General features: G+C 71.1%; 200 protein-coding genes, 4 pseudogenes and 2 riboswitches (2 of these 206 only partly in view). Of the genes and pseudogenes, 89 read left to right on the forward strand and 115 right to left on the reverse strand.

Features of this window, described 5'->3' with window-relative positions; all coding sequences use genetic code 11:
• The 3 genes and pseudogenes from OG303_RS42760 to OG303_RS42770 form a co-directional block, all read left to right on the forward strand.
• Positions 1–951, forward strand: the 3' portion of a protein-coding gene (locus OG303_RS42760) for an MFS transporter (protein ID WP_405877754.1). Its footprint begins 27 nt before the window's first position; only the last 951 of its 978 coding nucleotides appear in the window; the start codon falls outside the window, past its left edge; the stop codon is at positions 949–951.
• Positions 952–1,527: 576 nt separating this feature from the next.
• The gene (locus OG303_RS42765; protein ID WP_405875294.1) at positions 1,528–2,925 is read left to right on the forward strand and encodes a hypothetical protein; all 1,398 of its coding nucleotides are present in this window, start codon (positions 1,528–1,530) and stop codon (positions 2,923–2,925) included.
• Between the two features lie 511 nt (positions 2,926–3,436).
• A pseudogene (locus OG303_RS42770) lies at positions 3,437–3,778 on the forward strand (cupin); the annotation flags it as partial.
• A gap of 197 nt (positions 3,779–3,975) precedes the next feature.
• On the opposite strand, the gene OG303_RS42775 reads toward OG303_RS42770, so the two are convergent.
• Positions 3,976–5,799, reverse strand: a complete 1,824-nt coding sequence (locus tag OG303_RS42775) for an RICIN domain-containing protein (RefSeq protein ID WP_405875295.1) — start codon at positions 5,797–5,799, stop codon at positions 3,976–3,978.
• A 54-nt stretch (positions 5,800–5,853) separates the two neighbouring features.
• Positions 5,854–6,127 (reverse strand): annotated as a pseudogene (locus OG303_RS42780) (cellulosome protein); the annotation flags it as partial.
• A 287-nt stretch (positions 6,128–6,414) separates the two neighbouring features.
• On the opposite strand from OG303_RS42780, the gene OG303_RS42785 reads away from it, so the two are divergent.
• The 5 genes from OG303_RS42785 (at position 6,415) to OG303_RS42805 (ending at position 12,523) form a co-directional block, all read left to right on the forward strand.
• Complete coding sequence (locus OG303_RS42785) at positions 6,415–7,455, forward strand: LacI family DNA-binding transcriptional regulator (RefSeq protein WP_405875296.1); 1,041 nt, start codon at positions 6,415–6,417, stop codon at positions 7,453–7,455.
• A gap of 168 nt (positions 7,456–7,623) precedes the next feature.
• A complete protein-coding gene (locus OG303_RS42790; RefSeq protein WP_405875297.1) occupies positions 7,624–8,865 on the forward strand; it encodes an extracellular solute-binding protein in 1,242 nt (413 codons plus the stop codon).
• 20 nt (positions 8,866–8,885) lie between these two features.
• On the forward strand, positions 8,886–9,869 hold the full coding sequence (locus OG303_RS42795; protein ID WP_405875298.1) for a carbohydrate ABC transporter permease: 984 nt from the start codon (positions 8,886–8,888) through the stop codon (positions 9,867–9,869).
• Positions 9,866–10,717 carry a carbohydrate ABC transporter permease gene (locus OG303_RS42800; RefSeq protein WP_405875299.1) on the forward strand — a complete coding sequence of 284 codons (852 nt, stop codon included), beginning with the start codon at positions 9,866–9,868 and terminating at the stop codon, positions 10,715–10,717. Before OG303_RS42795 ends, OG303_RS42800 begins: the two co-directional genes overlap by 4 nt.
• Positions 10,718–10,780: 63 nt before the next feature.
• On the forward strand, positions 10,781–12,523 hold the full coding sequence (locus OG303_RS42805) for an amylo-alpha-1,6-glucosidase (protein WP_405875300.1): 1,743 nt from the start codon (positions 10,781–10,783) through the stop codon (positions 12,521–12,523).
• Between the two features lie 91 nt (positions 12,524–12,614).
• Here the strand turns inward: OG303_RS42805 and OG303_RS42810 are convergent, their stop codons facing one another.
• The 4 genes from OG303_RS42810 to OG303_RS42825 form a co-directional block, all read right to left on the reverse strand.
• Positions 12,615–13,484 carry an MBL fold metallo-hydrolase gene (locus tag OG303_RS42810; RefSeq protein WP_405875301.1) on the reverse strand — a complete coding sequence of 290 codons (870 nt, stop codon included), beginning with the start codon at positions 13,482–13,484 and terminating at the stop codon, positions 12,615–12,617.
• 52 nt (positions 13,485–13,536) lie between these two features.
• Complete coding sequence (locus OG303_RS42815; protein WP_405875302.1) at positions 13,537–14,373, reverse strand: maleylpyruvate isomerase family mycothiol-dependent enzyme; 837 nt, start codon at positions 14,371–14,373, stop codon at positions 13,537–13,539.
• An 84-nt stretch (positions 14,374–14,457) separates the two neighbouring features.
• A complete protein-coding gene (locus OG303_RS42820; RefSeq protein WP_405875303.1) occupies positions 14,458–15,468 on the reverse strand; it encodes a Dyp-type peroxidase in 1,011 nt (336 codons plus the stop codon).
• Between the two features lie 380 nt (positions 15,469–15,848).
• Complete coding sequence (locus OG303_RS42825; RefSeq protein WP_405875304.1) at positions 15,849–16,865, reverse strand: LacI family DNA-binding transcriptional regulator; 1,017 nt, start codon at positions 16,863–16,865, stop codon at positions 15,849–15,851.
• Positions 16,866–17,282: 417 nt separating this feature from the next.
• Between OG303_RS42825 and OG303_RS42830 the strand changes: the two genes are divergently transcribed.
• From OG303_RS42830 to OG303_RS42850, 5 genes are all read left to right on the forward strand, one after another.
• The gene (locus OG303_RS42830) at positions 17,283–18,551 is read left to right on the forward strand and encodes an ABC transporter substrate-binding protein (protein WP_405875305.1); all 1,269 of its coding nucleotides are present in this window, start codon (positions 17,283–17,285) and stop codon (positions 18,549–18,551) included.
• 89 nt (positions 18,552–18,640) lie between these two features.
• On the forward strand, positions 18,641–19,513 hold the full coding sequence (locus OG303_RS42835; protein WP_405875306.1) for a carbohydrate ABC transporter permease: 873 nt from the start codon (positions 18,641–18,643) through the stop codon (positions 19,511–19,513).
• Between the two features lie 32 nt (positions 19,514–19,545).
• Entirely contained in the window at positions 19,546–20,472 is a 927-nt protein-coding gene (locus OG303_RS42840) for a carbohydrate ABC transporter permease (RefSeq protein ID WP_405875307.1), read from the forward strand.
• A 97-nt stretch (positions 20,473–20,569) separates the two neighbouring features.
• The gene (locus OG303_RS42845) at positions 20,570–21,427 is read left to right on the forward strand and encodes a glycoside hydrolase family 43 protein (protein ID WP_405875308.1); all 858 of its coding nucleotides are present in this window, start codon (positions 20,570–20,572) and stop codon (positions 21,425–21,427) included.
• 117 nt (positions 21,428–21,544) lie between these two features.
• Positions 21,545–24,022, forward strand: a complete 2,478-nt coding sequence (locus tag OG303_RS42850) for a carbohydrate binding domain-containing protein (protein ID WP_405875309.1) — start codon at positions 21,545–21,547, stop codon at positions 24,020–24,022.
• Between the two features lie 234 nt (positions 24,023–24,256).
• Here OG303_RS42850 and OG303_RS42855 read toward each other — a convergent pair whose 3' ends face one another.
• The 8 genes from OG303_RS42855 to xylB all read right to left on the reverse strand — a co-directional run bounded on the left by OG303_RS42855 (position 24,257) and on the right by xylB (position 33,906).
• Entirely contained in the window at positions 24,257–25,780 is a 1,524-nt protein-coding gene (locus OG303_RS42855) for an aldehyde dehydrogenase family protein (protein ID WP_405875310.1), read from the reverse strand.
• 117 nt (positions 25,781–25,897) lie between these two features.
• Positions 25,898–27,193, reverse strand: coding sequence for a GAF domain-containing protein (locus OG303_RS42860; RefSeq protein ID WP_405877756.1), 1,296 nt, complete (start codon positions 27,191–27,193; stop codon positions 25,898–25,900).
• 136 nt (positions 27,194–27,329) lie between these two features.
• A complete protein-coding gene (locus OG303_RS42865; protein WP_405877758.1) occupies positions 27,330–27,929 on the reverse strand; it encodes an N-acetylmuramoyl-L-alanine amidase in 600 nt (199 codons plus the stop codon).
• A gap of 31 nt (positions 27,930–27,960) precedes the next feature.
• A complete protein-coding gene (locus OG303_RS42870) occupies positions 27,961–28,974 on the reverse strand; it encodes an acetamidase/formamidase family protein (protein ID WP_405875311.1) in 1,014 nt (337 codons plus the stop codon).
• Complete coding sequence (locus OG303_RS42875; RefSeq protein WP_405875312.1) at positions 28,971–30,455, reverse strand: APC family permease; 1,485 nt, start codon at positions 30,453–30,455, stop codon at positions 28,971–28,973. Before OG303_RS42875 ends, OG303_RS42870 begins: the two co-directional genes overlap by 4 nt.
• 192 nt (positions 30,456–30,647) lie before the next feature.
• Positions 30,648–31,190, reverse strand: coding sequence for an FABP family protein (locus OG303_RS42880; RefSeq protein WP_405875313.1), 543 nt, complete (start codon positions 31,188–31,190; stop codon positions 30,648–30,650).
• Between the two features lie 51 nt (positions 31,191–31,241).
• On the reverse strand, positions 31,242–32,450 hold the full coding sequence (locus tag OG303_RS42885) for an ROK family protein (protein WP_405875314.1): 1,209 nt from the start codon (positions 32,448–32,450) through the stop codon (positions 31,242–31,244).
• 10 nt (positions 32,451–32,460) lie between these two features.
• Positions 32,461–33,906: a xylulokinase gene (gene xylB, locus OG303_RS42890; protein ID WP_405875315.1), complete on the reverse strand. Its 1,446-nt coding sequence runs from the start codon at positions 33,904–33,906 to the stop codon at positions 32,461–32,463.
• Between the two features lie 147 nt (positions 33,907–34,053).
• Between xylB and xylA the strand changes: the two genes are divergently transcribed.
• A complete protein-coding gene (xylA, locus tag OG303_RS42895; RefSeq protein ID WP_405875316.1) occupies positions 34,054–35,220 on the forward strand; it encodes a xylose isomerase in 1,167 nt (388 codons plus the stop codon).
• A 383-nt stretch (positions 35,221–35,603) separates the two neighbouring features.
• Positions 35,604–35,846: a hypothetical protein gene (locus OG303_RS42900; protein WP_405875317.1), complete on the forward strand. Its 243-nt coding sequence runs from the start codon at positions 35,604–35,606 to the stop codon at positions 35,844–35,846.
• 7 nt (positions 35,847–35,853) lie between these two features.
• Here OG303_RS42900 and OG303_RS42905 read toward each other — a convergent pair whose 3' ends face one another.
• The gene (locus OG303_RS42905; protein ID WP_405875318.1) at positions 35,854–37,194 is read right to left on the reverse strand and encodes an esterase-like activity of phytase family protein; all 1,341 of its coding nucleotides are present in this window, start codon (positions 37,192–37,194) and stop codon (positions 35,854–35,856) included.
• Between the two features lie 135 nt (positions 37,195–37,329).
• Positions 37,330–37,785: an ASCH domain-containing protein gene (locus tag OG303_RS42910; RefSeq protein WP_405875319.1), complete on the reverse strand. Its 456-nt coding sequence runs from the start codon at positions 37,783–37,785 to the stop codon at positions 37,330–37,332.
• Positions 37,786–37,809: 24 nt separating this feature from the next.
• Here OG303_RS42910 and OG303_RS42915 point away from each other — a divergent pair, with 24 nt between their 5' ends.
• The gene (locus OG303_RS42915) at positions 37,810–38,442 is read left to right on the forward strand and encodes a class I SAM-dependent methyltransferase (protein ID WP_405875320.1); all 633 of its coding nucleotides are present in this window, start codon (positions 37,810–37,812) and stop codon (positions 38,440–38,442) included.
• Between the two features lie 43 nt (positions 38,443–38,485).
• On the opposite strand, the gene OG303_RS42920 is transcribed toward OG303_RS42915, so the two are convergent.
• Complete coding sequence (locus OG303_RS42920) at positions 38,486–39,754, reverse strand: SWF or SNF family helicase (RefSeq protein WP_405875321.1); 1,269 nt, start codon at positions 39,752–39,754, stop codon at positions 38,486–38,488.
• Complete coding sequence (locus tag OG303_RS42925; RefSeq protein ID WP_405875322.1) at positions 39,751–42,615, reverse strand: SNF2-related protein; 2,865 nt, start codon at positions 42,613–42,615, stop codon at positions 39,751–39,753. The genes OG303_RS42920 and OG303_RS42925 overlap by 4 nt, the downstream gene beginning before the upstream one ends.
• Positions 42,616–42,876: 261 nt before the next feature.
• On the opposite strand from OG303_RS42925, the gene OG303_RS42930 reads away from it, so the two are divergent.
• Positions 42,877–43,932, forward strand: a complete 1,056-nt coding sequence (locus OG303_RS42930; RefSeq protein ID WP_405875323.1) for a fatty acid desaturase family protein — start codon at positions 42,877–42,879, stop codon at positions 43,930–43,932.
• 131 nt (positions 43,933–44,063) lie between these two features.
• Complete coding sequence (locus tag OG303_RS42935) at positions 44,064–44,246, forward strand: hypothetical protein (protein ID WP_405875324.1); 183 nt, start codon at positions 44,064–44,066, stop codon at positions 44,244–44,246.
• Between the two features lie 4 nt (positions 44,247–44,250).
• Here the strand turns inward: OG303_RS42935 and OG303_RS42940 are convergent, their stop codons facing one another.
• The 3 genes from OG303_RS42940 to OG303_RS42950 all read right to left on the reverse strand — a co-directional run bounded on the left by OG303_RS42940 (position 44,251) and on the right by OG303_RS42950 (position 47,436).
• Positions 44,251–45,642 carry a tannase/feruloyl esterase family alpha/beta hydrolase gene (locus OG303_RS42940; protein WP_405877760.1) on the reverse strand — a complete coding sequence of 464 codons (1,392 nt, stop codon included), beginning with the start codon at positions 45,640–45,642 and terminating at the stop codon, positions 44,251–44,253.
• 447 nt (positions 45,643–46,089) lie between these two features.
• Positions 46,090–47,004, reverse strand: a complete 915-nt coding sequence (locus OG303_RS42945) for a hypothetical protein (RefSeq protein WP_405875325.1) — start codon at positions 47,002–47,004, stop codon at positions 46,090–46,092.
• 135 nt (positions 47,005–47,139) lie between these two features.
• Positions 47,140–47,436: a hypothetical protein gene (locus tag OG303_RS42950; RefSeq protein ID WP_405875326.1), complete on the reverse strand. Its 297-nt coding sequence runs from the start codon at positions 47,434–47,436 to the stop codon at positions 47,140–47,142.
• 99 nt (positions 47,437–47,535) lie between these two features.
• Between OG303_RS42950 and OG303_RS42955 the strand changes: the two genes are divergently transcribed.
• Positions 47,536–48,432: an oxygenase MpaB family protein gene (locus tag OG303_RS42955; RefSeq protein ID WP_405875327.1), complete on the forward strand. Its 897-nt coding sequence runs from the start codon at positions 47,536–47,538 to the stop codon at positions 48,430–48,432.
• Here OG303_RS42955 and OG303_RS42960 read toward each other — a convergent pair.
• Entirely contained in the window at positions 48,418–48,942 is a 525-nt protein-coding gene (locus OG303_RS42960) for a PadR family transcriptional regulator (RefSeq protein WP_405875328.1), read from the reverse strand. The two genes, OG303_RS42955 and OG303_RS42960, sit on opposite strands and share 15 nt — an antisense overlap.
• A gap of 132 nt (positions 48,943–49,074) precedes the next feature.
• Between OG303_RS42960 and OG303_RS42965 the strand changes: the two genes are divergently transcribed.
• Positions 49,075–49,830 carry an alpha/beta fold hydrolase gene (locus OG303_RS42965; protein WP_405875329.1) on the forward strand — a complete coding sequence of 252 codons (756 nt, stop codon included), beginning with the start codon at positions 49,075–49,077 and terminating at the stop codon, positions 49,828–49,830.
• Between the two features lie 3 nt (positions 49,831–49,833).
• Here the strand turns inward: OG303_RS42965 and OG303_RS42970 are convergent, their stop codons facing one another.
• Entirely contained in the window at positions 49,834–50,433 is a 600-nt protein-coding gene (locus tag OG303_RS42970) for a methyltransferase domain-containing protein (protein WP_405875330.1), read from the reverse strand.
• A gap of 152 nt (positions 50,434–50,585) precedes the next feature.
• On the opposite strand from OG303_RS42970, the gene OG303_RS42975 reads away from it, so the two are divergent.
• The 5 genes from OG303_RS42975 (at position 50,586) to OG303_RS42995 (ending at position 55,597) form a co-directional block, all read left to right on the forward strand.
• The gene (locus tag OG303_RS42975; RefSeq protein WP_405875331.1) at positions 50,586–51,359 is read left to right on the forward strand and encodes an MHYT domain-containing protein; all 774 of its coding nucleotides are present in this window, start codon (positions 50,586–50,588) and stop codon (positions 51,357–51,359) included.
• Between the two features lie 63 nt (positions 51,360–51,422).
• Positions 51,423–53,942, forward strand: coding sequence for a nitrate- and nitrite sensing domain-containing protein (locus OG303_RS42980; protein WP_405875332.1), 2,520 nt, complete (start codon positions 51,423–51,425; stop codon positions 53,940–53,942).
• On the forward strand, positions 53,939–54,376 hold the full coding sequence (locus OG303_RS42985; RefSeq protein ID WP_405875333.1) for a roadblock/LC7 domain-containing protein: 438 nt from the start codon (positions 53,939–53,941) through the stop codon (positions 54,374–54,376). Before OG303_RS42980 ends, OG303_RS42985 begins: the two co-directional genes overlap by 4 nt.
• A 22-nt stretch (positions 54,377–54,398) precedes the next feature.
• On the forward strand, positions 54,399–54,812 hold the full coding sequence (locus tag OG303_RS42990; RefSeq protein WP_405875334.1) for a DUF742 domain-containing protein: 414 nt from the start codon (positions 54,399–54,401) through the stop codon (positions 54,810–54,812).
• Positions 54,813–54,991: 179 nt separating this feature from the next.
• Complete coding sequence (locus tag OG303_RS42995; RefSeq protein ID WP_405875335.1) at positions 54,992–55,597, forward strand: GTP-binding protein; 606 nt, start codon at positions 54,992–54,994, stop codon at positions 55,595–55,597.
• A 23-nt stretch (positions 55,598–55,620) separates the two neighbouring features.
• Here OG303_RS42995 and OG303_RS43000 read toward each other — a convergent pair whose 3' ends face one another.
• On the reverse strand, positions 55,621–56,049 hold the full coding sequence (locus tag OG303_RS43000; protein WP_405875336.1) for a PPOX class F420-dependent oxidoreductase: 429 nt from the start codon (positions 56,047–56,049) through the stop codon (positions 55,621–55,623).
• Between the two features lie 93 nt (positions 56,050–56,142).
• Between OG303_RS43000 and OG303_RS43005 the strand changes: the two genes are divergently transcribed.
• Together OG303_RS43005 and OG303_RS43010 are read left to right on the forward strand one after the other, a co-directional pair.
• Positions 56,143–56,556 (forward strand): roadblock/LC7 domain-containing protein, encoded by a 414-nt coding sequence (locus tag OG303_RS43005; protein ID WP_405875337.1) that lies wholly within the window; start codon positions 56,143–56,145, stop codon positions 56,554–56,556.
• Between the two features lie 126 nt (positions 56,557–56,682).
• Positions 56,683–57,618, forward strand: coding sequence for a DUF6397 family protein (locus OG303_RS43010; RefSeq protein WP_405875338.1), 936 nt, complete (start codon positions 56,683–56,685; stop codon positions 57,616–57,618).
• Between the two features lies 1 nt (position 57,619).
• Here the strand turns inward: OG303_RS43010 and OG303_RS43015 are convergent, their stop codons facing one another.
• Complete coding sequence (locus OG303_RS43015; RefSeq protein ID WP_405875339.1) at positions 57,620–58,486, reverse strand: acyl-CoA thioesterase; 867 nt, start codon at positions 58,484–58,486, stop codon at positions 57,620–57,622.
• A 19-nt stretch (positions 58,487–58,505) separates the two neighbouring features.
• Positions 58,506–61,019 carry a DEAD/DEAH box helicase gene (locus tag OG303_RS43020; RefSeq protein WP_405875340.1) on the reverse strand — a complete coding sequence of 838 codons (2,514 nt, stop codon included), beginning with the start codon at positions 61,017–61,019 and terminating at the stop codon, positions 58,506–58,508.
• A gap of 145 nt (positions 61,020–61,164) precedes the next feature.
• Here OG303_RS43020 and OG303_RS43025 point away from each other — a divergent pair, with 145 nt between their 5' ends.
• Positions 61,165–61,959, forward strand: coding sequence for a metal-dependent hydrolase (locus tag OG303_RS43025; protein WP_405875341.1), 795 nt, complete (start codon positions 61,165–61,167; stop codon positions 61,957–61,959).
• Positions 61,960–61,985: 26 nt separating this feature from the next.
• On the opposite strand, the gene OG303_RS43030 is transcribed toward OG303_RS43025, so the two are convergent.
• From OG303_RS43030 to OG303_RS43045, 4 genes are all read right to left on the reverse strand, one after another.
• Positions 61,986–62,255, reverse strand: a complete 270-nt coding sequence (locus OG303_RS43030) for a type B 50S ribosomal protein L31 (protein ID WP_405875342.1) — start codon at positions 62,253–62,255, stop codon at positions 61,986–61,988.
• A 54-nt stretch (positions 62,256–62,309) separates the two neighbouring features.
• Positions 62,310–62,780, reverse strand: coding sequence for a DUF5709 domain-containing protein (locus OG303_RS43035; RefSeq protein WP_405875343.1), 471 nt, complete (start codon positions 62,778–62,780; stop codon positions 62,310–62,312).
• 243 nt (positions 62,781–63,023) lie between these two features.
• Positions 63,024–63,671, reverse strand: a complete 648-nt coding sequence (locus tag OG303_RS43040) for a hypothetical protein (RefSeq protein WP_405875344.1) — start codon at positions 63,669–63,671, stop codon at positions 63,024–63,026.
• Positions 63,655–64,257, reverse strand: a complete 603-nt coding sequence (locus tag OG303_RS43045; RefSeq protein ID WP_405875345.1) for an RNA polymerase sigma factor — start codon at positions 64,255–64,257, stop codon at positions 63,655–63,657. Before OG303_RS43045 ends, OG303_RS43040 begins: the two co-directional genes overlap by 17 nt.
• A 140-nt stretch (positions 64,258–64,397) precedes the next feature.
• Here OG303_RS43045 and OG303_RS43050 point away from each other — a divergent pair, with 140 nt between their 5' ends.
• Positions 64,398–64,910, forward strand: coding sequence for a hypothetical protein (locus tag OG303_RS43050; RefSeq protein ID WP_405875346.1), 513 nt, complete (start codon positions 64,398–64,400; stop codon positions 64,908–64,910).
• 45 nt (positions 64,911–64,955) lie between these two features.
• Here the strand turns inward: OG303_RS43050 and OG303_RS43055 are convergent, their stop codons facing one another.
• Together OG303_RS43055 and OG303_RS43060 are read right to left on the reverse strand one after the other, a co-directional pair.
• Positions 64,956–66,737, reverse strand: a complete 1,782-nt coding sequence (locus OG303_RS43055; RefSeq protein WP_405875347.1) for an ABC transporter ATP-binding protein — start codon at positions 66,735–66,737, stop codon at positions 64,956–64,958.
• On the reverse strand, positions 66,734–68,530 hold the full coding sequence (locus OG303_RS43060) for an ABC transporter transmembrane domain-containing protein (RefSeq protein ID WP_405875348.1): 1,797 nt from the start codon (positions 68,528–68,530) through the stop codon (positions 66,734–66,736). The genes OG303_RS43055 and OG303_RS43060 overlap by 4 nt, the downstream gene beginning before the upstream one ends.
• A gap of 202 nt (positions 68,531–68,732) precedes the next feature.
• On the opposite strand from OG303_RS43060, the gene OG303_RS43065 reads away from it, so the two are divergent.
• The 4 genes and pseudogenes from OG303_RS43065 (at position 68,733) to OG303_RS43080 (ending at position 71,922) form a co-directional block, all read left to right on the forward strand.
• Positions 68,733–69,467: a L,D-transpeptidase family protein gene (locus OG303_RS43065; RefSeq protein ID WP_405875349.1), complete on the forward strand. Its 735-nt coding sequence runs from the start codon at positions 68,733–68,735 to the stop codon at positions 69,465–69,467.
• A 57-nt stretch (positions 69,468–69,524) separates the two neighbouring features.
• On the forward strand, positions 69,525–69,743 hold the full coding sequence (locus OG303_RS43070; protein WP_405875350.1) for a hypothetical protein: 219 nt from the start codon (positions 69,525–69,527) through the stop codon (positions 69,741–69,743).
• Positions 69,722–70,313 (forward strand): annotated as a pseudogene (locus tag OG303_RS43075) (peptide-N4-asparagine amidase); the annotation flags it as partial. The gene OG303_RS43070 and the pseudogene OG303_RS43075, both read left to right, overlap by 22 nt.
• A gap of 169 nt (positions 70,314–70,482) precedes the next feature.
• A complete protein-coding gene (locus OG303_RS43080; RefSeq protein ID WP_405875351.1) occupies positions 70,483–71,922 on the forward strand; it encodes a cation:dicarboxylate symporter family transporter in 1,440 nt (479 codons plus the stop codon).
• A gap of 74 nt (positions 71,923–71,996) precedes the next feature.
• Here the strand turns inward: OG303_RS43080 and OG303_RS43085 are convergent, their stop codons facing one another.
• Positions 71,997–72,452 (reverse strand): MarR family winged helix-turn-helix transcriptional regulator, encoded by a 456-nt coding sequence (locus OG303_RS43085; protein WP_405875352.1) that lies wholly within the window; start codon positions 72,450–72,452, stop codon positions 71,997–71,999.
• Positions 72,453–72,569: 117 nt separating this feature from the next.
• Here OG303_RS43085 and OG303_RS43090 point away from each other — a divergent pair, with 117 nt between their 5' ends.
• Both OG303_RS43090 and mltG read left to right on the forward strand, forming a co-directional pair.
• On the forward strand, positions 72,570–74,378 hold the full coding sequence (locus OG303_RS43090) for an ABC transporter ATP-binding protein (protein WP_405875353.1): 1,809 nt from the start codon (positions 72,570–72,572) through the stop codon (positions 74,376–74,378).
• Positions 74,379–74,421: 43 nt separating this feature from the next.
• Positions 74,422–75,261 carry an endolytic transglycosylase MltG gene (mltG, locus tag OG303_RS43095; protein WP_405875354.1) on the forward strand — a complete coding sequence of 280 codons (840 nt, stop codon included), beginning with the start codon at positions 74,422–74,424 and terminating at the stop codon, positions 75,259–75,261.
• Positions 75,262–75,273: 12 nt separating this feature from the next.
• On the opposite strand, the gene OG303_RS43100 is transcribed toward mltG, so the two are convergent.
• The 6 genes from OG303_RS43100 to OG303_RS43125 form a co-directional block, all read right to left on the reverse strand.
• Positions 75,274–76,404 (reverse strand): NAD(P)-binding domain-containing protein, encoded by a 1,131-nt coding sequence (locus tag OG303_RS43100; RefSeq protein ID WP_405875355.1) that lies wholly within the window; start codon positions 76,402–76,404, stop codon positions 75,274–75,276.
• Positions 76,405–76,458: 54 nt separating this feature from the next.
• Positions 76,459–77,613 (reverse strand): LLM class flavin-dependent oxidoreductase, encoded by a 1,155-nt coding sequence (locus tag OG303_RS43105; RefSeq protein ID WP_405875356.1) that lies wholly within the window; start codon positions 77,611–77,613, stop codon positions 76,459–76,461.
• Position 77,614: 1 nt separating this feature from the next.
• The gene (locus tag OG303_RS43110) at positions 77,615–78,640 is read right to left on the reverse strand and encodes an ABC transporter substrate-binding protein (protein WP_405875357.1); all 1,026 of its coding nucleotides are present in this window, start codon (positions 78,638–78,640) and stop codon (positions 77,615–77,617) included.
• 42 nt (positions 78,641–78,682) lie between these two features.
• Positions 78,683–79,423, reverse strand: coding sequence for an ABC transporter ATP-binding protein (locus OG303_RS43115; RefSeq protein WP_405875358.1), 741 nt, complete (start codon positions 79,421–79,423; stop codon positions 78,683–78,685).
• Positions 79,396–80,310 carry an ABC transporter permease gene (locus tag OG303_RS43120; RefSeq protein ID WP_405875359.1) on the reverse strand — a complete coding sequence of 305 codons (915 nt, stop codon included), beginning with the start codon at positions 80,308–80,310 and terminating at the stop codon, positions 79,396–79,398. The genes OG303_RS43115 and OG303_RS43120 overlap by 28 nt, the downstream gene beginning before the upstream one ends.
• Positions 80,311–80,435: 125 nt before the next feature.
• Entirely contained in the window at positions 80,436–80,519 is an 84-nt protein-coding gene (locus OG303_RS43125; RefSeq protein ID WP_353962413.1) for a putative leader peptide, read from the reverse strand.
• Positions 80,520–80,640: 121 nt separating this feature from the next.
• Here OG303_RS43125 and OG303_RS43130 point away from each other — a divergent pair, with 121 nt between their 5' ends.
• Together OG303_RS43130 and OG303_RS43135 are read left to right on the forward strand one after the other, a co-directional pair.
• On the forward strand, positions 80,641–81,069 hold the full coding sequence (locus OG303_RS43130) for a secondary thiamine-phosphate synthase enzyme YjbQ (RefSeq protein ID WP_405875360.1): 429 nt from the start codon (positions 80,641–80,643) through the stop codon (positions 81,067–81,069).
• 306 nt (positions 81,070–81,375) lie between these two features.
• Positions 81,376–82,638 (forward strand): MFS transporter, encoded by a 1,263-nt coding sequence (locus tag OG303_RS43135; protein WP_405875361.1) that lies wholly within the window; start codon positions 81,376–81,378, stop codon positions 82,636–82,638.
• Positions 82,639–82,944: 306 nt separating this feature from the next.
• On the opposite strand, the gene OG303_RS43140 is transcribed toward OG303_RS43135, so the two are convergent.
• A complete protein-coding gene (locus OG303_RS43140; protein WP_405875362.1) occupies positions 82,945–83,562 on the reverse strand; it encodes a TOPRIM nucleotidyl transferase/hydrolase domain-containing protein in 618 nt (205 codons plus the stop codon).
• A 342-nt stretch (positions 83,563–83,904) separates the two neighbouring features.
• On the opposite strand from OG303_RS43140, the gene OG303_RS43145 reads away from it, so the two are divergent.
• The 11 genes from OG303_RS43145 (at position 83,905) to OG303_RS43195 (ending at position 93,672) form a co-directional block, all read left to right on the forward strand.
• The gene (locus OG303_RS43145) at positions 83,905–84,795 is read left to right on the forward strand and encodes a hypothetical protein (protein ID WP_405875363.1); all 891 of its coding nucleotides are present in this window, start codon (positions 83,905–83,907) and stop codon (positions 84,793–84,795) included.
• Between the two features lie 358 nt (positions 84,796–85,153).
• Entirely contained in the window at positions 85,154–86,815 is a 1,662-nt protein-coding gene (locus OG303_RS43150) for an FAD-dependent oxidoreductase (protein ID WP_405875364.1), read from the forward strand.
• A 160-nt stretch (positions 86,816–86,975) separates the two neighbouring features.
• Positions 86,976–87,479, forward strand: coding sequence for a hypothetical protein (locus tag OG303_RS43155; RefSeq protein ID WP_405875365.1), 504 nt, complete (start codon positions 86,976–86,978; stop codon positions 87,477–87,479).
• 117 nt (positions 87,480–87,596) lie between these two features.
• Positions 87,597–88,289 (forward strand): class F sortase, encoded by a 693-nt coding sequence (locus tag OG303_RS43160; RefSeq protein ID WP_405875366.1) that lies wholly within the window; start codon positions 87,597–87,599, stop codon positions 88,287–88,289.
• Between the two features lie 126 nt (positions 88,290–88,415).
• Entirely contained in the window at positions 88,416–89,558 is a 1,143-nt protein-coding gene (locus tag OG303_RS43165; RefSeq protein WP_405875367.1) for a SchA/CurD-like domain-containing protein, read from the forward strand.
• A gap of 67 nt (positions 89,559–89,625) precedes the next feature.
• Entirely contained in the window at positions 89,626–90,036 is a 411-nt protein-coding gene (locus tag OG303_RS43170) for a cupin domain-containing protein (RefSeq protein WP_405875368.1), read from the forward strand.
• Positions 90,033–91,301 carry a beta-ketoacyl-[acyl-carrier-protein] synthase family protein gene (locus OG303_RS43175; protein ID WP_405875369.1) on the forward strand — a complete coding sequence of 423 codons (1,269 nt, stop codon included), beginning with the start codon at positions 90,033–90,035 and terminating at the stop codon, positions 91,299–91,301. The genes OG303_RS43170 and OG303_RS43175 overlap by 4 nt, the downstream gene beginning before the upstream one ends.
• A complete protein-coding gene (locus tag OG303_RS43180; protein ID WP_405875370.1) occupies positions 91,298–92,548 on the forward strand; it encodes a beta-ketoacyl synthase N-terminal-like domain-containing protein in 1,251 nt (416 codons plus the stop codon). Before OG303_RS43175 ends, OG303_RS43180 begins: the two co-directional genes overlap by 4 nt.
• 33 nt (positions 92,549–92,581) lie before the next feature.
• Positions 92,582–92,836, forward strand: a complete 255-nt coding sequence (locus OG303_RS43185; protein ID WP_405875371.1) for an acyl carrier protein — start codon at positions 92,582–92,584, stop codon at positions 92,834–92,836.
• 1 nt (position 92,837) lies between these two features.
• A complete protein-coding gene (locus OG303_RS43190) occupies positions 92,838–93,317 on the forward strand; it encodes an SRPBCC family protein (protein WP_405875372.1) in 480 nt (159 codons plus the stop codon).
• Between the two features lie 22 nt (positions 93,318–93,339).
• Entirely contained in the window at positions 93,340–93,672 is a 333-nt protein-coding gene (locus OG303_RS43195; protein ID WP_405875373.1) for a TcmI family type II polyketide cyclase, read from the forward strand.
• Positions 93,673–93,746: 74 nt separating this feature from the next.
• Here OG303_RS43195 and OG303_RS43200 read toward each other — a convergent pair whose 3' ends face one another.
• Both OG303_RS43200 and OG303_RS43205 read right to left on the reverse strand, forming a co-directional pair.
• Positions 93,747–94,775: a methyltransferase gene (locus OG303_RS43200; RefSeq protein ID WP_405875374.1), complete on the reverse strand. Its 1,029-nt coding sequence runs from the start codon at positions 94,773–94,775 to the stop codon at positions 93,747–93,749.
• A gap of 49 nt (positions 94,776–94,824) precedes the next feature.
• Entirely contained in the window at positions 94,825–95,883 is a 1,059-nt protein-coding gene (locus OG303_RS43205) for a nitrous oxide reductase family maturation protein NosD (protein WP_405875375.1), read from the reverse strand.
• Between the two features lie 90 nt (positions 95,884–95,973).
• On the opposite strand from OG303_RS43205, the gene OG303_RS43210 reads away from it, so the two are divergent.
• On the forward strand, positions 95,974–97,152 hold the full coding sequence (locus tag OG303_RS43210; RefSeq protein WP_405875376.1) for a cytochrome P450: 1,179 nt from the start codon (positions 95,974–95,976) through the stop codon (positions 97,150–97,152).
• A 13-nt stretch (positions 97,153–97,165) separates the two neighbouring features.
• On the opposite strand, the gene OG303_RS43215 is transcribed toward OG303_RS43210, so the two are convergent.
• The 6 genes from OG303_RS43215 to manD all read right to left on the reverse strand — a co-directional run bounded on the left by OG303_RS43215 (position 97,166) and on the right by manD (position 104,074).
• Complete coding sequence (locus OG303_RS43215; RefSeq protein ID WP_405875377.1) at positions 97,166–97,789, reverse strand: bifunctional 4-hydroxy-2-oxoglutarate aldolase/2-dehydro-3-deoxy-phosphogluconate aldolase; 624 nt, start codon at positions 97,787–97,789, stop codon at positions 97,166–97,168.
• 35 nt (positions 97,790–97,824) lie between these two features.
• On the reverse strand, positions 97,825–98,829 hold the full coding sequence (locus tag OG303_RS43220) for a sugar kinase (protein ID WP_405875378.1): 1,005 nt from the start codon (positions 98,827–98,829) through the stop codon (positions 97,825–97,827).
• 70 nt (positions 98,830–98,899) lie between these two features.
• On the reverse strand, positions 98,900–99,982 hold the full coding sequence (locus OG303_RS43225) for an L-idonate 5-dehydrogenase (RefSeq protein ID WP_405875379.1): 1,083 nt from the start codon (positions 99,980–99,982) through the stop codon (positions 98,900–98,902).
• Positions 99,979–101,373 (reverse strand): MFS transporter, encoded by a 1,395-nt coding sequence (locus tag OG303_RS43230; protein WP_405875380.1) that lies wholly within the window; start codon positions 101,371–101,373, stop codon positions 99,979–99,981. Before OG303_RS43230 ends, OG303_RS43225 begins: the two co-directional genes overlap by 4 nt.
• A gap of 56 nt (positions 101,374–101,429) precedes the next feature.
• A complete protein-coding gene (locus OG303_RS43235) occupies positions 101,430–102,869 on the reverse strand; it encodes a mannitol dehydrogenase family protein (protein ID WP_405875381.1) in 1,440 nt (479 codons plus the stop codon).
• Complete coding sequence (gene manD, locus OG303_RS43240; protein WP_405875382.1) at positions 102,866–104,074, reverse strand: D-mannonate dehydratase ManD; 1,209 nt, start codon at positions 104,072–104,074, stop codon at positions 102,866–102,868. Before manD ends, OG303_RS43235 begins: the two co-directional genes overlap by 4 nt.
• Before the next feature lie 92 nt (positions 104,075–104,166).
• On the opposite strand from manD, the gene OG303_RS43245 reads away from it, so the two are divergent.
• Together OG303_RS43245 and OG303_RS43250 are read left to right on the forward strand one after the other, a co-directional pair.
• Complete coding sequence (locus OG303_RS43245; RefSeq protein ID WP_405875383.1) at positions 104,167–104,880, forward strand: GntR family transcriptional regulator; 714 nt, start codon at positions 104,167–104,169, stop codon at positions 104,878–104,880.
• The gene (locus tag OG303_RS43250) at positions 104,880–105,743 is read left to right on the forward strand and encodes an isocitrate lyase/phosphoenolpyruvate mutase family protein (RefSeq protein ID WP_405875384.1); all 864 of its coding nucleotides are present in this window, start codon (positions 104,880–104,882) and stop codon (positions 105,741–105,743) included. The genes OG303_RS43245 and OG303_RS43250 overlap by 1 nt, the downstream gene beginning before the upstream one ends.
• Positions 105,744–105,764: 21 nt before the next feature.
• On the opposite strand, the gene OG303_RS43255 is transcribed toward OG303_RS43250, so the two are convergent.
• Positions 105,765–106,196 (reverse strand): VOC family protein, encoded by a 432-nt coding sequence (locus OG303_RS43255; protein WP_405875385.1) that lies wholly within the window; start codon positions 106,194–106,196, stop codon positions 105,765–105,767.
• 43 nt (positions 106,197–106,239) lie between these two features.
• On the opposite strand from OG303_RS43255, the gene OG303_RS43260 reads away from it, so the two are divergent.
• Positions 106,240–106,908 (forward strand): GntR family transcriptional regulator, encoded by a 669-nt coding sequence (locus OG303_RS43260; RefSeq protein WP_405875386.1) that lies wholly within the window; start codon positions 106,240–106,242, stop codon positions 106,906–106,908.
• A gap of 287 nt (positions 106,909–107,195) precedes the next feature.
• On the opposite strand, the gene OG303_RS43265 is transcribed toward OG303_RS43260, so the two are convergent.
• On the reverse strand, positions 107,196–107,801 hold the full coding sequence (locus OG303_RS43265) for a TetR/AcrR family transcriptional regulator (protein WP_405875387.1): 606 nt from the start codon (positions 107,799–107,801) through the stop codon (positions 107,196–107,198).
• A 163-nt stretch (positions 107,802–107,964) separates the two neighbouring features.
• Between OG303_RS43265 and OG303_RS43270 the strand changes: the two genes are divergently transcribed.
• The 4 genes from OG303_RS43270 (at position 107,965) to OG303_RS43285 (ending at position 110,942) form a co-directional block, all read left to right on the forward strand.
• Positions 107,965–108,423, forward strand: a complete 459-nt coding sequence (locus OG303_RS43270) for a cupin domain-containing protein (protein ID WP_405875388.1) — start codon at positions 107,965–107,967, stop codon at positions 108,421–108,423.
• A 46-nt stretch (positions 108,424–108,469) separates the two neighbouring features.
• Entirely contained in the window at positions 108,470–109,279 is an 810-nt protein-coding gene (locus tag OG303_RS43275; protein ID WP_405875389.1) for an alpha/beta fold hydrolase, read from the forward strand.
• An 18-nt stretch (positions 109,280–109,297) separates the two neighbouring features.
• On the forward strand, positions 109,298–110,704 hold the full coding sequence (locus tag OG303_RS43280) for a DHA2 family efflux MFS transporter permease subunit (RefSeq protein ID WP_405875390.1): 1,407 nt from the start codon (positions 109,298–109,300) through the stop codon (positions 110,702–110,704).
• Positions 110,705–110,810: 106 nt separating this feature from the next.
• On the forward strand, positions 110,811–110,942 hold the full coding sequence (locus OG303_RS43285) for a hypothetical protein (protein WP_405877909.1): 132 nt from the start codon (positions 110,811–110,813) through the stop codon (positions 110,940–110,942).
• Positions 110,943–111,113: 171 nt separating this feature from the next.
• Here OG303_RS43285 and OG303_RS43290 read toward each other — a convergent pair whose 3' ends face one another.
• From OG303_RS43290 to OG303_RS43385, 20 genes are all read right to left on the reverse strand, one after another.
• Positions 111,114–112,616, reverse strand: coding sequence for a tryptophan 7-halogenase (locus OG303_RS43290; protein ID WP_405875391.1), 1,503 nt, complete (start codon positions 112,614–112,616; stop codon positions 111,114–111,116).
• 2 nt (positions 112,617–112,618) lie between these two features.
• Entirely contained in the window at positions 112,619–120,655 is an 8,037-nt protein-coding gene (locus tag OG303_RS43295) for a type I polyketide synthase (RefSeq protein WP_405875392.1), read from the reverse strand.
• 452 nt (positions 120,656–121,107) lie between these two features.
• On the reverse strand, positions 121,108–122,697 hold the full coding sequence (locus OG303_RS43300) for an MFS transporter (RefSeq protein ID WP_405875393.1): 1,590 nt from the start codon (positions 122,695–122,697) through the stop codon (positions 121,108–121,110).
• Positions 122,698–122,854: 157 nt separating this feature from the next.
• Entirely contained in the window at positions 122,855–123,694 is an 840-nt protein-coding gene (locus OG303_RS43305; RefSeq protein ID WP_405875394.1) for a PaaX family transcriptional regulator C-terminal domain-containing protein, read from the reverse strand.
• On the reverse strand, positions 123,669–124,661 hold the full coding sequence (locus OG303_RS43310) for a sugar phosphate isomerase/epimerase family protein (RefSeq protein ID WP_405875395.1): 993 nt from the start codon (positions 124,659–124,661) through the stop codon (positions 123,669–123,671). Before OG303_RS43310 ends, OG303_RS43305 begins: the two co-directional genes overlap by 26 nt.
• On the reverse strand, positions 124,658–125,269 hold the full coding sequence (locus OG303_RS43315; RefSeq protein WP_405875396.1) for a nucleoside deaminase: 612 nt from the start codon (positions 125,267–125,269) through the stop codon (positions 124,658–124,660). The genes OG303_RS43310 and OG303_RS43315 overlap by 4 nt, the downstream gene beginning before the upstream one ends.
• A 14-nt stretch (positions 125,270–125,283) precedes the next feature.
• Entirely contained in the window at positions 125,284–126,810 is a 1,527-nt protein-coding gene (locus OG303_RS43320; RefSeq protein ID WP_405875397.1) for a GMC oxidoreductase, read from the reverse strand.
• A 46-nt stretch (positions 126,811–126,856) separates the two neighbouring features.
• On the reverse strand, positions 126,857–127,987 hold the full coding sequence (locus tag OG303_RS43325; RefSeq protein WP_405877762.1) for an ROK family protein: 1,131 nt from the start codon (positions 127,985–127,987) through the stop codon (positions 126,857–126,859).
• Positions 127,988–127,995: 8 nt separating this feature from the next.
• Entirely contained in the window at positions 127,996–129,333 is a 1,338-nt protein-coding gene (locus OG303_RS43330; RefSeq protein ID WP_405875398.1) for a carboxylesterase family protein, read from the reverse strand.
• On the reverse strand, positions 129,330–130,211 hold the full coding sequence (locus OG303_RS43335; protein ID WP_405875399.1) for a carbohydrate ABC transporter permease: 882 nt from the start codon (positions 130,209–130,211) through the stop codon (positions 129,330–129,332). Before OG303_RS43335 ends, OG303_RS43330 begins: the two co-directional genes overlap by 4 nt.
• Positions 130,208–131,128, reverse strand: coding sequence for a carbohydrate ABC transporter permease (locus tag OG303_RS43340; RefSeq protein ID WP_405875400.1), 921 nt, complete (start codon positions 131,126–131,128; stop codon positions 130,208–130,210). The genes OG303_RS43335 and OG303_RS43340 overlap by 4 nt, the downstream gene beginning before the upstream one ends.
• Before the next feature lie 7 nt (positions 131,129–131,135).
• A complete protein-coding gene (locus OG303_RS43345; RefSeq protein WP_405875401.1) occupies positions 131,136–132,437 on the reverse strand; it encodes an extracellular solute-binding protein in 1,302 nt (433 codons plus the stop codon).
• 217 nt (positions 132,438–132,654) lie between these two features.
• Positions 132,655–133,461, reverse strand: coding sequence for a hypothetical protein (locus OG303_RS43350; protein WP_405875402.1), 807 nt, complete (start codon positions 133,459–133,461; stop codon positions 132,655–132,657).
• Positions 133,458–134,723, reverse strand: a complete 1,266-nt coding sequence (locus tag OG303_RS43355) for a glycosyltransferase family 4 protein (RefSeq protein ID WP_405875403.1) — start codon at positions 134,721–134,723, stop codon at positions 133,458–133,460. The genes OG303_RS43350 and OG303_RS43355 overlap by 4 nt, the downstream gene beginning before the upstream one ends.
• A 75-nt stretch (positions 134,724–134,798) precedes the next feature.
• On the reverse strand, positions 134,799–136,034 hold the full coding sequence (locus tag OG303_RS43360; protein ID WP_405875404.1) for a DUF2201 family putative metallopeptidase: 1,236 nt from the start codon (positions 136,032–136,034) through the stop codon (positions 134,799–134,801).
• Positions 136,031–137,338: an AAA family ATPase gene (locus OG303_RS43365; protein ID WP_405875405.1), complete on the reverse strand. Its 1,308-nt coding sequence runs from the start codon at positions 137,336–137,338 to the stop codon at positions 136,031–136,033. Before OG303_RS43365 ends, OG303_RS43360 begins: the two co-directional genes overlap by 4 nt.
• 155 nt (positions 137,339–137,493) lie before the next feature.
• Positions 137,494–138,915, reverse strand: coding sequence for a hypothetical protein (locus OG303_RS43370; RefSeq protein ID WP_405875406.1), 1,422 nt, complete (start codon positions 138,913–138,915; stop codon positions 137,494–137,496).
• A 155-nt stretch (positions 138,916–139,070) separates the two neighbouring features.
• Positions 139,071–140,090, reverse strand: a complete 1,020-nt coding sequence (dmpG, locus tag OG303_RS43375; RefSeq protein ID WP_405875407.1) for a 4-hydroxy-2-oxovalerate aldolase — start codon at positions 140,088–140,090, stop codon at positions 139,071–139,073.
• Entirely contained in the window at positions 140,087–141,061 is a 975-nt protein-coding gene (locus tag OG303_RS43380; protein ID WP_405875408.1) for an acetaldehyde dehydrogenase (acetylating), read from the reverse strand. The genes dmpG and OG303_RS43380 overlap by 4 nt, the downstream gene beginning before the upstream one ends.
• Positions 141,058–141,894: a 2-keto-4-pentenoate hydratase gene (locus tag OG303_RS43385; protein ID WP_405875409.1), complete on the reverse strand. Its 837-nt coding sequence runs from the start codon at positions 141,892–141,894 to the stop codon at positions 141,058–141,060. Before OG303_RS43385 ends, OG303_RS43380 begins: the two co-directional genes overlap by 4 nt.
• A 107-nt stretch (positions 141,895–142,001) precedes the next feature.
• On the opposite strand from OG303_RS43385, the gene OG303_RS43390 reads away from it, so the two are divergent.
• The 4 genes from OG303_RS43390 to OG303_RS43405 all read left to right on the forward strand — a co-directional run bounded on the left by OG303_RS43390 (position 142,002) and on the right by OG303_RS43405 (position 146,163).
• Entirely contained in the window at positions 142,002–142,724 is a 723-nt protein-coding gene (locus OG303_RS43390) for an IclR family transcriptional regulator (RefSeq protein ID WP_405877764.1), read from the forward strand.
• A 72-nt stretch (positions 142,725–142,796) separates the two neighbouring features.
• Complete coding sequence (locus OG303_RS43395) at positions 142,797–143,996, forward strand: cysteine desulfurase-like protein (protein ID WP_405875410.1); 1,200 nt, start codon at positions 142,797–142,799, stop codon at positions 143,994–143,996.
• A gap of 55 nt (positions 143,997–144,051) precedes the next feature.
• A complete protein-coding gene (locus OG303_RS43400) occupies positions 144,052–145,062 on the forward strand; it encodes a helix-turn-helix domain-containing protein (RefSeq protein WP_405875411.1) in 1,011 nt (336 codons plus the stop codon).
• 198 nt (positions 145,063–145,260) lie between these two features.
• Positions 145,261–146,163, forward strand: coding sequence for a TIGR01777 family oxidoreductase (locus OG303_RS43405; RefSeq protein WP_405875412.1), 903 nt, complete (start codon positions 145,261–145,263; stop codon positions 146,161–146,163).
• Between the two features lie 47 nt (positions 146,164–146,210).
• Here OG303_RS43405 and OG303_RS43410 read toward each other — a convergent pair whose 3' ends face one another.
• A complete protein-coding gene (locus tag OG303_RS43410) occupies positions 146,211–147,044 on the reverse strand; it encodes an SDR family NAD(P)-dependent oxidoreductase (protein WP_405875413.1) in 834 nt (277 codons plus the stop codon).
• 54 nt (positions 147,045–147,098) lie between these two features.
• Between OG303_RS43410 and OG303_RS43415 the strand changes: the two genes are divergently transcribed.
• Together OG303_RS43415 and OG303_RS43420 are read left to right on the forward strand one after the other, a co-directional pair.
• Positions 147,099–147,950, forward strand: coding sequence for a helix-turn-helix transcriptional regulator (locus tag OG303_RS43415; RefSeq protein WP_405875414.1), 852 nt, complete (start codon positions 147,099–147,101; stop codon positions 147,948–147,950).
• Between the two features lie 82 nt (positions 147,951–148,032).
• A complete protein-coding gene (locus tag OG303_RS43420; RefSeq protein WP_405875415.1) occupies positions 148,033–148,644 on the forward strand; it encodes a GNAT family N-acetyltransferase in 612 nt (203 codons plus the stop codon).
• A gap of 20 nt (positions 148,645–148,664) precedes the next feature.
• Here OG303_RS43420 and OG303_RS43425 read toward each other — a convergent pair whose 3' ends face one another.
• From OG303_RS43425 to OG303_RS43440, 4 genes are read right to left on the reverse strand one after another with little or no spacing between them, the layout of a single operon-like run.
• Positions 148,665–150,266: a PucR family transcriptional regulator gene (locus OG303_RS43425; RefSeq protein WP_405875416.1), complete on the reverse strand. Its 1,602-nt coding sequence runs from the start codon at positions 150,264–150,266 to the stop codon at positions 148,665–148,667.
• 47 nt (positions 150,267–150,313) lie between these two features.
• Positions 150,314–151,708, reverse strand: coding sequence for an NAD(P)/FAD-dependent oxidoreductase (locus tag OG303_RS43430; protein WP_405875417.1), 1,395 nt, complete (start codon positions 151,706–151,708; stop codon positions 150,314–150,316).
• Positions 151,709–151,752: 44 nt separating this feature from the next.
• Positions 151,753–152,418 carry an HAD-IA family hydrolase gene (locus tag OG303_RS43435; protein WP_405875418.1) on the reverse strand — a complete coding sequence of 222 codons (666 nt, stop codon included), beginning with the start codon at positions 152,416–152,418 and terminating at the stop codon, positions 151,753–151,755.
• Between the two features lie 30 nt (positions 152,419–152,448).
• Entirely contained in the window at positions 152,449–153,807 is a 1,359-nt protein-coding gene (locus tag OG303_RS43440; protein WP_405875419.1) for an MFS transporter, read from the reverse strand.
• A gap of 383 nt (positions 153,808–154,190) precedes the next feature.
• Between OG303_RS43440 and OG303_RS43445 the strand changes: the two genes are divergently transcribed.
• Entirely contained in the window at positions 154,191–155,162 is a 972-nt protein-coding gene (locus OG303_RS43445) for a D-2-hydroxyacid dehydrogenase (protein ID WP_405875420.1), read from the forward strand.
• Between the two features lie 133 nt (positions 155,163–155,295).
• Here OG303_RS43445 and OG303_RS43450 read toward each other — a convergent pair whose 3' ends face one another.
• The gene (locus tag OG303_RS43450; protein ID WP_405875421.1) at positions 155,296–156,186 is read right to left on the reverse strand and encodes an ornithine cyclodeaminase family protein; all 891 of its coding nucleotides are present in this window, start codon (positions 156,184–156,186) and stop codon (positions 155,296–155,298) included.
• A 159-nt stretch (positions 156,187–156,345) separates the two neighbouring features.
• Complete coding sequence (locus OG303_RS43455) at positions 156,346–157,260, reverse strand: LysR family transcriptional regulator (RefSeq protein WP_405875422.1); 915 nt, start codon at positions 157,258–157,260, stop codon at positions 156,346–156,348.
• Between the two features lie 198 nt (positions 157,261–157,458).
• Here OG303_RS43455 and OG303_RS43460 point away from each other — a divergent pair, with 198 nt between their 5' ends.
• Genes OG303_RS43460 through OG303_RS43470 form a run of 3 tightly spaced genes read left to right on the forward strand, consistent with a single transcriptional unit; the run spans position 157,459 to position 161,643 of the window.
• A complete protein-coding gene (locus tag OG303_RS43460) occupies positions 157,459–158,634 on the forward strand; it encodes an NAD(P)/FAD-dependent oxidoreductase (protein ID WP_405875423.1) in 1,176 nt (391 codons plus the stop codon).
• 50 nt (positions 158,635–158,684) lie between these two features.
• Entirely contained in the window at positions 158,685–160,076 is a 1,392-nt protein-coding gene (locus tag OG303_RS43465; RefSeq protein ID WP_405875424.1) for a 2-oxoadipate dioxygenase/decarboxylase family protein, read from the forward strand.
• A 37-nt stretch (positions 160,077–160,113) separates the two neighbouring features.
• Positions 160,114–161,643, forward strand: a complete 1,530-nt coding sequence (locus OG303_RS43470; protein ID WP_405875425.1) for an aldehyde dehydrogenase family protein — start codon at positions 160,114–160,116, stop codon at positions 161,641–161,643.
• Positions 161,644–161,663: 20 nt separating this feature from the next.
• On the opposite strand, the gene OG303_RS43475 is transcribed toward OG303_RS43470, so the two are convergent.
• Entirely contained in the window at positions 161,664–162,590 is a 927-nt protein-coding gene (locus OG303_RS43475; RefSeq protein WP_405875426.1) for an EamA family transporter, read from the reverse strand.
• Positions 162,591–162,673: 83 nt separating this feature from the next.
• On the opposite strand from OG303_RS43475, the gene OG303_RS43480 reads away from it, so the two are divergent.
• Entirely contained in the window at positions 162,674–163,531 is an 858-nt protein-coding gene (locus OG303_RS43480) for a LysR family transcriptional regulator (protein ID WP_405877766.1), read from the forward strand.
• Here OG303_RS43480 and OG303_RS43485 read toward each other — a convergent pair.
• Positions 163,516–164,169 carry a TetR family transcriptional regulator gene (locus OG303_RS43485; protein WP_405875427.1) on the reverse strand — a complete coding sequence of 218 codons (654 nt, stop codon included), beginning with the start codon at positions 164,167–164,169 and terminating at the stop codon, positions 163,516–163,518. The two genes, OG303_RS43480 and OG303_RS43485, sit on opposite strands and share 16 nt — an antisense overlap.
• A 58-nt stretch (positions 164,170–164,227) precedes the next feature.
• Between OG303_RS43485 and OG303_RS43490 the strand changes: the two genes are divergently transcribed.
• A complete protein-coding gene (locus tag OG303_RS43490; protein WP_405875428.1) occupies positions 164,228–164,914 on the forward strand; it encodes a class II aldolase/adducin family protein in 687 nt (228 codons plus the stop codon).
• On the forward strand, positions 164,911–165,846 hold the full coding sequence (locus tag OG303_RS43495) for a carbohydrate kinase family protein (protein WP_405875429.1): 936 nt from the start codon (positions 164,911–164,913) through the stop codon (positions 165,844–165,846). The genes OG303_RS43490 and OG303_RS43495 overlap by 4 nt, the downstream gene beginning before the upstream one ends.
• Positions 165,847–165,853: 7 nt before the next feature.
• Here the strand turns inward: OG303_RS43495 and OG303_RS43500 are convergent, their stop codons facing one another.
• The 13 genes from OG303_RS43500 to OG303_RS43560 all read right to left on the reverse strand — a co-directional run bounded on the left by OG303_RS43500 (position 165,854) and on the right by OG303_RS43560 (position 177,935).
• The gene (locus OG303_RS43500) at positions 165,854–166,483 is read right to left on the reverse strand and encodes an MBL fold metallo-hydrolase (protein ID WP_405875430.1); all 630 of its coding nucleotides are present in this window, start codon (positions 166,481–166,483) and stop codon (positions 165,854–165,856) included.
• Positions 166,483–167,571 (reverse strand): S-(hydroxymethyl)mycothiol dehydrogenase, encoded by a 1,089-nt coding sequence (locus tag OG303_RS43505; RefSeq protein ID WP_405875431.1) that lies wholly within the window; start codon positions 167,569–167,571, stop codon positions 166,483–166,485. The genes OG303_RS43500 and OG303_RS43505 overlap by 1 nt, the downstream gene beginning before the upstream one ends.
• A 4-nt stretch (positions 167,572–167,575) precedes the next feature.
• Positions 167,576–168,475, reverse strand: a complete 900-nt coding sequence (locus tag OG303_RS43510; RefSeq protein WP_405875432.1) for a 3-hydroxybutyryl-CoA dehydrogenase — start codon at positions 168,473–168,475, stop codon at positions 167,576–167,578.
• Positions 168,472–169,662, reverse strand: a complete 1,191-nt coding sequence (locus OG303_RS43515) for an acyl-CoA dehydrogenase family protein (RefSeq protein WP_405875433.1) — start codon at positions 169,660–169,662, stop codon at positions 168,472–168,474. Before OG303_RS43515 ends, OG303_RS43510 begins: the two co-directional genes overlap by 4 nt.
• Before the next feature lie 80 nt (positions 169,663–169,742).
• On the reverse strand, positions 169,743–170,861 hold the full coding sequence (locus OG303_RS43520) for an alcohol dehydrogenase catalytic domain-containing protein (protein ID WP_405875434.1): 1,119 nt from the start codon (positions 170,859–170,861) through the stop codon (positions 169,743–169,745).
• Positions 170,862–170,957: 96 nt separating this feature from the next.
• Positions 170,958–172,409 carry a class I adenylate-forming enzyme family protein gene (locus OG303_RS43525; protein WP_405875435.1) on the reverse strand — a complete coding sequence of 484 codons (1,452 nt, stop codon included), beginning with the start codon at positions 172,407–172,409 and terminating at the stop codon, positions 170,958–170,960.
• Positions 172,406–173,647: an NAD(P)/FAD-dependent oxidoreductase gene (locus OG303_RS43530; protein ID WP_405875436.1), complete on the reverse strand. Its 1,242-nt coding sequence runs from the start codon at positions 173,645–173,647 to the stop codon at positions 172,406–172,408. Before OG303_RS43530 ends, OG303_RS43525 begins: the two co-directional genes overlap by 4 nt.
• The gene (locus tag OG303_RS43535; RefSeq protein ID WP_405875437.1) at positions 173,644–173,967 is read right to left on the reverse strand and encodes a 2Fe-2S iron-sulfur cluster-binding protein; all 324 of its coding nucleotides are present in this window, start codon (positions 173,965–173,967) and stop codon (positions 173,644–173,646) included. The genes OG303_RS43530 and OG303_RS43535 overlap by 4 nt, the downstream gene beginning before the upstream one ends.
• Before the next feature lie 23 nt (positions 173,968–173,990).
• Entirely contained in the window at positions 173,991–175,214 is a 1,224-nt protein-coding gene (locus tag OG303_RS43540) for a cytochrome P450 (protein WP_405875438.1), read from the reverse strand.
• Entirely contained in the window at positions 175,211–175,741 is a 531-nt protein-coding gene (locus OG303_RS43545; protein WP_405875439.1) for a cupin domain-containing protein, read from the reverse strand. The genes OG303_RS43540 and OG303_RS43545 overlap by 4 nt, the downstream gene beginning before the upstream one ends.
• Positions 175,742–175,934: 193 nt before the next feature.
• The gene (locus OG303_RS43550; RefSeq protein ID WP_405875440.1) at positions 175,935–176,477 is read right to left on the reverse strand and encodes a MarR family winged helix-turn-helix transcriptional regulator; all 543 of its coding nucleotides are present in this window, start codon (positions 176,475–176,477) and stop codon (positions 175,935–175,937) included.
• A 22-nt stretch (positions 176,478–176,499) separates the two neighbouring features.
• Entirely contained in the window at positions 176,500–177,348 is an 849-nt protein-coding gene (locus OG303_RS43555) for a fumarylacetoacetate hydrolase family protein (protein ID WP_405875441.1), read from the reverse strand.
• The gene (locus OG303_RS43560; RefSeq protein ID WP_405875442.1) at positions 177,345–177,935 is read right to left on the reverse strand and encodes a carboxymuconolactone decarboxylase family protein; all 591 of its coding nucleotides are present in this window, start codon (positions 177,933–177,935) and stop codon (positions 177,345–177,347) included. Before OG303_RS43560 ends, OG303_RS43555 begins: the two co-directional genes overlap by 4 nt.
• An 81-nt stretch (positions 177,936–178,016) precedes the next feature.
• On the opposite strand from OG303_RS43560, the gene OG303_RS43565 reads away from it, so the two are divergent.
• The 4 genes from OG303_RS43565 to OG303_RS43580 all read left to right on the forward strand — a co-directional run bounded on the left by OG303_RS43565 (position 178,017) and on the right by OG303_RS43580 (position 182,931).
• Positions 178,017–178,877, forward strand: coding sequence for a VOC family protein (locus OG303_RS43565; protein ID WP_405875443.1), 861 nt, complete (start codon positions 178,017–178,019; stop codon positions 178,875–178,877).
• Positions 178,878–178,926: 49 nt separating this feature from the next.
• A complete protein-coding gene (paaZ, locus tag OG303_RS43570; protein WP_405875444.1) occupies positions 178,927–180,471 on the forward strand; it encodes a phenylacetic acid degradation bifunctional protein PaaZ in 1,545 nt (514 codons plus the stop codon).
• A 210-nt stretch (positions 180,472–180,681) separates the two neighbouring features.
• On the forward strand, positions 180,682–182,163 hold the full coding sequence (locus tag OG303_RS43575; RefSeq protein ID WP_405875445.1) for an MFS transporter: 1,482 nt from the start codon (positions 180,682–180,684) through the stop codon (positions 182,161–182,163).
• 150 nt (positions 182,164–182,313) lie between these two features.
• A complete protein-coding gene (locus tag OG303_RS43580) occupies positions 182,314–182,931 on the forward strand; it encodes a DinB family protein (RefSeq protein ID WP_405875446.1) in 618 nt (205 codons plus the stop codon).
• Positions 182,932–182,946: 15 nt separating this feature from the next.
• On the opposite strand, the gene OG303_RS43585 is transcribed toward OG303_RS43580, so the two are convergent.
• From OG303_RS43585 to OG303_RS43610, 6 genes are all read right to left on the reverse strand, one after another.
• A complete protein-coding gene (locus OG303_RS43585) occupies positions 182,947–183,741 on the reverse strand; it encodes a LuxR C-terminal-related transcriptional regulator (RefSeq protein WP_405875447.1) in 795 nt (264 codons plus the stop codon).
• A gap of 297 nt (positions 183,742–184,038) precedes the next feature.
• The gene (locus OG303_RS43590) at positions 184,039–185,298 is read right to left on the reverse strand and encodes a glucarate dehydratase family protein (protein ID WP_405875448.1); all 1,260 of its coding nucleotides are present in this window, start codon (positions 185,296–185,298) and stop codon (positions 184,039–184,041) included.
• Positions 185,295–186,203 (reverse strand): 5-dehydro-4-deoxyglucarate dehydratase, encoded by a 909-nt coding sequence (locus tag OG303_RS43595; protein WP_405875449.1) that lies wholly within the window; start codon positions 186,201–186,203, stop codon positions 185,295–185,297. Before OG303_RS43595 ends, OG303_RS43590 begins: the two co-directional genes overlap by 4 nt.
• A gap of 53 nt (positions 186,204–186,256) precedes the next feature.
• Positions 186,257–187,210, reverse strand: a complete 954-nt coding sequence (locus OG303_RS43600) for a carbohydrate ABC transporter permease (RefSeq protein ID WP_405875450.1) — start codon at positions 187,208–187,210, stop codon at positions 186,257–186,259.
• Complete coding sequence (locus tag OG303_RS43605) at positions 187,207–188,121, reverse strand: carbohydrate ABC transporter permease (protein ID WP_405875451.1); 915 nt, start codon at positions 188,119–188,121, stop codon at positions 187,207–187,209. Before OG303_RS43605 ends, OG303_RS43600 begins: the two co-directional genes overlap by 4 nt.
• Positions 188,118–189,452, reverse strand: a complete 1,335-nt coding sequence (locus OG303_RS43610; protein ID WP_405875452.1) for an ABC transporter substrate-binding protein — start codon at positions 189,450–189,452, stop codon at positions 188,118–188,120. Before OG303_RS43610 ends, OG303_RS43605 begins: the two co-directional genes overlap by 4 nt.
• 86 nt (positions 189,453–189,538) lie before the next feature.
• On the opposite strand from OG303_RS43610, the gene OG303_RS43615 reads away from it, so the two are divergent.
• Positions 189,539–189,676: a hypothetical protein gene (locus tag OG303_RS43615; RefSeq protein WP_405875453.1), complete on the forward strand. Its 138-nt coding sequence runs from the start codon at positions 189,539–189,541 to the stop codon at positions 189,674–189,676.
• Here the strand turns inward: OG303_RS43615 and OG303_RS43620 are convergent.
• Positions 189,669–190,955 carry an MFS transporter gene (locus OG303_RS43620; RefSeq protein WP_405875454.1) on the reverse strand — a complete coding sequence of 429 codons (1,287 nt, stop codon included), beginning with the start codon at positions 190,953–190,955 and terminating at the stop codon, positions 189,669–189,671. The two genes, OG303_RS43615 and OG303_RS43620, sit on opposite strands and share 8 nt — an antisense overlap.
• Before the next feature lie 10 nt (positions 190,956–190,965).
• On the reverse strand, positions 190,966–192,363 hold the full coding sequence (locus tag OG303_RS43625) for a M20 family metallopeptidase (protein ID WP_405875455.1): 1,398 nt from the start codon (positions 192,361–192,363) through the stop codon (positions 190,966–190,968).
• Between the two features lie 103 nt (positions 192,364–192,466).
• On the opposite strand from OG303_RS43625, the gene OG303_RS43630 reads away from it, so the two are divergent.
• Complete coding sequence (locus OG303_RS43630) at positions 192,467–193,372, forward strand: LysR family transcriptional regulator (protein ID WP_405875456.1); 906 nt, start codon at positions 192,467–192,469, stop codon at positions 193,370–193,372.
• 5 nt (positions 193,373–193,377) lie between these two features.
• On the opposite strand, the gene OG303_RS43635 is transcribed toward OG303_RS43630, so the two are convergent.
• Positions 193,378–194,751 carry an NlpC/P60 family protein gene (locus OG303_RS43635; RefSeq protein ID WP_405875457.1) on the reverse strand — a complete coding sequence of 458 codons (1,374 nt, stop codon included), beginning with the start codon at positions 194,749–194,751 and terminating at the stop codon, positions 193,378–193,380.
• A gap of 8 nt (positions 194,752–194,759) precedes the next feature.
• Positions 194,760–194,934: riboswitch (cyclic di-AMP (ydaO/yuaA leader) on the reverse strand.
• Between the two features lie 213 nt (positions 194,935–195,147).
• Positions 195,148–195,552, reverse strand: coding sequence for a DUF5997 family protein (locus OG303_RS43640; protein ID WP_405875458.1), 405 nt, complete (start codon positions 195,550–195,552; stop codon positions 195,148–195,150).
• A gap of 58 nt (positions 195,553–195,610) precedes the next feature.
• On the opposite strand from OG303_RS43640, the gene OG303_RS43645 reads away from it, so the two are divergent.
• The 4 genes from OG303_RS43645 to OG303_RS43660 all read left to right on the forward strand — a co-directional run bounded on the left by OG303_RS43645 (position 195,611) and on the right by OG303_RS43660 (position 199,213).
• Positions 195,611–196,390 (forward strand): LysR family transcriptional regulator substrate-binding protein, encoded by a 780-nt coding sequence (locus OG303_RS43645; RefSeq protein ID WP_405875459.1) that lies wholly within the window; start codon positions 195,611–195,613, stop codon positions 196,388–196,390.
• Between the two features lie 63 nt (positions 196,391–196,453).
• A complete protein-coding gene (locus OG303_RS43650) occupies positions 196,454–197,323 on the forward strand; it encodes a hypothetical protein (RefSeq protein WP_405875460.1) in 870 nt (289 codons plus the stop codon).
• Between the two features lie 133 nt (positions 197,324–197,456).
• Positions 197,457–198,488, forward strand: a complete 1,032-nt coding sequence (locus tag OG303_RS43655) for a permease (RefSeq protein WP_405875461.1) — start codon at positions 197,457–197,459, stop codon at positions 198,486–198,488.
• Positions 198,485–199,213, forward strand: coding sequence for a TIGR03943 family putative permease subunit (locus OG303_RS43660; RefSeq protein WP_405875462.1), 729 nt, complete (start codon positions 198,485–198,487; stop codon positions 199,211–199,213). The genes OG303_RS43655 and OG303_RS43660 overlap by 4 nt, the downstream gene beginning before the upstream one ends.
• 34 nt (positions 199,214–199,247) lie before the next feature.
• On the opposite strand, the gene OG303_RS43665 is transcribed toward OG303_RS43660, so the two are convergent.
• The 5 genes and pseudogenes from OG303_RS43665 to OG303_RS43685 all read right to left on the reverse strand — a co-directional run bounded on the left by OG303_RS43665 (position 199,248) and on the right by OG303_RS43685 (position 203,232).
• Complete coding sequence (locus OG303_RS43665) at positions 199,248–200,861, reverse strand: MFS transporter (protein WP_405875463.1); 1,614 nt, start codon at positions 200,859–200,861, stop codon at positions 199,248–199,250.
• A 165-nt stretch (positions 200,862–201,026) separates the two neighbouring features.
• Positions 201,027–201,244: pseudogene (locus OG303_RS43670) on the reverse strand (hypothetical protein); the annotation flags it as partial.
• 48 nt (positions 201,245–201,292) lie between these two features.
• Positions 201,293–201,976 carry an IMP cyclohydrolase gene (locus OG303_RS43675; protein WP_405875464.1) on the reverse strand — a complete coding sequence of 228 codons (684 nt, stop codon included), beginning with the start codon at positions 201,974–201,976 and terminating at the stop codon, positions 201,293–201,295.
• 101 nt (positions 201,977–202,077) lie between these two features.
• Positions 202,078–203,094, reverse strand: coding sequence for a phosphoribosylaminoimidazolecarboxamide formyltransferase (locus OG303_RS43680; RefSeq protein ID WP_405875465.1), 1,017 nt, complete (start codon positions 203,092–203,094; stop codon positions 202,078–202,080).
• A 6-nt stretch (positions 203,095–203,100) separates the two neighbouring features.
• The gene (locus OG303_RS43685; RefSeq protein ID WP_405875466.1) at positions 203,101–203,232 is read right to left on the reverse strand and encodes a hypothetical protein; all 132 of its coding nucleotides are present in this window, start codon (positions 203,230–203,232) and stop codon (positions 203,101–203,103) included.
• Between the two features lie 30 nt (positions 203,233–203,262).
• Positions 203,263–203,347, reverse strand: a riboswitch (ZMP/ZTP riboswitch).
• A gap of 205 nt (positions 203,348–203,552) precedes the next feature.
• On the opposite strand from OG303_RS43685, the gene OG303_RS43690 reads away from it, so the two are divergent.
• Both OG303_RS43690 and OG303_RS43695 read left to right on the forward strand, forming a co-directional pair.
• Complete coding sequence (locus tag OG303_RS43690) at positions 203,553–206,159, forward strand: ATP-binding protein (protein WP_405875467.1); 2,607 nt, start codon at positions 203,553–203,555, stop codon at positions 206,157–206,159.
• Between the two features lie 140 nt (positions 206,160–206,299).
• Complete coding sequence (locus OG303_RS43695) at positions 206,300–207,688, forward strand: FAD-binding oxidoreductase (protein WP_405875468.1); 1,389 nt, start codon at positions 206,300–206,302, stop codon at positions 207,686–207,688.
• 117 nt (positions 207,689–207,805) lie between these two features.
• Here the strand turns inward: OG303_RS43695 and OG303_RS43700 are convergent, their stop codons facing one another.
• On the reverse strand, positions 207,806–210,868 hold the full coding sequence (locus OG303_RS43700; protein ID WP_405875469.1) for a carboxyl transferase domain-containing protein: 3,063 nt from the start codon (positions 210,866–210,868) through the stop codon (positions 207,806–207,808).
• 82 nt (positions 210,869–210,950) lie between these two features.
• On the opposite strand from OG303_RS43700, the gene OG303_RS43705 reads away from it, so the two are divergent.
• Positions 210,951–211,598: a TetR/AcrR family transcriptional regulator gene (locus tag OG303_RS43705; RefSeq protein ID WP_405875470.1), complete on the forward strand. Its 648-nt coding sequence runs from the start codon at positions 210,951–210,953 to the stop codon at positions 211,596–211,598.
• A 7-nt stretch (positions 211,599–211,605) separates the two neighbouring features.
• Positions 211,606–213,246, forward strand: a complete 1,641-nt coding sequence (locus tag OG303_RS43710) for an AMP-binding protein (protein WP_405875471.1) — start codon at positions 211,606–211,608, stop codon at positions 213,244–213,246.
• Here the strand turns inward: OG303_RS43710 and OG303_RS43715 are convergent.
• Together OG303_RS43715 and OG303_RS43720 are read right to left on the reverse strand one after the other, a co-directional pair.
• Positions 213,194–213,889, reverse strand: a complete 696-nt coding sequence (locus tag OG303_RS43715; RefSeq protein WP_405875472.1) for an HAD family hydrolase — start codon at positions 213,887–213,889, stop codon at positions 213,194–213,196. The two genes, OG303_RS43710 and OG303_RS43715, sit on opposite strands and share 53 nt — an antisense overlap.
• A 62-nt stretch (positions 213,890–213,951) precedes the next feature.
• On the reverse strand, positions 213,952–214,428 hold the full coding sequence (locus tag OG303_RS43720; protein WP_405875473.1) for an Lrp/AsnC family transcriptional regulator: 477 nt from the start codon (positions 214,426–214,428) through the stop codon (positions 213,952–213,954).
• Between the two features lie 239 nt (positions 214,429–214,667).
• On the opposite strand from OG303_RS43720, the gene OG303_RS43725 reads away from it, so the two are divergent.
• The 3 genes from OG303_RS43725 to OG303_RS43735 all read left to right on the forward strand — a co-directional run bounded on the left by OG303_RS43725 (position 214,668) and on the right by OG303_RS43735 (position 219,111).
• Positions 214,668–216,161 (forward strand): FUSC family protein, encoded by a 1,494-nt coding sequence (locus tag OG303_RS43725; RefSeq protein ID WP_405875474.1) that lies wholly within the window; start codon positions 214,668–214,670, stop codon positions 216,159–216,161.
• A gap of 689 nt (positions 216,162–216,850) precedes the next feature.
• Positions 216,851–218,017, forward strand: coding sequence for a nitric oxide synthase oxygenase (locus OG303_RS43730; protein WP_405877768.1), 1,167 nt, complete (start codon positions 216,851–216,853; stop codon positions 218,015–218,017).
• A gap of 59 nt (positions 218,018–218,076) precedes the next feature.
• The gene (locus tag OG303_RS43735; protein WP_405875475.1) at positions 218,077–219,111 is read left to right on the forward strand and encodes a lactonase family protein; all 1,035 of its coding nucleotides are present in this window, start codon (positions 218,077–218,079) and stop codon (positions 219,109–219,111) included.
• A 91-nt stretch (positions 219,112–219,202) separates the two neighbouring features.
• Here OG303_RS43735 and OG303_RS43740 read toward each other — a convergent pair whose 3' ends face one another.
• Complete coding sequence (locus OG303_RS43740) at positions 219,203–220,126, reverse strand: sirohydrochlorin chelatase (RefSeq protein ID WP_405875476.1); 924 nt, start codon at positions 220,124–220,126, stop codon at positions 219,203–219,205.
• Between the two features lie 119 nt (positions 220,127–220,245).
• Entirely contained in the window at positions 220,246–221,226 is a 981-nt protein-coding gene (locus OG303_RS43745) for an N-acetylglucosamine kinase (RefSeq protein ID WP_405875477.1), read from the reverse strand.
• Positions 221,227–221,505: 279 nt separating this feature from the next.
• Between OG303_RS43745 and OG303_RS43750 the strand changes: the two genes are divergently transcribed.
• Both OG303_RS43750 and OG303_RS43755 read left to right on the forward strand, forming a co-directional pair.
• Complete coding sequence (locus OG303_RS43750; protein WP_405875478.1) at positions 221,506–222,183, forward strand: uracil-DNA glycosylase; 678 nt, start codon at positions 221,506–221,508, stop codon at positions 222,181–222,183.
• 267 nt (positions 222,184–222,450) lie between these two features.
• Entirely contained in the window at positions 222,451–223,635 is a 1,185-nt protein-coding gene (locus OG303_RS43755) for a type III polyketide synthase (protein WP_405875479.1), read from the forward strand.
• A gap of 57 nt (positions 223,636–223,692) precedes the next feature.
• Here OG303_RS43755 and OG303_RS43760 read toward each other — a convergent pair whose 3' ends face one another.
• On the reverse strand, positions 223,693–225,873 hold the full coding sequence (locus OG303_RS43760) for a SpoIIE family protein phosphatase (RefSeq protein WP_405875480.1): 2,181 nt from the start codon (positions 225,871–225,873) through the stop codon (positions 223,693–223,695).
• Positions 225,874–226,319: 446 nt separating this feature from the next.
• Between OG303_RS43760 and OG303_RS43765 the strand changes: the two genes are divergently transcribed.
• Entirely contained in the window at positions 226,320–227,060 is a 741-nt protein-coding gene (locus OG303_RS43765) for a maleylpyruvate isomerase family mycothiol-dependent enzyme (protein ID WP_405875481.1), read from the forward strand.
• Positions 227,061–227,087: 27 nt separating this feature from the next.
• On the opposite strand, the gene OG303_RS43770 is transcribed toward OG303_RS43765, so the two are convergent.
• Both OG303_RS43770 and OG303_RS43775 read right to left on the reverse strand, forming a co-directional pair.
• Positions 227,088–228,503 carry a DEAD/DEAH box helicase gene (locus OG303_RS43770; protein ID WP_405875482.1) on the reverse strand — a complete coding sequence of 472 codons (1,416 nt, stop codon included), beginning with the start codon at positions 228,501–228,503 and terminating at the stop codon, positions 227,088–227,090.
• 234 nt (positions 228,504–228,737) lie between these two features.
• Positions 228,738–229,074: the final stretch of a carboxylesterase/lipase family protein gene (locus tag OG303_RS43775; protein WP_405875483.1), read on the reverse strand. It continues 1,241 nt past the right edge of the window; 337 of the gene's 1,578 nt are visible here — the last part of the coding sequence; its start codon lies off the right edge, out of view; the stop codon is at positions 228,738–228,740.

The raw sequence follows: 229,074 nt of genomic DNA on the forward strand, positions 1-229,074 counted from the left end.
CTCGCGGTGAGCGCGGCAACTGCCGCGAAAGCGGCCGGACTTGCGGCCCGAAGCCCGCTCATCCGGCACTACGGAGGGGACCGGCCGCAGGAGTTCCGCGCATATCTGCGGGCCGTGACCAACGTCGGCATCTCCCTCGGCGCCCTGCTGGCCGGCTGGGCCGTACAGGTCGGCACGCACACGGCCTACCAGCTCATGGTCGTCGGCAACGCGATCGGCTTCGCGGCTGCGGCGGCCGTCCTGGTCCGCCTGCCGCGGGTCACACCCGCCCCGCCGGTCCGTGGCCCACGCTGGACCGCCCTGCGCGACCGCCCCTACCTGCTGATCACAACCCTGGACGGCCTGATGGCCATCCAGTTCAAGGTGCTCACCGTGGCGGTTCCGCTGTGGCTGGTGGCGGCCACCACCGCACCGCACTGGCTGATCTCGGGCACGATGCTCATCAGTACCGTCATGGTCATCGTGTTCCAGGTCCGCGCCGGCCGCACCGTCACCTCCCCGGCAGCCGGCGGCCGTGCCTACCGCCGAGCAGGCGTGACCTTCCTCGCCTCCTGCTCGCTCATCCCGCTCGCCGCGGGTCTTCCGGCCCGGGCTGCCGCAGCTGTGCTCCTCGCCGCGGTGGTCGTGCACACGGTCGGCGAACTCTGGCACTCCGCCGCGGGCTTCGAGGTCTCCTTCGCCCTCGCCCCGCAGCACGCCACCGGCCAGTACCTGGGCGTGTTCGGCCTGGGCGCAGGACTGGCGGAAGCGCTCGGGCCGGGCCTGCTTGTCGCGCTGTGCCTCACCTGGGGCCGCCCCGGCTGGTCCGTCGTGGGAGCGATGTTCGCCCTGACGGGCCTGGCGGCACCCCTCGCCGTCCGCCGGGCAGAGCGGCGGGGGTCGGATCCTGCGGGTCGGGGTCGAGGTTCAGCACGTAGCCCTCGCACCGGCCCCCCGGCCCGAACAACCTGATCGGCCGCAACGCCCGCGACCACGAGCTCTTCGCCGGCATCTCCGGCGACACCCCGCAGAGCGCGCGCTGAGCGGGGAGACGCGGGCCTGGGCGGCCGGCTGATGGGCCTCGATGACGAACTCCGTGTCCTGGCCGCGGGCGCGGGCTGTCTCGCAGCTTGCCCGACGCATCGGCGTCACCCCGCCCGACGGCGCACCAGGCTGGAACGACTCTTCGCTACGGCACCGGGTGTCGATGAGGCAGGTGTCCTTCACGGCATGGAGGACACGTGGCGAACCGCCTGTCCGTCACTTCCCGCTGCTCGGTCGGCACGGTCCAGGTTGGTCTTGACCGCGCGATGCGCGATGCACCCACCCTGCCCAACCGGTCGCCATAACCCGGGCCAACTGGCCTCCCGGGCTACACCATCCGGTGGCTTATGACCGCCTCAGCGTTATTCGTGGGGCTTATTTCCTGATTATTCCACTATCCGGTCTTGGTACTGACCAGCCGTCACGAAGCCCTGAACCAGGTCGAGGAGAGTGGAGAAGATGACGACATCGCCGAGATGGCGATCCGTTCTGGCGTCAGCCACCATGGTTGCGACGCTCGCCACAGCCCAGCTGGCGATCGCGGGACCCGCCATCGCTCAGGACCACGCCCCCCCGCAGCCGCCGTATCCGGCGCCGTTCGCCTATCCGACGCACACGTCGAAGTCGGTCTACCCGGAGAAGCCGGGTTATCCGGCGCACCCGGACAAGCCCGCTCACCCCGACAAGCCGGTCTATCCGGAGAAGCCTGAGTACCCGGCGCACCCGGTGAAGCCCGCGTATCCGGAGAAGCCGGTCTATCCGGTGAAGCCTGAGTACCCGGCGCACCCGGTGAAGCCCGAGTATCCGGAGAAGCCGGTCTATCCGGTGAAGCCCGAGTATCCGGCGCATCCGGAGAAGCCCGTCTATCCGGTGATGCCGGTGAAGCCCGACTATCCGGTGAAGCCCGCGTACCCGGAGAAGCCTGCGTATCCGGTGATTCCGGTGAAGCCCGCGTACCCCGTAAAGCCGGTCTACCCGGTGAAGCCCGACTATCCGGTGAAACCTGCGTATCCGACGATGCCGGTGAAGCCTGCGATGCCGGTGAAGCCTGCGTATCCGGAGAAGCCGGCCTACCCGGTGAAGCCTGCGATGCCGGTGAAGCCCGCGTATCCGGAGAAGCCTGCGTACCCGGTGAAGCCGGCCTATCCGGAGAAGCCTGCGATGCCGGTGAAGCCCGCGTACCCGGTGAAGCCCGCGTATCCGGAGAAGCCTGCGATGCCGGTGAAGCCCGCGTATCCGGAGAAGCCTGCGATGCCGGTGAAGCCCGCGATGCCGGTGAAGCCGGCCTACCCGGAGAAGCCCGCGTATCCGGAGAAGCCCGCGTATCCGGAGAAGCCGGCCTACCCGGAGAAGCCCGCGTATCCGGAGAAGCCCGCGTATCCGGAGAAGCCGGCCTACCCGGAGAAGCCCGCCTACCCCGAGAAGCCCGCGTATCCGGAGAAGCCGGCCCACCCGGAGAAGCCCGCGTATCCGGAGAAGCCGGCCCACCCGGAGAAGCCCGCGTATCCGGAGAAGCCCGCGTATCCGGAGAAGCCGGCCTACCCGGAGAAGCCCGCTTACCCGGAGAAGCCCGCGTATCCGGAGAAGCCCGCGTATCCGGAGAAGCCGGCCCACCCGGAGAAGCCCGCGTATCCGGAGAAGCCCGCGTATCCGGAGAAGCCGGCCCACCCGGAGAAGCCCGCGTATCCGGAGAAGCCCGCGTACCCGGAAAAGCCGGCCCACCCGGAGAAGCCCGCGTACCCGGAGAAGCCCGCGTACCCGGAAAAGCCGGCCCACCCGGAGAAGCCGGCCCACCCGGAGAAGCCCGCCTACCCCGAGAAGCCGGCCCACCCGGAGAAGCCGGAATACCCGTCGCACCCGTCCAAGCCCGACTCCCCGTCACACTCGTCGAAGTCCTGGTAGTTGCACCCTCCGCACTGCTGGAGGTCGGAGCGCGGGCAAGGCTCGCCGTAGCCGCGCATACCCGGTGACAACGACAAGGACAGGTTGATCCTGGGTGGCGTGGCCATCGGCGGCCCCGTCGAAAACCCCGGCGACCGCCGGGTCTGGCTCGGGCGCCGCCCATCCAGCGGCGCGCCAACGACGGGCGTGCTTTCCTTCGGCCCGGCGACCGCCAGGGTTTCCACGACGGGCTGTCCGCGGTACGGCTCGATTCTCAACAGCCGAGATCGGCCGACGCTTCTGTGGCCGCCGGGAGACCCGAGGAAACGCCGGAGGTCCCTGGACGGTCCCAGACGCTTCATGAGAGGGCGTCAGAGGCCGGCCGCAATGCCGGGCCCGGACACACGGGCCCGGCACACCACTGTCTGGGGCTGCAAGTACGACGGCCCTAGGGCATGAGGAGGGCGTCCGACGGGCATCTGCCCTGGTCAGGCGTCCTCCTTCTGCTGCTGGAAGAAGCCCGGCCTTCTCGATGAGACGGGCGGCGGGTCGCCGGGCCGCAGAGAAGGCGCAAACGAGGCGGCGTCCAGAGGGGGCTTGGGGGACGACCGTCCTCGTCGAGTGGCCTCCCGGTCACCCCGGAACTCCTCCACACCGCCAATCGGGGCCGCGTTTCGGCTACGTCGTCGAGGGCGCGGTCCGGTTCGAGCTCGAGGGTGAGCCGGGCGGTGACGTGATGCACTGCCGGAACGGCAACGCCTTCTCGGACGCGCCGACCAAGTTCGTGGTGACCATGCCGTGCGCCTCGCGTCAGCCGATGCTCACGCCGGGCGACGAGGAGGAGCTGGAGAAGCGGGCTCACCTCCGCGCCCCCGCGGCTCACCTCCGCGCCCCGCGACTGAGTTGCCGCATGCTCGCACAGGCCGGTTCCGGACGCCGCCCTGCCCCTCGTGGGCTGCAGAGGATTCATCGCCGTCATCCGACGCCGCCCTGCCGTGAGCGCCTCGCTGTGTCCGAAGAGGCGTCGTCCTCTGTTCCCCGGCGGTTCCGGGGAACAGAGGACGCGGAGGCTCAGGCCTTGCCCTGGAGCCGCCAGATCTGGTTCTTCTTGGTGCTGAGGACGCTCGCTGGGTCGCAGGTCCACTGGTGGATCAGGGCCCGCAGCTGGGTGGAGACGTTGGAGACGTCGACGCACTTGCCGCTGTGCACGGCGACGAGTTGGTAGTCGTGGCTGTTGCCGAGTGCGGTGACGGGGTTGAGGGTGAACATCTGGTTGGTCTGGCCGTTGCAGGTGTACTGGTCGACGGCGGCGCCGTCGGCGGTGGAGGCGCCCGCGACGTCCAGGCACTTGCCGCTGTGCTCGTTGGCGACGGTGTAGGTGTTGGTCCGGCCGGCCACCGGCTTGAGGTCGAGCATCTGCTGGTAGCCGCCCTCGCAGTAGTACTGCTGGTACTGGGTGCCGTTGGCGGTGCTCACGTCGGTGTCGTCCAGGCACTGTCCGCTGTTCTGGCTGACGGCGACCGTGGAGACGGTGGTGTTGGACGGCGGCAGCAGGGTGACCGTGTAGCCGTCCTTGGCGCTGGACCACGGGATGGACACCGAGGCCGCGTTGTTGCTGACCGTCAGGGTGGTGTCGGAGATGGTCTCCGGACCGGTCACCGCGGCACCGTTGTTGTACGGGACACGCTGGACGACCGCACGGACCTTGCCGCCCTCCACCGTTGAAGTCGTGTTCAGTCCGGTGAGGTTGACGGTGACCGTGCCGGTGTTGCCGCTGCTGCCGAGCAGGATCTTGGCGTTCTTCGCGGAGTTGTCCTTGGTGGCCAGGCCGTCCGTACCGGTGCCCGGGACCAGGTTGACGATGTTGCCGGTCTGCGAGCCGTAGTAGCGGTACATGAACCACTCGCCGAGCGGCACGTACTGGCCGGCGCTGTTCTTGGTGAGCAGGTTGGCCTCGTAGTCGTGCAGGTTGGTGCCCGAGGCCCAGTTGCCGCGCAGGCCGTCGGCGTCGGCCCGCTCCAGGCGGCCGATGAACCAGGCGCCGCCGCCCGGGGACTGCATGGACAGGGTGGCGTACTCGTTGATCTGGTACGGCCGGGTGTTGGTCAACCCTGCTGCGGCGAGGGTCGAGTTGGCGCGTCCGACGTCCGTCACCGGATCACCCGGTTCGTCGTGCCAACTCCAGATGTCCGGGGCCACGTTGTTGGCCTTGACGTAGGAAAGGAACGTCGTCCACCAGGAGTTGGAGGAGTTCGGCTGGCCCGCGATGCTGGGCCCGACGATCAGCTGGCCCGGGAACGCGGCCCGGACCTTGGCGTAGAACCGCGACCACATCTGCAGGTATTGGGTCTGCGAGGCGCCCCAGAAGCCGCTGCCGTCGGGCTCGTTCCACAGGTCCCACTGGACCGTCATGTTGTTGGCCTTGACGTCACTGATGAGCTGGGTGACGAAAGCGTCGAACTGCGTCCAGTCACCGTTGTCGCCGGGCCAGCCCTGGCTGGTGGTGCCGTCGGCGCCCCACAGGTCGTGCGGCAGCAGCACGAACGTGCCGCCGAGGGCGGCGGTCCGCTTGTACTGGGCGAGCGTGGAGTTCCAGCGGGTCTGGTAGTCGGCGAGGCTGGTGGCATAGCCGCCGCTGTTGAGCTGGGCGCCGCCGGCCCGCATGAAGTGCCACTTGATGTCCTTGAAGAAGTGGTCCTGGGGCAGCGTGCCGTCCGGGGTCATCCCGTAGATCATGCCGGAGGCGTGGTAGGTGGGAGCGCCTCCGGCGGTGGCGAAGTCCACGGTGACGCTGGTGTCGGCGGCGTGCGAGGTGGTGGCCGGCAGCAGGCTCGCCGCCAGGGTGGCCAGCAGGACGGCGGTTCTGGAAATCGGGCGTGGTGAACGCAGGTGCATGTGCGGCTCTTTCGTCTGGAGAGGGAGGGGAGGGGGAGGCGGGAGGCTCGCCCGCTACTTCTCGGTGAGCGGGGTGACGGCGATCCGGTCGATGACCGGTGCGTACGGCGACCGCTGGTCGTACTGGTTGTAGGTGTCGCCGTTGAAGTCGGGCAGCTCCGCCGCGGTGAACGTGAGCCGGTTCGTGCCCTTCTTCAGCGTGAGCGGGACGGTCAGGTCCCAGAAGTTGTCGAAGTGGAAGGTCGTCGGGAACAGCACCCTGCGGGCCGCCGCCGTTGACCGAGATGTCGGCGTGCCGGGCGATCGGATCGGGGTTGTAGTGGGTCGCCAACCCATGACGCGAACCGGTTCGACCGACGTCGGACCGGTCGGGCCTTGAGCTTCATGGCCCGATGTGGCGTGCGGTGACGATTCGATACGGCCCTGTCGAACCGGTTCGGCGGAAGCTAGCAGTGCCGAAAGAGCGGCAGCAATACCTCCGACACGGATTGGACGAGGATTTCCCGCAAGTGCGCGCAAGCCATTGACAGCCGCTTCGGTGCGCTCCTACCTTCCCTTCACGCGAACCGGTTCGACAGCTGGCTCGCGCTCGAACCGGTTCGACGAAGGAGTGCCGTGAACATCGGTGAGATCGCCCGGCGGGCCGGTGTCTCCCGGAGCACCGTCTCGTACGCACTCAGCGGCAAGCGTCCGGTGTCGGACGACACCCGGCAGAAGATCCAGCAGGTCATCGACGAACTGGGTTACCGCCCGAACGCGAGCGCCCGTGCCCTGGCCAACGGCCGGACCAGCACCCTCGGTCTGGTCTTCCCGCCGGCCGGCACCCACTACACCGGCATGCAACTGGACTTCATCGGCAGCGTGGTGGAGGCCGCGGCGGCCTACGACTACGACGTGCTGCTGTCGCCGAGCGGCGTGGACAGTGACCGCTCCTTCCAGCGGCTGCTGGCCGAGCGGCGGGTCGACGGCGCGATCCTGATGGAGATCAGGCTTCAGGACGACCGGATCGACCACCTCGTCGCCGAGAACTTCCCCGCCGTCTGCATCGGCCGCACCGCGCAGCCGGACGGCGACTGGTGGGTGGGCCTGGACCACACCGCGCTGGCCGCCGCCTGTGTGCACCACCTCGCCGACCTGGGCCACCGCAGGATCGCCCTCGTGAACCGGCCCGAGCGCATGCTGCGTGCCGGCTACGAGTCGGCGCACCGCGGGCTGGAGGGCTTCACCAAGGCCGCGGCCGAGCGTGGGCTCACCGTGCGGACGTACTGCTGCGGGGACGACGCTCCCTCCGGCGAGGCCTGCATGGAGCGGATCCTGCACGACGATCCGGCCACCACGGCGCTGGTCACGCTCAACGAGGCTGCGCTGGGCGGCATTTACCGCGGGCTGGCCGTCGCGGGCCGCCATGTGCCGCGCGACTTCTCCGTCACCGGAGTGGTGGCGGGCCGGTGGGCCGAGACGGTGACCCCGCAGCTCACCGCGGCGGACGTACCGGCGGAGCAGATGGGACGCTTCGCCGTCGACCTCCTCGTCGAGCGACTCGGCCACGCCGACGCGGCACCGCGCCACCACCTGCTCGCCCCGCCCATCTCCCTGCGCGCCAGCACCGGACCCGCCCACCACGCATCGGACTCCGCCTCCGGCATGAACGCCTGACCCCGAACGCCCCATCGCCCCGCGGCGGCCCGTCGCGCTCGCGGAGGAGCCGCTCCTTCACCGACCCTGCGCGGCCGGTCATCTCCCGACTGCTTCTTCGGCATGCCCTTGCCGAAAACACACCCGCATCCTCGGCATGCCCTTGCCGAAATCACAAAGGAACGCCCTATGAACAGAACCACCGGACGGCGGCTCACCGCCGCGGCCCTGACCGTCGCCGCCCTCGCTACAGCCACCACCGCCTGCTCGTCCGGCGGCAGTTCGTCCGCCAAGGGGGGCGACAGCGGGACGTACACGATCTGGGACCCCTACCCGCAGTTCGCCAAGGGCTCGGCCTGGACGAAGCTGCTGGACAAGTGCGGCACCAAGGCCGGTGTGAAGATCAAGCGGACCGGCTTCGACACCAGCGACCTGGCCAACAAGACGCTGCTGGCGGCGCAGCAGGGCAACTCCCCGGACGTCCTCATCGTCGACAACCCCGTGGTGTCGACCCTGGCCGAGGCGGGAGTGCTCACCACGACCGACGACAGCAACCTGGACACCTCGAAGGTGGACGCCAACCTGCTCGCGGCCGGCCAGTCGCACGGGAAGACGTACGGCACGCCGATCGGCGCCAACACCCTTGCCCTCTACTACAACAAGAAGGTCCTGGCGGCCGCGGGCGTCGACATCGCCGCGGTCAAGGACTGGCCGTCCCTCACGGCAGCCCTGGAGAAGGTGAAGAAGGCGGGCAAGAAGGGCATCACCTTCTCCGCGATCGGCACCGAGGAGGGCAGCTTCCAGTTCCTGCCATGGTTCTGGGGTGCGGGCGCGAAACTGACCCAACTCGACTCCTCCCAGGGCGAGTCGGCGCTGTCTCTGTGGAACGGCTGGCTGAAGAAGGGCTACGCCCCCAACTCGGTGCTCAACAACACCCAGACCACCAGCTGGCAGGAGTTCGCCACCGGTGACTATGCCTTCGCCGAGAACGGCACCTGGCAGCTGGCCAACGCCGAGAAGGCCGGCCTGGACTACGGCGTGCTCCCGATACCCGCCGCCACGGGAGGCAACGCCGCCGCCCCGACCGGCGGCGAGTTCGTCACCATCCCCGTCCAGGACGACACCGGCCGCTACGCCACCTCCCAGGAGCTGACGGCCTGTCTGACCAGCACCCAGAACCTGTACGACACCGACACCACGCTGTCCTACGTGGCGCCCACCAGCGAGGTCCAGGGCAAGCAGGTGGCGGCGAACGCCAAGCTGAAGCCCTGGGTCGACGCGGTCCAGGCGGCCAAGGGGCGCACCAGCGACGACCTGGGCACCAAGTACCCCAAGATCTCCGAGCAGTTGTGGAAGGCCGTCCAGTCCACCCTCAGCGGGGCCAAGTCCCCCAATGACGCCCTCACCACGGCGCAGAACGCCGTCAAGTAACCGGAATTCAAGGGTCGTTGATGAACCGCACGACACAGCTTCCGCACCATCGGCCTGTGCTCGACCGAGACGGGGCGGCCTCCGCCGTCCCGTCCCCGGTCCGCAGCAGGAAACGGCGTCGGCCCTCCTCCCAGCAGTGGGCCGCCTGGGCCTTCCTGGCCCCCGTCACCCTCTACCTCGGCCTCTTCTACGCCTATCCGCTCTACCGCAACCTCGACCTGAGCCTGCGCCACTACACCGTCCGCTCCTTCGTCCAGGGCGACGCGCCCTTCACCGGCCTCGCCAACTACCGCACCGTCTTCGACGATCCGACCTTCGGACCCGCGCTCACCCATACGGTGGTGTTCACCGTCGTGTGCCTGTTCTTCCAGTACGCCATCGGGCTCGCCCTCGCGGTCTTCTTCAACCAGAACTTCCGGCTTTCCGCGACCCTGCGCGCCCTCTTCCTCGTGCCTTGGCTGCTACCGCTGATCGTGTCGGCGTCCACCTGGTCGTGGATGCTGAACAGCGACTCCGGTGTCGTCAACGCGGCCCTGCACGCCGTCGGCATCGGACCGGTCAACTGGCTGACGTCACCGTCCTGGTCGCTCATCTCGGTGATCATCGCGAACATCTGGATCGGCGTCCCGTTCAACCTGGTCGTGCTCCACAGCGGCCTGCAGGCGATTCCCGCGAGCCTGTACGAGGCGGCCGCCCTCGACGGCGCCGGAGCGTGGCGGCGGTTCTGGCACATCACCCTCCCGCTGCTGCGCCCGGTCTCCGCGATCACCCTGCTGCTGGGCCTGGTCTACACGCTCAAGGTCTTCGACATCATCTGGATCATGACCAAGGGCGGCCCGGCGGACTCGTCCACCACCTTCGCCACCTGGTCCTACCGGCTCGGCTTCGGCAACCTCCTGCCCGCCTTCGGCCCCGGAGCGGCCGTCGGCAACCTGCTCGTCGTCGCTGCCCTGGTCTTCGGCCTGGTGTATCTCAGGGTCCAGCGAAAGCAGTACGCCTCATGACGACCATCGCGACCGCACACCGCCCGCGCCGGGCCCGCCGCACCACCTGGTGGAAGACGGCCACGGGCCTCGTCCTCACCGCGATCATGCTGTTCCCGGTCTACTGGATGCTCAACGTGTCCTTCACCCGTGACCAGGACATGCGCAAGAGCCCGCCCGACCTGTTCCCCACGCACGGCACCCTGGCCGGCTACCGGGCCGTCCTGAACGACCAGTTGCCCTACCTCGGCACCAGCCTCGTCATCGGCCTCGGAACCGTGGTGCTCACCGTCGCGCTCGCCGCACCCGCCGGCTACGCCCTGGCCAAACTCCGCCCGCGCGGCGGCGGCGCGCTCAGCTTCCTCTTCCTGGTCGCCCAGATGATCCCCGGCATCATCATGGCGATGGGCTTCTACGCCATCTACCTCAGCCTCGGACTGCTTCAGTCGGTGCCCGGCCTGATCGTCGCGGACTCCACGCTGGCCGTCCCCTTCGCCGTACTGATCTTCACCGCGTTCATGTCCGGCATCCCGAACGAACTGCTCCAGGCCGCGAAGACCGACGGAGCCGGACCCCTGCGCACCTTCTGGTCGATCGTGCTGCCGATGAGCCGCAACGCCGTCGTCACGGTGTCGCTGTTCGCGTTCCTGTGGTCCTGGTCCGACTTCGTCTTCGCCAGCACCCTCGCGGGCGGCGGCGCACACGAACCGATCACCCTCGGCATCTACCACTACATCGGCAACAACAACCAGGAGTGGAACGCCATCATGGCCACCGCGGTCGTGGCCTCGCTGCCCGCGGCGGTGATCCTCGTCCTCGCCCAGCGCTACGTCGCCGCCGGGGTGAGTGCCGGCGCGGTGAAGGACTGACCGGTCGACCCGTCGCCCCTGTTGAAGATCCGTCGTCCCTGTTGAAGAAACGAGTACCGCTTGATGACCGCCGCCCGATCCGGCCCGGCCTTCTCCCTCCACGACATCCCGTTCAGCACGCACGGCTCCTGGTTCGGCATCTCGCCCGTGCTGGGGGAGAAGGAGCGTGCCGACGATCTCCACCTCGTGTCGCACCAGAACGGTATGCACGCCGTCCTGCGCCTCGTCCCCCTCGATGCCGCGACCGATCAGAAGGTCGAGACCCGTGTCACGGCGACACCGGGCCTCCTCAGTTGGACGACTCACGAGGGCGGACGAATCGACCTCGCCTACGAGTCGCCCGGCGCGGTGCGCCTGCGCGGCGAAGGCCCGGGCCTGCGTATCACCGCGGCAGCGCGGACTCTCACACCCTTCACCGGCACGTACTTCTTCTGCGACCCCGCGGACGGAGCGCATGTCTTCACCTCGTACGAGACCGGCCGCCGCTATCGCGTCACGGTGCTCTCCGGTGTCCTGCGAGAGGTCTGCGGCGACCAGGCCCTGGGCAGCGCCCAGCGCGGTCTCACCGTCTCCGCGGAGGCGGGCGGCTCCTGGGAGGTCGCCGTCGAGGAACTCGACAGCGCGCGCCGGCCCTACACCGTGTCGGTGCCGTTCGACGAGGTCGTGGCCGCGGCGGAGCGTGCCTTCGCCGCCTTCGTCGACGTGGTCGCACCGTGGCGTTCGGCCGGCACACCGGCCGCCGAACTCGCCGCCTACGTCCTGTGGTCGGCGACCGTCGCCCCCGCGGGCCTTGTCACCCGGCCCGCCGTGCTGATGTCCAAGCACTGGATGGACAAGGTCTGGAGCTGGGACCACTGCTTCAACGCCCTCGCCCTGGCGCCCGGAGCGCCCACGCTGGCCTGGGACCAGTTCTCCCTGCCCTTCGACCACCAGGACGAGAGCGGCGCCCTGCCCGACTCGGTGACCCACTCCGAGGTCCTCTACAACTTCGTCAAACCACCCATCCACGGCTGGACCCTCGCCCACCTTCGACGACGCCTCACCAGCCCCCTCAGCCGTGCCGAACTCGCCGAGACGTACGACCAGTTGCGACGCTGGACCGAATTCTGGCTCACCGCTCGACGAGCACCTGACACCGCCCTGCCCCACTACCAACACGGCAACGACAGCGGCTGGGACAACGCCACGACCTTCGACCCCGGGCGCCTGGTCGTCACCGCCGACCTGGCCGCCTTCCTGGTTCTGCAACTGCGCGAACTCGCCGCCCTGGCAACGGAACTGGGCCGTCCCGACGAGGCCCGCCAGTGGACCCGCACCGCGGAGGCCACCCAGGCGGCCATGCTCGACGAACTGTGGACGGGGGACCGGTTCGTGGCCCGGGGCGCCGACAGCGGCGACACCTGGAGCAGCTCCAGCCTCCTCGACCTGATGCCCATCGTCCTCGGCGAGCACCTGCCCGAGAACGTCGCCAAGAGCCTGGCCGCCCGCATCGAGAACCATCTGACCCCGTACGGACTGGCCACCCAGCTGCCCACCTCTCCGGAGTACCGCCCCGACGGCTACTGGCGCGGACCCATCTGGGCACCCGCCACCGTCCTCGTCGAGGACGGCCTGCGACGCAGCGGCCACCACCGCCTCGCCGACGAGATCAACGCCCGCTTCCGGGGCCTGTGCGAAACCCACGGCTTCGCGGAGAACTTCGACGCCCTGACCGGTGCGGGCCTGCGCGACCGCGCCTACACCTGGACCGCCGCGGCCTACCTCCTTCTCGCCGAAGCACACGAACTCCGCTACGGACGTGGGTAGTTCGACTCCGGGCGCGCGCGTGAGGACCCCGCCCGGGCGGGGCCCAGGTTCTCAGGACGCCTCGCGCTACGGCGCCCTGCACGGCCGGCAGTCAGCCATCGGGCCAGAGGATGAAGTCGGCGAACGCGCGCCGAGCGGGTTGGGGACCGACTTCGTCCAGGGCCGCGCGCACGGCGTGCAGGTGGGCCGGGGTCATCTCCAGCGGGGGTTCGTCCGGCTGGTACGTGGTGCGGATCGGGTAGTCGACGCCGGGCTCGCGGGTCATCTCGATGTGGCAGCCCAGAACGTGGCTGACGGGACGGCGTCCGGCGAAGGCGATCAGCCGGTCGACGGTCCGTGAGAAGTCCGACCAGTCCTCGATGTACAGCCGTCCGCGGTAGACGGTGTCTCCCGTCAGCAGGAACCCGGTCCACGGGTCGTAGAAGGTGACCGCGGCAGCGTCATGGCCCGGAGTCGCGAGCGCTTCCAGCACCCGCCCCCCGAGGTCGAGGGGCCTCACCGCCTCCGGGGCGTCGGCGAACCCGAAGTAGCTCCAGGCCGCGTCCCGATCACCACCGACCACGATCGTGTCCGGCCGGTCGAGGAACTGGCCGTCGCCCGCGACGTGATCGCCGTGCGAGTGCGTGTGGAGTACGAGAAGGCCATAGGAGTCACGGGGGTGACGAGCCAGCCACGTCTCGACAAGGCCGTCGACAGTCCTGCGCACCGGAAAGAATTCGGGTGACGCTGTGGCACCCGTGTCGATCAGAACCGCCTCGCGCTGCCCGAACAACAAGTACAGAAACGGGGCCTCGTAGTTGATCGCCTTGTTCTGCCTCAGCAACACGGTGTGCTCGTCGTACCAGTGCACCTGAAGATCGGGGTCGGTGTTGTGCTTGGCCGACGGCGACCCGTGAATCCAGTCGACGCCCAGTGGCTCCGCGCTGAACCTCCGGACACCGAGCTCGCCCGCGCCGGACACGATGCCTCCTGAAGTGCGTCGAACGGAACTCACCTGGCTGCTCTGCAGGGGATCAGGGCGCGGTGAACAGGGTCGGGAAGCGGGGCGCGAGCCAGGGCTTGCGTCCCCAGGCGAGGACCTGTCCCCGCCCGATGGCCCGCCACGGGTTGCGACGGCCCAGCGCTATGAGGAGGAAGGTCACGGGTTCGATCAGGATGGTGCAGTCCGGACGTTCCAGCGGCGTCGGGGTCACGTGCACGGCGCCGTCGCCCAGGCTGACACCGAACTCCGTGCCGCCCCGCAGGCGGATGGCGTAGCGGACAGCCAGATCAGCGATGGCGGCCGTGTCGACGACGCGCGGCATGACCGAGAGCATGAACGGCATGCACAGTGCGACACGGTCGTGGTCGATCATGTGCGGGCGGTTGAGCGCCCGGGCCAGGTCGTAGCCGTGGCCCAGCATGTGCGTCAGCAGGTAGGACGCGAGAACGTGCCGGTCCATGGGGCCCAGTGGCGTGACGAGTGCCGGGCAGGCGGCGCTCTCTTCGCCCGCGCCCCGATCCACGGCGTCCACGAACACGTCGGCCTGGTCGGTGATCATCGACGCCAGCGGCTGTGCCCCGCGCTCCCCGAATGCGGCGAGGGACTGTTCGTTGGCGGCGGCCAGACTCTGCGGCGTACCGTCCCCGTAGGGGCGTTCCTGCCCGGACGCGAGGTCGGCCATCAACTCGTTGGCCAGCGCCAGATGGGCGGCCGCCTCGCCGACCGTCCATTTCGAATCCGGTACGGGAACGGTCGTGTCGGTGGCGCTCTTCAACAGCGTGGCGATGTCACCGGCGGTCTCACGTATCGCCCGTGCGAGCGCTTCGGGTAGCGGCCCCTGGATGTTCTGCTGCGCCGTAGGCTGCACGCTGACTGTTCCTTCCCGCCTGCCGCGCCCCTCGCGTGTCCGGCGCGCCGAACCCAATCAGACTTGAGGACGCTCGACAAGCAGTCATGCTCGATCGTCGGTACCCGAGGATCCGTCGGATGTCCGGGCCGAGACCGTCGGCTCCGGGGTGGCGGGCGGGTCGTCGAGGAAGTCGGCGGTGGGTACGTGGAACAGGGTGCCGGTGACCGCTGTGGAGAAGTCGAGCAGCCGGTCGTGGCTGCCCGGCGGATCGCCGATGAACATGTTCGCCAGCATGCGCTCGATGACCGACGGGGTACTGGCGTAGCCGATGAAGTACGTGCCGAACTCGCCGCGTCCGGGCGCCCCGAAGGGCATGTTGTCGCGCAGGATCTGCCGCTCCGTGCCGTCCGGGTCGGTGATCGTGGTGAGCGCGACGTGCGAGTCGGCAGGTTTGAGGTCGTCGGGCAGCTCGATGTCGGAGAGCTTGCGGCGGCCGACCGCCCGTTCCTGCGCCTCGACCGGCAGGGCGTTCCACGCCGGCAGGTCGTGCAGGTACTTCTGTACGACGACGTAGCTGCCCCCGGTGAAGTCCGGGTCCTGCTCCGGATCGGCGGCACCGATCACGACGGCGGTGTTCGCGGCGGGACCGGTGGGGTTCTCGGTGCCGTCGACGAAGCCGAGGAGATCACGTTCGTCGAAGTACTTGAAACCGGACACCTCGTCGCGGACGGTGACGATGCCGCGCAGCCGGTCCATCAGATGCGTGGCCAGCTCGAAGCACAGGTCCGGCTGCCGGGCCTTGATGTGGAAGAGCAGGTCCCCCGGGGTGGCGGGTGCGGTGTGTCGGGCGCCGGCGACTTCCCGGAAGGGATGCAGCTCGGCCGGCCTGGGGCCGACGAACAGGCGGTCCCAGGCGTCGGAGCCGATGCCCGTGACGCAGGTCAGCTCTCCTTCCGGGAGTCGGAAGCCGACGGACCGCACCAGACCGGCGAGGTCGGTCAGCAGCTCCCGTACGACCGGCTCCCCGCTGGGATCGACGGTCACGACCAGGAAGAGGGCGGAACTGGTGAGTGGGCTCAGTACCGCCTGCGAGACGGGTTGCGACTCGGGCACGAACTCTCCCTATCCTTCGGCGAAATCCCTCGGCGAACACGGAGGCCGGACTCGATCAGCCTCTCATCCCGAGCACACTTCCTCGCGGCGTCATCGACGATCCCAGGCGCGCGCCGCCTACGGCTCGGTGCGAGTCTTGGGCGGCCCGGCGGCGGTCGGGCAGGGGTCTCGGCGGTGGCGGTCAGGACCGAGGGGCCGAGGACGTGGCGGGCCATGGTGAAAACGAGTCCCTGGCCGGCCTGGCCGTCGCGGATGTCCTCGTCCTCGCCCTGACCGCACCCGACGAGACCGCGGCGATCGAAGAACCCCCACCAACTCACCGCTCTGCGCGAGCAGTTGCTCCCGCCGGGGGCATCGCAACCGAAGGGGCTGACCGGTGATCAGTCGCCGGCAGGCGGCGGGGCCGTGGAGTTGCGCAGCACGAGTTCGGTGCCGACCTCCATGTGCTCCATGAGCAGCCGCTGCCCTTCGATGAGGGACAGCAGCGCGCGGGCCGCCTTCTGGCCCATGTCGTGGAGGGGCTGGCGGACGGTGGTGAGACCGGGGAAGCTCTGGGCCGCCTGCGGGAGGTCGTCGAAGCCCACGACCGAGAAGTCGGCAGGCACGTTGAGGCCGAGCGCCCGTGCGGCGTCGATCGCGCCGAGTGCCATCAGGTCGGCGCCGGCGACGATCGCCGTAGGGCGGTGGTCGGTGATGAGGCGGGTCGCGGTGCGGAATCCGCAGGCGTAGGAGAAGTCGCAGGAGGCGACCAGCCGCGGGTCGACCTGGAGTCCGGCCAGCCGCATCGCGTCCTCGAAGCCCTGGAAGCGGACGGACGTGCTTTCGAGGTCCTCCTCGCCGCGGAGGTAGCCGATCCGCGTGTGCCCCAGTTCGATCAGGTGCTGTGTGCCGACGCGCATGCCGTGGTAGTTGTCGACGCTCAGTCGCGGCAGCGGTACGTCCAGGCGTCGGGGGTCGATGACGACGCAGGGCAGGTTCTGCCGACGCAGCAGCTTGACCGTCTCGTCCTCCAGGACGGGGGCGATCAGAAGCACGCCGTCGACGAGACCGCGAGCCAGGAACTCGATCCGGTCCTTCTCCCGCACCGCGTCGTGGTACGAGGCGTTGACCAGGAGTTCCTGCTCGGCGTCGGCCAGTTCGTCGGCGACTCCCCGGAGGATCTCCAGTCCGTACTGGCTGGTCAGATCCAGGGCGATGAGGCCGATGAGCCCGCTGCGGCCGGCCTTGAGGTTGCGGGCCGAGACGTTCGGCCGGTAGCCGAGTTTGCCGGCCACCTCCATGACGCGGCGCCGGGTTTCCTCGGAGGCCCCCGGCTTGCCGTTCATGACGTTGGACACGGTCATCGCGGAGACGCCGGCCTCCTCGGCCACCTGCGCGATGGTCACCCGCCCTGCCACCCGAACTCCTTCTGCCCGACCTCGGCCACCCGGCACGCGAAGACCTTAGAGCCTGCTTCTCCTCGCGTCGGCCACATACTCAAGGAAACTTTAACGATAAGTTGCATGGGGGTCAACGGAACTCTCAGCGAGAGCGCGGTTCGGCCCTGCGAACAGGGTGGACGTGACTGGGTTGCGTGGAAAGTCCGGTAGGTGCGGCCGTTTCGGCGCGGCGGACCGGCCACGGAAAGTTACGTATAGATGTCAGCTAAGTTTTGCGTTACAGTCCCGGCCAACGGCAGGCAGGGTTCGCCGCAACTCGGGTCGACCGGCCCTTTTCCACACGTATCAGCGCTGCACCCACACGGCACAGGCTGATCGACTCAAAAACCCCTTCAGACATGACAAGTCGGTCCGTACCGACGGGTGAGGTGTGCAATGAAGCGTTCTGGGAGACGTCTCGCGGTCGCCGCCACGGTCGCCGCCATGGCGGTGTCGCTGGCAGCGTGCGGAGGCGGGTCGTCCGGCGCCTCCAGCGACGGCACGGTGACCATCCACGTGCAGGCCTGGAAGGGCGGCGGCGCGGAGCCCGCGAACGTCGCGGAGATCAACAAGGCGTTCGAGAAGGCCCACCCCAAGATCAAGGTCGACTTCGAGTACATCACCGCGAACGACACCTACGTCCAGAAGCTCCAGCCGGAGCTGCTCGGCGGCAAGGCCGGCGACGTCATCATGGTCGACACGGACAAGATGAAGAAGTGGGGTGCCTCCGGCTACCTCGCCGACCTGTCCAAGGAGTCGTGGGCGAGCCGAATAGCCCCCGACGCCAAGCCGTTCGCGCAGTCCGACGGCAAGACCCTCGCCATGCCGATGGAGCTGATCGGCATCGGCCTGTACGCCAACATGGACCTGCTGAAGAAGGCGGGCATCAAGGAAGTCCCCGCCGACTGGCCGACGTTCCTCGCGGACCTCGCCAAGGTCAAGAAGGCCGGCATCAACCCCATCGCGCTGCCCGACAAGAGCGCCTGGACCGGCAGCTCCGTCTACCAGGCCGCCGGTTCGACCCTCGTCTACCAGAAGAACAAGCAGTGGGACGCCGACTTCCTGGCCGGCAAGGCGTCGTTCAATCCCGACTGGAAGAGCTCGCTGGAGCAGTTGAAGACCCTCGAGGACAAGGGGTACGTCAACTGGAAGAACGAGATCGGCACCGACGAGTGGTCGCAGGGCCCGCAGGACTTCAGCGCCGGCAAGAGTGCCTTCTGGTACCAGGGCGCATGGCAGGTGTCCAACGTCAAGAAGGCCGGTTTCCCGGTCTCCTTCGCGCCCTGGCCGGGCGGCGCCGCGGGCACCAAGCCCAACGGGATGCTCTTCTCCGGCACCATGTGGGGCGTCAACTCCCAGTCCCAGCAGGGTGATGCGGCGCGCGAGTACGTCAAGTTCTGGTCGCAGAGCGAGAATCTCGCCAAGTACCTCGACGCCGAGCACGCGGAGTCGCCCTTCACCGGCGGCACGACGCCGGAGAGCACCGAGACGACGGCCTTCACCACGGCCTTCAAGGACGGCCGTTACCGGATCCTCCCGTCCAACTCCTGGTACGGCGCGACCGCCGAGACCGCGACCGGCTCCAAGATCCAGGCCTATCTGCTGGGCAAGGCGTCCGCCGCGCAGACGCTGAAGGACATCCAGACCGCGGCCTCCGCGAAGTAACCCGGCCACCCCCGGTCTGCCGTGGTGGGGGCGGGAGGACGGCTCCTGGCCGCCCCCACCACGGTCATCCGGGGAAGAGGAGAACCCCCGTGTTCCATCGACGGCGCGCCACCATGGCCGCCTTCCTGCTTCCGGCGATCGTCGTGTACGGCCTGTTCATGCTGTATCCGCTGGCCCGCGGCGTTTATCTGAGCATGACCGACAGCCTCGGCGGTCCCATCGCCCACTTCGTCGGCACCCAGCAGTACCGTGCCATGGCCGACGACTCGGCCGTCTCCGCGGCCCTGTGGCACACCGTGCTGTACGCCGTCGTCGTGGTGGTCGTGCAGAACGGCCTCGGGCTGCTCTTCGCGGGCATGCTGTTCCGCCGCCCCAAGGTCCGCAAGGTGCTCAACGTCGTCCTGCTGACGCCGACGCTGATCTCACCGGTGATGGCCGCCTTCATCTGGTCGTACCTGTTCGCCCCGAGCGGCGGCATCAACGGCCTGCTCGACCTGGTCGGCCTGCACGGTCTCAACCACGTGTGGCTCGGCGACACTTCGACCGCGCTGTACTCGGTGGCCGCCGTCAACATCTGGATGTTCACGGGCTACTCCTGCGCGATCTTCCTCGCCAGCTACATGAGCATGCCGGCCGAACTCCTGGAGGCGGCCGCGCTGGACGGCGCGCGCGGCTGGCGGCGCTTCGTCAGCATCGAATGGCCGCTGCTCGCCCCCGCGCTCACCGTCAACGTGACCCTGAGCCTCATCGGCTCGCTGAAGGTCTTCGAGTTCCCCCTCGTGCTGACCAACGGCGGCCCGGCCGGGGCCACGGACACCCTGACCCTGCTGGTGTACCGGAACGTCTTCGGCGGCGGGAAGTTCGCCTACGGCGTCGCACTGTCGGTCGTCCTCCTGGTGACCGTGGTCGTCCTGTCCAGCGCCACATCCTCCCTGCTCCGGCTCCGCGAGCGCCGCATCTGATGGAACCCGACGGAAGCTGACGGATCGCCACCATGACCTCACACATCACCGCACCGGACGTCTCGTCGATCTCCAAGACCCGGCCCGCCACCCAACACCCCGGCAGTCCTACGACATCCAAGCCGTCCCGCGGCCGGCTGCGCCGCCTGACCGGCGGCTTGGGCACCGTGCTGCTCTGCCTGGGCACGCTGCTGTTCGTCCTGCCCTTCCTCTTCACAGTCGTCACCTCGCTGCGCACCGCGGCGGACGTGGCCCGCTCCCCGCTGGGCATCCCCCACTCCCTGACCCTGAAGAACTTCTCCGACGCCTTCAGCCAGATCCACTACGGGCGCAGCACCCTCAACACCCTGCTCATCACCGGCCTTTCCTGCGTAGTCGTCACGGCGATCGGCTCGCTTGCCGCCTATCCGCTCGCCCGGATCACCCAGCACTGGTCCACCGCCGTGTACCGGCTGTTCATCCTGGGCACGTCCGTGCCCGTGTTCGTCGTGGTGGCGCCGCTGTACCTGCTGATGCGCGACCTGAACCTGCTGGACACGTACGCGGGAGTCGTCGTCATCTACACGGCCCTGAACCTCCCGGTCGCCGTGTTCTTCTACACCAGCTTCATCCGCACGATCCCGACCGACCTGGAGGAGGCGGCGGCCCTCGACGGCTGCGGCGCCTTCCGCACGTTCTTCACGATCATCCTGCCGCTGCTGCGCCCGGTCACCAGCACGCTTCTGACCTTCGTCTCCCTGCAGATCTGGAACGACCTGCTGGTTCCCCTGGTCTTCCTGCAGGACCCCGGCAAGCGGACCGTCATGGTGAACGCGTACTCCTTCATCGACCCGCACACCGTGCAGCCGACGACCCTGTTCCCGGCCGCCCTGCTCGGCGTCCTGCCGCTGCTGATCATCTTCATCTTCTTCCAGCGCCAGGTGGTGGCCGGCATGTCCGCCGGCGCGGTCAAGTCCTGACCGACTCCGGCCGGTTGAGCCGCCTTCTCCAGACACTCGACGCCCCCACCGTCGGGGACCTCCCCCTGCCCCGACGTCCCGGAAGGACCCTCCCACGATGTACGTGGTCTCCTACTTCACCAACGCCGACGAGGCGCTGCACCTCGCCCACAGCGACGACGGCCACGCGTTCGTGCCCGTGAACGGTGGCCGGCCCGTCCTGCGGGGAACGGTCGGCACCGGCAGGCTGCGCGATCCGTTCATCGGGGTGGGCCCCGACGGCCTGTTCCATCTCCTGGCCACCGACGGCTGGACGAGCCCTTACATCGTCCACACCACCTCCGCCGACCTTCTCAACTGGTCGGACCAGGAACTCCTCCCGGTCATGACCGGTGTCGAGGGGGCCCAGAACGCCTGGGCCCCGGAGTTCTTCCTGGACCGCGGAACCGGGCTGTACCACCTCATCTGGTCGTCGGTCGTCGAGGCCGGGAGTACGGCCGAGGGCCGCGACTTCGAGCACATCAGCCAGAACCACCGCATCTGGCACTGCACCACCGAGGACTTCAGGACGTTCTCGGCCCCTGCCGTGTTCTTCGACCCCGGCCACTCGGTCATCGACGCCACCGTGCGGGAGTTGGACGGCGGCGGATTCCTCATGGCCTACAAGGACGAACGCGGCACCAACGACCTCGCCACCGCGCACAAGGACATCCACCTCATCACCTTCGACACCCCCGGCGGTCCGCACACCTCCGCCGTCGGTCCGGTCACCCCCTCAGTGGTGGAAGGACCGTCGATCTTCCGCCGCGGAGACGAAATGGTCATGATCTTCGACCACTTCCTCGAAGGGAGATACGGCGCGGCCCGCAGCAAGGACGGCGTGGACTGGGAGCCCGTCCCCCTGGCTCTGCCGACGGGAATGCGTCACGCCTCCGTCCTCGAAACGTCCCTCCTGGCGTCACTCCCGACGCGCTGAGGCGGCCCCTCCCCAGAATCCCGGGCGGGTCCGCTTCGGCCGGCCCGCCCGGTGCAGGAACTCCCGCGTCGCATCCCGCGGCGCGGCGGACACCTTCACCCAGCAAGGAGCGTCGCAATGAAGCGTCGCAGATCGGACCGCCCGGGAGTCCGGGCGTCCCGCATCCTCACCCTGCTCGCCACCCTGGCGGGCGCCCTCCTCCTCCCGGCCCACACCGCCCTGGCCGCGGGCACGACGTACTACGTCAACTGCTCGGCCGCCACGAACGGCAGCGGCACCCAGGCCAGCCCCTGGAACTCGGTCAGCAGCGTCAACAGCACCACCTTCGCCGCGGGCGACAGCGTCCTCTTCGCCGCCGGCACCACCTGCACCGGCCAGCTCACGCCGGGCGGTTCGGGCTCCTCGGGCAGCCCGATCACCATGGGTTCGTACGGCACCGGAGCCAAGCCGGTCATCGACGCGAACGGCGCCACCGGCCCCGTCATCCACCTGCTCAACCAGCAGTACTGGGAGATCGGCGGCCTGGACCTGACCAACGCCGCCTCCTCGCCCGCGTACCGCTCCGGCGTCCTCGCCGAGAACAGCTCCGGCGGCGTCCTGCACCACATCCGGGTGCACGACATGAACATCCACAACATCACGGGCTACGGCGGCGGTTGGTACTCCACCAACGCGGGCGTCGGCGTCCAGACCGACCACACGACTCCCGTCTCCACCTGGGACGACGTGGTGGTCGAGAACAACACCTTCGACCACGTCGACCGTATCGCGGTGGCCGTGACCCCCGACGCCGACGGCCAGGGCACCGGCCTGACCACGGGCACGGTCATCCGCAACAACACGATGACCTACGACGGCGCCGACGACATCCTCGTCGTCAAGAACGACGGCGCCCTCATCGACGGCAACAAGGCCGGCTACGGCGGCGCCAAGAACACCTGCCCGCCCTCCGGCCAGTACTGCAACGGCGCCTCGGCCGGCATCTGGATGTCCGGCAGCTCCAACACCGTCGTCCAGAACAACGAGGTGTACTGCCACGTCAACGGCGCCGACGGCACCGGCTACGACGTCGACTGGGGCAACCACAACACCACGTTCCAGTACAACTACAGCCACCAGAATCTCGGCGGCTTCATGCTGGTGATGCCGCCCTTCTCGATCGCCAACGAACCCACGTCGACCGTCCCCAGCGACGGCACGGTGATCCGCTACAACATCAGCGAGAACGACGGCACCAACTCCGGCTGCCCCGCCTCCGGCACCCCGACCCACGGCACGGGCGTCTTCCACTTCGTCGGCAACATCCCCAACCAGAGCGGCAGTTCGGCCGCCGTCCCGCTCATCTACAACAACAGCATCTACGTCAACAAGAGCGGCCTGAACACCCCGATCCTGTACTCGCGCAGGGGATCGAGCGTCACCGGCACCCTCTCCTTCCGCAACAACGCGGTCTTCAACTACGGCACCGGCGGCTACTTCACCACCAGCTCCGGCTCCGTCTACTCCAACAACCTCTTCTACGGCACCCACCCGTCCTCCGAGCCCACCGACTCGGCGAAGGTCGTGACCGACCCCGAGTTCCGCAACCCGGGCAACGCGGCCACCTCCTCCTCGTACACCGGCAAGAACGCCTACCAGGTCCACCCGTCCTCTTCCGTGATCCGAGCCGGGACGGTTATCAGCGACAACGGCGGCAAGGACGCCCTCGGCAACACCGTCTCCGCGACGGCGGCCCCCAACATCGGCGCCTACAACGGCACCGGCGGCAACCTCGTCTCCAACGCCGGCTTCGAGTCGGGCGCGCTGAGCCCCTGGACCAACAGCGGCGCGGTCCCGTCCGTCACCTCGTCCAACGCCCGCACCGGAAACTACGCACTGACCACCCAGGCCAGCGGCAGCGGCGCCAACCAGACCCTGACCGGTCTGAGCCCCAACACCACCTACCTGCTGACCGGTTGGGCCAAGGTGGCCAACGCAGGCGAGACCCTCGCCATAGGCGTCAAGAACTACGGCGGCACGGAGACGTTCGCCAACGTGGCGACGACGTCGTACACCCAGGCGGCGGTCCTCTTCACCACCGGCTCCTCCAGCACCTCGGCCACGGTCTACTGCTGGAAGAACTCCGGCGGCAGCGGCGCGGGTTACTGCGACGACCTCGCGGTGGAGGCCCTGTCGTTCGCCACGAACGCGATCACCAACGCGGGCTTCGAATCAGGCGCGTTGACTCCCTGGACCCAGAGCACGGGCACGGCGTCCAGCGTGGTCGCGTCGAACGCCCGCAGCGGCACGTACTCCCTGCAGACCGGGGTCAGTGCCAGCGGTGCCATCCAGACGGTGGGCGGCCTCACCTCTAGCGGCACCTATCTGCTGGCCGCCTGGGCCAAGGCGGCCACCGCCGGTGAGGAGGTGTCGGTCGGCGTGAAGAGCTTCGGCGGTACGGAGACGTACTTGCGGACCTCGACGACGTCCTACGCCCAGCAGCCCATCTTCTTTACCACGGGCGCCTCCACCACCTCGGCCGGCCTCTACTGCTACAAGAACTCCGGCTCCGGGGCCGGATACTGCGACGACTACACCCTGATCAAGCTCCCCTGACTCCACTCGGTCTGTCGGGAGGAGCTCTGCAACGGGCGGGCCGGGGACACCCGGCCCGCCCAGCCGAACGTACTCAGTCGGTGAGGCCCAGCGCTCCTGCAGCCTGACGCTGCCCAAACCGGATCGTCAACACGTCCCGCGAATCGGCCTGCAGCGAGAACGGCCTGAGTACCTCTGCGCCGCGAAGGGCGCCTGACAGGCATCTTCCCTGGTCAGGCGCCCTTCTTTCTGGGCCTAGAAGAAGCCGAGCTTCTTCGGCGAGTACGACACCAGGAGGTTTTTGGTCTGCTGGTAGTGCTCCAGCATCATCTTGTGCGTCTCGCGTCCGATCCCGGACTGCTTGTAGCCGCCGAAGGCCGCGTGGGCCGGGTAGGCGTGGTAGCAGTTCGTCCAGACGCGCCCCGCCTGGATCGCCCGGCCCGCGCGGTACGCCGTGTTGATGTCACGCGTCCACACGCCCGCGCCGAGGCCGTACAACGTGTCGTTGGCGATCTTGATGGCGTCGTCGAAGTCGTCGAAGGACGTCACGGAGACGACCGGGCCGAAGATCTCCTCCTGGAAGATCCGCATGCGGTTGTCGCCCTCGAAGATCGTCGGCTGGACGTAGTAGCCGCCCTTCAACTCGCCGTCGTACTCGACGCGTTCACCGCCCGTAAGGATCCGAGCGCCCTCCTGCCGGCCGATGTCCAGGTAGGAGAGGATCTTCTCCAGCTGGTCGTTGGAGGCCTGGGCGCCGATCATCGTGTCGGTGTCCAGGGGGTGACCGGGCTTGATCAGTTCGGTGCGGGCGACGGCCGCCTCGATGAACTCGGCGTACTGGCCGCGCTGGACGAGCGCCCGGGACGGGCACGTGCACACCTCGCCCTGGTTCAGCGCGAACATGGTGAAGCCCTCGAGCGCCTTGTCCCGGAAGTCGTCGTTCTTCGCCCATACGTCGTCGAAGAAGATGTTGGGCGACTTGCCACCGAGCTCCAGGGTGACCGGCTTGATGTTCTCCGAGGCGTACTGCATGATCAGCCGCCCCGTCGTGGTCTCACCGGTGAACGCCACCTTCGCCACCCGCGGGCTGGAGGCGAGAGGCTTGCCGGCCTCCACGCCGAAGCCGTTGACGATGTTGACGACGCCGGGCGGCAGCAGGTCCGCGATCAGGCTCATCCAGTAGTGGATCGAGGCCGGGGTCTGCTCGGCGGGCTTGATGACGACCGCGTTGCCCGCCGCGAGGGCCGGGGCGAGCTTCCACACCGCCATCAGGATCGGGAAGTTCCACGGAATGATCTGCGCGACCACGCCGAGCGGTTCGTGGAAGTGGTACGCCACCGTGTCGTCGTCGACCTCGCCGAGCGAACCCTCCTGCGCGCGGATCGCGCCCGCGAAGTAGCGGAAGTGGTCGATGGCGAGGGGGATGTCGGCGGCCAGGGTCTCGCGCACCGGCTTGCCGTTCTCCCAGCTCTCGGCGACCGCCAGCTTTTCGAGGTTCGCCTCCATCCGGTCGGCGATCTTCAGCAGGATGTCGGAGCGCTCGGTCACCGAGGTACGGCCCCACCCGGGGGCGGCCGCGTGCCCCGCGTCGAGCGCCCGCTCCACGTCCTCCGCCGTGCCGCGCGCGATCTCCGTGAACGGCTGCCCGTTCACCGGCGACGGGTTCTCGAAGTACTGCCCGCGGGCCGGCGGTACGTACTCGCCCCCGATGAAGTGGTCGTAGCGCGCCTGGTAGGAGACGATCGCGCCTTCGGTGCCGGGCGCAGCGTAACGGGTCATGCCGGTGTGCCTCCTTCGCAGCGCTGCCCGCCGTTGGGCAGCTCCCGTCGGGAGGCTAGGGACGGGGACGTTGCAACTACGTTGCCTTGAGCGCCGGGGGACCGGCCCGCGCGTGCACTATGCCGGTGTGGCTCTCCGACGGCCTGTGTCGCCGGGCCAGTCGGCCGGTGCCGCCAACTCGCCCTCCAGTGCGGTCAGGCGGGCCCGTACCGCCGCCGTCGGGCGGACCGTGGCAAGCGCCCGCCATACGTCGAGGTCGTCCTCGCCCCACGGCGCGTGCGCCCAGTCGGCCAGCAGGTCGGGGTCGCTGCGGGCGATCAACGCGGTACGGAGGCCGTCGGCGAGGCGGTGCCTGAGCCGTACCACCGCCGGGGCCTGGGAGCCGGGCAGCAGCGGGCCCGTGTACGCCGTCGCGGCCGCTGTCACCGCGCCTGTCTCCAGCCGCCGTTCGACCACGGCGACGTCGCACTCGACGGGCACGGTCAGCCGGTACGGCCGTGACTCCAGCAGGCCCGGGCCCAACACCCTGCGCAGCCGGGCCAGTTCGGCGCGCAACGTCACCGGCGTCACCGACTCGTCCTCGTACAGCGCGCACAGCAGCTCGTCGCCGGTCAGCCCTTCCGGGTGACGAGCCAGCAGCACCAGGATCTCGCTGTGCCGGCGGCTGAGCCTCATCTTGCGTCCACCGACGAGGAGTTGTGCCTCGTCCCGGCCCAGCACCGTCAGCTCGGGCGTGTCGGCGGCGGGCCGCTCCGGGACGAGCAGCGCCAACTGGGACTCGGCGGCCCGGGCCACCGCCTGCACGAAACCCAGGCTGTGCGGATGCGCGAGCCCGTCCCCGCCGGTGATGTCCACGGCACCGAGTACCCGCCCGGTGCGCGGATCGTGCACCGGAGCCGCCGCGCACGTCCAGGGCTGCACGCGCCGGATGAAGTGCTCGGCCGCGAAGACCTGCACGGGCCTGTCGACGGCGACCGCGGTCCCCGGCGCGTTGGTCCCCATCGCCGTCTCCGCCCACCGGGCGCCCGGCACGAAGTTCATCCGCCCCGCGTCCCGCCGGGTGGTCGGATGGCCCTCGACCCACAGCAGCCTGCCGTGCGCGTCGCACACCGCGAGCAGATGCTCCCCGTCGGCGGCGAACGTCCCCATCAGCTCGCGGAACAACGGCATCACCCGCGCCAGCGGATGCTCGGCCCGATAGGCGCCCAGGTCTCCGTCCGCGAGCTCCACACTCGCCGTGCCGTCGGGCCCCACACCCGCCCGCGCGGAGCGCCGCCACGACTCGGCCACCACCGAACGCACCGGCCGGGGCACCGTGCCCACCTCGGTGAACGTCTCGTGCGCGCGACGCAGCATCCGTGCGTGCTCGGAAGGGTCGGCCCCCGGCTCCAGGGCCACCCACGGATCGGTCAACTCGGCCTCCCCGAATGGCATTGCGGCTGGGGACATCGTCACTCCGGGTACGCGCGCGGACAACCGTTTCGACCGGGTCGCCCGAATCACGGTCCTCCCGCTGACGGTCCTCTCGCTTACGGTCCTCCCGCCGTCGTCAGGCGAAGTTGACGAGTCTCAGGTACCGCGTCCAGTCCCAGTTGGGTCCGGGGTCGGTGTGGTCCGTACCCGGCACCTCGTAGTGCCCGATGATGTGGGCCCGGTCCTTCGGAAGGGCGTACCTGGTGCAGATCGCCGCCGTGAGCCTGGCCGACTGTTCGTACAGGGCGTCGGTGAAGTAGGCGGGCTGGTCCACCCAGCCCTCGTGCTCGATGCCGATGCTGCACGTGTTGTAGTCCCAGTTGCCGGCGTGCCAGGCGATGTCGGCTTCCCGAACGCACTGGGCGACGTGTCCGTCGGCCGAGCGCACCAGGTAGTGCGCCGACACCTGCTTCTGCGGGTTCTGGAAGATGGAGAGCGTGTTCGGGTACGTCTCCTGCGTGACATGGATGATCACGTAGTCGAGGGGATAGGTCCTGGGGCGGTTCGACGCCGTGTAGTTGGACGTGCCGGCCGGCTGCCACTCGGCGGCCGGGTAGTCGACCGCAGGGGCCTGCGCACCGGCACGCGGATCGGGAAGTAAGGCGTACGGGACGGCGGCGAGGGCGGCGCCCTTCAGGAACCGTCGCCTGGTGGTGGTCGGTCCTGCCCGTTCCATGAAGCCGTGCCCCTCGATCATTGGGTGTGGCTCAGCCCTGCAGGGTCGCCGCGATCTCCCGCAGTTGCGCGTGCACCCCGCGGTGGGTCTCGCGCGCGGGCAGCCACTGCTTGCGGAGCTTGGCCACGCACGTGTAGTTGGTGTCGCACACATTGGCCAGCGGTGACTCGACCGCCTGGGTCGCGAACTGGTACGCGTCCAGCTCACTGAACCCGTAGTCGCGCACCAGCCACTGCACCAGGTCGAGCTGGGATATCCGGAACGCGTCCTCCAACGGGCGTGCCGAACCCGTCGAGATGATGTGCGTGTCCGACTCGATGCGCGGCCACGGCGTGGCGATCCCCTTGAGCAACTCGACGATCACCACGGTGTTCATCGCACACTCGACGGCCACGCCGCAGGTCTCGCCCTCGCCCTGCCGGGCGTGCCCGTCACCGAGGCTGAGCAGCGCGCCCTCGACGTTCACCCCGAGGTAGCAGGTGACACCGGCTCGCATCTCGGGCGTGTCCATGTTGCCGCCGTGCGCGTCGGGCACCAGCGCCGAGCGGACCTCGAGGTTGGCGGGGGCCACACCCACGGTGCCGTGCATCGGGTCCATGGGCAGCTCGGCCTCGAAGTCGCTGTCGTGCGCCCGGAACAGCGCCGTGCGCCGGGTCCGGTCGAGCTGCCAGATCCACACGGTCTCCGGCAGCGGCGGCTGCAGTGTGGCCGTGGTGTGTGTGGAGGTGAGCGCGCCGAACAGGGGGACCGTGGTCGACGCGGCCCAGTCGCGGGCCGGTTCGACCGACACGAAGTGCACGGCGACCGTGTCACCCGGTTCGGCACCCTCGACGTGGAAGGGGCCGGTCTGCGGATTGAGGAAGGGGAACTCGCACACCTCGGACACCAGGTCCTTCTCGGACCGCACCCGCCCGGCGAAACAGTCCTCCGTGTACAGATCGAGGACCGTTCCGGGCGCGATGCGCGCCACGGGCGGTGCGCCTCCGAACGTCCAGGCGTACTCGCTCGGTTCGGGCCGGACGGTCAGGATCCGGGGGTCGTTCATGGGCGTGCTGCTCCGTTCTGCGAAGGGCTGGTGGGGGAGGGGTCGTCGAGGTGGACGCGGGCGGTCTCGGCTATGCGCTCGGGATGCCGCCGCATCAGCACGAGCAGCACCACGACACCGGCGGCCATCCACACGCCTACGATCGGTCCGGCGTACGACACCGGTGCGGTCAGCTCGGTGACGAAGTCGAAGACGGGCAGCCCTGCCGCGGTGAGCAGCGCGGGCACGAACGCGACGATGCCGAGCAGGGGCAGCAGCAGATGCCGTACCGGCTTGAGCAACTCCCGTCTGCGGCGCAGGAAATAGCCGGCACAGGCGAGGTTCACGACGATGTAGACGCCGATCACGACCGTGACGATCACCGTGGCGAGGAGGAGGAACGCCGTCACCGGGTCGTAGCACAGCCCCAGACCCAGCGCCGCGCCGACCGCCACGACGGTCTGCACCGCGATCCCGGCGACGGGGGAGCGGTACTTCGGGTGGAGCGTGGCGAGCAGGCGGGGCAGGACGCGGATGCGGGCCAGGGCGAAGGCCGTACGCGTGGAGACGTTGGCGCACGCGTTGGCGTTGGCGATCGTCGAGTTCACCACGGCCAGGAAGACCAGCACCCAGAACAGGCCGAACGACGCCCGTGCCACGCCCTCCCACGACGCGTCGCCGGAGGCCCCGAACTTCGCGAACCGGTCCGGCCCGAAATACACCGTCATGGCGTAGGTCGTGACCACATAGAAGAGGCCGATCCCCAGGGCCGAGCCGAGGACCGCGCGATGCATCGTCCGGCGCGGGTTGCGTGTCTCCTCGGCGAGCGGTGCCGCGGCCTCGAATCCGGCGAAGGCCAGCACTGTGTACACCGACCCGGCGAAGACCCCGCTGACCCCTTCGTACCCTCCGGCGGTGTGCGAAGTGCCGAACACCGACAGGGTGTTGGCGCTGCCTGCCTTGCCGATCAGCCAGACCGCGAACACCAGGAACACGAGGACCTCGAAGACACCGAGGACCGTGCCGAAGCGGGCCGAGGCACGCACTCCGAAGTATCCCGCGGCCGCGATGATCGCGGCACCCGCGAGCGCCCATGGCCACCACAGGTCCGCCGGGTACGAGGACCACTCCTGGTGCAGCGTGCCCGCCGTCGTGAAGCCGAGCTGCAGAAGCAGAAGCGGCGGGACCAGCGCCTCCACGAAGACATAACCCCAGCCGACCAGGAAGCCGACAGCCGGGTTCAGGCCCTGGGCGGCATAGGTGGACACCGAGCCCGCGGCCGGGAGTTCACGGGCCAGCTCGGCCACGCAGGACGCGGTGAACAGGCAGGCCACCAGCGCGATCAGCACGGCGAGCGGCAGACTCCCGCCGGCGAAGGCCGCACCGGACGGAATGGACGCGGCGACAGCCGCTGCCGGTGCCATGGCCGTGATGCTCTGGAACAGCACCTCGCGCAGCCCGACCGCGTCGCGCCTGAGACCTACCGCCACATCCCCCGACATGCGAGTCCCCCTCAATTCACGCCGACATGCCCGACGCCGCCCGACTCGACGGGTGCGCCTCGTGTGAATCACGGTACGGCGCTTGCGAGTTGGGCAGAAGAGCGCAACGTGCTTCGGTGGACGACGGCACGCATGTGGAAAACCCGGCCACCCGCACGGGTGAGACCGACGGCCGCGGTCCGGTACCCCGGCCTACCGGATGCGCTTCAGGCTTGCCGAGAGATGGTGCTGCAACGGCTGGCCCACCGCCCCGAGGTCGAAGACGAACGTGAGGGTGTCGCCGTCGGTCAGGGTGTAGCGGCGGCGGGTGGCGTCGACCTGCTTGGCGGTGGGGGTGAGAGCCACCTGGTGGGTGGAGAGGTCGACCGTGTCCCCGGCCGCACGGCCGACCGCGATCTCCGCGATGCCGGTGGGCTGGGTGATCAACGCCTCCACCCCGCCGTCCGGTTGAAGCCGCCACCAGCCGCTCTCCCGGGCCGCCGGACGCAACGGCACGTCGTCCGTGTCGAGCAGCCAGGCCCGGGCCTCGTAGCGGAGGAAGGGGCGGCCGTCATGGCTGAAGGTGACCTCCTGCGCGTACGCGAAGTCCCCGGCGAGCGTCGGGTACCCGCCCTCGCCCCGGCCCCGCCAGATGCCCAGAAGACCGAGCACAGGCTCGAGTTGTGCGTGCGGTGCGGGTGACGCGTCCGGCCGGTGACTGTCGGGGTACGGATGCTCCGCTGCGGGGTCGATCACGATTGCGCTCCTCGGGTGGTACCGGTGCCGGGCGCAAGCCTAGAGCCGGGATCAGGCCCGTTCGGCCACCGCCGCGGGATCGTCCAGCACCGCCCGCACCACCGAGTGCGCCGCACCCATCAGTGGCCCCTCGGGGCCCAGCCGCGACACGGACACCGGACAGGCCGGACCCGCCGTGCGCCGGTCCAACTCGGCCTCCAGCGACGGCAGCAGCCAGGGCGCGAGCCCGGCCAGCGCGCCGCCCAGCACCACGCTCTCGGGGTCCAGCAGGTTGACCGCCCCGGTCAGCGCGATACCGAGCGCCGTGCCGGCGTCGCGCAGCGCACCCCGTACGTCCTCGTCGCCCTCGGCGGCGCGGCCCGCGAGCAGCCCGACGCGATCCTCGCCCGGCTCCAGCCCGGCGGCGCGCAGCACCGCCTCCTCGCCGGCGTACTGCTCCAGACAGCCGCGCCCGCCACACGGACACGCGGGCCCCTCCGGCCGCACCGGCACATGTCCCAACTCGCCCGCGAAACCACGCGTTCCGCGCAGCAGCCCCCCGGCCACGACGACCGCCGCGCCGATGCCGATCTCCGCCGAGACGTGCAGGAAGTCCTGCGGGGTGCTCTCACCGAGCCAGAGTTCGGCGAGAGCACCGAAGTTGGCCTCGTTGTCGACGGTCAGCGGGATGTCGGTGGGCAGCAGCGCACCGAGGTCGGTGTCGTGCCAGTCGAGGTTCGGGGCGCGTACGACCGTGCGGGCGTCGCGCGCCACCAGGCCCGGCACGGCCACCGCGAGCCCCGCGGGCCACAGCCCCCCGCGCTCCGCCTCGGCGAGGACACGGCGCACCAGATCGGTGAGTTCCTCGATGACCGGCTCGGGAGGGCGGCCACGGTTGGCGCGGTGCCGTACGGCACGCGCGCGTACCTGTCCGCGCAGGTCGACCGCGCAGACCGCGAGGTGGTCGACGCCGATCTCGGCGCCGATACCGGCGGGGCCGTGTCCGCTGACGGCGAGCGCCGAGCCGGGACGGCCCACCCGTCCAGGCCGCTCGGGGCCCAGCTCCTCGAGCAGCCTGGTGCGTATGAGCTCGTCGACGAGGGTCGACACCGCCGCCCGGGTCAGCCCGATGCGCGAGGCCACCGCGGCACGGGAGAGCGGTCCCTCGGCGCTGACGGTGTGCATCACCCGGGCGAGATTGCGGCGGCGCATGCCCTGCTGGGTGTCGGGCAGCACCCGACCGGGGCCGGTCGCGTGGGCCTCGTGCAGCGGTGCGCTCATGCCCCTGTCCTCAACGGCTGTCCGTGCTCCGCTCCAGCAGCGGGGCCGCGTCGGAGAGTACCCCGGCGATCCTGGCGAGGGTCTCCTCGTCCCGCTCCACCGCCTCCAGGACCGGGCCCGCGGCGGTGTTCCAGCGCCGGGCGACCGCGGCCGGGTCCTCGCCGGTCAGCAGGCCCGCCGCCTGCGCCGCAGCGCCCAGTGCGACCAGTTCCTTGGCCTCGGGCACCTGGACCGGGCGGCCCGACAGCCGTCGTACGGTCTGCTGCCAGGCCGTGCCCCGGGCGCCGCCGCCGATCAGCAGCAGCGGGACCGAGCGGTCCGCGTCCTCGTCGAGAACCAGGTCGAGCGCGCCGAGCAGCGAGTGCACGGCACCGTCGTACGCGGCCTGGAGGAGCTGGCCGCCGGTGGTGTCGTGGCGCAGGCCGTGCAGGAGGCCGGAGGCACTCGGCAGGTTGGGGGTGCGTTCGCCGTCCAGGTAGGGCAGGAGCGTGACGCCGGTGACGGGTTCCACCGCCTCGCGGTCCAGTCCCAGCAGGGTCGCGACGCGGTCGACGGCGAGCGTGCAGTTCAGGGTGCAGGCCAGCGGCAGCCAGTCCCCGTGGGCGTCGGCGAAGCCCGCCACCGTGCCGGTCGGGTCGGCGGGACGCCTCTTGGAGACGGCGTACACCGTGCCCGACGTGCCGAGGCTGAGCACCGGCGTGCCGGGACGCAGCCCGAGGCCGAGCGCGGCGGCGGCGTTGTCGCCCGTCCCAGGGGCGACCAGCGTGCCCTTGGAGAACGGCAGTTCATGGCTGTCGCGCACGGTGCCCGCCACCTCGCCGGGCCGGACCACACGGGGCAGCAGCGCGGGATCGAGCCCCACGTGCGCAAGGGTCTCTTCGTCGTACGACTCCGTCCCGGACGCCCACCAGCCCGTACCGGAGACGTCGCCACGATCGGTCGTGCCCTGCCCGGTGAGGCGCTCGGTGAGGTAGTCGTGGGGCAGGCGCACCGCCCTGGTCGCGCGGATCGCCTCCGGTTCGTTCTCGGCGAGCCAGGCCCACTTCGTCACCGTGAAGGACGGTCCCGGCACGCTTCCGGTGCGCTCCGCCCAGGCCTTCGGGCCGCCCAGTTCCTCGATGAGGCGGCGGGCCTGCGGCGCCGAGCGGACGTCGTTCCACAGCAGCGCCGGGCGTACCGGCTCGCCCCGCTCGTCCAGCGTGACAAGGCCGTGCTGCTGCCCGCCGATCGACACCGCGGCAGCCTCGTGCGCCGCGTCACCGCACTGGTGCAGGGCCTCGCACAGGGCGTCCCACCACTGGCGCGGGTCGCTCTCGCGGCCGGCCCCGGAGGAGACGGTGTGCGGTGCCTGGCCACTCGCGACGACCTGCCCGGTGGCCGCGTCGACGACGAGCGCCTTGGTGGACTGGGTGGACGTGTCCACGCCGACGACGAGCGGACCCTCGGCTGCTGACATCGGGCTCTCCCTTTTTGCGCGGCTCAACAGGATGTTCCGTCACACACACCCTGCTCTCTTCCCAGAGATGGGTTCGCATACTAATTTGTAAACCGCCATGACGAAATAGTCGTAAGCAACCGTCGCCATCGAGCAAGGAGCCGCGGCATGAGCTACCAGCCCACCCCCGAGGACAGGTTCACCTTCGGCCTGTGGACCGTCGGCTGGCAGGGAAGGGACCCGTTCGGCGACGCCACGCGGCGGGCCCTGGACCCGGTCGAGTCGGTGCAGCGCCTGAGCGAGCTCGGCGCCTACGGCGTCACCTTCCACGACGACGACCTGATCCCCTTCGGGTCCTCGGACACCGAGCGCGAGTCGCACATCAAGCGCTTCCGCCAGGCTCTCGACACGACCGGCATGACCGTGCCGATGGCCACCACCAACCTCTTCACGCACCCTGTCTTCAAGGACGGCGCGTTCACCGCGAACGACCGCGAGGTGCGCCGCTACGCCCTGCGCAAGACGATCCGCAACATCGACCTCGCGGTCGAGCTCGGCGCCAAGACCTACGTCGCCTGGGGCGGCCGTGAGGGCGCCGAGTCCGGCGCCGCCAAGGACGTACGCGTCGCCCTGGACCGCATGAAGGAGGCCTTCGATCTCCTCGGCGAGTACGTGATCTCCCAGGGCTACGACCTGAAGTTCGCGATCGAGCCCAAGCCGAACGAGCCCCGCGGCGACATCCTGCTGCCCACCGTCGGCCACGCCCTCGCGTTCATCGAGCGCCTGGAGCGCCCGGAGATGTACGGCGTCAACCCCGAGGTCGGCCACGAGCAGATGGCCGGGCTGAACTTCCCGCACGGCATCGCGCAGGCCCTGTGGGCGGGCAAGCTGTTCCACATCGACCTCAACGGCCAGTCCGGCATCAAGTACGACCAGGACCTGCGCTTCGGCGCCGGCGACCTGCGCGCCGCGTTCTGGCTGGTCGACCTCCTGGAGAGCGCCGGTTACGCCGGCCCGAAGCACTTCGACTTCAAGCCGCCACGGACCGAGGACCTCGACGGCGTGTGGGCGTCGGCCGCCGGCTGCATGCGCAACTACCTCATCCTCAAGGAGCGCGCGGCCGCCTTCCGCGCCGACCCGGAGGTCCAGGAGGCCCTGCGCGCCTCGCGTCTGGACGAGCTCGCCCAGGCGACGGCCGCGGACGGCCTGCAGGCCCTGCTCGCCGACCGCAGCGCCTTCGAGGAGTTCGACGTCGAAGCGACCGCCGCGCGCGGGATGGCCTTCGAGCACCTCGACCAGCTGGCCATGGACCACCTGCTGGGGGCTCGCGGCTGAGTGCACGCACGCGCGTGCGCTCCTGAGTGATCTCCGTACGGAATGCTCCGGAATCATGCGGTCCAGGACATGGATCCGTATCAGGTTCCGTACGGGGGTCGCATGGTGCCCGGTGTGGGGCGACTCTGGACGGTATGGCCATGCCGCCCGTACCGCCTCAGCCACCCGGGCCGCCGGGTGACACGCCGCCTCCGGGCGGCGGTTTCGGACCGCCCTCCGAAGGTTTCGGCTCCGGTTACGGAGCGGGAGGGGGCTATGGGGGCGGAGGAGGTTACGGCCCGCCTCCGGGAGGCAACGACCCTCCCCCCTACGGCGATTGGCAGCCGCCGCCGGAGCCGCCCAGGAGGCGGCGGAACCCGCTTGTCATCCTCCTGGTCGGCATCGTGGCGGTCGCGGCCGTCGTCGCCGTCGTCGTACTGATGGCTTCCGGGAGCGACGACTCGCCCGACAAGAAGTCGCCCGCCGAGAGCAGCGAGAGCTCCGGTCGCTCGAAGTCACCGTCCTTCAGCATCCCGACGAAGCTGCCGAGCGAACTGCCGTCGAAGTTACCCAGCGAGCTGCCCAGCAGTATCCCGAGCGACCTCGAATCGCTGATCCCGTCCCTGGGGGACATCGAGCTGCCGTAACGCCAGGTCAGATGCCGTGCGGCAGCCGCACGTACGTGACCGTCGTCTCGATCCCGCTGTCGACCAGCCGGTCCTGCGCGTCGAACGCGCCCGCGCCGTCCGTCATGCCGAAGTCGTTGTCGTTGATCAGGGCGAGCGTGTCGTGATCCACGCGCGCGATGCCCTCGATCTTCCCGGGCACGCCCTTGACCTTGCCCAGGTCGACGACCAGCCGCTTGTCGAGCACCGCAACGCCGGCGGCCGCCGGGTCGTCGAGCTGCTCCAGGGAGGGCGACGTCGTGTCGTCGTCGTAGGGACCGCCCAGGATGTTCGCGCTCCGTCCCAGCTTCACCAGCTGCAGCCGCGCGGCCTTGTCGGTGCGCTCCTCGACCAGCAGCCGGTCGCCGCCCACGGCGACCACCGAGGAGATCTTCAGCTCGGAGGTGTCGTCCTCGCTCGGGTCCACCACGTTCACCGGGTCGAAGCGGTAGGCGTACTCGGCGGTGACGGCCTTCTTCTTCGGCGAGAAACGCAGCAGGCGTGTGGTGCGCGACGCGTCACCCGCGTCACCGTCCGGCAGGGACAGTGGGCTCTGCAGGGCCATCACCAGGTCGCCGCCGGGCAGTTGGGCGAGCCCCTCGAAACCGCGATTGATCTTCCGGTGCAGCAGGACGGCGGGCAGCGCCTCCACCACCGGGTAGTCCGCTCCGGTGAGGTTCAGCCCCTTGGGCACGTAGCGCGTGAGCACCCTCCCGCGCGCGGAGACGTGCACCAGGGAGGGCCCGTACTCGTCGACGAGCCAGAAACTCCCGTCCTGGGCCCGCACGATGCCCTCCGTGTCCAGCCCGTTCGCGTTGTACGACACAGGAGTCGAGGCGTCGTAGGAGTACGGCGCCTCGTCGCGCCCGGCCTGGTCCGACAGCCCGGTGACGGCCTTCCCGGAGAACGTGGTGATCGGAATGGCGTCCAGCACCTTCACCGTGTCGCCGGACACGCGGATCTTCACGATCGCCGGATCGAAGCCCGGCACCGGGAAGGTGCGCCGCTTCGTTCCGGCCACCTTGATCTGGCCGTTGGGTCCGCGATCGGTGACCGTCCAGAACTCGCCCTTGCGGCCCGCCGGGTAGATGTCACTGCCGATGCCGCCGAGGTCGATGCCGCGGTCGTCGTCCACCGTTCCGGGCAGCAGGGCGTTGCTGAAGGTGCCGAGGGGAATGTCCCCTAGCGTCGCCGTACGCACGACATGAGCGTCCTGCGACGCCGCACCGGCGGGCGGACCGGCCGCTACAAGGGCCGCGATCACGGCAAACGGAACGCCCGCTGCGACGGATCGTCGGACGGGGAGCCGGCCGGTGGCGTGCGGGGACATCGGGCCTCCTGGGGCGCAAGTTCGTTGACAGCGGCCAGATTTGGGCCCTGCAGCGAACGCGTCGCTACCGCCGGGTGAACACGGGGTGTCGGGTGCCCGAGCACACAGGCGGTCCGCACCGCCGAGGCCGGCCGATCAGACGGCGGGGCGAAGGTCGATGACGAGGCGGAAACGTTCCAGAACCGCGAGCGTCTCGTCGTCCACGGTGAACTCGGGGTCCTCCAAAGCCGCCCGCATCTCCTCGCTGTGCCAGAACGTCTCGTGGTTCGCCCGCCACTCGGCCACGCTGGTGTCCCCCTCGCCCTCGTCCACCACGTGGGCGAGATCCACCTGCGCCAGCGGGACGGCCTCGACGCCGGTCAACTCGATGATCGCGACCGGACGGTCGTCCGAGTCGACGACCACCGCACGGCTGCCGACCTCCGGAAGGGATTCCCCTTCGTGCTCGTAGTCGACGACGAGGCCTGTCGTGGAGGTCTTGGACCCGTCGAGAATCGCTGCGACGAGCTGGTCGCGCAGCGGGCCGGGAAAGCCGAACTCCATCGTGGGCATCGACTCGAGGCCTGCGGGTGAGGCGGAGTCACTGGTCATGCGGCCAAGGTACGTTCTCGCAGCGTGGACATCGAAGACCCCAAGGACGTCGTCCGGCGCGGGTACGACGCCGTCTCGCGGCGCTACGACGAGGCGTACGGCGCCGGCACCAAGTACGAGGCCGTGCTGAACGACCTGTGCCGGCGCATCCCGTCCGGCAGCTCGGTGCTGGACGTCGGCTGCGGCAGCGGAGTGCCGGTCGCGCGGACTCTCGCGGCCGCCGGCCACCGGGTCACCGGCATTGACATCAGCGAGGTGCAGATCAGCAGGGCCCGGGAACAGGTGCCGCAGGCGGAGTTCATCCGCGGCGACGCCACGGAGGTCGCCTTCGGCACCGCCTCCTTCGACGCGGTCGTCTCCCTGTACGCCCTCATCCACATCCCGCTGGCCGAACAGCCGCCCCTACTGCGGCGGATCGCGGGATGGCTGCGCCCGGGAGGCTGGTTCGTGGCCACCATCGGACACGGCGCCTGGACGGGGACCGAGCAGAACTGGCTCGGCAGCGGCGCCCCGATGTGGTGGAGCCACGCGGACGCCGCCACCAACCGCGCATGGATCACCCAGGCCGGACTGACCGTGGAACGGGAGGAGTTCCTGCCGGAGGGCGACGCCGGACACGCCCTGTTCTGGGCCCGGCGCCCCGCACAGTCGGCGTGAGCGCCCGACGGAAGTCCGTCGTCCGCACCACCCGCGGCCGGTCTCAGCCGGGTTCCTCCCCGGGAGCCTGCTCCACCGAGGCCAGAGCCGTGGCCGGGTCCTGGCAAGCGGCTCCGGCGGGCATCCAGCGGGCCCGCTCCTTCCGGTACGGCCACCAGCGTCCGTCGTGCCCCAGGCGCAGCTGGGCCGGTGCACCGACGACCGTCCACCGGTTGCCCTTCGCCCGCAGCGACGGCCGTTCGTCGTCGTCCCAGGCCGACTCCAGAGCGGCACGCGCGCGTGCGAGCGTTTCACCCGTGACGGTCCACTCCTCCTCCAGGACGGACAGCGCGGCCGCACCTCCGAGACCCCACGCGCGCGTGGCCCGCGCCAGCCCCTCCCGGTCCCGTCCCGACCCGTCGGCCAGCCGGTCCGTCACAGCCCTCCCAGGCGTTCCCACGGCGAGCCGGACGGCATCCTGGGTGACCGTCAACTCCCCTTCAGGACCGTGCTGTTCCACCCCGGCTCGGAGAACCTCAGCGAGCCGGCGATGCGCCTCGACGGCGGTCCGGGCGGCCAGATACCGCAGGGCGACCGGGTCCACATCCGGTCCGGGCGGGGCCTCGGTGTCCAGGGACGGCGGCACACCGGCTTCCGGGGGCAGCTCCGGCGGGGCGGGCAGCGGCGGCAGGATGTCGCCGGTCGCGTACGCCTCGACCGCGTCCGCCCCCTCCGGCTCGGCGGGTTCATCCGTGGGTGTGGCGCTGCGGGCCTGCAGGTCGTCGAGCAGAGCGCGTTCTCCCCGCCCACGCATCAGCAGCAGTACGAAGGGGTCCTGGTCCAGCAGCCGCGCCACCTGGTAGCACAGGGCTGCCGTGTGCCCGCAGTGGTCCCAGGCGCCGCAGTCGCACTCCGGCTCCAGCTCGCCCATGCCCGGCAGCAGTTCGACGCCCGCGGCCGCCGCGTCCTCGACCAGATGCGGCGGCATCTCGCGGTCCAGCAGCGCCGCGACGTGTCCGGCCCGCTCGACCGTCATGTCCAGGAAGCGGTCCCACCGGTCGCCGTCCAGCTCCGCCAGCAGGACGTCGGCCCGGTGCGCCGTGTGATCGCGGCCCTGGACCACGGCCGTGATGCGTCCCGGGCGCACGGACACCGCGCCCACGGCTCCCGCGCGCGCGAGCCTGCGACCCCTCTTCAGCTGCCCCGAGTCGAGCGCAGCGTCCTCCAGAGCCTTCAACCAGGCCTGGCCCCACCACGTCTGCGCGAATCCCCGCCCGTGCGCGGGCGGCAGCGCGGCGAACGTGCGCTCCGTGTCCCCGTCGTGCCGGTTCATCGTGTGCCCCCTCGCAGTTCCACCAGATCGGCCAGTTCCGCGTCGGTCAGCTCCGTGAGCGCCGCCTCGCCGGAGCCCAGCACCGCGTCGGCCAGTTCCCGCTTGCGGCAGAGCATGTCGGCGATGCGGTCCTCGATGGTTCCCTCCGCGATCAGCCGGTGCACCTGCACGGGCCGGGTCTGGCCGATGCGGTATGCGCGGTCCGTGGCCTGCGCCTCGACCGCGGGATTCCACCAGCGGTCGTAGTGCACGACGTGCTCGGCCCGCGTCAGGTTCAGCCCCGTGCCCGCGGCCTTCAACGACAGCAGGAAGACGGGGACTTCACCGTCCTGGAAGCGCCGCACCATCGCCTCGCGCTCGGTGACGGGCGTCCCGCCGTACAGGAACTGCGAGGTGACGCCGCGGGCCGCCAGGTGCCGCTCGATGATGCGCGCCATGCGCACGTACTGCGTGAAGACCAGAACGCTCGCCCCCTCGGAGAGGATGGTGTCGAGCAACTCGTCCAGCAGCTCGAGCTTCCCCGAACGACCGGCGATCTGCGGGCGCTCCTCCTTGAGGAACTGCCCCGGGTGGTTGCAGATCTGCTTCAGCCCCGTCAGCAGCTTCACGACCAGCCCGCGCCGCGCCATGTTGTCGGCGGCGGAGATCTCCGCGAGCGTCTCGCGCACCACTGCCTCGTACAGACCCGCCTGTTCCTTGGTCAGGGACACGGCACGATCGGTCTCGGTCTTCGGCGGCAGCTCCGGCGCGATCCCCGGGTCCGACTTGCGGCGGCGCAGCAGGAACGGCCGTATCAGCCGGGCGAGCCGCTCAGCGGCGGCCGGGTCCTGACCGCTCTCGACGGCCTGCGCGTACCGCGTGCGGAACGCGCCGAGCCGGCCGAGCAGCCCCGGGGTCGTCCAGTCGAGGATCGCCCACAGCTCCGACAGGTTGTTCTCCACCGGGGTGCCGGTGAGCGCCACACGCGCGCGTGCGCCGATGGACCGCAGCTCCCGCGCGGTCGCCGAGTACGGGTTCTTCACGTGCTGCGCCTCGTCCGCCACGACCATGCCCCACGGCTCCCCGGCGAGCCTGCGCGCGTCGAGGCGCATGGTCCCGTACGTGGTGAGCACGAACTCCCCGTCGGCCAGGGCGTCCAGACTGCGCCGCGCCCCGTGGAAGCGACGCACGGGCGTACCGGGCGCGAACCTCTCGATCTCGCGCTGCCAGTTGCCCATCAGCGACGTCGGACACACCACGAGCGTGGCCCCGGCCGTCGACTCGTCGCTCTGCCGGTGCAGATGCAGCGCGATCAGCGTGATCGTCTTGCCGAGTCCCATGTCGTCGGCCAGACAGCAGCCCAGGCCCAGGGACGTCATCCGGGCCAGCCAACTCAGGCCCCGCCGCTGGTAGTCCCGCAGCGTGGCCGCGAGAGCGGCGGGCTGCGCGACCGGCTCCTGCGCCTCGGGGGCCGCGAGCCGCTCCCGGAGGGCCGCCAGCCACCCCGTGGGGTGTACGTCGACCCGGCGGCCCTCGACCTCCGCGGAGCCCGTCAGCGCGGCACCGAGCGCGTCGATGGGCGAGATCTTGCGGTCCTGCTGGGCACGGGCGCGCCGAACCTCCTGCGGGTCGATGAGGACCCACTGGTCGCGCAGCCGCACGACGGGGCGGTTGGCCTCGGCGAGCCGGTCCAGCTCCTCGCGCGTCAGCCGCTCGTCGCCCAGCGCGAACCGCCAGTTGAAGGCGAGCAGCGCGTCGGCGGACAGGAACGACGGCGTGTCCGAGGCGGCCTGACCGGCCACCGGCTCCTCGTCGGGTGGGCCGATCACCGCGCGGGCCGTCAGTTTGCGGGCCAGCTCCTTCGGCCAGTGCACGTCGACCCCGGCCTCGGCGAGGGCTCTGGCGCCCTGCCCGAGGAGCTCGGTGACCTCCTCGTCGGCGAGTTCGACGGCATCCGGCACGCTCGCCGAGAGCAGAGGCGTCAGCGGCGGCCAGGACCGGGCCGCCCGGCGGAGCGCGAGCAGGGCGTCCATCCGCGCGCGGGGACCGAAACCCCCGCCCCTGTCTCCGGAACCGCCCCAGACCGCGGAGGCATCCGCCACGAGCGCCGGATCACTCACGCTGTGCACCTGCAGCACGGCCCGGAACGGCACCGCGGCGGCGTCCTGTGTCAGGTCCGCAAGGCCGGGCACCTCGATCCGCAGCGAGAGCCGTACGCCCGCGTCGTGGCCTGCGGCGACGTCGGCGGCCCACGCGCGCTGCCCGGGCATGTGCTGCGGCTCCCGCGCCGCGTAGGCGGGCCCGCCCGTCACGAGGGAGGCCGCGGGGGAACGGGGGAGCGTGTCGGCGACCGCGTCCAGGTAGGCGCGCAGCAACCGCTCCGGGTCGGGAAGCCGTGGCGGTCCGGCGCCGTCCACCGGCACGGCATGCGCCTCGGGTGGCATCGCGGCGGCCAGCCGACGGACGCGGTCGATGTCCTCCATGGGCAGCGGGCCGACGCGCCAGGCGTCGTGGTCGCCGGGGGACATACCGGGCAGCAGCAGTCCGCGCGCCACGAATTGCAGGGCCAGCACTGTGGCAGCGCCCCAGAAGACGGCTCCTCTGTGTCCCTGCGCATCGGTACGCGCACGCGTGAGGACCGGTAGCGCCGCCCGCATCGGCAACAGGACGGCGGGAACCCCGACCAGCTCGACACCGTCATCGGCGGGCAGGACGACGGTCAGGTCCTCGGCGGACCCTGCCGCGACGACAGGAGGGGCGGTGCCGTCGGGCCGCCAGAAGGCCACCCGGCCGGTGCGGGCCGGGTCACCGGGCACGAAAACAGCGCAGCAGCGGGCCAGTTCGGAGATCTCGGACGGTGTTGCCGCGGGGATCCTCTGCACAGCGAAGCCGCATTCCTCAAATTTGACTACTGGGGGTTGGAGCCGCCGAGGGTACAGCAATCCGGCGGGCAACGCGGCAGGGCCGAGCCGTCCTCCGGATCGCCTCGCTCCAGGGTGTCGCAAACCCCCCTACGCGCCACGGGCTGGCCCCCGCCCGTACACGGGGGGTGGCGTCATGGTCGCCGCAGGTCATCGGTTCGTACGTTTGCTCAGGTCAGCGCGTTGCCCGCGAGAGCTGCCCGAGAGAGCCGGAGACCGGACATGCCCGAGCCCACCACAGCCGTCGCCGAGCCTCTGCGGGGAGCGCGCGACGCCCCGCCCGTCGGAAGCGAGTTCGCACCCCTCCTGCGTACGGTCAGGGGCCGGGGCCTCCTGGAGCGCCGCCACACCTGGTACGCGCTCACCATCGCCACCAACGCGCTCGCACTGGCCGGCGTGGTCACGGGCGTCGTCCTGGCCGGCGACTCCTGGTGGGCGCTGCTTCTGGCCCCGCTGCTCGCCGTGTTCTGCGCCCGCACGGCCTTCATAGGCCACGACGCGGGCCACTCCCAGATAGCCGTCGGCAAGACCGCCGGCCGTGTCATCGGCCTGATCCACGGCAACCTGCTCCTGGGCATGAGCTACGCCTGGTGGAACGACAAACACAACCGCCACCACGCCAACCCCAACCACATCGACAAGGACCCGGACGTCGTAGCCGACGTCCTCGTGTTCACCGGTGCCCAGGCCAAGGAGCGGTCGGGTTTCCGGCGCTGGCTGACCCGCAACCAGGCCTGGCTCTTCTTTCCCCTCACTCTCCTCGAAGGCGTCGCCCTGAAGGTCCACGGCTTCCAGGACCTGCGTCGGCAACCTCCGCGGGAGCGCGCCGTAGAGGGCCTGCTCCTGGTGACCCACGTCGCCGCGTACGCGTCGCTGCTCCTGACGTCACTGTCCCCGGGCAAGGCGCTCGTGTTCGCCGCCCTCCACCAGGCGCTGTTCGGCCTGCACCTCGGAATGGCCTTCGCCCCCAACCACAAGGGCATGGAGATGCCCGACCCGAGCGGCGAGCGGTGGGGTCATCTGCACCGCCAGGTGCTCACCTCGCGCAACATCCGCGGCAGCGTCCTGACCGACTGGTTCCTCGGCGGACTCAACTACCAGATCGAACACCACCTCTTCCCGAGCATGCCGCGTCCCCATCTGCGGCTTGCCCAGCCTCTGGTGCGCGCGCACTGTCGGGAGTTGGGTATCCCTTATGCGGAGACCGGGCTGGTCGACTCCTATCGGCAGGCCCTGCGTCACCTGCATGAGGTGGGGGAGCCTCTCAGGGCGGAATGACCGAGGGGGCTCTCAGGGACGCGTCGGGGTTGCGACTCAGGGACGTCTCAGGGTCGCGATCCGGAACCGCGGGAGGCGCGGGCCCGTTTTCAGGACAGAGAGCGGCAGTAGCCGCGAAGGAGGCGTCGCACATGTCGAAGAACGCGAAGATCGCCGCAGGGGGTGTGGCGGTCGGGCTCATCCTGCTGATCTGGCTGCCCTGGTGGGCAGCGCTCCTGATAGTCCTGGGAGTGCCGACCGCCGCGTACCTCACGTTGGACCCCGCACAGCGGCGCAGGCTGCGCCGCGTCACCCGCAAGGAGATCGGTCGCTGACGTACTACCGCACGGGATGGGCCCGGTCGGCCAGCCTGCAGGAGTCGACCACATCGCCGTCCGCGGGCCGTGCGACGGTGTGGTCCGCGGGCGGCCGTGCGCCCTGCTCCACCCAGGAGACCAGCGCGTCGAACGCCGACCGGTAGCAGGGCAGGATCGGCCGCAGCCGGTCCGGATACGTGTCGTACAGCCCGTCGACGTGCGTGCCGCCCTGAATCGTGTAGTAGCGGTGCAGCGGACCCCGTCCGCTTGCGTCGACCATGCGCGCGTACACGTCCGAGTCGGCGGCCTTGGGCAGCAGGGCGTCCAGGTCTCCGTGCAGCGTGATCAGCGGCCTGCCGATGCGCCCGGTCAGCGACACCCGGGCCACGGCACGGTGGACGGCCGCGGGCCGTGACGCGTAGTCGTACGCCGCGTCGGTGGCACAGGGCGCCAGGATCTGCTCCGGCGTGCTGCCGGCCGACGGTCCGGGGCAGCCGGGATCGTAGGTCGGGTCGAATTCGGCGCGGTAGATCTTCTGTGTGACTCCCCAGTACGCCTTCTCGTGATACGGCCACAGAAACTCGGAACCCCGCGCGAAGCCCACCGCGTACATGTCCTCGTCCCGCGCGGAGCCCTGCATCCGCGCCACCGCGGTGGGCAGGGAGGTGAGCAGGTTGGGGCCATTCGCGGTCCACAGCGCGCCTTCCCAGTCCACGCCGCCGTCGTACAGCTCCGGGTGGTTCTCCAGCTGCCAGCGGGTGAGATAGCCGCCGTTGGAGATGCCGGTCATGTACGTACGGCGAGGGGCGTGCCCGTAGCGCTGGGTCACCGCGTGCTTGGCCGCCCGGGTCAGCTGAGTGGTCCGCGTGTTCCACTCGGCGATCGCGTCACCTGGCCGGGTTCCGTCGCGGTAGAAGTCGGCACCGCTGTTGCCCTTGTCGGTCGCCGCGTATGCGTAGCCCTGGGCGAGTACCTGGTCGGAGATCGCCGTGTCCGTCGCGTACTGCTTGCGTGTGCCGGGCGCGCCGGTGACCACCAGGCCGCCGTTCCAGTGGTCGGGCAACCGGATCACGAACTGCGCGTCGTGCCGCCAGCCGTGGGTGGTGTTGAAGTGCGAGGAGTCCGGGAAGTAGCCGTCGATCTGCACCCCTGGAACTCCGGACGGGGTGCGGGTGGCCTTGGCGGTGAGCCCTGCCTGGTCGGCCATGTCGGTGTAGGGCGTACCGGCGAGTCCGGTCGTGGTCAGGTCGGGCAGACAGGCGCTCTGCTGGAAGGCGGCGCCCGGCACGTGCACCCGCTCCTGGCGGGCGCAGTGATCTCCGCCAACTGCCGTGGCCTCGGCGGGAGTCGGCCACGTGAGGGCCGCTGCCACCAGTGTGGCGGCAGCGAGCGGGACACCGCGGGACGGACGCATGACGGCCTCCAGGGCAGGACGGGAGGGGAGCGACCGCAGGGGAGCGGGCACCGAGGGCTGCCCCATGGTGCGGTCCTGCTTCCGCGCCATCCATGGGCCGGGACCACATGGAACGCGGCCTCGGCATGGCGGCTCGAAACAGGGGCCACGTGTGAAGTCCCGTACGGAGGAAGGAGATCGGCGAACGGCGGCCGACAACTTCACGGTGAGCGCGCACGGGCGGCCGGACCTCATGCATCGCGGACGCTGTTCCGACAGCCCTGCGCGCACTGCTGCCGTCCGGGACGCTCGCCCGTCTCACGGACGCCTGCCCGCCGACCTGGATGCCTGCCCGAGGGCCCGGCCCTCTGCACTTCCCAGCGGACTCGCTGGCGCACGCCTCGTCGCCCCGAAACCCCAAGGCTGAGCCCCGCCGCAGCAGTGCGTGCGGGGCTCGGTCCCTGGGACTCAAAGGGGGCGTACGGCCATCTTTTCGAGCGCGTCCAGAAGACCCGGCAGCTCCGGTCCGCGGCCGACCGGCAGCACCTCGCCGGGCTCCGCGTCGAGCAGCACGAACGCGATGTCGTCGGTCCTGGCCACGAGTGACCAGCCCGGACCGTCGGCACGCAGGGTCCGGGCCTCGCCCGGGGCGAAGGACGACCGGACGCGGCCGAGAGGCGGCGGCGTCTCCACGTACGCCCGTGCCTCGGCGAGTACGCGCCGGACCCCGCCGTGCCCCTTGGACCCGTCCGCCTGCTCGCCCTGCTCGCCCTGCTCGCCCTGCTCGCCTTGCTCGTCCTGAACGTCCGACGCGGCCTGAGCGTCCTTCACGGCCTCTTCCGTGCCCTCGGCGGCCGCTGGGGCCCCGTTCGGGTTCGGGAACTCGGCGTCGTCGATCTGTTCCCGCCACACCGCCCACTGGAGCGCGATCTCGTCGGCACCCAGGCGCCGTTGAGCCGGCCCCCACCTGCTCGTGTCCGGCGGCGCCAACGGCGGACCGTCCGCGACCTCCGGGCCGGGATCGTGCGGCGCGGGCACACCGGGAGCCGCGACGGCGACCGCGAGGGGCCAGCCCGGCAGTGCGGCGACGACCGAGCGCTCGTCCGGCGACAGGTCGTACTCCATCCCGCAGTCCCAGGACGCGATGGCCACCGCGACCAAGGAGACGTCGTCGACCACGACGGTCCACCGGGCGCCGTCCCCGTCCTGGCCGAGCACCAGGCCGTATCCGTCGGCGAGCGGCGCGAGGCCGAGCGCCGCGCAGGCCTCCGGATAGTCGTCACCCAGCACGCTCGGGAACTTCGCCGGCGTCAGAAGTACCGCCGTGAGCACATAAAGCGCATCGTCCGCGGCGGCGACGGCGTCCTCGTCCGTCCCGGCCATCCCAGCCTCCCATTGATTCATCCGAACGCGCGCACCCTAGTGCGAGCGGAAGTAGCTTGTCACGACTCGCAAGCGCACCCGGAGCTGCAGTTTTCCGGCTGGACGGGGCGAATCGACCGCTCCTGCCCCGACTCGTCAGGCCGACGGAAGCCCCAGGAGTGCGCGGGCCACCGTCCCCGGCGACTCGTCGCGCTCCCGCGCGAGGGCGATGACGGCCCTGCACGCCAGCTCGTTGACCCCGAAAGACAGGGCCTCCGGCGACACCCAGCCGGCTGCCTCGTCGATCCGGTCCTGGTCGTCCTCCGCGCAGGCCGAGACGTACGCGGCGGCGGCTTCGAAAAGATTGTGTGTACGTTTGTCCCGGCCGTCGTTCATGTCCGCGCGCATGATGTTGAGGAATCTTGCACAGGACTTGCGCACCCTGCCCCACATGCTGACCACCTTCCCCCTGCGTGGTTGCCCTGGCTCATCGTTCATCTCCTGCTACTCAACGTAGAGTTGGAGCTCCGGCGGCAGAAGGGGGACGGTGCGGTGAAGCGCTTCCAGCGGCTCGAACAGATCCGGCGGATGGACCCGTACAAGGACGCCTCCGAGATCTACCGGCTCAGCTCGGCCTACGAGTTCCCGTGGGACTTCACCCGCGCCCTGGAGCTGGGGCTCTACCGCACCTACGCCGTACCCAGCATCGGGCGGCTGCTCGCCGAGACGGCGGAGCTCACCCAGCGCTCCCAGAAGCGTTACGACGACACCACGCTGCTGCTCGACGCCGTCGTGGAGCACGGATTCGGCAGTGAACAGGCCGACACGGCGATTCGCCGGATCAACCGGATGCACCGCAGCTACGACATCAGCAACGACGACATGCGCTACGTGCTGTGCACGTTCGTGGTGATGCCCAAGCGGTGGATCGACGCCTACGGGTGGCGCAGACTGTCGCGGCACGAAACCGTCGCCACGGCCGTCCACTACCGCACGCTGGGCCGGCACATGGGCATCAAGGACATCCCCGACTCCTACGAGGAGTTCGAGGCCTGCCTCGATGCCTACGAGGAGGCCCACTTCGCGTGGGACGAGGGCGCACGCAGCGTCTCCGACGCCACCCTGGCACTGATGGCCTCCTGGTACCCGCGCCCGCTCGCGCCCCTCCTGCACACCTCGACCCTCGCCCTGCTCGACGAACACCTCCTGCGAGCCTTCCGCTACCCGCCCCCGGCCACTGCCACGCGCGCCTTCGTGCGTGGCGCGGTACGCGCGCGTGGGCGCGTCGTCCGCCTGCTGCCGCCTCGCCGCGCACCGCACTACGCGCGGCAGAACTGGCAGGTCAAGAGCTATCCGAACGGTTACGAGCTGGGGGAACTGGGCAGCCGTCCGGTTCCCGGCGTACGTGGCTGCCCCGTGCGGCACCTGAACGGATCAGGCGTCGAGTGACCCGATCGTCTCGCGCAGCCAGGTGAGTTCGGCCCGGGACGTGGCACGCGCGATGGTCAGCAGCCCGCGGCGGAAGGGATCGTCCAACTCCTCGGCGCGCAGCGGCCGGTCACCGTCGTAGAAGAAGCTTGCGGGTTCCTCCAGGAAGGCCAGTCTGCGGCGGAGTACGGCCGCCTGCGCCGGGGCGTCGTCGAGGTGGCGGAGGAAGGCGAGCACCGTGAACCACCGGTTCTCGTCGGTGAGGTCGCGCTGGGCGGGCTCGGCGAGCCGTCGGCGCAATTCCCGTCTGCCCTCCTCGGTGAGCGTCAGGACGTGACGGGGGGCGGCCACGGCTCCGGGTTCCGTGGCGCGCGCCAGAAGCCCGGCATTCTCCAGGCGCTTGATCGCCGGATACAGCGTGCTCTCGGCGACCGGTCTCACATGACCCGTCAGTGCGGTGATGCGTTTGCGCAGCTCGTAGCCGTGCAGTGGGGCGTCGTAGAGGAATCCGAGGATGGCCAGCTCCAGCATGCTCGCATTCTCTCGCACGAGCGCTGTACATCGAACTCCTGATACCTCGCCTTCTCTATACCTCGTTACCGATGTATCTTTCGGATGTCGAGGGTGTCGAGGGTGGCCGTAGGGGCCATGAGGGAGGACGCGATGAAGCAGGCCGAGTTCGACGGCAAGGGAAACTGCATCCGCTGGACGGAGGCACCGGGCGAGGAACCCGCGCGCGTGTACGTGCACGGATTGGGCTCGGTCTCGGCCGTGTACCACGCGCACATCGCGGCCCGGGCCGAACTCGCGGGCCGGCGCAGCCTGTTCGTCGATCTGCCCGGGCACGGCATCAGCGACCGCCCCGACCGCTTCGGCTACACGCTCGAGGAGCACGCCGACGCGCTGGCCGCCGCCCTGGATGCGGCCGGACTGACCGGCTCCGAGCTGGTGGCGCACAGCATGGGCGGCGCCGTCGCCATCGTGCTCGCCCACCGGCGGCCCGACCTGGTCTCCCGGCTGGTCCTCACGGAGGCCAACCTCGACGCCTTCCCGCCGGCCACGGCAGGCAGCAGCGGCATCGCCTCCTACGAGGAGGACGCGTTCGTCGACGGCGCCTACGCGCGCGTGCTGGAGAAGGTCGGCCCCTCGTGGGCGGCGACCATGCGGCTGGCCGATCCGCGTGCCCTGCACCGCACGGCCGTCGGCCTGCGGCGTGGCTCGGAGCCCGTCATGCGCAGCATCCTCGAGGAACTGCCGATCGACCGCGTGTACGTGCAGGGCGAGCTCAGCGGCGAACTCGCGGGCAGGGAAGCCCTGGTGGCCTCCGGTGTGCGCGTGGTGACCGTGGCGGGTGCGGGCCACAACGTCATGTTCGACAACCCCGACGCCTTCGTGGCGGCGGTCGCGGGCCCGTGCTGAGGCTCAGCCTTCCCGTACGGCCAGCGCCAGGAAGCGGGCGTCCTCGTCGACGTACGAGGTCATGCGCCAACCGGAACCGGCCATCAGCGGACGGAGGTTGGGCTCCGCGCGCAGATCGTCCGGGGTGATCCGGCGGCCCTGCCGCGCCGCCAGCGCCGTCCTGCCGATGGGGTGGAACAGCGCCAGCTGTCCGCCGGGACGGACCACGCGCGCCAACTCCCGCAGATTCTCGGCCGGCTGAGGCAGGTGCGCGATGAGGCCGGCGGCGAACACGGCGTCCACCGACTGCGACCGCAGCGGCAGCGCGGCGACGTCGGCGAGCAGCAACTGCGCGTCGCGCCCCCTCCCGGCCCGTACGGCGGCCTGAAGCATGGCCGGGGTCAGGTCGGCTCCGACGACCACTCCCGAGGGCCCCACGGCGGCACGCAGCGGCGTCAGGGCCCGCCCGGTGCCGCAGCCCGCGTCGAGCACCCGGTCGCCCTCGCGCAGCCCGAGGTCGGCCACCGCGGCGGCGTAGGCGGGGCCGTCGTCGGGGAACCGGCTGTCCCAGTCGGCGGCGCGGGCGCCGAAGAAATCCTGGACATGTGTGTGGTCGTCGCTCATGTTCCGCATGATCTCTCACCGACACGGGTGACGCCGAGGTGCACACGTTCGAGCGGGACACGATCGTGTAGGTGCATCTCTGCGTCATATTCCAACAGCTTTCGAAATGCGCCCTCTTTGTGCGCCCCTGCCCGGACTAGCGTCCCGGAGCCATGGGACACCTGGACCACGCCACCTTCGGCTGGCTGACCCCCGTGCTGTCGTACGTGATGGCATGCATCGGCGCCGCACTGGGACTGCGCTGCACGGTCCGCGCGCTCGGCGCCACCGGACGCTCGCGCCGCAACTGGCTCATCACCGCGGCCTCGGCGATCGGCACCGGCATCTGGACCATGCACTTCGTGGCCATGCTCGGCTTCGGCGTCAGCGGGACCGACATCCGCTACGACGTGCCGCTCACCATCGTGAGCCTGCTCGTCGCCATGATCGTCGTCTGCGCCGGCGTCTTCGCCGTCGGCTACAGCCGTGACCGCGCCCGGGCGCTCTTCCTCGGCGGACTGACCACCGGGATCGGCGTCGCGAGCATGCACTACCTGGGAATGGCGGCGGTGCGGCTGCACGGCCACGTCAGCTACGACCCGGCCCTCGTCGCACTCTCCGTGCTGATCGCCGTCGTCGCGGCGACGGCGGCCCTGTGGGCGGCACTCAACATCAAGTCGCCCGTTGCCGTCGTCGTCGCCTCGCTGATCATGGGGGCCGCGGTGAGCAGCATGCACTACACCGGGATGTTCGCCGTGAGCGTGCGCGTCACGCCCTCCGGCCAGGCGCTGCCCGGGGCCACGGCGATGCAGTTCATCTTCCCCCTCGCCGTCGGTCTCGGCTCCTACCTGTTCCTGACCTCGGCCTTCGTCGCGCTGTCGCCGACGACCGGGGAGCGCGAGGCGTCCGCCTCGGCCCAGCGGCCGGTGGAGAGCGCCGTTCGCTAGCGGCGGGCCCGGCCCGGTGCCGGACTCGCGGCCCGCCCCGAACCACTCCCGAGCGAGGAGGCCATGCGTACACCCCGTAGGACCCCCAGCCCCGGCGCCGAGTCGCCGCCCCCGCCTCCCGCACGCGGCCGTCGCGCCCATGCCGGGCCGCCCGCCGACGAGGTCCTGGACGAGCCCGCCGGCGCGGTGCCGGACGAGGCACCCGCGTCCGGGGCCCGCTGGCGGATTCGGCCGCGCACCGTTCGGGCGAAGATCGTCTGTCTGCTGATGGTCCCGGTCGTCTCGCTGCTGGCCCTGTGGGCGTACGCCACCGTCAGCACCGCCCAGGACGTCTCCCGGCTACGGCAGTTGCAGCGCGTCGACTCCCAGATCCGCACCCCGGTCGCCGCGGCCGTTGCCGCGCTGCAGGCCGAGCGTGTGGCAGCGGTTCGCTACGCGACCGACCCGTCGGCCGGGCAGAGCGGTGACTACAAGAAGCTCGCGGACCGCACCGACAAGGCCATGGCCAAGCTGCGGCTCGGGAACCACAACACCGTCGCCAGCAGTGAGGAACTGCCCGCCGGAGTGGCTCAGCGGCTCGACAGCTTCGTCGCCGGTGCCGAACGGCTGAGTTCCCTGCGCACCGCGGTGCTCGACCGCCGCACGGACTGGAACGTGACGTACGGGCAGTACACGAAGACCATCAGCGGTGCCTTCGGGGTGGGCGGCGCGCTCACCGGCATCCAGGACGCCGACCTCGGCTCCGACGCGCGCGTGCTGCTCGAATTCTCCCGCGCGGGCGAGGCGTTGGCCCAGGAGGACGCGGTGCTGGCGAGCGCGCGCCTCGCCGGTGGCCTCAGCGGCGAGCGGCTGCGGCTGTTCACCGGCGCCGTCGACACCCGCCGCGCCCTCACCGACGCGGCCGTCGCCGACCTGAGCGGCCCCGAACGCAGCGCCTGGCAGACCCTCGCCGACAGCAGCGCCTACGCCACCCTGGGCGCCACGGAGAACGAGGTCCTCGACGGCGGCACGCCCGGCCCCATCAAGGCAGCACCGGAAGGCACCTGGAACAAGGCACACACGCGTGTGCAGGACGCCATGCGCACGATCGAGCAGAACGCGGGAAGCGGCGTCGCGGACCGGGCCGACCCGTTCACCCGCGGCCTGCTCTCCCCGGCCGGTGCCGCGGTGTTGCTCGGCCTCGCCGCGGTGGTCGCGTCGCTCGTCATCTCGGTCCGCATCGGACGTGGCCTCGTCATCGAGTTGGTGAGCCTGCGCAACAGCGCCCTGGAGATCGCCCGGCGCAACCTCCCCGAAGCCATGCGGAAGCTGCGCGCGGGCGAGGAGATCGACATCCAGGCCGAGGCCCCGCCCGGACCGCCCGCCGAGGACGAGGCCGGACAGGTCGCCGAGGCACTGGGCACCGTGCACCGCGCCGCCCTGCGGGCCGCCGTCGAGCGCGCCGAACTCGCCAGCGGCATCTCCGGGGTCTTCGTCAACCTCGCCCGCCGCAGCCAGGTCCTCGTCCACCGCCAACTGAGCCTCCTCGACAGCATGGAACGCCGATCCGACGACCCGAACGAGCTCAGCGACCTCTTCCGGCTCGACCACCTCACCACCCGTATGCGGCGCCACGCCGAGAGCCTGATCATCCTCTCCGGAGCGGCACCCGGCCGGGCCTGGCGCATGCCGGTCTCGCTGACGAACGTGGTGCGCGCGGCCGTGTCCGAAGTCGAGGACTACGCGCGCGTGGAGGTACGACAGCTCCCGGAGGCATCCGTCGTCGGCTCGGCCGTCGCCGACCTCACGCACCTCCTGGCCGAGATCGTCGAGAACGCGGCCCAGTTCTCACCGCCCCACACGCGCGTGCGCGTCACCGGCGAACCCGTCGGCAACGGCTACGTCGTCGAGGTCGAGGACCGGGGCCTGGGCATGGGCACGGAGACCCTCGCCGAGGCCAACCGCCGTATCGAACAGTCCGAGGCGCTCGACCTCTTCGACAGCGACCGGCTCGGCCTCTTCGTGGTCAGCAGGCTCGCGGCCCGCCACGGCATCAAGGTGCACCTGCGCACCTCGCCCTACGGCGGCACCACCGCGGTCGTCCTGCTGCCCACGGCCCTGCTGCACGGCGGCGCGGCGGAACGTTCCCCCAGCAAGGCCGCGTCCATGGAGCAGCCGGCGGAACGCGAGTACGCGCGCGTGCCCGGCGCCGCCCCGCGCCAGGAGTCCGTTCCGGCCACGACCGAGCGGCCCGCGCTGGTGGCTCACGCACCGGCCGCGGTGGAGACGACGTCCGACACCCCACCCCCCGGAGTCACCACCTTGCGCCTGCACCGTCCCCCGGAGGACGCCGAAGAGTCCGACGACCTGCCCCGCCGCGTACGCCAGGCAAGTCTCGCGCCCCAACTGCGCGAACAGCGCCCCGAGGAGCTGGCGCAGGCGTCGGCCTCCCCCCAGGACGACCAGCGCACCCCTGAGAGCGTGCGGGAGCGCATGGCGGCGTACCGCGACGGCTGGACGCGCGGCGGTGGCAGACAACCCGGCCGCGCTGCCGGACCGGATAACACACGGCGCAGCGACAGCAGCGAAGGAGACCGCGCATGATCCAGGACCCGAGCATGAGGGCCGACCGGCGATCCGGCGAACTCGACTGGCTGCTGGACGACTTGGTGCTGCGCGTGAGCGAGGTGCGGCACGCCGTGGTGCTGTCCAACGACGGACTCGCCGTGGGAGCGTCGACCGACCTGCGTCGCGAGGACGCGGAACACCTCGCCGCCGTGGCCTCAGGCTTCCACAGCCTGGCCAAGGGCGCGGGCCGGCACTTCGGCGCCGGCGGCGTGCGTCAGACCATGGTGGAGATGGACGACGGCTTCCTGTTCGTGGCCGCTGCGGGCGACGGCTCCTGCCTCGCCGTACTCACCGCCGTGACCGCAGACATCGGCCTGGTGGCCTACGAGATGGCACGGCTGGTCAAACGCGTCGGTGAGCATCTGTACACCCCGACGCGCGTCGCCGCGCGGCCGCCCGCCGCCCGATGAGGCGAGAAGGCGGCGCGTGCACATGAACGAGGACAGGACCGGCGCCCCGCTCGAACCGGGCAGCCAGTGGTACGACGGCGAGGCCGGGCCCCTCGTCCGCCCGTACGCCATGACGGGCGGACGAACCAAGCCCGGACCCACGGGGGTTCGCTTCGACCTGATCGCCCTGGTCACCCTGGACCAGGGCGCGCCCGGCGCCGGCGACGACACGGGGCTCGGACCGGAGCACCGGGCCCTGATCGAACTGTGCCGCACGGAGACCCAGTCGGTCGCGGAGCTCGCGGCGGGAGCCGACCTGCCCGTGGGAGTGGTCCGGGTGCTCCTCGGCGACCTGCTGGAACTCGGCTGCGTCACCGTCAGCCGTCCGGTACCGCCCGCGCAACTTCCCGACGAACGGATTCTGCGCGAGGTGATCGAAGGACTGCGAGCGCTGTAGATGAAAAACCACCACCACCCGGTCCCGTACGGTCCCGACTCGTGCACCCATCCGGACACCGAAGGGGAGCGAGTCGGTCGTATGGCGCAAATAGCGGTCCGATCCCTCGGAGAGGGGACGCAGTTGTGATGATGCGTTTGGACGTCGACCGTTGCCGGCACTCCCGAGAGAAGTGATCGATGGTCTCCGAGCACTCCGATGCGCAGGGCGGCGACACGTCCGCACTGGCGTTGAAGATACTGGTCGCCGGCGGATTCGGCGTGGGCAAGACCACTCTGGTGGGCGCGGTCAGCGAGATCAGGCCGCTGCGCACCGAGGAACTGCTCAGTGAGGCCGGCCAGTCGGTGGACGACACGGACGGCGTGGACCAGAAGGTCACCACGACCGTCGCCATGGACTTCGGACGCATCACCATCCGGTCCGGTCTCTCCCTGTACCTCTTCGGCACTCCGGGCCAGGACCGCTTCTGGTTCCTGTGGGACGAGTTGTCACAAGGGGCCCTCGGCGCCGTGGTCCTCGCGGACACACGGCGGCTCGAGGACTGCTTCCCCGCGGTGGACTACTTCGAGCACCGACGCATCCCGTTCGTGGTGGCCGTCAACTGCTTCACGGGCGCCCGCACTTACGGGGCCCAGGACGTCTCACGCGCCCTCGACCTCGACCGGGGAACACCGGTGGTGCTCTGCGACGCCCGTGACCGCGACTCGGGGAAGGAGGTGCTGATCCGGCTCGTCGAGTACGCCGGGCGGATGCACACCGCCCGGCTGCTCGACTCGGTCGGCTGACGGACCGCGGCGGGCGACCGCGCTCAGCTCGCGACGCCCTTCTCGGCCAGGACCTTGTCGATCGCGATGCGAACGAGGAGCTCACCCGGTACGCCATTGCGTTCCCCGAACTCCGCGGCGCGCTCCTCACCCATGTACCGCGCCCCGATCCGGGCGGCCCAGTGCCTCAGTTCCCCGAGATCCTCCGAGATCCGGGCACGCCCCTGCAACACGACGAAGTCGAAGGGCGGCCGGTCGTCGTCGACACACAGGGCGGCCCGGCCGTCACGGGCCAGATTCCGCCCCTTGACGCTGGTCCCGGCGGTGTTGAACACCACGTCGTCGCCGTCGAGCACGAACCAGATCGGCGTCACATGAGGGCTTCCGTCCGCGCGGACGGTCGACAGCTTTGCGGTGCGGGTGCCGTGCGAGACGAACGCCCGCCATTCCTCGTCGGTCATCTTCTTCGCCATGCCCCCATCCTCCTTGCCCGTGGGCCGGTCGTGGTGAAGGCTGGCGTGGAGATCCTCCGGCCAGGGGGAGTCGTCACACGGGGAGACCGGACCATGGCGCAGAACCAGGGACTTGACTGGCTCTTGGATGACCTGACCGAGCGCGTCGAACATGTGCGGCACGCATTGGTCCTGTCCAACGACGGGCTGGTGACCGGAGCGAGTACGGGGCTGCGACGCGAGGACGCCGAGCACCTCGCCGCCGTCTCGTCCGGACTGCACAGCCTGGCCAAGGGTTCGGGACGCCACTTTGGCGCGGGCAGAGTGCGCCAGACCATGGTCGAGTTCGACGACGCGGTGCTGTTCGTCACCGCCGCCGGCAGCAGCAGTTGTCTGTGCGTACTCAGCGGTGCGGAGGCCGACATCGGCCAGATCGCCTACGAGATGACCCTGCTCGTCAACCGGGTCGGCGAACACCTCGGCGTGGAGGCCCGACAGCCCGAGCGAATCCCGACGACAGACGTCTGACCTGCACGTTTCCCCTCTCCCGTGGAGTTATCCACAGGCTCGCCACGAGATCCGCCAAAGCGGCTACGGTTTTTTTCCGAGGCCGCGCGGACGGCGCGGACCACGTACTCCACGGGGGAGACCAACATGTCGGGCAACACCGTCACGCACCAGCACAGCACCTCCTGCACACCGAGCCGGGCTGCCCGGGAACTGGGGCTCAGGCGAGGGGAGTTCGACCTTGCCGTGAACCTCGGATGCATCCGCACCGTGCCCGACGAAGGGGGTGGGGGTCTGCGGGTCACCCGCACCGAGATCGACCGGCTGTGCGCCGAGGACGGTTTTCCCGAGGCGTTGAAGAAACGGGTCGAGGCCGTGGGCACGAAGGAGGCCGCGGAGCTGCTGGAGGTGTCGCTCGGCAGGTTCACCCGCCTGGCCCGGCTCGGCGCCGTTGTGCCGGTGAAGTTCTACCTCAATCGGTACAGGGCGGTCGTCTGGCTCTATCTGGCCGAGGAGGTACGGCGGTTCGCGGCCGACGAGAGCAACGCGCCATGGCTGAGCGGTCGTACACCCTCCGGTCTGCGCGAGCAGTTGGCGGAGGGGCTGGATCTGCGGCCCCGCAACTGGCGGCAGCGGAACCTCGGATTCCTGCGGCGGCAGGCCGGCGATCATCCGTGGGCGTACGCGGCGGCCGTGGCATCCCAGCTCGACGCCGTCCAGGTCGCGGAAATCGTGCAGGATCCCTACGAGCGCGCCCACTTGAACCGATTCCGGCCCAGGCCGCCGGCGCACGGCGCACCCGGCTCGCCCGCGGCCGACCTGGCCGAGAGCCTCACCACGGCGGAGGACCCGGACGAGATCGGCTGGCTGCGGACGGATCTCGCACAGGCAGTGCGCGTGGCGCGCACACTCCAGCCCGCGCCACGCCCAACTCTCAGGCCGCGGCCGCCGGAAGCACGGGAACAGACCCACCCCGCACCACCGACGGCCGTGGCCGTGGCCGTGGAACACAACCCACCAGTGCCCGAGGAACCGGCACGTTCACGCGGCCTGCTGGGCTGGATGCGCCGGGCTTCCGCGTGAGCTACAGCGCCCGGAACAGACCTTCCTGGACCACGGACACCAGCAGCCGGCCCTCGGCGTCGTAGATCCGTCCGCGCGCCAGGCCCCGGCCGCCCGTCGCGATCGGCGACTCCTGGTCGTAGAGGAACCACTCGTCCGCGCGAAACGGGCGGTGGAACCACATGGCGTGGTCCAGCGACGCCATGTCGAAACTCCGCGGGCCCCACAGGGGTTCGATCGGGATGCGGACGGCGTCCAGGAGGGTCATGTCGCTGGCGTAGGTCAGCGCGCAGGTGTGCACGAGGGGGTCGTCGCCGAGTGGCCCGACCGCGCGCATCCACACCGCGCTGCGCGGCTCGGCGTCCTTGACCTCCTCGGGCGTCCAGCGCAGCCGGTCCGCGTACCGGATGTCGAAGGGCTGACGCCGGGCCATCCGCTCCAACTGCTCGGGCAGTTCGCCCAGATGCTCGCGGACCTCCTGCATGACCGTCGGGAGCGACTCCGGATCCGGGACCTTGCGGGCGGGCGGCAGCTGGTGCTCGAAAGGTCCTTCTTCAGGCTTGTGAAAGGAGGCGGTGAGATTGAAGATCGTGCGGCCCTGCTGCACGGCGGTGACCCGGCGGGTCGTGAACGACCTGCCGTCCCGCACCCGTTCGACCTGGTACACGATCGGCACGCCCGGCCGGCCAGGGCGCAGGAAGTACGCGTGCAGCGAGTGCACCGGACGGTCGCCGTCCGTGGTGCGGCCGGCGGCGACCAGCGCCTGGCCCGCCACCTGGCCGCCGAAGACCCGTTGCAGGGACTCGTGCGGGCTGCGGCCACGGAAGATGTTGACCTCGATCTGCTCCAGGTCGAGCAGGTCGACGAGTCTCTCGGCCGGGTTCGTCATGCGTGGGATTCTCCTTGGCTCACAGCTGGCCGACATCGGTGACGCGGATGATCGCACGGCCTTCCGCGTCGGAGGCCGCGAGGTCGACCTCCGCACTGATACCCCAGCCGTGATCGCCGTTCGGGTCGGCGAAGGCCTGACGGACGCGCCACAGGCCGTGCTCCGGCTCCTCCTCGATGAGCAGCAGCTTGGGGCCACGGGCATCGGGACCGGTACCCAGGTCGTCGTACTCGTCCCAGTACTTGTCCATCGCCTCACCCCACGCGTCCGCGTCCCAGCCGGACTCGGCGTCCAACTCGCCCAGTTCCTCGACCTGGTCGAGGGCGGCGAGCTCGACGCGGCGGAACATCGCGTTGCGGACCAGGACCCGGAAGGCGCGCGCGTTGCTGGTGACCGGCTTGACCTCGTCGGCCTTCTCCTGGGCCTCCTCGGCGGTCATCTCCTCCGGGTTGGCGAGCTGTTCCCACTCGTCGAGGAGGCTGGAGTCGACCTGGCGGACCATCTCGCCGAGCCACTCGATGAGGTCCTGGAGGTCCTCGGACTTGAGGTCGTCCGGGATGTTGTGGTCGAGGGTCTTGTAGGCGCTCGCGAGGTAGCGCAGCACGATGCCCTCGGTGCGGGCCAGCTCGTAGAAGGACACCAACTCCGTGAAGGACATGGCCCGTTCGTACATGTCGCGGATGACGGACTTCGGCGACAGCGGGTGGTCGCCCACCCAGGGGTGGCTCTTGCGGTAAGTGTCGTACGCGTGGAACAGCAGCTCCTCCAGGGGCTTGGGGTAGCTGATGTCCTGGAGGCGCTCCATGCGCTCCTCGTATTCGACGCCGTCCGCCTTCATCGCGGCGACGGCCTCGCCCTTCGCCTTGTTCAGCTGGGCGACCAGGATCTGCCGCGGGTCGTCCAGCGTCGACTCGACGACGGACACCATGTCCAGCGCGTAGGACGGCGACTCCGGGTCGAGGAGCTCGAACGCGGCGAGCGCGAACGTGGACAGCGGCTGGTTGAGCGCGAAGTCCTGTTGCAGGTCCACGGTGAGGCGCACGATGCGGCCCGTGGCGTCCGGCTGGTCGAGCTTCTCGACGATGCCGCCGTCCAACAGGGAACGGTAGATGGCGATCGCGCGCCGGATGTGCCTCAGCTGCTGCTTGCGCGGCTCGTGGTTGTCCTCCAGGAGGTGCCGCATCGCGTCGAAGGCGTTGCCCGGACGGGCGATCACCGACAGCAGCATCGTGTGCGTGACCCGGAAGCGGGAGGTCAGCGGCTCGGGATCGGAGGCGATGAGCTTCTCGAAGGTGTTGTCCGTCCACGCGACGAAGCCCTCGGGCGCCTTCTTGCGGACGACCTTGCGGCGCTTCTTCGGGTCGTCGCCGGCCTTGGCGAGCGCCTTCTCGTTCTCGACGACGTGCTCGGGTGCCTGGGCGACGACGAAGCCCGCCGTGTCGAAGCCGGCCCGTCCGGCACGGCCCGCGATCTGGTGGAACTCACGGGCGCGCAGCGTACGGACGCGGCTTCCGTCGTACTTGGTCAGGGCCGTGAACAGCACCGTACGAATGGGGACGTTGACGCCGACGCCGAGCGTGTCCGTCCCGCAGATCACCTTCAGCAGACCGGCCTGCGCGAGCTTCTCCACCAGGCGCCGGTACTTGGGCAGCATGCCGGCGTGGTGGACGCCGATGCCGTGCCGCACGTACCGCGAGAGGTTGCGGCCGAACTTGGTGGTGAAGCGGAAGTTGCCGATCAGCTCGGCGATCTGGTCCTTCTCCTCGCGTGTGCACATGTTGATGCTCATCAGCGCCTGCGCCCGCTCCACGGCCTGAGCCTGCGTGAAGTGCACGATGTAGACCGGAGCCTGCCTGGTCTCCAGCAGTTCGGTCAGCGTCTCCGTGAGCGGGGTGAGCCGGTATTCGTAGGAGAGGGGCACCGGGCGGGTCGCCGAGCGGACCACCGACGTGGGACGGCCGGTGCGCCGGGTGAGGTCGTCCTCGAACATCGAGACATCGCCGAGCGTGGCCGACATCAGGATGAACTGCGCCCGGGGCAGCTCCAGGATCGGGATCTGCCAGGCCCAGCCGCGGTCCCCCTCCGCGTAGAAGTGGAACTCGTCCATGACGACCTGGCCGACGTCCGCGCCCTTGCCGTCGCGCAGTGCGATCGAGGCGAGCACCTCGGCGGTGCAGCAGATGACGGGCGCGTCCGAGTTGACGGACGCGTCGCCGGTCAGCATGCCGACGTTCTCGGTGCCGAAGATCTTGCACAGTTCGAAGAACTTCTCCGAGACCAGGGCCTTGATCGGAGCCGTGTAGAAGGTGACCTCGTCGCGGGCCAGGGCGGCGAAGTGGGCGGCCGCCGCGATCATGCTCTTGCCGGAGCCGGTGGGCGTCGACACGATCACGTTCGCACCGGAGACCACCTCGATCAGCGCCTCCTCCTGGTGGGGGTAGAGCGTGAGACCGCGCTCCTGGGCCCACGACTCGAAGGCTTCGTAGAGGGCGTCGGGGTCGGCGGTCGGCGGCAGCTGATCGATGAGTGTCACGGACCCATCTTGCCTGGCGTCCTCGCTCATAGGGGAATCGGTTGTCGGCCCGAAGATCACGACCAGTACGCTGTGTCGCCGACGGAGTGTCAGGGCACCCGGTCAACTGGACAGCGGCACATGAGGAATGGGGCGGGTAACGGCCATGATGGGACCAGCACACTCACTGTCGGGCGCCGCCGCCTGGCTCGGCGTCGGTGCGGCGGCAGCCGCGGCCGGGCACCCGATGCCCTGGCCGGTCATCCTGGTCGGTGCTCTGATCTGCGCGGGCGCCGCGCTGGCACCGGACCTGGACCACCAGGCGGCCACCATCTCGCGGGCCTTCGGCCCCCTGTCGCGCGGTCTGTGCGAGATCGTCGACAAGATTTCCTACGCCGTCTACAAGGCGACGAGGAAGCAGGGCGACCCGCGCCGCTCCGGCGGCCACCGCACGCTCACCCACACCTGGCTGTGGGCGGTCCTACTCGGTGCGGGTACGTCGGTCGCCGCCATCACCGGTGGCCGCTGGGCGGTCCTCGCCATCCTCTTCGTCCACATGGTGCTGGCCATCGAGGGCCTGCTGTGGCGGGCGACCCGGGGCTCCAGCGCCGACGTCCTGGTGTGGCTGCTGGCCGCGACCAGCTCGTGGATCCTCGCCGGTGTGCTGGACAAGCCGGGCAACGGCTCGGAGTGGCTGTTCACGCAGCCCGGCCAGCAGTACCTGTGGCTGGGGCTGCCGATTGTGCTGGGCGCGATAGTGCACGACATCGGCGACGCGCTGACGGTCTCCGGCTGCCCGATTCTGTGGCCGATCCCGGTGGGCCGCAAGCGCTGGTACCCGATCGGCCCGCCGAAGTTCATGCGGTTCCGGGCGGGCAGCTGGGTCGAGCTCAAGGTGCTGATGCCGGTGTTCATGCTGCTCGGCGGGGTGGGCTGCGCGGCGGCGCTGAACTTCATCTGAGGGACGGGGACCGGCGCGCGGCTGGTTCAGCCCGCGCCGCCCGAGCCCTGACCCGCGCCGCCGTAGCGCCGCTCGAACTGGGCGATACGGCCCTCTGTGTCCACCGTCCGCGCCTTGCCGGTGTAGAAGGGGTGGCTCTCGGAGGAGATCTCGACGTCGACCACCGGGTAGGTCTCGCCGTCGTCCCACTCGATGGTCTCTTTGCTGGTCGCGGTGGACCCGGTCAGGAAGGCGTAGCCCGCGGCGCGGTCGCGGAAGACGACCTGGTGGTAGTCGGGGTGCTTGTCCTGCTGCATGAGTCCTCCTTGTACGGCGTGGGCGCTGCGGCGGACGGTGTGGGGAGGGACGGCTCAGCCCGACAGGGCGTCCTCGTCGACGATGTGCATCGCGGCCTCCTCGGCGGACGCCGCCGCACCGTCGATGCCCACGTCCGTGGCGATCAGCGCGCTCTCGTCGTCCTCGTGCGCGCCCTCGTCCGGTGCCACGAGACGGCCGGAGCGGACGGTGCCGACCTCGTTGTCCAGGAGTTCGCCGTCGGTGCCGTCGCAGTCGCCGATGCCATCTCCGTCGGGCGTGACGAGGTCCGGCAGCTCCTCGGCGAGCCGCTGGTCCAGCGTCTCCCCGCGTCGGCGCTCCGCCGCGGTCACGCCGTCGTGCTCCACCGCCCATGGTCTGTCCGGAGGGGACCAGCCCCGGTCGAGGGGGTCGTCGACACCGTCGTTGACCAGGGTGTCCTCCCCGTCGAGCAGCCCGGAGTCCTCCTGGATCTCGGATCCGTCGGGCTGGTAGACGTCGTCTCCCCATCCGTCGGCGCTGTTCACGGGTACCTCCAGGTGGTGGGGACGGGCCCGTTCTCACCGCGCTGGGCGTCGGGCCGCCGTCACGCGGAGCACTGGCCGCACCCGGAAGGGACCTGCGGTCCCAGGGCGCTCCCCGAGCCGGTGCCGCTCTCCAGCCTTCCACCCCCTTTCGGGACTGCGCAACGGCACGGCACGACGAGGTGCTCGGCACCGGCGAACCGGCTCATGAGTCCTGTCCGTCTGCCGTGGGGGCCCGAAGCGGCGTCAGCCGCGCAGAACGGCCGAGGACCAGACGTGGCCGTCGTCCGTCACCAGTTCGACGCGGTCGACGGAGCCGGCCGAGCCGTAGGCGATCCAGGTGGCCCGGCCGGAGGGCGGCATCCACCACTGGCCGGCGTCGCGGGTGGAGCCGTCCGTGAGGACGAGCCGGCAGGTGTAGTGGATGCCGGGCCGGCCGGCCGTGATCTGCATGACCACGACGCGGTCCTCGCCGACGCGGCTCGGTTCCACGGTGCCGACCCTCGCCCCCGAGCCGGTGACCAGCAGTGCTCCGTGGTCGCTCGCGGTCACCTGGACCTGGGCCGACTCGTGGTGGAGGAGGACGCCGCCGACCGCGCCCAGGCAGAGTCCGGCCGCGGCGGCCGCTGCGACCAGCAGCGGGGTCCGGTGCGAGCGGCGGGCGGGGGAGCGGCGGCGCAGTTCCATGCGGTCGAGGACCCGGGCGTCGAGGCCGGGCGGAGCCGCGACCGTGGGTGCCGCGGGCAGCACCGCGTCGACGGCCGCCGACAGGTCGTCGTACGCCGAGCGGCAGGCCGCGCAGGCGGCGAGGTGACGCAGCAGCTCCGGCGGTTCGCCGGGGAGGGTGCCGAGGGCCAGGGCGGTCAGCTCGTCCTCGTCAGGGTGGCGTTCCATCGCGGCTTCCCTCCTTCAGCGCGTCGCGCAGCCTTCGCAGGCCGGTGCGGATGCGGGTCTTGGCGGTGCCCAGGGGGATGTTCTCGTGCCGGCCCACCTCGGCGGCGGTGCAGCCGCCGAGCACGGCGAGCGCGACGGCGCGGGCCTGCTCGACCGGCAGGGCTCGCAGGCGGGCGAGGGCGCGCTCGCTCTCCAGGGCGAGCAGCGCCAGCCGTTCCGTGCCGTCCTCGTCGGCGCGGGACCGCAGGGTCACGTCCAGGAGCCGCTCCAGGGTCTCGGCCAGGACCGGGGTGGAGCGCCGTGCCCGGACGGCGTCGATCGCGGCGTTGCGGGTGATGGTCAGCAGCCAGGTGAGTGCCGAGGCCCGCCGCGGGTCGTAGTTCTCGGCGGCCCGCCAGGCCCGGACGAACACCTCCTGGCTGACGTCCTCGGCGAGTACCGGATCACGGGTCACCGACAGCGCCAGGCCGTACACCGCGTCCTGGAAGCGGCGGACGAAGGCGACCGCCGCCTGCTCGTCGCCCAGCGCGAAGCCGGCGACGAGCGAGGCATCGTCGACCCGGTCCGCACGCGGGAACAGCTCCACGCCCTTGTGTACGTATGAACCCGCCGGAGGGATTGAAGTCGGCCTGCACCAATTTGATACGGCCCGCCCCAATCCCTCGGCGCCGCTCGCCCGTACCACCTCCGTGCGAAGGGACGGAGAGATCGAAGGACGGAGAGACCATGAGAACAGTCAGGATGATCGTGCCCGGGCTCGCCCTCGCCGCCGCGCTGGGGCTCGCCGGCTGCGGAGGCGGCAGCAGCGGCAGTCAGACCGCGAACAAGGCACCGGCGGCCATGGACACCTCCACCGTGCGGACGAGCGAGTCGCCGATCGGGAAAATCCTCGTGGACGGCGGCGGCCGCACGCTGTACCTGTTCACCGAGGACGGCAAGAACACCAACTCGATGAACTGCGACGCGGCCTGCCTCAAGCTGTGGCCGCCGTTGGAGGGCAAGCCGAAGGCGGGTTCCGGCGTCGACGCAGGTCTCATCGGGACCACCAAGGGCGACAAGCCCCAGGCGACGTACGCCGGGCACCCGCTCTACTACTACGCCGACGACCGGAAGGCGGGCGATCTGAAGGGCCAGGGCATCGACAAGATCTGGTACGCGCTCGACCCCCAGGGTACGGCGGTCAAGAAGGCCGTACCGTCGGCGGACGACAACGGGAACGGCGGTGGCTACGGCTACTGACCCGGCCGGGAGCCGCCGTACGGCAGCCCCCGACCGGCCCGCGGCTCACCCGTGCCACGACCGCCAGAGCGCCGCATACGCCCCGTCCGCGGCGACCAGCTCGTCGTGGCTGCCGAGCTCGCTGATGCGGCCGTTCTCGACGACGGCGATCACATCCGCGTCGTGCGCGGTGTGCAGCCGGTGGGCGATGGCGACCACCGTGCGGCCGTCGAGGACCCGGGCGAGGGACCGCTCGAGGTGGCGTGCCGCACGCGGGTCGAGCAGCGACGTCGCCTCGTCCAGGACCAGCGTGTGCGGGTCCGCCAGCACCAGGCGGGCCAGCGCGATCTGCTGGGCCTGGGCCGGGGTGAGGGCCAGCCCGCCCGAGCCGACCTCCGTGTCCAGACCCTCGTCCAGCGCGCGCGCCCAGCCGTCGGCGTCGACCGCGCCCAGCGCCGCCCACAGCTCGGCGTCCGCCGCGCTGGTTCGGGCGAGCAGGAGGTTGTCGCGCAGGGAGCCCACGAAGACGTGGTGTTCCTGGTTGACCAGAGCCACGTGGGAGCGGACGCGTTCGGCGGGCATCCGGGACAGCTCGGCGCCGCCCAGGGTGATGCGGCCGTCCCGGGGCGCGTAGATGCCGGCGAGCAGCCTGCCCAGCGTGGACTTGCCCGCACCCGAGGGACCGACCAGCGCCAGCCGGGTGCCGGGTGCGACCTGCAGCGACACCTTGCGCAGCACGTCCACGCCCTCGCGGTAGCCGAAGTGCACCCGGTCCGCGTGCACGTCGCGCCCGTCGGGGGCCAGCGACTCCTCCCCGGCGGCCGGCTCGATGTCGCGCACGCCGACCAGCCGGGCCAACGACACCTGCGCGACCTGCAGCTCGTCGTACCAGCGCAGGATCAGGTTCACCGGGTCGACGAGCATCTGCGCGATGAGCGCGCCCGTCGTCAGCTGGCCCACTCCGATCCAGCCCTGCAGGACGAACACCCCGCCGATCATCAACACCGAGGCGAGCACGGTCAGATGGGTGAGGTTGATGACGGGGAAGAGCACGGACCGCAGCCACAGCGTGTAGCGCTCCCAGGACGTCCACTCCTTGACCCGGCGCTCCGACAGCTCGATGCGGCCCTCGCCGAGGCGGTGGGCCTCGACGGTGCGTCCGGCGTCGACCGTCTCGGCGAGGGCCGCGGCCACGGCGGCGTATCCGGCGGACTCGGAGCGGTAGGCGGACGGCGCCCGCTTGAAGTACCAGCGGCAGCCGACCACCAGCAGCGGCACGGCGAGCAGCACGGCGGGCGCCAGCGGCGGCACCGTGACGGCGAGACCGCCGAGCAGCAGCACCGCCCACACCACGCCGATCGCCAGCTGTGGCACGGCCTCGCGCATCGCGTTGCCGAGCCGGTCGATGTCCGTGGTGATCCGGGACAGCAGGTCGCCCGTGCCCGCCCGTTCCAGGACGCCCGGCGGCAGGCCGACGGACCGTACGAGGAAGTCCTCGCGCAGGTCGGCCAGCATCCGTTCGCCGAGCATCGCCCCGCGCAGCCGCACCTCCCGTACGAACACGGCCTGGACGAGCAGCGCGAGCGTGAACAGGCCGACGGTGAGCCCGAGATGAAGCTCGTGCGCCTTGTCCGACACCCGCTCCACGAGCCCGCCCAGCAGCCATGGGCCCGCCATCGAGGCGACCACGGACACCGTGTTGACGGTGATGAGGAGCAGGAAGGCGCGACGGTGCCGTCGGAACAGCTCCGCCACATAGGCGCGTACGGTCGCGGGGGCGCCGACGGGCAGGGTGTGTGCCGTCGTCGGGGCCGCCGGGTCGTACGCCGGTGGCGCCACGCCGATCATGCTGTCTCCTCGATCTCTTCCAGGTCGTTCAGTTCGTCGAGTACGCCGCTCAGGGCGGACTCCTCCTCGGTCTCGCGCGTCACGACGGCCCGGTACCGCGGCTCGGTCCGCACCAGTTCGCGGTGCACTCCGACCGCCGTGACCTCGCCCTCGTGCACCAGCACGACCCGGTCCGCGTGGTCCAGGAGCAGCGGCGAGGAGGTGAACACCACCGTCGTGCGCCCCTCCCGCAGTCCGCGCAGCCCCTCCGCGATCCGCGCCTCGGTGTGCGAGTCGACGGCCGAGGTCGGCTCGTCCAGGACGAGCACCTCCGGGTCGGTGATCAGCGAGCGGGCCAGGGCGAGCCGCTGGCGCTGCCCGCCGGACAGCGACCGCCCGCGTTCGGTGATCCGGGTGTCCATCGGGTCCTCGGCGTCCAACGACCCCTGGGCGAGCGCCTCCAGGACGTCCCCGCACTGGGCGGCCGCCAGCGCAGCCCGCGCGGCGACGTCACCCGAAGCGGGCACGGCGAGCAGTTCACGCAGCGAACCGGACAGCAGCACCGGGTCCTTGTCCTGCACGAGCACGGCCGTGCGGGCCGTGTCCAGCGGCAGCTCGTCGAGGGGCACGCCGCCCAGCAGGACGGAGGTGCTCCGCTCGGCGGGGTGGCCGCCCAGCCGTTCGGCGAGCAGGCCCGCCGTGTCCGGGTCGCCGCACACCACGGCGGTGAACCGGCCGGCCGGGGCCAGCAGACCGGTGGCGGGGTCGTACAGATCGCCGGCCGGTACGTCGGCCTCGCGCACTCCCTGCGTGTCCGTGGCCCGTTCGAGCGACAGCACGCGCGCGGCCCGCTTGGCCGAGGGCCGCGAGAAGGAGTACGCCATGGCGATCTCGTGGAAGTGCTGCAGCGGATAGCTCAGGACCATCACCGAGCTGTAGACGGTGACCAGTTCGCCCACGGTGATGCGGCCCTGCCGGGCCAGGTGGACGCCGTACCAGATGACCGCGACCATCAGCAGACCCGGCAGCAGCACCTGGATCGCGGAGATCAGGGACCACATGCGGGCACTGCGCACGGCCGCGTGGCGGACTTCCTGGGAGGCACGGCGGTAGCGGTCGAGGAACAGCTCCTCGCCGCCGATGCCGCGCAGCACGCGCAGGCCGGCGACGGTGTCCGAGGCCAGTTCGGTGGCCCGCCCCGCCTTCTCGCGCTGGAAGTCGGCCCGCCGGGTCGCCCGGGGCAGCAGCGGCAGCACCGCGATCGCCAGCACGGGCAGCCCCGCGGCGACGACCACGCCGAGCGCCGGCTGGTAGACGACCAGGGCGACGCAGACCAGCACGACGGTGACGGCCGCCGCGGTGAACCGGGAGACGGCCTCCACGAACCAGCCGATCTTCTCGACGTCACCGGTGGAGACGGCCACGACCTCACCGGCCGCGACCCGCCGGGTCAGCGCCGAGCCCAGCTGCGCGGCCTTGCGGGCCAGCAGCTGCTGGACGCGGGCCGCGGCCGTGATCCAGTTGGTGACCGCGGCGCGGTGCAGGAAGGTGTCGCCGAGCGCGACGCCGACGCCGGCCAAGGCCAACAGCCCGCCCGCGAGGGCGAGTTGCCCGCCCGAACGGTCGACGACGGCCTGGATCGCCACGCCTACACAGAACGGCAGCGCGGAGACCGAGACGAAGTGCAACAGCCCCCAGGCCAACGCCTTGAACTGCCCGCCCAGCTGATTTCGGCCCAGCCACCACAGGAATCGGTGACCTGAGCGCGCGTCCGGCACACCCGGGTCGGGATACGGAAGGTCTTGGATCTGCATGACGACTGACGTCCCGGTGGCTCGTGTCAGGAGGGTGGAGGAAGCCGCGTGCGGCGGCAGCAAACCGTGACAGGTTCGCGTCGCAGCGTGGTCGGAGGCAACCGGTTTTCTGCGACGCCGGACGGATCCGGCTGCCGTCCGCCATGACCCGTATCGACCGAACCGCGCGCAAACGCCCGGAACGTGATGCCACCATGGGGCGATGCAAAACAGCGGTGTGCAGCGTGCGACGGTCGCTCTGGCGGCCCTGGGGATCCTTCTCGCCACCTTGTCCGGGTGCGACGGCGGGCGACGGAGCGGCGCCGGAGAGGCGGGAGCCGCGGGCGAGGCGGCCGCCCGCGCGCGTGAGACCGAGAGCACCCGTATCCCCGGTGTGGGTGATCGCCTGCAGCGGCGCATCCCCGCCGCCTCCCGTCAGGTCGTGGCGGTCTACGGCGAGGGCAGGGAGTCAGCGGACTCCACGGTCGTGCTCTACACGAAGCGCGGCTCGACCTGGGACCGCACCCGCAGCTGGCCGGCGCACAACGGCAAGAAGGGCTGGACCGCCGACCACCACGAGGGCGACCGGCGCAGCCCGATCGGCGTGTTCACCCTCACGGATGCGGGCGGCGTCCTCGCCGACCCCGGCTCCCGGCTCCCGTACACACGCGACGCGTCCTTCGCGGCCCCGCGGTGGTGGGCGAAGTCGCACTGGCACGACTTCGACTACGTCATCGCCATCGACTACAACCGCGCCAAGGGCAACCCGCCCGACGACCCGGAACGTCCCGAGGGCGACGCGAAGGGCGGCGGCATCTGGCTGCACCTGGACCACGGCAGCGGTACGTCGGCCTGCATCAGCCTCTCCAAGGCGGCGATGGAGTACCTGCTGCGCACGCTCGACCCGGACCGGCATCCCGTGGTGGTGATGGGGGACAGGGCGGACCTGAAGGCCTAGCACTCCTGGCGGACGCCTCATTGCGCAAGGGCGCCGACTCCCCGTAGAACACGGGCCATGACGAGACGGAGGGTCGTGTCCATGCTCGCCGGAGCGACCCTTCTGGCGAGCACCCTCATCAGGGCGAGTCCGGCCCGATCCGCCGACGCCCCCGCCGAGTTCGGCACCGACTGGCGCGACCCGGTGACCGCGGCTCCGCCCGTGGCACGGCCTGCCGGCAAGCCTGCCAAGTCGCCGTCGCCGAGGCCCGGTTCCGGCCGGTCGACTACGACCTGACGCCGTTCGCCGGCCTGTTCGACGACGGCCGCCCGCACCGGGTCGAGGTCTCGGTCGTCGGTGTGCCGAGGGGCAGGACGGCTGGAGCGCTCCGGTCAACGTGCTCGTGTGGCAGGACGCCGCGAGCACACACGTGTCCGGCAAGCTCACCGCGCACAGGGCGGGCGACCTCGCCAACTCCTCGACGTATACGGCCGGTTCACCGAACCGCGTGGACACCGAGGCGGGCCACCGGCTGACCGTCGCCGGGTACGTCGACACCTCGCACGGACGCGTGACCACCACCGTCAGCCGCACGCTCGCCGACACCTGCGCGCACCGGTGGACCGACGGCGAGAACGTGGACGGCCTCGACGCCACGTGGAGCGACGACGAGTCGGTCACCGTCGACGGACGTGGACCGGCCCGCACGACGCTCACCCGGCGGACGTACGCGAGGAACGGAACGACCACACCGGGCACGGACGACCGGCTGCGCACCGTGCTGACCCTCGGCGGTCCGCGGGCTGCTACGACCGCCCCCTGACCACCGTTCAGGGGGTGCTCAGCGAGGAACGGGACGGCTGCTGAGGCCAGTTGTGTGCGATGGGTCACACGGAGCGTGATTTACGCGGCCTTAACACGGAGGTATTTCGCGGGATCAAGAAAACCCCGAGAGTGATCGCCACGGAATCCGCTTTCCGTATCGCAGAAGTCCTCCCCTGGCTTCTGAGAGTCGACGTCCCCTCTAGGAGTGCCCGTGCCGCCGTCCGTACCGTCCCTTCCGCGACGCGTCGCACGCATACTGCGTACCTCACTCTTCGCGCAGGTCGCCTGCGCGCTGGTGCTCGGAATCGTCTTCGGAAAGCTGTGGCCCGACGTGGCCACGGATCTCCAGCCGCTCGGCGACGGTTTCACCCGCCTCATCAAGACCATCATCTCCCCGCTCGTGTTCTGTGTGGTGGTCGTCGGCATCGCCAAGGCCGGTGACCTCAAGGCCTTCGGCCGGATCGGGCTCAAGGCCCTGATCTGGTTCGAGGTCGCGAGCACGGCGGCCCTGATCATCGGTCTGGTGGCCGCCAACGTCTTCCAGCCCGGCTCGGGGATGCACGTCGACCCGTCCACGCTGAGCGCCAAGGCGGTCGACGCGAAGACGGGTGGCGGTTCGTTGCCCTCGACGACCGAGTTCGTCGTCAACGCGCTGCCCACCAGTTTCATCGGCGCCTTCGCCGAGAACTCCCTGCTCCAAGTCCTCATCCTGGCCTGCCTGGTGGGCGCCGCGCTGCTGCACCTCGGCCACACCAAGGTGCCGCAGGTGCTGCCCGCCGTGGAGCAGGCCCAGGAGATCATCTTCGCGATCGTCGGCTTCGTCATGCGGTTGGCCCCGATCGCGGTGTTCGGCGCGATGGCCGTCCTGATCGGCCAGTACGGGCTCGGCGTCATCGAGACGTACGCCAAGCTGATCATCCTGTGCTACGTCGCCGCCGCGCTGTTCGTCGCGCTGCTGGCCGTCGCCCTCCGCATCGTCACCGGGCTCAGCCTCTGGAAGTTCCTGCGCTACATCCGCGAGGAGATGCTGCTCGCGCTCGGCACCGCGTCCACCGAGTCCGTGATGCCGCGCGTGATGCAGAAGCTGCGCAAGGCCGGCGCCCGCGACGACGCCGTGGGCCTGGTGCTGCCCACCGGCTACTCCTTCAACCTCGACGGCGCCTCGCTCTATCTCTCCATCGGCACCCTGTTCATCGCCCAGGCCGTCGGTGTGGACCTCAGCCTGGGCCAGCAGATCACCGTGGTCCTGGTGCTGATGCTGACCAGCAAGGGCATGGCGGGCATCCCCGGTTCGGCCTTCCTCGCCCTGTCCGCGACCGCCTCCTCGCTGGGGGCCATCCCGGCCGGCGCCGTCGCCCTGCTGCTGGGCGTGGACCGCATCATGGACTCGATGCGCGTCGTGACGAACCTGCTCGGCAACTGCGTCGCCGTCTTCGCCGTCTCCCGCTGGGAGGGCGCGCTGGACATGGAGCGTGCGAAGAAGGTCCTGGACGGCGAGACGGTGGCCGGGCCCGAGGAGACCAGGTCCGACGCGGAGGCCGCACCCAAGGAGGCCGAGGAGGTGACTGCGGAATCAGCCGCGGAACCGGCCGGGGAACCCGTCACCGTGCCCGCCCAGGCCGCCAAGGAGACCGCGGCCGAGGCCGGCTGACTTTCGTCCCGACGGGCCGCGGCCACCGCTCCAGCAGTACGGAGCGGTGGCCGCGGCCCGTTCTCACGCTCCCGTCAGCACCGGCGACCGGGATCCGGTACGCCGTCCACCAGCGTGTCCAGCAGCCCGCCGAGCACCTCGCGCTGCTCGCCCGTCAGCGGCGCGAGGATCTCCGCGGCGGCGGACCTGCGTGCCCCGCGCAGCTCGCGCAGGGCCTTGCGGCCGTCGTCCGTGAGGTCGATCCGGATCACCCGGCGGTTGGTCGGATCGGGCACCCGGCGCACCTTGCCGCTCGCCTCCAGCCCGTCGACCAGCGTCGTCACGGCCCGCGGGACCACCTCCAGGCGCTCGGCGAGGTCGGCCATGCGCGGCGGCGAACTCCAGTGCGCGAGCGTGCGCAGCAGGCGGGACTGGGCCGGAGTGACGCCCAGGCCCGCCTGTTCGATGTGGCGCTTCTGGATGCGGTGCACCCGGCGCGTGAACCGCAGCAGTTGCTCGGCGAGCAGGCTGTCGGGATCGGGGGTGGTCATGGGGGAACAATATCAGGACCATGTGCATTGTGAGCATAGGTAACAATGAGCTAAGGTCCGTCAGTCGGCGCCACACCGCACCGCGTCGGCCCTTGTCGTCCCATCCCGTAGGAGCCCATGAACCCCGACCGTGAACCTCGATGGACACCACCTGCCGACTCCAAGGAGCAGCCCCGGCAGGTGCGTCGCATCCTGAGACTCTTCCGTCCGTACCGCGCCCGCCTCGGCGTCGTCGGCCTGCTGGTCGGCGCCGCCTCGCTCGTCTCGGTCGCCACGCCCTTCCTCCTGAAGGCCACCCTCGACGTCGCGATCCCCCAGGGCCGCACCGGGCTGCTCAGCCTGCTCGCGCTCGGCATGATCCTCAGCGCCGTCCTGACCAGCATCTTCGGCGTCCTGCAGACCCTGATCTCCACGACGGTCGGCCAGCGCGTCATGCACGACCTGCGCACCTCGGTCTACGGTCGACTGCAGCGCATGTCGCTCGCGTTCTTCACGCGCACGCGTACCGGTGAGGTCCAGTCCCGCATCGCCAACGACATCGGCGGCATGCAGGCCACCGTCACCTCCACCGCCACCTCCCTGGTCTCCAACCTGACCAGCGTGATCGCCACGATCGTCGCGATGGTCGCCCTCGACTGGCGCCTGACCGTCGTCTCGCTCGTCCTGCTCCCGATCTTCGTGTGGATCAGCCGCCGCGTCGGCAGCGAACGCAAGAAGATCACCACGGAGCGCCAGAAGCAGATGGCCGCGATGGCCGCCACAGTCACCGAGTCGCTCTCCGTCAGCGGCATCCTGCTCGGCCGCACCATGGGCCGCTCCGACTCGCTCACCCGCTCCTTCGCCGAGGAGTCCGAGGGGCTCGTCGACCTCGAGGTCAGGTCGAACATGGCCGGGCGCTGGCGCATGGCCGTCATCACGATCGTCATGGCCGCCATGCCGGCCGTCATCTACTGGACCGCGGGCATCGCCCTCCAGGCGGGCGGCCCGGACGTCTCGATCGGCACGATCGTCGCCTTCGTCTCGCTCCAGCAGGGCCTGTTCCGCCCGGCCGTCAGCCTCCTGTCGACCGGCGTCCAGATCCAGACCTCGCTCGCGCTCTTCCAGCGCATCTTCGAATACCTCGACCTGCCGATCGACATCACCGAGCGGGAACAGCCGGTCCACCTCGACCGGATCAAGGGCGAGGTCCGCCTCGAGGACGTCGAGTTCCGCTACGACAACGACGACAAGGGCAGCGTCATCCTCGACGGCATCGACATCGACGTCCCCGCGGGCAGCAGCCTCGCGGTCGTCGGCCCCACCGGCGCCGGCAAGTCGACGCTCGGCTATCTCGTCCCGCGGCTGTACGACGTCACGGGCGGCCGCGTCACCCTCGACGGCGTCGACGTCCGCGACCTGGACTTCGACACCCTCGCGCGCGCGGTCGGCGTCGTCTCCCAGGAGACGTACCTCTTCCACGCCTCGGTCGCCGAGAACCTCCGCTTCGCCAAGCCCGACGCCACCGACGAGGAGTTGCAGACGGCGGCGAAGGCGGCCCAGATCCACGACCACATCGCCTCCCTGCCCGACGGGTACGACACGGTCGTCGGCGAGCGCGGCCACCGGTTCTCCGGCGGCGAGAAGCAGCGCCTGGCCATCGCCCGCACCATCCTGCGCGATCCGCCGGTCCTGATCCTCGACGAGGCGACCAGCGCCCTGGACACCCGCACCGAAGCGGCCGTCCAGCAGGCCATCGACGCCCTGTCGGCCAACCGCACCACGCTCACCATCGCGCACCGACTGTCCACCGTCCGCGACGCCGACCAGATCGTGGTCCTCGACTCCGGGAGCGTCGCCGAACGGGGCACGCACGAAGAACTGCTGGAACAGGACGGGCGGTACGCGGCCCTCGTACGCCGGGATGCCCAACTGCAGCCGACCAGCTGAAGATATGCCGGGTTTGTGACGATATGCGGGTTACCGTGCCCGCATGCAGATGAACACTCCGCCACGGAGCACGATTCGACTGACGCGCCGGGGCCGACTCGTCCTCATCGCGACCGGAGCCCTTGTGGCCGGCATCGCCGTGGCGGTGCCGCTGCTGACCCTGGAGCGCGAAGGGGGCACCCGGCCCTCGTCCCTGGTGATCCCGGAGGGCTGGCGCGCGAGCCAGGTCTACGACGCCGTCGACAAGGCCCTCACTCTGCCCGCGGGCAGCGCCAAGAAGGCCCTTGCCAAGGCCAAGCTGAAGCTGCCGGGCGACGCGGAGGGCAACCCCGAGGGCTACCTCTTCCCGGCAACCTATCCCGTTGCCGGGAAGGCGACCCCCGAGTCGCTCCTGTCGTTCATGGTCGACACCGCCAACAAGAAGTTCAACGGCGCCCCGATCGCGGCCGGCGCGCAGCGCAACGCGATGAACGTCTATCAGGCGGTCACCATCGCGAGCATCGTGCAGGCCGAGGCCGCCTCGAAGGCCGACATGGGCAAGGTGGCGCGGGTCGTCTTCAACCGGCTCGAGCGCGGGATGCCGCTGCAGATGGACTCCACCATCAACTACGCCCTGAACCGCGCCACCCTGAAGACGACCACCGGCGACACGAAGCTCAACAGCCCCTACAACTCGTACCAGCGCATGGGCCTGCCGCCGACGCCGATCGACAACCCGGGCGAGGAGGCGATGCGCGCCGCGATCAGCCCGCCCGCGGGCGACTGGCTGTACTTCGTCACGGTCAAGCCGGGGGACACCCGCTTCACCGCCAACTACCAGGAACACCAGCGCAATGTGGCCGAGTTCAACGCCAACCAGAAGAAGGCGGGTCCGGCCAAGTGACCTGACGGGGCATCAGGCGGCAACCGACTCCACCGGCTCGACCGACTCCACCGACTCCACGGGCTTGATTGGCTCGACCGGCTTTTCGGTCAGCAGTCGCCTGATGTCGCGTACGGCTGCCCGGCCGGCCCGGTTGGCGCCGATGGTGCTGGCCGACGGTCCGTAGCCGACGAGATGGATCCGCGGGTCGGCGACCGCGCGCGTGCCCTCGACGCGGATCCCGCCGCCCGGCTCGCGCAGCCGCAGCGGCCGCAGATGCTCGACGGCCGCCCGGAACCCGGTGGCCCACAGGATGACGTCGGCGTCCACGCGCCGTCCGTCGCTCCACTCCACGCCGTCGGGCGTGATCCGGTCGAACATGGGCTGCCGGTCGAGGACCCCGTCCTCGATGCCCTGCCGGATCGCGTCGTTGAGCGGCAGTCCGGTGACGGAGACGACGCTCTTCGGCGGCAGCCCCTGTCGCACCCGCTCCTCGACGAGCGCGACGGCCGCCCGGCCCACGTCCTCGGTGAAGGGGCCCTCGCGGAAGACCGGCGGTCGCCGGGTCACCCACGTGGTGGCAGCCGCGTGCGCGGCGATCTCCAGCAGATGCTGCGTACCGGAGGCGCCCCCGCCCACCACGACCACCCGCTTACCGGCGAACTCCTCGGGCCCGGGGTACTGAGCCGTGTGCAACTGCCGCCCCCGGAAGGTCTCCTGACCGGGATAGCGCGGCCAGAAGGGCCGGTCCCAGGTGCCGGTCGCGTTGATCAGCGCCCGCGTCGACCAGTCGCCGTCCGAGGTCTCGACGAGCAGCCGCCCGCCGTCCCCCTCGCGCACGGCGCGGACGTCGACAGGCCGCCGTACCCGCAGGTCGAGTGTGCGCTCGTACGCAGTGAAGTACTCGGCGATCACCTCGGACGACGGCCGTGAGGGATCGGCGTCCGTGAGCTCCATGCCGGGCAGGGAGTGCATGCCGTGGACCTTGCCGTACGTCAGCGACGGCCAGCGGAACTGCCAGGCACCGCCCGGACCGGGGGAGTGGTCCAGCACCACGAAGTCGCGCTCCGGCTCGAAACCGGTGCGCCGCAGGTGATAGGCGCTGGACAGACCCGCCTGACCAGCGCCGATGACGACAACCTCGACCTTGCGCGTGTTGTTCACATTTCTACTAACTGCGTCGGGGGCATGGATCTTCCCACGCCCCCGAAACCGGCATCAGCGGCCGCTCGCGACAAGAATCGGGGACCCGCCGCCGCTCGCCGCCCGCTCCAGCAGCCCGCGCGCCGCCAGCTCGGGAATCACGCCCTCCCCGAACCAGTACGCCTCCTCCAGGTGCGGATACCCGGAGAGCACGAAGTGCTCGACGCCCAGCGCGTGGTACTCCTCGATCAGGTCGGCCACCTCGGCATGGCTGCCGACCAGCGCAGTGCCCGCGCCGCCGCGCACCAGGCCCACCCCCGCCCACAGGTTCGGGTGGATCTCCAACTCGTCACGGGAACCGCCGTGCAGGGCCAGCATCCGCTGCTGGCCCACCGACTCGCTCCGTCCGAGCGTCGCCTGCGCGGCCGCGATCGTGTCCGCGTCGAGGTCGTCGAGCAGCCGGTGCGCGGTCGCCCACGCCTCGGCCGACGAGTCGCGCGAGATGGTGTGCAGCCGGATCCCGAAGCGGACGGTCCGGCCTTCCCGCTCCGCGAGCGACCGGATCCAGTCGATCTTCTGCTTCACCTGCGCCGGCGGCTCGCCCCAGGTCAGATACACGTCCGCGTGCCGCGCCGCGACCGGCCCGGCCGCCGGCGAGGACCCGCCGAAGAACAGCTGCGGCAGCGGGTCGGGCGGCAGCGCGGTCAGCCCGCCCTCGACCTGGTAGTGGGCGCCGTCGAAGTCGTACGGCTGCCCCCGCCACACCCCTCGTACGACCGACAGGAACTCGTCCGTGCGCGCGTACCGCTGGTCGTGGTCGAGGCCGTCCCCGAAGCGGCGCTGCTCGGACGAGTCGCCGCCGGTGACGACGTTCAGCAACAGCCGTCCATGGGTGACCCGTTGGTAGGTCGCCGCCATCTGTGCGGCGAGCGTCGGCGAGATCAGTCCGGGCCGGAAGGCCACCAGGAACTTCAGCCGCTCGGTGTGCTGGGCGAGCGCCACCGTCGTCAGCCAGGCGTCCTCGCACCAGGTGCCGGTCGGCGTCAGCACCGCCTCGAAGCCCAACTGCTCGGCGGCCTTGGCGATTTGGGCGAGATACTCGATGTCGGGCGGACGCACCCCGCGCACCTGCCGGGCAGCGCCGACGTCGTTGGGTGCGTAGGCGTGACGGTCGACGAGCGTACGGCCGTCGCCGCCCGTGGGCAGGAACCAGTGCAGACGTACGGTCATGTCACGAACCCTTCGAGGCGAGCGCGGGCGTGGTCGAGGCCGGCAGCTTGCCGTTGTAGCGGGTGTCCACGAAGTCGGCGAAGTCGACCTTCTTCGGGATGAGCTTCAACTGGGTGAAGGCGTCGGCGATCTGCTGCTCGGAGGCGATGAGAGGCTTGTCGACGGCGACCGAGATCCGGGTCGCGTTGGTGCGCCTGACCGAGGCCAGCGCCACCTCGTACGGCAGGCCGGTGTCCTTCGCCCAGACCTTCGCCCACTCCTCCTGGTGGTTGTAGACCCATGCCGTGGCCCGCCGCAGCCGCTCCAGATAGTCCTTGATCGCGGCGGCCTTCTTCTTGTCCTGCAGCGCACTCGGCGCCGCCACCTGGAAGGTGAGCCCGTTCGTCACACCGTCGCCGGTGGTGAGGACGCGGCCCTGCTTGGCCTGCAGGATCTGCGAGGTGTACGGGTCCCACACGGCCCACGCGTCCACCTTGCCGGAGGTGAACGCGGCCAGCGCGTCGGCCGGCTGGAGGTACTTGACCTTGACGTCGCTCAGGCTCAGCCCGGCCGCCTTGAGGGAGGCGACCAGCTGGTAGTGGGCGGAGGAACCCTGCGCCACCGCGACCGACTTGCCCTTGAGCTGCTGGGGTTTCGACAGCTTCGAGCTGTTCGGTACGAGGATGGCGTCGCCCTTGGACGTGCCGTGGAAGGCGGCCACGACCGTGATCTTCGAACCGGCGCCCGCCGCGAAGACCGGCGGCGTGTTGCCCACGCCGCCGACGTCGACTGCCTTGGCGTTGACCGCCTCCAGCAGCGGCGGGCCGGAGGTGAAAGTGGACCACTTGATCTTGTAGTTGAGGTTCTTGAGCTCCCCGGCGGCCCGCAGGACGGCTTCGGAACCACCCTTCTGGTCACCGACGTTGAGGGTGAGGGAGCCCTTGCCGTCGGTGTCGGTCCCCGTGCCGGCGGACGCGTTCCCGCCGCAGGCGGTGAGCAGGAGGGCGAAGGGGAGGAATAGTGCGGCGGGGACGAGACGTCGTCGCATGGTGGATCCGTTCTGTGGAACTGGGGGTGAGGGAGGGGAAGTTCAGGCGGCTTCGGCGGCGGTGTCGACGCCGAGCCGTTCCAGCAGGCCGGCGCGCAGCTCGGCGAACCGGGGGTCGGTGATGTCGCGCGGGCGCTCGAGGTCGATGCGCTGCTCGTGCGCGATGACGCCGTCGTCCATCACCAGGACGCGGTCGGCGAGCAGGACGGCCTCCTCGACGTCGTGTGTCACCAGCAGCACCGCGCAGCCCCGGCGCTGCCACAACTCGCCCACCAGGCGCTGCGCCTTGATGCGGGTGAGCGCGTCGAGGGCGCCGAACGGCTCGTCGAGCAGCAGCAGATCGGGCTCTCGCACCAACGCCCTTGCGAGGGAGGCGCGTTGGGCCTCGCCGCCGGAGAGGGTCTTGGGCCATGCGTCGGAGCGTTGGTCCAGGCCCACCTCCTTGAGAGCCTGCTCGGCGAGGGAGCGTTCGGGCTTGCCGGGCAGGCCGAGCAGGACGTTGCGCCACACCTTCTTCCACGGCATCAGGCGGGGCGCCTGGAAGGCCACGGCCTTGCGGCGCGGCACCAGGACGGTGCCCTCGATGTCGCGGTCGAGGCCCGCCAGGATGCGCAGCAGGGTGGACTTGCCGCAGCCGCTGCGGCCCAGCAGAGCGACGAACTCGCCGGGCCGGACGTCGAGTTGGAGGTTGTCGATGACCGCGCGGCCGTCGAAGGAGCGGGTCAGCCCCTCGACGCGTACGGCCGTCTGAGGGCTCACCGGCCGGTGAACGTCGGTCGCCATTGCAGCAGCAGCCTTTCCAGGGAGCGGACGATGAAGTCGGCCAGCAGGCCGAGGAAGGCGTAGACGATCAGGCAGACCACGATCACGTCGGTCCGCAGGAAGTCCCGCGCCTGCACCATGAGGAAGCCGATACCGGCGTCCGCGTTGATCTGCTCGGCGAAGACGAGCGCGAGCCAGGCGATGCCGAGCGAGTAGCGCAGCCCGGTGAGCGCGCCGGGCAGCGCCCCCGGCAGCACGACGTGCCGCACCAGCCCCCACCGCGACAGCCCCAACGACTCGCCCGCCTCGATGAGTTGGGCGTCCACACCGCGAATGCCGGCGTACACGTTGAGGTAGAGCGGGAAGGTCACGCCGAGCGTGATGATGGCGACCTTCGGGGCCTCGCCGATGCCGAACCAGATGATGAACAGCGGGATCAGGCCCACGAACGGCACGGTCCGCAGCATCTGCACGGGCGCGTCCACCAGATCCTCGCCGATCCTGAACAGGCCCGAGACCAGGGCGAGTCCGGTACCGATGACGGTGCCGAGCAGCAGCCCGTACGCCACGCGCTGGAGCGAGGTGCCCATGGCGGAGGCCAGCGAACCGTCGTCGATCAGATCCGAGGCGACCTGGGCGATCCGACCGGGCGAGGCCAGTACGTCCGAGGTCAACACGCCGGTGGAGCTGAGGAGTTGCCACAGGACGAGCAGCAGGACGGGACCGGCGGTGCGACGCAGCCAGCGCGGGACGCGGGTGCGGCGGGAGGAGGTCGGGACGATGGGGGTCAGGTCGAGGGAGACCGGGTCGTGGGCGTCGACCTGATCGACCGCCTCGGCCCCCTTCGATGTTGATATAGGCGAAATATCGGGTCCGGACGAGCCGGGCGGGGCATGGCTGATGCTCATGGGTGCTCCACGGGAGGAGAGCGGCCGGTGAGGGAGGGGGTACGCCTCAGTGCCGCCACGTCACGACTGGGCGTGCGGGCAGGACGCAGTGATGGCGAAGAAGGAAAAAGGGGAAGGCGAAGGCGTCAGCAGCCGCGGCGACACGCGGCGGAGGCCACCCGCAGCAGGTCGATGTGACCGCGCGTGGTGAGCATGACTGAACGCAACATGGGGCGAAAGTAGCCAGGTCGTCGGTGCACGGTCAATGGCGTCTCGCGGAGTGGACCCCTCGTATCAACCGGCGAGCCGTCGTTGACCTGCGCAACCCGGCGAATGGGTCAGGATGGGGGCATGTCAGATGCCTTCACCACCCGAGTGCTGAACGTCGCCACCGGCTCCACGGAGAGGGTCGTCGACCTGACCCGCGACTGCGAGTCCTTCCTGCGGGAGGCGGCCGCCGGCCGCGACGGACTCCTGAACATCTTTGTGCCGCACGCAACTGCCGGCATCGCGGTCCTCGAGACGGGCGCCGGAAGCGACGACGACCTCCTCGCCGCCCTGCACACCCTGCTCCCGGCGGACGACCGCTGGCAGCACCGCCACGGCAGCCCCGGCCACGGCCGCGACCACGTCCTCCCGGCCTTCGTACCGCCGCATGCGACGCTGCCGGTGGTGGACGGGAGGCTGGAGCTGGGGACCTGGCAGTCGGTGTGTCTGGTGGACACGAACAAGGACAATCCGGAGCGGAAGGTGCGTTTCACCTTCCTTGCGGGTTCCTGATCTGCGGACGGTAGTTGGCGCGCGCCGAAGATCCATATGTTCCCGGGTCTTTGCACACCGTGGTCGTGGTGTGTGCCTGCTGTCCGTCTGTCTCTGGGGAGCGGGGAGGCAGTGGCCGGAAGGGGCTGCTGGTGACCGGGGTCCTGACGTGGATGATGCGGCGTTCGGCGCGAGCGAGGTTGCCGGCGCCGCGCCGTGAGCCGGGCATCGTTTTTGTGCAACCGTGGCCCGTGCTTTGCCGGTCCTTGCGTTGATCCCTTCGTAGGTCGCACCTAGCCTCACCTGCTGAACCGTGGGAGGGCTGGGATGCTGAAGACCGTCCGAGAGCAGGCAACGGGTCTCACCAAGGACCAGCGCAACGCGTTCGTAGCCGCCTACTTGGGCTGGGCGATGGACGCCTTCGACTACTTCCTCGTCGTACTCGTCTACAGCGAGATAGCCGACGAGTTCCATGTCTCCCTCACCGACATGGCCTTCCTCACCACCGCAACCCTGGTGATGCGGCCGGTCGGTGCCCTGATCTTCGGCATGTGGGCGGACCGCCGCGGCCGCCGGCTGCCGCTCATGGTCGACGTGGTCTTCTACTCCATCGTCGGATTCGCCTGCGCCTTCGCCCCGAACTACGCCGTGCTGCTGGTGCTGCGCCTGCTGTACGGCATCGGAATGGGCGGCGAGTGGGGCCTGGGTGCGGCGCTCGCCATGGAGAAGATCCCGGCCGAGCGGCGCGGCTTCTGGTCGGGACTGCTGCAGAGCGGCTACTCGCTGGGATATCTGCTCGCCGCTGTGGCGTTCTTCGGCATCGAACCCGCCTTCGGCTGGCGCGGGTTGTTCGCCTTCAGCCTGGTGCCCGCACTGGTCGCCCTCTGGGTGCGCACCCGGGTCGAGGAGAGCGAGGTGTGGGAGAAGAGCGTCAAGGTCAACCGCACGCCCGCGTACCAGGTGTTCAAGAACCCGGCGGTGCTGCGGCGCTTCGTGTACCTGGTGGCGCTGATGACCGCCTTCAACTGGATGTCGCACGGCACCCAGGACATCTACCCGACCTTCATCAAGAAGGGCCTGGGCCTGTCCCCGGACACCTCCATCGCCATCGCCGTGGTCTACAACATCGGCGCCATCATCGGAGGTGCGTTGCTCGGTGCCTTCTCCGAGAAGCTGGGGCGCCGTCGCACGATCATGATCGCGGCGGCCGGGGGCCTGGTCGTGGTGCCCTTCTTCGTCCTGTCCAGCACGGTGGGCTGGCTGATGCTCTCCTCCTTCCTGATGCAGATGTGCGTACAGGGAGCCTGGGGCGTCATCCCCGCGCACCTGACCGAGATGAGTCCGGACTCGATCCGGGGCTTCTACCCGGGCGTCACCTATCAGCTCGGCAACCTGATCGCCGCGCTCAACCTGCCGATCCAGGAGGCCATCGCCGAGCGCCACGGCTATCCGTCGGCAATGGCGTGGACCGTGCTGCCCGCCCTGGCCCTGGTGATCGTGCTGAGCTTTGTGGGCAAGGAGGCCAAGGGCATCCGGTTCGGCAACACAGGGACACAGGCGCCGAGCGCTACGGCGGCCGACGCGGTGTAGCCATGGCACGGCCTGATGCACGTTGCACCGGCTGGGCCGTATGACTGTCCCTCAGATGCCGCTGCCGCGGGGCTGGTTGGCCGGACCCGAGCCGAGCGCTGCGGCCTGTGGCGAGGCACGAAGATCAGCGGAAGAACCGCCGGGCTTGCCTGCTCGGCGAGTTGGGAGGCCGCCCAACAACCCAGTGCCTACGAAGGGTTGGGCAAACGGCAGGAGCAGTACGGCCGTTCGTGGTCGGCCGGTCACCTTCGACGGGCGGCGGGGCGGAGTCGCCGAGGTGGCTGTGGTCGCGCTTTCGTGCGATGGTCACAGGCTCGCGAGGAGGTCGTCGAGCGGGGCCGGTGCGTGTCCGGGGTCGAGGGTCTCCACCAGGAGACGGCCGTAGCGGATCTTGCGGCCCTTCTTCGTGCCGAGGAAGCGCCGCACCTGCTGCTGCCGGGGCCGACCGTGCTGCGCGGGCTGGCGGAGGAATGTCTGCCAGGCACGCAGGTCCCCCTCGGACTGGATGATCTCCTCGACCCTCGCCGTGCCCAGCACGCGGATGAGCTCGTCCTCCAGGTCCGCCACGCACACGAAGAAGCCCGGGTTCGGCGCCCCGGCCCGCTTCAGGCCCCGCTCGTAGTAGCGCTGCTCGCGCTCGTCGCACAGTCCGGTCAGGCGCAGGCCGAGGCCGGGCGGCCCGAGAAGGCCGGCGTACCGGCCGACGCTCATCGCGCCGCCCATCGACACCACGCACACCCCTTCGGCGACAAGGTCCCGGCCACGCCGAGCGGCCAGTGCCTCGACGGCCGCGAGGTCACTCGGCCCTTCCAGCAACACCGCCGTCCGCAGCCCCAGTTGAACAGCGAGGTCACTCGCCGGCTCGCCGGGACCACCGGCCGCCCAGCGGCCGACCGCATCCCGGAACGCCCAGATGTCCGCCATGGAGCGAGTCTGCACTCCAACCGACCGCCACGGCACGGAATATATGGGCCCGCCCGACCAGCGCCGGCGTCTGTGTGATGACACGGTTCGCGCATCCCCTCTGTTCCTGCACGAGCAGTAGGGGCCTGCCGCTGAGGTCGCCGGCCTCGGCGAGCTCGAAGTCCCGGGGCGTGTCCAGGCCTGCGACGAAGCCGGGAAGATCGTAGAAGGGGCAGAAGCGGCCTGCGCCATGCATCGGAACGCGCTCGTCCCAGTCGGCACGGTTGGCCACGCGCCAATCGCCCAAACGTGGCTAAAGTGAAAAATGATGCGTGACGCCGTTGGCCCGCAGGGAGGACACCGGTGGACCTGGACGCTGTCGCCGAAGAGCTCTACGGACTGCGACCGGAGCAGTTCATCGCCGCCCGCTCCGAGCGTGCCGCCGCAGCCCGCTCGGCCGGCGAGCGCGCGCTCGCCGAGGAGATCGACCGGCTGCGCCGCCCCAGCCTGTCCGCCTGGGCCGGCAACATCCTGGTGCGTGAGGAGCGCGACCAGGTCCAGCCCTTGATCGATCTGGGCCAGGCCCTGCGTCGAGCTCACCGCGATCTGGACGGAGAGCAGCTACGCCCACTCGTGCACCAGCAGCGGATGCTGATCGGTGCGCTGTCCCGCCAGGCCGCGCAGCTGGCCGCGGACGCCGGGCACCCCATCGGTCAGGACGCCCAGCGCGAGGTCCGAGAGACGCTGCAGGCGGTACTCGCCGATCCCGACGCGGCCCGGCAGTGGGCCTCGGGCCGCCTCGCCAAGCCGCTCAGCCCGACCATCGGTTTCCCCGCCACCACGGCCAAGCCACCGCGTCGACGAACCGGCCCGCCCACCGCGGCGACGGAACCCCCGCCGTCAAGGCGAAGCGAAACGACTGCTGCGGAGAAGCGGCATCGTCAGCGACTCGACGAGGCCCGGCACAAGGCCGAGGAGGCAGACCGCGACCTGCGGGCGCGCGAGGCGGAGGCGGAGGAAGCCACCCGACAGGCGCGGGGCGCCGAAGAACGGCGGGCCGCCTTGCAGAAGCGGGTCGAGGCCCTGACGCAGGAGCTGAGCCGCACGGAGAAGGAACTCGAGCAGGCTCGCGCCGACGAGCGCACGGCAAGCGAGCAGGCGCAGGAGACGGGGCGTCAGGTCCGCCATGCTCGACGCCGAGCAAAAACGGCGGCCACCTCCCTGGAACGCCTTGTGTCCCGTGACGGCGGATGATGCCTGCCGAGCGCCGGTCGCTTGTGATCTCACACCCTCCAGATTTGAACTCAACGGAAAAGTAAGGGAGTTGGGGAGAGGAGTGCGGATCCTCGCGCAGCCCACGGGACCTTTCCCGCAGCCCACGGGACCCATCACGCGACCCGACGAATCTCGAAAATACGAACCGTCAGATCGTGTGTCGTTCCTTGCCTGATCGCCCCTCGTCGTACTCACGCCCCGCCTTCCACACGCTTTGACCTGCCCACCGGGTGACAGGCGGGTGAAGCCTGAGCCGCCGTCCGTTTCCCGGGGCATGCATGAGGACCCCGGCCGGATCCGGTCGGACGGTGGACGAAGACGTGCGGAGGCGAGAGTGATGAACGAACGAGCCGATCAAGCCGACCATCACACCCACAGGGTCCCGGTCCTCATCGTCGGCGGCTCCCTGGTCGGCCTGTCGACCTCGTTGTTCCTGGGCCGGCTGGGGGTGCGGCACACGCTGGTGGAGCGTCACTCCGGCACCTCCATCCACCCGCGCGGCCGCGGCAACAACGTCCGCACGATGGAACTGTTCCGGGTCGCGGGCGCCGAGCCGGCGATCCATGAGGCCGCCGCCACCCTGGCCGACAACCACGGCATCCTGCAGACGCCCACCCTGGTCGGCGACGCGGGCGAGTGGCTGTTCAAGGAGATCGACCCCGGCGGCGGACTGGCCCGCTTCAGCCCCAGCGCCTGGTGCCTGTGCAGTCAGAACGACCTGGAGCCGGTCCTGCTCGACCACGCCAAGGCGCTCGGCGGCGACCTTCGCTTCTCCACCGAACTGTTGTCGTTCGACAGCGACCCCACCGGCGTCACGGCCGTGGTCAAGAGCCGTGAGACGGGGGAGCACACCGCCATCCGCGCGGACTACCTCGTCGCCGCCGACGGCCCGCGCAGCCCCGCCCGGGAGCAGCTCGGCATCGGGCAGAGCGGCCCCGGCGACCTGTTCCACAACGTGAGCGTCACCTTCCGCTCCCGCCGCCTCGCCGATGTCGTGGGCGACCGCCGCTTCATCGTCTGCTACCTGACCAGTCCGGACGCGGACGGTGCGCTGCTGCCGGTGGACAACCGGGAGAAGTGGGTCTTCCACGCCCCCTGGCACCCCGAACAAGGCGAAACGCTCGAGGAGTTCACCGACGAGCGGTGCATCGAGCACATCCGCCGCGCGGTCGGGGTCGCGGATCTCGACGTGGAGATCACCGGCCGGGCCCCCTGGCACGCCGCCCAGCGCGTCGCCCGCAGCTACCGGTCCGGACGCGTCTTCCTGGCCGGTGACTCGGCCCACGAGATGTCGCCCACCGGGGCCTTCGGCTCCAACACCGGCATCCAGGACGCGCACAACCTCGCGTGGAAGCTGGCCGCGGTGGTCGGCGGCTGGGCCGGGGAGGGCCTGCTGGACACCTACGACGCCGAGCGCCGCCCGGTGGCGGAGGCGACCAGCGCCCGGGCCGCCGTCCGGTCGGCCGAGCACAGCCACCCCGGATTCGCCCCGCCGCCCGGCGCCGGCGGAGGTGGGGGGCCGCAGCGAGGCATCCTCAACGTCGCCCTCGGCTACCGGTACCCGAACGGCGCCGTCGTCGGCACCGACCCCGCGACCGCGGTCGTTCCGGAGAAGCTCGATCTCACCGGCGAGCCCGGCAGCCGGGCGCCACACATGTGGGTGAGGCACGGAGCCGAACGGATCTCCACCCTCGACCTCTACGAGCGGTCCCTGGTCCTTCTCAGCGATGCCGAGGACCCGAGTGGCTGGCAGGAGGCCGCCGCCCGCCTCGCCGACGAGATGTCAGTCCCGATCAGGTCGTACCGAGTGGGCACCGGACCCGGGGCCGAACTGGTTCCGGAAGGCGACGCCGACTGGGCGGAGCGCCACGGCACGACCCCCGGAGGAGCCGTACTCGTCCGGCCCGACGGATTCGTCGCATGGCGATCGCCCGGCCCGGATCCGGATGCCGAATCGGTGCTGCGCAACGTCCTGAAAAGGGGTCTGTCACTGGCCTGATCACCCGATGGGCGGCGTCCCGGGTGAAGCTTTGCCGCTTCACCCGGGTGATCGTCCCGACTGGTGGCGTCGGGACGACTGGCTGACGGTGGATCACGTCGGGGCCCGGTCAAGTCAGCTGACGAAGTCGCAGCTGCCGGGTCGTGACGGAGGGACCACTATGCGCTCTGCTCGCATGATCCTGGCCACTGCGGCGGCTTCGGCCGTCCTCGCCATCGGCGCACCCGGTGCGTTCGCAGCCGGGGGTGACTGGGATCACGACGACTCTTCGTACAAGGACGGCTCTTCGTACAGCAAGGAGCACGACAAGGACACCAAGCACGACGCACCGCGTGGCGGCATGCACACCGGTGGCGGTGCGCTGACCGCGGTGAACGACCGCGACGACTGGGCCACCGCCCGGGACCCGAAGACGGACCCGGAGACCTACAAGGACAAGGACAGCGAGCACGGCAAGGACTCCTGGAGCGGCGGCGACCACGACAGCGGCGGCGGCAACGACTCCTGGAGTGGCGGGCACGAGAAGCCCAGCGGCGGGATGCACACCGGAGGCGGGGCCCTTGCCGCGCCGACGGCGACCGCCGGCGGGCTGGCCGTGCTGGCCGTCGCCGCAACGGGCCTGTACGCGACGCGTCGCAAGAGGCTGGCCGGAAGCCCGGCCTGACCCATGCCGGATGCGATAGCGCAGCCGCGGCCGCCACCCGTGCTCCATGTGGCGGCCCGGCTCGCTCACCGCGTACCTCGTCCGCTCCGCTGCCGTGCCTGAGTGAGGTGGTCTCCGATGGCAGCTCCCCCTTCTTCCCCCACCGACGACGAACCGGCGCCCGCCGGACAGGGATCGTCCCGCTCAGGGGCGATGATGATGTGCGCCGCGGCCGGCCTGGTCCTGGCGGCGAGCCTGATCAGCGGTCAGGACACCTCGACCGACGCGTCCCGGCCGGCGAGCGCACCGCAGCCCGCCAGGTCGGCCCCGCACACCGCCGCGTCGGCTCCACCCGCCGGGCAGCCGGTGGGAAAGCATCTGTCCCGGTCGAGGCCCGTGCGCCTGCGCATCCCGAAGATCTGGGTCGACGCGCCCTTCACCGACCTCTTCATCGGCCCCACCGGGCAGTTGGAACCTCCGCCCGCCGCCGACACGAACCTCGTCGGATGGCACGTCGACGGAGCCTCCCCCGGAGAGGCCGGGACCTCGATCATCGCCGGGCACGTCGACACGAAGACGTCCGCGGCCGTCTTCGCGAACCTCGGCGAACTGGCGAAGGGCGACGTCTTCTACGTCGACCGGGCCGACGGGAGCACGGCGACCTTCCGGGTCGACGACTCGGAGACCTTCGAGAAGGACAACTTCCCCAGCGACCGTGTCTACGCCGACACCCCCCAGGCCCAGGTACGGCTCATCACCTGCGCGGGGGACTACGACCGATCCGTCCGGGACTACACCGACAACCTCGTGGTTTTCGCCCATCTCATCTGAGAGATCACCCGCGTAGTTCATACGAGTCGCGCGCTGCGGGGGACGGGCACACGATCGAGGAACGCTGACGCCGCATCATCGCGGCCCAAGAACCACTTCTGCCTCCGCGAAGGAGATGTGCGCAGGATGACCACCACGTCCGAACGTGTTTCCGGTCCGTTGACGCGACAGGTGTCGCCACGGGTCTCCCAGTCCGTCTTCGATGGTTCCCGGCTCCGGGTCGTCCTGCTGGTGGACGTCTACGACGGAGCCCAGCAGCAGTTCCTGGAGGCCTACGAGCTCCTGTGCAACCAGGTCGCGTCCGTCCCCGGACACGTCAGCGACCAGCTGTGCCAGTCCATCGAGAACCCCTCCCAGTGGCTCATCACCAGCGAGTGGGAGAGCGCCCCGCCGTTCCTCGCCTGGGTGAACAGCGAGGAACACGTGCGGATGGTAGAGCCGCTGCACAGCTGTGTCCGGGACACCCGGTCGCTGCGCTTCCACATCGTCCGCGAGACCGGCGGTCCGGCGGTGGACGCCGAGTCCGGCAAGCGCCGGCTCCAGGCGTCCCCCAGGATCGGCGACGGCCTGATCCGGCACGCGCTCACCTTCACCGTCAAGCCGGGCAGTGAGGAGAAGGTCGCGAAGATCCTCGCCGACTACGCCTCGCCCGAGCCGAAGGTCGACGACGCCACCCGGCTGTGCCGTACGTCGCTGTTCATGCACGGCAACCGGGTCGTGCGGGCCATCGAGGTGCGGGGCGACCTGCTCGCCGCGCTGCGCCACGTCTCCCGGCAGCCCGAGGTGCGCGCCGTCGAGGAGGCCATCAACCCGTATCTGGAGCAGGACCGGGACCTCAACGACCCCGAGTCGGCCCGCGTCTTCTTCACCCGGGCGGCGCTGCCCGCCGTACACCACGTGACTGCGGAGCAGCAGGACCTGGAGGCGGAGCGGTACGCCCTGTCGTACCCTGCGCGGCCCGGTTGCGGCATGCGCCTGGCCGAGTTGCTGGCCCGTCAGGACGCGGCGGCGGCGGACGACCCGAGCGGCCCTGTCCTGCGCAGCACGATCTTCCAGCGCGACGACGTCGTCGTACGGCTGATCGACGTGCGCGGCGGACTCGACGCCGCCGACCCGGCGCTGGCCCTCGGCCTCGCGGACCCCGGGCAGGTGGTGCAGCTGACGACGTTCGACACGGAAGCGTCCGCGCCGAAGGACGCCGAGCTCGTGCGCTTCGTGCGGCTCGCCCGCATGGATCTCGTCACCGACCGTCGCTCGCCCGAAGCCTGAACCGCCCTCACATGGCTGTGCCGGCCACACCCCCCACGTCGATGCAGGACCTGATCGGAGGAACGTCGTGATCACATCCCGTCCCAGAATCGTGGACCTCAGCGAGGTCGAGCCCAACCGTCGGCGCGGCGGTGACCTGCGCGCCATGCTCACCCCTGCCACGGTCGGCTCCACCAGCGGATTCATGGGCGTCGCCATCGTGCAGCCCGGCGACCGCATCGGTGAGCACTACCACCCGTACTCCGAGGAGTTCGTGTACGTCCTGTGCGGCGACCTGGAGGTGGACCTGGACGGCGTCCCCCATCCGCTGCGGCCCGAGCAGGGCCTCATGATCCCCGCCAACCTGAAGCACCGTTTCCGCAACGTCGGCAACGTGGAGGCCCGCATCGTCTTCCACCTCGGTCCGCTGGCCCCGCGCCCGCAGCTCGGCCACGTCGACACCGAGGAGACCGAAACCGTCGCAGAGGTCCATTCATGACGCGACGAGTGGCCGTCACCGGCATAGGCATCGTCGCCCCGGGCGGCATCGGCACATCGGCGTTCTGGGATCTCCTGGCCGCCGGGCGCACGGCGACGCGGGGCATCACGTTCTTCGACCCGTCCGGCCTGCGTTCGCGGATCGCGGCCGAGTGCGACTTCGACCCGGCGGCGCACGGACTGGACGCCGAGCAGACCGCACGGTGCGACCGGTACATACAGTTCGCCCTGGTCGCCGGCGCGGAAGCGGTACAGGACGCCGGTCTCGACCTCGACCGGGAGAACCCCTGGCGGATCGGGGTCTCCCTGGGCACCGCGGTCGGCGGCACCACGCGGCTGGAGCACGACTACGTCCTGGTCAGCCATCACGGGCAGCGCTGGGACGTGGACCCCCAGGAGGCCGAACCGCAGCTGCACCGCGCGTTCGCGCCCAGCACCCTCGCCTCGACGGTGGCCGAACGGTTCGGGGCGCGCGGCCCGGTGCAGACCGTCTCCACGGGCTGCACCTCCGGGCTCGACGCGGTCGGGTACGCCTTCCACACCGTCGAGGAGGGCCGGGCCGACATCTGCATCGCCGGCGCCTCGGACTCCCCGATCTCCCCGATCACCATGGCGTGCTTCGACGCGATCAAGGCCACCTCCGCGCACAACGACGACCCCGCGCACGCCTCGCGTCCCTTCGACGCCGACCGGGACGGGTTCGTCATGGGCGAAGGCGGTGCGGTACTCGTCCTGGAGGAGCTCGAGCATGCCCGGGCCCGCGGCGCGCACGTGTACTGCGAGCTGGGCGGCTACGCGACCTTCGGGAACGCCTACCACATGACCGGCCTGACCCGTGAGGGCCTGGAGATGGCCAAGGCCATCGAGGTCGCCCTCGACCACGCCGGGCTCGACGGCACGGCGATCGACTACGTCAACGCGCACGGGTCGGGCACCCAGCAGAACGACCGTCATGAGACCGCCGCGGTGAAACGGGCCCTGGGCCCGCACGCCTACGACACGCCGATGAGCTCCATCAAGTCCATGGTGGGTCACTCCCTCGGCGCGATCGGAGCGATCGAACTCGTCGCCTGCGTGCTCGCCCTGGCCCACCAGACCGTCCCGCCGACCGCCAACTACGAGACGCCGGACCCCGAGTGCGACCTGGACTACGTCCCGCGCGTCGCTCGCGAGCGGAAGCTCAACAGCGTGCTCTCGGTGGGCAGCGGGTTCGGCGGCTTCCAGTCCGCGGTGGTCCTGAACCGGCCGAGGGAGAAGACACGATGAGCGAACCGCATCCACGGCGCGCGGCCATCACCGGCATAGGCGTGGTCGCGCCCAACGGAGCCAGTACGGAAACCTTCTGGAAGTCCACCAAGGAGGGCATCAGCGTCCTGGACCGGGTCACCCGCGAAGGCTGCCAGGACCTGCCGCTGCGCGTGGCGGGCGAGGTCCGCGACTTCGACCCGGCGGCCGCGGTCGAGGAACGCTACCTCGTCCAGACCGACCGGTTCACGCACTTCGCGATGGCCGCGGCCGACCTCGCGCTGGACGACGCCCGCCTGAGCCGGCCCGAAACCGACGACGCCCCGTTCTCCGTGGGCGTGGTCACCGCGGCCGGTTCCGGCGGCGGTGAGTTCGGGCAGCGGGAACTGCAACAGCTGTGGGGAAAGGGCAGCCGTTTCGTCGGCCCGTACCAGTCCATCGCCTGGTTCTACGCCGCGAGCACCGGCCAGATATCCATCCGCCGAGGCTTCAAGGGCCCCTGCTCGGTCGTCGCGAGCGACGAGGCCGGCGGTCTGGACGCGCTCGCGCACGCGGCGCGGGCCGTGCGGCGCGGTACCGACGTGATCGTGGCCGGATCGACCGAGGCGCCGCTCGCCCCCTACTCCGTGGTCTGCCAGCTGGGCTACGAGGAGCTCAGCACCGCGGACGACCCGACCCGTGCCTACCGTCCGTTCACCTCCGCGGCCTGCGGATTCGTGCCCGCAGAGGGCGGCGCCATGTTCGTCGTGGAGAACGAGGTCTCGGCCCGGGCACGGGGTGCGCGGGTGCAGGCGGTCCTCGCCGGACACGCGGCGACGTTCACGGGCGCCTCCCGGTGGGAGCAGTCGCGGGAAGGACTCGCCCAGGCCATCCTGGGCGCCCTGGACGAAGCCTGCTGCGCTCCCGAGGAGATCGACGTGGTCTTCGCCGACGCCCTCGGAGTGCCGGAGGCGGACCGGGCCGAGGCCCTCGCGATTGCCGACGCCCTCGGCGCGCACGGCAGACGCGTGCCCGTCACGGCGCCGAAGACCGGCATCGGCCGGGGCTACGGAGCGGCGCCCGTACTCGACGCCGCGGCGGCGGTGCTCGCCATGGAGCACGGCGTGATCCCCCCCACCCCCAACGTCTTCGACATCTGCCACGACCTCGACCTCGTGACCGGCCGGGCCCGTACCGCCGAGCTGCGTACGGCACTGGTCCTGAGCCGGGGACTCATGGGATCGAACTCGGCGCTGGTGCTGCGGCACGGCGCCACCGACGCCTCGTAACGAGGCGCCGTGGAGCAGTAGAGGAGCAATCGCATGACTGACCGCATCACTGTGGAAGAGCTGGCCGAACTCATGAAGAAGTCCGCCGGCGTCACCGTCCCCCCGGAGGAACTGCGCGAGCGCGACCCGGGCTTCGACACCCTGGGCGTCGACTCGCTCGGTCTGCTGGGCATCGTGGGCGAACTGGAGAACCGGTACGGCACACCGATGCCTCCCGACGCCGAACGCTCCAAGTCGCCCCGCCAGTTCCTCGACCTCGTCAACAGTGCCCTCATGACAGGAGCGTGAGATGACCGGACACACACAGAACGAGATCACCATCGCGGCACCGCTGGACCTGGTCTGGGACATGACCAACGATCTGGAGAACTGGCCGCAGCTGTTCAGCGAGTACGCGTCGGTCGACGTCCTGTCCCGGGAGGGGCGGAAGACCACCTTCCGGCTGACCATGCACCCGGACGAGAACGGCACCGTGTGGAGCTGGGTCTCGGAGCGCGAGCCGGACCGCGAGAAGCTCACCGTCAAGGCCCGCCGGGTCGAGACGGGCCCCTTCGCCCACATGGACATCCACTGGCGGTACGAGGAGGTGGCGGCCGGCACGCGGATGGTCTGGACACAGGACTTCGCGATGAAGCCGGAAGCGCCGGTCGACGACGCCTGGATGACCGACAACATCAACCGGAACTCCAAGGTCCAGATGGGTCTGATCCGGGACCGCATCGAGAAGGCCGCCGCCGAGCGCGGGGCCACGCCGGGCCTGACCGACTGAGCCGGACGGAGGACGAGTCCCCATGCACCAAGCCCTGATCGTCGCCCGTATGGCTCCGGGAGCGGCTCCCGACATCGCCAAGGTGTTCCAGGAGTCCGACCGGGGAGAGCTGCCGCACCTCGTCGGAGTGGTCCGGCGCAGCCTGTTCCAGTTCGGCGATGTGTACATGCACCTGATCGAGTCCGAGCGCGAGCCCGGCCCCGCCATCGCCAAGGTCACGTCGCATCCCGAGTTCCGGGACGTCAGCGAGCGGCTGTCCGCGTACGTCAGCGCGTACGACCCCGAGACCTGGCGCTCCCCGAAGGACGCCATGGCGCAGCGCTTCTACCTCTGGGAGCGCGACCCGGCCGGCTGACGCCGCCCGATCTCACCGGCCGCCGGGCCCCGCGAAGCTCCCGGCGGCCGGTGTTCTGCGTGGACGCGGTCCGATCAGGCGGGGATGTGACAGTCGAACGCGTGCAGGTAGGGGTTGACCGGGCGGATGTCGTCGATGACCAGACCCGCCTCCGTCAACCGGCTGACCATGCTCTCCGTGGTGTGCTTGGCACCGCCGACGTTGAGGAGCAGCAGCAGGTCCATCGCGGTGCTGAACCGCATCGAGGGCGAGTCGTCGACGAGGTTCTCGATGACCACGACCCGAGCCCCCGGGCCACCCGCTTCGCGCACGTTGCGCAGCGTCCGCGCGGTGCTCTCGTCGTCCCACTCGAGGATGTTCTTGATGACGTAGACGTCGGCCTCGACGGGGACGGCCACCCGGACGTCACCGGGCACGATCCGCGCACGGTCCGCGAGGTCGCCTCCGGCCCGCAGTCTCGGCACCGCGTTCTCCACCACCCGGGGAAGGTCGAGCAGAGTGCCGTGCATCGAGGGGTACTTGTCGAGCAGGCTCGCCACCACGTGCCCCTGGCCGCCTCCGAGGTCGGCGACCGACGAACTCCCCGACAGGTCGAGGAATTCCGCGACGTCCCGCGCCGACTGCACGCTGGAGGTCGTCATGGCGCGGTTGAAGACGTCGGCCGACTCCGGAGCGTCCTCGTTCAGATAGGGGAAGAACTCCTTGCCGTACAGGTCCTCGACGACGTTGCGCCCGGTGCGCACCGCCTCGTCGAGTCGCGACCAGGCGTCCCAGGTCCACGGCTCGGTGCACCACAGGGAGATGGCGCGCAGGCTGTTCGGGTCGTCCTCGCGCAGCAACCGGGAGACGTCGGTGTGCGCGATGGTCCCGTCCGGCAGCTCGGTGAAGACGCCGTAGCAGGACAGGGTGCGCAGCAGCCGGCGCAGCGGCCGGGCCTCGGCCTTCACCGCGGCCGCGAGGTCCTCCACGGTCATCGGGCTGTCGCCGAGGGCGTCGGGAACTCCCAGCCGGGCGGCCGCCCGGACGGCGGCGGCACATGCCGCCGCGAACGCGAGCTCCCTCAGCCGCATGGACGGCGGTGGGGCGGTCTGTGCGGTCGTCATGTGCCGCTTCCTTCCTTCTCGGGTTCACATGTGGGTCATGAGCGACGCGTCAGCACAGGCCCGCGGGCTTGGACGCGCGGCAGGTGTTGCCTTGGAAGGTGTTCGTCTTGCCCTGGTCCGTGTTGACGAGGTCCGCGGGGGAGTTGTCCTTGAGCACGTTGCCGCTGACGCGGTTGCGCTCGCTGGTGGTGCCCACGAAGCTCTTGAACAGGACGATGCCGCCCGACAGCGGGGACTTGCCGGCGTTGTCCTTGACCACGTTCCCCGTCACCGCGACGTCCTCGGTGCCCGTCAGGACGATGCCGGAGCCCTGGAGCGCGTCCAGTCGGGCCGTCTTCGGACACGACTTGTTGTTCCGCGCGATGTAGTTGTCGCGCACGCTCAGCGCGCCGGCCTTCGGCTTGTTCTCGTCACCGACGACGAACACCGCGGCACAGTTGCCGGTGAGGTGGTTGCGCGCGACGGTGAGGTTGCGCAGCCGCCGGACGGTGACGCCGATGCGGTTGCCCTCCAGCCGGTTGCCGTCGACCACCGTCCCCTCGGTGTCCGCGGCGCCCTGCTCCTCCTTGATGGTGTTGGCGAGGAACAGACCCGCGTCGCCGTTGTCCCGGGCGGTGTTGTACTGGAACACACCGCGGACGGAGCGCTCCTGGGCGATGCCCCACACGCCGTTCTTCACCGCGGTCACGTTCCGCACGGTCATTCCGTCGGTCGCCATGCCGATCACCCCGGTGCCGGTGAACCCGGTGACGGTCAGGGAGGCGACGGTGACGCCCTTGACGTTGCTGTCCTTGGTGCCCACCACGCAGATGCCGTTGCCGCCCTCGGCGCAGGTGTTGGCGGCCTTCTTGGTGCTCGGTTCGATCACCGTGCTGTGCCCCATGCCCCGCAGGGTCAGCCCGGGCGTGGACACCTTGACGCTCTCGTGGAAGGTGCCGGGGCCCAGGAGAACCGTGTCTCCGGCCTTCGCGGCGTCCACCGCCTTCTGGATCGACTGGCCCGGCCAGACCACATGGATCGCATGGTGGGCAGCCGGCGGAGCGGCACCAAGTCCCGTCCCGACCACCGCCGCGGTGCACATCAGGTAAGCGATGCGGTATTTCTTCATATTCCGAACGCTATGACCCGATGGGCCGTTTACCGGCATGATGGGCCATCCGGTGGCGTGTCATGCGCAGAGTGATTGTTACCCTGCGGTGTGAACGTCGCCGCCTCCTTCCCGCTCGGTGCCGCGACCACGCTCGGCGAACTCGCCCGGGATCCGCACCCACGACTTGCCCTGCTCCGTGCGCACGAGCCGGTGTCCTGGCTGCCCGAACTGGGTGGCTGGCTGGTGACCCGCCGGGACCTCGCGCTGAACGTGATGCGCGACGCCGGGACCTTCACCGTCGACGACCCCCGGTTCTCCACCGCGCAGGTCGTCGGGCCGAGCATGCTGTCCCTGGACGGGGAGCAGCACACCCGCCACCGCGAGCCCTTCAACGCCCCCTTCCGCCCTCGGCAGGTGCGGGACGGGTTCGCCTCGTTCATCGAGCGGGAGACCGACCGGCTGGTCACCGCACTGGAACCGGCGGGCGCCGTCGAACTGCGACGTGCCTTCGCCGGACCGCTCGCGGTCGCCGTCGTGACCGAGGCACTCGGACTCGTGGGCACCGGCGCGGACACGGTCCTTTCCTGGTACGACTCCATCGTGGGGTCGGTATCGGAGATCACCGCCGGACACGAGGCGGGGCCCGACGGTGCCGCGGCGTACGCGGAGCTACGGGCCGCGGTGGAGGACACCGTCGCCCACCAGGGCGGTTCCTCGCTCCTCGTCTCCGCCGCCGGCCGGCTCGCACTGCCCGAAGTGGCGTCCAACGCCGCGGTCATGATGTTCGGAGGCATCGAGACCACCGAGGCGATGATCACCAACGCACTGCTGCAGCTGCTGCGCCACCCCGACCAACTCGCCCTGGTCCGGGCCGACTTGGACCTGCTGGACGGGGCGATGGAGGAGTCCCTGCGGCTCGAACCCGGCGCCGTGGTGGTCGACCGTTACGCCACCCGCGACATCGAACTGGGCGCGGCCACGGTCCGCCGGGGCGACCCGGTCACCGTCTCCCTGGCGGGCGCCAACCGCGACCCGGCCGTGTTCCCCGAGCCCGACCGGTTCGACGTCCGCCGCGAGAACGCGCGTCTCCAACTGGCCTTCGCACACGGCCCGCACCACTGCATCGCCGCCCACCTGGCCCGCCTGGAGACCCGCATCGCGCTCCAGCACCTGCTCGAACGCCTCCCCGCGCTGCGTCTCGACCCGGATCGCCCCACAGCTCCGTACGGTCTGGTCTTCCGCAAGCCCCTTGCCCTGCATGTGCTGTGGGACAGCCCCGCTGAGTGACAGGTGTGGCCCGTCACCCCAGCGCATCGGTGAAGGCACGGGCCCGTCTGGTGATCTCCGGCCAGTCCCCGGCGGCGACCACGGCAGGCGGCACGACTTCGGAACCGGCACACACCGCACGCGCCCCGGCGGTGAGGAAACCCGCCGCGTTCTCCGCGTTGACGCCACCGGATGCCACCAGCGGTACGTCCGGGAACGGGCCCGCCAGGTCCCGGAGGTAGCGGGGGCCGAAGGCACGTGCGGGGAAGATCTTCACCGCGTCGGCGCCGAGGTCGAGCGCGAGCCCGACCTCTGTCGGTGACAGGGCGCCCATGATCACCGGTACGCCCGCGGCCGACGCCGCCTTCGCCACCTCGGGACGGCAGCCGGGAGTGACCAGGTACCCGGCGCCCGCGTCGATCAACTCCTCGGCCTGCTCGGCGGTCATCACCGTGCCCGCGCCGATGCCGTCCCCGTCGTCGGCCACCGCCCGGCGCAGGTGTGCGGCAAGTCCGGGGGTGGTGCGGGTGAACTCGATCCAGCGGATGCCGCCGGCGCGCAGCGCCGCGCACAGCGCCGCCGCGTCGGGGATCTCCGGGGCGCGGACGACCGCGATCACCCGGTCCCGCGTCAGCTGGGGGAGGAAGTCGGCCTGCATGGGCGGGAGTTCTCCTTCGATGACTGTGGCGTGTCTCAACGAGGTGCCGTCGTGGCCCAGGCGTGCTCGTCCAGGGCGAGGCACCGGTCGATCTCGGCTCGCGGCGGCATGACGGGCACGTCGTCCCTGGTGCGCAGCGCGGCGGTGGCCGCCAAGTGCCCGAGGCGCAGCCGGGACCGTTCGGCGCGGTTCTCCAGGACGCCGGTGAGGTAACCGGCCGCGAACGCGTCGCCCGCGCCCACCGGTTCGACCACCTTGGTGGGCAGCGAGGGCACGAACGTCCGCACACCGCCCACGTACGACGTCGCCCCGTACTCGGCGTCCTTGACGACCACGACGGGCGCGGAGCCGAGCAGGGCCTCGATGTCGTCCGGGCGGGCGGCGCCCCACAGCTCCTCGGCCTCGTCGCGTCCGACGAACACGATGTCGGCGGTGCGGGCGAGGGCCAGCAGACTCCGCGCGGCGTCCTCGCGACCGCCGCGCCACAGCGCGGGACGGTGGTTCACGTCGAACGACACGAGCGGTCCACGGGTGGGGCGGCAGCCGAGCATCGCCTCCAGCAGTCGGGCGCAGCTGTCGGAGAGCGCCGCGGCGACGCCCGACAGATGCACGACACGGGCCTGGCGCAGCGCGGGATGCCGGGCCAGTTCCGGTCCCATCCCGGTCGCGGCCGATCCGCCGCGGTAGTAGTGCGTGCGCGTGCGGTCCGGGCCCGGGTCCTTGAAGTAGATGCCGGTCGGACGCTCCGGATCGGTCTCCACGGCACTCACGTCCACGCCACGCGCGGTGAGTTCGGCCAGGACGCGCCGGCCGAACGGATCGTCTCCGACACGGCTCAGCCAGGCGGCACGATGCCCGAGGCCGGCCAGCCCGCAGGCGACATTGGACTCGGCGCCGCCGATGGCGAGACCGAGTGCGGACTGCTCGGCGAGCGGGCGGTCGTCCTGCGGGCTGAGGACGATCATCGTCTCGCCGACGCACACGACGTCGGCGGACTGCTCCTGCTTGTCGGCGGCGCGGAGAGGGAGCGGCAGGGACACGGGCTTCTCCTGGCGGACGGGGCGATGAGTTCGTGGAGGACTGGGTGGGACGGATGGCGTGCGGGCCGGGCTACGTCCCGGCGGTGAGCCGCAGCATGACCTTGCTGCTCCCGCTCGCCGGGTCGGCGGCGACGGCGAGCGCCTCCTCGGCCCTCTCCAGCGGGAAGCGATGCGTGATCAGCGCAGAGACGCCCAGGCCGTCCCGGAGGGCGCGCAGGGCGTCGTCGATCTCCTCGACGAAACGGTACGAGCCGATCCAGGTGATCTCGCGGGTCACCAGGTCACCCAGGGCGGCGGGCACGGCCGTACCGGGCAGGTTGCCGACCTGGACGAGGGTGCCGCCGCGGGCCGTGGCCCGCAGGACCGGACCGAGTGCGGCCGGGGCGCCGGACGCCTCGAAGACCACGTCCACGTCCTCGGGCAGTCCGTCGCCGGCGGAGAGGTCGCGGGTCTCGTCGGCGCCCATGGCGCGGGCGACTTGGAGAGAGGAGGCCGCCAGGTCGGCCGCGATGATCGTGCCCGCGCCGCGGTGTCGGGCGGCGGCGACGACCAACGAGCCGATCGGGCCGCAGCCGTTGACCAGGACCGTACGGCCGCGCAGTTCGGGGACCCGGCCGACGGCGTGCAGGGCGACGGCCAACGGCTCCGCCAGGGCGCCCTGTTCGGTGTCCACGCCGTCCGGCAGCGGCCGGATCTGGCTCGCGGGGACCGTCCGGTACTCGCTGAACCCGCCGTCGGTGTGCGGGTCGAAGGCCGCCGAGCCGAAGTAGCGGACCCGCGGGTAGAGGTTCGTGCGGCCGGCGATGCGGTCGGGAAGGGTGCTGTCGCCGACCAGTTGGGCCGGGTGGACCGTGACCGGCTGCCCTTCGCTCAGGCCGGTGACGCCGTCGCCCAGCGCGGCGACACGGCCCGCGAACTCGTGCCCGAGCACCAGCGGATGGGCGAGCGCGGCGGTGCCGGACGCCCCCTTCTTCCAGTACGCGATGTCGGATCCGCAGATCCCGCCCCACTCCAGGGCCAGCAGCACCTCGCCGGCGCCGGGCACCGGCCGGTCCCGTTCGTCGATGCGCAGGTCGCCCGGGCCGTGCACCACAACTGCCTTCATACGGCGAGTCGTTGACGCGACAGCGGCCGGTTCGATGGCGGTCTTCATACGGCGTCCTCCAGCCGGACGAGGTCACGTCCGCGGGTCTCGGGCGCGAGCAACGCGCTGACGAAGGTGATGAGCGAGTAGACGACGAGCATCGCCGCGATGGGCCACCAACTGCCGGTGACGGCGGTGAGCGTGGCCGCGAGGACCGGGCCGATGGCGGTGGCGAGGATGCCGCCGATCTCCTTGGCGAGCGCGAGCTGGGTGAACCGGGCGCGGGAGCCGAAGAGTTCGGCCATCGTGACGCTCTCCAGCGAGAACAGGCCGAGGACCCCGACGTTCAGGCCGAGGACCATGCCAAGCATCACGGCCGGGGTCGAGCCGGAGGTGATGAGGAGCATCACCGGGAAGGCGAGGACGACGGTCAGCGCGGTGAGCGCGAGATAGATCACGCGGCGTCCGAAACGGTCGCCGAGCAGACCGACCAGCGGCACGGTGGCGAAGCCCACCAGCGAGCCCCACACGATCGCGTCCGTCGGGACGGACCGGCCCACGGCCAGGTTGGTGGCGATGTAGCCGACGAGGAACGTCTGCACCAGGCCGGAGTTGCCCGCCTGGCCGAAGCGCAGCCCCAGCGCGAGGAAGAACGCCCTGCCCTTGCGCTGACGGATCCCGGCCGCCAGGACGTTGCCCTCGTGCTCGTCGGCCGTGGCGATGGCGGACTCGACCTCGTCCCGGTCCAGTGCCACGCCGTCCACCACGTCGGGGCGCTCCTCGAAGACGGGGCTCTCCTTGAGGCCGCGGCGCAGCCAGACCGCGAACAGCATCAGTACGAAGCTCAGCAGGAAGGGCAACCGCCAGCCCCAGGACAGCAGTTGGTCCTCGCTGAGCACGCCGAGCAGCACGGCCCACAGCCCGGAGGCGGCGAGCGTGCCGGAGTTGGTGCCGAGCGACACCAGCGAGGAGACCAGGCCGCGCCGCTTGACGGGGGCGTACTCGGTCAGCAGCACCGTCGCCCCCGCGATCTCGGCGCCGGCGCCGAAGCCCTGGAACAGCCGCAGCACGACGAGCAGGATCGGCGCGAGGATGCCGATCGCGGCGTACGTGGGCAGCACGCCGATGAGAGTGGTGGAGGCGCCCATCAGCAGGATGGTGAGGTACAGGACCTTCTTGCGGCCGATCCGGTCGCCCATCCGCCCGAAGTAGACGGCCCCGGCGAGCCGGGCGACGTATCCGACGCCGTACGTGGCCATCGCGGCGATCAGCCCGATGGCCGGGCTGACGTCCGGGAAGAAGATCTTGTTGAAGACGATCGCGGCGGCCAGCGAGTACAGCTGGAAGTCCATGAACTCCATGGCCGTGCCGAGCCAGCCCGAGACGGCGGCGCGGGCCAGATCCCGCGTGGTGCGTTGGGCCGACGGCGCCTGCTGAGCGGCTATGACGCTGTCCTTCATCGTGAACTCCATTGTTCGGGGACGGAAGTGAGGCGGTTGCTGGGGAGGGGGGCGACTCAGATCTCCATGCGCCCGGCGCGCAGGGCGGGCAGCCGGTCCGCGACGGCGGTGGTGAGCGCGTCGTCGTCCGCCAGGTCCGCCGCGCCCAGGACGCGCAGCAGTGCGCCCACGGTGTCGGCGGGGCGGGTCGCGGGCTCCCAGCAGGCGGCGAGCGTGTCGGCTGCCGGGTCGGTGGGTGCGGCGGACCGGCGGATGCTCAACACCCAGGCCGCGAGGGCGAGTTCGAGGACCGGGGTGCTCGTGCCGCGGGCGCGCAGTTCGCGCAGGGCGGGCAGCCAGCGCTCCGTGATCTTCAGTGATCCGTCGGAGCCGATCTGTCGGAGCAGGTGGTGCATCGCGGGATTGCGGAACCGTACGACGAGGTCGTCGGCGTACGCACGCGGATCGGGGCGGCCGACGGGGAGGGTGGGGGCCACCTCCGCGCACAGCGCTCGCACGAGGCGTTCGCCCCAGTCCGCCGCCATGGTCTCGGCGATGGTGTCGAGGCCGGCGGCCGTGCCGAGGTAGGCCAGGGCCGAGTGGGAGCCGTTGAGCAGGCGCAGCTTGGTGAGTTGGTGGGGCGCGACGTCCGGGACGAACAGGGCTCCGTCCCGCTCCCAAGGCGGCCGGACAGCGGCGAAGGAGTCCTCCAGCACCCACTGGCGGTACGGCTCGGCCGTCACCGGGAGGGCGTCGCGCACCCCGAGGGCGGCGACCGCCGCGGTCCGGTCTGCCTCGCTGGTCGCGGGCACGATCCGGTCCACCAGCGTCGCCGGAAAGGCGACCGCCTCGGCCATGCGGTCCAGGATCTCGGCGCGGTCCGGCCAGGCGGAGGCCCGTACGAAGTCGTGCACGACCCGGCCCAGCGCGGCGCCGTTGCCCGCCATGTTGTCGCAGGACACGACGCTGATCGGGGGCGCGCCCGCGCGCATCCGTGCCGCGAGGCCGGCCGCCAGGCGCCCGACCACCGTACTGAGCGGACCGTCGGGGTCTGCCGCGAGGTCGGCGGCGACGGACGCGGCCGCGGTGTCGAGGCCGCCCGTCAGCGGGGAGCGGTGGTAGCCCTTCTCGGTCACGGTCAGGGTCACCACCGTCACCTCGGGGTCGGCGAGCAGCGCGTCGACGGCCTTGGCATCGGGGCCCATGGCCAGCGCACCGACGACCGCGCCCACGACGCGGGAGACGTTGGCGTCCGGACGGCGCTCGGTCAGCGAGTACAGGCAGTCCTGGTCCCGCAGGGCGCGTACCGTCTCCGCCGACCGCGGGGCGACAGCGGTGATGCCCCAGGGCTCGCCGGAGCGGGCCGCGGCCTGCTCGGTGTAGACCGCCTGGTGCGCCCGGTGGAAGGCGCCCAGGCCGAAGTGGACGACGCGGGTGCGCAGTTCGGCGGGGTCGACGGCGGGCCGCAGCTCGGGGGCGAGCCGGGCGAGGGCCGCACGATTCAGCAGCGCGCTCACCAGTCGTGCACCGACCCGTCGAGGCGGCGTGCGACCGGGAGGTAACGCCGCTGGTACGGGAACCGCTCGGCCGCCTTGTCGTCGTACTCGACGCCGAGGCCCGGCTCCTCGGAGGGGTTCAGCATGCCGTCGGCGAGGGTGACGCCCGTACGGAACACCTCGGCGGTCTCCTCCGGGTGGCCCATGTACTCCTGGATGCCGAAGTTCGGCACCGCGAGATCGAGGTGCACGGCGGCGGCCATGCTGACGGGGGAGAGGTCGGTCGCTCCGTGCGAGCCGGTGCGCACCTGGTGGAGCGCGGCGAGGTCGAAGATCCGCCGGAGGTGGGTGATGCCGCCGGCGTGCACGACCGTGGTGCGTACGTAGTCGATGAGCTGCTGAGTGATCAGGTGCTGGACGTCCCAGATCGAGTTCATCACCTCGCCGACCGCGATCGGCGTCGTGGTGTGCTCGCGGATGAGGCGGAACGACTCCTGGTTCTCGGCCGGGGTCGGATCCTCCATCCAGAACAGCCGGCAGCTCTCGACGCTCTTGCCGAACCGGGCCGCCTCGATCGGGGTCAGCCGGTGGTGCACGTCGTGCAGGAGGTGGAAGCCGAAGCCGAAGCGCTCGCGGACCGCCTCCAGATAGGTGGGCGCGAAGCCGAGATAGGCCTCGGTGTCCCAGGGCTGCTCGTCGGGCAGTTCGGTGGCGGCGGGCTCGTAGACCTTGCCCTTGCGTACCCCGTACGTGCCCCCGACATCGGGCACGGCGGCCTGCGCCCGTACGGCCTTGTAGCCCAGCTCCAGATAGCGCTCGACGTCGTCCAGCAGGGAGGGCACGTCGGTGCCGCTGGCGTGCGAGTAGACCAGCACACCATCGCGGGAGCGGCCGCCGAGGAGCTGGTAGACCGGGAGGCCGGCCGTCTTGCCCTTGATGTCCCACAGCGCGGTGTCGACGGCGGAGATCGCGGTCATGGTGACGGGCCCGCGCCGCCAGTAGGCGCCCTTGTAGAGGTACTGCCACATGTCCTCGATACGGGCGGGGTCCCGGCCGATCAGCAGCGGTACCACGTGGTCGCGCAGATAGCTGGCGACGGCCAGCTCACGACCGTTGAGCGTGGCGTCGCCGAGTCCGGTGACCCCGTCGGTCGTGGTGATGCGCAGCGTCACGAACGTGCGCCCCGGGGAGGCGACGAGCACCTCGACCCGCTCGATCTTGCTCACTTGCGACTCCCATCCTGTCGTGCAGTACTTGTATACAAGCACTTGTCGCGCAGTCGGGCAAGGCCCTGTCCGCAGCTACGTAGGATGTGTCCATGGCTCAATCGAACGGGCGGCGGACGAGTCGGCGCGACATCTACCTGAAGTTGCGCCAGATGGTCCTGACCCTCGAACTCGCCCCGGGCGCCGCCCTGTCGGAGAACGAACTCGCCGCGTCCCTGGGGGTCAGCCGCACTCCGGTGCGGGAGAGCCTGATCATGCTGGCCCAGGAAGGGCTGGTGCAGGTCTTCCCGAAGATCGGGTCGTTCGTGTCGCGGGTGGACCCGGCCCAGGTCGCGGACGCGCAGTTCCTGCGGGAGGCCGTGGAGCTCGCCTCGCTGGAGAGTCTGCCCGAGCAGCTCGACCCCGCCGTGGTCGAGGAACTCCGGGACAACCTGAAGCGCCAGCAGCGCGCCGACCTCGATCTGGAGGAGTTCTTCGCGCTGGACGAGGCGTTCCATCAGGGCCTGATGCGGCTGAGCGGCCACGCCAACGTCTGGACCACCGTCGCCGCGGCCAAGGGCCACCTGGACCGGGCCCGGCGGCTCGGTCTCCACGAGAACGTGTCCCCGGCCGTCTTCGCCACCCAGCACCACGAGATCTTCGACGCCGTCCTCGGCGGGGACGTCCCGCTCGCCCGCACCGCCATGCGCACCCACCTGCGGGCCGTCTTCAGCGACATCGAGCGCATCCGGGCGCACTCGCCCGAACTGTTCGCGACCGACGCTTCGACGGTGCCGGTGCGACGCAACGTGGTGGTCTGGGAGTGATGAGGCACGTGAACAGCGACAGCCGGGAACGGGCCGAACGCTTCGTCGAGTTGCACAAGGAGGGCTGCTTCCTGCTGCCCAACGCGTGGGACGTGGGCAGCGCCCGGATCCTGGAGGCGGCCGGTTTTCCCGCCGTGGCGACCACGAGTGCGGGCGTCGCGTTCTCTCTCGGACGTCCCGATCACGACTTCTTCGCCGAGCAGGCAGCCGAGGGTCGCGTCGACCGCGAGACGATGATGCGCCGGGTCCGCGAGATCGCCGACGAGGTCGGGGTGCCGCTGAGCGCGGACCTCGAGGACGGGTACGGCGAGGCGCCCGAGACCGTGGCGACCACGATCTCGATGGCGCTCGCGGCCGGCGCGGCGGGCGGCAACATCGAGGACTTCACCGGCGACCGCACGCGCCCCCTCTACGACGCAGAGCTCTCGGTGGACCGTATCCGCGCAGCCCGGGCCGCCGTGGACGCCGGCGGTGAGCCGTTCGTCCTGGTCGGCCGGACCGACGGACTGCTCGTCGGCGGTTCGCTCGACGACTGCATCCGGCGGGGCAACGCGTACCTGGCGGCCGGCGCCGACTGCGCGTTCGTTCCGGGTGCCGCCGACGCCGCCACCATCGGCACCCTCGTGCGCGAACTCGACGGCCCGCTCAACGTGGTCATGGGCCTGACCGGCAACGCGCTGTCGATGGACGACCTGCGGGCCCTCGGCGTCCGGCGGGTCACGGTCGGCGGCAGCATCGCCCGCGCGATGTACGGTCACCTGCTGAGCGCGGCGCGGGAACTGGCGGACAAGGGCACGTTCTCCTACGCCACCGACCAGATCCCCCAGACGGACCTCAACCACCTCTTCCAGTCCCGGGGTTGAGCAGAGCCTGCCGCTCCTGTCTCAGGCCGCGAAAACCTGGGAGTCGTCGGCGAACGCCTTGAACTCAAGGGCGTTGCCGGCCGGGTCGAGGAGGAACATCGTCCACTGCTCGCCGGTCTGGCCCTCGAAGCGGACATACGGCTCGATGACGAACTCGACGGCTGCCGCGCGCAGGCGGTCGGCGAGTTTCTGGAAGGCCGGGATCGTGAGGATCAGGCCGAAGTGCGGCACCGGCACGTCGTGGCCGTCGACGGGGTTGTGTATGCGCTGGGCGCGCTCCGGTGCTAGGTGGGTGACGAACTGGTGGCCGTGCAGGTTCCAGTCCACCCAGGTCTCCGCGCTGCGGCCCTGCTCCAGGCCCAGCACCTCGCCGTAGAACCGGCGTGCGGCGGTGAGGTCGTCGACCGGCATGGCCAGGTGGAACCTCGGGATCGGGGAGTTGAGGATGCTCATGTCCGAATGTTAACATTGGGACAACCAAGAAGGGTGCGCAACGATGAGCGAACAGGGCAGGCTGGCCCCCGCCCGCCGCCGAGGACTGGCCGACGAGGTCGCGGACCGGATCCGCGAGGCCATCTTCAGCGGTGCCTACGCCCCCGGTGCCCAGCTGCGCGAGGTGGAGCTGGCCGGCGCGATGGACGTCAGCCGCGGTCCGGTGCGCGAGGCCGTGCGGTTGCTGGAGCGCGAGGGACTGGTCCACTGCGCGTGGCATCGCGGTACGACCGTGACGACGCTGTCCCCCGAGGACGTGGCCGAACTCGACAGCCTGCGCGGCGCGTTGGAGGACCTCGCCGTCCGCCAGGCGATCGCTCGCGGCTCGGACGAGGATCTCGCGTCCGTCGCCAAGGCGGCCGACATGATGGAACGGGCCCGGGACGCGCACGACTTGGTGCGCTGCGACATCGCCTTCCACGACGCCGTCTTCGCCGCTGCCGGCCACCGGCGGCTCGCGGACGCCTGGGAGGGCATCCGCTGCCAGGTTCACCTGTTCCTGCTGACCCGGATCGGTCACAGCACGGAGGGATACCTCAGCCGCATCCCGGCCGAACACCGCGAGCTCGTCGCCGCGTTGCGCTCCCGCGACACCGACACCGCCCTCGAACTCTTCGCCGCGCACCGTCGCCACGCCGTCGACGTGGTCACCGGCGCCACAGACCCGGGCTGAACGCCCGGCGCACGGCAGCGGGCCTTCATGTCGGATACGCGGCGGGAGTTGCGCCCCTGCGAAGGGCGGATCGGCTGGATCAGCCCTCGCCGTGAGCGGTTGATCCGCGTGTTCCTCAAAACCTGTTCCACGCCCAACGGGTGATGCCCGATGCCCGCACCCCGCTGACCGAGCGCCTCCGACGGACCGGGCGCACCAACGCGCAGCTGAAGCAGCTCGAGCCCTATCGGGCCCCGGGCGCGAACTCGCGCCGGTGACACGCGAGTTGTCCTGTATCGCCGCAGCCGCTACGTGATCGGGCGCACCGCGGCCTCGGTCAGGGTGGCCGCGGTCCGTACGGCGCTGGTGACGGCCTCCTCGGGATCGAGCCCGCACAGATCGGTGAGGGTGAAGAACGCCTCGGCGCTCACCACCACCGCGAGGTCCCTCTTGAGTTGGGCGAACGCGTCCGGTTCCGTCGCGCCGAGCGTGTCCTCCAGGGGGAGGAGCGCATGGTCGATGAGGCCGAAGCGAATACCGGGTCGCGTCTTCACCGTCTCGGGCCGGGTGATGGTGGCGGCGATCATCGCGCGCACCGAGCCCTGTCGGGCGAGGATGCCGCGGAGCAGGAACTCGCAGGCGAAGCGGACGCGTTCGACGGGGTCGACCGACTCCGCGACCGGCGCGAGGGCCTCGGCGGGGGGCGGCCAGACGCCGGCCAGGGCCTCGCTGATCAGCGAGGGCAGATCGGGGAAGTACCGGTAGGCGGTCGCCTCGGACACCATGGCCTCGCGGGCGATCCCGGGCATGGTCACCTCGGCGCCCGTGCCGATGAGTTCGCGGGCGGCGGCCACGATCGCCGTCCGGGTGCGCTGCTTCTGGTTGGTGCGGCCGGTGCCCGCCTGCGCCGTCATGGTGGCACTCCTCCTGTTGATCCACCCACATGGTAGCAACCACCTCTCGTTATGAGAGTGGACTTGCATTACGGGACTCGGCTTGCCTAATCTCTTCGTGAGAGTCGGCTCTCACGAAGAGAAGTGCACGAAGCCGTGCACGAAGAGAAGCGAAGGGGACGCGATGAGCACGGTTTCCGTGGTCGGTCCGGGCGACGGCGAGACGATCCAGCTGGGGCGCACGCAGATGCGCATCCTCGAGGACGGCAGCACCACCGGGCACCGCCTCGGCATCGGAGAGATCACCATCGCCCCGCACACCCAGGGCCCGCCGCAGCACCGTCACGCCGAGCACGACGAGGGCTTCTACGTCGTCTCCGGCACCGTGCACTTCACCGTCGGGGAGACGACCCGCGAGGCCCCGGCCGGCACGCTCGCGATGATCCCGCCCGGCGCCCCGCACACCTTCGCCAACCTCGGCGACACGCCCGCGGTCATGCTCAACACCTTCACGCCCGACCTGTACGTGCAGTACTTCCGCGACCTGCGGAGCTTGATCGCCGGCGGTCAGGAGCTGACCCCGGAGTCGACCGTCGCGGTGATGAGCCGCTACGCCACGGTCCCCGCCACCGACTTCGCGTGACGGCGATCCGACTTCCCACCGACACCGCCCACTTGAGGAGCACCGTATGACCCGCAGTACTCACACCCTCACGCTCGACCAGGGCACCCTCGACGTCACCGTCGACCTCCAGGGGCAGCAGGGACACCCCTTCCTGCTCCTGCACGGAGGCGGCGGCCCGCAGACCGTCACCCCGTTCGCGGCCCTCCTCGCCGAGCAGCGGCCGGCCAGGGTGTTCACCCCCGTCCACCCCGGCTTCGACGGCACCGTCCGCCCCGAGTGGCTGACCGACGTGACGACCCTGGCCCAGGCGTACGCGCAGCTGCTCGACGCGCTCGACCTGCGGGACGTCGCCGTCGTCGGCAACTCGATCGGCGGCTGGATCGCCGCCGAACTGGCGGCCCTGGGCAGCGACCGCATCAGCAGCGTCACCCTCGTCAACGCCGTCGGCATCGGCGTCCCCGGCCACCCGATAGCCGACCCCTTCTCCCTGACGCCCGTCGAGCTGTCCCGCCTCTCCTTCCACGACCCCTCGAAGTTCCGCTTCGACCCCAGCGTGCTGACCGAGGCGCAGCGCGCGGTGATGGCCGCCAACCGCGCCACCCTGCAGGTCTATTCGCGCCCGCACGACATGGCCGACCCGACCCTTCCCGAGCGCCTGGCCAAGGTCGCCCACCCGACGCTGGTCGCGTGGGGTGCGAGCGACCAGGTCGTGGACGCCGACTACGGACGCGCCTACGCACAGGCCATCCCCGACGCGGAGTTCCGTCTGCTGGAGGGCACCGGCCACATGCCCCAGACCGAGACGCCCGAGCAACTCCTCCCGGTCCTCTGGGACTTCGCCGACGACTACGCCATCGACCGGCCGCGGCACTGACTCCAGAAGGCGGCCCACGTGTCCCGATCCGACCGCAGCAGACCTTCGTCGGTCCTGGCCGTCTGCTGCCTGAGCGTGCTGCTGGTCAGCCTCGACACCACCATCCTCAATGTCGCCCTGCCCTCGATCCAGCAGGACCTGCACTGCTCCGTGGCGGGACTGCAGTGGACCCTCGACGCCTACACCATCGTGCTGGCCTCGCTGCTGATCCTGGCCGGCTCCACGGCCGACCGCGTCGGGCGACGGCGCGTCTTCCACCTCGGGCTCGTGCTGTTCACCGCCGGGTCGGCACTGTGCAGTCTGGCGCCGTCGCTGAGCCTGCTGATCGTCTTCCGCATGGCGCAGGCGCTGGGCGGCTGCATGCTCACCCCGGTCGCCATGGCCATCCTCGCCAACGCCTTCCCCGAGCCGCGCGAGCGGGCAAGGGCCATCGGTGTGTGGGGCGGAGTGGTCGGCATCAGCATGGCGGCCGGGCCGATCCTGGGCGGCGTACTGGTGCAGACGGTCGGGTGGCGGTCGGTGTTCTGGCTGAACGTGCCGATCGGGCTGGCCGCGCTGCTGCTCACCACCCTGTTCGTCCCGGAGTCCCGCGCGCCGCGGCCCCGCAGGGCGGACCCGGTGGGCCAACTGCTGGTGATCGCCGCACTCGGCTCACTGACGTACGCCATCATCGAGGCGCCGGGCCGGGGTTGGGCCTCGCCCGTCATCGTGGCCTGTCTGATCACCGCGGCGGGCGCGTCGGTCGCCCTCGTGCCCTACGAGACGCGCCGCGACGACCCCCTGATCGACCCGCGCCTCTTCCGGAGCGCGCCCTTCAGCGGGGCGACGGTGATGGCGGTGTGTGCCTTCACCGCACTCGGCGGCTTTCTCTTCGCCAACACCCTTTATCTGCAACAGGGGTTGGGGCTCAGCGCGCTGGACACCGGAGTGCATCTGCTGCCGATGGCGGTGCTGTCGCTGGTGTGCCCACCGCTGGCCGGGCGGATCGTGGGCAGTCGCGGCCCGCGCATCCCGCTGCTGCTCGCCGGAGCCGGCATCGCCGCGGGCGGCCTGCTCGCCGTCCCCGCCACCCGCTCCGCCGACCGCTCGGACATCCTGCTCTACGCGGCGTACGCACTGTTCGGCCTGGGCTTCGGCTTCGTCAACGCGCCCATCACCGACACAGCGGTCTCGGGCCTGCCGCAGGCCCAGGCCGGGGTGGCCGCCGCGATCGCCGCGACCAGCCGCCAGGTCGGCGCCGCACTCGGCATCGCGGTGACCGGCGCCGCGATCGCCGCCGGGGCACGCCCTGCCGCCTGGTGGATCATCGCCGGTTGCGGTCTGGCCATCCTCGTCCTCGGCATCCTGACCTCCGGTCCTTGGGCAGCCCGTACCGTCGCGAACCTCGAGAGCAGGAGTCCTGAAAGGGCTTTCGCCACGCGGTAGTTGAGGGCATGGCCACACGAATGTGCTCCGCTGTGCTCGGCTCCGTTCGAACACAACGACGGCCGGCGGGCGCCCAGATCGCCGGGAAGGACACGTGAGAGAGCTCGTGATTTCCGGAGATGGCGATCATCAGGCAGCGACCCGTTCGGAGCGCGGCTCGCACCGGCTGATCGCCAACCGGTATCTGCTCCACGACGTCCTCGGCCGCGGTGGAATGGGCACCGTCTGGCGCGCCTGACGGGGAAGCAGGACTTCCCCCTCCACGTCGTCGGCCGAAAGCACACCTTCCGGGCAGCAGGCGACGGCACCCTGCAACTGGGTGTGAACGACGCCGCCGGGTCCTGCTCCCAGGACAACAAGGGCTCCGTGACCGTACAGGTGAGCGTCACGCACCAACCGTGACGGGCGGCTACCGCGCTTCGCGCCAGGTCAGCCCGTCGTCCGAGGACACGAGGCCGCCCGGACGGCGGGGTGTCTCGTCCTCCAACGGACCGCCGAACACGCCCCGTTCCTGCAGGACCGCACCCTCCTGGAACACCTGACGGATGCCGGGGGACTCGAAGAGCGGATTGCGCAGGCCGTCGGAGTCCGGAAGGCGGCCCACCGCCGTGTCGAGGTCCGAGGAGGCCGCCGCCAGCCGGGCGCCCGCCGCTCCGAGCCCGCCGAAGGTCGAGTCGCCGGAGGCCAGACCGCCCACCAGTTCCACGAACGCCTCCAGTTCCGGCGCACTCACGTTGGTGACCTTGCGCGCCTTCCAGAAGTACGACCGCTCGTCCTGGTGCATGTCGTAGAAGGAGACCAGGAACTCGTAGAACAGGCTGTACTCGTGCCGGTAGCGGGCCTCGAACTCGTCGAAGAGGCGGCCCTCGTCCAGGGTTGCGGCGAGGCCGCTGTTGATCGAGCGGGCCGCGAGCAGGGCACCGTAGGTGGCGAGGTGCACGCCGGAGGACAGCACCGGGTCGACGAAACACGCCGCGTCCCCGACCAGCACCATCCCGGGCCGCCACAGCTGTGACTTCCAGTACGACCAGTCCTTGCGGACGCGGACCTGTTCGTAGGGCACCTCGGTGGCCTGCGGAACTCCGTGGAGGAGGTCGCGGATCTCGGGGCACGAGTCGATCAGCCTGCGCCAGGCCGCCACCGGGTCCTGCTGTATCTCGGCGGCGCTCTCCCGGCTCACCACCGCTCCCACGCTGGTGAGGTCGTCGCGGAGCGGGATGTACCAGATCCAGCCCTCGTCGAAGGCGGCGCAGAAGATGTTGCCGTCGTTCGGCTTCGGCAGCCGCCCGCCTCCGGCGAAGTAGCCGAACACCGCGATGTTGCGGAAGAAGTCGGAGTACGTCCGCCTGCCGCCGACCTCGGTGTGGATCCGGCTGCCGTTGCCGGACGCGTCCACGACATAGCGGGCCCGGGCCTCGCGGAGCTCGCCGCCGGGGCCGGTCCAGCTGACGCCCCGCACCCTTTCGTCGTCGGCCAGCACGCCTTTGACGCGGCAGTTCTCCCGTACCTCGACACCGACCCGGCGGGCGTTGTCCAGCAGGATCGCGTCGAACCGGGACCGCTCGACCTGATAGGCGAACGAGGTCGGGTCGGCCAGCCGGGGCGACAGCGCGAAGGAGAACTGCCACGGGTCCCGGTTGCGACCCCACCGGAAGGTCCCGCCGCGCTTGGTCTTGAAGCCCGCCCGGGCGACCTCGTCCTCGACGCCCAGGATGCGGCACACGCCGTGCACGGTGGAAGGCAGCAGCGACTCCCCGATCTGGTAGCGGGGAAACGTCTGTTGTTCCAGGAGGAGCACGCGATGGCCGCGCAGGGCTACGGCGGTGGCGGCGGTGGCCCCGGCCGGACCACCGCCCACGACGATCACGTCGAAGTCCTCAACTGCCGTGTTTTCACTCGTGGGTTGGGACACCGTCACCGTTCTCCTTTGGCTGCTTCGAGGGAGTCGATCCACGCGCGGACCGCGGCCGCCGTGGTCCGTGCGTGTTCCTGCAGGAACGAGAAGTGGTCACCCGGTACGTCCACGCGGGTGTGCGGCAGCGGCCAGGACGTCGGCCACTCGTCCGGGTCCGCGCTCGCCGCCATCTCGGGGGTGGGCCGGGTGACGCCCACCAGCAGGGTGGGGGTGTCGACCGGCTCCGGGTCCCAGCCGAGGAACATGCGGGTGTACGCCCCCAGCGCGGCGACGCCGGCGTCCTCGTCCCCAGTGAACTCGGTGCCGCCCAGACGCGGTGCGACGACCGCCGGAAGGGCCAGCAGCCAGTCCTTGGAGCTGTTGCGGTCGTCGATGAGGTAGGTGTCCAGCAGCACCTGCCCGAGGGGTGCGGCCCCCATGGCTTCGAGCCGCCGGGTCACGGCGTGCGCCACGGCGCCACCGGTGCTGGCGCCGACGACCACGCAGGGCCGGTCGCCCACGTGCCGCAGTACCGACTCGGCGTGGGTGACAGCGAGCGTCTCCCGGTCGACCGGCACCGCGCCGCCCGCACCGATGCCGGGGTGCGGGAACTCCAGGACGTCCAACTCGCCCTGGAAACAACCGTGGAAGCGGGCGAACTCCCCGCCCGGGGCGACGAACGGCGGGTGGGTACCGGTGAAGAAGACCAGCACCGGGCCGTCCCCGGAACCGGTCGCGCGCGGCAGCGGCGCAAGCGCGTGCTGCCCGCTGTCGGCGGTGCCGAAGGTCGGGACCGCCCAGGACGCCGTGACCAGCATGTGCATCGCGGCGACCACCTGACCGGCCTCGCAGACCCGCCGGTAGAGCGAGGACAGGGTCTGCGGCGGCCGCGGGCCCGCTGTCGGCTCGGCGTTGTCCGGTGCCGCCGCGGGCAGGTCGTCCTCGAGCAGTTCGAGTACATGGCGGGCCAGCCCCTGAGCCGTCGGGTGCTCGAACACCACGGCGGCGGACAGCCTCAGCCGCAGCGCCATGCTCAGCCGGTTGCGGACCTGCACGGCCATCAGGGAGTCGAAGCCCAGCTCGACGAAGGACTTGCCGGCGGGAAGCGCGTCGGCGTCCGCGTACCCGAGCACCGCCGCGACGTCCGTGCTCATCAACTCGACGAGCCTGCTTTCCCGTTGAGCGGCGGGCACTTCGGCCAGCACCTTGCGCCATGCCCCGGGCTCCCACGGCTGCTCCGGGCCGGGCCCGGCACTCTCGGCGGCAGGCGTACGGGGCCGCACGAGTCCTTGCAGGAGCGGTGGCAGGGGTTCCTGGGCGGAGCGGAGGTGGGCCCGGTCCAGCAGGACGGGCGCCAGCACGGGCTCCCCTTCGCGGAGCGCCGCGTCGAACAGGGCCAGGCCCTGCGCCACGGAGAGCGCCCGTAGCGCGTCACCCCTCCACTGCTGGACGCCGGCCATGCCCCCTCCGGCCTCCCACGGCCCCCACGCCAAGGAGACCGCAGGCAGCCCGAGTCGGGTGCGGTGCCGGGCCAGGGCGTCCAGGAAGGAGTTCGCCGCCGCGTAGTTGCCCTGGCCCGCACGCCCCAACAGGCCGGACACCGAGGAGAACAGGACGAACGCCGACAGGTCCAGGTCCCGGGTCAGCTCGTGCAGGTGCCAGGCCGCGTCCGCCTTCGGGCGCAGCACCGTGGCCATCCGCTCGGGGGTCAGCGCGGTCAGCACGCCGTCGTCCAGCACCCCGGCGGCATGCACCACGGCGGTCAGCGCGGGCGCACAGCCCTTGACCACCTCGGCGAGCGCGGCACGGTCGGCCGCGTCACAGGCCACGATCCGCACTTCGGCGCCCAACTCCTCCAGCTCGCCGCTCAGTTCCTCGGCGCCGGGAGCCTGGGGTCCCTTGCGTCCGGTGAGCAGCAGATGGCGTACGCCGTACGAGGTGACGAGATGGCGGGCGAGTTCCGCACCCAGAGCACCGGTACCGCCGGTGATCAGGACGGTGCCGGACCAGCGAGGGGCGTCGCCGGGGGCGACGCCGGTTGCCTTGGTCAGTCGCGGCACCGTCAACCGGCCGGAGCGGATGGAGAGTTGGGGCTGCCCCGTGGCCACCGCGGCCGGCAGGAGCCGTAGCGACTCGGGCTGTCCGTCCACGTCGACGAGGGTGACGCGCCCGGGCAGCTCGGACTGGGCCGTACGCACCAGTCCCCACACCGCGGCACCGGCCAGGTCCGGTTCCGGTGCGGTCGCGCTGCGGGTCAGCACGACCAGGCGCGAGCCCGCCGTTCTTGGGTCGTCCTGCCAGTCCTGCAGTGTGCGAAGCACCCTGGCCGTCAGCCCGTGTACGGCGGGCAGCGGGTCGGGATCCGTCGTCGGGCCGACGGCCGTGAGGACGACGGTGTCCGGTTCGCGTTCGGACGTGCCCATGACCTCGGGGAGCAGCGCGCGCAGGTCCAGCTCGTCCGGTCCCAGCAGCGCCCAGTGCGCGGGGGTGGTGTGCCGCTCGCCGTCGGACGGTTCGACGGGGGACCAGTCGGGGCGCCACAGGGCATGTCCCACCGCGGCGAACTCGCCGGTCCCGGACGGGAGTTCCCGGGTGACCAGGGATTCCACTCGTGCCACCGGGGTGCCCGTACGGTCGGCGAGCGCCACGGAGACGGAGTCCCCTCCCGCCGGGGCGACCCGTACGCGCAGCTCGGACGCGCCCGTCGCATACAGCCGTACACCGGTCCACGCGAAGGGCACCCGGACGGCGTCGGTGTCGGTGTCGGTTGCCGAGCCTGTCAGCAGTGGCGCGTGCAGTGCCGCGTCCAACAGCGCCGGATGGATCCCGAACCGGTCAGCGCACGTCAACTCCGTCTCGGGCAGCCGGACTTCGGCGAACAGTTCGTCACCGCGCCGCCATACCGACCGTACGCTCCGGAAGGCCGGTCCATAGGCGAGGCCACTGTCCGCCAGGCTGCTGTACGCGTCGGTGAGGTCGACCTCGGTGGCGTCCCGCGGTGGCCATGCCGTGAGGTCCGGGTCCGTCGGCGGAGTCTCCCCGGGGGTCGGGCCGAGCAGGCCGGTGGCGTGCCGGGTCCAGGCGGGCTCTGCGTCCACGTCGGGCCGGGCGTAGAGGTCGAGCGGGCGCCGACCGGACTCGTCCGGCCCGCGCACGACGAGTTGAAGGCGTACGCCCGTGTCCGAGGCGAGGGTGAGCGGGGCCACGACCACGAGTTCGTCGAGGGCGCCGCAGCCGAGTTCGTCGCCCGCGTGCACGGCCAGTTCCACGAACACCGTCGCGGGCACGAGGACCGATCCGGCGATCACATGGTCGGCCAGCCACGGGTGCGTGGTGGCGGAGAGCTGACCGGTGAACACCGTGCGGTCGGTGTCCGGAACGGTGAACGCCGGTCCCAGCAGCGGGTGTTCGTGGCCGGACGCCGGGGGCGCCGGTGTGCGCGGTGCGTCCAGCCAGTACCTGCGACGCTGGAAGGCGTACGTCGGCAGGTCCACCCTGCGGGCCCCGGTACCGGCGAACACCGCAGGCCAGTCGACCCGCGCCCCGTGCACATGGAGCCGGGCCACGGCCGACAGGAGGGACTCCGGCTCACGCTCGCCGCCGCGCGTGGTGGCCGCGAAGAACCGCCCGTCGCCGTCCGTCTCGGTCAGGCAGTCCTCGGCCGCGGCCGTGAGCCCGGCACCGGGGCCGACTTCCAGGAACGCCGAGACCCCGTTGTCCCCGAGCGAACGCACGGTGTCGGCGAACCGCACCGGCAGACGGGCGTGCCGTACCCAGTACTCCGGGGAACACAGCTCCCCGGCCTCGACCGGACGGCCCGTCACGGCCGAGACCACCGGGATGCGCGGTTCCCGGAACACCAGCCCCTCCGCGACCCGGCGGAAGTCGTCGAGCATCGGCTCCACCAGCGGTGAGTGGAAGGCATGGCGGACCCGCAGGCGTACCGTCCGGCGACCGCGTGCCTCGAACCCGACCGCGATCGCGAGCACGGTCTCCCGTACGCCGGAGATCACCACCGAGCGCGGGCCGTTGACGGAGGCGATCGTCACCTGGTCGCCGGCGTGCTCGAGCGCGGCGAGGACCTCCTCCTCCGTCGCGTCCAGGGCCACCATCGCCCCACCGGCGGGCAGGGCCTGCATCAACCGGCCGCGGGCCGCGACCAGTTCAGCCGCGTCGGGCAGATCCAGTACTCCCGCCAAGTGGGCCGCCGCCAGCTCTCCCACGGAGTGGCCGGCCAGGAAGTCGGCGCGCACACCCCAGGACTCCAGCAGCCGGAACAGCGCCACCTCGAACGCGAACAGGCCGGCCTGGGTGAAGTCCGTACGGTCGAGCAGCGCCGCCTCCGGCGAACCCGGCTCCGCGGACAGCACCTGCCCCAGCGGCAGTTCGAGACGGTCGTCGAGCTCGCGGCAGACGTCGTCGAGAGCTGACGCGAAGACGGGGAACGCCCTGCTCAACTCCGCGCCCATACGGACGCGTTGGGCGCCCTGGCCGGTGAAGAGGAAGGCCGTGCGGATGGCCGGATCGGCGACCGCCCGCACCGAGTCGATGCCGTGGCCGCCCTCGGCGAGCGCGTTGAGGGCTGTCAGCATGTGCGCCCGGTCGCCGGGCGGCACCAGCGCCCGGTGGGCGAGCGCCGGCCTCGACACGGCCAGGGAGAAACCGACGTCGGCCGCCGGGAGGCCGGGCCGGGCCGTCAGGTGGTCCGCGAGTCGTCGGGCCTGGGCCCGCAGGGCGCCCTCGTCGGCGCCGGACAGCAGCCAGGGCACCGGCACCGTCGCGGCCTTCGATCCGGCAGCGGGCGTCTGCGGAGGCTCCTCCAGGATCACGTGCGCGTTCGTCCCGCCGATACCGAAGGCCGACACACCGGCCCGGCGCGGCCCGGCGTCCGTGGCCGGCCAGGGGCGGGCCTCGGTCAGCAGTTGCACCCGGCCGGCGGACCAGTCGACGTGCGGGGTGGGCGTCTGCGCGTGCAGGGTCCGGGGGAGCTCCTGGTGGCGCATGGCCTGCACCATCTTGATGACCCCGGCGACCCCGGCGGCCGCCTGGGTGTGACCGAGGTTGGACTTGACCGAGCCGAGCCAAAGCGGCGGCCGGTCCTCGGGCCGCCCCTGGCCGTACGTGGCCAGCACGGCCCGTGCCTCCAGGGGGTCGCCGAGCGTGGTGCCCGTGCCGTGCGCCTCCACCACGTCCACGTCCTGCGGGCGGAGTCCGGCGTCGGCCAACGCGCCGGTGATCAGGCGCTGTTGGGCCTGGCCGTTGGGGGCCGTCAGCCCGTTGGACGCGCCGTCGGAGTTGATCGCGGAGCCGCGCAGCACGGCCAGGACCGGGTGCCCGTGGCGCCGGGCGTCGGAGAGCCGCTCCAGCAGCACCAGGCCCGCGCCCTCACCCCAGGCGGTGCCGTCCGCCGCGGCCGAGAACGACTTGCAGCGGCCGTCGGCGGACAGACCGCGCTGACGACTGAACGCCGTGAAGGGCTTGGGAGTGGCCATCACCGTGACCCCGCCGGCCAGGGCGAGCGAACACTCCCCGGACCGCAGCGCCTTCGCCGCCCAGTGCAGGGCCACCAGCGAGGAGGAGCACGCGGTGTCGATGGTGATCGAGGGCCCGCGCAGGCCGTACACGTACGAGATCCGGCCCGAGGCCACGCTGCCGGCCGAGCCCAGGCCGAGATGGGCCTCCAGTTCGTGCCGGTCGAGGCGGGAGGAGTAGTCGCCGTACATCACGCCCACGAACACGCCGGTGTCGCTCTCGCGGATTGTGGCCGGGTCGATGCCCGCGCGCTCCCAGACCTCCCACGAGGTCTCCAGGAGCAGCCGCTGTTGCGGGTCCATGGCCAGCGCCTCGCGCGGCGAGATCCCGAACAGGCCCGCGTCGAACTCCGCGGCCCGGTGCAGGAATCCGCCGCTGCGCGTGTACGAGGTGCCGATCCGGTCCGGGTCGGGATCGTAGAGGGCGGCCAGGTCCCAGCCTCGGTCGTCCGGGAAGTCCGAGATCGCGTCCCTGCCGTCCGACACCAGCCGCCACAGGTCCTCGGGGGAGTCGACGTCGCCGGGCAGGCGGCAGCCCATGGCGACGATCACCACGGGGTCGTCGTCCTCGGCCGCCCTGATCTCCGGGCCGGAACGCGTCGACGCGCCCGGAGTGAAGAGGGTGCTGTGCACGTGCCGCGCCAACGCGGACGGTGTGGGGTGGTCGAAGACCAGCGTCGAGGGGAGCCGCAGTCCGGTCGCCTCGCCGAGCCGGTCGATGAGCGTGACGGCGCCCACGGACGTCAGGCCGAGATCGGTGAACGGGCCGTCGGCGTCGAGCCGTTCGTACGGTCCGCTGTCGCAGACCGCGGCCGTCTGAGCGAGCACCGCCTCGCGCAGCGCGCGCTCCCGCCCCTCCGGCGGCAGGGACAGCAGCCGCTGCCGCAGGGAGCCCGCGGCGGCCGTGGGGGAGGAGGGCACGGAGGGCGTCGGGCGGACGCCGGCCGCGGGCCGGGCCGCTCCCGTGACGACCGCGTGGCGGGCGATCTTGCCGGACGCCGTGCGCGGGACGGCCGCGATCTCGCGGATCTCCACGGGCAGTTTGTACTCGGACAGCCGGGCGCGGCACTCGTCCAGTACCTGCCGCGGCTCGAATCCCTCCGGTCCCGGAACGACGTAGGCCACCGGGACCTCGCCGAGGACGTCGTGCGGAATGCCCACCACGACCACGTCCCGCACGCCGGCACAGCGCAGCAGGGCCTGTTCGATCTCCGTGGGGTGGATGTTCTCCCCGCCGCGGATGATCAGCTCGCTGACCCGGCCGGTGAGCGTGAGATGACCGTGTTCGACGCGCCGGCCGAGATCCCCGGTGCGGTACCAGCCGTCCCGCAGCGCGGCAGCGGTCTCCTCCGGCCGGTTGTGGTAACCGGTCATGAGGCTCGGACCGCGTACCCATATCTCGCCCTCGTCGCCGTCCGCGACATCGTTGCCAGAGCCCGGATCGACGACCCGCACCTCCATGCCCGGGACCGGCGACCCGCAGGAACCGTCGACCCGGGGCCCGCCCGGACGGTTCACCGCGATCATGCCGCAGGTCTCGGTGCTGCCGTACGCGTCGAGGAGCGGAGCCCCCAACAGGTCCTCCACCGCCCGGCGCAGGGCCGGTGCGCTTGGCGCGCCCGCCACGACGCAGGTCCGCAGACCCGGCGGGATCGGTGTCGGCGCCTCCTGGGCCGACGCCAGCAGCCGGTGGTAGGTGGCGGGCACCCCGGCCAGGACGGTGTAAGGGCCGGACAGGGCTTCGTGGGGTGAGCGCAGCTCCCGCAACAGGCCGTCGGGCGGCAGGAGTTCGGCGGTGATCCGGGCGCTCGCGCCGACGGCGGTGACGCCCAGGACGGCGAGGGAGTGCCCAAAGCTGTGGAACAGCGGCAGCGGCCAGAGCAGCCGGTCCTCGGACGAGAGCCCGAAGAGCGGGGCGTAACAGGCTGCCGCCGACCACAGGGCCGCGCGCTGCGTGGACAGGACGCCCTTGGGGCGGTGGGTGGTGCCGGAGGTGTACAGCATCCAGGCCGGCTCGTCGAGCCCGAGGTCGTCCCGGGGCGGCGGGGCGGAAGAGGGCTCGTCGGCTATCGCACTGAAGAGGACCGTGCCGTCCGGGGCGTCCTCGGGGACCGGACCCGTGCCGGTGAGCAGGACGCGCGTACGGCGGTGTCCGGGACCGAGGCGGTGCAGCCGGGCCAGGTGCGCGGGATCGGTGACGAGGACCGAGGCGCCGCTGTCATCGAGGAAGTGGGCGAGTTCGGCGTCGGAGGACCGGGGGTTGAGCGGGACGCCGACCGCCCCCGCCCTGACCACGGCCAGCACGCTCTCCACCGTCTCCACGCAGTTGCCCAGGCAGATCGCGACCCGGTCGCCGCGCCGAAGGCCCGCGTGGGCGAGGTACGCGGCCAGGCGTCCGGTGCGCCGCTCCAATTCCCCGTAGGTGACGGCACGCAGGTCGTCGGCGAACGCCACACGTGACGGTGACTTGACGGCGTGCGCCTTCAGCAGCTCCGGCAGTGGCCGGATCAGCCCCTCCTGCGTCATCTCTCCGCCCCTCCGGCGCGTGCCGCGGCACGGCGACCGTCAATCCCCTCGCAGGCCAACGGGGTTGAGCCTACGGGGAGGACGGCCGGGTGATCGCGCATTCCGGCGGGGTGGCGTACGGGCGCGGCGCGGAGGGCTCACTGCGGACCGGGCTCCGCGGGGGGCCAGCCGTGGCTGTACGGTCCCTGCGGCGCCTGGTCCTGCATGTGTTCGGCCGCGACGCGCGCTTCGGTCACGACGTCACCGCGCTCACGTATCAGGCTTTCGTAGACCGGGAGATGATCGTTTGCGGTTGGGTCGGGGGTCACCTGGATTCCAATCTGACGCTTTGCTTTTCCTGTATTTCTGCGTCAGCGGCCCGCTGCCGCGTTACCCGCTCGCCGGACATCCCGAATATCGGCACCGGTTGTTCAACTTGCCCAAATGTGTGAGCGCAATGCTTCTTCGTTTCTTCACGAAGCCTTGGTGATGCCCACCGTCGCGTCCTTGTCGCCCTTCCCGCGCAGCGCGATCACGCTCAGGAGACAGCAGGCCAGGGCCGCGATCCCGCAGACCACATAGCCGATCGCGTAGCCGTTGCCGAGGGCTTCCAGGGCGATGGGGACCGCGCCTCCCGGAGGGGACGACGGCGGGACCGAGTTGGAGGCGAGGGGGCCGCCCTCCGCCGCGACCTGTCCGGCGGCCGCCTTGACCTCGGCGGAGAGGTTGGCGGTGGCCAGCTTCGACGTGAACTCGTCGGCCGCGCGGCTGAGGGCGATCGCGCCGATGACCGCCGGGCCGAGCGTGAAGCCGAAGTCACGCAGCAGGCTCGTGGAGGCGCTCGCCATGCCCGCGTAGTGAACCTCCACCGTGTTGACGGCAGTTGCGGTGATGGAGGAGACCGTGAGCGCGAAGCCGATGCCGACCAGGCCGATGGGGAGGATGAGCGAGGTCAGGGCGCGGTCGTGGACCGAGAGAGTGGCGGCGAGGAAGTCTCCCGTCGCCATCAGCCCGAGACCGGCGCCGAGCACCCACCGCGCGCTGACCTTTTCCAGCAGCCGGGAGATCACCGGCATCAGCAGCAACGTCCAGACGTTGAGCAGGATGAACGCGAACGAGCCGCGCAGGGGGCTCTGATGCTGGATCGGGCCGAGCCGGATGCTGGTCGCGTACGCGGTGCCGAGGTAGCTGAACATGCCGACCACCGCGACGAACGACGCCACCGCGAACGCCCTGTTCTTGAACAGGTCCAGCCTCAACAGCGGGGACGCGGCCCGGCGTTCGGCCACCACGAACAGGCCGATGAACAGTACGGCGGCGACGTACGCGATCACCACCGGTGTCGCGGTCCAGCCGTCCGCCGGGCCCTGGATCACCGCGTACAGCAGGGCGAACATGCCGACGCCGATGGTGATCTGGCCCGCCAGGTCCAGTGAACGGCCTTCCGGAGCACTGGAGTTGTGCGCCAGCAGCTGGCTGAGCACGGTGCTGATCAGGGCCAGGCCGGTGACGACGACGAAGGCCCAGCGCCAGGAGCCGTAGTTGCCGGTGATGCCGCCCAGGACGGGGGCGACGAAGCCGCCGCTGGACAGGGCCGCGGCCCAGATCGTGATGGTGCGGGCGCGGTCCTTGGCCGAGTGCGTGCCCGCGGCGATCATCGCGAGCGAGGTCGGGAACAGCGCGGCCGCGCCCAGACCGGCGATGGCCTGGCCCACCCAGAGCATGTGGATGCCGGTGCTGGCGGCGGCCAGCGCCTCGCCGGCCACCAGCAGGGCACCGCCGCCGACCAGCAGCCGCTTGCGGCCGAAGAGGTCGCCGAGGACGCCGAAGGTCAGCTCCAGGACGGAGACGGGCAGCAGGAACGCGTCCGAGATCCAGGTCAGCTGCGAACCGACGGGATGCAGGTCCTCCTGGAAGAGCCCGTTCAGTGTGGCCGGCATGGCCAGGGCGATCTGCGCCAGACAGACCGCGAAGCAGCCGGCGACGAGTGTGCCGACGGGCAGGCCGCCGGATGGTTGCGAGGTGGCGGAGGGATCGCCTTGGGTGCGCGTTTCGGTGGACACGTGTGCTCCCCTTTGAGCGGCTTGGGCGGCTTCGAGCGATGGGGGGACGCCGAGAACGCGATGAATGTAGGGCAGTTTTTCGACGGCGGTCAATAGATTGCCCAGTATCGATGGGCATGCCTGTGCGCATCGGGTGCCACCGGATGTCCGGGCGGTCCTACGGGGCGGCCACCGCGATCACGTCCAGCGCGCCGGCGGCCTCCCGGCGGGCCGGTTCCGCGCAGCGGCGCGCCAGCTCGTGGAACCGCTCCTCCGCGCGGGCCGCCGGCCAGTCCTCGGGCAGGTGCTCGGCGGGCAGATGCGGATCCTGGCGGACCTGGTCCAGCCAGTCGGTGTGCAGCGACAACTGCCGTACGAGCGCGCCCATCTCGCCCGAGTCGGGGGCGTCGTCCGTGCTCCACCGGGCCAGGAACGCCTCGTACCCCTTGGCGACGGAGTCCACGTCGAACGCAGTGTGCAGGACCGTCCGGGCGTCGGTCGGGGCGACGGCCGTGGCTCCCTGGAAGACCTTCAGACACGCCTCGATGCCGAGCCCCGCGACTACCTCCGGCACGTCCACGGTGCCGGGCGCCACCCACAGGCCGTTCTGCAACGGGCCGAAACCGCTCCACACCAGCCGGGACCGCAGATCGTGCCGCTCGCTGCGCCAGGCCTCCGGGAGGGAGAAGCCGACGAGGGTCCAGGTGCCGTCCCAGTCGCGGTTGACCGCGCCGGTGCGCCAGATCCGGTCGTGCCCGTCCCGCAGCACACGGGTGGCCCGTGCCGTCGGCCCGAAGTACGTCTTGCGGCCCCGCCGATGCCGTTCCAGCAGGCCGCGTTTGACCATGCGGGTCAGCGTGGACCGTACGGCGTCCTCGGTGATCCCGGCCTGCCCGAACACCTCGATCAGGCTGCTCGCCGACAGGGCGAGGTCCCGGCCGAGCGCGTGGATACCGAAGAAGGTCAGCATCAGCGACTGCGGCCGGGGTGCGCTACCCGCCTGATCGGAGCTGGTCACGGGGCAAGGGTAGATCCGCTTCGGGATGCCCGGGCGGTCGGGGGCGGCGAGCCGCTCGCGCGACGGCCGTCCCCGCCCGGAGTGCGGCAACGGGGTCGGCCGCCTCGTCCAGCTCGATGAGGACGATGCCGGCGCCGGGCGTGCGTGCCATGGCGTCGGCCCATCCTCGCCAGTCCACGATGCCCGTGCCCAGCTCGGTCATGTAGGGCTGCTGCTGGGCGAAGACCGTGTCGTCGATGGTGAGTTCGACGTCGATCGGTCTGACCGCGTCCTTCCAGTGCGCCAGTGCGACGCGCTGGGTGTGGCGACGCGCGACGGCCACGGGATCGCCTCCGCCGAGTGCGATGTGGCAGGAGTCGGGGCACAGCCACACGTAGCGCGGGTCGGTCAGGGCCATGAACAGGTCGATGTCCCGCTCGTACCAGAGCGTGCTGTTGGACTCCGTGTGGAAGGCGAGCCGGATGCCGTGCTGGGCGACGGCCTCACCGACGACGTGGGCGATGTCGGCCATCCGCGTCATGTACGGGGCATCGACGAAGAAGGGCGGGCGCGTGCCGAACGTCGTGCGCATGGGCAGGCCCGCGATGAGCAGGTCCGCCCCGACCTCGGAGAGGAAGGACGCGCGTCGTTCGGCGTCGGCGACGATCGCGGGCAGGTTGTCGCCGTGCCGCCAGTCGGGCGCGTCGCTGTCGGCGATGAAGGCGCTCACGACGGACAGACCTCGGGCCGCGAGTTCGTGGCGGAAGGCCGGTGCGCTGCCGAATGCGCGCAGGGCCGAGTCGATGTCACCGGGAGCAAACGTCAGCTCGATACCGGTGACGCCGGCCTCGGCGAGCGCCTCCATCACCCCTTCCCAGAAGCGCTCAGGGTTCCGGAGAGCCCATGCGCGCACGGCGTCGCCGGAGTCGAGGCCCCAGAAGTCGGGGTGGTAGAAGGTGATGACGTCGGTCGCGAAACGAGGTGTCACTCGGCTCCTCCGCGAGCGTTGTAGACGACGATGCCGCCGTCGGCGTCGACGGCCTCCCGGTAGCCCCGGAAGACGGCCAGCGCCTCGTCGCGGAGCACGTCCCCGGTGACCTTGATACCGCGGGCCTCGAACTGCTCGGCCCAGTCCGCGCCGAGCGGGCCCTCGTCGAACGTGGTGATCTTCTCCAGTTCCGGGCCCTCTCCGGCAACCACGAGGCCACGCACCCCGGACCACATGGTCGCGCCGTAACACTGAATGCACGGACGCCAGTTGACGACCAGCTCGTGCGTCGGCATCCCGTCGCCGCCGAGGTCCCAGCCGCCGGTCGCCGTCTGGGCCAGTCCGAGCGCGACGACCTCGGCGTGCGCACTGGAGACGCCGGTGGCGAGCACGACGTTGACGCCGACCGAGACGATCCGGCCGGTGTCCTGCTCGGCGACGAGTGCCGCGAACGGGCCGCCGTTGCCCTCACGCCAGTTGCGGTCGGCCAGGCGGTGCACGAGGCGCATCCGGTCGTCGCGGTCGGGGAGGACGGCGGGCACGTCGGCCAGTTCGTCGTCGATCCACGCGGGCAGGGCCACGCGGTATTCCTTGGCGATGTCGATCACGGTCGGGCTTCCTCTCAGTGTGCGGCGAGCGCGGTGTTGCGTGCGGCGACGGCACGAGCCGCCCGTACGGCGGTGACCGCGCCGGTCAGCGTGACGTTGGCGGCCATCGCGGTGGGGATCACGCCGTTGCCGGCGAGGTACAGGTTGTCGAAGCCCCACACCCTGCCGTCCGGGTCGCACACGCTGGTGCCGTCGTCGGTGACACCGGCCCGGACGGTGCCGGTCAGGTGCAGCGACGAGCCGGGCGGGAGCAGCGCGCACTCGGTCGCCGGATCGAACGGGCCGAACTCCTCGGCCAGCGACCGGACTTCGGCGAGCGCCCGCCCAATCAGCGCACGGTCGGCCTCGGAGTAGCCGAACTCGAGGCCGATCCGTGGCATCCCGGCGAGGTCGGTGTCGGCCTCCGAGAACACGAGCCGGTTCTCGGGGCGCGACTCGACGGGGGCGTACAGCGAGAGGCCGACGGAGTGTGCGAGCGGACGGCCGTCGTCGTCCACGTACGTCCGGTTCATGATCTGGCCGTGGAACGGCTGCGCCGCACCGTTGTGCGGCAGCCAGAGCGAGTCCGTGCTGAACTCGCCCGCCCGCGGCAGGGGCAGGGCGGCACGGTCGAGGCCGAACCGGTCGAGGTCGAGCAGCACCCGGGCGGTGATGAACGCGTGCTCGTTGAGGTGGCGGCCCAGTGCCTCGGGACGGATGCCCGAGGCGAACAGCAGTTGCGGGGTGCGCAGTGCGTCGGCGCACACCACCACGGCGTCCGCGAGGAGTTCCGAGTCGGCGCCGTCGGCGATACGACGCAGCCGGGCGCCCGCGATCCGGCCGTCGGAGACGAGGAGGGAGGTCGCGAGCGTGCCGGTCACGAGGGTGAAGGCCGGGTCCCCGCCCGTCGCGATCGCGGGGAAGATCGTCCCGGGGGCGGTGCGTGGCATGGGACCCCGGGCCGTCGCGTTGACCGCCATGGGCATCGGCTGCGGCTGCCGGTCGGCCGGCCCGATGCCGTCGTAGCGTTGGCGCAGTACGTCAAGTACCAGCCGCCCCACCTCAGTCGGTCCGATCGCGCCGGGCGTGACCGCGAGCATGTGGCGCGCGGCGTCCAGGTCCGCCGCCCAGCGGTTCGGGTCGCCGAAGTCGAACACCTCGTCCCCGGCGGGCCACGGCGTCGCGGCGGTCCAGTGCACGCCCATGCCGCCCGCGTTCCACGCGAGCGCGGCATGAGGCATGGCCTCGGCGTCCTCGCCGAAGGCGAGCGCGTGGTACATGCCGGGCGGGATGCCGGTGAGACTGTCCGCGACCTCGCGCACCACCTCGGCGCCCGTGTACATGCCCTGGATGCCGGTGGCGACCTGTTCGTTGTAGCGCGACCACAGGACGGGGTCGTCGAGGTCGTGCAGGTGCAGGCCGGGCGCCTCACCGATCGCGCTGCCGCCGTCGACCATGGTGATCTCCAGCGACGGATCGGTCTCGCGCAGCAGCCGGGCCACGAGGGATCCCATGATGCCGCTGCCCACGATGAGGACGTCGGCGCGAGGGGTGTGGGTCACAGTGAGACTCCGTGGTCGGTGCTGTGGGGGGAGGGGTGAGACGTGATCACGTGCTCGGGGCGATCGGGCCGAACAGCTCGGTGTCCATACGGTCGAGCGCCAGCTTGACGGCGCCGACGAGCGCGGCGTCGCGGCCCAGGCCCGTCGCCCGGAGCTCGACCGCGGGGGTGCGGGCGCGGCGCAGTGCCTCGCGCACCCGAGGCAGCAGCACATCGGCCGCGTCCTCCAGACCGCCGCCCAGCACGATGAGCGACGGTGCGACCGTCCACGACAGGGTCGTGAGGATCGACGCGATGTTCGCCACGAGTTCGTCGACTTCCGCGAGGGCGGTGACATCGCCCGCACGGGCCGCGTCGAACCGGTCGAGAGCGACACGCCGTTGGGCACGTTCCGGCGAGGTGAGCCATGCCACCGGGTGGTCCTCCAGCGAGCCGGTCGGTATCGACGCCGCCTCGACGATCTCGCCCGCGGCACCGTCCAGACCGCGGTGCACGGCACCCCGTATGAGGATGCCGAGACCGGTGCGGTTGCCGAGGATCGCCCACACGACGGTGTCGTGGTCTGCGGCCACGCCCCGCCAACGCTCCCCGAGTGCGCCGAGGTTGGAGTCGTTGTCCGCGAACCAGGGCACCCGGATGCGTCGCGTGAGTTCGTCGGGCAGGTGCACGCCGGCCCACCGGCTCGTGTGCACCAGGCGCCGTACGACTCCAGCGTCGTCGATGGCGCCGCCGCTCGCGACCGCGCCGGCCCGCAGTCGGTCCACCGACGCGCCCGCGTCACTGAGCGCTTCGTGCACCAGCGACGCCACGTCGTCGAGCGCGAGCTGCGGATCCTGGTAGGCGCGTAGCGGCCCGTGCGCACGGCCGACGATGCGGCCGCGGACGTCGGCGACGACCGCCGAAACGTCCTCGGTGGTGATCTGCGCGGCCGCCAACAGCGCGTGTTCGGCGCGCAGTTCGTAGCGGCGGGCGGGGCGTCCGGCGCTGCCGCTGAGCGGCACGCGGTCCAGCTCGTTCACCCAGCCCGCCTCGACGAGCGAGTCCAGGACGAGCTCGATGGTGCGGCGGGACAGCGAGGTCCGCTCCGCGAGCTCGGTGAGCGTCGTCGGCTCGGCCGACACCGCGAGCGCGCGCAGGATCACCGAGGTGTTGACCCGTCGTACGGCGCTCTGGTTCATTCCGGACATCAGCACGCTTCCACCACCGCTCGTGCCACAGGGTCGAAAGCGCCCGTGGTGTCGGCCGCGAGCGCCGCACCGGGCCGACCGTACTCGCGGGCCGGATCGCCGAGCGTCCCGGTCGCCTTCGCCCAGGACGGGTCCTGACCGCGGACGAAGTCGACGAGATCGGCGTGCATCAGCGTGGCCAGTTCCGCGGGTGGGTTGGGTCCGAGCGCCTGCGCGACGCCCGGTGCGTCGAGTACGTCGAAGAAGTACGGGATGTCGGTGCAGTGCGCCGCGCCGCCGAGTACAGGGGAGGGCCACTCGAAGGAGTAGAGCCAGGTGCCGGCGGTGGTGGTGCGCCGGGCGGCCGCCGTGCTGGGACAGGCGGCGCGGAACAGAGTGTCGGTGGTGCGGGTGCCCGCCGCGCGGGCGGCGGCGCGTTCGGCCGCGCCGAGGGGACCGTCGAACTCGTCGCCCGTGGCACCGAGCAGCAGGGGTACGTCGTGCCCGTGCGCCCCGAGCCCCGCGAGGATGGTCACGGGCAGGATGTCGTTGCCCACGCCCGGCCCGAGCACGAGTGCCTCCGCTGCTCGCAACTCGCGTACGCACCACTGCAGTTGCTCAACCGTGCGGCGTGCGAATCCCTCGCGCGTCGGCGGCACGGCGAGCCTGTCTCCGAGCCGTTCGAGGTAGGCATGAGCAGCGTCCGCCGCCACCTCGAAGTGCCCTCCGGACAGGCTGACCGCCCGTCGGAAGCGCCCTCTTGTCGCCGGCGACGAGAGCAGCGCCAACACCGCCCCGCCGCCGGCCGACTGCCCGGCCAGGGTGACCCGGCCCGGATCACCGCCGAATGCGGCGATGTTCTCCTGCACCCAGTCGAGAGCGAGCAGCAGATCGCGCAGTCCGCGATTGGCGGGTGCGTCGTCCAGCGGGGCGAACCCGTCGACGCCCAGCCGGTATCCGACCGTCACGGTGACGACCCCGTCGCGGGCGAAGGAACGCCCGTCGTACCACGGGCTCGCCGGGCTCCCCGCGAGGAAGCCGCCTCCGTGGACCCACACCAGGACCGGACAGCGTTCGGCGTCGACCGGGGTGACCACGCTCAGATTCAGCACATCGTCGCCTGGCACCGATGGCTCCGGGACAGTGGTCGTCTCGGACAGCGGCACGACTTGCGCCGTGGCGCCATGCCGCGACGCGTCGTAGGGCTCCGAGAACCGGCCGCGGGGGACCGGTGCCGCGAACCGCCGTACACCGACGGGCGGTTCGGCGTAGGGGATGCCGAGAAAGCGCCTCACAGGGCCGAGACGCCGGCCGACGATCGTGCCGGCAGGAGCCTGCACGGTGTCTGTTGTGGTCACCGCATCCCCGTTCCGGCGACGCCCTGCACGAAGTACCGCTGCAAGCACAGGAAGAGCACGAGCACCGGCAGCATCACGACGATCGCACCGGCGAGCATCAGGCCGTAGTCCGTGACGTGCGCGGCAGCCTGGCTGGTGGCGGCGAGGCCCACCGGCAGCGTGTAACTCGACATGCTCTGGGCGACGATGAGCGGCCAGATGAAGTTGTTCCACGAGAACAGGAAGGACATGATCGTGATCGTCGCGACCGCGGGACCGGCCAGCGGGAGGAAGATGCGGAAGAAGATCCGGAACTCGCCCGCGCCGTCGATCCGGGCGGCCTCCAGCAGTTCGTCGGGAACCGACATCGCGTACTGCCGCATGATGAACACCGACAGGGGCAGCGCCATGGCGGGCAGTGCGATACCGGGGAGGGTGTCCGCCAGGCCCAGGTCGACGGTGATGACGAACTGTGTGATGAACACCGAGGTGATCGGCACCATCATCGCCGCCATCACCGCGCCGAACGCCAGCCGCTTGCCCGCGAATTCGAGCTTGGCCAGCGCGTAGCCGGCGGCCGAGGCCGCCACGACGTTGCCGACGACCACCATCACGGCGACGACGACGCTGTTGACCAGCCACCTCCCGAAGCCCTGGGTCCTGAAAAGACGGACGAAGTTGTCCAGGGTGACATGGCGAGGGAGCCAGGCGCCGGGGTCGGAGCGGATCTCGTCGAGGCTGCGCAGCGAGCCGCTGACCACCCAGACGAACGGCAGCAGCGTGAGCAGCGCGCACAGCAACAGCCCGGCGTACAGCAGAGGTTGGGATACGGAGCGGGGACGCACGGCGATCCGCTCGGTGGTCGGTTCGGCGTTCTGCAACGCGGCGACGGCGGTCATGAGCGAGGCCTCAGCAGTCGGAACTGGACGATGCTCACCAGTGCGACGAGGACGATCATCACGAAGGACGCGGCCGAGGACACACCCAGCTCGCCGGCCCCGAACTGGTGGTAGGTGTACAGCGCGACCGACTCGGTGGAGCCGAGCGGGCCGCCGTTGGTGAGCAGGTACGGCTCGTCGAACACCTGCAGGTAGAAGACGGTCAGCAGCACGGAGACCATGAGGGTGGTGGGTAGCAGCAGCGGCAGCGTGATGTGCCTCAACTGCCGCCATCTGCCTGCCCCGTCGAGAGAGGCCGCCTCGTACACGTCCTGCGGGATCGCCTGCAGGCCGGCGAGGAACAGGACCATCGCGGTACCGAAGTTGCGCCACACACCGAGCAGGATGACCACGGGCATGGCCAGGTGCTGGTCGTCCAGCCAGTTCGGACCGCCGAAACCCACGGCCCCGAGCACCTTGTTGACGGTGCCGTTCGCGTTGAAGGCGTACTGCCAGATCAGTGCGACCGCCACGACGTTCGTGACGACCGGGGCGAAGAACACCGTGCGGAAGGCGCCGCGCAGCCGCCGGATGCCGGAGTTCAGCGCGACGGCCAGCGCGAATCCGGCCGCCATGGTCAGCGGTACGCCGACGGCCACGAACAGCGCGGTGTTGAGGATGTCCCGCAGGAAACTGTCGTCCTGGAACAGACGGAGGTAGTTGTCCAGGCCGGTGAAGTTCACCGCGAGCGGATGGCGCAGGTCCGAACCCCGCAGATCGGTGAGGCTGAAGCCGAGGGCGGAGACGGTGGGGATCGCGGTGTAGAGCAGGAAGACGACGGTGAACGGCGCGAGGAACAGCCAGGCGACCGCCGTCCGACGGGCGCCCCGGGAGCGACGCGTCCCGCCGCGCGTCCCCGGGCCGATGGTGGTGGTCATTCGCGGATCACTTCGCGCCCGTGCCGAGACTCTCGGCGTACGACTGCACGTTCGCCGCGGCCTTCGCGGCGCTCTCCGTCCCCTTGGCGACGGCCTCCATCTCCTTGCCCAGCCGGGTGGCGACCTGCTGCCAGGTGCTCACCTGCGGGAACGCCCGGGTGTTCTTCAGCTGTGTGAGGAAGGCATCGAGGAGCGGCTGGCTCTTGATGGCGGAGTCGTCCCAGGCGGAGATGACCGCCGGCAGTGAGCTGTACGCCTTGTACTGCGCGACCTGGGTGCTCGGCTTCGAGATGTGGCGAATCAGCTTCCACGACGCCTCCGCGTTGGAGCTGTCGGCGAGCACGCCCCAGCTGCCGCCGGCGGAGAAGGAGGAGCTGCCCGAGGCCCCGGCCGGCAGCGGTGCGGTGGCGACGTGGGACGCCGTCCAACCGGTCTTCTTCGCGGCGGTGTCGAGCTGACCGATGACCCATGGGCCCGTGATCATCGTGGCGGTCTTGCCGGAGACGAAGTACGGCTGAGCGTCGAGGAAGGTGGGCCCGCTGGTGTCGGCGACGCTCGAGGTGAAGAACGACGCGTTGTACTTGAGCGCGTCGACCATCGCCGGCGTGTCGAGGGTCCACTTGCCGTCGGAGGAGAGCAGTGAGCCGCCGGCCTGCCAGGCGTACATCGCGACGTCCTGGCCGTTGAAGATGTCCCAGCCGATGTCGGCCCCGAGGCCGTGTCCGGCGCCGGCGCCCTGGAGCGCCTTGAAGAACGGCACCATCTCGTCCCACGTGGTCGGCGCCTTGGCTCCGGCCTTCTTGGCGAGGTCGGAGCGGTAGACGAGGGCGTAGGTGTAGGCGTACCAGGGCACCGTGTAGGCGACGTCCTTGACCACTCCGGCGTTCCAGAGGCTCTTGAAGAAGCTGTCCGGATCGACGAGGCCGTCCGGTACGGACCGCAGGATCGACGAATCGAGGAACTGCGCCTGCGACTCGGGGAAGAACTGGGCGACGTCTGGTCCCTTGCCCGCCGCGATCGCCGACTGGAGCTTGGTGTAGTACTCGGCGTTCGGGATCAGCGTGAACTTCACGGTGACGTCGGGGTTCGCGGCCTTGAAGGGCTTGATGACCTCGTCGAGGACGTCGGCATCGCCCTGGGCGGCCCACACCTTGACGGTGCCGGTGGCCGGGGAGGCGTCGATGGGTGTGGCGGAGGCTTTCGCGGCGGCGGTGTCACTGCCGCGTCCGCAGCCCGTCAGGGCGAAGGCGCCGGTGAGCGCCATGCCCGCGGTCAGCTTCAGGGCGCCACGTCTGGAGAGATCGGACACTCGGGACTCCTGTCTCATGAAGGCGATGAGGACAGTGATGGGATTTCGGGGGAAAGCAGCGTTATCGGTCCGATGGACCTCATGCGTGCAATGACGCCTGTGCCGCCGACAGCGACGCTATGAATCGCGTGTTGCGGCGGCATGGCGCACCCGTCACGAATAATTTCGGAACTTGTAGCGAAATCGATTGGTCACCCTCTGTCCCGAAATCACCGCCTCAATCGGCCCTCTTCACCCCCACGGACAGGTCGTTGTCGACCGTGTAATAGGGGCGCAGCGTGGCACCCTCGACGGTGACCGGCGGGTAGACGAAAACCTCCTTGCGGTCGGCCACGTCGTCGAGGAGGCGGGCGACCCGGATCAGCGGTGCCTGCGCCGCAGGCTGCACGAAGACGTTCCAGACGCCGTTCCCGGTGCCCGTCGCGGCGGCCGGCTCCGTGTGGTCGACCGTGAAGGAGAAGCTTCGGCGGTCGTCGCCGATCTGCGGCTCCAGGGTGTGTACGGCGCCGTCGCCCGCCCGCAGGCGCAGGTGTACGACCGCTTCCGCCCCGAGCGCTGCGCCGTGCAGGCGCGCTGTGACCGTCATCGAGCGGTCCGTGATGTCGATGCCGTCGACCTCGGCGTGCGCCGGGCGCAGCCAGGCCCGTATCGCGAGATGGCCGTCCTTGGTGACGTAGGGAGTCCGCACGGCCAGTGGTGACGGCCAGTCACGGAGGTGGCCGTCGACGAGGGCCCGCAGATCGCGCAGACCGGGGCGCAGACGCTGCCGCGGGGACCCCGGTCCTTCCAGCAGGTACACGTCCCACCGGCCCTCCTCGAGCACGGGCCGTCCGCCCAGGACGGTGCGTCCACCGCCGTGGTCGGCGGGCTCCAGGTCCAGGACGTGGACGGCCCGCTCCGGCAGGCCCCTCTTCGGGCGCAGCCGCAGCAGCAACTGCTGCCCTTCGGCCGACGGCCGCGGCAGGTCGAAGGTGATCCGGCCGTCCGTGTCGACCGCGCAGCCGACGCGTGGTTCCGCACTCATCGCTGCCCCCTCCGTACCGTCCGCCGCACGGTGCCGGCCGCGGTGACCGCGGCGTCGCGGGCCGCGAAGCCCTGACTGACCAGCATGTGGTGTACGCGGGAGCGTGCTCCTGCGACCCGTCGGCCCGCCCTCCTCGCCGAGACCGCCTCGGTCAGCAGGTCCTCGGCCTGCTCGACCACCGGGCCGGGAGCGAACCGCTGTGCGTTCTCCAGGGCCGCACGGCCCGTACGGCGGCGCCGCTCGTCGTCACGCACCAGCTCCAGCAGGGCCGCACCCAGCGCCTCGCGGTCCCCGACGGGCACCAGCCGGCCGTCGACCCCGTCCTCGATGATCTCGCCGGGTCCGTGCGGGCAGTCGGTGCTCACGACCGGCAGGCCGCAGCGCATGGCCTCGACGATCGTCATGCCGAACGGCTCGAAGTTGGAGGCGGCCGCACCGATCGAGCCCTTGACCCACTCCGCCTCCATGGGGGCGGCCGCGCCCATCAGGAACACGTTGTTGGACAGACCGAGTTCCGCGACGAGGTGCCGCAGCCGGTCGTGTTCCTCGCCCTTGCCGTAGATGCGCAGCTGCCAGTCCGGGTGTGCGGCGGCGACCACGGCGAAGGCCTCGATCAGCAGGTCGTAGCGCTTCACCGCGACCAGCCGGCCGGCCGCGACCACCACCTTCGCGGTGCCGTCCGCGGCCGGCAGCACGGGGTCCGGCACGCTGTTCGGCAGCGCCTCCACCCGTACGCCGGGCAGTCGCATCTTGCGCCGGTAGGCGGCGGCGTCCGCCTCGGTCACCGTGGTGACCACGTCGAGCCGGCGGTAGGCCCGGCGCAGCGCGCGGCGCAGCCGGGGCGAGTGGTTGTCCAGGGTGAGGTGCTCCTGCCCGATCCGCGCCACGTGCCGCGGAGTCTGCAGCGCGAGGTGCACATTGAGCCCCGGGCGGGTCCCGATCACCACGTCGGCGTCGATCGCGGCGAGGCACTCGCCGATCCGCCGGTCGGTCAACTCGCTGTACTGCCTGTACCGGTACTCGGCGCGCGGGAACACCCTCGCCGGTCTGCGATGTAACGCATGCTCCTTCTCATGTCTGAGGTCCACCAACGGCCGTAGCCTCACCCGCGGGTCCAGGGTGAAGTTCGGGCGTTCCCGGTGCCGCAGCACGGAGACGATCTCCACCTCGTGCCGCTCGGCCAGGGCCTGGGCCAGGTTGTACGTGGTGGTGATCGTGCCTCCGATCCCGTAGGCGTTGTGGAGCAGGAAAGAGATCTTCATGGTGGACTGGACCACAGCAACTCCCATACGGTTGCTGTCTGTTACCACTTCGTAGTGCTCACCGATCCGTGCCGTCTACCCGATGTTCACCACGCGCGCCCAGGCGGGCGGCGAGTCCGGCACGTAGTCGGGATTCTCCTCGTCCCAGCTCGACCCCTGCCGAGGGAACAGGCCCACCACCGTCCGGCACGCCGGTCGTGCGTCCGGCCACGGCGTCTGACCGTCGGTCAGCACCACTACGACATCAGGGCGCGGCCGCGATCGCAGCGCCTTGGCGAAACCCGTGCGCAGATCCGTACCGCCACCGCCCATCAGCGGTATCCCCTCGGCACGGCACAGCGGGTGGGCGATCCGGGCCGCCGCGTCGCACGGCACCACGGTGACCAGGTCGCGGCGGCCGCCCACCGCACGGGAGATCGCGGCAACTTCCAGGAGCGCGCTGCCCAGTTCGGTGTCGCTGACCGACGCCGACGTGTCGATGATCACCGAGACCCGGGGCGGTCTGCGCCGCAGGCTCGGCAGTACGACACCGGGCGTGCCGGCCGAGCGCCGCGAGGGCCGGCCGTAGCTGTAGTCCTCGCCCGCACCCGGACCGGAGGCCGCGGAGCGGACCGCCGCGCCCAGCAACTCCCGCCACGGCTGCGGCGGATGGAACGCCTCCTCGGCCCACCGCCGCCACCCCTCCGGTGCGTTTCCCGGACGGCCCTTGAGTCCCTGAGCCACCCGGAAGCGCACCGCGTCCCGTTCCTGCGCGCTCAGGCCGTGCGCACCGTCCGGACCCAACTCCCAGTCCCGGTCCAGTCCGTCGGCACCACTGCCGCAGTCCAGCCAGGCCATGTCCTGCGTACGCGCACCGAGCGTGAACTGACGCAGATAGTCCTCCATGAGCTGCCCCGTGGACAGCCCCAAGGTCATCGGGAGCACCGCGCCCTTGGGCTGGACCAACCCGTTGCCGTAGACGTCGTCGTTGATCTCGCAGTCCGCGGCGATGTTCATCCGCAGCCGCTCCCCGGGACCGGTCAGCCCACGCTCCCGGGCGAGGCGGTCACTGCGCCCGTGGTGGTCGCGCAACAGGTGCGACACCTCGTGCACCCATACGTCCGCCAGGTCCTCCACGGTCATCCGGTCCACGAACGCCGGGGAGACGTAGCACCGCCAGTGCCGGTCCACGCCCATCGTCGGCACCTGCCGCGACTCGACGGTGTGCAGGGCGAACAGCGCGGTCGCCAGATAGGGCCTGGCGCGGGCGGCGTGCAGCCGGGCGGCGAAGAGCTTGTCGAGGTCCAGTGCCCCCGGTGCGTCCGTGCTCATCGGCCTGCCTTCGCGCCGACCGCGGTCCGGGCCGCCGCCCGGTCCGCCCGCCGGGACAGGGACACCGCTCCGGCGAGCTTCTCGATCGACGCCGGTACGTCCCAGGCCTCGCAGCGCAGTGCGGCGAGCGTCGTCGCGGGGACCACCACCAGGTCCGGCGCTCCCGTCTCCATCGCATGGACCAGCAGCTCCCAGGCCGCGTCCCAGCGTGCCTTGGTGGGGCGATTGCGGACCGCGGCCACCACACCGTCGAGCACTGCCTGGCGCAGATCGCCCCGCTCGGGCAGGTCGGCACCCGCCGGGTCGGCGAGCAGCACCTCGGGGTCCGGCAGGTCCATCCGGTCCATACTGGCCAGCAGTTCCAGTCCTGGACCGTCGCCCACGGTGCCCCGCACCAGCAGGGAGAGCACGTCCCGGGAAGAGCCGGCCGCGGTCGCGAAGGCGATCAGGCACAGGGTCATCTCCCAGCTCCGGGGCGACGGCCAGGGGCCGCCACGGCGCGTTTCATTGCTGGGCAGTTGGTGCACGAGCTTGGGGCGCGCGGTGAGCAGCCCGCACACCGCGCGGCGGGCGAAGTCCACCGCCTCCGACAGTTTCTGCGGGGAGAGCCGCGGCAGGGTGGCCCGGGGCCAGGTCCCACCGAGGCCGCGTACGACGACCTCGTGGTCGTGGATCCACTGAAGGTGCACGAACCGGTTGGCCAGCGGAGGGCTCAGCTCCCAGCCGTCGGCGGCCGAGGACCGCGGATTGGCGGCGGCCACGATCCGTACTCCGGGCGGCAGTTGAAGGGCGCCGATCCGCCGTTCCAGCACGAGGCGCAGCAGGGCGGCCTGCACCGCCGGCGGCGCGGTCGACAGCTCGTCCAGGAACAGCAGCCCCCGGCCGGCCCGCACCAGGCGAACCGCCCAGTCCGGCGGGGCCATCGGGACCCCCTGCTCCGCGGGATCGTCGCCGACGATGGGCAGCCCCGAGAAGTCGGACGGCTCGTGCACGCTGGCGATCACCGTGGTCAGCGGAAGGTCCAGGGCGGTGGCGAGCTGGGTCAGGGCAGCGGTCTTGCCGATCCCCGGTTCCCCCCACAGCAGCACGGGCAGATCGGCGGCCACGGCGAGCGTCAGGGCCTCGAGCTGGATGTCGGGGCGGGGCTCGGTGGTCGCGTCGCGCAGCAGGGTCAACAACTCGCCGGCGACGTCGAGTTGGGAGGCAGGGGACGGGGCGGAAGGGGCGGATGGCGCGGAAGGAGTGGAGGGGGCCGAAGGAGTTGAAGGGGTGTCGATGGCAGCGAACGGGGTGTCTACAGACATGTTTGATCACCTTTGAGTTCGGGGTGAGCCGAGTGAGATGGGTGTGAGGAGAGCGGAAGGGAAGGCGACGGGTCTGAGGAGAGTGGGAGGGAAGGCGAGGGCTCTCAGGGAAGAGGAAACGGGGCGCGACAGGTCCGACGACCGGAAGGCCCAGGTCAGCGGAGGCTGGAGCGGCGCGGGCGCGGGTGGTGGTCACGGGGGCGGCGACGGTCCCCGGGGCGAATGCGGACAGGTGCGCGGCCGGGGCCGATCAGGCCCGCCCTGAACAGGCCGTAGGTGATGCGTCGTTGTGCGGCCGCTTCCAGTTCGTCCCGCAGCGGGCCGTCACGCAGCAGTGCGTCGGGGCCGAGCAGGCCCTCGACGACGGCCAGTGCGCCGGCGATGTCGCCGTGGTCCAGGCGTTCGCGGACACCCGTGAGACAGTCCGGACGACGGTGCGCCTCGTCGATCGCCCGCAGACAGGGCAGCGGAGTGCCGGTCAGCGCGACCAGCAGCTCCTCCCGCCGGATCTCGGCCGGGTCGTGGTCCAGCGCGGACAGCACCCCGTCGACCAGACCGATCCGGTGCAGGGCCCCACGGCAGTCCACGAGGCGTGGATGTCCTGCCCGGTCAGGAGAACGGGACACGACGGTCGGCGACCGGTCCGGTACGAGGGCCGAGGCGACCAGCGGATGGAGCCGGCCGGCCTCGAGCGCACCGGTGCGGAGCAGCTCCAGGTCGGGTGGTATCCAGGTCGCCGCATCGGGGAGAACCGGCAGTGAGGAGCCGCTGCCGTGCATGGACGCCGTGGTGAGCCGCACCGCCGGTGGCCCCATGCCGTGCGTGCCCTCGGGCAGGTCCAGGACCAGTCGATGCCGGCCGCCGAGCCGCACGAGGACGGAACCGCGGGACCCGTTCCGCCCCTCGGCGCGGAGCAGAATCCCTGCCTCGGCCGTCCATCGGTCGACGGCGCAGCGGCCCACGTGCGGCACCGTTGTCCCCGTCAACTCCCCGTCCAGGACAGGGCTGTTGTCGGTGGTGGGCCGATCGGCGCCGGACCGGATCCGCAGCTCGTCGGCCCTGCTCGCATCCCACAGGTGCCGGTGCAGGTCGAGGCGGAACCGCCGGCTGGGATGGGGATGCGGATGGCGGCGGACGCCGGCCTCGGAGTGGGAACCGTCCCACAGCGCGAGGCTGATCCGTTGCCCGGCATCCGCCCAGGCCGGCGGAGTCCGGACCACGAGGTGCACCGGATACACCCCGTCGGGCCCCGCGACGTCGTACCGGGCCAGCGCAAGGGTCAGCCCCGGGCGCAGCAGCCCGTCGGGAGCGATCCTCGGCAGGTGCCAGCGCAGCAGGTCGGGAGCCAACAGGCGGAGATCGGCCCGGACTTGGGCCGCGAGTTCCCGGCCGTGAGCGCACGCCACGGAACGCAGACCGAGATCGACATCGATGGCTGCGGCGGCGCACGCCCCCGCCCAGTCGCCGACGAGTCGGCGGGCGGTCGCAGTCTCGATCATGGAGGGCGGCACGGCGAACTCGCGCACGCGCGGCCAGTAGGAAAGGCGGGAATCCCCATTCGCGGTCCGAGTGAGCATCAGCACTCACCTTGCGCGGACGGGACCCCCAATCTGCCAACTGAGTGAGTCATCATCGCGGGGATCGTATCGTTCCCCGTCTCGATCGGCCAGGGAATTCCGGCGGGGCACCACCCGGGCCCGGAGGGCGGGCACGGCGGGTGGTTCCCGTCGGATCAGGACGTGGTCTCCGCGCGGGCGAGCAGGTCCAGCGCGATGTCGGTGATCATGTCCTCCTGGCCGCCGACCATGCCCCGCCGGCCGACCTCGACCAGGATGGTGCGGGTGTCGAGGCCGTAGCGGGCGGCGGCGGTCTCGGCGTGGCGCAGGAAGCTGGAGTACACGCCGGCGTAGCCGAGGCTCAAGGTCTCCCGGTCGACCCGTACTTCGCGGTCCTGCAGCGGCCGTACGAGATCGTCGGCGGCGTCCATGAGCGGGAACAGGTCGCAGGCGTGCTTCCAGCCCATGAGGTCGGCGACCGCGATGAACGCCTCCAGCGGGCAGTTGCCCGCGCCCGCGCCCTGGCCCGCGAGGGAGGCGTCGACGCGTACGGCGCCGTTCTCGACGGCGACGACGGTGTTGGCGACGCCGAGGGCGAGGTTGTGGTGGGCGTGGATGCCCAACTCCGTGTCCGGGGACAGGACTTCGCGATACGCGCGGAAGCGGTCGCGGACGCCGTCCATGGTCAGACGGCCGCCGGAGTCGGTGACGTACACGCACTGGGCGCCGTAGGACTCCATCAGTTTGGCCTGACGGGCGAGTTCGGCCGGTTCGGCCATGTGGGACATCATCAGGAAGCCCGCCACGTCCATGCCCAACTCACGGGCTGCGGCGATGTGTTGGGCCGAGATGTCGGCCTCGGTGCAGTGGGTGGCGATGCGGACCGAGCGGATGCCGAGGGCGTGGGCCTGCTTGAGGTCGTGCAGGGTACCGATGCCGGGCAGCAGGAGCGTGGTGGGGATCGCCTGGTGGACAGCCCCGGTGACGGCCTCGATCCACTCCCAGTCGGTGTGGGCACCGACGCCGTAGTTGATGCTGGAGCCGGCCAGGCCGTCGCCGTGGGCGATCTCGATCGCGGTGACGCCGGCCGAGTCGAGGGCGGCGGCGATGGTGCGGGCCTGGTCGACGGTGTAGCGGTGGCGGATGGCGTGCATGCCGTCCCGCAGGGTCACGTCCTGGACGTACAGACGGGTCATCGCGAGGCCACCTCCGTGGCGATGGGGGTCCCCCCGCTCGAGCGAAGCCGAGAGTGGGGGAGGGCGGCCATGCGTTCCGCGGTGCGCAGCGCGGCCGAGGTCATGATGTCGAGGTTTCCGGCGTAGGCCGGGAGGTAGTGGGCGGCGCCCTCGACCTCGAGGAAGACGGACACCTTGAGGGCCTCGTCCGCACCGGGGGCGAGGGTGCGCAGGGGGTCGTCCGCCGCCACGCGCTCGAACTGCACCTTCTGCTTGAGCCGGTAGCCGGGCACATACGCCTGGACGCGGCCGACCATCTCCTCGATCGATGCCGTGACGGTTTCGGTGGCGCAGTCGGAGACCAGGCAGTGCACGGTGTCCCGCATGATCAGCGGGGGTTCGGCCGGGTTCAGGACGATGATCGCCTTGCCGCGGGCGGCACCGCCGACCCGCTCGATGGCCAAGGACGTGGTCTCGGTGAACTCGTCGATGTTCGCCCGGGTGCCGGGGCCCGCGGAGCGGGAGGCGATGGAGGCGATGATCTCGCCGTAGTGGACCGGGGTGACCGCGCCCACCGCCGCGACGATCGGGATGGTGGCCTGGCCGCCGCAGGTGACCATGTTGACGTTGGGGGAGTCGAGGTGTTCGTCGCCGTTGACCGGCGGGACGACGTAGGGGCCCAGGGCGGCCGGGGTGAGGTCGACGAGGGTGCGGCCCAGGGGCCGTAGCACCTCCTCGTGGTGGCGGTGGGCGCCCGCCGAGGTCGCGTCGAAGACGATCTCGACGTCGGCGAACTCGTCCATGGTGACGAGTCCTTCGACGCCCTCGTGGGTGGTGGCGACCTTGAGGCGGCGGGCGCGGCCCAGGCCGTCGGAGTCCGGGTCGATGCCGGCCAACGCGGCGATCTCCAGGCTGTCCGAGAGCCGCAGCACCTTGATCATGAGGTCGGTGCCGATGTTGCCCGAGCCGATGATGGCGACCTTGGTACTCACTGCTGGTCTCCTTCCGTGGCGAACCCGGCCCGTACGGAGCCGAGGCCGGAGATGTGGGCTTCGAAGACGTCTCCCGGTGCGGCGGGGACCATCGGCCCCAGGGCCCCGGTCAGTACGAGGTCGCCCGCGCGCAGCGGGTCGCCCCTTTCCGCGAGGGCCGAGGCCAGCCAGACCGCCGCGTTGAGGGGGCTGCCGAGGCAGTCGGCGCCGGTGCCCTCGGAGACCCGCTCGCCGCCCCGGGTCATGGTCATCGTCACGGTGCGCAGGTCCACGGCGGTGAGCGGTACGGGGGTGGCGCCCAGGACGTACAGACCGCAGGAGGCGTTGTCGGCGACGGTGTCGACGAGGGAGATGTCCCATCCCGCCACCCGGCTGTCGACGATCTCCAGGGCGGGCAGCGCGAAGTCGACCGCGCGCAGCACGTCCACGACGGTGCACGCGCGCTCCGGCAGGTCACGGCCGAGGACGAGGGCGACCTCGGCCTCCACCTTGGGCTGCAGCAGCCGCCCGGCGGCCACCTCGCCTCCGTCGGGCACGGCCATGTCCGCGAACAGCGCACCGAAGTCGGGCTGGTCCACGCCGAGTTGGGACTGTACGGCCGCCGAGGTCAGGCCGATCTTCCGGCCGGCGATCCGGCGTCCGGCGGCCAGGCCGCGCCGCACGCCCAGCTGCTGCACCGCGTAGGCGGCCTCCAGGTCGCCGCCGTCGTCGAACAGCGTCCGCACCGGCGGGCAGGCGGCCCCGGTGCGGACGGCCTCCGCCAGCAGGTCGGCGGCCTTGGCCACGGCCGGTGGAACGGCGTCCGGACGGGCGCCGTCTAGCTCGGTCGACATGGGGTTGCCTCCAAGGAGGGAGAAGCAGCGGGTTGACATCGATATAGACAGGGCCTCCTCAAAGGGACAAACTTTGTTCCGTGACACGGAACAACCAGGGCGGCAGCATGCTGGAAAAGGCCGCCCTGATCCTCGAGAGCTTCAGTCCGAGCGGACGGCCGTACCGCCTGTCGGAACTTTCCGAGCGCACCGGACTGCCCAAGCCGACGGTGCACCGGCTGGCCGCGGACCTCGTCCGGCTCGGCTGGCTGGAACGCTCCGGCCCGCAGTACCGGCTCGGCGCGAAGCTGTTCGAGCTGGGCTCGCTGGTGCCGCACCGGCTGGATCTGCGGGAGACGGCCCTGCCCTTTCTCCAGGACCTGTTCGAGGCCACCCGCGAGACCGTCCACCTCGGGGTGCGCGAGGGCATGGACGTCGTCTACCTCGAACGCATCCACGGCCACGAGGCCCTCCAGCTGCCCTCCCGCATCGGCGGCAGCCTGCCGCTGAGCTGCACCGCGGTAGGCAAGGCGCTGCTGGCGTTCTCCGGCACCGAACTCACCGACGAGGTGCTGTCCCGCCCCCTGCCGAGCCTCACGCCCCACTCGATCACCGACCCGGTACGCCTGCGCATGGCCCTGGAGAAGATCCAGGTGTCCGGCCTCGCTTATGAGGAGCAGGAGGCCGCCCCGGGCGTGAGCTGTATCGCCGCGCCCGTCTTCGCCGGCGGTACCACGGTCGCCGCCCTCTCGGTGGCCGTGCCCCGCGCCCGCTTCAGCCCCGCCCAGCTGGCCCCCGCGGTGCGGACGGCGGCGCTGGGTCTGTCCCGCGTCCTGCGCGGAGCCGGCTGACGGGCCGGTTGCCACGGCGTCCGTGATCGCGGAGGATCTTCTGGCCCGGACCGGCACCCACAGGAGCTGCTCGTGACGTACGACATCACCGCCATCCGCTCCCAGTTCCCCGCCCTGACGGCCGGAACGGCACACTTCGACGGCCCCGGCGGCACCCAGACCCCCCGGCCCGTCATCCGGGCCATCGCCGACGCGCTGTCCAACCCCCTGTCGAACCGGGGCCACATGGTGCCGGGCGAGCGCAACGCCGAAACCATCGTCGCCGAGACCCGTCAGGCCCTGGCCGATCTGCTGGGGGCGCAACCGTCGGGGATCGTGTTCGGCCGCAGTGCCACCCAGCTCGCGTACGACTTCTCCCGCACCCTCGCCAAGACGTGGCAGCCCGGCGACGAGGTCGTCGTCACCCGCCTCGACCACGACGCCAACATCCGCCCCTGGGTGCAGGCCGCCGCCCTGGCCGGTGCCACGGTGCGCTGGGCCGACTTCGACCCCGCCACCGGGGAGTTGACCGACATCCGGTCCGTGCTGTCCGAGCGCACCCGGCTGGTCGCCGTCACCGCCGCCTCCAACCTCATCGGCACGCGTCCCGCGATCACCGAGATCTCTCGCCTGGCGCACGAGGCGGGGGCACTCAGCTACGTCGACGGCGTCCACTACACCGCCCACGCGCTGGTCGACCTGGAACAGCTCGGCGCGGACTTCTTCGTCTGCTCCGCGTACAAGTTCCTCGGCCCGCACCACGGAGTCCTCGCCGCCCGGCCGGAGTTGCTGCACACCCTGCGGCCGGACAAGCTCCTGCCCTCCACCGACGCGGTTCCCGAACGCTTCGAACTGGGCACGCTGCCCTACGAGTTCCTCGCGGGCACCACCGCAGCCGTCGACTTCCTCGCCGGCCTCGACCCGACTGTCACAGGAACGCGACGGCAGCGCCTGATCGGGGCCTTCGCGGCGCTCGAAGCACACGAGGCCGTCCTGCGCACCCAGATCGACAAGGGACTGTCCTCGCTCGACGGCATCACGATCCACTCCCGGGCGGCCGACCGTACCCCCACCCTGCTGCTGACGTTCGAGGACCGCTCCACCACGGACGCCTACCGCTTCCTCGGGGAGCGCGGCGTCCACGCCCCGGCGGGCTCCTTCTACGCCATCGAGGCCTCCCGCAGGCTCGGCCTGGGCGACACCGGCGGCCTCCGCATCGGCCTCGCGCCCTACAGCTGTGCGGAGGACGTCGACCGGCTCCTGGCCGGGCTGTCCGAGTTCCTCACGCTCTGAGCGGCGGGGCCGGACACCTGAACGTGTGGCCGGATTCGTGTGGTTGACTACGGTTGTGCTGCACGAATCGGTCTTCCGAACCCTGGATCTGCCGGTGGGCGACCGCTTCGAGGCCTGGACGGAGCGCATGGGCCGCACCCACGCGCCCATGCAGCTGGCCAGTGACTGCGCGGCGGACTACCGGGGAGAGCAGCGCCTGGTCTGCTTGGGCGATGTGACCGTGTGGCCGGCGACCTTCGACCACCTGGTCTTCCGCCGGACACCCAAGCTCGTCCGGCAGTCCGATCCGGAGGCCTACCACCTCTCCCTGCTGCGGCGCGGAGAAGGAGCGGCCAACTGGGGTCGGCAGCAGATCGCTTACGGAATCGACGACATCCACACCAACTGCTCCTCGCGGTCGTGGGAGGTGTCCACCGGACCCGACCCGGTCACCATGATCGGGATCGAGATACCGCGAGCGCTCGTCGCGCTGCCGGGGCACCGGGCCGACCGGATGATCGGGTCCGGGATATCGGGCCGCGAGGGAGTGGGTGCGCTACTCGCCCAGTTCCTGGTGCAGTTGGTCTCCGACACCCGGCCCTACCAGCCCCTGGACGCGCCCCGGTTGGGAACCGTCGTCGCCGATCTGGTGACCGCGGTCTTCGCCCACGCGCTGGACGCCGACCGCCAGTTGCCGCCCGAGACCCGCGCCCGGACGCTGACCCTGCGTATCAAGTCGTTCATCCGCCGGCACCTCGGTGACCCCGAGCTCACCCCCGCCCGGATCGCCGCCGCGCACCACATCTCACGCAGCTACCTGTACCGCCTGTTCCAGGCCGAGGGCACCACCGTGGCCACGTACATCCGCGAGGAACGGCTGAAGAACGCCAGCCGCGATCTCGCCGACCCGGCCCTGGGCGCGCTGCCGATCCATGCCGTCGCCGCCCGGTGGGGCTTCCCCCGTGCCGCCGAGTTCACGCGGGCCTTCCGCTCGGCGCACGGCGTTCCGCCGCGGGAGTTCCGCGAACTGGCGTCGGCCGTGGATCGCGGTGAGGCGCGGCGCAGGCGTGGACTCTCGGCCAACTGAAGGCGTGGACTCTCCGCCAAGTAGGTGTGGACTGGCCGCCAACGACACGGCGGCAACCACCTGTGCATTCTTGTGATCACCGCGAGAGAAGTACGAGCGGATCGGGCGGGGCCAGGACTGCGGGGGAGTCCTGGCCCCGCCGTTGCGTTAGAGTCGGTCAGTGTTTGAAGAGTCAAACATGAATCGAGGCCGGTTCTCATGCACGTCGTCATCAGTGGTTCCACCGGATTGATCGGCGGCGCACTCGCCGCGTCGCTGCTTGCCGACGGTCACCGGGTGACCCGGTTGGTCCGGCGGGAGCCGCAAGCGCGGGCCGACGGAAGCGTCGAGGCGCGCTGGGACCCGCGGGCGGGCGCGGTCGATCCGGCAGTGCTCGACGGCGCGGACGCGGTGGTCGGGCTGGCCGGGGCCGGGGTCGGCGACCGCCGGTGGACCGCCGCGTACAAAAGGGAGATCCGCGAGAGCCGGGTGCGCGGGACCGGCGCCCTGGCCGCGGCGATCGGTGGCTGTGAGAAGCCGCCGGCGGTGTTCGTGTCGGGCTCCGCCGTCGGGTACTACGGCGAGACCGGGCAGACCGTGGTGGACGAGTCGGCCGCCCGCGGGGACGACTTCCTGGCCGGCGTGTGCCGGGACTGGGAAGACGCCGCCGAGGGTGCCCGAGCAGCCGGTACGAGGGTCGTCACCACCCGCTTCGGGATCGTCGTGTCGGCCGGGGGCGGGGCGATGGGCCGCCTGCTGCCGCTGGCCCGGGCGGGGCTCGGCGGGCGGCTGGGCAGCGGCCGCCAGTACTGGAGTTACATCTCCCTGCCCGACGTGGTCCGCGCCCTGCGGCACCTCATCGACACCGACTCGGTCGGCGGCCCGGTCAACATGACCACCCCGCACCCGGCGACCAACCGGGACGTCACCGCCGCCATCGGCAAGGCCCTGCACCGCCCCACGCTGCTGCCCGTGCCCGGCTTCGCCCTGCGGCTGGTGCTCGGTGAGTTCGCCGACGGCATCCTGATGAGCCAGCGCGTGGTGCCGGGACGCCTCCTGGAATCGGGCTTCACCTTCGAACACCCCACCTTCGAGGCCGCGTTGAGCTCGGCGGTCCGCTGACGGGCGATCTCGATCTACGGCCCTGATCTACGGCCCCGATGTGCGGCTCAGGCGCGGCTGCCGCCGTCGACGCTGAGGACCGCGCCGGTGACGTAGGAGGCGCGGTCGCTCAGCAGCCAGGCGGCGGCCTCGGCGATCTCGTGCGGGGTGGCGGCCCGGCCCAGCGGGGTCTGCGCAGTCAACTGGTCCACGATTCCTGGTGAGTTGGCCTCCCACTCGTCGATCATCTCGGTGAGCGTCGCGCCGGGCGCGATCGCGTTGACGCGGATGCCCTCGGGGCCGTAGGTGACGGCGGCCGACGCGGTGAGGCTGTTGACCGCCCGCTTCGCCGCGCCGTACACGGGCAGCCACGGGTTGCCCATCAGGCTGCCGACGCTGGAGGTGTTGACGATCGCCCCGCGCCCGGCGGTCGCCCTGATGGCGGCGATCTCGGCACTCATGGCCAGCCACGGGCCCTTGAGATTGACGGCGAGAACACGGTCGAAGTCGGCCTCCGGGAACTGGTCCATCGGGCCGGGCGCCTGGCCCGTCGCGCCGTTGTTGAAGGCGACGTCGAGCCGGCCGTACAGCTCCACGGTCCGGTCGACGGCGGCCCGCACGCTCACCGGGTCGGCCAGGTCGCACAGCACGTACTCCGCGGTGCCCCCGGCCGTGCGGATCTCCTCCGTCACCGCCTTGAGCTGGGTCTCCGTACGGGCCGCGAGGACCACCCGGGCCCCCTCCCGGGCGAACAGCCGCGCCGCGGCGGCGCCGATGCCGCGACCGGCGCCGGTGATGAAGGCGACCTTGTCGGCGAGCAGGCCGGAGGTCGATGCGGACGGGGTCGGTGTGGTGGTGTTCGTATCCATGGCTACGAGCCTCGGCCCGCCCGCCGGGCTCATCCAGGCATCACCGGTACCTGGCTCGGCATCTCGGCCGCCGCGCACACTGGGGAGATGGACCGACGTGAACTGGCCGACTTCCTGCGCAGCCGCCGTGAACGCATCACCCCCGCCGACGTGGGGCTGCCCGCAGGGCCGCGGCGTCGCACGCCGGGGCTGCGGCGTGAGGAGGTCGCGCAGCTCGCGTACATCTCCACGGAGTACTACACGCGACTCGAACAGGCCCGCGGCCCGCACCCCTCCCGCGAGGTGCTGGCCCAACTCGCCCGCGCCCTGCGCCTGTCGGACGCCGAACGCGACCACCTCCACCACCTCGCCGGCGTCCCGCCCGGCCCACGGCCCGGCCCTTCGCGGGAGGTGCGGCAGAGCGTCGTCGACCTGCTGCACCGGCTCCCGGACGCCGCGGCGATCGTGATCTCGGCGACGTACGAGGTCATCGCCTGGAACGAGCTGGCCGCCGCCCTGATGGAGGACTTCTCCGCCCTGTCCCGCCGCGACCGCAACCTCGTGCGGCGCGCCTTCCTCGGGCCGCACCGGCAGGACCGGCGGTTGTACGGCGTCTCGGACGCGGAGGAGTTCGTCCGGTCCTCGGTCCAGCACCTGCGCGCCACCGCAGCCCGCTACCCCGGCGCCCCCGAAGTGACCGCGCTGGTCCAGGAACTCCTCGCCGGCAGCGAGGAGTTCGCCCGGTTGTGGGCCGCCCACGACGTGACCGCCGTGCCCACCCTCTGCAAGACCTTCGACCACCCCCTCGTCGGCCCGGTCACCGTCAACTGCGACGTCCTCGACATCGCCGACCGCGACCAGCGCGTCGTCATCTACACCGCCGCCCCCGGCTCACCCTCCGAGGAGGCACTGCGCCTGCTGTCGGTCGTCGGCACGCAGCGCATGGGAGTGCCCGGGTGACGGCCGCCGGGTGTGGCTGCGCGGCTGCACTGCGTGGAAAATGCGTGGTCGAGCCCGTCGTCCGGCCCTAGTCTCTCCGCTCGTGAACGACAACGGGCTGGACGACACAGCGGCGCATGCGGCGACGGACACGGCGAGCGAACGGGTGCCCTGTCGGCGCGGGAGAAAGATCGCCCTCACCCCGCTCGAGGTCGACGACGCCGAGCGGTTGCAGCGGTGGCGGTCCGAGCCGGTGGCCGCGCACGAGACCGGCGTCTGGCCCCGGTCCCTGTACTGGCTCCGCGAGCGGGTCGAGCGCGACATCGACGACTCGGACCGCGACGACTTCCTGGTGCTGCTCCCCGACGGTACGCCGATCGGCCACGTCGGCCTCGTCGATCAGGACCTGGCCGACGGCACGGCGGAGGTCGTCCTCCTGCTCGCCCCGGAACACCGAGGGTCGGGGCATGGCACGGACGCCCTCGACACGGTGGTCGACCTGGCCTTCGGCGACCTGCCGCTGCACCGCGTCCAGGCGGTCACCCACACGGAGAACACCGCCGCCCTCGCCGTCCTGGCCAAGTCCGGGTTCGTGCGGGAGGGAGTGCGCCGCTCCGCATGTCTGCACCGGGGGCGCCGCTACGACGTGGCCGTGCTGTCGCTGCTGCGTCCCGAATGGGAGGCGCTGGACCGGCCGAGGTCGTGGGAGCTGTGAGAAACGCCCCCCAGCTCGCCCTAACCGAGTTCGGCGGGCGGCCCCAGGCTCTCCAACGCCGTTACCGCCACGTGCAGTTGGGTGCGTTGGGCGCCCGACTCCAGGTCCGTGCCCAGCAGCCGTTCGATGGTGTGCAGGCGCTGGTAGAAGGCCTGCCGGGAGAGGCCGACGTGCTTGGCGGCGATCGACTTGTTGCCGGCCGCGTCGAGGTAGGCGCGCAGGGTGTCGAGCAGGTCGCTGCCGTGCCGCGCGTCGTGCTGTACGAGACGGCCGAGCTGCTGCTCCACATACTTCTGCAGCCGCACGTCGTCGCGCAGGGAGTACAGCAGTTCCGGCAGACCGATGTCGGAGGCGACATGGAACGGGCGGTCCCGCGAGGCCGGACCGATGGCGTCGGCCACCTCCTCCGCCTCCCGGAACGACCGGGTGACCTGGCCGAGTTCGGTGACACCCGGGCCGACCGCGACCACCACGTCCGGCCCGAACGCGGCCCGCAGCTCGCGGGCGATCCGCTCGACCACGGGCTGCCAGGCACTGGCCCGGGCGAGCGCGAGGAGCAGCCCGGACCGCCCTTCCGCCAGGTCTCCCACCAGGGCCTTCACGCCTGACGAGAGCAGTTCCGAGGCGAGGTGATCGGTCAGCGCGACGCCGTCGGCGGAGGGCGCCCCCGGGTGGTCGACGACGACCGGGACGAGACGGTGCCCGGTCGTGGGCAGCCCGAGCGCCTCCGCCCGCAGCCGCGCCTCCGTACGGCTGCGGTAGCGCCAGTGCAGCAGGTCGAGCAGGACGGAGCTGTGCGCTCGCCGGTCCCAGGCGGGGCTTGAGGTGAGCCGCGCCAACGTGAGGGCGGTGGCGGCCTGTTCGAGGATCATCGTGTGCTCCGGACCGAACGGCGGCCCCGCCGCGAGCGGCAGCATGATCAGCCGCCCCCAGCGGCTGCCGCGCTCCTCGACCGGCGCCACCAGCCAGCCCTCGGGGCCGCTGACCGCCGCCCGTTCGGGAGTCTCGGCGGTACGGGAGCGGCGTGGCCAGGCCTCCAGGACCTGCCCGTCGGTGGGGCCGGCGGCCGCCCAGACCACCGCGTGGTGGATCAGGTTCTCCAGCACCACCGGGCAGCCGGCCAGGTCCGCGGCGGTCTGTACGAACTCCTCCGGTTCGCCGCCGCGCAGGGTGAGTGACGTGAACAGCTCGTGCACCTGCTGGGCGCGGCGCAGCAGTTCGCCCTGCGCGTCCAGGATGAGGGCGTGCACGGTCTGGGTCACCTCGATGAACCGCACGCCGCGGGCCAGCACGATCAGCGGGAGATCGCGCTCCCGGCATGCGGTGACGAGTTCCGGGGGTGCCTGCTGGAAGCGGCGGCCCAGTTCGAGGACGAGTCCCGCCACTTCGACGTCCGCCAACTGGTCCACGTAGGCGCGTAGTTGGGTGGGGTCCGAGGGGTGGGGCATGCCGGTGGTGAGTACGAGCTCCCCGCCCTCCAGGAAGGATGCGGGGTCGAGGAGCTCGGTGACGTGTACCCAGCGGACGGTGCGGTTGAGCTGCCCTTCCCCGGCCGCCACGCGGGGCAGGCCGGCGGCGATGACGGGGAGTCGCAGTACGTCTGCGACCGTGAGGAAGGGCATGGGCGTCACTTTGAGGGGTGGGGTGCGCGTGGCGCAAGGAAGGTGTTTCAGGGCCGCCTGGCGATCAGATCTGCAACTGTGGCTATCGGTGACGTTCGCACACGGCCGCCTGCCTCGTGCCTGTCCGCCAGGCGGTACGCCACGTACAGGCCGCGTACACCCAGCCATCGGAACGGTTCCGGCTCCCACGTCCCGGGCCTGTGCCCGGTCCACGGCAGCCGAGTCAGCCGCGACTCCCGCCGCAGCACCAGATCCGTGAGTGTGCGCGCCGCCAGGTTCGTCGAAGTGACCCCGTGCCCGACGTAGCCGCCCGCCCAGCCGAGCCCGGTCCCCCGGTCCAGCCCGACCGTCGCCGACCAGTCACGCGGCACCGCCAGCACCCCGCACCAGGCGTGGTCGACCCGTGCGCCCGTGGTCTGGGGCAGCACCGCGTACAGGGTCGACGTGAGCTCGTGGATCGTCCGGTCGGCCACCCGCCCCCCGTCGTCGGTGCGCGAGCCGAAGCGGTACGGCACTCCGCGTCCGCCGATGGCGATCCGGTCGTCGGGGGTGCGCTGCGCGTACAGATGCCCGTGCGCGGTGTCGCCCAGCGTCTCCCGCCCCGCCCAGCCGATCTCCTCCCACACCTCCGTCGGCAGCGGTTCGGTGACGACCATCGAGCTGTTCATCGGCAGCCAGGCCCGTCGCAGCCCCTTGAGGGACGCCGTGAACCCCTCCGTCGCCCGCAGCACGACCGGCGCACGCACGGTGCCGTGCGCGGTGACCGCCCGACCGGGCTCGATGACGGTCACCGGGGACTTCTCGTACACGCTCACACCGAGCCGCTCGACCGTCTCGGCGAGCCCCCGCACGAGTGCCGCGGGCTGCAGCCGCGCGCAGTGCGGCGTCCAGGCCGCCGCCGTCATCCCGTCGATGCGGATGCGGTCCGCCGCCTCCCCGGGCGTGAGCATCACGGCATCGGCGACGCCCCACTCGTGGTCGGCCTCGGTCTTGTGCCGCAGCCGCGTCGCCTGCGCGGGCGTACGGGCGACCCGCAGTGTTCCGCCCTTCACGATGCCCGCGTCGATGCCCTCGCGCTCGGCGACGGCGATGATCTCGTCCACGGCCTCGTTCATGGCGCGCTGGTAGTCGAGTACGGCGTCCCGGCCGTACCGCTTGGCCAGCCGGTCCCGGGCCCCGGGGACCAGCCCCGAGGCCCAGCCGCCGTTGCGGCCGGAGGCGCCGAAACCGGCGAACTCGGCCTCCAGGACGGTGATCCGCAGCGAGGGGTCGGCCAATTTCAGGTAGTACGCGGTCCACAGTCCGGTCAGGCCCGCGCCCACGATGCACACGTCGGCGTCGCGGTCGCCGGGCAACGCCGGGCGGGGGGTGGGCAGTTCGGTGAACCAGTGGGAGATCCGGCCGTTGACCGGACCGGGCCGGCCGAGCGTGGTCGCGCTCACGGATTCTTCCTTTCGGAGCGGTAGGGCGTGCGGGTGCCGGGAGTTCAGACGCCGAGCAGCGCGGGCAGCTCGGACAGGTCCTTGATCTCCTCGTACGGCTGGAACGCGGTCGAGCCCGGGAAGCCGTACCGGTTGACCCAGATCCGCCGCATGCCCTCGTACCGCTTGGTCGGCATGATGTCGTACTCCCAGCCCTGGGCGGTGTGGATGATGTCCTCGGGGCCGCGGCCGGTCGCCTTCATCAGGTACTCGAAGGCCTGCGGCAGCGGCTTGTAGGCGCCGGCCTGCTCGGCGGTCAGGACGTAGTCCCACTCCACGCCCAACTCCTCGACCGCGTACCGGATCAGGTCGTCCTCGCTGTTGGACAGGATCGCGATGTCGTACTCGCTCTTCAGACGGCGCAGGGCGTCCGGGACCTCGCCGAACGGCTGGAACTTCTTGATGGCCTCGATCAGCGCCTCGCCGTCCTCGTCCCGGTACTCCAGGCCGTGCAGCAGCATGACGTTGCGCAGGGTGCGGCGGACGATCTCGCGGTAAGGGCGGTACTCGTCGACGACGCCCTGGAAGCGCATGACGTACGCGTCGTGGTGGAACTGATCGGCGTCCACGCCGCGTTCGGCCAGTCGGTCCTTGACGATCTCATGGGTGGCGGAGCGGGTGTCGAAGTTGATCAGGGTGCGGTAGCAGTCGAAGCTGACGACCTTGCGCATACGGTGAACTCCTAAGTACAGGACGGGTGTTCAGGAACGGCTGCTGGCTTCCGCCAGGCCCAGGTCCTTGGTCTCGGGGGCGAGGAAGTACGACACGACGAGCCCCGCCAGGGTGATCGCCACCGCGATGCCGAGCGTGCCGCGCACGCCCAGGTCGGCGGCGACGATCGGCAGCAGGAAGGTGGAGGCGGCGGAGCCGACGCGGCTCATGGCGGTGGCGATGCCCACGCCCGTGGCCCGCAGATCGGTCGGGAACAGCTCGCTCGGGTAGACGAACTGCAGCCCGCTGCCGGCCGCCTCGAAGAACTGGAACGCGGCGAACAGGGCCACCACGAGGAACGCCCAGTGCAGGGGCAGCACGGCCAGCGCGATCAGCGAGACGTTGATGCACAGGAAGCTGCTGATCAGCAGCGAGCGGCGGCCGATCCGGTTGACGACCACCAGACCGAGGGCGATACCGGCCACCGCGATGGTGGTGATCAGCGCGCTGGCTCCGTACGTGCTCTCCACGCCGAACGCCGACAGCATCTGCGGCTGGAAGGAACGGACCGCGAAGGCGGGCGCGACCTGACAGATCCAGAAGACGGAACAGAACACGACCGGGACCGTGTAACCGCGTCGGAAGATCTCGACGAGATTTCCGAGCCCGGAGCCGCCGCGCTGGTCCCGACGGGTTTCCGTGAGCAGTTCGGCGGCGTCGACGTCGGGGCCGAGATGCTTGCGTACGACGGCCCGCGCCTCGTCCATCCGGCCGCGCGAGGCCAGCCAGCGCGGCGACTCGGGGATGCCGGCCCGGAAGAAGAGGAAGACCAGCGCCGGCACCACGCCCGAGGCCAGCATCCAGCGCCAGGAGTCCGGCCCGAGACCGGTCAGCGCCCAGCCCACCCAGTAGCTCACGCCGTACCCGACCCACCAGGCCAGCACCAGACCGGACAGGGCCGGGCCGCGCATCCGCCGGGGCACCAGCTCCGTGGTGAGGGCGGAGGCGATCGGATAGTCGGCGCCGATCGCGACACCGATCAGCAGCCGCAGCACCATCAGCTGCCAGGCCTCGGTGACGAAGAACTGCAGCGCCGAGAAGACCACGAACGCGGCCAGGTTGAGGACGTACATCAGATGCCGGCCCACCCGGTCGGTGATCGGCCCGAAGACCGCACCGCCGAGGAACACGCCGACCAGGACGGAGGCGGCGACCAGGCCGGTCCACAGGGTGTCGAGGCCGAGCGCCGGGGTGATCAGGCCGAGGGCCACGCCCATCACGCCGCGCAGATAGCCGTCGCAGAACGGGCCGCCCATGGCGACCGCCATGATCCGGCGATGGAAGGAACTGATGGGCGCGTCGTCGAGCGAGGAGGTCCCGCCGGTGGTGGCGGACGAGGTCACGGACATGCTTGAGGCTCCTGGGGGACGCGGGAGGCGAGGGGACGCGCACCGGCAGGGGGACCGGCGCGGAGGAGGTCGTGTGTCAAGCATTCGCAGGCGTAAGGGCGTACGGCTCTGTACGCGGGGACGGACCGACCGTCATCGGGGTGGCCGGGGAGGCGGTCCGGGTTGGCCATCACCTTGGTTCAGCGCACGGCCACGGTCAATGAACACCGTGTTCGCTCGGGCGACGGCGGGTGGACAGTCTGTTCCGTGGCGGCGGTGTGGTTGACAGAGCGTCCACACCGGGCGGCCCGGAGGAACACGGTGCCTGTTGACCCTGCCGCCTCGCCGCCCGCAGGGTGGCAGATGTCCCCCGCACCTCCTCACCGCCGTGGGAGAGCCGCCGTATGCGCTTGGTCGTCCTGCACCGGGGCATCCTGCCGCCCAACGCCGAGAGCATCGAACGCCTCGCGGACACCGTGTACGCCACCGAGGAGGAACTGCCGCTCCTGCTGCCCGGCGCGGACGTCCTGCTGTGCTGGCACTCCATCACCTCGGCGGTCGCCGCGGCCTGGCCCGGGGACCCGGCACAGGCGCCCCGCTGGGTGCATGTGGCCGCCGCCGGAGTGGACCCCTTCCTCTTCCCCGCCCTCGTCGCCGATCCGGACGTGGTGCTGACCAACTCGCGCGGCGTCTACGACCAGGCCATCGCCGAGTACGTCCTCGGGCTGATCCTCGCCCTCGCCAAGGACTTCCCGGGCACCTGGGAGCACCAGCGGCGACGCGAGTGGCGGCCGCGCGACAGCGAGCGCATCGGCGGGCGGACCGCGCTGGTGTGGGGGACGGGGCCCATCGGGCGCGCCATCGCCCGCATGCTGCGCGCGGTGGGCATGCGGGTGTCGGGCGCGGGACGCACGGCACGGGAGGACGATCCGGACTTCGGCACGGTGCACGAGGGCGCGAGCATGCGCGGCGCGCTCGCCGACGCGGACTACCTGGTCCTCGCGGCGCCGCTCACCCCGGCCACCCGCTGCATGCTCGACGCCTCGGTCCTCGCCGCGATGAAGCCGGGCGCCCGGCTGGTCAACATCGGCCGGGGCGGCCTGGTCGACGAGGAGGCGCTCTGCAAGCATCTCGCGGACGGCCGGTTGGCCGGAGCCGCCCTGGACGTCTTCGCCCAGGAGCCCCTGCCGGCCGCCTCACCGCTGTGGGACATGCCCGGCGTGATCGTCTCCCCGCACACGGCGGGCGAGGTCACCGGCTGGCGCGCCGACCTGGCGGACCTGTTCCTGGACAACCTCCGGCGCAGGCGGGAGGGGCGGCCGCTGCGGAACGTCGTGGACAAGGACAAGGGCTACGTCAGAGCGGTGGGGTCGTAGCCGCCGCAGGCCGACCGGTCATGGCCTGCAGATGGCGGAGAAAGGCGAGTGCGTCGGGGTGCGCGAGAGGGCGGGCCGGCTGATGTGGAGCACGGTCGCGGCATCGGGACCGCCGGCCCCTGGAGCGTCACCGTCATGCCCGCCCCGCTTCGAAGTGCGCCGCGGCCACCACCAGGTCCTCCCAGGCCATGCCCACACTCTTGAACAACCGCGGTCGGCCCGGCGGGAGTTCGGCCTTGCCCCGCACGAGATCGGCGAGACCCACGAGCGTGCCGGGATCGACGGCCCCGGCCTCGACGGCCTGAACGATGTCGCCGGCCTCCCGCAGCGCCGCCGAAACCGCCTCCACCACCACCGTGGACCGGGCGACCGCAGTCTCGTCGACCTCCCGGGCCTCCGGCTCGTGCGATCCGACGGCCACCACGGTCGCGTGCGCGGGCAGCAGCGAGCCGTCGAACACCGGCGTGCGCGCCGTGGTGCAGCAGGCGACGAGGTCCGCGTGCGCCACCTCGTCCGCGCTGCCGACCCGCGCCCCGACCTCCTCGGCGAACGCACGGGTCCGCGCGGCGTCCCGGCCGACGACCACGACGTCCCGGACCGGCCGGACGCACCGCAGAGCCTCCAGATGCGACCGCGCCTGCGGTCCCGTCCCGAACAGCACCAGCCGGCTCGCGTCCGGCGCGGCCAGCGCGTCGGCGGCCACCGCCGACACCGCCGCCGTGCGCACGTTCGTGAGGGCGATCCCGTCGAGCAGGGCCAGCGGAGTGAGCGTCTCGCCGTCGAGCAGCAGGTAGTTGCCCTGGATCCGGGGCAGCCCCCGGGCCGGGTTGTCCGGCGCGGCCGTCACCAACTTGACCCCGACGTACGAGCCCCACTCGGCGGGCATCAGCAGCAACTGCCCACGGGACACCGGGACGACCGAGCGCGGCGGACCGGCCTCCGGATCGAGTCCGCCGAGCAGGCTCGAACGCAGAGTGCCGATCGCCGCCTCCATGGGCGGCGCGCCCTCCACCACCGTGATCACAGCTGGAACCCCTCTCGCCGGCCGATCATGTCCGACCGGTTCCTCCCCACGATGTGGGCCGGTCGGGCCCGCCCTCAAGGGCCGGAAGAACGAAACAATCGACCCTTGAGGACAAGGAGTACTCAGGCTCGAAGAAGCCCACAGGAGTCCGCGTTGCTTCTACGTCGGCGTACCGCGCCGCGCCTCGCTCACGGCCCGCAGGACGTCGACCAGCGCGGCCACCGTGGGACGGTGCTCGGCCGAGGAGCGGAACACCACGACGATGTGCCGCTCGACCCTCTCGCGCAGCCGCACCACGTCGAAGCGCGAGGCGCGCAGCCCGAGCATCAGATCCGTCACGGTGCTGACCCCGATCCCCGCCTCGACCAGCGCGAGCGTGGCCGCGGTGTCCGTCACCTCGTGCTGCACATCGGGTTCGATGCCCGCCCGCCGGCAGGCGGTGCGCACGGCACGGCCGTAGTAGCTGTCGGCCGACGGCAGGATCCAGCCCAGGGGCTGCGTGTCGGCCAGGGAGATCTCGTCCCGGCCGTCCAGCCACCCCGTGGGCACGGCCAGCGAGAACCGCTCCCGGTCCAGCTGCGTCACCCGCAGCGCCGGATCGCGGGGGATGGGCACATCGGGGTAGTCCAGGCCGAGCGCCAGGTCCACGGCGCCGGAGGCCACGGCGTCGTACACCTCGTCCACGTCCATGTCACGGCTGTGCACGGCGAGCCCGGGATGGGTCTTGCGCACCCGCCGCAGGGCCGGCGGCAGGATCTCCGCGGCGGCCGTGGCGAACAGGCCCACCACCAGCACCCCGGAGACCTCGCCCCGGCTGCGCTCCAGGGCCTCGACGGCTTCGGCCTCCGTGGACAGGATCCGCTCGGCGTGCCGGGCCAGCGTCCGGCCGGCATCGGTCAGCTCCACCCGCCGCCCCACCCGCTGCAGCAGCTCCATGCCGGTGGCCTTCTCCAGTGCGGCGATCTGCTGGGAGACCCCGCCCGGGGTGTAGCCCAAGGCCTCGGCGACCGCGGTGATGGTTCCGCGCCGGGTCAGCTCCACAAGCGAGCGCAGCTGGGAGCTCGTCCAGTCCATATAGGAACCCTAATAGATCGGGTGCAGTAACTGTTCATGGACGTCAATGGTTGGGTGCGTCACGATGACGGGCAGAAAGCTGATCAGCGCCTTGCCACTTCGTCGAGCCTTTTCGTCTCGCCACTTACTGACAGCCCAAGCCGCACCCACCGGGCCGAAGCCCTTCGGCCGGGGTCGGCCTTCGGAAGGGACGGCCTCTTGTCCTCCTCATCCACCTTCCGCTCCGTTCCGCAGACCGCCGATGTCGTGATCATCGGCGGTGGCGTGATGGGTGCCAGTGCCGCGTTCCACCTCGCCGAGGCCGGGGTCACCGACATCGTCGTGGTCGAGCGCGACGAACTGGCCTGCGGCAGCTCGGGCAAACCGATCGGCGGCGTCCGCGCCCAGTTCTCCGACCCGCTCAACATCGAACTGGGCAGCCGAAGCCTGCGCGCCTACCGCGACTTCCCGCACCGCCCCGGCGCCGACATCTGCCTCGACACCGTCGGCTACCTCTTCCTGCTCACCAGCGACCGGCAGGCCGCCGACTTCGAGGCCAGTGTCGAGACCCAGAACGCCCTCGGCGTCCCCACCCGCATGCTCACCCCGGACGAGGCCCGCGAGCTGTGCTCGTACGTCGACACCGACGGACTCGTGGCGGCCACCTACTCGCCCACCGACGGGCACGCCCGCCCCGGCCTCGTCGTCCACGGATACGCCGACGCCGCCGCCCGGGCCGGCGTCACCTTCGCCACTCACACCACCGTGACCGGCATCGACACGGCCGGCGACCGGGTCACCGCCGTCCACACCGACCGCGGCCGCATCGACTGCTCGACCGTCGTCTGTACGGCAGGCGCCTGGTCGGGACCGATCGGCGACATGGTCGGCGTCCACCTCCCGGTCAGGCCTGTACGCCGCCAACTCGCCTTCACCGAACCGCTGTCGCCCCCGGCGCCCCGCATCCCCTTCACCATCGACTTCACCTCCTCGGCCTACTTCCACAACAGCGACGACGGCCTGCTCTTCGGCCTCGCCGACCCCCGCCAGCCCGACGGCTTCGACACCACCTGGACCCCGGAGTGGCTCGAGCTGTTCCGGGACGCCGTACGGCAACGGGCCCCCGAACTGGCCGACATGAAGACCGCCGGCGGCTGGGCCGGCCTCTACGAGGTCACCCCCGACCACAACGCCCTCATCGGACGCTCCGGCGAGCTCGTCAACTTCCTTTACGCCACCGGGTTCTCGGGCCACGGTTTCCTGCAGGGCCCCGCCGTCGGCGAGATCCTGCGCGACCTGTGCCTGGACCGCGAGCCGTTCGCCGACATCTCCCCGCTCAGCGCCGACCGCTTCCGGTCCGGAGCGGAGATCCGCCCCGAAGCCCACGTCGTGTGAACCCCCGAAGGCTCCGTGGTGCGAACTCCCCAGACCGAAAGGGCACTTCGATGATCAGCCAGTGGCAACTGCGCGCAGCCTTCGCCGCCCGGCTCTCCGACGTGTACGGCCGGGAGGTGCCCGCCTACACCACGCTGGTCGACGTCTCGCGTGAGGTCAACGAGGACGTCCTGCGCGCACAGGGCGCCGACGCCGAACGGCTCGGCTCCATCGGCCGCGTGACCGCCGAACGCCACGGCGCCATCCGCGTCGGCACCCCCGCCGAACTCGGCCAGGTCGCCCGCGTCTTCGGCGCCCTGGGCATGCACCCGGTCGGCTTCTACGACCTGCGCGAGGCGGCCGCCGGCGCGGTGCCCGTCGTGTCGACCGCGTTCCGCCCCGTCGACGGCGAGGAACTCGCCCGCAACCCCTTCCGCGTCTTCACCTCCCTGCTCACCCCGGCCGACCCCCGGTTCTTCGACGCCGACCTGCGCGCCCGCCTCGAGAACTTCCTCGCCGGCCGCGAGCTGTTCCCGCCGGAGCTGCTAGCCCTGGCCGACCGGGCGGAGGCCGAGCGCGAACTGCCCGAGGAGGACGCCGAGCGCTTCCTCCAACTCGCCGTCTCCGCCTTCGAGTTGTCGACCGAACCGATCGACAGGGCCTGGTACGAGACGCTGGAGAAGGTCTCCGCCGTAGCCGCGGACATCGGCGGCGTCCGCAGCACCCACATCAACCACCTCACCCCGCGCGTCCTCGACATCGACGAGCTCTACCGCCGGATGACCGAGCGCGGCATCGAGATGATCGACACCATCCAGGGACCCCCCAACTGGAAGGGCCCCGACATCCTGCTGCGCCAGACCTCCTTCCGCGCCCTCGCCGAGCCACGTGCCCTGCGTACCCCGGACGGCAGCGTGATCAGCGGCGCCCTGCGGGTGCGGTTCGGCGAGGTGGAGGCCCGCGGCATCGCCGTCACGCGCGAGGGCCGCGCACTCCACGACCGCCTGCTCGGCCGCATCGACGAGCACCTTGCCCTCCACCCCGGGGCCGAGCGCGGCGAAGTGGCCCGCGCCCTGTGGGAGGAGCACCTGCCCGGGACCGAACAGGAGCTCGCGGCCCAGGAGTTGGCGTACTTCACCTACCAGGTCGCCGACCGTCGACCCCGGGACGGGAGCCGCCCGCCCGCCACCCTCGGCGAGCTTCTCGCACAGGGTTGGGTGCAGGCCCGGCCCATCGTCTACGAGGACTTCCTGCCCCGATCCGCGGCCGGCATCTTCCAGTCCAACCTCAGCGGCGAAGGCTCCAGGGACAACGACCAGGAAGGCACTGCCCACGACGCCGAGTGGCTCTCCGCCGCGGTGGACCGCGAAGTCCTCGATCCCTTCGCCCTCTACGAGCAGCAGCAGAACCGCTCCCTCGCCCGGGTCGCCCGGGAACTGGACCTCGACGGCCCGCTCCGCTGACCGCGCCCCCTCCCTCACCCACACCCGAGGAACCACCATGCCCAGCACCGCTCTGCCCACCACCGAGGACCTGCGCGCCCGCGCCCGCAGGAGTCTGGAACGCATCGGCGTCACCGTCCCGGAAGGCACCGACTTCCGGGCGCGCACGCCGATCACCGGCGAGGACCTGTTCGGCCTGGCCGCCGCGAGTGCCGCCGACGTCGAGGAGGCACTCGCCGCCACCCGCGAGGCCTTCCTCACCTGGCGCACCACACCGGCTCCCCGCCGCGGCGAACTCGTGCGCCGCCTGGGCGAGTTGCTGCGCGAGCACAAGAGCGACCTGGCCGACCTCATCGCCATCGAGGCGGGGAAGATCCGCTCGGAGGCGCTCGGCGAGGTCCAGGAGATGATCGACATCTGCGACTTCGCGGTCGGACTGTCGAGGCAGCTCTACGGCCGCACCATCGCCTCCGAGCGCCCCGGCCACCGTCTCGCCGAGACCTGGCACCCGCTCGGTGTCGTCGGCGTCATCTCGGCGTTCAACTTCCCGGCCGCCGTGTGGTCCTGGAACACCGCCGTGGCCCTGGCCTGCGGCGACACGGTGATCTGGAAGCCTTCCGAACTGACCCCGCTCATCTCCCTCGCCTGCGACCGGCTCCTGACCCAGGCCGCCGAAGAGGTGGATGCTCCACGCGACGTACACCGCCTCCTCATCGGCGACCGCACCATCGGCGAGCAGCTCGTGGACGACCACCGCGTCGCCCTCGTCAGCGCCACCGGATCCACCCGCATGGGCCGCGAGGTCGGCCCCCGCGTCGCGACCCGCTTCGGCCGCAGCCTGCTCGAACTCGGCGGCAACAACGCCGCCGTCGTCGCCCCCTCGGCCGACCTCGACCTCGCCGTGCAGGGCATCGTCTTCGCCGCGGCCGGCACGGCGGGCCAGCGTTGCACCACCCTGCGCCGCCTCATCGTCCACCGCGACATCGCCGACACCTTGATCGCCCGACTGACGGCCGCGTACGCCAAGCTCCCCATCGGCAACCCCTTCGACGAGGGGACGCTCGTAGGACCGCTCATCTCTCCCGAGGCCCTCGACGGCATGCAGGACGCCGTCGCCCGTGTCCAGGCGCAGGGCGGCAAGATCCTGGTCGGCGGCGACCGCCGCCTGGCCGACGCCGCACCCCACGCGGCCTACGTCGAACCCGTCGTCGTCCGCGTCGACGAACAGACCGACGTCGTACGGGAGGAGACCTTCGCGCCGATCCTCTACGTCCTGACCTACGACACCTTCGAGGAGGCCGTCGCCCTGCACAACGACGTCCCGCAGGGCCTGTCCTCCAGCATCTTCACCCGCGACCAGCAGGAGGCCGAACTCTTCCTCTCCGCCGAGGGCTCCGACTGCGGCATCGCCAACGTCAACATCGGCACCTCGGGCGCGGAGATCGGCGGCGCCTTCGGCGGCGAGAAGGACACCGGCGGCGGCCGCGAGTCGGGCTCCGACGCCTGGCGTGCGTACATGCGCCCGGCCACCAACACCATCAACTACTCCGGCCGCCTCGCCCTCGCCCAGAACGTCAGCTTCCTCTAGGCGGAGATCTGTCCAGGAGGTCATCCCCGCCGGGCGAGCATGCTCAGGCTGTTCGCGACGACGATGGCACCGATGCCCGCCCACTCCGTCCAGCCCAGGCGCTGGCCGAGGCCGACCCACCCGACGACGGCCGCGAGGACGGGGTTGACGCTCATGAACAGGCCGAACGCCTGGGCCGGCACCCGGCGCAGCGTGAACAGGTCCGCGAGATACGGCACCGCCGAGGACAGCACCCCGGCCGCGACGGCGCACCCCACCGCCGCGGCGGTCGGCGGCTGCCGCAGGACCACGGCGATGCCGACGGGCAGGAACATCAGGGCGGAGAGACCGGCTGCCGCCGCGGACCCCTGCGCACCGGGGACGCGGCGGCCGACGGTGCGGTTGAGCAGGATGTACGAGGCCCAGCAGGCGGCGGCGAGCAGAGCGAGGCCCATGCCCAGGTAGTCGGCGGACGGCTGCGGGCGCATCAGCGTGACGACGCCCGCCGCGGCGACCACCGCACAGCAGGCGTCCACACGACTGCGGGTGGCGGCCAGGGCGACGGCGAGCGGGCCGAGGAACTCCAGGGTGACCGCGAGCCCGAGGCCGATGCGGTCGATGGCGCTGTACAGGGACAGGTTCATCGTGCCGAAGACCACGGCCAGCAGCAGGACCGGCTGCCACTGACGCCAGGTGAAGGCACGGAGCCGGGGCCGGCCGACGGCCAGCAGGACGATCGCGGCGACGTACTGCCGGACCGCGACGACACCGACCGGACCCAGCACCGGGAAGGCGAGCGAGCCGATGGCGGCACCGGTCTGGTTGGACAGGCCGCTGCCGACCATCGTGACCACACCGGCGAGGCGCCGCCGGTCGGGCTCGGGGGAAGGGAGCGCCGGGCCGGCGCTCGGGTATTCGGGACCTGTGCGCTGCGCAGGGGCTGAGGCGGGTGCGGATGCGGGTGCCATGGCGCGATCGTGCACCGGAAGATGACTTGCACAAAATGCGACCTCCACTCGATCTATACGCTTGAGTCATGCATGCTCGGGTCATGGACGTGGAACTCCGGCAGCTGCGCTGTCTCGTCGCGATCGTCGACGAGGGCACTTTCACCGACGCTGCCATCACGCTCGGCGTCTCCCAGGCGGCCGTGTCCCGGACGCTCGCCTCGCTCGAACGGGCCCTGGGCGTACGGCTGTTGCGCCGCACCTCCCGCGCGGTGACGCCGACCGCGACGGGGCTGCGGGTGGTGGCGCAGGCCCGACGGGTACTCGGCGAGGTGGACGACCTGGTCCAGACGGCCACCTCGGGCCACACCAGCCTGCGCATCGGCTACGCCTGGTCGGCGCTCGGCCGGCACACGCCCGCCTTCCAACGCCGCTGGGCCCAGGCCCACCCCGACACGGACCTGCACCTGGTGCGGGTCAACTCCGCGACCGCTGGGCTGGCGGACGGCGCCTGCGACCTGGCAGTGGTGCGCAGACCGCTGGAGGAGGACCGGCGCTTCGACTGCGCCATCGTCGGCCTGGAACGCCGGCTGTGCGCCCTGGCCGCCGACGACCCCCTAGCCGGGCGCCGCTCGGTCCGGCTCGCCGACCTCGGCGGTCGCACCCTGCTGATCGACCGCCGCACCGGCACCACCACCGCCGACCTGTGGCCGCCGGACGCCCGCCCTGCCACCGAGGAGACACACGACATCGACGACTGGCTCACCGTGATCTCCAGCGGCCGGGCCATCGGGGTGACCGCGGAATCGACCGCCCATCAGTACCCGCGCCCCGGCGTCGTCTACCGCCCGGTCCGCGACGCCGAACCCATCGCCGTACGCCTCGCCTGGTGGCGCGACGACCCGCATCCCGCCACCCCCGCGGCCATCGAACTGCTCACCGCGCTCTACCGCAGCGGCTGATATCGCGCGATGACGGCCACGAGGTAGCCCCGCAGCATGACCTTGGCCTCGTCGAGGAGTTCCTTGTCGCCCTCCGGGTCCCGGCGGAATGCCTCCTGGGCGAGCGCGTCGGCGGCCAGGACCGAGGCGTGGCAGGCGCGGGCGAGGGGCTCGTCGTCGTGGGCCACGTCGAGCGCGAGCAGGACGCGGCGGATTCCGTCGGCCATGCGGCGCTTGTGCTCGCGGTCCGCGGCCCGGGTCCGTTCGGTCAGGCCGCTGCCGAACCACAGGGCCCGGAAGCCGTGTTCGGTGCGGTAGATCCCGGCGAACGCGTCGACGAGCACGCCCACCGGGTCGTCCCACCCCTGCGTCGCCGCGGCCTCGACGAAGCCGTCCATGGCGGCCTCGAGTTTCACGAAGTAGCCGGCCGCGAGCGCGTCGATGATCGCGTCACGGTCGGGCAGGTACTGGTACAGCGAGCCCACCGACACCTTCGCCTCCGCGGCGACGCGGGTGGTCGTGAGCGCCTCGACCCCCTCGGCGATCAGTACGCGCTCGGCGGCCTCCAGAACCCGGGCCAACCGGGCCTTGCTGCGCGCCTGTTGGGGGGTGCGGCGCAGGGGAGCGGACCCGTCGACGTCAGCGGTCGGCTCGCTCACGGAACAACCTCCGAATGTGAACGTGACTTTGTTTCACCTTTAGGTTACGGTCCCGCACATGACCGACTCAAGCGGGGAGCTCGGGCAGGAACGGGCCGCCGTCGCGGGCGCCTGTCGGCGTCTGGGGGCCGAGGGCCTGCTCATCGGCACGGCCGGGAACGTGAGCGTGCGCGTGGGGGAGCGGGTCGCCATCACCGCGACGGGCGCGGTGCTCGCCGAACTCGCCGAGGACCAGGTCACGGTGGTCGATCTGGACGGCAAGGTCGTGGCCGGGACACTCGAACCTACCTCCGAACTGGACCTGCATCTCGGCGTCTACCGCCGCTACGGCACCGGCGCGGTCGTCCACACCCACGCCCCCATGGCCACCGCGCTCTCCCTCGTCCTCGACGAACTGCCGTGCATCCACTACCAGTTGCTCACCCTCGGCGGCACCGTCCGGGTCGCGCCGTACGCCACCTTCGGCACCCCCGAACTCGCCGAGTCGGTGCTCGCCGCGCTGGAGGGCCGCAGCGCCGCGCTGATGGCCAACCACGGTGCGGTCACCCACGCGCCGACCCTCGACAAGGCCGTCGAGCACGCCCTGCTGCTGGAGTGGGCCTGCGGCGTCTACCAGCGCGCGGCCGCGCTCGGACCGCCCCGCGTCCTCGACGAACACCAGCAACTCGCGGTCATCGAGGCCGCGATCGGCCGCAACTACGGCACCACTCACCCCGTACCACCCGCGCAGGAGGGAACCCGATGAAGGCACAGCAGGTCGTCACGATGGGCGTGCACGTGCTGGACGTACTGGTACGGCCGGTGGAGGAGATACCCGAGGGCCAGGGCGCCACCCTCGTGGACGACATCCGGATGACCGCCGCCGGAACTGCCGGCGGCACCGCGCTCTCCCTCGCCAAGCTGGGCGCCTCGGTGCGCACCGCCGGCGCGATCGGCACCGACCCGACCGGCGACATGCTCGTCCAACTGCTCAACAGGGCGGGAATCGACACCGAGTTGCTGGTCCGCCGTATCGACACCTCCACCTCGGCGAGCGTCCTGCCGATCCGCCCCAACGGGGACCGCCCCTCGCTCCACCTCCTCGGCGCCAACATCACCTACGGCTTCGACGACGTGCCCTGGGACGCGGTCGCCGAGGCGACCCATCTGCACCTGGGCGGCCCGGAGTTGATCGGCGCCGACGTCGCCGCGCGCATCCTGGCGCACGCCAAGGAACACGACGTGGTCACCTCCGTGGACCTGCTCGCCCCCGGCGTGCTCGGCACCTTCGACCAGATCGAACCACTGCTCCCGTACGTCGACTTCCTCCTCCCCAACGACGACCAGGTCCTCGGCTTCAGCGAGGAGGAGGACCTCGTGACCGGCGCGAAGAAGCTCCTCGCCGCCGGGGCCGGCCTCGTCGCCGTCACCCGCGGCGGCGACGGCGCGCTCCTGGTGACCGCCGAGGGCACAGAATCCGTCCCCGCCTTCGAGGTCGAGGTCGTCGACACCACCGGATGCGGCGACGCGTTCTCGGCCGGTTTCATCCGCGGCCTCGGCCTCGACCGCACCCCGCGCGAGTCCGCCGTACTCGGCAGCGCAGCGGCGGCGCTGGTGGCGCAGGGGCTGGGCAGCGACCACGGGGACTTCGACCTGCCCGACGCCGACGAGTTCTCCATGACCCAAAAGACCCGCTGACGACCCCTCAGTGACCGCGCGCGATCCACTCCTCCAGGTGCGGGGCCTCGGCGCCGATGGTGGTCGAATCGCCGTGTCCGGTAAGGACTTTGGTGTCGGGCGGGAGGGTGAGCAGGCGGTCCCGGACCGAGCGGATGATGGTCGGGAAGTGGGAGTACGACCGTCCCGTGGCACCGGGGCCGCCCTGGAACAGGGTGTCTCCGGTGAACACCGTGGCCAGTTCCTCGGAGTACAGGCAGACGGCGCCCTGTGTGTGGCCCGGGGTGTGCAGCACCGCCAGTTCGGTCGAGGCGACGGTGAAGCGACGGCCGTCGGAGAGGTACCCGTCGGGGTTGCGGTCGGGATGCGTGTGCTTCCACAGCAGACGGTCGTCCAGGTGGAGGAAGACCGGCGCGCCGGTGCGGTCTGCGAGGGCGGGCGCGGCGTCGATGTGGTCGTTGTGGGCGTGGGTGCAGACGATGGCCGTCAGGCGGCGGTCGCCGACGGCTTCGGCGATGGCGTCGGCGTCGTGGGCCGCGTCGATGACGATGACCTCGTGGTCGTCGCCGACGATCCACACGTTGTTGTCCACCTCCCAGGTGCCGCCGTCCAGGCTGAAGGTGCCGGAGGTGACGAGGTGTTCGATGCGTGCGGCCATCACAGCATCACCACCGAGCGCAGTACGTCGCCGTGGTGCATCCGCTCGAACGCCTTCTCCACGTCGGTGAGTTGGATGGTCTCGGTGACGAACGCCCCGAGGTCCAGGCGGCCTTGGAGGTGCAGGTCGATGAGTATGGGGAAGTCGCGGGAGGGCAGGCAGTCGCCGTACCAGGAGGACTTCAGCGCGCCGCCGCGTCCGAAGACGTCCAGCAGCGGCAGTTCCAGCTTCATCTCCGGGGTCGGCACGCCGACCAGGACGACGGTGCCGGCCAGGTCGCGGGCGTAGAAGGCCTGCTTGTAGGTTTCCGGGCGGCCGACCGCCTCGATGACGACGTCGGCGCCGAAGCCGCTGGTCAGTTCGCGGATCGCCTCCACCGGGTCGTTCTCGCGCGAGTTGACGGTGTGGGTGGCGCCCATCGAGCGGGCGGTCTCCAGCTTGCGGTCGTCGATGTCCACGGCGATGATCTTCGCCGCGCCGGCCAGGTTCGCCCCGGCGACGGCCGCATCGCCGACGCCGCCGCAGCCGATGACCGCGACCGTGTCGCCCCGGCCGACGTTGCCGGTGTTGATCGCGGCGCCGATGCCGGCCATCACCCCGCAGCCCAGCAGCCCGGCGACCTGCGGGGCCACGCTCGGGTCGACCTTCGTGCACTGCCCCGCGGCGACCAGCGTCTTGTCCGCGAACGCCCCGATGCCCAGCGCCGGGGAGAGTTCCTGCCCGGTCGAGGCGAGGGTCATCTTCTGCCCGGCGTTGTGGGTGTTGAAGCAGTACCAGGGGCGTCCACGCAGACAGGCCCGGCAGTTCCCGCACACCGCACGCCAGTTGAGGATCACGAAGTCACCGGGCGCGACGTCGGTGACGCCCTCGCCCACCGCCTCCACCACGCCCGCGGCCTCATGACCGAGCAGGAACGGGAAGTCGTCGCTGATGCCGCCCTGCTTGTAGTGCAGGTCGGTGTGACAGACCCCGCAGGCCTGGATTTTCACCACGGCTTCCCCGGGGCCGGGATCGGGGACCACGATCGTCTCCACCCGCACCGGCTCGCCCTTGCCCGGTGCGATCACGCCCCGTACTTCCTGTGCCATGAGGTCAGTTGCCCTTCCTGGAAGAGTCGTGTTCGGAGTAGTCGTGGAAGCCGCGCCCGGACTTCCGGCCGAGCAGACCGGCCTCGACCATGCGCAGCAGTAGGGGTGGCGCGGCGTGCAGGGGGTCCTTGAAGTCCGCGTACATCGCCTCGGCGATGGCGGTGAGGGTGTCCAGGCCGATCAGGTCGGCCAGGCTCAGCGGCCCCATGGGGTGGGCGCAGCCGAGGACCATACCGGTGTCGATGTCCTCCGCCGAGGCGTGACCGGACTCCAGCATCCGGATCGCCGAGAGAAGGTACGGCACGAGCAGGGCGTTGACCACGAAACCGGCCCGGTCCTGGGCGCGGATCACCTTCTTGCCCAGCGTCCCCGTGACGAACTCCTCGGCGCGGGACTGGGTCTGAACGTCCGTCAGCAGCGACGGCACGATCTCGACGAGTTCCAGCACGGGGACCGGGTTGAAGAAGTGCACCCCGATCACCTGGTGCGGGCGTGCGGTGGCCATGCCCAGTTTCATGATGGGGAGGGAGGAGGTGTTGGACGCGAGCAGCGCGTCCTCACGGGTGACGACCCGGTCGAGCTCGGCGAACAGCGCGACCTTGGTCTTCTCGTCCTCCGTCGCCGCCTCCACCACCAGGTCCCGGTCGGCCAGCTCGGTGAGGTCGGGGGTGACCCGCACCCGGTCGAGGGCGGCGTCGCGTTCCTCGCCGGTGAGTTTGCCGCGCCGTACGCCCCGGTCGAGCGAAGCGGTGATCCGGGCCCGGCCGGCCTCGGCCGCACCCGGGCTCACCTCGTGGACCACCACGTCCAGCCCGGCCCGGGCGCACACCTCGGCGATGCCCGCACCCATCAGACCGCAGCCGACGACACCGACCCTACGGATGTCCGTGGCCGGAGCGGTCACCGGAACGCCGCCTGGCCCGTCAGCGCCTGGCCGATCATGAGGGTGTGCATCTCGACGGTGCCCTCGTAGGTGAGGATCGACTCCAGGTTGTTGGCGTGCCGGATCACCGGGTACTCCAGTGAGATGCCGTTGGCGCCCAGGATGGTGCGGGCGGTGCGGCAGATCTCCAGCGCGGTCCGGGTGTTGTTGAGCTTGCCGTAGCTGACCTGTTCGGGGCGCAGACCACGGTCGTCCTTCGTACGGCCCAGGTGGAAGGCCAGCAGTGTGCCCTTGGCCAACTCCAGTGCCATGTCGGTCAGTTTGGCCTGGGTCAACTGGAAGGAGCTGATGGGTCGGTCGAACTGGACCCGGTCGCCGGCGTAGGCCAGGGCGGCGCGGAAGGACGAGCGTGCGGCGCCCATCGCACCCCACGCGATGCCGTAGCGCGCCTCGTTGAGGCAGGACAGCGGCCCGCGCAGCCCCCGTACCTCGGGCAGCACGGCGGTTCCGGGCAGTCGTACGGAATCCAGGACCAGCTCGCTGGTCACGGACGCCCGCAGCGACATCTTGTGCTTGATGGCAGGCGCCGAGAAACCGGGAGAGTCGGTCGGGACCACGAAGCCGCGTACGCCGTGCTCGGTGCGGGCCCAGACGACGGCCACGTCGGCGACCGAGCCGTTGGTGATCCACATCTTGCGGCCGTCGAGGATCCAGTCGTCGCCGTCGCGGCGGGCCGAGGTGCGCATGCTGCCCGGGTCGGAGCCCGAGTCGGGCTCGGTGAGTCCGAAGCAACCGATGGCGGTGCCGGCCGCGAGGCGGGGCAGCCACTCCTGCTTCTGCTCCTCGGAGCCGAAGGCGTGGATCGCGTACATGGCCAGGGAGCCCTGCACCGAGACCAGGGAGCGCAGTCCGGAGTCGGTGGCCTCCAGTTCCAGACAGGCCAGGCCGTAGTCGACCGCGCTCATTCCCGCGCAGCCGTAGCCCTCCAAGTGCATGCCCAGTAGGCCGAGTTCGCCGAGTTCCTTGGTGAGGCCGCGGATGTCCTCGATCGCGCCCTGCTCGAACCACTCGGCGATGTGCGGTTCGACGCGGCGGTCGCAGAAGGTGCGGACGGCGTCGCGGACGGCGCGCTCGTCCGGCGTCAGCAGGCTGTCGATTTCGATGAGGTCGAGGGGGTCGGCCGGGCGCGGCGCGTGCTGGGCGTGCATCGGGTCTCCAGGGATGGGGAGGGAAGAGGGTGGGGAGGCCGCCGGTCAGGGGAGTACCGACGGCCTCCGGTCCGCGGGCCTTACAGCGTGGCGGTCGGGTTGATGATGAAGTTGCTGAAGCCGCCGTTGCGCACGGCGATCCCGCTGATGGCCTCGTTGACCTGCTCCAGGGGGTACACGTGGTGCTCCAGCGGGCTCAGGTCCAGCAGGCCGGCCCCCGCCATGTCGGCCATGGTCTGGCCCTCGGCGGAGGTGAACCACGCCGAGCCGATCAGCCGCAGCTGCTGGTCCATCATCCGGTGGATGTCGATCGGCAGATCACCGGCGATGGCACCGATGTTGACGGCGATGCCACCGCGGGCCATCGCTCGCATGCCCGCCCGGAACGTCTCGTGCGGGGCGCCCGGGCCGAGGGCGTCGATGTAGATGTCGACGCCGTAGCCGTCGGTCTGCTCGTGGATCCACTCGTCGACCGGGCCGTCGTCGAGGGAGTGCAGGTTCAGCCGGCCGCCCGCCAGCTTGCCGACCTGGTCCAGGAGGCTCTTGTCGCGGCCGGTGCCGTACACGTGGGTGAGGCCCATGGCGGGCGCGAGGAGCGCGGCGGCGATGCCCAGGGTGCCGCTGATGCCGTTGATGAGGATGGTCTTGCCCGGACCGGCCTCGGCCTTGCGCAGCGCCGAGTACATGGTGCCGATGTAGCCGAAGCGGGCGGCGGCCTCGAAGGAGAGCGAGTCCGGCAGCTTCACGAGGCTGTACGCCGGGGCCAACGTGTACTCGGCGAGACCGCCCTGGTAGCGGTCGAGCAGATCGATCGCGGTCGGCGAAAAGCCGAAATATCCTGCGAAGGCGTAGCTGGCGCAGTTGATCGAGTCGCCGCTGCGACATGAACGACAAGACCCGCACGAGCGGCCCGGGTTGACGTACACCCGGTCGCCCGGCTTGAACGCCTGCACGCCCTCGCCGACCGCCTCGACCACGCCCGCCGGGTCGAGGCCGAAGATCGCCGGCAGGGTTGGCAGGGGGCTGTGCGGGAACCAAGTCGTCCACATGTTCAGGATGTTGGCCAGGTTCGGCACGATGTTGCAGGCGTGGACGGCCACGCGGACGTCGCCGGGGCCGGGCTCGGGAACGGGCAGTTCCTCGAGCTTCATCGGCTCGCCGACGGCGTGCATCCGCGCGGCTCGCATGGTCGCACTCATGGCGTCTCCTCGGGTTCGGCTCAGGTACGGCTTCGGGTACGGCTGGGGGAGACGGCGCCAACTGCGGTGCGGTCTCTGGGATTTGTGAAGGATGGGTCAGTTGTCCAGCAGCGTCGTCAGCCGCGCGCGCTGCAGCTTTCCGGTGGCCCCGCGGGGGAGCGCGGGTACGACGCACAGGCGCCGGGGCCACTTGTGCCGGGCGAGCCGGCCGTCGAGATGGGAGCGGACGTCGTCCAGGGTGGGGGCGCCGCAGTCGGTGACCAGGAAGGCGGTCACGATCTCGCCCCAGAGCGAGTCCGGTGCCCCGGAGACCGCGACCTCGACGACACCGGGGAAGTCGGCGAGGGCGTTCTCGACCTCGGCGGGATCGATGTTCTCCCCGCCGGTGATGATGGTGTCCTTGAGCCGTCCGACGACCGACAGGCGGCCCTCGGCGTCGAACAGCCCGCGGTCCCCGGAGTGGAACCAGCCCTCGCGATCGGTCACGGGCACCGGCCCGTCGGCCGTCCAGTACGCGTCCGCCACCGACGGTCCGCGCACCCAGATCTCACCGGCGTTGCCGGCCGGGGTGGGCGCCCCGCTCTCGTCCACGACCCTCAACTCGACCTGGGGGACAGGAGATCCGGTGGAGGCCGCCGTGTCGTTCGCGGCGGAGTACGTCACGCCCGCGCTGGTCTCCGTCAGCCCGTAGGAGTTGACCACACCGATCCCGCGCGCCCGGAACTGCTCGCGGGTGGCGGTCTGGGCCGGTGATCCGCCGGACAGGATCCACCGCAGGGTGTCCAGGTCGCCGCCGCCGAAGCGGGGGTGGCGGGCCAGCAGGGCGGACATGGCCGGTACGGCGAACGCACAGGTGACCTTGTGGTCGCGGACCAGGTCGATGAACAGGTCCGGGTCGAAGCGCGGGGCCAGGATCACCGTCCCGCGCCGCGCCCAGGTGTACTGCGGTAGCCCGCCGAGCACGGCGACGTGGGCCAGCGGGGTGGAGACGAGGGCGGTGTCGTCCTCGTCGACGGGCAGTTGCGACAGCCCGTTGACCATGCTCCAGTACAGGTTGTCGTGGGTCAGCGCGACGCCCTTGGGGCGGCCGGAGGTGCCGGACGTGAAGGCGATGATCGCGATGTCCGAGCCGGTCGGGGGCTCCCCGACGACGGGCGCGGACGGCTCGTCGTCGACGTGCAGGTCGTCCCAGGTCAGGCGGATGCCCGTCCCGTCGGGGAACCGCTCGTCGCCGACGACCGCACGTGGCGCGGTCTCCTCGCACACGACGGTGACTTCGCCCCCGGTCACCTGCGGGTGCAGCGGCACGAGCACCGCTCCCATCCGCGTCACCGCGAACAGCGTGATCAGGGCCTCCGGCCGGGCCGCCCCCTGCATCACCACCCGATCGCCCTTGCGTACCCCGTACTTGTCGAGGCGGGCCACCGTCCGCCGTACGGCCAGGTCCAGTTCGGCATAGGTCCAGGTCCGGTCCTCGAAGACGAGGGCGGTCCGGGAGCCGGCCTGGGCCGCACTCGTGACGAGGTGGGCGCCGAACGTGCTCGTCATGCCTTCACCTCCGCGGCACGTCTGGCGCGGGCGAGCGCGCCGAGGGTCGTCCCCGCGAGGTCGTCGGCGGACACCGGCGTCCGCCGCTCCAGCAACCGACGGGCGGCCAGGTGCTCGGCAGGCCAGTTCAAGGTCTCCACGGCCACCAGCAGACCGTCGCGGAAGGCGTACGAGGCCAGGCGCTCCGGGGAGTCACCTGCTGCGAGGCGTACCTCGTCCGAGGGTGAACGCAGCCCGGCGATCTGCAACTTGATGGCGCCCTGGTCGCTCCAGAACCACGGCAGACTCTCGTACGAGGCGGGCGACCCGGCGAGGCGCCGTCCGACCAACGCGCCCTGATCGATGGCGTTCTGCACGGACTCCAGCCGCACCAGCCCCTCCGCGTGCGGATGCGGATGGCGGGCGCAGTCCCCGACGGCGGAGATCCGGGGATCGGTGATCGAGCGCAGCTGCTCGTCCACGACCACGCCGTCGTCCACGGCCAGCCCCGCCGCGCGTGCCAGGTCGTCCCGGGGGATGGCCCCGATGCCGTAGACGACGAGGTCGGCGGGCAGGATCTCGCGGTCCGTGACGACCCGTTCGACCCGGCCCGGTCCCTCCAGAGCACGTACGCCCGTCCCGGTCAGGACCCGGACACCGGCCTGCTCGTGGCGTTCCCGCAGGTGGCGTTCGACCTCCGGTGACACGGCCCGGCTCAGCAGCCGGTCGGCCAGCTCGACCACGGTCACCCGTGCGCCGCGGGCCAGGGCGACCTGGGCGAGCTCAAGGCCGATGAACCCGCCGCCGACGACGACCACGTCACGGGCCGTCGTCAGCGCCCGGCCGATGGTGAGGGCGTCGTCGAGCGAGCGCAGCGCGTGGACGCCGGCCAGCTCGGCGCCGGGTACGGGCAGCGGACGGTTGCGGGCACCGGTCGCCAGCACGAGGTGGGTGTACGGGACACGGGTGCCCGTGCGGGTGACGACCGTGGCGGTGGCGGTGTCGAGGGCGATCACGTCGTCCCCGAGGCGCAGGTCGATGTTCCGCTCGCCGTAGAAGGACTCCGGCACCAGCTCGACGCGTACGCCGTCCGGCTCGGTGTGAGCCTTCTTCGACAACGGCGGCCGCTGGTACGGCAGATGGGGTTCGTCGGCGAACACCGTGACCGGACCGTCGTAGCCGGATGCGCGCAGCGTCGACACGACACTGAACGCGGCCTGTCCGCCGCCGACCACGACCACGCCCGCTGCGCTGCTCATATCTGCTCCTCGGGCACGTGGACGACCAGTCCGTCCAGGGCGTCGGAGAGCTGGACCTGGCAGCTGAGCCGGCTGGTGGGCCGGCGTTCGGCGGCGGTGAAGTCCAGCATTTCGTCCTCGACGTCGTTCGGCGGACCCACCAGCTCGGCCTGCGTCGCATCGACGTAGACGTGGCAGGTGGCGCAGGAGGCGTTGCCTCCGCACTCGGCGACGATGCCCTCGACGCCGTTGGAGACGGCCGCCTGCATCAGGACGGTCCCCGACGCGGCGGTGACCTTGCGTTCGGTCCCGTCGGGCAGCTGGAAGATGACGGTGGGCATGAAGTCCTCCCGATGGGGACGGCTCAGGGGGCTTGCCAGGTGACGTTCAGCGAGGTGAGCCCGCGGAACACCCAGCCGTCCAGACGGCCCGCGGCGGATCCGCTGTCGGACGCTTTGGCGCCGTCGTCGAGGCGGAGGCCCTGCAGACGGCTGAAGACGAGGGGCCAGGCGATGGCGCTGACCTCGTGGCGCGCGACCCACGCGCCCATGCAGAAGTGCGGTCCGCCGCCGAAGGCGAGATGGGGGCGGTGCGGGCGGTCGAGATCGAACTCGTCGGCCCGCTCGAAGACCGACTCGTCGCGGTTGCCGGAGGCGATGACGAGGGCGACGCGGCTGCCCGCGGGCAGCGTGACGCCGGCGATCTCGTAGTCCTGCGTGAGCTGGCGGGGATACATGCCGATCGGCGAGATCCAGCGCGCGGTCTCCTCGAAGACCCGCTTCCAGGACGCCGGGTCCTTGAGCACCCGCTCCAGCGCTTCGGGGCGGTTCAGCAGGGCCCAGGCGCCCACGCCGAAGACGTCGCGCGGCTCGTTGACGCCTCCGCCGATGATGACCTTGATGTTGTTCTGGATCTCGGCGAGGTCCACCGGCTCGGCGGCGTGGACCATGGAGGAGATCACCGAGCCGTCCGGCTCGCGGCGCGCGATCTCCGCCATCTCGGCCACGGCTTCCTCGATGGCCCGGGTCGCCCGCTCGGCGCGGAGCCAGAGATCGGGGTCGTCGGCGTAGTTGCTGTTGCCGTCCATCATCGCCCGCGACCAGTCGGCGATGTCCTCGGCGCTCGCGTTGCGCAGGCCCAGGACCAGGGCCAGGTTGGCGGCGACGAGCGGCTCGGCGAAGTCGGCTATCAGGTCGGCCTCGCCACGGCCGGCGATCCGGTCGAGCAGCTCGTGCGCGGTCCGCTCGAACTCCCCGGCCCACAGGTCGCGGACCTGACGGGGGCGGGTCGGCGGCTCGGCCGCGGCCCGCAGGCGCCGATGCTCCGGGTCGTCCTCGCGGAGCAGGTTGGGGCCGACGGTGCGCAGCAGCAGCGAGCCCTCCTCGCGGGAGCTGAACACCTCGGGCAGCTTCTCGGCGTGGACGATGTCCTCGTACCGGGTCAGCAGGTGGCGTCCGACCGACGGGACCCAGGCCAGCGGCGCGGTGCGGCGCAGCTCGGCGTAGGCGGGGTACGGGTCGCGGCGCAGCTCGGCGAGGTCGAGCTCGACGACGGGCGCGCCGGGCGCCGCGGTCGTCAGGGCGCTCATGACGTGCCGCCCGCGCCCATCAGGACGAAGAACGCCGTGGCGGGCTCGCTGCCGTTGTTGCGCCAGGCGTGCCGCGTGGCGTTCTGCACGACGAGGTCGCCGGGCTTGAGCACCGCGGTCTCGCCACCGTCGAGGTCGAGGACCAGCTCGCCGGAGAGGACGACGCCGTAGTCGACGGTCGGCGTGGTGTGCATGCCCGGATTGTCGAGCTCGAACAGCTCGGCCAGGCCCGGCGTCGCCTCCAGCTGCTCGGCGCCCGCGGCCGCGGGGTCCCAGCTCGGGTCGGCGTAGACACTGGCCGGCGGGAAGGTGACGGTCAGCGCGATCGTCTCGCCGGGGGCCGGCACATAGGACTTCAGGGCATCCGTCGGGTCGTCCGACGGGGCGGCGGGAGCCGTCGTGTTCCACACCAGGGAGCGGGCGAAGCCCGGAGTGTGGGTGTACTGACGCGTGACGGGCGGCTCTCCGTCGCTGACGATCACGGGCTTGCCACTGGGATCGACACCGGTGACGACACGACGGACCATGATTCTCTCCCTTGAGAAACCAACCAAGTGTTCTTGACTGTTCTTGGAAACCGACTGTTTTGAGAAGCCGGCTCTTCTGAAAAACGGGCTGACCGTTAGATGCTTGACGGTAAGAGGTCTGACTATTTTCGACGGCCGTGCCACGGCGGCTCCGTGCACGAGTCCTGTGGTGGGCCGGTCTCCCCGGGCCCGGTCACTCCGCGGGCGGGGTCTCCTGGTTCACCAGGGTACGCAGCAAGTGGACCAGTTCACTGAGCTGATCGTCACGCAGTATGCCGGTCCACGCGCGCTCGCGCTTCGTCTGCGCCTCGATGGCCTGCCGCAGCGTCTCGCGGCCCTCCGCCGTCAGCTCGACGAACAGCTGGCGGCGGTCGGACTCGACCCGTTCCCGGGTGACCAGGCCCCGGCTCTCCAGGGTCGCCAGCGCGCTGGAGATGCTGGCGCGGGTGGACCCCGAGACCCGGCCGATGTCCTGCTGGCCGAGCGGGCCGTAGACCCACAGGGAGTTCAGGATCCTGAAGCCCGCCCAGGTCAGGCCGAGCGGCCGGTGGACGTGCTTCTCGAAGTCCTTGGTCAGCCGGGCCTCGAGGCGGGTGAGATCGGTGACCATCTCGATCGCGTCGAGGTCCCGGGGATCGGTCGTACCCAGCTCGCGGTGCTGATGGCGCAGGAGCTCCGAGAACTCCCGGGTCCGGCTAGCTCCCGTGGTCCCCGTCTCACGCACGGTGTCCGTCACGATCTCCCGCCCTTCTGTTCGGTCAGCCTGAGATGACCGGGTTGACCATGGTGCCGACGCCCGTGACCTCGGTCCGCAGGACCTTACCTTCGGTGAGGTACAGCCGTGGGGTGCGGCGGACGCCGCAGCCGGCCGGGGTCCCGGTGAAGATCAGGTCGCCCGGCTCGAACGTCACCCGCTTCGACAGCCAGGCGATCAGCTCGGGCACGGAGAAGATCAGGTCCGAGGTGCGGCCCCGCTGCACCTCGAGGTCGTCGACCCAGCCGGCCACCTCGATGTCGTCCGGGTCCTCGAACTCGTCGACCGTCACCAGATAGGGGCCGATCGGGCTGAAGGTGTCGTACGACTTCGGCAGTGTGAACTGGTTGATCGGCTTGCGCCACTGTTCCTTGCGGTCGCTGATGTCCTGCCCGGCGGTCACGCCCGCGACGTACGACCAGGCGTCGGCCTCGGAGATGTTCTTGCCGGCCTTGCCCATGACGACGACGAGCTCGGCCTCGTAGTCGACCTTGTCGTACTGGGGCTCGACCACGATCTGGTCGTACGGGCCGACGACGGACGAGGCGAACTTCGCGAAGACGGACGGCTCGTCCGGCACGGGGAGGTTCGACTCCTCGGCGTGCGCACGGTAGTTGAGGGCCACCCCGATCGCCTTGTACGGCTTGGCGACGCGGCCCAGGTCACTGGGCTCGAACGGCTTCCAGTCCGCCTCGGCGGCTCGCTCGGCGAGGGCGCGCAGCTCGTCCTGCAGGGAGAGGTCGGACAGCACCTCCAGGCGCGGCTCGATCGCTCCCTTGCTCGCGTTCGCGATGTCGAGGGCGCGGTCGCCCTTCACGACGACGGGGCGGCCGGCGAGGTTGGCGAGCTTCATGCGGGCACTTCCTTCTGAACGTGCTGGTCGGCGGGCCGGGGGAGGGGAAGCGCGAGGTCGCCCTCCGTCCGGACGCCGAGCGTGTTGATGACGGTGGCGACGGTCAGGTACTGGCCGACGGTGTAGAGGACGTCGATGACCTGCTCGGTGCTCAGGTGGACGGTCAGCCGGTCCCACAGCGCGTCGTCGACACCCTGGCGGTCGACGAGCGAGTCGGTGGCGGTGAGCAGCACCCGGTCGAGCTCGTCGAGCCCGTCCCAGGCGCCGGTCGCGGCGGCCAGGATCGTCTCGTCGGCGAGCCCGGCGCGGCGGGCGATCCGCACGTGCTGGTCCCACTCGTATGCCGCCTGCGCCCGGGCCGCGATCCGCAGGATCATCAGCTCCCGGGACTTCAGCGGCAGGGTGTTCTTGCCCAGCACGTGGTTGCTGAAGACGAGGTAGCGGCGCAGCGCGTCCTCGTGGTGGGCCAGCGTCGCCCAGATCGCGTAGATCCGGCCGTCCTGGTCCCGGTACGGCGCCAGCGACGCCAGTGTCTTCTCCTGCAGGTCCGCCTCGTCGACGGGGTGCAGGCGGGGCTTCTCCGGCATCGGAGTCCTCCTCGGCTCGATGACGGCAACGTATTCGTCAGAGCCTTGACCGTCAAGGGTCTAACAAATATCGTCCTCGGCATGACGATCCAGAGCCTTGGTTACGTAGGGATCGGCGCGCCCGATCCGACAGCGTGGGCGGAGTACGCCCGCACAGTGATAGGTCTCGCGGTCGAGCCGGGGGAGCCTGAAGGGCCCGTGCGCCATCGCCTGCGGATGGACCAGCACCCGTTCCGCATGTGGCTGACGGAGGCCGAGACCGGTGGCGTCACCGTCATCGGCTGGGAGGTCCGCGACGGGACGGCCATCGACGACATGACGGTGCGGCTCAAGGAGGCGGGCGTCGACGTCACGGCAGGCACCGAGGAGGAGTGCAGGGACCGCCAGGTGACCCGCATGGTGCACTTCGGCGGCCCCCTCGGCATCCGCACCGAGCTGTTCTGCGGCCGCCGGCTCGCCCCGAGCCAGTTCGTGTCACCGCTGGGCGTCGACTTCGTGACCGGCGAACAGGGGCTCGGGCACGTCGTGATGAAGACGCCGCACGTCCAGGAGGCCGTCGACTTCTACTGCGACGTGCTGGGCTTCCGGCTCAGCGACACTGCCGACTACCCCTGGGGCACGTTCTACTTCCTCGGCTGCAACCCGAGGCACCACAGCATCGCCTTCATCCGCTCGTACAAGAACGAGGGCACCCACCACATCCTGTGCGAGGTGACCACCCCGGAGGAGGTCGGCCGCGCCCTCGACCGGACGCGTGAGCACGACGTCAGGCTCATGGCCACGCTCGGCAAGCACGCCAACGACGGAATGTTCTCGTTCTACATGACCTCACCGGCCGGCTTCGGCATCGAGATCGGCGCCGGCGGCGTGCAGGTCGACGAGAGCACCTGGGTGAGCCGTACGTACACGGCCGACATCTGGGGTCATCACCCGGTCCCGTAGCCCGACTTCGCATTCCCCGACCCCTCCGAAAGAAAGCGGGCCGTACCCCATGCTTCTCGAGAGCCATCTGCAGGACACCTGGGTCGCGTCAACGGCAGCCGATTCCACGGCGGTTGACGTGTGCGACGCCGTCACGGGCGAGACGGTCTGCCGCGTCTCCTCCCAAGGCCTCGACCTCGCGGCCGCGTTCGGCCACGCCCGTCACGTCGGCGGCCCCGCGCTGCGGACGCTGACCTTCCATCGGCGGGCGGACCTGCTGGACGCCGTCGCCGCGGCCGTCCGCGCCCGCCGCGAGGAGCTCTACGCCCTCTCGACCCGCGCCGGAGCCACCCTCAACGACGCCCGCTACGACGTCGACGGCGGCATCCGTGTCCTGCGCGACTACGCGACCCGGGCGCGCGCCGAACTGCCGGACGCCGTGCATCTCGTCGAAGGCCCGGCCGAACGCCTCGCGCGGGGTGACGACTTCCTGGGCGTCCATCTCGTCAGCCCCTCACCGGGGTTGATGCTCCAGGTGAACGCCTTCAACTTCCCGGTGTGGGCGCCCCTGGAGAAGCTGGCCCAAGCACTCCTCGCCGGCCTGCCCAGCGTGGTGAAGCCGGCCACCCCGACCGCGTACCTCACTCAACACCTCGTACGGATCATCGCCGACGCGGGTGTTCTGCCGCCCGGCGCACTGCAGTTGGTCGTGGGCTCGGTACGGCCGGCGCTCGGCCTGCTTCAGGAGCAGGACGTCCTTTCCTTCACCGGCTCGGCAGCCACCGCACAGACGCTGCGCACGCACCCCGACGTCGTGGCCCGCTCGGTCCGTTTCAACGCCGAGGCGGACTCGGTCAACGCCATTGTGCTGGCACCGGATGTCGCGCCCGGAACACCGCTGTTCGAGGCGTTCGTCCGCGAGGTCGTGACGGAGATGACGGTCAAGGCGGGCCAGAAGTGCACCGCGATCCGCCGCGTCCTCGTCCCACGGGAGCACGAGGCCGCCGCGCTCGACGCCGTCGCCTCCGAGCTCGCCGGGGTGACCATCGGCAACCCCGCCGCGGAGGGCGTGCGGATGGGGCCGGTTGTCAGCCTCGCGCAGCGCGACGACGTACGACGGGCCGCGCGGAAGATCGCCGAGTCCGGCCGCTTCGTCCACGGTGACCCCGAGAAGGTGCGCGTGATCGACGCCGATCCTGAACGGGGCGCCTTCCTGGACACATTGCTCATCTCCGCGGATCCGGACGCCTCGGCGCCCCACGAGGTCGAGCCGTTCGGCCCGGCCGTGTCCGTCCTGGCCTACCGCGACACGGCCCACGTCACCGACCTGATCGCCCGCGGCCGGGGCAGCCTCGCCGCCTCCGTGGTCGGCGACGACCTCGCCTGGACGACCGCCTTCGTCCGGGAGGCGGCCCCCTGGCACGGCCGACTGCACCTGCTGGACTCCACGACCATGACGCAGACCACCGGACACGGATCGCCCCTGCCCGCCCTCCGGCACGGCGGCCCCGGCAGGGCCGGAGGCGGCTCGGAGATGGGCGGCATCCGCGGTGTCCTCGACCTGATGCAGAGGACGGCGCTCCAGGCCTCACCCCGCCTGCTCGACTCCCTGTAAACCGGTGTAAACAGGCACCGAGCCAAACAAGTGGTGACGATCACGACAGGGGCGTACGGTCGAACGGTGGACACCACAGTGGACGGAACCGTTCACTGACCACTCGCGAGGGTTCGACCTTCGAGAGCGCGAGACACCATGAGCAGCAGCCCCCGGCCGACCACCCCAGAACAAGCCGCCACCCGGCAACCGGGCGGCGGAGGAAACGGCATGGCGCTGCTGGTCATCGCGTCGTGCCAACTGATGGTGGTCCTGGACATCACCATCGTGAACATCGCGCTGCCGCACATCCAGCGCGACCTGGACTTCTCGACCACCAGCCTGTCCTGGGTGGTCAACGCGTACACCCTCACCTTCGGCGGCCTGCTGCTGCTCGGCGGCAGGGTCGGCGACATCCTCGGCAGGCGGCGCGTCTTTGTCTTCGGCGTGCTGCTCTTCGCCCTGGCCTCCCTGCTGGGAGGGTTCGCCCAGAACTCCGGCCAACTCCTCGCCGCACGCGCCCTGCAGGGGGTGGGCGGCGCCATCGCCTCCCCGACCTCGCTCGCCCTGATCAGCACGACCTTCCGCGAAGGCCCGGAACGCAACCGGGCCTTCGGCGTGTTCGCCGCGGTCTCCTCGGGCGGCGGCGCCATCGGGCTGCTCGCGGGCGGGATGATCGTCGAGTGGCTGAACTGGCGCTGGGTGCTCTTCGTCAACGTCCCGATCGGCCTGCTCATCGCCCTCGCCGCACCCCGCTGGATCAAGGAGTCCGAACGCCACCCGGGCCACTTCGACATCGCCGGCGCGCTGACTTCCACCCTGGGCATGGTGCTGCTGGTGTACGGGTTCATCAGAGCCGCCCAGGAAGGGTGGCGGGACCCGCTCACGCTGGCCTCGTTCGCCGCGGCGGTCGTCATCCTGGCGGTGTTCATCCTCGTCGAGCGGAACTCCCGGCAGCCCATCACCCCGCTGCACATGTTCGCCGACCGCAACCGCTCGGGCACCTACGGCATCATGCTGAGCCTCGCCGCCGCGATCTTCGGCATGTTCTTCTTCCTCACGCTCTTCGTGCAGGACGTGCTGGGCTTCAGCCCGCTGCAGGCGGGGCTCGCCTTCCTGCCGGTCAGCGCGGTGATCGCAGTCGGCGCGGCGCTCGCCTCGAAATTCCTGCCCAGGTTCGGTCCCAAACCCTTCATGGTGGTGGGCGCCGTCCTCGCGGCGGCGGGGCTGGCCTGGCTGACCCTGACCGACGTGCACTCCACCTATGCGGGCAGCATCCTCGGCCCGATCTGCGTCTTCGGCCTGGGCATGGGCATGGAGTTCGTCTCGCTCACGCTCATGGCGCTCTCCAACGTCTCCGTCCAGGAGACCGGCGCGGCCTCCGGACTCCTCAACGCCACCCAGCAGGTGGGCGGTTCACTCGGGCTGTCCATCCTGGTCACGATGTTCGGCACGGCCAGTACCAACGAGGCCAACAAGCAGATCCCGCGCTTCCTGGCACAGGCGACCCCGGCCGAACGCCTGCGCTTCCAGCGCACCGGTCAGCTCCCGAAGCCCTGGTCCGACGAGGTACTCACCGCCGGGATCTCGGCCGCCTTCGTCATGGCGGCGATCTTCACCGTCATCGCCGCGCTGGTCGCCGTGGTGGCGATCCAGGTCCGCCCCTCCGACCTGGAACGCCTCAAGGGCGGCATGGGGCCGGGGCAGGGCTGAGCCCCATCCTTGGGGCTGTGCTGTACGGGGTGGCAGGGTCTGTCGGCCCGTCACCTGAAAACGAGCGGCGGCACGCATGCCGGTCGTGCCAGGCTGACGGCTCGGTTCGTGCCTCTGCCGTGCACCGACGAGTTCGCCGTGGGAGCGTTCGTGACCCCCTCTCGACTGGCCCCGTTGCTGGAGCAGTTCGACTTCGCCCGTACCCGTCTGGCCGCCCGCCTGACCGGGCCGGTGATGGACAGCGGCGACGGTTCGGACACCGAGGTCGCTGCCATGACCGATGAGGAGTACCTCTGGGAACCGGTGCCGGACTGCTGGTCGGTCCGGCGGCGGGCGGACGGACCGGGTCCGCGCGCGACCGAGCTGGCCGGAACCGGAGCGTGGGGACGCGACGCCGCGTCCTGTCCGCACCCCTGGCCGCCGCCCTTCACCACCCTCGCGTGGCGGCTGAGCCACCTGAGCGAGATGCTCTTCCTCCGCGCCGATCACACGGCAGGCAGCCACGCCCTCACCCGGGACGACTACCCCGTCAGCGGGGACACGGCAGCGGCCCTCGCCGCCTTCGACGCCGGCGCCACGGCCTGGCGGAAGGCGCTGCTGAGCGTCGACGACACGGCGCTCGACACCGTCGGTCACTGCACCTACCCCCACGGCAGCGACCCGGAAGAGCCGTTCGTCGACATCGTGTGGTGGGTCAACCAGGAAGTCCTGCACCACGGGGCCGAGATCGCCCTGCTGCGCGACCTGTACCGCGCCCGGCGGCCCTGACCGCACCGCCACGGGTCACGGCCTGGGGACCAGCCCCAGTTGCTGGGCCCGCAGGACCGTGCTGATGCGGTCGCGGGTGCCGAGTTTGCGGTAGATCTTCTCGACGTGCTTGTGGACCGTACGGTCCGAGATGCCGAGCCGTCGGCCGATCGCGGCCGCGGTCAGGGCGTCCGTGAGCAGCAGCAGGACGGTCAGCTCCCGGGGAGTGAGGGCGCAGTCCGCGGCCACTTCGTGCGCGGAGCCCGGGTCCGGGGACGGAACGGCCGACCGCCGCCAGCGTTCGAGGAGTTGCCGCTGCTGCTCGACCGCCGCCAGCAGCGGTTGCACCTGCTGGGCCGCTCGCAGGTCGTCGTCGGTGAAGTCCGCTCCCGAGCGGTAGACCATGCATCCGGTGATCGGCGTCGTAGTCCGGGGCAGCGGAATCGCCAGTACGTGGTCCGCGTCGATGACGTCGCCGATCAGCAGCGCGGTCGGGCTCGCGGACCATGCGGGGCCGACGGCCCGGCGCGCGGTGAGGGGAGTCCTGTCGGGCCCGGACGCGTAGTGGTCCGCGAACGGAAACCCCGTGCGCAGGAGGCCCAGGTCCTCCTCCCCGAGCCTGTCGAACTCGGCGGCGGCGCCCGGTGGCATGCCGACCGTGCCCTCGGCCTCGTTCCAGTCGTCGAGCTTGTAGATGAGGGTCTCGCCGCCGCACAGGTCGGGCAGGGCACCGGCCAGCAGCGGCCACAGCCGCTCCGGCTCACGTTCGTGGAGTGCCGCGACGGCCACCGACAGCATGCGTTCGTGGGCCTCGCCCAGCACCTGTGCCACGTTCCCACTCCGCTCGTCCGCCGCGTACGCAGTTGTACCCATACCGGCGACGCCCTCTGCTGCTGGAGACTTCATCCGAGCAACAGCGACGTTCTCGGGTGTACTCCAGCACATCCGCCCTCCGGCGGCCACAGCAGGGGGAGACCCGGCGCCTGGGGAGGACGCCGGGATCCCCTCACCGTGCGGGCCGCCGGCACGGGGGACCGGCGGCCCGCACGACTCACACCAAAATCCCCGCCCGACTCCGCCGCCGGCGAGGCCCGTTCGCTCTCGCCGGCGACGTCGAGATGCCGGACGTCACCACCGCGGCAGCTTGAGCTCGTACTCCGGCTGGATCCGCCGCATGTATCCGGTGTCGTCGCGCGACCGCATCCCCGAGTCCACGTACAGCCGGTGCAGACGGTCGAGGGCGTCGTGGTCCAGCTCCACGCCCAGGCCCGGGCCGGTCGGGACCGCGACCTCGCCGTCACGGAACTCCAGGACCCCGGGGAGGACGACGTCGTCGGCCGAGTTCCACGGGTAGTGCGTGTCGCAGGAGTGGTCGAGGTTGGGGATGGCCGCCGCGACGTGCGTCATGGCGGCGAGGCTGATACCCAGGTGCGAGTTGGAGTGCATGGACAGGGCGAGCCCGAACGCCTCGCAGACCGCGGCGAGTTCACGGGTGCGGCGCAGTCCGCCCCAGTAGTGGTGGTCGGTGAGGAGCACCTGGATCGCGTTCTGCTCGATCGCGGGCTTCAGATGCTCCCAGGCGATCACGCACATGTTGGTGGCCAGGGGGAGCGGCGACTCCTTCGCCACCTGGGCCATGCCCTCGATGCTCCTGGTCGGGTCCTCCAAGTACTCGAGTACGCCGTCCAGTTCGCGGGCGACGTACGCCGACGTCTCCACCGTCCAGGCCGTGTTGGGGTCGAGGCGCAGCGGCTGCCCGGGAAAGGCCTCCGCCAGGGCCCTGATCGCGGCGATCTCCTCGTCCGGCGGGAAGACGCCGCCCTTTAGCTTGAACGAGGTGAAGCCGTACCGCTCCTGCATCAGCCGGGCCTGCTCGACGATCCCGGCGGGATCCAGCGCCTCGCCCCAGTCGTCGCCGACGGCCGCCCGGCCGTCGAGCGCGGGATGTTCGGCCCACTTGTAGAAGAGGTACGCGGCGAAGGGCACGGAGTCGCGGACCTTGCCGCCGAGCAGATCGCTGACCGGCCGCCCGAGCAGCTTGCCCTGCGCGTCGAGGCAGGCCACCTCCACCGCCGAGGTGGTCCAGCCCCGTTCGTGGGAGCTGGGCACCGTCGGCAGCAGGGCGGCGTCGATCGCGGCGGCGACGGCCGTCGTGTCGAAGACGTCCATGCCCACCACGACCTTCGCCGCGGCCTCGAGTCGCTCCAGCCGGGCGGTGCCGCCCGGCGACTCGCCGAGGCCCACCGTGCCGTCCTCCAAAACGAGTTGGAGGATGACGCGCAGGGCCAGCGGCTCGTGCACGCCATTGGAGTTGAGCAGGGGCGGGTCGCGGAAGGCGATCGGGGTGACGATCAGCTCGCGGATCCTCGTGCCACCGGTGGTGCTCATGCGCCCACCACCTCCAGACCGTGGTCGATCAGTTTCGCCAGCCGGGCCACGTGCTCCGGTGTGGGGTCGACCAGGGGTGCCCGGACGCCGCCGACGTCCAGGCCGCGGATCGTCACCCCGGCCTTGACGAGCGCCACGGCGTATCCCGGTACCTCGTCGCGGAGTTCGACCAGGGGGCCGTAGAACTCGTCGAGCAGGGTGTTCACCCGCGTCTCGTCACCGAGGGCCAGCGCCCGGTGGAAGGCGAGGGCGATCTCGGGGGCGAACGCGAACACCGCGGAGGAGTACAGCTCGACGCCGATGCCGCGGTAGGCGGGCGCCGTCATCTCCGCCGTGGGCAGGCCGTTGAAGAACTGGAAGTCCTCGGTTCCCGGTACGGCGCGCACGGCCCGGACGATGCGGTGCATCCGCTCGATGTCGCCGAGACCGTCCTTGAGGCCGACCACCTTGGGCAGGGCCGCGATCCCGGCCGCCGTCGCCTCCGTCAGCCGGGCGGTGCCGCGCTGGTAGAAGATCACCGGCAGGTCGCTCGCCGCGGTGACCTCCTCGACGTACCGCACCAGGCCCTGCTGCGGCGCGCTCACCAGGTACGGCGGCAGCAGCAGGATGCCGTCGGCGCCGGCGCGTTCGACGCGGGCGGCCTGGTCCCGGGCGACCGGGGGAGGGCCGCCCGCGGCTGCCAGGACCGGCACCCGGCCGCCGGCCACCTCGACCGCGACGCGTGTGGCGCGTTCGATCTCCTCCGGCGTCAGCGCGTGGAACTCACCGGTGCCGCAGGCGACGAACACGCCGCCCGCGCCGGCCGTGACACCGGACTCGATGTGCCGCGCGAGCCGTTCCTCGTCCAGCGCGCCGTCCGCGGTGAACGGCGTGACCGGGAAGAACAACACTCCTTGGAACTTCATGTCTCCCTCGTAACTACGGTGTGGGGGGTCAACCCTTACTACGGTGTGGGGCGTCAGCCCTTGGTGGCGCCGGCGGCTATGCCGGTGACCAGCGAGCGCTGGAGGAGCAGATAGACGATCAGGCTCGGGACGAGCGCGATGACCGCACCGGCCAGCACCACCCCGGAGCCGACCTCGGGGTCGGAGCGCAGGATGGACAGGGCGACGGTGACCGTGTAGTCGGTGGGGTCCTTGGCGGCGATCAGGGGCAGCAGGTACTGGTCCCAGATCATGATGAAGCCGAGCACGCCGGCCACGCCGAGCGCGGGTTTGCACAGCGGCAGGATGACCTGCCACAGCATCCGCAGCTCGCCGACGCCGTCGATGCGGGCGGCTTCCTCGATCTCGGTGGGGATGTCCTTCATGAACTCGGTCAGCAGCATCACCGAGAAGCCCCAGGCGCCGAGCGGCAGGATCACCGCCCAGACCGTTCCCTTCAAGTCCACGCCGACGACCGGGACATGGCCGAGGACCAGGGACAGCGGGATGGCGATGACCTCTTCCGGAAGCATCATCGTCAGCATGAACAAGGTCAGGATCAGGGCCTGGCCGCGGAAGCGGTGCCGGGCCAGGGCGTACGCGGCGAACACCGACACCACGAGCTGGAGCAGCAGCCCGCCGCCCGCGATGACAAGGGAGTTGGTGAAGTAGTCCCAGATGCCACGCTCGCCCGCCACCCGGATGTTCAACAGCGTGGGGTGGTGCGGGAGGAAGGACAGCGAGGAGCCACTGGGGTTCGTGCTGAGGGCACCCGAGATGATGGTCAGGAAGGGGGCCGCGAAGATCGCCAGGGCGATCACGCAGAGCAGAACCCGCAGGCCCAGGGCGAGCCCCGGCTTGTCGCTCCAGCCGAGGGCGGTGTCGAAGCGGGCCGGAGTGGTCCTGGCCTGCCTGCCGCCCCGCTTGGCGGGAGCGGCCAGGACCTCGTCGGACGGTGTGCGGACGGGGTCGAGGGCGGGGGCGCTCATCGCACGTCTCCCCTCTTGCGGAAGTAGTTGACGGTGACGGTGAGCAGGAGCGTCACGCAGAGCAGGACGACGGAGGCCGCGGAGGCCCCGCCGATGTCGTTGCGGGTGAAGCCGAGGGTGTAGGCGCGGGTCATCCAGACGTCGGTGGACCCGGCCGGGCCGCCCCCCGTGAGGACGTACACCTCGGTGAAGACGCGCAGGCCGCGGATGGCGGCGAGCGTGAGGACGATGCCGAGGGCCGGGCGGATCGCGGGCAGCGTGATGTGGCGCAGGCGCTGCCACAGGGAGACGCCGTCCATCGCGGCGGCCTCGTACAGGGAGCGGTCGACGCCGGCGAGCCCGGCGAGGATGATCACCATGTTGTACGGGGCTGCCATCCAGATGCCCATGACCATGGTCGACCACAGCGCGGTGTGGGGGTTGTCGAGGAACGGCACCGGGCCGATGCCGAGGAAGCCGAGGGCGCTGTTGACCAGGCCGTCGGAGGTCGGGTAGTACATCAGCCGCCACAGCTCGCCGACGACCGCGGTCGCGGTGACGACGGGCAGGAACACGGCTGTACGCACGATCCTCAGCGAACGTGCCTGGCCCTCGAGGAGCAGGGCCAGCACGAAGCCCACGAGGATCGCGCCCAGCGAGATGCCGACGCCCAGGACGAGGGTGTGGCCGATCGCGTCCTGGAAGCGGTGGTCGCTCAGCACGCGCGTGTAGTTGTCGAGGCCGACCCACTTGTCGCCGAGGAAGGGCCGCACCTTGAAGAAGCTGAGCCAGATGCCCTTGCCCATCGGCAGGAACTTGAAGACGAGGGCGAGCAGCAGTCCGGGGGCGAGGAACAGCCAGGGCAGGACGGCCTTCTTGCTGAGGCCTCTCGACCCCCTGCGCCCTGTGGGCGTGGTCACGGTAGCTGTCATTTCAACAGGTCCTGGTCCTTGAGGTCACCGGCGAGGGTTTCGTTGAGCTCCTTCAGACCGGAGCGGACGTCACTGCCGCAGTACGTGAACAGGGCGTTGAGGCTGTCTGCGGTGTCCTGCTTGATCGGGGCGAAGTCGGGGGCGTTGGGGAACTGCTCGGACGCGTCCTCGTACGCCTTCTGTACGACGCTCCAGCGCGCGTCGCCGCGCACCTCGGCCGCGTCCAGCGTGGAGTTGGTGGGGATGCGCACGACGGGCTGGTGGCCGTCGACGCCGACCATGGCGATCTTCTGGCCCTCGGGGGAGACCAGGAAGGCGGCAAGTGCCTGTTCCTGCTCGGTCTTTCCGGTCCTGGCGCCGAAGTAGACGTTCTCGCCGTCGGCCAGCACGTCGTTGCCCGCAGGGCCCGCGGGGGCCGGCACGACCTCGTACTTGTTCTTGCCGGGCGTCGTGTCGAACGTGGCCATGTTGTACGGGCCGGTGAGGTACATACCGGCGTTGCCGTCCTGGAAGTTGGTGGCGGTGCCGGTCACGGCGCTCACGGCGCCGGGCTGCAGGACGCCCTTGGCGCCGCAGAAGAGGTTGTCCTTCATCCAGGTGACGGCGCTCACGGCCGCCGCCGAGTCCATGGCGGGGCGGTAACCGCCTTGGCCGGCCGGCTCGATGATCTTCGCGCCGGCCTGCCACAGGAAGTTGGCGCCCCACCAGGCGGAGTAGCCGTTCATGGCGCTGCCGGGGGCGACCATGCCGTAGGTGTCCTTCTTGCCGTCCCCGTCCGGGTCGCGGGTGGCGAAGGCCTTGGCGACGGTGAGCATCTGTTGCCAGGTCGTGGGAGCCTCGAGGCCGAGCTTCTTCAGCCAGTCCTTGCGGATCATCAGGGTCTGGGCCTGACGCGAGTACGGGATGCCGTAGTGCTTGCCGTCGAGGCCCACGGTGGAGGACCAGCTCTTCGCGGTGATCTGGTCGTGCCCGGTGATCGAGTCGGGGTCGATCGGCTTGAGCAGGCCCTGGCTCTGGTAACTGCCCATCAGCGCCGTGTCGTTGATCATGACGTCGGGCAGGTCCTTGGTGGAGGCCCGCGCCTGCAACTGCTGGTCGAAGTTGACGACCGGCTGGTAGTCGATCTTGATTCCGGTCTTCTTGGTGAAGGCGGCGAAGACACGGTCGTAGGTGGCGGCGGAGTCCGGATTGCTCCGGGTCCACACCTCGAGCGTGTTCGGGTCGCCGGAACCGGAGCTGCCGGAACCGGAGCCACAGGCGGCCGTTCCGAATGCGAGCCCCGCTGCGGCGAGGGCGGCAGCCAGGCGGCGACTTCGTCGACGATCGCCCATGGGCACCTCCGTTCATATTCGTGAACTCGTTTCACGAATCTAAATGACGGCTCAAGTTACGAATCGTTTCATCGGCATGTCAAGACATGGCTGAAATATTTCACCGAGCCACGACGATGATCGCCGGGCGCACCCACGACTTGGTGGGCGCGCCCGGCGAAGGGACGCTGTCCGCGCTCGCCCGGCACTGGTTCGGCACCGGACGACCGCGAGGCCTCATCTGATGCCGTGGGTGCGGGCGCCCGCCACCAGCGCGGCCACGCTCAGCAGGGCGACGGCCAGCAGGTAGTACGCCGGTGACACCCGGGAGCCGGTCGTGGTGACCAGTGCCGCCGCGATGGTCGGGGTGAAGCCGCCGAAGACGGCGACCGTGGTGTTGTAGCTGAAGGACAGACCGGTCGCGCGTGCCCGGACCGGGAACACGTCGGACATCACCGAGGGCAGCGCGCCGAAGTACGCCGCCTTGAGCAGGCCGAGCAGCGCCATGCTCAGGGTGAGGGTCAGGAACGACGGCGACGTCGTGAGCCAGTGGAAGAGCGGGACGGCGGCGGCGCCGATCAGCAGGGCGGACGGCAGCATGATGCGCAGGCGCCCGTGCCGGTCGGCGAGCAGGCCCACGACCGGTGTGCCGAAGGTCAGGATGGCGCCGGTGACGAACAGGGCCACGTAGGAGAGGGAGTCGTCCAGGCCCAGCTCCTTGATGCCGAAGGTCGGCAGGTACTGGAGGATGAAGTTCAACGCCGTCGACACGATCAGGACGCCGCCCGCGACCAGCAGCCCGCGCCAGTGGTCGCGGAACACCGTGCGGACGGGGGAGCGCGCACCGGGCTCCTCGGTCATCGCCGGGGACTCGTCGACGTACCGGCGGACGAAGTACCCGACCGGCCCGATCAGCAGCCCGAACACGAAGGGCACCCGCCAGCCCCACGAGGTCATCCGGTCGTCCGACAACCCCGCCGTCAGCCCCGCCGCGAAGCCCGCCGCCAGCAGCGTCGACAGCCCCTGACTGGCGAACTGGAAACTGCCGAGGAACCCCTTGCGTCCCGCGTTCTGCTCGACGAGGAAGGAGGTCGCCGCGCCGAACTCGCCGCCCGCGGCGAAGCCTTGGAGCAGCCGGGCGAGGACGATGCCCAGGGTCGCGGTGATGCCGAGCGTCGCGTAGCCCGGCATGAACGCCATCAGCAGCGTGCCCACGACCATCAGCCGGATGGACAGCATCAGCGCCTTCTTGCGCCCGTGGCGGTCCGCGTACGCGCCCAGCACCAGGCCGCCGATCGGGCGGATCAGGTAGGTGACCCCGAACACCGCGTACGTCTGCACCAGTTGGACGCCCGGGTCGCCGGACGGGAAGAACGTGCGGCCGATGTACGTCGCCAGCAGCGCGTAGAGCGCGAGGTCGAACCACTCGAGCGCGTTGCCGACGGTGGCCGCCGCGATCGCGCGCTTCGTGGCCGCGGGTGTGGTCGCGGTGGCGGTCGTCGGGCGGGACTGCTCAACGGTCATCGTCATTCCTTCACGGGCGCGGGAGCGGAAGCTCCGGGGTCGGCCGGCCCAGGGCGTGGAACAGCGCCGTCGCCAGGACCAGGCCCTCGCGGGCGATCGGCGCGAGCAGGTGCTCGTCGGGAGCGTGCTGCAGACAGCCGGGGTACGAGTGCGGCAACCACAGGGCGGGCAGGCCGAGTACGTCGGTGAAGACGGCGTGGGGCAGCGAGCCGCCGATGTTGGGCAGGACGGTCACGGGCCGCTCGGCCACCCGCTCCAACGCGGCCTTGGCCCAGCCCACCCACGGATCGTCGAGCGGTGTGCGGCCGGCGGGGAACCGCCCGGCCACCGTCACGTCGACCATCGAGTAGCCGTCCTTCGCGAGGTGCTCGGCGATGACCTCGCCGATCCGGCTCACGTCCGTGCCCGCCACGTACCGGAGTTGGAGGACCGCGCGGGCGCTGTCCGGGATCGCGTTGACCGGCCGGTCGACGTCGGCCGCGCCCAGGGACAGCACCTCCAGCGTGTTCCAGGCGTACAGGCGCTCGGCGGCGGTCAGCGAGGTGTCGCCCCAGCCCTCGTCCGGCGCCGGGTCACCGGGACTGCCCGCCACGGTGACGTCTGCCACCGACTCCCTTACGGCGTCGGGGAGTTCGGGCGGCAGCAGCTGCGGCACCCGAATACGCCCGTGCCCGTCCACCAGGCTCGCGACCGCGCCCGCCAGCGTCGTGGCCGGATTGCGCAGCACCCCGCCCCAGTTGCCCGAGTGGTAGGCGTCGGGGCGCAGGTCCACGTCGAGCAGGATCTGCACTCCTCCGCGCGCCCCGAGGAACAGCGTCGGCGTCGCCGCGTCCACGCGTGGTCCGTCCGAGGCGATCAGCACGTCGGCCCGCAGCTCCTTGCGGTGCGCGGCGGCGAACTCCGCGAGCCCCGGAGAGCCGATCTCCTCACCGGTCTCGAACAGGAACGTGAGGTTGAAGCCGAGCCTGCCCTGCTCGGCCAGCAGCAGCCGCAGCGCGGCGAGATTGACGAGGTGCTGGCCCTTGTTGTCGGCCGCGCCGCGCCCGTACCAGCGCTCGCCCTCCGCGGTCAGCGTCCACGGATCCCGGCCCTCGCCCCACCGGCCCTCCTGCCCTTCCACCACGTCCGCGTGCCCGTAGCAGAGCAGGGTCGGCAGCCCTGGCGACTCCACACGCCTGCCGACGAGGAAGGGTCCGCCGCGCGGGTCGCCGTTGTCGTACGTCCGCACGCTGCAGCCGAGTCCGACCAGAGCGGGGGTCAGCACCTCGTCGAGGTATGCCGAGACGGCAACGCTCGCCTCCGGGCGGGAGCTCTCGGTCCGATAGGCGACCATGGCACCCAGCTCGGTGAAGAAGGCGCCCGAGTCCACGAAATCCCGGGCTTTGCGGAGCAGTTGCGCAGGCATCATGGGGATGCAGCGTAGGACGGATTCCGGGCGGCGACCATTGCCGTTTGTGGAGCCCTGCGTTCTAATCTCGGCAAACCACGACGGGGGAGACGAGGGGAGCGGAATGCACCTGGTGCCGGTGAGCCTCACGTATTTCCTGGAGGTCGCGCGGACCGGATCCGTCAGCGAGGCCGCCCAGACGCTGAACGTCGCCCCGTCGGCCATCAGCCGGCAGATCGCCAAGCTGGAGGCCGGGGTCGGGGTGCCGCTCTTCGTCCGGCACCCGCGCGGGATGACCGTGACCGACGCGGGCTCCCGGCTGCTGGCGCACGCCCGCCGCAGCGAGGCCGAGTCGGCGGCGCTCGTCGACGAACTGCGCACGGGACGAGGCGCGGACGTCCGCAGCGTCACCGTCGCCTGCTCGGAGGGGTTCGGCCGGCGGGTCGTACCGGGCGCGCTGGCCGCCTTCCGGCGTGCGCACCCGGACGTCACCTTCCGCCTCGACATCGTGCCCCGCCAGGAGGCGACCCGGCGGGTGGCCGAGGGAGTCGCGGACGTCGCCGCCACCTATGCGATGGGCCCTCAGCACGACGTGCGGGTGGAGTGCGCCGTCGTCATCCCGGTGGCCGCGATCGTCCCGTCCGGCCACGAGCTGGCCGGACGGGAGCGGATCACCCTGGCCGAGCTGTGCGCCCACCCGCTCGCGCTCGGCTCGGCGGGCACCAGTCAGCGCGAACTCTTCGACATCGGCGTCCAGTTGGAGGGACTGACGGTGCGTCCCGCACTGGTCTGCGACGCGCTCGCCCCGCAGTACGAGTTCGTACGCTCCGGCGGCGGCATCGCCCTCGTCGGCGATCTCGGGGACCTCGACGAGGGCGCGTCCGCCGAGGGCGTCGCGTACGTGCGGGTCGACCACCCGGTCTTCCGGCAGCGCGAGGCGCAGATCCAGACGATGCTCGGCCGCCGACTCCCGTGGGCGGCCTCGCAGTTCACCGAGCTGCTGGTGTCACGACTCGACCGGCGTTCCTGAACTCCTCACGCGGGACGCACGGCGATGCGGATCGCCGCCTCCCCGGCGTTGTGGATCGACTCCTCACGGATGACCGAGCCCGGGCCGGGCGCGTGGATCATCATGCCGTTGCCGGTGTACAGGCCGACGTGGCTGAAGTTGTCGTGGAAGAAGATCAGGTCCCCGGGGCGGCTCTCCGCGAGCGGGATCACCGTGCCGGTGCTCGCCTGCTCGTACGTGCTGCGCGGCAGCGCGACCCCGGAGGCCTTCCAGGCGGCCTGGGTGAGTCCGGCGTTGTCGTACGACTCCGGTCCGACCGCACCCCACAGGCACGGCCTGCCGATCTGCGCGCGGGCGAAGGCGATCGCCCGGTCGGCCTTGGTGCCGACGTGCGTCTCCAAGGCGGGTACGCCGGTGTCGAGCACGCTCGGCTGCATGCGCCACTCCTCGACCGCGGGCACCCCGGTGTCGAGCACGCTCGGCTGCTGGAACCGCCATTCCTCGGCCGCGGGTACGCCGGTGTCGAGCACGCTCGGCTGCCGCATGCGCCATTCCTCGGACATGGGCGCGCCCATGTCGAGAACCGTCGGCTGCTGCAGCCGCCACGCCTCCTCGGCGGCACGACGAGCCTGGTCGGCCGGATCCTGCCAGGCCAACTGGGGCTGCTGCTGGGCCGCGAGGGCCGCGCGCGGCAGGGAGGTCTGCCGGGCGGTGTACCGGTACAGCAGCTCACTGGCCGCCGCGATCTTGCGCTGGCTCTGCTGCTTGGAGTTCCGCAGCAAGGTCTGCTTCGACTCGGGGGCGGCCGCGGTCGGGGCCGGGACGGCTTCCTGGCGGGGCTGCGGTACGGCGGGGAGCGCGGCCGTGGGGCCGGCGGTCAGCTCGGCCACGGGACGGCGGGTCCCCGCGGCGGGCAGCTCGGCCATGGGTCGGCCGGCCGCCTCCAGCTCCAGGCCGGGACGGCTGCCCGACGGGCGCTCCGCCGGACGCCGCGTCGGCCGGGGCTCGGCCGAGCGGGCCGGCATACGGTCGGCCGGCAGTACCGCCGGAAGCGTCGGACCCAGCGACGCACGCGCCCCGTCGAACCACTGCCGGGACACGGCGTCGAGAGCGGGGTCCGAGCGCCTGCGATCACTGCCCGGGGCGGTGGGCGGCCGCGGTCCCAGTAACTGGGCCCGGGTGAAGTTGAAGTTGCCGGTGTCGCTCTCGGCCTGGTCGTAGAGGCTGCTCACCCGCTGCCGGACGTCTTCGCGGCTGGGGCCCTCGTCCCCTGTCATCGGTGCGGCGTCGGCGGTCTGCGAGAACAGGGCCACCGAGGTGAGGGCAGCGGTCGCGAGGGCGGAGTTGCGCACACCTGGGAGGCCGAGGCCTCCGGGGCGCGACGATCGTTCCGGCGCCATGGGAGCCGTACTCCTTCCGTACTCCGCCTACCGAGTTAGCTGTCGGGTTCGGGCGGTCATTTCCGGAAGGCATGCCCTACGACCCTTGCCCCGAAGGGCAGTTGGGCCGATTCACCCCATTGTTCGGTTGGGTCCCCGGCTCCGGCTGCCACGAGGGCGCACCGGACTCGGCGGAGGCCGCGCGTCCCGGCGGGGTTCGCCGGAGGGACTCGTGCGGCCTGATGCCACGCTAGCCAACTTGTGCGCCCCGTGTGAAGGTTGAAGGCCGGAATGTCCGATACGCTTTTGTGACCTTCGTCGTAATGCACCGTCAGATCGGTGTCTCGTGCACGGAGTGAGTCCGGACGGCGACCGACAGTCGCGGTCGAACGGGCTCGGGGACGCGGGCGGACGGGATCAGGAACGCGGGCCGTCGCTCTCGGTCTCGCGCTCGGCGTCCCGCTGCTTGATGCGGGCCGTCTCCTTGCGGACCTCGGCCTGGGTGGCGCGCTCCTTCTGCAGCCACTCGGGCTGCTCCTGCTTCAGGGCGTCGATCTGCTCGGTGGTGAGGGCCTCGGTGACCCCGCCGCGGGCGAGACCCGCGATGGAGACGCCCAGCTTCGCCGCGACCACCGGACGGGGGTGCGGACCGTTGGCCCGCAGCTCACGCAGCCACTCGGGCGGGTTGGCCTGGAGCTCGTCGAGCTGGGTGCGCGAGATGACACCCTCACGGAACTCGGCGGGGGTGGCCTCGAGGTACACACCCAGCTTCTTCGCCGCCGTGGTGGGCTTCATCGTCTGGGTGGTCTGGTGCGACTTCATGGTGTCCAGGGTATCGACCGGGGACGGGACCTCCGACCACGGCCGATACCCTGGCCGGGTGACAGGCTCCGAAGCATCCCCAGCGTTCCGGCTCGCGTACGTCCCGGGGGCGACGCCCGCCAAGTGGGTGCGGATCTGGAACGAGCGCCTGCCCGACATCCCGCTGACCCTCCTCGCCGTACCGGGCCCCGACGTGTCCGGCGTGCTGCGTGCCGGTGGCGCCGACGCGGGACTCGTGCGGCTGCCGGTGGACCGTACGTACTTCAGCGCCATCCCCCTCTACACGGAGACGACGGTCGTCGTGGTCCCCAAGGACCACGTGATCACAGCGGCGGACGAGGTGAGCGTCGAGGACCTCGCGGACGAGGTCCTCTTCCACCCGCTCGACGACGTCTTCGACTGGGACCGGCCGCCGGGCGAGCCCGCCTTCGAGCGCCCCGCCACCACCGAGGACGCCGTCGAACTCGTCGCGGCGGGCGTCGGCCTCCTCGTCGTCCCCCAGTCGCTGGCCCGCCTCCACCACCGCAAGGACCTCACGTACCGGCCGCTCGTGGACGCCCCCGAGTCGAGCATCGCCCTGGCGTGGCCCGAGGAGGCGACCACAGAGTTGGTCGAGGACTTCATCGGGATCGTCCGCGGCCGCACGGTCAACAGCTCCCGGGGCCGCAAGGCGACGGAGCCGGAGCCGGAGCCCAAGGGCAAGGCCGGCGACACGGCCGGTGCCCGGCGCAAGCCCGCAGCGGGGAAGGCGGCCGGGAAGACGGCGGGACGCAACCCGCGTGCCGGATCCGGCGTCTCCCAAGGCGCCAAGCGCAGGAAGCCTCGCCGCCGGGCGTAGCCCTCGGGTGGAGTGGCGCCGCCCTGTGCGGCACGGGCCACTTTTACCTGGTCAGGGGGAGTTTTGCTTCGCAGGGGGATGCGGTGCGCGGACGGCGTCGCGGACAGGCTGCGCGCTGACGGGCTGTTGGGCGCCCCGGTCGACCACCGGGGGCGCAGGCAGCCGCGCGGCGGATGGTGGTGGGCGGCGGCGTTCGTCGGGCGCACGCTGCGGGGCGAGTGGCAGGGCATCGTGGTCGATCCGGTGCGGCAGCTCATGAGTCGTGGGCTGCCCGCGCTGTCCCTGGCGTTCGTGGCCGCCTTCGGTGTCATCTTCTTCCACGCGCTGGCGCAACGGCCGACCGGTGCGGTGGTGGTGCGGATCCTCGGCGGCGTCAAGGCCGACCTGCCGTGGTGGCTGGCCCTGCTGCGCACGCCGGTGTCGCTGTACGTCCCGGCCCTGGATCTGCCCGTGTGGGCGGGGATCACGCAGCTGTTCCTCGCGTTCGCCCTGGCGGAACTCGCGCTCGGCCGGGCCAGGACACTCGCCATCGCGTACGCCACCACGCTGGCCGGCACCCTGACGGTGCGGGTGATGATCGCGCTCGGTCCGGGCTGGGGCGGACTGGGTCTGCCGCCCGAGATCGGGCAGGTGCTGGACACGGGACCGTCCGCAGCCGTCGTGGGCCTGTTCACGTATGTCGCCGTCGTGCGGCGCGCGCCCATCGTGTTCACGCTCACCGGCGGGTCGATGGTGTGGGAGTCGATCGCCGTACCCAATCTGGCCGGACGCGAGCACCTGATCGCGGTCGCCGCCGCGATCGTCCTGGCCCTTTGCCACGGCCGCGGCCGCAAGCGCCCGCCCGTCCCCGCCCTCCTGCCCGTGCGGCGCGGGGGGACGTCGGGGGCGAGGGTCGAGTCTCCGTCCTCGGACGATCACGTGGCGGTCGGCTGAGCGGGACTGTCCCCCGGGATGGTCAAGCGCGTGCCGGGTCCCGTCCATTCATCCGTCTGTGGCGGCGTGTGCGCGCCGTGAGGGGAGGGGTCCTCGCTTATCTTCGCCACGAAATCCGACATCCGGAGTAAAAATGCAAAAAACGGATGAAATGGTTGACGTGGCGGAAGAGACGGCGACCGTCGCGCCGGTCGGCCGGCCAAGACGCCGCGCCACCCGACGGCCCTGGCCGGGCATCGTGACGGCGGCCGGCCCGGCGGCGGTTCTCGCACTCACCGGCGTCGGGTGGCTGAACGCCCCCGCTGTCGCGGCCTGGCGCACGGTCTGCCTGGCCATCACCGTCCAGGCGCTGCCCTTCCTCCTCCTGGGCACGGCCCTGTCGGGGGCGATCAACGCGTTCGTACCGGCCGACCTGTTCACCAGGATCCTGCCCAGGCGTCCCGCGCTCGCCGTCCCGGTGGCCGGTGTCGCGGGTGTCGTCCTGCCGGGCTGCGAGTGCGCCTCGGTGCCGGTCGCGAACAGTCTGATCCGCCGCGGTGTCACCCCGGCCGCGGCCTTCGCCTTCCTCCTCTCCGCGCCCGCGATCAACCCGATCGTGCTCACCGCCACGGCCGTCGCCTTCCCGGGAAACCCCGCCATGGTCGCCGCCCGGCTGCTCGCGTCCCTCGTCACCGCCGCCGCGATGGGCTGGCTGTGGCTCTGGCTGGGACGTGAGGAATGGCTGCGCCCCGCCGTGCGGCACACGGGCCATCGGCAGGGGCACAGCCGCTGGGCGGAGTTCCGCCTCGGCTTCCGGCACGACTTCCTGCACGCCGGCGGCTTCCTGGTACTGGGCGCCATGGCCGCGGCCACCTTCAACGTGGCCGTGCCGAGCTCGGTCCTCGACACCTTCTCCGGCTCGCCCTGGCTGTCGGTGCTCTTCCTGGCCGCGCTCGCCGTCCTGCTCGCCGTCTGCTCGGAGGCCGACGCCTTCGTCGCCGCCTCGCTCACCGGCTTCTCGCCCACCGCCCGGCTCGCCTTCATGGTGGTCGGCCCGATGGTCGACCTGAAGCTGATCGCTCTTCAGGCGGGCACGTTCGGGCGGGCCTTCGCGCTCCGCTTCTCCACGGCGACCACGGTCGTGGCCGTGGTCGCCAGCGTCCTGATCGGAGGCGCGCTGCTGTGAAGCGCCACGTCCAAGTCCTCCTGCTGGTCCTCACCGGCCTGGGCCTGCTGCACGCCGCCCTGTTCAGCGACCTCTATCTGCGCTACGTCAAGGAAGGCCTACGTCCGGTACTCATCGCCTCCGGCGTGCTGCTTCTGCTGCTGGGCATGGCGGGAGCGGCCCTCGACCGCGCGGAACCCGAAGACCACGGGCACGCACACGGCCATGACCACTCCACCGTCCCCCGCATCGCCTGGCTGCTCTTCCTGCCCGCGCTCAGCCTGCTCCTCCACGCTCCGCCCGCCCTCGGCGCGTACACGGCCGCACGCGCGAACAACAAGGCCGTACAGAAGGAACAACGGTTCGACCCGCTGCCCGCGACCACACCCGTGCCGATGACCCTCACGGACTTCACCGCCCGGGTCCAGCAGGACCCGGAACAGGCCATCAAGGGCCGCAACGTCCGCATGACCGGCTTCGTTACCCCGGCGGGGCAGGGCGCCGGCTGGTATCTGACCCGGATCATCTTCACCTGCTGCGCGGCGGACTCCCAGTCGGTCAAGGTCCGGATGTACGGGACTCCCGTGCTGCCCGCCAACACCTGGGTGGCCGTCACCGGAACCTGGCACCCCCGCGGCACGCTCGGCACGAAGTCGGCGACGGCGGCCCTCGACATCCACCGCACGGAGCGCATCAACCCGCCCGTCAACGCGTACACGGACGACCTTCCGCTCACACCCTCGTGACGAGGCGACCGGCACCGCGGCACTTCAACCGGCGTCAGTGGCTCGCCGGCTGCGGGGCTTGCTCCTTGGCCGGTGCTGCCGTGGCGCGGTCGCCGGGGTGCCGCAGGGCGCAGAGGTACGCGAGGCCGAGGGCAACTGCCATGCCGTAGAACACCCATTGGTTGGCCTGGGCGAAGTCCGCGCGGATCGAGGACATGGCGTCCCGCGTCGCTTCGGCGACGGCACCGTTCCCGGTCGGCTGGCGGGTGTCGGCGTTGCCCGTCATGGATTCCGCGATGCCCCGGGCCGTCTCGTTCGCGACGCCGGACGGTATCCCGCGCGACTCCAGCGTGTTCACGACGTTGTCGGTCATCCGGTGGGTCAGCAGGGTGCCGAACACCGCGAGGCCGATGCTCGCCGCGTAGTTGCGGATGGTCTGCGTGATGCCGGTGACCTCGCCGTACGACGCGTCGATCGCCCGGTTGACGGCGTCCGTCGACGCGGGGGCGAGGATGAAACCGATGCCCGCGCCGGCCAGGGCGGCATAGGGCCACTGGTCGTGCATGGACAGATCGGTCAGCTTGCCGGCCCACAGGGCGAAGCCGACGGCTCCGAGGATCCCGCCGATCTTCAGGGCCGGGCGTGCACCCTTCTTGTCGAGGATCCGGCCGCCCCACTGGGAGGCGATGGCGAAGCCCGCGAAGACGTACAGCAGATACAGGGCCGCCTGGTTCGGCGAGGCGCTCAACGACACCTGGGCGTAGACCGAGGCGAAGAAGAACAGCGGGACGAACGCCAGCATGGCGAAGAAGAGCACCAGGTTGTCGACGGTGAACGCGCGGTCCTTGAAGACGGCGAGCCGGATCAGGGGGTGGTGGGTCCGCAGTTCGTAGCGGCAGAAGAAGACCAGGACCGCCAGGCCGCCCACGATGCAGGCCCAGGTGCCGATGTTGTCCCAGCCCCAGGACCAGGACTGCTGGAAGCCCAGGACGCTCAGTCCCATGCCGACCGCGACCATGACGGCGCCCCGGACGTCGAGCCGCTCGTCGCGCCGCCGGTCGGAGATGTGGGCCAGGGCGGTCAGGATCAACGCGACTATGGCGACAGGCACGTTGACCCAGAAGATCGCCCGCCAGGTCCAGGACGTCAGCCAGCCGCCGAGCAGGGGCCCGATCGCCGTCAGGGCCCCGGTGATGCCGAAGAACAGCGCCAGCGCCCGGCCGCGCCGCTCCACGGGGAACACGGCGACGACGACCGCGAGGGCGGCGGGGAAGAGCAGGGCCGCCCCCAGTCCCTGGGTGGCGCGGAAGATCACGAGCCAGGCGAGGGCGAAATCGCCCTTCGGTACGCAGCCGCACAGGGCGGAGGACAGCACGAAGACCAGCGTTCCGATCACGACCATACGGCGCGGGCCGAACAGGTCGGCCAGGCGTCCGCCCAGTGCGAAGAACGCGGCCAGCGCGAGGAGATAGGCGTTGACGACCCACTGCATCCCCGAGCTGGAGAGCCCGAGTTCGTCCACGATGTCGGGTGTCGCGATCGACACGATCGTCTGGTCGATGAACGTCATCGCGACCGCGAACATCATGGCGGCCAGCGCGAGTGACTGAGACGGCGCTTTGCGGCTTTCGACCGCACCGCTGTCCTGTGGCCTGCTCGTACCAGCCATGACATCAGTCTGCGTCCGATCCGGACGCGTCGCATCCGCTGGCATGTCCCGGTCGAGGCGGGGCCGGAAGTCATCTGTGGAAACCCTCGCCCCATTGATGAGACGACGCATCGCCGGTTCCATGTGCCCGCCCGGCGGTGTTCCGCCGTCGGTTCGGATGCGATTGCTGCCCGGGGTCGGATTCCCGTGCACCGCAGGGCCGTTGACCGTCACTCGGAAACCCGCGGTCGCCCAGGACGGCACCCGCAGGCGCAGTTCGAAGGTGGCGCCACGGCCTCCGATGGTGAGCCTGGTGCCCTGCTCCCGGGGAAGTCGGTGGTCTGCGTGACCGTGACGTTCTTCTCCGCCCAGGTCGGTCGGGAGGCGCTGTAGAGGTCGACGTGGTCGACCGGACGACAGGCAGGGGACCGTAGAGCGCCAACGGGTCCGGCTCAGGAAGATCGCTGGATCGCGCACTCCGCTCCCTCGGTGGGGTCGATCACGGCGGCGGCGATCCGGAACCGTTCGTCGAGCGCCCCCCAGATCTCGTCCAACAGCTCCGCGCCGTTCCTGGCGTTGACAGTGACCTCGGTGAAGGGCGCGGCGACCGAGACCTGTTCGCCGTCGGACTCATAGGTGGTCAGCAGGACCGCTTCGCCGGCTTGCAGATCCTGTACGGCGAGGGTCATCACGTTGCTGGTCGGGCGTGCGGCGCGGCTGGGGCGGGCGGCTCCGAAGACGGTGGTGCGGCCGCCGTCGCGGCTGATCAGCGCGGTGAGGCGGGACGTCCGGATCGGGGGGTCCGGTTCGTACGCGAAACCGCTGAGCGCGTCGGTGGGCGAGGCTCCCGCACGGAGCCGTTGCGCGGCCTGGGCCACCTGCTCGCCGTTGCCCACCACCAGCCAGTCGCTCGTGGCCGTGACGGCGGCGTAGTGGCGCAGGGGGTCGTGCTCCCCGGGAGCGAGGGGCCCGACCACGAGCTCACCGTCGATCAGCCTCAACGCGCGGTCGCGCGAGGCCGGGCTGCGGCCGGTGAGGAAGTAACCGCCCAGCACGGCTCCGGAGTGGGTGCGGGCGCACAGGACGCCGCGGCCGGGGTACGGGTTGGCGGCCAACAGGTCATGCAGAGCGGGCATGTTGATGCGCTTTCCGGTCGGTGCGAGGAGGTCTGCCCTGGCGCGGTGAGGGCGTTCCTCAGCAGTGGATCAAGGGTGGGTGAGTGCTGCCGTGGTGGGGGTCAGTGGTGGAACAGCCTGATGCTGGTGCGGGCGAGGGTGATTCCGTGCTCGCGGCAGGCGTCCTCGACCTCCGCGGAGCGGATCGATCCGCCCGGCTCGGCGATGTAGTCGACACCGTGCCGGTGTGCGTGGTCGACGTTGTCGCGGAACGGCAGGGCCCCGTCGGAGACGAACGCGACCCCCTTCAGCCGGGCCATCCACGCGGCGCGACCGCTGTCCGTCAGTTCCTGCCCCGGCCGCGACAGCGCACCGGACAGCCTGGTGCGCTCGTCCGGGGTGAGGTCACCCTCGATGCAGCGGATCTGCCAGTTGATCCGGTCCTGGCGCCGGATGCCCGGCCGGAAGGCGAGCGCGCGAACGGCAGGATGGCGCCGCAACCACCATGTGTCGGCCTTCGCCCCGGCAAGGCGTGTGCAGTCGACGCGGGACTGCTGTCCCGCACCGATGCCGAGCGTCGCCCTGTCGCGCACGAAGCACACCGAGTTGGACTGTGTGTGGCGCAGCACCACGAGGCCGAGCAGGAGATCCTCCGCGGCCGTGGCGGGCAGTTCGCCGCACACCGTGTTCTCCAACAGCGTGGCGGCAAGCGGCACTTGGTCCCGCTGCTGGGTCAGGTGCAGACCGAAGACATCCCGTGTCTCGTACTCCGGAGGCACGAAGTCCGGGTCGGCCTCCATCACGAGGAAGCAGCCGTTCTTCTTCCTGCCGAGCCTGGCCACGGTGCCCGGCGCGTAGCCCGGCGCGATGATGCCGTCGCAGACCACGCGGGTCAGCAACTCGGCCAGTTCCTTGTCGACCGGGCCCGAGACGGCGGCGAAGTCCCCGTAGGAGGACTTGGGGTCGGCGTCGCGAGCGCGCAGATACGCACTGGTCAGCGCGCCGACGTCGGCCCGGTGAACACCGTGGAGCTCGGCCGTCACCTCGTCGACCGGCCCGGCCACGGCGGCACCGGCGGGTGAGACATGCTTGAAGGACGCGGCCGCCGGCCGACCGAGGGACCGGCTCGCCTCCCGCACCAGCTGCTAACTGCCCAGCGCGTCCAGCATGTTGATGTACGACGGGCTTCCCTGCACCACCCGCACCGGCCACCGGCCGGGCCGTACCGGCGTGGCGTCCGCCGTCTGCTGCGGGTTCATTCCGTACCGCAGATCCACGTCATGGCCTCCTCAGCGGAACATCACTGACGGAGGCGCCCAGGCGGTCGACGCTCACGCTGAACCTCGGCCGCTCCCCGGTGGTTGTCCACCCTCGCCAGTCGCGGCCGGGCAGGACTCTACCCGCAAGGGCGGGTCGGACGGGAGGACGTCCCCTCGCGGGAGGTATGGGTCGTGCTCATGACCGCACCCGTCGGCTGTCCCTATGTATCCGCCTGTGTCAATGAGTGTCTGCATTCAGGGGCGGAGGTCGCCCGAAGTGTGACATCAGCCGGTCGGAGCCGTCATGCGAGCCCGCCCCCGGTGGCAGAATCGGCGGAGTGGACCCGGGGATCCTCGAGCGTGAGCCCGAACTGGAACAGCTGGCCACGGCCGCACAGGAGGCGGCGGACGGGGCCGGATCGGTGGCGCTCGTCTTCGGTGAGGCCGGAATCGGCAAGTCGAGCCTGGTCAGAGCCATGCCCGACCGACTGCCCGGGTGCGCTCGCGTCCTCGTCGGACAGTGCGACGACCTCGCCACCCGGCGGCCCCTCGGCCCGTTCCGCGACCTCGTCGGCAATGTCGGCACCGAACTGGCCCGCGCCGTCACCGAGGGCGGCGACCGCCACCGCGTCTACGAGGCCCTGCACGGTGAGCTGGCTCTGACTCCGCATCCGGCGGTACTCGTCGTCGAGGACGTGCACTGGGCCGACGAGGCGTCCCTGGACGCGCTGCGCTTCCTCGTGCGGCGCATGGAGGGACTGCCCGCCCTCCTCGTGCTCACCTACCGCGACGACGAGCTGAGCCGCGGACACCCGCTGCGCCACCTCCTCGGCCAGGTCTCCCGCGCTCCCCGCGTGCACCGCCTGCCCCTGGCCCGGCTGTCCCTGGACGCGGTCCGCACGCTGAGCGCGACCGGCGGGCTCGATCCGGGGCAGGTGTACGCGGTGACGTCCGGGAACCCCTTCTTCGTCGCCGAGGTCCTCGCGGACGGCGGCACCGGGGGAGTGCCCCCGACCGTCGTCGACGCCGTGCTCGCCCGGCTGCGCGGACTGGACCCGGCGACCGTGGACGCGCTGGAGCAGCTGGCCGTCGTGCCGTCCGCGGTGGAACGCCCGCTCGTCGACGAACTGCTCAAGGGCGGAGTGGCCGTCCTCGCGGCGGCCGAGCAGCGCGGGCTGCTGGCCGTGGCCCCGGAGCGGGTGGCGTTCCGGCACGAGCTGATCCGGCGGGCGGTCGCCGACTCCGTGCCCGCCGCCCGGCGCATCGAGCTCAACCGCAACGTCCTCGCGGCGCTGGTAGCCCGCCCCGGCTCCGACGCCGCCCGCGTCGTCCACCACGCCGCCCAGGCGGGCGACCAGGACGCCATCGCCCGCTACGGGCCCGACGCGGCCCGGGACGCCGCCTCGGCCGGCGCCCACCGTGAGGCCGCCGCCCAGCTGCGACTCGTCCTCGACCAACGGCACCGCCACGCCCCCGCCGAACGCGCCGACCTGCTGGAACGCTACGCCGTGGAGACCTACACCATCGCCGACTCGGCCGCCGCCGTCACCGCCGAGCGCGAGGCGGTCGCCCTGCGCCGCTCCCTCGGCGACACCCTCGGCCTCGGCGCCGACCTGCGCTGGCTGTCCCGTATCCACTGGTGGGCCGGGAACGCCGACGAGGCGCAGGAGGCCGCCCGCGAGGCCGTCGCGGTCCTGGAGCACGCCGGCGACGACCGGCTGCTGGCGCTCGCCGTCAGCAACATCGCCCAGCTGCGGATGCTGTCCGACCGCTATCCCGAGGCCGTGGAACACGCCGAGCGCGCCATCGTCCTGGCCCGCAAGACGGACGACGCGGCGATCCTCTCCCATGCCCTGAACAACCAGGGCACGGCCCGCTGGCGGGGCGGGGACCCGGGCGGGCGACACCAGGTGGAGGAAAGTCTCGAGGTCGCCCTCGACGCCGGTGAGGTCGAGCACGCCTGCCGCGCCTACGCCAACCTCATCTGGACCCTGCTCGACAACCTGCAGTACACCGAGGCCGACCGCTTCCTGCCTCCGGCCATGGACCTGGCCGACCGCGCCGAGCACCTCGGCTTCCTCACCTACCTCCACGTCGAGCTGGCCATACGCCGGCTCGCCGCCGCAGACTGGGGGGACGCCGAGCGGCACGCCGAGTTCGGCATCCACGACTTCCTGCCCGCGCGCTGCCCTGCGCTGACCGTCCTCGCCCGGGTGCGCACCCGGTGCGGCCGGCCCGGTGCCGAGAAGCTCCTCGCCGAGGCCTGGGAGATCGCCGTACGCACCCGGGAACTCCAGCGCACCGGGCCCGTGGCGGCCGCGCTCGCGGAGGCGGCCTGGCTGCGCGGCGACCATGCCGCCGTGATCGAGGCCGCCGCCCCGGTCCACGCCCAGGCCCGTCACCTGGCGGTCGTCCCCTACCGCGCCGAGCTCGGCTACTGGCTCACCAAGGCCGGGCGCCCACCGGTCCCGGCGGACGACGACTCGGGGCACCCGTACGCACTGCAGGCGCGCGGCCAGTGGCGGCGGGCCGCGGCCCTGTGGCACACGGCGGGTTGCCCGTACGAATACGCCGCCGCGCTCGCGGAGAGCCCGGAACCCGCGGACAAGCTCACCGCCCTCGCCCGGCTCGACGCGCTGGGCGCCGAGCCGCTGGCCCGTCTGGTCCGCACCGAGCTGCGCGGGCTCGGCGTGCGCCACATCCCGCGTGGCCCGCTCGCCGCCACCCGCGGCAACCCGGCCGGCCTCACGGAACGCCAGCTGCAGGTCATGCGGCTGCTGGCCGAGGGCCTGACCAACTCTGAGATCGCCGCCCGGCTCGTCGTCTCCGTCCGCACGGTCGACAACCACGTCCGTGCGGTCCTGGACAAGCTGGACGCGCCGACCCGGCGCCACGCCGCCGTCCGCGCGGCGGAGCTCGGACTGCTCACCGACCACGAAACGTAGGTATGCCGCGGCGTAGGTATCCCGCGGGCCCGAGCTAGGTGACGTCCACGGATACCCGGGCCCGCGCAACGCGAGTAGAACGGACGTAAGGAACTGACTCGGATAAAACGACCGACTCCGACAAGACGGGGGAATTCCGTATGTCCAGCACACCCGCCCAGGCAGCACGCAGCGAACTGGCCGACTTCACCGGTGAGCTGATCGGACCCGAGGACTCCGGCTACGAAGAGGCCCGCCCGGTCTACAACGCGATGATCGACCGGCGCCCCGCGCTCATCGCCCGCTGTGGCGACCCGAACGCCGTAGCCCGCGTGATCGGCTTCGCCCGAGCCCACGACCTGCCGCTGGCCGTCCGCGGCGGCGGACATCACGGAGCCGGTCTCGGCACCGTCGACGGCGGCGTGGTGGTCGACCTGTCACCCCTGAAGGACATCCACGTCGACCCCGCGGCCCGCACCGTCCGGGTCGGCGGCGGCTGCGTCTGGGGCGAGGTGGACCGCGCCACCAACCCGCACGGCCTCGCCACCCCCAGCGGCATCGTCTCCACCACCGGCGTCGGCGGCCTCACCCTCGGCGGCGGGCTCGGCCATCTGACCCGCAAGTGCGGCCTGACCATCGACAACATCCTGTCCGCCGACATCGTCCTGGCCGACGGACAGCAGGTGCGGGCGAGCGCCGACGAGAACACCGACCTGTTCTGGGCGATCCGCGGCGGTGGCGGCAACTTCGGCGTCGTCACCTCGTTCCAGTTCCGGCTGCACGAGGTCGGCACGGTCGTCGGCGGTCCGACCTTCTGGCCCGTCGAGATCAGCGCCGAAGTGCTCAGCGCCTACCGGGAGTTCCTCCCGAACGCGCCGCGCGAACTCAACGCCTTCTTCCTGTACGGCACCGTCCCGCCGGCCCCGCCGTTCCCCGAGGACCTCCACATGCGCAAGACGGCAGGCGTCGTCTGGTGCTACGCGGGCGGCGACACCGAGGCGGCCGCCCGCGAGATGGCCCCGCTGCTCGACGCCCTGCCGACGCCGATGCTGCACGCGGTCGGACCCATGCCCCACCCCGACCTGCAGGGCATGTTCGACGGGCTCTACCCGCCCGGCCACCAGTGGTACTGGCGCGCCGACTTCGTCAACGAGATCCCCGACGAGGCCGTCGAACTCCACGCCAAGTACGGCGCCGAGGTGCCGACCGTCCAGTCGACCATGCACCTGTACCCGATCGACGGCGCGGCCCATGACGTCGGCCCCGACGAGACCCCGTGGGCCTACCGCGGAGCCCAGTGGTCCTCCGTCTACGCCGGCGTCGACCCCGACCCGGCCAACGCGGAGCTGGTCAAGCGGTGGACCGTCGACTACTTCGAGGCCCTGCACCCGTACTCGGCGGGCGGCGCCTACGTGAACATGATGATGGACGAGGGCCAGGACCGCGTCCGAGCCAGCTACCGCGGCAACTACGACCGCCTGGTCCAGGTCAAGGCCGACCGCGACCCGGACAACGTGTTCCGCCTCAACCAGAACATCCGCCCGAGCTGACCGGGCCACGCACCAGGCGCCGCAGTCACCAGGCGTCGATGAACGGGCGGTGCCCCGGGCGGGGGACGGGGCACCGCCGCAAGGCCCGGATGATGCCGTGCGGCAGGAGGCAATGCGTCAGGCAGGCCCCAGCGCCGCCAGGATCCAGGCCCGCGACCCGGCCGGGTCGATCACCGCGTCGATCTCCAGCGCGGCCGCCGCGTTGACCGCCTTCCCGCGCTCGTACAACTCGGCGACCCGCTCCTCGAAGACGCGGGCACGCTCGGCCGGGTCCGCGATCGCCTCCAACTCCTTGCGATGGCCGAGCCCTACCGCGCCCTCCAGACCCATCCCGCCGAACTCGCCGCTCGGCCAGGCGGCCGTGGCCAGGGGAGCGCGCGTCGAGCCGCCCATCATGGCCATGGCCCCGAGCCCGTACGCCTTGCGCAGCACCAGACTCACCAGCGGCACCCGCAGCTTGGCGCCCGTGACGAACAGCCGCGCGAAGTGCCGTACGGTGGCGGTCCGTTCCGCGTCCGGGCCGACCATGAACCCCGGGGTGTCGCACAGCGAGACCACCGGCAGCCCGAAGGCGTCGCACAACTCCAGGAACCGCGCCGCCTTGTCGGCCGCGTCCCGGTCGATCGCCCCGCCCAGATGCGCCGGGTTGCTGGCCAGCAGCCCCAACGGACGCCCCTCGATACGCACGAGACAGGTCAGCACCCCCACGCCGAACTCCGGCCGGAGCTCCAGCACCGAGTCCGTGTCCGCGAGCCCCGTGACCGCCGCCCGCACGTCGTAGGCCCGACGCCGGTTCTCCGGCACCACCTGCCTGAGCAGCCGCTGATCCGGCGCCGCCCAACTCCCTTGTGGTCCTTGGAAGTACGACAGACAGCGCCGCGCCACCCGCACGGCCTCCGCCTCGTCGGAGACCGCGACGTCCACCACCCCGTTGGGCACCTGGACCGACAACGGCCCCACTTCCTCCGGCCGGTACACGCCGAGCCCGCCGCCCTCGATCATCGCGGGCCCGCCCATCCCGATCGTCGCGTCGGGCGTGGCGATCACGACGTCGCAGCAGCCGAGCAGTGCCGCGTTGCCCGCGAAACACCGTCCCGAGACGATGCCCACCAGCGGGACCAGCCCGCTGAGCCGCCCCATCCGCTGGAAGGTGGTCACGTCCAGCCCCGCCACGGACGTGGTGTCAGTGTCCCCGGGCCGCCCGCCGCCGCCCTCCGCGAACAGCACCACGGGCAGCCGCCGTTCCTCGGCGATCTCCAGCATCCGGTCGGTCTTGCGGTGGTTCTGCAGCCCCTGGGTGCCCGCGAGAACCGTGTAGTCGTACGACATCGCCACGCACGGTTGGCCGTTGACGCGCCCGGTGCCGGTGACCATGCCGTCCGCCGGCGTCGACCGGATCAGGTCGTCCAGCGAGCGGCGCCGGCGCTGGGCGGCGATCGCGAGAGCACCGAACTCGGTGAAGGTGCCCGCGTCGCACAGGTCGTCGATGTTCTCGCGGGCGGTGCGCCTGCCGAGAGCGTGGCGTTTGGCCACCGCCTCCGGCCGGTGCTCGTCCAGTCCGAAGGAGTGCCGGTGCACTGCCTCGGCGAGGTCCGCGCGCACGGCATCCGGGGCGACCGGCTCTGCCGCGGGCCCGTCGCCGTGCGCGCCGGTGACGTCGTCCAGGCCGGCCAACGGGGCGCCCTCGCCGACCGTTTCGCCCACGCGCGCGTGGAGCAGCCGTACGACTCCGGAGCCGGGAGCCCGCACCACGTGCTCCATCTTCATGGCCTCCAGCACCAGCAACTGCTGCCCGGCACGCACCGGTTCACCGGGACAGACGTCGACGGAGAGGACGGTGCCGCTGAGCGGCGCGACGACCGTGCCGTCCAGTGACTTCGCGTCCTCGGGAGCGACGTGGGCCTGCGCAAGCTCCGCCACCACACCCGTGTGGTCCCAGAAGCGCGGCCGTGCCAGTACGTCCCGCAGCAGCGGAACCCCTGTCCGCACCCCCTCCACGGCGAACTCGCCCAAGGCCCGCCGCGCCCGCGCACAAGCCGCCTCCGCATCGCCCGCCGGGACGTGCGCGATCACCTTCGCGAGCAACGGGTCGTACCGGACGCCGACTTCGGCCCCCGCACGGATCGCCGTGTCGACCCGCACACCGGGCCCGGACGGCAGGTCGAAGCGCGTGATCCGCCCCGCCTCCACTGCATTGACCCGGGCCTGCACGGCGAACCCGCGCGGCGGAGCAGGCGGCCCAGACAACCCCACTTCAGCCAGCGTGGCCCCGGCCGCCAGGCGCAGTTGTACGGCGACCAGATCGACCCCGGTCACCTCCTCGGTGACCGTGTGCTCCACCTGCAGCCGGGGATTGGCCTCGATGAACCAGAACTCCTCGCCCCGGAGCATGAATTCGAAGGTGACCAGATTCGAGCACCGGGCGGCGCGGGCCATGCGCAGTGCGGCGTCGAGGACCTGCTCCCTGGTGTTCTCGGGGAGTTCGGGGGCGGGCGCGATCTCGATCACCTTCTGGTGGCGGAGCTGCGCGCTGCAGTCCCGGTCCCACAGGTGGGTGACGGCTCCGGTCGCGTCCCCGACGACCTGCACCTCGATGTGCCGGGCACCCTCCAGCAGCCGTTCCGCGTACAACTCGCCCCGGCCGAAGCCCTGTTGCGCCTCGGAACGGCACCGCTCCCAGGCCTTGTCCAGCTCCTCGGCCCGCCGCACGACCCGCATCCCGCGCCCGCCACCCCCGCCGACCGCCTTGATCATCACGGGCCCGGCAGCCAGCAACTCCCGTGCCCCGTCCGGGCCGTGGGCTCCGGCGAGCACGGGGACCCCCGCCTCGGCGGCGAACTCACGGGCGCGCGCCTTGTCCCCGAAGATCGCCAGCACTTCGGGCGTGGGCCCGACGAAGGTGATCCCTGCCCCGGCGCAGCGGCGCGCGAAGTCCGCGTCCTCGCTCAGAAAGCCGTAGCCGGGGTGGAGGAAGTCGCATCCGGTGCTCCGCGCGGCGGCGAGCAAAGCGTCTGCGTCGAGATAGTCGCCCAACGGCACAGCCTCGTCGGCCAGTCGAGCGTGCCCGTCGTCGCCCCCGACATACACCGCGACCGAGCGCAGCCCGGCCTCCGACGCGGCCCGCAGGACGCGTACGGCGATCTCCCCGCGGTTGGCGACCAGTACAGCGGCAGAACCCATCGGAGCCCTCCAGGACACGGACGTCATCGACCGGCCCCGCCATGCTCATTGACATTGACGTCAACGTCAATATGCTCCCCGCGTGGCACGCACACAGAAGGCCTGGGCGGTCCGCACCGCCCGCGACCGCACAGAGGCCCCGGCCCGCGCCCGGCTCCTGGACGCCGCCGAGGCCGTCTTCGCGCGGCTCGGCCTCGGCCCGGCCACCGTCGCCGACATCACCACCGAGGCCGAGGTCTCCCGGGCGGGCTTCTACGTGTACTTCGCCTCCAAGGAGGAGATCTTCCGCGTGCTCGCGGTGCGTGTACGGGACGCGTTCCTCGCTGCACAGGAGGTACCGGGCGTCGACACGGACGACACGCATGCCGTCGCGGAGGCGTCCATAGGAGCCTTCATCGCCGCGTACGCCCAACACCAGCCGCTGCTCGGCCTGTTGGAACAGCAGGCCCGCACCGACCCGGACGTGGGGCGGCTGTGGGACGAGATCCGCGAACGGCCCGTCCACCGCCACGCCCGCTACATCCGCCGCCTCGCCGACGGAGGCCGGGCCGCCCCCATCGCCGAACCGCTCGCCGTGGCCCGCGCGGTGGGAGGCATGTGCGTCGAGTTCGCCCACCGGGTCGCCGCGTGGCCCGACACGTACGAGGACGCCGTACGCGACGTCACGGCCATGTACCTGCACCTGCTGAGAGCCGGACCCATACGACAGGAACCGACACGACAGGAGTAGCGGCACCATGACGCCAACGCCAACGCCACGCACCGACGAACACCTCGCCGACCTGCGCGCCCGCTGGGCGAAGTCGCGGCGGGGCAGGCAGCCGGACACCGTGACGCACCGCGCCGGGACGTGGACGGTGCCGGGGTACGTACGGCACTGGGCCCGGGAGACGCCGGATCGGCCCGCGTTCGTCACCCATGGCCAGGTGCTCGACTACCGCGAACTCGACGACGTCACCGACCGGTTGGCGGGTTGGCTGGAGGACCGCGGTGTGCGCGCCGGGGACCGGGTGGCGGTCCATCTGCCCAACAGCGTGTTCTTCGCCGTCGCGTTCCTCGCGATCCTGCGGCTCGGAGCGGTGCACGTGCCGGTCAACCCGATGTTCAAGGTGGCGGAGGTGCGGCACGAAGTCGAGAACTCCGGCGCCGAGTTGGTGCTGTCCTTCGAGCCGCTGCGGGACGTGCTCGCCGAGGCGCTCGACGGCACGGCCGCACGCGCGGTACTGCTGGAGGACGTGTGGCCGGGCGTCATGGACCACCCGCCCCTCGCCGCGCCGGCCGAGGACCTCGACGCGCTCGCCGCCCTCAACTACACCGGCGGCACGACCGGACTGCCCAAGGGCGTCGAACACACCCAGCGCCACATGGTCTACACGGCCACCGCCATCCAGAACGGCCTGCCCGGTGCCGAGGACGGCATCGTCTCCCTGTGCTACCTGCCCGTCTTCTGGATCGCCGGCGAGAACCTCGGTCTCCTCGCCCCGCTGGTTTCCGGCGGCACCAGCGTGCTGCTCACGCGCTGGGACCCGGCCGCCGTGCTCGACGCGGTCGAGACGCACCGGGTCAACACCATGGCCGGCACCGTCGAGAACTACCTCGAACTCCTCGACCACCCCGACTTCCCGCACCGCGACCTGAGCAGCCTCACCGCCCCGCTCGCCGTCTCCTTCATCCGCAAGCTCACCCCCGAGGTACGTGCACGCTGGAGGCAGGCGACCCGCGGCATCCTGCGCGAGGCCTCGTACGGCATGACCGAGACCCACACCAGCGACACCAACACCCTGGGCTTCCAGGACGGCGACCACGACCTGCTCGGCGACCCGGTGTTCTGCGGACTGCCCGTGCCCGGCACCGAGTTCATGGTCGTCGACTTCACGACCGGCGAGCCGCTGCCGCTGGGCGAACCCGGCGAGATCGTCGTCCGCAGCCCCTCCGTCCTCACCCGCTACTGGCGCGCACCCGAGGCCACCACCCGCGCGCTGCGCGACGGTTGGCTGCACACGGGGGACATCGGCAGCCTCGACGAGGACGGCTGTCTGCGCTACCTCGGCCGGAACAAGGACATGATCAAGGTGAAGGGGATGAGCGTGTTCCCGACCGAGGTCGAGACCCTGCTCGGACGGCATCCCGAGGTGCTCGCGGCAGCCGTGGTCGCCGTCGCGGACGAGCACAGCGGACAACTGCCGTACGCCTTCGTGCGGACCGCGCCGGGTTCGGGGCTGACCGCCGACGAACTGCGCGGCTGGGCGAAGGGGGCGATGGCGACGTACAAGGTGCCGCTCGTCGAGATCGTCGCGGAGCTGCCCCTCACGCCGACCGGAAAGATCAGGAAGACCGAACTGAGCGCACGAGCCAGTCGTACGCGCCCCGCGCCGTGAACTCCGCCTGCCCGCCGCGCAGCAGCAGGCCGGCGGTGGCGAACTCGGGGGCCTCGGCCTGTGCGGCGACGTAGGGGATCGCGATGCAGCGCATGCCGGCGGCGTGCGCGGCGGCGGCACCGGGGGCGGCGTCCTCCAGGACCACGCAGTCGCCGGGGGCCGCCCCGAGACGCCGGGCCGCTTCCAGGAAGACGTCCGGGGCGGGCTTGCCGCGGGGGACCTCGTCGGCCGAGACGACGGTGCGGAGATACGCGTCCAGGCCCGTGCCGGTCAGGATCGCCTCGATGGCCTCGGGCGACGAACCCGAGGCGACGGCCATCGCCACTCCTTCCGTCGCGAGCAGCTCCACGAACTTCCGCATCTCGGGGTACGCGCGCGTGGCGGTGCGGGCCAGCTCCAGATAGCGGCGGTTGATGTCGGCGAGGAGGTCGTCGGCGGAGGTCGCGAGGCCGTACTCCTGCTTCCACAGGCCGGCCGTCTCCAGCGTGCTGACGCCGACGTACCGCTCGTGGTCCGCCCAGGTGAAGTCCGGGACGCCGTGCTCGGCGAGGGTCTGCCGGCCTGCTTCGTAGTAGTTCGGCTCGCTGTCCACGAGCGTTCCGTCGAGATCGAAGATGACCGATGTGTTGCCGAGCTTGCTCATGGTTCCAGCATGGCAAAGGTCATCTGCGGGTCGCGCGCGGCAATTCTCCGGACCGCGCGCCCTCACGTCCGTGCCGCGCGGCCGATCGACTGGACCAGCGGCAGCAGCCGCTGCGGGACGCGCTCGCGCAGGGCCACCTCGGTGCGGGTGCGGACGACGCCCGGCAGACTGATCAGCTTCTGGATCACGTCCTCCAGATGAGCGTTGTCTCGCGCCACGACCCGGGTCAGCAGATCGCCGCCGCCCGTGATCGAGAAGGCCTCGACGATCTCCGGTACGGCGGCCAGTGCGTCCCCCACGTCGTCCAGATGCCCCTGGGTGACCTCGATGTGCACGAACGCGAGCACCGGGTGGCCGAGCGCGGCGGGGGAGAGGGTCGGGCCCGTGCCGGTGATCACGCCGTCCCGTTCCAGCCGGTCGAGGCGGGCCTGCAGGGTGCCGCGGGCGACGCCCAGGATGCGGGCGTACTCGCGCACGCTCGTACGCGGCTGCTCCATCAGCAACCGCAGGATGCGGGTGTCGAGCTCGTCGACGGCCATGTGTCGCCCGGCCTCCTCGTACCTCGCCCGTGGTCCGATGGCTCGCCCGTGGACGCCGCCGGACCGATATGTCTGTGCCAATGGCCCAGCATATTGGAGGGCGCTTGAGCCAGGTGGCGTCTTGATGCTGCAATGAACGCGTCGATGGCGCTGCGGACCCCCGCGGCGCCTTTTCCATGCCGTGGTCGTGTCGCGGTGCATGCCGCTGATCATGTGGCTGTCCAAGGGGGCGGGAAGCAGTGCTGAAGAGGGTGTTCGTGGCTCCGGACCCGGGGCGGACGCGGCTGCGTTTCGCCGCGCGGGCCGTGCTCGGCATCGGCCTCGCGGTCGTCGTCTGCGGTCTGGCCGGGCTCTCCCTCGTCGGTGCCGTCACCGGAGGGCTGGCCGCGCTGCTCGCCCTGTTCACCGTCACGGACGCCACGGTCCGGGGGCAGGCCGTCACCACCGCGCTGCTGCCCGCCGTGGGCCTGCCGGTGCTCGCCGCCGCGGCCGAGCTGCACGACCATCCCGTGGCCCGCGACCTCACCTTCCTCGCCGTCATCGGCGCGGGTGTGTACGCGCGCCGCTGGGGGCCGCGCGGGCACAGCCTCGGCGTGTTCGCGTTCATGACCTTCTTCGTGGCGCAGTTCCTGCACGCGACCACGGACCGGCTGCCCGAGCTGTGCGCCGCCGTGATCCTGTCCGTGCTCACCGCATCCGCGGTGCGCTTCGGCCTGTGGTGCTACGAGGCCCAGTTGCCCCCGGCGCCCGTGCCTGCCCCGCCGGTCGGCACCGGCCTGGCCCGCGTCACCACCCGCCAGGCGGTCCAGGCCACCGCAGGCGCGGGCTTCGCCCTGGTCGTGGGCCAGTTGGTGTCCGGACAGCGCTGGTACTGGGCCGTCGGCGCCACCTGGTGGATCTTCGTCAACACCGCCTCGCGCGGCGAGACCCTGGTCCGGGGCTTCCGCCGGGTCCTCGGCACAGTGATCGGCATCGGGCTCGGCCTGCTGATCGCGGTCCCCGTGCAGGGAGCGGCCGCCCCCACGGCCGTGCTCCTGGCCGCCTGCGTCTTCGGCATCTTCTACTCGGCCGCGGTGTCGTACACCTGGATGATGCTCTGCGTCACGCTGCTCGCCGAGCTGCTCTACGGGCTCCTGGGCGTGCTGAATCCGGGCCTGCTCGCCCTGCGCCTCGCGGAGACCGGCGTCGGCGCGCTCGGGGCCGTACTCGCCGTGCTGTTCGTCCTGCCCGTCACCACGCACACCGTCACCGACGCGTGGATCCAGCGGGCCCTGCGCTGCGTCCACGCGTGCACGGCGGAGGCCGCCGCCCGTCTGGCCGGCTCCGCGACCGCCGATCCGGCGCGACGGATCGCGGAACTGGAGCAGCTCCTCGGCCGCGTACGGCTGTCCGTCGCGCCCCTGGTCCACCCGCTCAACCCGATGCTCGGCCGCAAACGCCGCGCCCGCCGGGTACTGGCCCTGCTCGACGACTGTGCCCGCGAGACCCGCGGCCTGGTCACCGTCGCCGCCGACCCGGAGGCCTCCCACGACGCCCGTCTGGCAGCCGCCTGCTGGCGCGTGGAGGCCGCGGTCGAGGCACTGACGGGCGGCGACCACGACCAGGTGACCGTCACCACGGAAACACCCGCGACGGAACCCGCCCTGGCCCACCTGCACAGCCTCGAACGGGCCCTCGCAGAACTGGCCACACCGTTGCGGACACCGCCGGGCTCGCCGCTCGTCGGAGCATGAGGGTGCGTGGTCGCCGCGTGCCGACTGGTCGTGGTGTCGATCGGGCTCACCGCGGCGCCCGAATCAGGTTCGCCCGCGCCTGAATCCCGCCGACGGCGCTCACCCGCCGGTTGGCGACCAGGACTTACTGCCGGTGCCTCCAGGTGCCCGGCCGGGGGCTGAAGCCTCCCGGCGAGTACCCGCAGCTCCTCGCCAGTGCTCAGAGATCCCTGTCCGGCATCCAGCAGCCGGCGGGTGCCGGAACAGGAAGTCGTCGGCCGAACGGGATTGAAGGCAGCGGGGCTTGGCAACGGCAGTCTCCCGGCGTGCGCACCCGCAGCCTGCGCCCCTTCACGCTCCAAGCCACTTTCATCGGCCACCTAGAGGGTGGATCAGGCCACCCCGTGGGTAACTCCGCCGCTATCGGACGCCCGTCCCCCGCGGGCCGTGCGGGAGCGGCCCGCGGGCGAGCCGCCTGGGGGTGCACCATGCGGAACTTCCCGCGCAACAACGGACATTGGAAACCCGTGCCCGATGACGGCGGAGGCTGCCCGCCGCCCCGGGCGGACGACCCGGGCGGCTGGCTGGAGCGGTTCCAGTCCGGTGGCTGCCCGGAGGACGGCCGTCACGAGGCAAGCGGGAAGCACTCCGCGATCGCCCAAGTGGCGGGGCTCCAGGGGCGGGTGCTGACCGGCGGTCCGCCGACCCCCGTGCGACGCGATCCGCCGCCGTACGAACTCCTTGGCGCGGCCGCCGAGTTCCTCACCCTGCACCACACCGAGGAACGGCTCGGCGACCCCGCCCGCCGCATCGCCGCCGCTCACGCCGAGATCGCGGCCACGGGCACGTACCGCCACACCACCCAGGAGCTGGTCTTCGGCGCCCGGGTGGCCTGGCGCAACGCCAACCGGTGCATAGGGCGCCTGTACTGGCGCTCCCTGCGCGTGCGCGACCTGCGCGACGTGCGCGGCGCGGACGCTGTCGCCGAGGCATCCGCCGAGCATCTGCGGGAGGCGACCCGCGACGGCAGGATCCGCGCCCTGATCACGGTCTTCGCCCCGGACGAGCCGGGCCGCCCCGGACCCCGGATCTGGAACGAACAGCTCGTCCGCTACGCCGGCTGCACCCACCCCGACGGCACGGTCACGGGCGACCCGCGCAACGCGGGCATCACCGCCCTCGCCCTCCGCCTCGGCTGGCCCGGCGGCCCCGGAACCCCCTTCGACGTCCTGCCCCTGATCGTCCAGGGCGCCGGCGACGACCGCCCCGAATGGTTCGACGTACCGGACGACGCCGTACTCGAAGTCGCCCTCACGCACCCCGAGTACACCGGATGGCACGAGCTCGGCCTGCGCTGGCACGCGGTGCCCGCCCTCGCCAACATGTGCCTGGAGATCGGCGGGATCTGCTATCCGGCGGCGCCCTTCAACGGCTGGTACATGGGCACCGAGATCGGCGCCCGCAACCTCGCCGACGCCGACCGCTACGACCTCCTGCCGCGCATCGCCGACCACCTGGGCCTCGACACCCGCACCGACCGCACGCTGTGGAAGGACCGCGCACTGATCGAGCTGAACCGCTCCGTGCTGCACTCCTTCGACCGTGCGGGCGTCACCGTCACCGACCACCACACCGAATCCCGGCGCTTCATCGACCACCTCGACCGCGAGGAGCGCAAGGGCCGCCGGGTGGGCGCCGACTGGTCCTGGATCGTGCCGCCGATCTCCGGCAGCAGCACGCCCGTCTTCCACCGCAGCTACGACACCGTGGAGTGCCGCCCCGGGTATGTCCACCACCCCGAGGCCCTCGCCAGGGCGCGCGGCGAGATCGGGGGCGCGTCCATTGCGGCCCGGTCACATTCACAGGATGTGGTCTAGACCGCTCGTGATCGACTGCTAACGTCGCCCCGACGGCACAGGACCGAGAGGGGACAGCGGTGACAGACGGCGGCGGGCGGCGACGGCGGGCCTACATCGGATCGTTCACGGCGGCGGGAGGCCCCGGGATCGTGACGGCGGCCGTGATCCCGAACAGCGGCGCGCTGACCGCCCTGAGCGGCGTGGACGGCGTGCCCGACCCCTCGTACCTGGCGCTGGCGCCCGGCGGGCAGACCCTCTACGCGGTCAGCGAGACGGCCGAGGGCGCGGTGGCCGCGTACCGGGTGACGGGGGACCGGCCGGAGAAGGCGGGCGCACCGGTGCCGGTCGGCGGGAACGGCCCCACGCACCTGAGCGTCTTCGACGGCCACGTCCTGACCGCCAACTACGGCTCCGGCAGCGTCACCGCCGTGCCCCTCCGCTCCGACGGCTCCCTCGCGGGCGCCGCGTCCGACGTCTTCCAGCACAAGGGCTCGGGCCCGCACACCCTCCGCCAGCAGGGGCCGCACGCCCACCAGGTGCAGCCCGATCCGAGCGGGCGGTGGGCCGTCAGTGTCGACCTCGGCACCGACTCGGTCCGTGTGTGCACGCTGACGGACGGCCGCCTCGAACTGCACCGGGAGATCGCCCTGCCGGCCGGCACCGGGCCGCGCCACCTGGCCTTCCACCCGGACGGCACGCGCGCGTACGTGCTCAACGAGCTGACCCCGACCGTCACCGTCTGCCGCTGGGACGCCGAGGACGGTGTGCTGGAGCCGCTGACCGTGCAGCAGGTGCTGCCCGACGCCCCGACCGGCGACGCCTACCCGTCCGGCATCGTCGTCTCGCCCGACGGCCGCTTCGTGTGGACCGCCACCCGCGGCGAGGACGTCCTGTCCACGTTCGCCGTCGACGGGGACGAGCTGAAGCTGGTCGGTACGGTGCCCTGCGGCGGGCACTGGCCCCGCGCGATCGCCGAGTCGGAGGGATTCCTCTACGCCGCCAACGAGCGCTCCGGGGAGGTCACCTGGTTCGCCGTCGACCCGGACACGGGACTGCCGCGCTACGAAGGCGCCCTCGAGGTCCCCGCCGCGTCCTGCGTGATCTTCGGCTGAGCACCGGGCCGAGTCGCGAGGCGCACGCCGAGGGCCCGCTCCCTGTACGTGGAGCGGGCCCTTCGGCGTTCGTACGGATCTGCCGTGCGCGTCAGCGGACCGGCGTGCCCTGCGGCTGCGGCGGGGCGATGCCCAGCGCCGTCGTGTACTTGGCCAGTGCGAGCTTGCCGATCGCCGGGTAGGGGCCGAGCGCCTCGGCGGCGGAACAGCCCGCCTCCTTGGCCGCTTCCTCGATCAGGCCCGGGTCGATCTCCGGCCCTATCAGGTACGGCGCGAGCGCCAGCTGCTGCGAGCCCGAGTTCCGCAGCTGCTCGGCGACGGCCGCGATCGAGCCGTCCTGGTCCAGAGCCGCCGCCATCACCGGCACCGCGAGGCGCGCGGCGAGCAGCATGCCGGTGATCCCGGCCGCCTGAACGGCCTCGTCACCGCCCACCGCGGCCAGGATGATGCCGTCCGCGGCGGTCGCCACGGTGAACAGGCGGGCGCGGTCGGCGCGGGCCAGGCCGGCCTCCGACAGGCGCACGTGCAGCCCCTCGGCGAGCAGCGGGTGCGGGCCCAGCACATCGGTGAGGTCGGCCGCGACGCGGCTGTCCATCACGGCCTGGCGGATACGGCGCAGCAGCGCGCCGTCCGGGCCGGCCAGCAGCGGCACGACGACGGCGACGGGGCCGTCGGGCTCCTTGACGTCCAGGCCGGCCGCCCGCGCCTGCTCGAAGCGGGCAGCGCGCTCCTCGGCGGCGTGCGCGAGCACGGCCTGGAGCGTGGGGAACTCCGCGTCGTCCCCGTCGAGGTACCCGATCCGGGCATCGAGGCCGGGGAGCTCGGAGCGCGCGATGCTCACGACCTCGTCGGCGAGGCTGCGCGTGGCGGCGGCGGGAGTGCCCGGCACCACGAGGACGAGCGCGGGCGCGCCCTCAGGAGCCGCCAGGGGCTCGGGTCGGCGGTGCCGCCCGGGCTGGCGAGGTCGCGGCATTCGTACTGGCAGGCCGGACGCGGGCCCAGTGGGGGAGCTCATGGAGACGCATGTTAGTGGCTTCCTGGGCTCCCCTGTTCGGGGAGGGTGCAGGTGAGCGGTATCCGTCCGCTTTTGTCTGATGAGTTACGTACACATCAGAAGCGATCGGCGGGCAGAGATCAGTCCTTCGTCCCGGTCATCACGCACAGCATCGCTTCATCACTCGGGAGAGTGAGCGCCCCCGCCGCGAGATCGCGGGCGATGCGCACCGAGCCCGCCAAGGGATCGCCGGCGGCCGGTACCAGCGGCGCGTGCGGCAGCCGCCGCGACAGCTCCTCCTGCAGAGGTACGAGCAGGGGGTCACCCATCTTGAACAGGCCGCCCGTGACGGCCACGAGGGGTTCTCCCGTGGCCGGGCAGACCGCCGCCGCCGACTCGGCCATGTGCCGGGCCGCCGCCCGCAGGATGCCCGCCGCGACCGGGTCATCATCGGCGCAGGCGGCCACCTCGGGCGCGAAGGACGCGAGGACGGCAGGGCGGTCCTGGCGCGGGTAGAGGCTGCCCGGCAGTCCCCGTACCGGGCCGAAGACGTTCTCGGCGCGGGCCAGCAGCCCGGCCGAACCGCCGGGTCTGCCGTCGTACGCGCGCAGGGCCGCTTCCAGCCCCGCCCGCCCGATCCATGCGCCGCTGCCGCAGTCGCCCAGCAGATGACCCCAGCCGTCCGCACGGCGCCAGCACGTCAGGTCGGTGCCGACGGCGATCAGGCCCGTACCGGCGGCGACCACGGCACCGGGCCGCGGCCCGAGCGCGCCCACATAGGCGGTGACGGCGTCGGCGACGAGCGCGACGCGGCGGATGCCGAACTCCCGCTCCAGCGCAGCGGGCAGTTCGGCGCGCAGGGCGTCACCCAGGGTGGCGAGCCCGGCGGCACCCACAACGGCCGTGCTCAGCGCGGTGACACCGGTCTCGGCGGTCAACGCCCGGACCATCGGCACCAGTTGAGCCATGAGGTGGCCGGGGTCGATTCCCCGGGCTCCGGTGAGCACCGGCTCCCGGGACTCCCGCTGGGCGAGCAGACCACGCTCCGTGCCACTGACGACGACCCGCAGACCGGAGCCCCCCGAGTCGACCGCGAGAACCCCGTCCCCCGCCCCGGTCACGGCAGGCGCCGGTCCACCGGATGTCACTCCTGTCCGACCAGCAGGTCGTTGGCCCGGCTGAACGGGCCCAGGTCAAAGCGCATTTCCCGGAAGGTGTTGCTGAGACTGATCACTGGATGCAACGGGCTCCCGTTTCCTTCCCGGTGACCGACTGCGCGATCAGTTGGAGCGGCTCGATGACCTTGGTGCGAAGGAAGAGTAGCGCCGAGGGCGGCGTCCGTGCGTGGGGGCTTGGGTGTTTGTGCGGAAGCCGGGTGTGTGCCAGTAGGGTGACGCGCTGTGGCACCACGACCCTTGCACGAACTTGTTGAAGCAGGCTGGGCGAAGGCTCTTGAACCTGCGGCCGAACGTATCGCCGCGATGGGGGACTTCCTGCGGGCCGAGATAGCGGCCGGCCGGACCTACCTTCCGTCCGGAGCGAATGTCCTGCGGGCCTTCCAGCAGCCCTTCGACGACGTTCGCGTCCTGATCGTCGGCCAGGATCCCTATCCCACACCGGGGATGGCCATCGGGTTGAGTTTCGCGGTGGCGCCCGAGGTGCGTTCGTTGCCGGGCAGCCTGGAGAACATCTTCCGGGAGATGCACTCCGACCTGGGGCTGCCCAGGCCGTCCAACGGCGATCTGACGCCGTGGGCGCAGCAAGGGGTGCTGTTGCTCAACAGGGCGCTCACCACGGCACCGCGCAGTCCCGCGGCGCATCGGGGCAAGGGCTGGGAGGAAGTCACCGAGCAGGCGATCCGGGCGCTGGCGGCGCGCGGAAAGCCCCTGGTGTCCATCCTGTGGGGCCGGGATGCCCGCAATCTGCGGCCGCTGCTGGGGGATCTTCCGGCGATCGAGTCCGCTCACCCGTCCCCGATGTCGGCCGACCGCGGCTTCTTCGGTTCGCGCCCGTTCAGCCGGGCCAACGACCTGCTGGTCGGACAGGGTGCCCAGCCGGTGGACTGGCAACTGCCGTAGGTCACGGCCCTGCTGTGTCCGCGTCCCCTCGGCCACGTACCAGCAGATTCCGACCAGGCACCTCGTCCCGCCAGTCCCTCAATCGGGCGATGCGGGAGCCGAGAACGGTCGAACGGAACCGTGTGACTTCGTGCTCTCGTGATTCAGCCCAAGAGATGTTGAATGCGAAGTAGATTGCTATGACAGCGTCTTGACCCCGGTCTTCTGAACAAGGCAGGTTTCAGACACTTCACGTCATTCATGAGCTTCCTGAGAAAGATGCGTGCCATGGGCGCTTACCTGTGTCCTCCGGTCGTGATGCACGGCCAACATGTCGTGAAGACGGGCGAGATCCTGGCGGAGGTGCGAAGCCGGCACCCGCAGGCGCCGTGGCTCCCGCGGATCGACGGCATCGCCGCGAGCACGGGGATCACCTCCCGTGGATGGATGCTGCCGCTGGAGACAACTGCGGCGCCCAGCAGCGGGAAGGGCCTGCGAACTCCGGGCGCCGGTGCGGCTCGTGAGGCACTGGCCCGCGGCGGGTTCACCGACGAGGAGGTGAACCGCGCGATCGCCGCACTGGAAGCGATACCGGCGCCGCAGACCATCCAGGAGCGCACCGAGCCGGCCTGGGCGGCCGTGCAGACGTACGGGGAGCGCGCAGCGCGTCGGGCCCTTGGAACCGCCGGACTGGATGCCGCCGACGTCGACTGTCTGATCACCAGTCACTCCACCACCCCGGCCCTGCCGGGGCTGGACCTGTCCCTGCTCAACCGCCTTCCCCTGCGGAGCGACGTGCTGCTGCTGCCGGCCACCCAGTGGGCCTGCATCGCCGGCACCCGATCGCTGGCGCTGGCGGCCGAGCTGGTCGCGGCCGACCCCGACCGGGTGGTGCTGGTCGTGATATCGGAGGCGCTGAGCACCACCTATCAGCCTGCCGACGACACCCTGGAATCATTGATCGTCCGGCTGCTGTTCGCGGACACCGCCGTCGCCGTGGTGGTCACAGGGCGCCCCAGAACGGAGTCGGTCCTGCGACTGGACGCGGTCTGGCACCACACGCTGCCCGGCACCACGGACCTGCACCGGTTGGACACCCGGGCCGACGGCACTCACTTCGTGATGGACCGCCGTGGGCCGCGCGCCGTGCAGCAGACGGTTGCCGCGATGTGGGAGTGGTTGCGCGTGCGCCACCAGGACGACAGGGACTCCTGGCATCCCGATCTGCTGCTCGCGCATCCCGGGGGGACTCGGGTGCTGGAGTACATGGAACAGACGATGCCCGACGGATGGCCGGAGGGGCTTCTGGCCTACAGCCGGGACAGCTACACCACGGGCAACCGCGGCGGTGCCGCCGTGCTCGACATCCTGCGGCGTGCGCACGATGCCGGCCAGAAGACAGGCAGTCGCACGGTGTTGTACGCGGCCGCGCCCGGGCTGACAGCCACGGCTGTGGAGGGGGAGTGGCTGTAGTCGGAACGGGGGGAGTGGCTGTAGCCGAAACCCGCAACTCCCATTGCGGCACGGGCGTCATGCCTCCAGTTCCGCCCAGACGGCTTTGCCGGTGTCGGTCCACCGCACACCCCAGCGGGTGGTGAGCTTATGGACGACGTGCAGACCGCGCCCGCTGTCGTCGAGCAGTTCACCGCGACTGAGGCGCGGCCGGCCATGGCCGCTGTCGCCGACCTCGCATGACAGACCGTTCCCGGACCTCACCAGCCGCACCGTGACCGGCCCGGTGCCGAACCGGACGGCGTTGGTGACCAGTTCACTGATCACCAGCAGCGCACTGTCGCGGGCCTGGTCGTCGGTGTGCCATCGCCGCAGGAGGAGCGAGGCGAGGGCGCGAGCGCGGGCGGCGGTGTCACCGCGGGCGGGAAGGCGCCAGGTGGCGGTGTCACGGCTGCGGCGGCCGGCCATACGGGCAAGCAGCAGGGTCACGTCGTCGCGCAGGCTCCCCTGCGGGGCCAGACCGGCGACCACGCGCCGCGCCGCCTGTTGCAGATCGTCCCAGGGGTGCACGTCGCGCACCATGTCCGTCAGCCGACCGATGCCCTCGTCGATCGAGACCGCCGGATCCTCCACCAGTCCGTCGGTGTAGAGGACGAGAAGCGAGCCGGGCGGCGCGGCGAACTCGTGCACCTCGAACGGCTCCCGCACGACGAACTCGGCTCCCAGGGCCGGGTGCGGTTGCGCTGCGATGGTCTTGGCGGGCCCGTCGGGATGGACGAGGACAGGGGGCAGATGGCCGGCATTGGCGATCACCAACCGTTGCTCGACCGGATCGTAGACCGCGATGCAGCATGTCGAGCCCAGAGCGCTGTATCCGGCCGCCAGGCCCGCGTCCGTGTCGTCCAGCAGCGTGACCGTCTCGTCCAGACGCGCCAGCACCTCCCCGGGGCCCAGCCCCGCCGACAGCAGCGCGCGGGCCTCCATGCTCAACTGGCCCATGGCCGCCGCGGCCCCCAGGCCATGCCCTACGACGTCGCCGACCACCAGCGCGGTCCGGTCACCCGGCAGCGGAAAGCTGTTCACCCAGTCACCGCCGACGCCCGCACTGTCGGGGGTGGTGGGCTCGTAGACGCTGGCGACCTCGATGGTGTCACTGCCGGCCCGTGGCAGCAGCCGCCGCTGCAGTGCCAGGACCTGGGCGTGCTCACGCTGATGCTGGCGGGCCAGGTCCACGTGACGGGCGGTCTTGGCCACCAGTTCTTGCAGGTCGAGCAGCTCACCATCGCGGAAGGGGCACTCCGGCCGCCGCCAGACCTCCGTCACGCCCAGCACGATGGGCCCTGGCGTGCCCTGCGGCCCGTCCACGACCAGCGGTATGCAGGCAACACTCACCGGCAGGTTGCCGGGTACCAAGGCGCGCACCAGTTTCGGATCGTCGAGTGCCCGCTCGATCGCCTCACGGTCCGGAATCACGATGGCCTGCGGAATGTCGTCGCGCATGACCGCACCGGCCAGCAGACGGCTCGCTTCGCGGGGAAGGTTGTCTCCGGGAGTCAGGTACCCCTCGGGCCAGGCCCGGTCCGGCACCAGGGCCGCCCGGCGCAGCCGGATGCGCTCCTGAACCTGCTCGGTGACCGCCTCCCCCGTCCACACGGCGTAGTCGAGGTCGACGGCGGCCACGTCGCCCCAGGCCAGGAGGGACTGGGCCAGGGACTGCGCGGTCTCCCCGATGTCCAAGGACGTCCCGATCGCGGCGGCGGAAGCGTACAGGTGCAGCCGCTTGGCCATGGCGATCAGGGAGACCGTCAGACCTTCCTGCGGTGGTGCGGCCGGCAGGATGCTCATCGACACCACAAGCTCTGACCCGTCGTCCCGCCGAAGGCGCTGGACCCGGGCAACGTGCGCCTCTTGCGTGTTGAGGACCCTCTGCAGCCGCTGCGTCACCGTCGGTACGTCACTGGGTGGCAGCAGATCGGCGAAAGCGGCCCCCGGCGCGACACTCACCCCCGCGAAAGGGGCAGCGTCCAGATTGCAGCTGGTGATCCTGAGATCCGGGCCGAGGTTGACGGCCCCGAGGATCTGTTCCCGACCGTCGGTCTCCCCGCCGGCACCCGATGAGGGCCCGCCTGCGTGATGCTCGCCCGACGAAGCGGCGCGACCTGCGGCAGCCGTTGCTCCGGCCCTTGGGATGTAATCCGCCAGGGCGCCGCTGACCATGTCGTATGGCGAAGCGGACGACGGGGAGGGTGTGGGATCCATGCAGCTCACGCAGCTCGCTGACTCCGGCGCATGCCGGGAGAAGTTCCCGAGTCCATGCGGTGGAGCCCCGAGATCCCACCGCACATCTCATGGGTAGCACAAATACCCTGCCCACCGAAGGGGCAAATGGAAGTAAAGGTAAACAAAACGTTAGCAAGTCGGGCAATTTGCGTGGCGCTGCCTGTGGGGTCCACACCTGCATGAACGTGATCAAGCCCCGAAAGCCCTGGCACCGGCCTGGCCGACATCGAACTCGCCACCGGGGAATGGGTCGACCGCTCAACAATTCACGGTGTCGGCATGCAGCATGGTCAAGACCTAATAGCAGTGCACGGCGGCGCGGTGGTCCGTAACGACGACCATCGGCCAAGGCGGATCACCACCTCGGCCAAGGGGGTCGAGAGCAGGGAGCTGCGTGTGAACGAGCCAACCGAAGAGGCGGCAGCGTGACAGCGGAAACCGACGCAGGCTTCGACCCGGCAGCCACCCTCGATCAGATCAGTGCCGCCACCGCACAAGTCCTCGATACGGCCGCCCAGTTCACCGACGCCGACGCACGGGCACCGTCGCTGCTGCCGAACTGGTCGCGCGGCCATGTTCTGACGCACCTGGCCCGCAACGCCGATGGTGGACGTCGGCTGCTGATCTGGGCCAGGACCGGGGTGGAGATGGCGGAGTACCCGAGCGTGGCGGCCCGCGCCGAGGAGATCGAGGCGGGGGCAGGTCGCAGCGCCGATGAGCTCGTGGTCGACCTCCGCGACAGCGCAGCCCGGTTCGCCGCGGAATACCGCAGGATGCCCCTCGCGGCATGGAGTCGCACAGTTCGCTGGACCCGCGGTCAGGAGCATCCTGCCGCCCGCGCCGCGGATTCACGGCTGTGCGAGGTGCTGGTCCACCACGTCGACCTGGGCGCCGGCTACACGCCCGCGCAGTGGCCGGCCGAGTTCGTCGACGCCATGCTGAGCCGGGTGGTCGCCTCCTTCAGCGCCCGCGAAGATGCCCCTGCCATGCGGTTGCACGCCACCGACACGGGCGCCCGGCACGACATCCGCCCAACGGCAGGCCTGGCACCGATGATCCACGGGACGGGAAGCTCGCTTCTGGCCTGGTTGATGGGACGCTCCCAAGGCGCCGACCTGGTCGCGGAGGGCTGTCCGAGACTTCCCGAACCACCCTTTCTCTACTGATCCCCAGCGGGAGCAGGACGGCGGCTCTCAGCCGCCGCGACGCATCTGGGCCGCCTTGCGGGCCTCGGCGAGCTTGCGGGCTTCGGTGGCCTTTCGGGACTTGCCGCCGGTGCCGCGGGAGGCGTCCTTGCTGGTGCCGAGGCCGCGGAAGGGGGTGTTGGTGTTCTTGGGCCGCGGTGCGGCCGGCCCGCTGTCGAGCGGGGTGCCGGAGGGGGCCCTGGCTCCGGTGATCCGGCTCAGCTCCGCCTCGCCCGAGCGCACCTTGGTGACCGTCGGCTCGATGTCGGCCTCGGCCATGACCCGGCTCAGCTCACGGCGCTGGCCCGACAGCACCAACGTGACGACGCTGCCGGACTCACCGGCCCGGGCGGTGCGGCCCGCGCGGTGCACATAGTCCTTGGGGTCGGTGGGCGGGTCGACGTTGACCACGAGATCGAGGTCGTCGACGTGCAGGCCGCGCGCCGCGACGTTGGTCGCCACCAGGACGGTGATCTGGCCGTTCTTGAACTGCGCGAGGGTACGGGTGCGCTGCGGCTGGGACTTGTTGCTGTGCAGGGCAGCGGCGTGCACTCCGTTGGCCCGCAGATGCCGGGTGAGCTGGTCGACGGAGTGCTTGGTGTCCAGGAACAGCAGTACGCGGCCGTCGCGGGCGGCGATCTCCGTGGTGACGGCGTAACGGTCGGGGCCGTGGACGACCAGAACATGGTGGTTCATCGTCGTGACCGCGCCCGCGGACGGATCGACCGAGTGGACGACCGGGTCGTGGAGGTAGCGGCGGACCAGGTCGTCGACGTCACGGTCCAGGGTCGCCGAGAAGAGCATGCGCTGACCGTCGGGGTGCACCTGGTCGAGCGCCTCGGTGACCTGCGGCAGGAAACCCATGTCGCACATCTGGTCGGCCTCGTCGAGGACGGTGATCCGTACCCGTCCCAGGCGGCAGGCCTTGCGCTCGATGAGGTCGTGCAGACGGCCGGGGGTGGCGACGACGACCTCCGCCCCGTCGCGCAGTGCCGCGATCTGCCGGCCGATCGACATGCCGCCGACGACGGTGGCCATCCGCAGCCGGAGTGCGTCGGCGTACGGCGCAAGCGCCTCGCCGACCTGTTGGGCCAGTTCCCGGGTGGGCACCAGGATCAGCGCGAGGGGCTGCTTCGATTCCGCGCGCTGCCCGGCGGTCCGTGCGAGCAGCGGCAGGCCGAAGGCGAGCGTCTTGCCCGATCCGGTGCGCCCGCGCCCCAGGACGTCGCGTCCCGCGAGGGCGCTCGGCAGCGTGGCCGCCTGGATCGGGAAGGGCTCGCGCACATCGAGTTCGGTGAGCGTTCGCAGCAGTTCGGCCGGCAGTTCCAGGTCGGCGAAGGAAGCGACTGGGGCCACGGCTGGGGTGGTGGTCACCGGCTGGGCGGAGTCGCCGTGCGAGGTGGCGGGGCGGTCGGGGTGGTTCATGAGAAGCCTTCCGCGTAGGGAACGTACCGAGGAAGGCCCGGCAGAAATGAGCGGCCGACGAACAAGGGGAACCACAAGGGCAGAATCACCAACCGCCGCGAGCACGCAAACACGTGAGGCTAACACAACGTGACGACCGGCTCCCTCTCGGCGGCTGAACCGCGGCCGGGCGCCGGAAGCGCGCGCCGGCCGGATCGCGCCCAGGGGTGGACGATGCCCGGCCGGCGACACCCGTCAGGACCGACCGTTCCAGAAGACGCAGTGGTGCTGGGCCGCGGTGTGCGCCGGGCCGGTGTGGTCGGGGGCCAGGGACTGCACCGCGCCGGGCTGCCAGGACGGCGGGTAGGAGTCGGGCGAGGGCACGTTGTTCGGGTCGCCTGTCCGCGCGAAGCCGGACCAGTAGTCGATCATCAAGTCGGCCAGGCGGTGTTGGGCCGGGGTCATGGTCCGGGGACGGCCGCCCAGGTCGAACAGGTACGGGAGTTCGCTCGCGTGCGGTGCGCCGAGCGGGAACGGTGGTGTGCCCGAGGTGAGCGGAGGGGCGTGCTCGTCCGCGAACTCGTAACGCCAC

It is taken from the genome of Streptomyces sp. NBC_00005 (assembly GCF_045160215.1).
Lineage (GTDB): Bacteria > Actinomycetota > Actinomycetes > Streptomycetales > Streptomycetaceae > Streptomyces.

Coding starts and splice junctions, on each gene's coding strand:
- OG303_RS42765 (WP_405875294.1), top strand. CDS start 1,528: ATGGTTGCGACGCTCGCCACAGCCCAGCTGGCGATCGCGGGACCCGCC.
- OG303_RS42775 (WP_405875295.1), bottom strand. CDS start 5,799: ATGCACCTGCGTTCACCACGCCCGATTTCCAGAACCGCCGTCCTGCTG.
- OG303_RS42790 (WP_405875297.1), top strand. CDS start 7,624: ATGAACAGAACCACCGGACGGCGGCTCACCGCCGCGGCCCTGACCGTC.
- OG303_RS42795 (WP_405875298.1), top strand. CDS start 8,886: ATGAACCGCACGACACAGCTTCCGCACCATCGGCCTGTGCTCGACCGA.
- OG303_RS42800 (WP_405875299.1), top strand. CDS start 9,866: ATGACGACCATCGCGACCGCACACCGCCCGCGCCGGGCCCGCCGCACC.
- OG303_RS42805 (WP_405875300.1), top strand. CDS start 10,781: ATGACCGCCGCCCGATCCGGCCCGGCCTTCTCCCTCCACGACATCCCG.
- OG303_RS42830 (WP_405875305.1), top strand. CDS start 17,283: ATGAAGCGTTCTGGGAGACGTCTCGCGGTCGCCGCCACGGTCGCCGCC.
- OG303_RS42840 (WP_405875307.1), top strand. CDS start 19,546: ATGACCTCACACATCACCGCACCGGACGTCTCGTCGATCTCCAAGACC.
- OG303_RS42845 (WP_405875308.1), top strand. CDS start 20,570: ATGTACGTGGTCTCCTACTTCACCAACGCCGACGAGGCGCTGCACCTC.
- OG303_RS42850 (WP_405875309.1), top strand. CDS start 21,545: ATGAAGCGTCGCAGATCGGACCGCCCGGGAGTCCGGGCGTCCCGCATC.
- OG303_RS42855 (WP_405875310.1), bottom strand. CDS start 25,780: ATGACCCGTTACGCTGCGCCCGGCACCGAAGGCGCGATCGTCTCCTAC.
- OG303_RS42865 (WP_405877758.1), bottom strand. CDS start 27,929: ATGGAACGGGCAGGACCGACCACCACCAGGCGACGGTTCCTGAAGGGC.
- OG303_RS42870 (WP_405875311.1), bottom strand. CDS start 28,974: ATGAACGACCCCCGGATCCTGACCGTCCGGCCCGAACCGAGCGAGTAC.
- OG303_RS42875 (WP_405875312.1), bottom strand. CDS start 30,455: ATGTCGGGGGATGTGGCGGTAGGTCTCAGGCGCGACGCGGTCGGGCTG.
- OG303_RS42885 (WP_405875314.1), bottom strand. CDS start 32,450: ATGAGCGCACCGCTGCACGAGGCCCACGCGACCGGCCCCGGTCGGGTG.
- xylB (WP_405875315.1), bottom strand. CDS start 33,906: ATGTCAGCAGCCGAGGGTCCGCTCGTCGTCGGCGTGGACACGTCCACC.
- xylA (WP_405875316.1), top strand. CDS start 34,054: ATGAGCTACCAGCCCACCCCCGAGGACAGGTTCACCTTCGGCCTGTGG.
- OG303_RS42905 (WP_405875318.1), bottom strand. CDS start 37,194: ATGTCCCCGCACGCCACCGGCCGGCTCCCCGTCCGACGATCCGTCGCA.
- OG303_RS42910 (WP_405875319.1), bottom strand. CDS start 37,785: ATGACCAGTGACTCCGCCTCACCCGCAGGCCTCGAGTCGATGCCCACG.
- OG303_RS42920 (WP_405875321.1), bottom strand. CDS start 39,754: ATGAACCGGCACGACGGGGACACGGAGCGCACGTTCGCCGCGCTGCCG.
- OG303_RS42930 (WP_405875323.1), top strand. CDS start 42,877: ATGCCCGAGCCCACCACAGCCGTCGCCGAGCCTCTGCGGGGAGCGCGC.
- OG303_RS42935 (WP_405875324.1), top strand. CDS start 44,064: ATGTCGAAGAACGCGAAGATCGCCGCAGGGGGTGTGGCGGTCGGGCTC.
- OG303_RS42940 (WP_405877760.1), bottom strand. CDS start 45,642: ATGCGTCCGTCCCGCGGTGTCCCGCTCGCTGCCGCCACACTGGTGGCA.
- OG303_RS42945 (WP_405875325.1), bottom strand. CDS start 47,004: ATGGCCGGGACGGACGAGGACGCCGTCGCCGCCGCGGACGATGCGCTT.
- OG303_RS42950 (WP_405875326.1), bottom strand. CDS start 47,436: ATGTGGGGCAGGGTGCGCAAGTCCTGTGCAAGATTCCTCAACATCATG.
- OG303_RS42960 (WP_405875328.1), bottom strand. CDS start 48,942: ATGCTGGAGCTGGCCATCCTCGGATTCCTCTACGACGCCCCACTGCAC.
- OG303_RS42965 (WP_405875329.1), top strand. CDS start 49,075: ATGAAGCAGGCCGAGTTCGACGGCAAGGGAAACTGCATCCGCTGGACG.
- OG303_RS42970 (WP_405875330.1), bottom strand. CDS start 50,433: ATGAGCGACGACCACACACATGTCCAGGATTTCTTCGGCGCCCGCGCC.
- OG303_RS42975 (WP_405875331.1), top strand. CDS start 50,586: ATGGGACACCTGGACCACGCCACCTTCGGCTGGCTGACCCCCGTGCTG.
- OG303_RS42980 (WP_405875332.1), top strand. CDS start 51,423: ATGCGTACACCCCGTAGGACCCCCAGCCCCGGCGCCGAGTCGCCGCCC.
- OG303_RS42985 (WP_405875333.1), top strand. CDS start 53,939: ATGATCCAGGACCCGAGCATGAGGGCCGACCGGCGATCCGGCGAACTC.
- OG303_RS42990 (WP_405875334.1), top strand. CDS start 54,399: ATGAACGAGGACAGGACCGGCGCCCCGCTCGAACCGGGCAGCCAGTGG.
- OG303_RS42995 (WP_405875335.1), top strand. CDS start 54,992: ATGGTCTCCGAGCACTCCGATGCGCAGGGCGGCGACACGTCCGCACTG.
- OG303_RS43000 (WP_405875336.1), bottom strand. CDS start 56,049: ATGGCGAAGAAGATGACCGACGAGGAATGGCGGGCGTTCGTCTCGCAC.
- OG303_RS43005 (WP_405875337.1), top strand. CDS start 56,143: ATGGCGCAGAACCAGGGACTTGACTGGCTCTTGGATGACCTGACCGAG.
- OG303_RS43010 (WP_405875338.1), top strand. CDS start 56,683: ATGTCGGGCAACACCGTCACGCACCAGCACAGCACCTCCTGCACACCG.
- OG303_RS43015 (WP_405875339.1), bottom strand. CDS start 58,486: ATGACGAACCCGGCCGAGAGACTCGTCGACCTGCTCGACCTGGAGCAG.
- OG303_RS43025 (WP_405875341.1), top strand. CDS start 61,165: ATGATGGGACCAGCACACTCACTGTCGGGCGCCGCCGCCTGGCTCGGC.
- OG303_RS43030 (WP_405875342.1), bottom strand. CDS start 62,255: ATGCAGCAGGACAAGCACCCCGACTACCACCAGGTCGTCTTCCGCGAC.
- OG303_RS43040 (WP_405875344.1), bottom strand. CDS start 63,671: ATGGAACGCCACCCTGACGAGGACGAGCTGACCGCCCTGGCCCTCGGC.
- OG303_RS43050 (WP_405875346.1), top strand. CDS start 64,398: ATGAGAACAGTCAGGATGATCGTGCCCGGGCTCGCCCTCGCCGCCGCG.
- OG303_RS43055 (WP_405875347.1), bottom strand. CDS start 66,737: ATGATCGGCGTGGCGCCACCGGCGTACGACCCGGCGGCCCCGACGACG.
- OG303_RS43060 (WP_405875348.1), bottom strand. CDS start 68,530: ATGCAGATCCAAGACCTTCCGTATCCCGACCCGGGTGTGCCGGACGCG.
- OG303_RS43065 (WP_405875349.1), top strand. CDS start 68,733: ATGCAAAACAGCGGTGTGCAGCGTGCGACGGTCGCTCTGGCGGCCCTG.
- OG303_RS43070 (WP_405875350.1), top strand. CDS start 69,525: ATGACGAGACGGAGGGTCGTGTCCATGCTCGCCGGAGCGACCCTTCTG.
- OG303_RS43085 (WP_405875352.1), bottom strand. CDS start 72,452: ATGACCACCCCCGATCCCGACAGCCTGCTCGCCGAGCAACTGCTGCGG.
- OG303_RS43090 (WP_405875353.1), top strand. CDS start 72,570: ATGAACCCCGACCGTGAACCTCGATGGACACCACCTGCCGACTCCAAG.
- mltG (WP_405875354.1), top strand. CDS start 74,422: ATGCAGATGAACACTCCGCCACGGAGCACGATTCGACTGACGCGCCGG.
- OG303_RS43105 (WP_405875356.1), bottom strand. CDS start 77,613: ATGACCGTACGTCTGCACTGGTTCCTGCCCACGGGCGGCGACGGCCGT.
- OG303_RS43110 (WP_405875357.1), bottom strand. CDS start 78,640: ATGCGACGACGTCTCGTCCCCGCCGCACTATTCCTCCCCTTCGCCCTC.
- OG303_RS43115 (WP_405875358.1), bottom strand. CDS start 79,423: ATGGCGACCGACGTTCACCGGCCGGTGAGCCCTCAGACGGCCGTACGC.
- OG303_RS43120 (WP_405875359.1), bottom strand. CDS start 80,310: ATGAGCATCAGCCATGCCCCGCCCGGCTCGTCCGGACCCGATATTTCG.
- OG303_RS43125 (WP_353962413.1), bottom strand. CDS start 80,519: ATGTTGCGTTCAGTCATGCTCACCACGCGCGGTCACATCGACCTGCTG.
- OG303_RS43130 (WP_405875360.1), top strand. CDS start 80,641: ATGTCAGATGCCTTCACCACCCGAGTGCTGAACGTCGCCACCGGCTCC.
- OG303_RS43135 (WP_405875361.1), top strand. CDS start 81,376: ATGCTGAAGACCGTCCGAGAGCAGGCAACGGGTCTCACCAAGGACCAG.
- OG303_RS43140 (WP_405875362.1), bottom strand. CDS start 83,562: ATGGCGGACATCTGGGCGTTCCGGGATGCGGTCGGCCGCTGGGCGGCC.
- OG303_RS43150 (WP_405875364.1), top strand. CDS start 85,154: ATGAACGAACGAGCCGATCAAGCCGACCATCACACCCACAGGGTCCCG.
- OG303_RS43155 (WP_405875365.1), top strand. CDS start 86,976: ATGCGCTCTGCTCGCATGATCCTGGCCACTGCGGCGGCTTCGGCCGTC.
- OG303_RS43160 (WP_405875366.1), top strand. CDS start 87,597: ATGGCAGCTCCCCCTTCTTCCCCCACCGACGACGAACCGGCGCCCGCC.
- OG303_RS43165 (WP_405875367.1), top strand. CDS start 88,416: ATGACCACCACGTCCGAACGTGTTTCCGGTCCGTTGACGCGACAGGTG.
- OG303_RS43175 (WP_405875369.1), top strand. CDS start 90,033: ATGACGCGACGAGTGGCCGTCACCGGCATAGGCATCGTCGCCCCGGGC.
- OG303_RS43180 (WP_405875370.1), top strand. CDS start 91,298: ATGAGCGAACCGCATCCACGGCGCGCGGCCATCACCGGCATAGGCGTG.
- OG303_RS43185 (WP_405875371.1), top strand. CDS start 92,582: ATGACTGACCGCATCACTGTGGAAGAGCTGGCCGAACTCATGAAGAAG.
- OG303_RS43190 (WP_405875372.1), top strand. CDS start 92,838: ATGACCGGACACACACAGAACGAGATCACCATCGCGGCACCGCTGGAC.
- OG303_RS43195 (WP_405875373.1), top strand. CDS start 93,340: ATGCACCAAGCCCTGATCGTCGCCCGTATGGCTCCGGGAGCGGCTCCC.
- OG303_RS43200 (WP_405875374.1), bottom strand. CDS start 94,775: ATGACGACCGCACAGACCGCCCCACCGCCGTCCATGCGGCTGAGGGAG.
- OG303_RS43205 (WP_405875375.1), bottom strand. CDS start 95,883: ATGAAGAAATACCGCATCGCTTACCTGATGTGCACCGCGGCGGTGGTC.
- OG303_RS43215 (WP_405875377.1), bottom strand. CDS start 97,789: ATGCAGGCCGACTTCCTCCCCCAGCTGACGCGGGACCGGGTGATCGCG.
- OG303_RS43225 (WP_405875379.1), bottom strand. CDS start 99,982: ATGAAGACCGCCATCGAACCGGCCGCTGTCGCGTCAACGACTCGCCGT.
- OG303_RS43230 (WP_405875380.1), bottom strand. CDS start 101,373: ATGAAGGACAGCGTCATAGCCGCTCAGCAGGCGCCGTCGGCCCAACGC.
- OG303_RS43245 (WP_405875383.1), top strand. CDS start 104,167: ATGGCTCAATCGAACGGGCGGCGGACGAGTCGGCGCGACATCTACCTG.
- OG303_RS43250 (WP_405875384.1), top strand. CDS start 104,880: ATGAGGCACGTGAACAGCGACAGCCGGGAACGGGCCGAACGCTTCGTC.
- OG303_RS43255 (WP_405875385.1), bottom strand. CDS start 106,196: ATGAGCATCCTCAACTCCCCGATCCCGAGGTTCCACCTGGCCATGCCG.
- OG303_RS43260 (WP_405875386.1), top strand. CDS start 106,240: ATGAGCGAACAGGGCAGGCTGGCCCCCGCCCGCCGCCGAGGACTGGCC.
- OG303_RS43265 (WP_405875387.1), bottom strand. CDS start 107,801: ATGACGGCGCAGGCGGGCACCGGCCGCACCAACCAGAAGCAGCGCACC.
- OG303_RS43270 (WP_405875388.1), top strand. CDS start 107,965: ATGAGCACGGTTTCCGTGGTCGGTCCGGGCGACGGCGAGACGATCCAG.
- OG303_RS43275 (WP_405875389.1), top strand. CDS start 108,470: ATGACCCGCAGTACTCACACCCTCACGCTCGACCAGGGCACCCTCGAC.
- OG303_RS43295 (WP_405875392.1), bottom strand. CDS start 120,655: ATGACGCAGGAGGGGCTGATCCGGCCACTGCCGGAGCTGCTGAAGGCG.
- OG303_RS43325 (WP_405877762.1), bottom strand. CDS start 127,987: ATGAACCAGAGCGCCGTACGACGGGTCAACACCTCGGTGATCCTGCGC.
- OG303_RS43335 (WP_405875399.1), bottom strand. CDS start 130,211: ATGACCGCCGTCGCCGCGTTGCAGAACGCCGAACCGACCACCGAGCGG.
- OG303_RS43340 (WP_405875400.1), bottom strand. CDS start 131,128: ATGACCACCACCATCGGCCCGGGGACGCGCGGCGGGACGCGTCGCTCC.
- OG303_RS43350 (WP_405875402.1), bottom strand. CDS start 133,461: ATGAGTGCGGAACCACGCGTCGGCTGCGCGGTCGACACGGACGGCCGG.
- OG303_RS43355 (WP_405875403.1), bottom strand. CDS start 134,723: ATGAAGATCTCTTTCCTGCTCCACAACGCCTACGGGATCGGAGGCACG.
- OG303_RS43360 (WP_405875404.1), bottom strand. CDS start 136,034: ATGAGCACGGACGCACCGGGGGCACTGGACCTCGACAAGCTCTTCGCC.
- OG303_RS43365 (WP_405875405.1), bottom strand. CDS start 137,338: ATGTCTGTAGACACCCCGTTCGCTGCCATCGACACCCCTTCAACTCCT.
- OG303_RS43370 (WP_405875406.1), bottom strand. CDS start 138,915: ATGCTCACTCGGACCGCGAATGGGGATTCCCGCCTTTCCTACTGGCCG.
- dmpG (WP_405875407.1), bottom strand. CDS start 140,090: ATGACCCGTCTGTACGTCCAGGACGTGACCCTGCGGGACGGCATGCAC.
- OG303_RS43385 (WP_405875409.1), bottom strand. CDS start 141,894: ATGTCGACCGAGCTAGACGGCGCCCGTCCGGACGCCGTTCCACCGGCC.
- OG303_RS43390 (WP_405877764.1), top strand. CDS start 142,002: ATGCTGGAAAAGGCCGCCCTGATCCTCGAGAGCTTCAGTCCGAGCGGA.
- OG303_RS43405 (WP_405875412.1), top strand. CDS start 145,261: ATGCACGTCGTCATCAGTGGTTCCACCGGATTGATCGGCGGCGCACTC.
- OG303_RS43410 (WP_405875413.1), bottom strand. CDS start 147,044: ATGAGCCCGGCGGGCGGGCCGAGGCTCGTAGCCATGGATACGAACACC.
- OG303_RS43415 (WP_405875414.1), top strand. CDS start 147,099: ATGGACCGACGTGAACTGGCCGACTTCCTGCGCAGCCGCCGTGAACGC.
- OG303_RS43425 (WP_405875416.1), bottom strand. CDS start 150,266: ATGCCCTTCCTCACGGTCGCAGACGTACTGCGACTCCCCGTCATCGCC.
- OG303_RS43435 (WP_405875418.1), bottom strand. CDS start 152,418: ATGCGCAAGGTCGTCAGCTTCGACTGCTACCGCACCCTGATCAACTTC.
- OG303_RS43440 (WP_405875419.1), bottom strand. CDS start 153,807: ATGTCCGTGACCTCGTCCGCCACCACCGGCGGGACCTCCTCGCTCGAC.
- OG303_RS43445 (WP_405875420.1), top strand. CDS start 154,191: ATGCGCTTGGTCGTCCTGCACCGGGGCATCCTGCCGCCCAACGCCGAG.
- OG303_RS43455 (WP_405875422.1), bottom strand. CDS start 157,260: ATGGACTGGACGAGCTCCCAGCTGCGCTCGCTTGTGGAGCTGACCCGG.
- OG303_RS43465 (WP_405875424.1), top strand. CDS start 158,685: ATGATCAGCCAGTGGCAACTGCGCGCAGCCTTCGCCGCCCGGCTCTCC.
- OG303_RS43470 (WP_405875425.1), top strand. CDS start 160,114: ATGCCCAGCACCGCTCTGCCCACCACCGAGGACCTGCGCGCCCGCGCC.
- OG303_RS43475 (WP_405875426.1), bottom strand. CDS start 162,590: ATGGCACCCGCATCCGCACCCGCCTCAGCCCCTGCGCAGCGCACAGGT.
- OG303_RS43480 (WP_405877766.1), top strand. CDS start 162,674: ATGGACGTGGAACTCCGGCAGCTGCGCTGTCTCGTCGCGATCGTCGAC.
- OG303_RS43490 (WP_405875428.1), top strand. CDS start 164,228: ATGACCGACTCAAGCGGGGAGCTCGGGCAGGAACGGGCCGCCGTCGCG.
- OG303_RS43495 (WP_405875429.1), top strand. CDS start 164,911: ATGAAGGCACAGCAGGTCGTCACGATGGGCGTGCACGTGCTGGACGTA.
- OG303_RS43500 (WP_405875430.1), bottom strand. CDS start 166,483: ATGGCCGCACGCATCGAACACCTCGTCACCTCCGGCACCTTCAGCCTG.
- OG303_RS43505 (WP_405875431.1), bottom strand. CDS start 167,571: ATGGCACAGGAAGTACGGGGCGTGATCGCACCGGGCAAGGGCGAGCCG.
- OG303_RS43515 (WP_405875433.1), bottom strand. CDS start 169,662: ATGCACGCCCAGCACGCGCCGCGCCCGGCCGACCCCCTCGACCTCATC.
- OG303_RS43520 (WP_405875434.1), bottom strand. CDS start 170,861: ATGAGTGCGACCATGCGAGCCGCGCGGATGCACGCCGTCGGCGAGCCG.
- OG303_RS43525 (WP_405875435.1), bottom strand. CDS start 172,409: ATGACGAGCACGTTCGGCGCCCACCTCGTCACGAGTGCGGCCCAGGCC.
- OG303_RS43530 (WP_405875436.1), bottom strand. CDS start 173,647: ATGAGCAGCGCAGCGGGCGTGGTCGTGGTCGGCGGCGGACAGGCCGCG.
- OG303_RS43535 (WP_405875437.1), bottom strand. CDS start 173,967: ATGCCCACCGTCATCTTCCAGCTGCCCGACGGGACCGAACGCAAGGTC.
- OG303_RS43540 (WP_405875438.1), bottom strand. CDS start 175,214: ATGAGCGCCCTGACGACCGCGGCGCCCGGCGCGCCCGTCGTCGAGCTC.
- OG303_RS43545 (WP_405875439.1), bottom strand. CDS start 175,741: ATGGTCCGTCGTGTCGTCACCGGTGTCGATCCCAGTGGCAAGCCCGTG.
- OG303_RS43555 (WP_405875441.1), bottom strand. CDS start 177,348: ATGAAGCTCGCCAACCTCGCCGGCCGCCCCGTCGTCGTGAAGGGCGAC.
- OG303_RS43560 (WP_405875442.1), bottom strand. CDS start 177,935: ATGCCGGAGAAGCCCCGCCTGCACCCCGTCGACGAGGCGGACCTGCAG.
- OG303_RS43565 (WP_405875443.1), top strand. CDS start 178,017: ATGACGATCCAGAGCCTTGGTTACGTAGGGATCGGCGCGCCCGATCCG.
- paaZ (WP_405875444.1), top strand. CDS start 178,927: ATGCTTCTCGAGAGCCATCTGCAGGACACCTGGGTCGCGTCAACGGCA.
- OG303_RS43575 (WP_405875445.1), top strand. CDS start 180,682: ATGGCGCTGCTGGTCATCGCGTCGTGCCAACTGATGGTGGTCCTGGAC.
- OG303_RS43590 (WP_405875448.1), bottom strand. CDS start 185,298: ATGAGCACCACCGGTGGCACGAGGATCCGCGAGCTGATCGTCACCCCG.
- OG303_RS43595 (WP_405875449.1), bottom strand. CDS start 186,203: ATGAAGTTCCAAGGAGTGTTGTTCTTCCCGGTCACGCCGTTCACCGCG.
- OG303_RS43600 (WP_405875450.1), bottom strand. CDS start 187,210: ATGAGCGCCCCCGCCCTCGACCCCGTCCGCACACCGTCCGACGAGGTC.
- OG303_RS43605 (WP_405875451.1), bottom strand. CDS start 188,121: ATGACAGCTACCGTGACCACGCCCACAGGGCGCAGGGGGTCGAGAGGC.
- OG303_RS43610 (WP_405875452.1), bottom strand. CDS start 189,452: ATGGGCGATCGTCGACGAAGTCGCCGCCTGGCTGCCGCCCTCGCCGCA.
- OG303_RS43615 (WP_405875453.1), top strand. CDS start 189,539: ATGGCTGAAATATTTCACCGAGCCACGACGATGATCGCCGGGCGCACC.
- OG303_RS43620 (WP_405875454.1), bottom strand. CDS start 190,955: ATGACCGTTGAGCAGTCCCGCCCGACGACCGCCACCGCGACCACACCC.
- OG303_RS43625 (WP_405875455.1), bottom strand. CDS start 192,363: ATGATGCCTGCGCAACTGCTCCGCAAAGCCCGGGATTTCGTGGACTCG.
- OG303_RS43630 (WP_405875456.1), top strand. CDS start 192,467: ATGCACCTGGTGCCGGTGAGCCTCACGTATTTCCTGGAGGTCGCGCGG.
- OG303_RS43635 (WP_405875457.1), bottom strand. CDS start 194,751: ATGGCGCCGGAACGATCGTCGCGCCCCGGAGGCCTCGGCCTCCCAGGT.
- OG303_RS43640 (WP_405875458.1), bottom strand. CDS start 195,552: ATGAAGTCGCACCAGACCACCCAGACGATGAAGCCCACCACGGCGGCG.
- OG303_RS43655 (WP_405875461.1), top strand. CDS start 197,457: ATGCAAAAAACGGATGAAATGGTTGACGTGGCGGAAGAGACGGCGACC.
- OG303_RS43665 (WP_405875463.1), bottom strand. CDS start 200,861: ATGGCTGGTACGAGCAGGCCACAGGACAGCGGTGCGGTCGAAAGCCGC.
- OG303_RS43675 (WP_405875464.1), bottom strand. CDS start 201,976: ATGCCCGCTCTGCATGACCTGTTGGCCGCCAACCCGTACCCCGGCCGC.
- OG303_RS43695 (WP_405875468.1), top strand. CDS start 206,300: ATGTCCAGCACACCCGCCCAGGCAGCACGCAGCGAACTGGCCGACTTC.
- OG303_RS43700 (WP_405875469.1), bottom strand. CDS start 210,868: ATGGGTTCTGCCGCTGTACTGGTCGCCAACCGCGGGGAGATCGCCGTA.
- OG303_RS43710 (WP_405875471.1), top strand. CDS start 211,606: ATGACGCCAACGCCAACGCCACGCACCGACGAACACCTCGCCGACCTG.
- OG303_RS43715 (WP_405875472.1), bottom strand. CDS start 213,889: ATGAGCAAGCTCGGCAACACATCGGTCATCTTCGATCTCGACGGAACG.
- OG303_RS43720 (WP_405875473.1), bottom strand. CDS start 214,428: ATGGCCGTCGACGAGCTCGACACCCGCATCCTGCGGTTGCTGATGGAG.
- OG303_RS43740 (WP_405875476.1), bottom strand. CDS start 220,126: ATGAGCTCCCCCACTGGGCCCGCGTCCGGCCTGCCAGTACGAATGCCG.
- OG303_RS43755 (WP_405875479.1), top strand. CDS start 222,451: ATGGGCGCTTACCTGTGTCCTCCGGTCGTGATGCACGGCCAACATGTC.
- OG303_RS43760 (WP_405875480.1), bottom strand. CDS start 225,873: ATGGATCCCACACCCTCCCCGTCGTCCGCTTCGCCATACGACATGGTC.
- OG303_RS43770 (WP_405875482.1), bottom strand. CDS start 228,503: ATGAACCACCCCGACCGCCCCGCCACCTCGCACGGCGACTCCGCCCAG.